Annotated in this window: 216 protein-coding genes, 1 pseudogene and 1 riboswitch (1 of these 218 running past the window's edge); of the genes and pseudogenes, 133 read left to right on the forward strand and 84 right to left on the reverse strand. The window is 72.0% G+C overall.

Annotated elements, in window-relative coordinates; translation table 11 throughout:
- The 3 genes from QSK15_RS15715 to QSK15_RS15725 form a co-directional block, all read right to left on the reverse strand.
- Nucleotides 1-785, reverse strand: partial view of a hypothetical protein gene (locus tag QSK15_RS15715; protein WP_285794927.1) — the 5' portion only. 316 nt of this gene lie to the left of the window's left edge; the window shows 785 of its 1,101 coding nt (coding positions 1-785); its start codon is at nt 783-785; its stop codon lies off the left edge, out of view.
- A gap of 6 nt (nt 786-791) precedes the next feature.
- Nucleotides 792-1,052, reverse strand: coding sequence for a hypothetical protein (locus QSK15_RS15720; protein WP_030332749.1), 261 nt, complete (start codon nt 1,050-1,052; stop codon nt 792-794).
- 152 nt (nt 1,053-1,204) lie between these two features.
- Nucleotides 1,205-1,597, reverse strand: coding sequence for a PIN domain-containing protein (locus QSK15_RS15725; RefSeq protein WP_285794928.1), 393 nt, complete (start codon nt 1,595-1,597; stop codon nt 1,205-1,207).
- A gap of 140 nt (nt 1,598-1,737) precedes the next feature.
- Here QSK15_RS15725 and QSK15_RS15730 point away from each other — a divergent pair, with 140 nt between their 5' ends.
- Genes QSK15_RS15730 through QSK15_RS15740 form a run of 3 tightly spaced genes read left to right on the forward strand, consistent with a single transcriptional unit; the run spans nt 1,738 to nt 4,858 of the window.
- Nucleotides 1,738-4,296, forward strand: a complete 2,559-nt coding sequence (locus QSK15_RS15730; protein ID WP_279516253.1) for an ATP-dependent Clp protease ATP-binding subunit — start codon at nt 1,738-1,740, stop codon at nt 4,294-4,296.
- Nucleotides 4,293-4,508 carry a hypothetical protein gene (locus QSK15_RS15735; protein WP_285794929.1) on the forward strand — a complete coding sequence of 72 codons (216 nt, stop codon included), beginning with the start codon at nt 4,293-4,295 and terminating at the stop codon, nt 4,506-4,508. The genes QSK15_RS15730 and QSK15_RS15735 overlap by 4 nt, the downstream gene beginning before the upstream one ends.
- Nucleotides 4,508-4,858 carry a DUF3140 domain-containing protein gene (locus tag QSK15_RS15740; RefSeq protein WP_204945441.1) on the forward strand — a complete coding sequence of 117 codons (351 nt, stop codon included), beginning with the start codon at nt 4,508-4,510 and terminating at the stop codon, nt 4,856-4,858. The genes QSK15_RS15735 and QSK15_RS15740 overlap by 1 nt, the downstream gene beginning before the upstream one ends.
- Nucleotides 4,859-4,916: 58 nt before the next feature.
- Here the strand turns inward: QSK15_RS15740 and QSK15_RS15745 are convergent, their stop codons facing one another.
- The 3 genes from QSK15_RS15745 to QSK15_RS15755 form a co-directional block, all read right to left on the reverse strand.
- On the reverse strand, nt 4,917-5,162 hold the full coding sequence (locus QSK15_RS15745; protein WP_030332759.1) for a hypothetical protein: 246 nt from the start codon (nt 5,160-5,162) through the stop codon (nt 4,917-4,919).
- A 60-nt stretch (nt 5,163-5,222) separates the two neighbouring features.
- Complete coding sequence (locus QSK15_RS15750; protein ID WP_285794930.1) at nt 5,223-6,203, reverse strand: LysR family transcriptional regulator; 981 nt, start codon at nt 6,201-6,203, stop codon at nt 5,223-5,225.
- A gap of 84 nt (nt 6,204-6,287) precedes the next feature.
- Nucleotides 6,288-6,899: a hemerythrin domain-containing protein gene (locus tag QSK15_RS15755; RefSeq protein WP_285794931.1), complete on the reverse strand. Its 612-nt coding sequence runs from the start codon at nt 6,897-6,899 to the stop codon at nt 6,288-6,290.
- Between the two features lie 148 nt (nt 6,900-7,047).
- Here QSK15_RS15755 and QSK15_RS15760 point away from each other — a divergent pair, with 148 nt between their 5' ends.
- Entirely contained in the window at nt 7,048-8,376 is a 1,329-nt protein-coding gene (locus tag QSK15_RS15760; protein WP_285794932.1) for a M20/M25/M40 family metallo-hydrolase, read from the forward strand.
- A 58-nt stretch (nt 8,377-8,434) separates the two neighbouring features.
- Nucleotides 8,435-9,100, forward strand: a complete 666-nt coding sequence (locus tag QSK15_RS15765; protein WP_285794933.1) for a hypothetical protein — start codon at nt 8,435-8,437, stop codon at nt 9,098-9,100.
- Nucleotides 9,101-9,155: 55 nt separating this feature from the next.
- Here the strand turns inward: QSK15_RS15765 and QSK15_RS15770 are convergent, their stop codons facing one another.
- From QSK15_RS15770 to QSK15_RS15780, 3 genes are all read right to left on the reverse strand, one after another.
- Nucleotides 9,156-9,347, reverse strand: coding sequence for a DUF5703 family protein (locus QSK15_RS15770; RefSeq protein WP_030332768.1), 192 nt, complete (start codon nt 9,345-9,347; stop codon nt 9,156-9,158).
- A gap of 203 nt (nt 9,348-9,550) precedes the next feature.
- Nucleotides 9,551-10,474, reverse strand: a complete 924-nt coding sequence (locus QSK15_RS15775) for an SseB family protein (RefSeq protein ID WP_285794934.1) — start codon at nt 10,472-10,474, stop codon at nt 9,551-9,553.
- On the reverse strand, nt 10,471-10,890 hold the full coding sequence (locus QSK15_RS15780; protein ID WP_285794935.1) for a YbaB/EbfC family nucleoid-associated protein: 420 nt from the start codon (nt 10,888-10,890) through the stop codon (nt 10,471-10,473). Before QSK15_RS15780 ends, QSK15_RS15775 begins: the two co-directional genes overlap by 4 nt.
- A 94-nt stretch (nt 10,891-10,984) precedes the next feature.
- On the opposite strand from QSK15_RS15780, the gene QSK15_RS15785 reads away from it, so the two are divergent.
- Genes QSK15_RS15785 through QSK15_RS15795 form a run of 3 tightly spaced genes read left to right on the forward strand, consistent with a single transcriptional unit; the run spans nt 10,985 to nt 13,295 of the window.
- Nucleotides 10,985-11,317, forward strand: coding sequence for a hypothetical protein (locus tag QSK15_RS15785; RefSeq protein WP_167337304.1), 333 nt, complete (start codon nt 10,985-10,987; stop codon nt 11,315-11,317).
- Complete coding sequence (locus QSK15_RS15790; protein ID WP_285794936.1) at nt 11,314-12,375, forward strand: WXG100 family type VII secretion target; 1,062 nt, start codon at nt 11,314-11,316, stop codon at nt 12,373-12,375. Before QSK15_RS15785 ends, QSK15_RS15790 begins: the two co-directional genes overlap by 4 nt.
- A 14-nt stretch (nt 12,376-12,389) precedes the next feature.
- Nucleotides 12,390-13,295, forward strand: a complete 906-nt coding sequence (locus QSK15_RS15795; protein ID WP_285794937.1) for a hypothetical protein — start codon at nt 12,390-12,392, stop codon at nt 13,293-13,295.
- A gap of 68 nt (nt 13,296-13,363) precedes the next feature.
- Here the strand turns inward: QSK15_RS15795 and QSK15_RS15800 are convergent, their stop codons facing one another.
- A complete protein-coding gene (locus tag QSK15_RS15800; protein ID WP_130400857.1) occupies nt 13,364-14,335 on the reverse strand; it encodes an aldo/keto reductase in 972 nt (323 codons plus the stop codon).
- A 186-nt stretch (nt 14,336-14,521) separates the two neighbouring features.
- Here QSK15_RS15800 and QSK15_RS15805 point away from each other — a divergent pair, with 186 nt between their 5' ends.
- The 6 genes from QSK15_RS15805 (at nt 14,522) to mshC (ending at nt 20,061) form a co-directional block, all read left to right on the forward strand.
- On the forward strand, nt 14,522-15,574 hold the full coding sequence (locus tag QSK15_RS15805) for an LLM class F420-dependent oxidoreductase (RefSeq protein WP_285794938.1): 1,053 nt from the start codon (nt 14,522-14,524) through the stop codon (nt 15,572-15,574).
- Nucleotides 15,571-16,407, forward strand: coding sequence for an undecaprenyl-diphosphate phosphatase (locus tag QSK15_RS15810; protein WP_285794939.1), 837 nt, complete (start codon nt 15,571-15,573; stop codon nt 16,405-16,407). The genes QSK15_RS15805 and QSK15_RS15810 overlap by 4 nt, the downstream gene beginning before the upstream one ends.
- 81 nt (nt 16,408-16,488) lie before the next feature.
- On the forward strand, nt 16,489-17,202 hold the full coding sequence (locus tag QSK15_RS15815; RefSeq protein ID WP_285794940.1) for a histidine phosphatase family protein: 714 nt from the start codon (nt 16,489-16,491) through the stop codon (nt 17,200-17,202).
- A 157-nt stretch (nt 17,203-17,359) separates the two neighbouring features.
- Nucleotides 17,360-17,941, forward strand: a complete 582-nt coding sequence (locus tag QSK15_RS15820) for a DUF3090 domain-containing protein (RefSeq protein WP_238685851.1) — start codon at nt 17,360-17,362, stop codon at nt 17,939-17,941.
- A complete protein-coding gene (locus QSK15_RS15825; protein WP_285794941.1) occupies nt 17,938-18,756 on the forward strand; it encodes an SCO1664 family protein in 819 nt (272 codons plus the stop codon). The genes QSK15_RS15820 and QSK15_RS15825 overlap by 4 nt, the downstream gene beginning before the upstream one ends.
- A gap of 66 nt (nt 18,757-18,822) precedes the next feature.
- Nucleotides 18,823-20,061: a cysteine--1-D-myo-inosityl 2-amino-2-deoxy-alpha-D-glucopyranoside ligase gene (gene mshC, locus QSK15_RS15830; RefSeq protein WP_285794942.1), complete on the forward strand. Its 1,239-nt coding sequence runs from the start codon at nt 18,823-18,825 to the stop codon at nt 20,059-20,061.
- 298 nt (nt 20,062-20,359) lie between these two features.
- Here mshC and QSK15_RS15835 read toward each other — a convergent pair whose 3' ends face one another.
- Nucleotides 20,360-21,151: a GntR family transcriptional regulator gene (locus QSK15_RS15835; RefSeq protein WP_285794943.1), complete on the reverse strand. Its 792-nt coding sequence runs from the start codon at nt 21,149-21,151 to the stop codon at nt 20,360-20,362.
- 123 nt (nt 21,152-21,274) lie between these two features.
- Complete coding sequence (locus tag QSK15_RS15840; RefSeq protein WP_030332815.1) at nt 21,275-22,144, reverse strand: PAC2 family protein; 870 nt, start codon at nt 22,142-22,144, stop codon at nt 21,275-21,277.
- A 276-nt stretch (nt 22,145-22,420) separates the two neighbouring features.
- Here QSK15_RS15840 and metH point away from each other — a divergent pair, with 276 nt between their 5' ends.
- The 5 genes from metH to QSK15_RS15865 all read left to right on the forward strand — a co-directional run bounded on the left by metH (nt 22,421) and on the right by QSK15_RS15865 (nt 32,583).
- Nucleotides 22,421-25,921, forward strand: a complete 3,501-nt coding sequence (gene metH / locus QSK15_RS15845; protein ID WP_435823124.1) for a methionine synthase — start codon at nt 22,421-22,423, stop codon at nt 25,919-25,921.
- 148 nt (nt 25,922-26,069) lie between these two features.
- Nucleotides 26,070-27,695, forward strand: coding sequence for a DUF885 domain-containing protein (locus QSK15_RS15850; RefSeq protein WP_285794945.1), 1,626 nt, complete (start codon nt 26,070-26,072; stop codon nt 27,693-27,695).
- Between the two features lie 231 nt (nt 27,696-27,926).
- Nucleotides 27,927-28,670 carry an MBL fold metallo-hydrolase gene (locus tag QSK15_RS15855; RefSeq protein ID WP_285794946.1) on the forward strand — a complete coding sequence of 248 codons (744 nt, stop codon included), beginning with the start codon at nt 27,927-27,929 and terminating at the stop codon, nt 28,668-28,670.
- Between the two features lie 104 nt (nt 28,671-28,774).
- The gene (locus QSK15_RS15860) at nt 28,775-29,215 is read left to right on the forward strand and encodes a VOC family protein (RefSeq protein WP_285794947.1); all 441 of its coding nucleotides are present in this window, start codon (nt 28,775-28,777) and stop codon (nt 29,213-29,215) included.
- A 497-nt stretch (nt 29,216-29,712) separates the two neighbouring features.
- Nucleotides 29,713-32,583 (forward strand): AfsR/SARP family transcriptional regulator, encoded by a 2,871-nt coding sequence (locus QSK15_RS15865; protein WP_285794948.1) that lies wholly within the window; start codon nt 29,713-29,715, stop codon nt 32,581-32,583.
- Nucleotides 32,584-32,694: 111 nt separating this feature from the next.
- Here QSK15_RS15865 and QSK15_RS15870 read toward each other — a convergent pair whose 3' ends face one another.
- The 4 genes from QSK15_RS15870 to QSK15_RS15885 form a co-directional block, all read right to left on the reverse strand.
- Nucleotides 32,695-34,521 (reverse strand): ABC transporter ATP-binding protein, encoded by a 1,827-nt coding sequence (locus QSK15_RS15870; protein WP_285794949.1) that lies wholly within the window; start codon nt 34,519-34,521, stop codon nt 32,695-32,697.
- A gap of 60 nt (nt 34,522-34,581) precedes the next feature.
- On the reverse strand, nt 34,582-36,174 hold the full coding sequence (locus QSK15_RS15875) for a CPBP family glutamic-type intramembrane protease (RefSeq protein ID WP_285794950.1): 1,593 nt from the start codon (nt 36,172-36,174) through the stop codon (nt 34,582-34,584).
- Nucleotides 36,167-37,513 (reverse strand): sporulation killing factor system radical SAM maturase, encoded by a 1,347-nt coding sequence (gene skfB, locus QSK15_RS15880; protein WP_285794951.1) that lies wholly within the window; start codon nt 37,511-37,513, stop codon nt 36,167-36,169. The genes QSK15_RS15875 and skfB overlap by 8 nt, the downstream gene beginning before the upstream one ends.
- A 132-nt stretch (nt 37,514-37,645) precedes the next feature.
- On the reverse strand, nt 37,646-37,801 hold the full coding sequence (locus QSK15_RS15885; protein ID WP_285794952.1) for a hypothetical protein: 156 nt from the start codon (nt 37,799-37,801) through the stop codon (nt 37,646-37,648).
- Nucleotides 37,802-38,160: 359 nt separating this feature from the next.
- Between QSK15_RS15885 and QSK15_RS15890 the strand changes: the two genes are divergently transcribed.
- Nucleotides 38,161-38,616, forward strand: coding sequence for a GNAT family N-acetyltransferase (locus tag QSK15_RS15890; RefSeq protein WP_285794953.1), 456 nt, complete (start codon nt 38,161-38,163; stop codon nt 38,614-38,616).
- On the opposite strand, the gene QSK15_RS15895 is transcribed toward QSK15_RS15890, so the two are convergent.
- Nucleotides 38,613-39,524 carry an NAD-dependent epimerase/dehydratase family protein gene (locus tag QSK15_RS15895; RefSeq protein ID WP_285794954.1) on the reverse strand — a complete coding sequence of 304 codons (912 nt, stop codon included), beginning with the start codon at nt 39,522-39,524 and terminating at the stop codon, nt 38,613-38,615. The genes QSK15_RS15890 and QSK15_RS15895 overlap by 4 nt on opposite strands.
- A gap of 96 nt (nt 39,525-39,620) precedes the next feature.
- On the opposite strand from QSK15_RS15895, the gene QSK15_RS15900 reads away from it, so the two are divergent.
- The 3 genes from QSK15_RS15900 to QSK15_RS15910 all read left to right on the forward strand — a co-directional run bounded on the left by QSK15_RS15900 (nt 39,621) and on the right by QSK15_RS15910 (nt 41,713).
- Entirely contained in the window at nt 39,621-40,049 is a 429-nt protein-coding gene (locus QSK15_RS15900; RefSeq protein WP_285794955.1) for a VOC family protein, read from the forward strand.
- A gap of 102 nt (nt 40,050-40,151) precedes the next feature.
- Nucleotides 40,152-40,739: a hypothetical protein gene (locus QSK15_RS15905; protein WP_285794956.1), complete on the forward strand. Its 588-nt coding sequence runs from the start codon at nt 40,152-40,154 to the stop codon at nt 40,737-40,739.
- A gap of 29 nt (nt 40,740-40,768) precedes the next feature.
- The gene (locus QSK15_RS15910; protein ID WP_285794957.1) at nt 40,769-41,713 is read left to right on the forward strand and encodes an acyltransferase domain-containing protein; all 945 of its coding nucleotides are present in this window, start codon (nt 40,769-40,771) and stop codon (nt 41,711-41,713) included.
- On the opposite strand, the gene QSK15_RS15915 is transcribed toward QSK15_RS15910, so the two are convergent.
- Nucleotides 41,710-42,093 (reverse strand): nuclear transport factor 2 family protein, encoded by a 384-nt coding sequence (locus QSK15_RS15915; RefSeq protein ID WP_285794958.1) that lies wholly within the window; start codon nt 42,091-42,093, stop codon nt 41,710-41,712. The genes QSK15_RS15910 and QSK15_RS15915 overlap by 4 nt on opposite strands.
- A gap of 80 nt (nt 42,094-42,173) precedes the next feature.
- On the opposite strand from QSK15_RS15915, the gene QSK15_RS15920 reads away from it, so the two are divergent.
- Nucleotides 42,174-42,941 (forward strand): helix-turn-helix domain-containing protein, encoded by a 768-nt coding sequence (locus tag QSK15_RS15920; RefSeq protein ID WP_285794959.1) that lies wholly within the window; start codon nt 42,174-42,176, stop codon nt 42,939-42,941.
- 52 nt (nt 42,942-42,993) lie between these two features.
- Here QSK15_RS15920 and QSK15_RS15925 read toward each other — a convergent pair whose 3' ends face one another.
- From QSK15_RS15925 to QSK15_RS15945, 5 genes are all read right to left on the reverse strand, one after another.
- A complete protein-coding gene (locus QSK15_RS15925) occupies nt 42,994-45,825 on the reverse strand; it encodes a PQQ-dependent sugar dehydrogenase (protein ID WP_285794960.1) in 2,832 nt (943 codons plus the stop codon).
- A gap of 87 nt (nt 45,826-45,912) precedes the next feature.
- Nucleotides 45,913-47,052 carry a ThuA domain-containing protein gene (locus QSK15_RS15930; protein ID WP_502889619.1) on the reverse strand — a complete coding sequence of 380 codons (1,140 nt, stop codon included), beginning with the start codon at nt 47,050-47,052 and terminating at the stop codon, nt 45,913-45,915.
- Nucleotides 47,053-47,379: 327 nt separating this feature from the next.
- A complete protein-coding gene (locus QSK15_RS15935; protein ID WP_285794962.1) occupies nt 47,380-48,090 on the reverse strand; it encodes an alpha/beta fold hydrolase in 711 nt (236 codons plus the stop codon).
- Between the two features lie 96 nt (nt 48,091-48,186).
- The gene (locus QSK15_RS15940; protein ID WP_285794963.1) at nt 48,187-48,996 is read right to left on the reverse strand and encodes a CPBP family intramembrane glutamic endopeptidase; all 810 of its coding nucleotides are present in this window, start codon (nt 48,994-48,996) and stop codon (nt 48,187-48,189) included.
- A gap of 37 nt (nt 48,997-49,033) precedes the next feature.
- Nucleotides 49,034-49,777: an SAM-dependent methyltransferase gene (locus QSK15_RS15945; protein ID WP_285794964.1), complete on the reverse strand. Its 744-nt coding sequence runs from the start codon at nt 49,775-49,777 to the stop codon at nt 49,034-49,036.
- A gap of 62 nt (nt 49,778-49,839) precedes the next feature.
- Here QSK15_RS15945 and mug point away from each other — a divergent pair, with 62 nt between their 5' ends.
- Nucleotides 49,840-50,409 (forward strand): G/U mismatch-specific DNA glycosylase, encoded by a 570-nt coding sequence (gene mug / locus QSK15_RS15950; protein ID WP_285794965.1) that lies wholly within the window; start codon nt 49,840-49,842, stop codon nt 50,407-50,409.
- Here mug and QSK15_RS15955 read toward each other — a convergent pair.
- Together QSK15_RS15955 and QSK15_RS15960 are read right to left on the reverse strand one after the other, a co-directional pair.
- A complete protein-coding gene (locus QSK15_RS15955; RefSeq protein ID WP_285794966.1) occupies nt 50,406-50,912 on the reverse strand; it encodes an SRPBCC family protein in 507 nt (168 codons plus the stop codon). The genes mug and QSK15_RS15955 overlap by 4 nt on opposite strands.
- Nucleotides 50,909-51,271, reverse strand: coding sequence for an ArsR/SmtB family transcription factor (locus QSK15_RS15960; protein WP_285794967.1), 363 nt, complete (start codon nt 51,269-51,271; stop codon nt 50,909-50,911). The genes QSK15_RS15955 and QSK15_RS15960 overlap by 4 nt, the downstream gene beginning before the upstream one ends.
- 109 nt (nt 51,272-51,380) lie before the next feature.
- Between QSK15_RS15960 and QSK15_RS15965 the strand changes: the two genes are divergently transcribed.
- Nucleotides 51,381-52,481, forward strand: a complete 1,101-nt coding sequence (locus QSK15_RS15965; RefSeq protein WP_285795138.1) for a calcium:cation antiporter — start codon at nt 51,381-51,383, stop codon at nt 52,479-52,481.
- A 67-nt stretch (nt 52,482-52,548) separates the two neighbouring features.
- On the opposite strand, the gene QSK15_RS15970 is transcribed toward QSK15_RS15965, so the two are convergent.
- On the reverse strand, nt 52,549-53,835 hold the full coding sequence (locus tag QSK15_RS15970; RefSeq protein ID WP_285794968.1) for an RNA polymerase sigma factor: 1,287 nt from the start codon (nt 53,833-53,835) through the stop codon (nt 52,549-52,551).
- A gap of 3 nt (nt 53,836-53,838) precedes the next feature.
- The gene (locus tag QSK15_RS15975) at nt 53,839-54,231 is read right to left on the reverse strand and encodes a YciI family protein (protein WP_279516394.1); all 393 of its coding nucleotides are present in this window, start codon (nt 54,229-54,231) and stop codon (nt 53,839-53,841) included.
- Between the two features lie 203 nt (nt 54,232-54,434).
- Here QSK15_RS15975 and QSK15_RS15980 point away from each other — a divergent pair, with 203 nt between their 5' ends.
- The 3 genes from QSK15_RS15980 to QSK15_RS15990 all read left to right on the forward strand — a co-directional run bounded on the left by QSK15_RS15980 (nt 54,435) and on the right by QSK15_RS15990 (nt 56,293).
- Entirely contained in the window at nt 54,435-54,641 is a 207-nt protein-coding gene (locus QSK15_RS15980) for a hypothetical protein (protein WP_285794969.1), read from the forward strand.
- A 137-nt stretch (nt 54,642-54,778) separates the two neighbouring features.
- Nucleotides 54,779-55,522, forward strand: coding sequence for a neutral zinc metallopeptidase (locus tag QSK15_RS15985; protein WP_285794970.1), 744 nt, complete (start codon nt 54,779-54,781; stop codon nt 55,520-55,522).
- 120 nt (nt 55,523-55,642) lie between these two features.
- A complete protein-coding gene (locus QSK15_RS15990) occupies nt 55,643-56,293 on the forward strand; it encodes an HAD family hydrolase (protein ID WP_285795139.1) in 651 nt (216 codons plus the stop codon).
- Nucleotides 56,294-56,339: 46 nt separating this feature from the next.
- Here QSK15_RS15990 and QSK15_RS15995 read toward each other — a convergent pair whose 3' ends face one another.
- The 4 genes from QSK15_RS15995 to QSK15_RS16010 form a co-directional block, all read right to left on the reverse strand.
- Entirely contained in the window at nt 56,340-58,895 is a 2,556-nt protein-coding gene (locus QSK15_RS15995; RefSeq protein WP_285794971.1) for an ABC transporter permease, read from the reverse strand.
- Complete coding sequence (locus tag QSK15_RS16000; RefSeq protein WP_285794972.1) at nt 58,895-59,662, reverse strand: ABC transporter ATP-binding protein; 768 nt, start codon at nt 59,660-59,662, stop codon at nt 58,895-58,897. The genes QSK15_RS15995 and QSK15_RS16000 overlap by 1 nt, the downstream gene beginning before the upstream one ends.
- A 356-nt stretch (nt 59,663-60,018) precedes the next feature.
- Nucleotides 60,019-60,705, reverse strand: coding sequence for a response regulator (locus tag QSK15_RS16005; RefSeq protein ID WP_285794973.1), 687 nt, complete (start codon nt 60,703-60,705; stop codon nt 60,019-60,021).
- Nucleotides 60,706-60,904: 199 nt separating this feature from the next.
- On the reverse strand, nt 60,905-61,819 hold the full coding sequence (locus QSK15_RS16010) for a RecB family exonuclease (protein ID WP_285794974.1): 915 nt from the start codon (nt 61,817-61,819) through the stop codon (nt 60,905-60,907).
- Nucleotides 61,820-61,959: 140 nt separating this feature from the next.
- Between QSK15_RS16010 and QSK15_RS16015 the strand changes: the two genes are divergently transcribed.
- From QSK15_RS16015 to QSK15_RS16025, 3 genes are read left to right on the forward strand one after another with little or no spacing between them, the layout of a single operon-like run.
- Nucleotides 61,960-63,051: a site-2 protease family protein gene (locus QSK15_RS16015; protein ID WP_502889620.1), complete on the forward strand. Its 1,092-nt coding sequence runs from the start codon at nt 61,960-61,962 to the stop codon at nt 63,049-63,051.
- Nucleotides 63,048-64,049 (forward strand): tRNA (adenine-N1)-methyltransferase, encoded by a 1,002-nt coding sequence (locus QSK15_RS16020; RefSeq protein WP_030332881.1) that lies wholly within the window; start codon nt 63,048-63,050, stop codon nt 64,047-64,049. The genes QSK15_RS16015 and QSK15_RS16020 overlap by 4 nt, the downstream gene beginning before the upstream one ends.
- A gap of 46 nt (nt 64,050-64,095) precedes the next feature.
- On the forward strand, nt 64,096-64,668 hold the full coding sequence (locus QSK15_RS16025; protein ID WP_030332883.1) for a hypothetical protein: 573 nt from the start codon (nt 64,096-64,098) through the stop codon (nt 64,666-64,668).
- Nucleotides 64,669-64,718: 50 nt separating this feature from the next.
- Here QSK15_RS16025 and QSK15_RS16030 read toward each other — a convergent pair whose 3' ends face one another.
- Nucleotides 64,719-65,012 carry a ferredoxin gene (locus tag QSK15_RS16030; protein ID WP_279516391.1) on the reverse strand — a complete coding sequence of 98 codons (294 nt, stop codon included), beginning with the start codon at nt 65,010-65,012 and terminating at the stop codon, nt 64,719-64,721.
- Between the two features lie 178 nt (nt 65,013-65,190).
- On the opposite strand from QSK15_RS16030, the gene arc reads away from it, so the two are divergent.
- Nucleotides 65,191-66,975 (forward strand): proteasome ATPase, encoded by a 1,785-nt coding sequence (arc, locus tag QSK15_RS16035; RefSeq protein ID WP_030332887.1) that lies wholly within the window; start codon nt 65,191-65,193, stop codon nt 66,973-66,975.
- Between the two features lie 83 nt (nt 66,976-67,058).
- Here arc and QSK15_RS16040 read toward each other — a convergent pair whose 3' ends face one another.
- Nucleotides 67,059-67,421 carry a GtrA family protein gene (locus QSK15_RS16040; protein ID WP_167337305.1) on the reverse strand — a complete coding sequence of 121 codons (363 nt, stop codon included), beginning with the start codon at nt 67,419-67,421 and terminating at the stop codon, nt 67,059-67,061.
- 159 nt (nt 67,422-67,580) lie between these two features.
- Between QSK15_RS16040 and QSK15_RS16045 the strand changes: the two genes are divergently transcribed.
- From QSK15_RS16045 to prcA, 10 genes are all read left to right on the forward strand, one after another.
- A complete protein-coding gene (locus QSK15_RS16045) occupies nt 67,581-68,114 on the forward strand; it encodes an acyltransferase (protein WP_285795140.1) in 534 nt (177 codons plus the stop codon).
- 19 nt (nt 68,115-68,133) lie between these two features.
- Nucleotides 68,134-69,234 (forward strand): DegT/DnrJ/EryC1/StrS family aminotransferase, encoded by a 1,101-nt coding sequence (locus tag QSK15_RS16050; protein ID WP_285794976.1) that lies wholly within the window; start codon nt 68,134-68,136, stop codon nt 69,232-69,234.
- Nucleotides 69,227-70,174 carry a Gfo/Idh/MocA family protein gene (locus QSK15_RS16055; RefSeq protein ID WP_081883858.1) on the forward strand — a complete coding sequence of 316 codons (948 nt, stop codon included), beginning with the start codon at nt 69,227-69,229 and terminating at the stop codon, nt 70,172-70,174. Before QSK15_RS16050 ends, QSK15_RS16055 begins: the two co-directional genes overlap by 8 nt.
- 2 nt (nt 70,175-70,176) lie before the next feature.
- Nucleotides 70,177-71,109 carry a glycosyltransferase family 2 protein gene (locus QSK15_RS16060; protein ID WP_285794977.1) on the forward strand — a complete coding sequence of 311 codons (933 nt, stop codon included), beginning with the start codon at nt 70,177-70,179 and terminating at the stop codon, nt 71,107-71,109.
- 57 nt (nt 71,110-71,166) lie between these two features.
- Nucleotides 71,167-72,714 (forward strand): DUF2142 domain-containing protein, encoded by a 1,548-nt coding sequence (locus tag QSK15_RS16065; protein WP_285794978.1) that lies wholly within the window; start codon nt 71,167-71,169, stop codon nt 72,712-72,714.
- A 141-nt stretch (nt 72,715-72,855) separates the two neighbouring features.
- The gene (gene dop / locus QSK15_RS16070) at nt 72,856-74,373 is read left to right on the forward strand and encodes a depupylase/deamidase Dop (RefSeq protein WP_036411579.1); all 1,518 of its coding nucleotides are present in this window, start codon (nt 72,856-72,858) and stop codon (nt 74,371-74,373) included.
- Between the two features lie 104 nt (nt 74,374-74,477).
- A complete protein-coding gene (locus QSK15_RS16075; RefSeq protein ID WP_088948111.1) occupies nt 74,478-74,693 on the forward strand; it encodes a ubiquitin-like protein Pup in 216 nt (71 codons plus the stop codon).
- A 20-nt stretch (nt 74,694-74,713) separates the two neighbouring features.
- The gene (locus QSK15_RS16080) at nt 74,714-75,400 is read left to right on the forward strand and encodes an endonuclease VII domain-containing protein (RefSeq protein ID WP_285794979.1); all 687 of its coding nucleotides are present in this window, start codon (nt 74,714-74,716) and stop codon (nt 75,398-75,400) included.
- The gene (prcB, locus tag QSK15_RS16085; protein ID WP_030332906.1) at nt 75,319-76,158 is read left to right on the forward strand and encodes a proteasome subunit beta; all 840 of its coding nucleotides are present in this window, start codon (nt 75,319-75,321) and stop codon (nt 76,156-76,158) included. The genes QSK15_RS16080 and prcB overlap by 82 nt, the downstream gene beginning before the upstream one ends.
- Before the next feature lie 65 nt (nt 76,159-76,223).
- Nucleotides 76,224-77,045: a proteasome subunit alpha gene (gene prcA, locus QSK15_RS16090; RefSeq protein ID WP_285794980.1), complete on the forward strand. Its 822-nt coding sequence runs from the start codon at nt 76,224-76,226 to the stop codon at nt 77,043-77,045.
- Between the two features lie 63 nt (nt 77,046-77,108).
- Here the strand turns inward: prcA and QSK15_RS16095 are convergent, their stop codons facing one another.
- Genes QSK15_RS16095 through rfbB form a run of 6 tightly spaced genes read right to left on the reverse strand, consistent with a single transcriptional unit; the run spans nt 77,109 to nt 82,388 of the window.
- The gene (locus tag QSK15_RS16095; protein WP_285794981.1) at nt 77,109-78,137 is read right to left on the reverse strand and encodes a glycosyltransferase family 2 protein; all 1,029 of its coding nucleotides are present in this window, start codon (nt 78,135-78,137) and stop codon (nt 77,109-77,111) included.
- Nucleotides 78,134-79,444 (reverse strand): polysaccharide biosynthesis protein, encoded by a 1,311-nt coding sequence (locus QSK15_RS16100; RefSeq protein ID WP_285794982.1) that lies wholly within the window; start codon nt 79,442-79,444, stop codon nt 78,134-78,136. The genes QSK15_RS16095 and QSK15_RS16100 overlap by 4 nt, the downstream gene beginning before the upstream one ends.
- Nucleotides 79,441-80,142 carry a glycosyltransferase family 2 protein gene (locus QSK15_RS16105; RefSeq protein ID WP_030332914.1) on the reverse strand — a complete coding sequence of 234 codons (702 nt, stop codon included), beginning with the start codon at nt 80,140-80,142 and terminating at the stop codon, nt 79,441-79,443. Before QSK15_RS16105 ends, QSK15_RS16100 begins: the two co-directional genes overlap by 4 nt.
- Nucleotides 80,135-80,506: a DUF2304 domain-containing protein gene (locus QSK15_RS16110; protein ID WP_030332916.1), complete on the reverse strand. Its 372-nt coding sequence runs from the start codon at nt 80,504-80,506 to the stop codon at nt 80,135-80,137. The genes QSK15_RS16105 and QSK15_RS16110 overlap by 8 nt, the downstream gene beginning before the upstream one ends.
- Nucleotides 80,503-81,390 (reverse strand): dTDP-4-dehydrorhamnose reductase, encoded by an 888-nt coding sequence (gene rfbD / locus QSK15_RS16115; RefSeq protein WP_285794983.1) that lies wholly within the window; start codon nt 81,388-81,390, stop codon nt 80,503-80,505. The genes QSK15_RS16110 and rfbD overlap by 4 nt, the downstream gene beginning before the upstream one ends.
- On the reverse strand, nt 81,387-82,388 hold the full coding sequence (rfbB, locus tag QSK15_RS16120; RefSeq protein WP_030332920.1) for a dTDP-glucose 4,6-dehydratase: 1,002 nt from the start codon (nt 82,386-82,388) through the stop codon (nt 81,387-81,389). Before rfbB ends, rfbD begins: the two co-directional genes overlap by 4 nt.
- An 85-nt stretch (nt 82,389-82,473) precedes the next feature.
- Between rfbB and rfbA the strand changes: the two genes are divergently transcribed.
- The 4 genes from rfbA (at nt 82,474) to QSK15_RS16140 (ending at nt 85,694) form a co-directional block, all read left to right on the forward strand.
- On the forward strand, nt 82,474-83,364 hold the full coding sequence (rfbA, locus tag QSK15_RS16125; RefSeq protein ID WP_285794984.1) for a glucose-1-phosphate thymidylyltransferase RfbA: 891 nt from the start codon (nt 82,474-82,476) through the stop codon (nt 83,362-83,364).
- On the forward strand, nt 83,361-83,984 hold the full coding sequence (gene rfbC, locus QSK15_RS16130) for a dTDP-4-dehydrorhamnose 3,5-epimerase (protein WP_285794985.1): 624 nt from the start codon (nt 83,361-83,363) through the stop codon (nt 83,982-83,984). The genes rfbA and rfbC overlap by 4 nt, the downstream gene beginning before the upstream one ends.
- A gap of 68 nt (nt 83,985-84,052) precedes the next feature.
- Complete coding sequence (gene pafA / locus QSK15_RS16135) at nt 84,053-85,411, forward strand: Pup--protein ligase (protein ID WP_030332925.1); 1,359 nt, start codon at nt 84,053-84,055, stop codon at nt 85,409-85,411.
- Nucleotides 85,412-85,490: 79 nt separating this feature from the next.
- Entirely contained in the window at nt 85,491-85,694 is a 204-nt protein-coding gene (locus tag QSK15_RS16140) for a hypothetical protein (protein ID WP_030332927.1), read from the forward strand.
- A 139-nt stretch (nt 85,695-85,833) separates the two neighbouring features.
- Here QSK15_RS16140 and QSK15_RS16145 read toward each other — a convergent pair whose 3' ends face one another.
- Both QSK15_RS16145 and QSK15_RS16150 read right to left on the reverse strand, forming a co-directional pair.
- The gene (locus QSK15_RS16145) at nt 85,834-86,919 is read right to left on the reverse strand and encodes a DUF3866 family protein (protein WP_285794986.1); all 1,086 of its coding nucleotides are present in this window, start codon (nt 86,917-86,919) and stop codon (nt 85,834-85,836) included.
- Between the two features lie 49 nt (nt 86,920-86,968).
- Entirely contained in the window at nt 86,969-87,973 is a 1,005-nt protein-coding gene (locus QSK15_RS16150; protein ID WP_285794987.1) for a cation diffusion facilitator family transporter, read from the reverse strand.
- A gap of 117 nt (nt 87,974-88,090) precedes the next feature.
- On the opposite strand from QSK15_RS16150, the gene QSK15_RS16155 reads away from it, so the two are divergent.
- The 6 genes from QSK15_RS16155 to QSK15_RS16180 all read left to right on the forward strand — a co-directional run bounded on the left by QSK15_RS16155 (nt 88,091) and on the right by QSK15_RS16180 (nt 93,004).
- A complete protein-coding gene (locus QSK15_RS16155) occupies nt 88,091-89,089 on the forward strand; it encodes a helix-turn-helix transcriptional regulator (protein ID WP_285794988.1) in 999 nt (332 codons plus the stop codon).
- Nucleotides 89,086-90,141, forward strand: a complete 1,056-nt coding sequence (locus QSK15_RS16160) for a helix-turn-helix transcriptional regulator (RefSeq protein WP_285794989.1) — start codon at nt 89,086-89,088, stop codon at nt 90,139-90,141. The genes QSK15_RS16155 and QSK15_RS16160 overlap by 4 nt, the downstream gene beginning before the upstream one ends.
- 10 nt (nt 90,142-90,151) lie before the next feature.
- Nucleotides 90,152-90,397 (forward strand): hypothetical protein, encoded by a 246-nt coding sequence (locus QSK15_RS16165; protein ID WP_030332934.1) that lies wholly within the window; start codon nt 90,152-90,154, stop codon nt 90,395-90,397.
- 159 nt (nt 90,398-90,556) lie between these two features.
- Nucleotides 90,557-90,871 carry a Sec-independent protein translocase subunit TatA gene (gene tatA, locus QSK15_RS16170; RefSeq protein WP_285794990.1) on the forward strand — a complete coding sequence of 105 codons (315 nt, stop codon included), beginning with the start codon at nt 90,557-90,559 and terminating at the stop codon, nt 90,869-90,871.
- A gap of 18 nt (nt 90,872-90,889) precedes the next feature.
- Nucleotides 90,890-91,840: a twin-arginine translocase subunit TatC gene (tatC, locus tag QSK15_RS16175; protein WP_285794991.1), complete on the forward strand. Its 951-nt coding sequence runs from the start codon at nt 90,890-90,892 to the stop codon at nt 91,838-91,840.
- A gap of 279 nt (nt 91,841-92,119) precedes the next feature.
- Complete coding sequence (locus tag QSK15_RS16180; protein WP_285795141.1) at nt 92,120-93,004, forward strand: diacylglycerol kinase; 885 nt, start codon at nt 92,120-92,122, stop codon at nt 93,002-93,004.
- Here the strand turns inward: QSK15_RS16180 and QSK15_RS16185 are convergent.
- Together QSK15_RS16185 and QSK15_RS16190 are read right to left on the reverse strand one after the other, a co-directional pair.
- Complete coding sequence (locus QSK15_RS16185) at nt 92,967-93,884, reverse strand: EamA family transporter (RefSeq protein ID WP_285794992.1); 918 nt, start codon at nt 93,882-93,884, stop codon at nt 92,967-92,969. The two genes, QSK15_RS16180 and QSK15_RS16185, sit on opposite strands and share 38 nt — an antisense overlap.
- Before the next feature lie 81 nt (nt 93,885-93,965).
- Nucleotides 93,966-94,724, reverse strand: a complete 759-nt coding sequence (locus QSK15_RS16190) for an HAD family hydrolase (protein ID WP_285794993.1) — start codon at nt 94,722-94,724, stop codon at nt 93,966-93,968.
- A gap of 86 nt (nt 94,725-94,810) precedes the next feature.
- Between QSK15_RS16190 and QSK15_RS16195 the strand changes: the two genes are divergently transcribed.
- Both QSK15_RS16195 and QSK15_RS16200 read left to right on the forward strand, forming a co-directional pair.
- Nucleotides 94,811-97,612 (forward strand): DEAD/DEAH box helicase, encoded by a 2,802-nt coding sequence (locus QSK15_RS16195; protein ID WP_285794994.1) that lies wholly within the window; start codon nt 94,811-94,813, stop codon nt 97,610-97,612.
- 164 nt (nt 97,613-97,776) lie between these two features.
- Nucleotides 97,777-98,661, forward strand: a complete 885-nt coding sequence (locus QSK15_RS16200; protein ID WP_285794995.1) for an MHYT domain-containing protein — start codon at nt 97,777-97,779, stop codon at nt 98,659-98,661.
- Between the two features lie 30 nt (nt 98,662-98,691).
- On the opposite strand, the gene QSK15_RS16205 is transcribed toward QSK15_RS16200, so the two are convergent.
- The 3 genes from QSK15_RS16205 to QSK15_RS16215 form a co-directional block, all read right to left on the reverse strand.
- Nucleotides 98,692-99,576, reverse strand: a complete 885-nt coding sequence (locus tag QSK15_RS16205) for an endonuclease/exonuclease/phosphatase family protein (protein WP_285794996.1) — start codon at nt 99,574-99,576, stop codon at nt 98,692-98,694.
- A gap of 132 nt (nt 99,577-99,708) precedes the next feature.
- Complete coding sequence (locus QSK15_RS16210) at nt 99,709-100,647, reverse strand: SMP-30/gluconolactonase/LRE family protein (protein ID WP_285794997.1); 939 nt, start codon at nt 100,645-100,647, stop codon at nt 99,709-99,711.
- 160 nt (nt 100,648-100,807) lie between these two features.
- On the reverse strand, nt 100,808-103,141 hold the full coding sequence (locus QSK15_RS16215) for a beta-L-arabinofuranosidase domain-containing protein (protein WP_285794998.1): 2,334 nt from the start codon (nt 103,139-103,141) through the stop codon (nt 100,808-100,810).
- 633 nt (nt 103,142-103,774) lie between these two features.
- Between QSK15_RS16215 and QSK15_RS16220 the strand changes: the two genes are divergently transcribed.
- Both QSK15_RS16220 and QSK15_RS16225 read left to right on the forward strand, forming a co-directional pair.
- Nucleotides 103,775-105,607, forward strand: coding sequence for a family 43 glycosylhydrolase (locus QSK15_RS16220; protein WP_502889606.1), 1,833 nt, complete (start codon nt 103,775-103,777; stop codon nt 105,605-105,607).
- A gap of 343 nt (nt 105,608-105,950) precedes the next feature.
- Nucleotides 105,951-107,321: an endo-1,4-beta-xylanase gene (locus tag QSK15_RS16225; protein ID WP_285794999.1), complete on the forward strand. Its 1,371-nt coding sequence runs from the start codon at nt 105,951-105,953 to the stop codon at nt 107,319-107,321.
- Between the two features lie 92 nt (nt 107,322-107,413).
- Here QSK15_RS16225 and QSK15_RS16230 read toward each other — a convergent pair whose 3' ends face one another.
- From QSK15_RS16230 to QSK15_RS16240, 3 genes are all read right to left on the reverse strand, one after another.
- Nucleotides 107,414-110,281 (reverse strand): glycosyl hydrolase, encoded by a 2,868-nt coding sequence (locus tag QSK15_RS16230; RefSeq protein ID WP_285795000.1) that lies wholly within the window; start codon nt 110,279-110,281, stop codon nt 107,414-107,416.
- 157 nt (nt 110,282-110,438) lie between these two features.
- A complete protein-coding gene (locus QSK15_RS16235) occupies nt 110,439-110,813 on the reverse strand; it encodes an MmcQ/YjbR family DNA-binding protein (protein WP_285795001.1) in 375 nt (124 codons plus the stop codon).
- 40 nt (nt 110,814-110,853) lie between these two features.
- The gene (locus tag QSK15_RS16240; RefSeq protein ID WP_285795002.1) at nt 110,854-111,549 is read right to left on the reverse strand and encodes a DUF1223 domain-containing protein; all 696 of its coding nucleotides are present in this window, start codon (nt 111,547-111,549) and stop codon (nt 110,854-110,856) included.
- 133 nt (nt 111,550-111,682) lie between these two features.
- On the opposite strand from QSK15_RS16240, the gene QSK15_RS16245 reads away from it, so the two are divergent.
- Nucleotides 111,683-111,985 (forward strand): GNAT family N-acetyltransferase, encoded by a 303-nt coding sequence (locus tag QSK15_RS16245; protein ID WP_285795003.1) that lies wholly within the window; start codon nt 111,683-111,685, stop codon nt 111,983-111,985.
- Nucleotides 111,986-111,999: 14 nt separating this feature from the next.
- Here the strand turns inward: QSK15_RS16245 and QSK15_RS16250 are convergent, their stop codons facing one another.
- Entirely contained in the window at nt 112,000-112,590 is a 591-nt protein-coding gene (locus QSK15_RS16250) for a TetR/AcrR family transcriptional regulator (RefSeq protein ID WP_285795004.1), read from the reverse strand.
- A 90-nt stretch (nt 112,591-112,680) separates the two neighbouring features.
- Here QSK15_RS16250 and QSK15_RS16255 point away from each other — a divergent pair, with 90 nt between their 5' ends.
- Together QSK15_RS16255 and QSK15_RS16260 are read left to right on the forward strand one after the other, a co-directional pair.
- Nucleotides 112,681-113,436, forward strand: a complete 756-nt coding sequence (locus QSK15_RS16255; RefSeq protein ID WP_279516161.1) for an SDR family NAD(P)-dependent oxidoreductase — start codon at nt 112,681-112,683, stop codon at nt 113,434-113,436.
- A gap of 36 nt (nt 113,437-113,472) precedes the next feature.
- Nucleotides 113,473-114,189, forward strand: coding sequence for an isocitrate lyase/PEP mutase family protein (locus QSK15_RS16260; protein ID WP_285795005.1), 717 nt, complete (start codon nt 113,473-113,475; stop codon nt 114,187-114,189).
- A gap of 79 nt (nt 114,190-114,268) precedes the next feature.
- Here QSK15_RS16260 and QSK15_RS32615 read toward each other — a convergent pair whose 3' ends face one another.
- The 4 genes from QSK15_RS32615 to QSK15_RS16280 all read right to left on the reverse strand — a co-directional run bounded on the left by QSK15_RS32615 (nt 114,269) and on the right by QSK15_RS16280 (nt 118,310).
- Complete coding sequence (locus tag QSK15_RS32615) at nt 114,269-115,363, reverse strand: helix-hairpin-helix domain-containing protein (protein ID WP_285795006.1); 1,095 nt, start codon at nt 115,361-115,363, stop codon at nt 114,269-114,271.
- Nucleotides 115,364-115,657: 294 nt separating this feature from the next.
- Entirely contained in the window at nt 115,658-117,007 is a 1,350-nt protein-coding gene (locus QSK15_RS16270) for an FAD-dependent oxidoreductase (protein ID WP_285795007.1), read from the reverse strand.
- Between the two features lies 1 nt (nt 117,008).
- Complete coding sequence (locus tag QSK15_RS16275) at nt 117,009-117,419, reverse strand: TcmI family type II polyketide cyclase (protein WP_285795008.1); 411 nt, start codon at nt 117,417-117,419, stop codon at nt 117,009-117,011.
- Between the two features lie 93 nt (nt 117,420-117,512).
- Nucleotides 117,513-118,310 carry an AfsR/SARP family transcriptional regulator gene (locus QSK15_RS16280; protein WP_285795009.1) on the reverse strand — a complete coding sequence of 266 codons (798 nt, stop codon included), beginning with the start codon at nt 118,308-118,310 and terminating at the stop codon, nt 117,513-117,515.
- A 423-nt stretch (nt 118,311-118,733) separates the two neighbouring features.
- Here QSK15_RS16280 and QSK15_RS16285 point away from each other — a divergent pair, with 423 nt between their 5' ends.
- The 11 genes from QSK15_RS16285 to QSK15_RS16335 all read left to right on the forward strand — a co-directional run bounded on the left by QSK15_RS16285 (nt 118,734) and on the right by QSK15_RS16335 (nt 129,558).
- Nucleotides 118,734-119,072 carry a TcmI family type II polyketide cyclase gene (locus QSK15_RS16285; protein ID WP_279516156.1) on the forward strand — a complete coding sequence of 113 codons (339 nt, stop codon included), beginning with the start codon at nt 118,734-118,736 and terminating at the stop codon, nt 119,070-119,072.
- Nucleotides 119,069-120,823 (forward strand): acetyl-CoA carboxylase carboxyltransferase subunit alpha, encoded by a 1,755-nt coding sequence (locus QSK15_RS16290; protein WP_285795010.1) that lies wholly within the window; start codon nt 119,069-119,071, stop codon nt 120,821-120,823. The genes QSK15_RS16285 and QSK15_RS16290 overlap by 4 nt, the downstream gene beginning before the upstream one ends.
- A complete protein-coding gene (gene accB, locus QSK15_RS16295) occupies nt 120,820-121,353 on the forward strand; it encodes an acetyl-CoA carboxylase biotin carboxyl carrier protein (protein ID WP_502889607.1) in 534 nt (177 codons plus the stop codon). Before QSK15_RS16290 ends, accB begins: the two co-directional genes overlap by 4 nt.
- 19 nt (nt 121,354-121,372) lie before the next feature.
- Nucleotides 121,373-122,803, forward strand: coding sequence for an acetyl-CoA carboxylase biotin carboxylase subunit (locus tag QSK15_RS16300; RefSeq protein ID WP_285795012.1), 1,431 nt, complete (start codon nt 121,373-121,375; stop codon nt 122,801-122,803).
- Complete coding sequence (locus QSK15_RS16305) at nt 122,800-123,552, forward strand: SRPBCC family protein (RefSeq protein ID WP_285795013.1); 753 nt, start codon at nt 122,800-122,802, stop codon at nt 123,550-123,552. The genes QSK15_RS16300 and QSK15_RS16305 overlap by 4 nt, the downstream gene beginning before the upstream one ends.
- Entirely contained in the window at nt 123,545-123,949 is a 405-nt protein-coding gene (locus QSK15_RS16310; RefSeq protein WP_285795014.1) for a cupin domain-containing protein, read from the forward strand. Before QSK15_RS16305 ends, QSK15_RS16310 begins: the two co-directional genes overlap by 8 nt.
- 55 nt (nt 123,950-124,004) lie before the next feature.
- Nucleotides 124,005-125,279 (forward strand): beta-ketoacyl-[acyl-carrier-protein] synthase family protein, encoded by a 1,275-nt coding sequence (locus QSK15_RS16315; RefSeq protein ID WP_285795015.1) that lies wholly within the window; start codon nt 124,005-124,007, stop codon nt 125,277-125,279.
- 11 nt (nt 125,280-125,290) lie between these two features.
- Nucleotides 125,291-126,538, forward strand: a complete 1,248-nt coding sequence (locus QSK15_RS16320; RefSeq protein WP_285795143.1) for a beta-ketoacyl synthase N-terminal-like domain-containing protein — start codon at nt 125,291-125,293, stop codon at nt 126,536-126,538.
- Nucleotides 126,535-126,852: an antibiotic biosynthesis monooxygenase family protein gene (locus tag QSK15_RS16325; RefSeq protein WP_285795016.1), complete on the forward strand. Its 318-nt coding sequence runs from the start codon at nt 126,535-126,537 to the stop codon at nt 126,850-126,852. Before QSK15_RS16320 ends, QSK15_RS16325 begins: the two co-directional genes overlap by 4 nt.
- Nucleotides 126,853-126,999: 147 nt before the next feature.
- Entirely contained in the window at nt 127,000-127,827 is an 828-nt protein-coding gene (locus QSK15_RS16330) for a M55 family metallopeptidase (protein WP_285795017.1), read from the forward strand.
- Between the two features lie 342 nt (nt 127,828-128,169).
- Complete coding sequence (locus QSK15_RS16335) at nt 128,170-129,558, forward strand: class I adenylate-forming enzyme family protein (protein WP_285795018.1); 1,389 nt, start codon at nt 128,170-128,172, stop codon at nt 129,556-129,558.
- Here QSK15_RS16335 and QSK15_RS16340 read toward each other — a convergent pair.
- A complete protein-coding gene (locus QSK15_RS16340) occupies nt 129,486-130,172 on the reverse strand; it encodes a 4'-phosphopantetheinyl transferase family protein (RefSeq protein ID WP_285795019.1) in 687 nt (228 codons plus the stop codon). The two genes, QSK15_RS16335 and QSK15_RS16340, sit on opposite strands and share 73 nt — an antisense overlap.
- A 15-nt stretch (nt 130,173-130,187) precedes the next feature.
- Between QSK15_RS16340 and QSK15_RS16345 the strand changes: the two genes are divergently transcribed.
- From QSK15_RS16345 to QSK15_RS16400, 12 genes are all read left to right on the forward strand, one after another.
- Nucleotides 130,188-130,454, forward strand: coding sequence for an acyl carrier protein (locus tag QSK15_RS16345; protein WP_030332988.1), 267 nt, complete (start codon nt 130,188-130,190; stop codon nt 130,452-130,454).
- Complete coding sequence (locus tag QSK15_RS16350; RefSeq protein ID WP_285795020.1) at nt 130,454-130,699, forward strand: acyl carrier protein; 246 nt, start codon at nt 130,454-130,456, stop codon at nt 130,697-130,699. The genes QSK15_RS16345 and QSK15_RS16350 overlap by 1 nt, the downstream gene beginning before the upstream one ends.
- Entirely contained in the window at nt 130,692-131,798 is a 1,107-nt protein-coding gene (locus QSK15_RS16355) for a beta-ketoacyl synthase N-terminal-like domain-containing protein (protein ID WP_285795021.1), read from the forward strand. The genes QSK15_RS16350 and QSK15_RS16355 overlap by 8 nt, the downstream gene beginning before the upstream one ends.
- 137 nt (nt 131,799-131,935) lie before the next feature.
- A complete protein-coding gene (locus QSK15_RS16360) occupies nt 131,936-132,382 on the forward strand; it encodes a beta-ketoacyl synthase chain length factor (RefSeq protein WP_285795022.1) in 447 nt (148 codons plus the stop codon).
- Complete coding sequence (locus QSK15_RS16365) at nt 132,379-133,995, forward strand: class I adenylate-forming enzyme family protein (protein WP_285795023.1); 1,617 nt, start codon at nt 132,379-132,381, stop codon at nt 133,993-133,995. Before QSK15_RS16360 ends, QSK15_RS16365 begins: the two co-directional genes overlap by 4 nt.
- A complete protein-coding gene (locus tag QSK15_RS16370) occupies nt 133,992-135,230 on the forward strand; it encodes a beta-ketoacyl-[acyl-carrier-protein] synthase family protein (protein WP_285795024.1) in 1,239 nt (412 codons plus the stop codon). The genes QSK15_RS16365 and QSK15_RS16370 overlap by 4 nt, the downstream gene beginning before the upstream one ends.
- Nucleotides 135,231-135,304: 74 nt before the next feature.
- The gene (gene hppD, locus QSK15_RS16375) at nt 135,305-136,396 is read left to right on the forward strand and encodes a 4-hydroxyphenylpyruvate dioxygenase (protein ID WP_285795025.1); all 1,092 of its coding nucleotides are present in this window, start codon (nt 135,305-135,307) and stop codon (nt 136,394-136,396) included.
- Nucleotides 136,393-137,304 carry a phytanoyl-CoA dioxygenase family protein gene (locus tag QSK15_RS16380; RefSeq protein WP_285795026.1) on the forward strand — a complete coding sequence of 304 codons (912 nt, stop codon included), beginning with the start codon at nt 136,393-136,395 and terminating at the stop codon, nt 137,302-137,304. Before hppD ends, QSK15_RS16380 begins: the two co-directional genes overlap by 4 nt.
- A 1-nt stretch (nt 137,305) precedes the next feature.
- Nucleotides 137,306-138,097, forward strand: coding sequence for a DUF3050 domain-containing protein (locus QSK15_RS16385; RefSeq protein ID WP_285795027.1), 792 nt, complete (start codon nt 137,306-137,308; stop codon nt 138,095-138,097).
- On the forward strand, nt 138,094-139,065 hold the full coding sequence (locus tag QSK15_RS16390) for a thiamine pyrophosphate-dependent dehydrogenase E1 component subunit alpha (protein ID WP_285795028.1): 972 nt from the start codon (nt 138,094-138,096) through the stop codon (nt 139,063-139,065). The genes QSK15_RS16385 and QSK15_RS16390 overlap by 4 nt, the downstream gene beginning before the upstream one ends.
- A gap of 1 nt (nt 139,066) precedes the next feature.
- Nucleotides 139,067-140,035 (forward strand): alpha-ketoacid dehydrogenase subunit beta, encoded by a 969-nt coding sequence (locus tag QSK15_RS16395; RefSeq protein WP_285795029.1) that lies wholly within the window; start codon nt 139,067-139,069, stop codon nt 140,033-140,035.
- Nucleotides 140,032-141,390, forward strand: coding sequence for a hypothetical protein (locus QSK15_RS16400; RefSeq protein ID WP_285795030.1), 1,359 nt, complete (start codon nt 140,032-140,034; stop codon nt 141,388-141,390). Before QSK15_RS16395 ends, QSK15_RS16400 begins: the two co-directional genes overlap by 4 nt.
- Before the next feature lie 76 nt (nt 141,391-141,466).
- On the opposite strand, the gene QSK15_RS16405 is transcribed toward QSK15_RS16400, so the two are convergent.
- The 5 genes from QSK15_RS16405 to QSK15_RS16425 form a co-directional block, all read right to left on the reverse strand.
- The gene (locus QSK15_RS16405; protein ID WP_285795031.1) at nt 141,467-142,156 is read right to left on the reverse strand and encodes an SGNH/GDSL hydrolase family protein; all 690 of its coding nucleotides are present in this window, start codon (nt 142,154-142,156) and stop codon (nt 141,467-141,469) included.
- 89 nt (nt 142,157-142,245) lie between these two features.
- Nucleotides 142,246-142,644, reverse strand: coding sequence for an MmcQ/YjbR family DNA-binding protein (locus QSK15_RS16410; protein WP_285795032.1), 399 nt, complete (start codon nt 142,642-142,644; stop codon nt 142,246-142,248).
- Between the two features lie 17 nt (nt 142,645-142,661).
- Nucleotides 142,662-143,585 carry an aminoglycoside phosphotransferase family protein gene (locus QSK15_RS16415; protein WP_285795033.1) on the reverse strand — a complete coding sequence of 308 codons (924 nt, stop codon included), beginning with the start codon at nt 143,583-143,585 and terminating at the stop codon, nt 142,662-142,664.
- Nucleotides 143,586-143,627: 42 nt separating this feature from the next.
- The gene (locus QSK15_RS16420; protein WP_285795034.1) at nt 143,628-144,851 is read right to left on the reverse strand and encodes an MFS transporter; all 1,224 of its coding nucleotides are present in this window, start codon (nt 144,849-144,851) and stop codon (nt 143,628-143,630) included.
- On the reverse strand, nt 144,848-146,413 hold the full coding sequence (locus tag QSK15_RS16425; RefSeq protein ID WP_285795035.1) for an AMP-binding protein: 1,566 nt from the start codon (nt 146,411-146,413) through the stop codon (nt 144,848-144,850). Before QSK15_RS16425 ends, QSK15_RS16420 begins: the two co-directional genes overlap by 4 nt.
- 314 nt (nt 146,414-146,727) lie before the next feature.
- Here QSK15_RS16425 and QSK15_RS16430 point away from each other — a divergent pair, with 314 nt between their 5' ends.
- From QSK15_RS16430 to QSK15_RS16455, 6 genes and pseudogenes are all read left to right on the forward strand, one after another.
- Nucleotides 146,728-148,005 (forward strand): SGNH/GDSL hydrolase family protein, encoded by a 1,278-nt coding sequence (locus QSK15_RS16430; protein WP_285795144.1) that lies wholly within the window; start codon nt 146,728-146,730, stop codon nt 148,003-148,005.
- A 65-nt stretch (nt 148,006-148,070) separates the two neighbouring features.
- A complete protein-coding gene (locus QSK15_RS16435) occupies nt 148,071-149,282 on the forward strand; it encodes a cytochrome P450 (RefSeq protein WP_285795036.1) in 1,212 nt (403 codons plus the stop codon).
- A 7-nt stretch (nt 149,283-149,289) separates the two neighbouring features.
- A pseudogene (gene lipP1, locus QSK15_RS16440) lies at nt 149,290-150,204 on the forward strand (LipP1 family hormone-sensitive lipase); the annotation flags it as partial.
- 76 nt (nt 150,205-150,280) lie between these two features.
- Nucleotides 150,281-151,384, forward strand: a complete 1,104-nt coding sequence (locus QSK15_RS16445; RefSeq protein WP_285795037.1) for an alpha-hydroxy acid oxidase — start codon at nt 150,281-150,283, stop codon at nt 151,382-151,384.
- A gap of 3 nt (nt 151,385-151,387) precedes the next feature.
- Nucleotides 151,388-152,716 (forward strand): aminotransferase-like domain-containing protein, encoded by a 1,329-nt coding sequence (locus tag QSK15_RS16450; RefSeq protein WP_285795038.1) that lies wholly within the window; start codon nt 151,388-151,390, stop codon nt 152,714-152,716.
- Nucleotides 152,717-152,789: 73 nt separating this feature from the next.
- Nucleotides 152,790-153,050, forward strand: a complete 261-nt coding sequence (locus QSK15_RS16455; RefSeq protein WP_285795145.1) for a hypothetical protein — start codon at nt 152,790-152,792, stop codon at nt 153,048-153,050.
- Nucleotides 153,051-153,126: 76 nt separating this feature from the next.
- On the opposite strand, the gene QSK15_RS16460 is transcribed toward QSK15_RS16455, so the two are convergent.
- On the reverse strand, nt 153,127-154,563 hold the full coding sequence (locus tag QSK15_RS16460; protein ID WP_285795039.1) for a glycine hydroxymethyltransferase: 1,437 nt from the start codon (nt 154,561-154,563) through the stop codon (nt 153,127-153,129).
- An 18-nt stretch (nt 154,564-154,581) separates the two neighbouring features.
- Nucleotides 154,582-154,671: riboswitch (ZMP/ZTP riboswitch) on the reverse strand.
- 150 nt (nt 154,672-154,821) lie between these two features.
- Here QSK15_RS16460 and QSK15_RS16465 point away from each other — a divergent pair.
- Nucleotides 154,822-155,628, forward strand: coding sequence for an SDR family NAD(P)-dependent oxidoreductase (locus tag QSK15_RS16465; RefSeq protein ID WP_285795040.1), 807 nt, complete (start codon nt 154,822-154,824; stop codon nt 155,626-155,628).
- Nucleotides 155,629-155,688: 60 nt separating this feature from the next.
- On the opposite strand, the gene QSK15_RS16470 is transcribed toward QSK15_RS16465, so the two are convergent.
- The 3 genes from QSK15_RS16470 to QSK15_RS16480 all read right to left on the reverse strand — a co-directional run bounded on the left by QSK15_RS16470 (nt 155,689) and on the right by QSK15_RS16480 (nt 157,853).
- Nucleotides 155,689-156,189 (reverse strand): hemerythrin domain-containing protein, encoded by a 501-nt coding sequence (locus tag QSK15_RS16470; RefSeq protein WP_285795041.1) that lies wholly within the window; start codon nt 156,187-156,189, stop codon nt 155,689-155,691.
- Between the two features lie 79 nt (nt 156,190-156,268).
- Complete coding sequence (locus tag QSK15_RS16475) at nt 156,269-157,138, reverse strand: NAD(P)H-hydrate dehydratase (protein WP_285795042.1); 870 nt, start codon at nt 157,136-157,138, stop codon at nt 156,269-156,271.
- Complete coding sequence (locus tag QSK15_RS16480; protein WP_285795043.1) at nt 157,122-157,853, reverse strand: histidine phosphatase family protein; 732 nt, start codon at nt 157,851-157,853, stop codon at nt 157,122-157,124. The genes QSK15_RS16475 and QSK15_RS16480 overlap by 17 nt, the downstream gene beginning before the upstream one ends.
- Nucleotides 157,854-157,962: 109 nt before the next feature.
- On the opposite strand from QSK15_RS16480, the gene QSK15_RS16485 reads away from it, so the two are divergent.
- Nucleotides 157,963-158,934 (forward strand): DNA polymerase domain-containing protein, encoded by a 972-nt coding sequence (locus QSK15_RS16485; RefSeq protein WP_285795044.1) that lies wholly within the window; start codon nt 157,963-157,965, stop codon nt 158,932-158,934.
- A 10-nt stretch (nt 158,935-158,944) separates the two neighbouring features.
- Here the strand turns inward: QSK15_RS16485 and QSK15_RS16490 are convergent, their stop codons facing one another.
- Nucleotides 158,945-159,451, reverse strand: a complete 507-nt coding sequence (locus tag QSK15_RS16490) for an Lrp/AsnC family transcriptional regulator (protein ID WP_030337902.1) — start codon at nt 159,449-159,451, stop codon at nt 158,945-158,947.
- A gap of 105 nt (nt 159,452-159,556) precedes the next feature.
- Between QSK15_RS16490 and pdhA the strand changes: the two genes are divergently transcribed.
- The 4 genes from pdhA to QSK15_RS16510 all read left to right on the forward strand — a co-directional run bounded on the left by pdhA (nt 159,557) and on the right by QSK15_RS16510 (nt 164,878).
- A complete protein-coding gene (gene pdhA / locus QSK15_RS16495) occupies nt 159,557-160,723 on the forward strand; it encodes a pyruvate dehydrogenase (acetyl-transferring) E1 component subunit alpha (RefSeq protein WP_377621204.1) in 1,167 nt (388 codons plus the stop codon).
- Entirely contained in the window at nt 160,720-161,724 is a 1,005-nt protein-coding gene (locus QSK15_RS16500) for an alpha-ketoacid dehydrogenase subunit beta (protein WP_285795147.1), read from the forward strand. Before pdhA ends, QSK15_RS16500 begins: the two co-directional genes overlap by 4 nt.
- Nucleotides 161,721-163,064 (forward strand): dihydrolipoamide acetyltransferase family protein, encoded by a 1,344-nt coding sequence (locus QSK15_RS16505; RefSeq protein ID WP_377621206.1) that lies wholly within the window; start codon nt 161,721-161,723, stop codon nt 163,062-163,064. The genes QSK15_RS16500 and QSK15_RS16505 overlap by 4 nt, the downstream gene beginning before the upstream one ends.
- A gap of 134 nt (nt 163,065-163,198) precedes the next feature.
- On the forward strand, nt 163,199-164,878 hold the full coding sequence (locus tag QSK15_RS16510) for a right-handed parallel beta-helix repeat-containing protein (RefSeq protein WP_285795149.1): 1,680 nt from the start codon (nt 163,199-163,201) through the stop codon (nt 164,876-164,878).
- A gap of 60 nt (nt 164,879-164,938) precedes the next feature.
- On the opposite strand, the gene QSK15_RS16515 is transcribed toward QSK15_RS16510, so the two are convergent.
- Entirely contained in the window at nt 164,939-167,038 is a 2,100-nt protein-coding gene (locus QSK15_RS16515; protein WP_285795045.1) for a PQQ-dependent sugar dehydrogenase, read from the reverse strand.
- Between the two features lie 23 nt (nt 167,039-167,061).
- The gene (locus tag QSK15_RS16520) at nt 167,062-168,027 is read right to left on the reverse strand and encodes a sugar phosphate isomerase/epimerase family protein (protein WP_285795046.1); all 966 of its coding nucleotides are present in this window, start codon (nt 168,025-168,027) and stop codon (nt 167,062-167,064) included.
- Nucleotides 168,028-168,652: 625 nt separating this feature from the next.
- On the opposite strand from QSK15_RS16520, the gene QSK15_RS16525 reads away from it, so the two are divergent.
- The gene (locus tag QSK15_RS16525; RefSeq protein ID WP_285795047.1) at nt 168,653-169,921 is read left to right on the forward strand and encodes a L,D-transpeptidase; all 1,269 of its coding nucleotides are present in this window, start codon (nt 168,653-168,655) and stop codon (nt 169,919-169,921) included.
- Between the two features lie 60 nt (nt 169,922-169,981).
- Here QSK15_RS16525 and QSK15_RS16530 read toward each other — a convergent pair whose 3' ends face one another.
- A complete protein-coding gene (locus tag QSK15_RS16530) occupies nt 169,982-171,004 on the reverse strand; it encodes an SMP-30/gluconolactonase/LRE family protein (RefSeq protein WP_285795048.1) in 1,023 nt (340 codons plus the stop codon).
- Between the two features lie 182 nt (nt 171,005-171,186).
- On the opposite strand from QSK15_RS16530, the gene QSK15_RS16535 reads away from it, so the two are divergent.
- Nucleotides 171,187-171,573: an STAS domain-containing protein gene (locus QSK15_RS16535; protein ID WP_285795049.1), complete on the forward strand. Its 387-nt coding sequence runs from the start codon at nt 171,187-171,189 to the stop codon at nt 171,571-171,573.
- An 86-nt stretch (nt 171,574-171,659) separates the two neighbouring features.
- Here QSK15_RS16535 and QSK15_RS16540 read toward each other — a convergent pair whose 3' ends face one another.
- Nucleotides 171,660-172,052, reverse strand: coding sequence for an FKBP-type peptidyl-prolyl cis-trans isomerase (locus QSK15_RS16540; protein WP_030337892.1), 393 nt, complete (start codon nt 172,050-172,052; stop codon nt 171,660-171,662).
- A 196-nt stretch (nt 172,053-172,248) separates the two neighbouring features.
- Nucleotides 172,249-172,806, reverse strand: coding sequence for a DoxX family membrane protein (locus QSK15_RS16545; protein WP_279519661.1), 558 nt, complete (start codon nt 172,804-172,806; stop codon nt 172,249-172,251).
- 189 nt (nt 172,807-172,995) lie between these two features.
- Between QSK15_RS16545 and QSK15_RS16550 the strand changes: the two genes are divergently transcribed.
- Both QSK15_RS16550 and QSK15_RS16555 read left to right on the forward strand, forming a co-directional pair.
- On the forward strand, nt 172,996-173,685 hold the full coding sequence (locus tag QSK15_RS16550) for a CBS domain-containing protein (protein ID WP_285795050.1): 690 nt from the start codon (nt 172,996-172,998) through the stop codon (nt 173,683-173,685).
- Between the two features lie 172 nt (nt 173,686-173,857).
- Complete coding sequence (locus tag QSK15_RS16555) at nt 173,858-174,814, forward strand: TerC/Alx family metal homeostasis membrane protein (protein ID WP_377633541.1); 957 nt, start codon at nt 173,858-173,860, stop codon at nt 174,812-174,814.
- Nucleotides 174,815-174,852: 38 nt separating this feature from the next.
- Here QSK15_RS16555 and QSK15_RS16560 read toward each other — a convergent pair whose 3' ends face one another.
- The 4 genes from QSK15_RS16560 to QSK15_RS16575 are packed head-to-tail and all read right to left on the reverse strand — an operon-like array spanning nt 174,853 to nt 176,492.
- Complete coding sequence (locus QSK15_RS16560) at nt 174,853-175,413, reverse strand: hypothetical protein (protein ID WP_285795052.1); 561 nt, start codon at nt 175,411-175,413, stop codon at nt 174,853-174,855.
- Nucleotides 175,410-175,931, reverse strand: coding sequence for a DUF6286 domain-containing protein (locus QSK15_RS16565; protein ID WP_285795053.1), 522 nt, complete (start codon nt 175,929-175,931; stop codon nt 175,410-175,412). Before QSK15_RS16565 ends, QSK15_RS16560 begins: the two co-directional genes overlap by 4 nt.
- 1 nt (nt 175,932) lies before the next feature.
- Nucleotides 175,933-176,304, reverse strand: a complete 372-nt coding sequence (locus QSK15_RS16570; protein ID WP_285795054.1) for an Asp23/Gls24 family envelope stress response protein — start codon at nt 176,302-176,304, stop codon at nt 175,933-175,935.
- Nucleotides 176,301-176,492 (reverse strand): hypothetical protein, encoded by a 192-nt coding sequence (locus QSK15_RS16575; protein ID WP_285795055.1) that lies wholly within the window; start codon nt 176,490-176,492, stop codon nt 176,301-176,303. Before QSK15_RS16575 ends, QSK15_RS16570 begins: the two co-directional genes overlap by 4 nt.
- Nucleotides 176,493-176,656: 164 nt before the next feature.
- On the opposite strand from QSK15_RS16575, the gene QSK15_RS16580 reads away from it, so the two are divergent.
- Both QSK15_RS16580 and QSK15_RS16585 read left to right on the forward strand, forming a co-directional pair.
- Complete coding sequence (locus tag QSK15_RS16580) at nt 176,657-177,535, forward strand: DUF2726 domain-containing protein (RefSeq protein ID WP_285795056.1); 879 nt, start codon at nt 176,657-176,659, stop codon at nt 177,533-177,535.
- Nucleotides 177,536-177,829: 294 nt separating this feature from the next.
- Nucleotides 177,830-179,119 carry a hypothetical protein gene (locus QSK15_RS16585; protein WP_285795057.1) on the forward strand — a complete coding sequence of 430 codons (1,290 nt, stop codon included), beginning with the start codon at nt 177,830-177,832 and terminating at the stop codon, nt 179,117-179,119.
- A 112-nt stretch (nt 179,120-179,231) separates the two neighbouring features.
- On the opposite strand, the gene QSK15_RS16590 is transcribed toward QSK15_RS16585, so the two are convergent.
- Nucleotides 179,232-179,579, reverse strand: a complete 348-nt coding sequence (locus QSK15_RS16590; protein WP_030337882.1) for a histone-like nucleoid-structuring protein Lsr2 — start codon at nt 179,577-179,579, stop codon at nt 179,232-179,234.
- A gap of 144 nt (nt 179,580-179,723) precedes the next feature.
- The gene (locus QSK15_RS16595) at nt 179,724-180,347 is read right to left on the reverse strand and encodes a response regulator (protein WP_285795058.1); all 624 of its coding nucleotides are present in this window, start codon (nt 180,345-180,347) and stop codon (nt 179,724-179,726) included.
- Between the two features lie 83 nt (nt 180,348-180,430).
- On the opposite strand from QSK15_RS16595, the gene QSK15_RS16600 reads away from it, so the two are divergent.
- The 3 genes from QSK15_RS16600 to lon all read left to right on the forward strand — a co-directional run bounded on the left by QSK15_RS16600 (nt 180,431) and on the right by lon (nt 184,587).
- Complete coding sequence (locus QSK15_RS16600) at nt 180,431-181,162, forward strand: sensor histidine kinase (RefSeq protein ID WP_285795059.1); 732 nt, start codon at nt 180,431-180,433, stop codon at nt 181,160-181,162.
- An 83-nt stretch (nt 181,163-181,245) separates the two neighbouring features.
- On the forward strand, nt 181,246-182,115 hold the full coding sequence (locus tag QSK15_RS16605; protein ID WP_285795060.1) for a manganese catalase: 870 nt from the start codon (nt 181,246-181,248) through the stop codon (nt 182,113-182,115).
- Between the two features lie 141 nt (nt 182,116-182,256).
- Nucleotides 182,257-184,587 carry an endopeptidase La gene (lon, locus tag QSK15_RS16610; protein ID WP_285795061.1) on the forward strand — a complete coding sequence of 777 codons (2,331 nt, stop codon included), beginning with the start codon at nt 182,257-182,259 and terminating at the stop codon, nt 184,585-184,587.
- Between the two features lie 70 nt (nt 184,588-184,657).
- Here the strand turns inward: lon and QSK15_RS16615 are convergent, their stop codons facing one another.
- Complete coding sequence (locus tag QSK15_RS16615; RefSeq protein WP_285795062.1) at nt 184,658-186,391, reverse strand: DEAD/DEAH box helicase; 1,734 nt, start codon at nt 186,389-186,391, stop codon at nt 184,658-184,660.
- A gap of 105 nt (nt 186,392-186,496) precedes the next feature.
- The gene (locus QSK15_RS16620; RefSeq protein ID WP_285795063.1) at nt 186,497-187,411 is read right to left on the reverse strand and encodes a hypothetical protein; all 915 of its coding nucleotides are present in this window, start codon (nt 187,409-187,411) and stop codon (nt 186,497-186,499) included.
- Between the two features lie 132 nt (nt 187,412-187,543).
- Here QSK15_RS16620 and QSK15_RS16625 point away from each other — a divergent pair, with 132 nt between their 5' ends.
- The 10 genes from QSK15_RS16625 to QSK15_RS16670 all read left to right on the forward strand — a co-directional run bounded on the left by QSK15_RS16625 (nt 187,544) and on the right by QSK15_RS16670 (nt 198,036).
- A complete protein-coding gene (locus QSK15_RS16625; RefSeq protein WP_285795064.1) occupies nt 187,544-188,698 on the forward strand; it encodes a sensor histidine kinase in 1,155 nt (384 codons plus the stop codon).
- The gene (locus QSK15_RS16630; RefSeq protein ID WP_285795150.1) at nt 188,695-189,300 is read left to right on the forward strand and encodes a response regulator transcription factor; all 606 of its coding nucleotides are present in this window, start codon (nt 188,695-188,697) and stop codon (nt 189,298-189,300) included. Before QSK15_RS16625 ends, QSK15_RS16630 begins: the two co-directional genes overlap by 4 nt.
- Before the next feature lie 96 nt (nt 189,301-189,396).
- On the forward strand, nt 189,397-190,596 hold the full coding sequence (locus QSK15_RS16635; RefSeq protein WP_285795065.1) for a low temperature requirement protein A: 1,200 nt from the start codon (nt 189,397-189,399) through the stop codon (nt 190,594-190,596).
- Nucleotides 190,597-190,654: 58 nt separating this feature from the next.
- A complete protein-coding gene (locus QSK15_RS16640; protein WP_285795066.1) occupies nt 190,655-191,173 on the forward strand; it encodes a 2'-5' RNA ligase family protein in 519 nt (172 codons plus the stop codon).
- Nucleotides 191,174-191,240: 67 nt separating this feature from the next.
- A complete protein-coding gene (locus QSK15_RS16645) occupies nt 191,241-191,984 on the forward strand; it encodes an ArsR/SmtB family transcription factor (RefSeq protein WP_285795067.1) in 744 nt (247 codons plus the stop codon).
- Between the two features lie 180 nt (nt 191,985-192,164).
- Nucleotides 192,165-193,199, forward strand: a complete 1,035-nt coding sequence (locus QSK15_RS16650; protein ID WP_285795068.1) for a cytochrome P450 — start codon at nt 192,165-192,167, stop codon at nt 193,197-193,199.
- Nucleotides 193,196-193,993, forward strand: a complete 798-nt coding sequence (locus QSK15_RS16655; RefSeq protein WP_285795069.1) for an isocitrate lyase/PEP mutase family protein — start codon at nt 193,196-193,198, stop codon at nt 193,991-193,993. The genes QSK15_RS16650 and QSK15_RS16655 overlap by 4 nt, the downstream gene beginning before the upstream one ends.
- 591 nt (nt 193,994-194,584) lie before the next feature.
- Nucleotides 194,585-195,553: a DUF5715 family protein gene (locus QSK15_RS16660; RefSeq protein ID WP_285795070.1), complete on the forward strand. Its 969-nt coding sequence runs from the start codon at nt 194,585-194,587 to the stop codon at nt 195,551-195,553.
- 4 nt (nt 195,554-195,557) lie between these two features.
- Nucleotides 195,558-197,147 carry an asparagine synthetase B family protein gene (locus tag QSK15_RS16665; protein ID WP_285795071.1) on the forward strand — a complete coding sequence of 530 codons (1,590 nt, stop codon included), beginning with the start codon at nt 195,558-195,560 and terminating at the stop codon, nt 197,145-197,147.
- A gap of 61 nt (nt 197,148-197,208) precedes the next feature.
- Nucleotides 197,209-198,036 carry a MerR family transcriptional regulator gene (locus tag QSK15_RS16670; protein ID WP_285795072.1) on the forward strand — a complete coding sequence of 276 codons (828 nt, stop codon included), beginning with the start codon at nt 197,209-197,211 and terminating at the stop codon, nt 198,034-198,036.
- Between the two features lie 39 nt (nt 198,037-198,075).
- On the opposite strand, the gene QSK15_RS16675 is transcribed toward QSK15_RS16670, so the two are convergent.
- Nucleotides 198,076-199,302, reverse strand: a complete 1,227-nt coding sequence (locus tag QSK15_RS16675) for an ArsB/NhaD family transporter (protein ID WP_285795073.1) — start codon at nt 199,300-199,302, stop codon at nt 198,076-198,078.
- A gap of 191 nt (nt 199,303-199,493) precedes the next feature.
- Here QSK15_RS16675 and QSK15_RS16680 point away from each other — a divergent pair, with 191 nt between their 5' ends.
- Nucleotides 199,494-200,489 carry a linear amide C-N hydrolase gene (locus tag QSK15_RS16680; protein WP_285795074.1) on the forward strand — a complete coding sequence of 332 codons (996 nt, stop codon included), beginning with the start codon at nt 199,494-199,496 and terminating at the stop codon, nt 200,487-200,489.
- Between the two features lie 74 nt (nt 200,490-200,563).
- On the opposite strand, the gene QSK15_RS16685 is transcribed toward QSK15_RS16680, so the two are convergent.
- Nucleotides 200,564-202,009, reverse strand: a complete 1,446-nt coding sequence (locus QSK15_RS16685; protein ID WP_285795075.1) for an LVIVD repeat-containing protein — start codon at nt 202,007-202,009, stop codon at nt 200,564-200,566.
- Nucleotides 202,010-202,147: 138 nt separating this feature from the next.
- Between QSK15_RS16685 and QSK15_RS16690 the strand changes: the two genes are divergently transcribed.
- The 4 genes from QSK15_RS16690 (at nt 202,148) to QSK15_RS16705 (ending at nt 207,430) form a co-directional block, all read left to right on the forward strand.
- Nucleotides 202,148-202,855 (forward strand): DUF305 domain-containing protein, encoded by a 708-nt coding sequence (locus tag QSK15_RS16690; protein WP_285795076.1) that lies wholly within the window; start codon nt 202,148-202,150, stop codon nt 202,853-202,855.
- Between the two features lie 67 nt (nt 202,856-202,922).
- Nucleotides 202,923-204,146, forward strand: coding sequence for a sensor histidine kinase (locus QSK15_RS16695; protein ID WP_285795077.1), 1,224 nt, complete (start codon nt 202,923-202,925; stop codon nt 204,144-204,146).
- Complete coding sequence (locus QSK15_RS16700; RefSeq protein WP_210859290.1) at nt 204,143-204,808, forward strand: response regulator; 666 nt, start codon at nt 204,143-204,145, stop codon at nt 204,806-204,808. The genes QSK15_RS16695 and QSK15_RS16700 overlap by 4 nt, the downstream gene beginning before the upstream one ends.
- 147 nt (nt 204,809-204,955) lie before the next feature.
- Nucleotides 204,956-207,430 carry an ABC transporter permease gene (locus QSK15_RS16705; RefSeq protein WP_285795078.1) on the forward strand — a complete coding sequence of 825 codons (2,475 nt, stop codon included), beginning with the start codon at nt 204,956-204,958 and terminating at the stop codon, nt 207,428-207,430.
- 90 nt (nt 207,431-207,520) lie between these two features.
- Here QSK15_RS16705 and QSK15_RS16710 read toward each other — a convergent pair whose 3' ends face one another.
- Together QSK15_RS16710 and QSK15_RS16715 are read right to left on the reverse strand one after the other, a co-directional pair.
- A complete protein-coding gene (locus tag QSK15_RS16710) occupies nt 207,521-208,783 on the reverse strand; it encodes a nucleotide sugar dehydrogenase (protein WP_285795079.1) in 1,263 nt (420 codons plus the stop codon).
- Between the two features lie 123 nt (nt 208,784-208,906).
- A complete protein-coding gene (locus QSK15_RS16715; RefSeq protein ID WP_285795080.1) occupies nt 208,907-210,277 on the reverse strand; it encodes a serine/threonine-protein kinase in 1,371 nt (456 codons plus the stop codon).
- 537 nt (nt 210,278-210,814) lie between these two features.
- On the opposite strand from QSK15_RS16715, the gene QSK15_RS16720 reads away from it, so the two are divergent.
- From QSK15_RS16720 to QSK15_RS16765, 10 genes are all read left to right on the forward strand, one after another.
- On the forward strand, nt 210,815-211,444 hold the full coding sequence (locus QSK15_RS16720; RefSeq protein WP_285795081.1) for an RNA polymerase sigma factor: 630 nt from the start codon (nt 210,815-210,817) through the stop codon (nt 211,442-211,444).
- 16 nt (nt 211,445-211,460) lie between these two features.
- Nucleotides 211,461-212,282, forward strand: a complete 822-nt coding sequence (locus QSK15_RS16725; RefSeq protein WP_285795082.1) for a hypothetical protein — start codon at nt 211,461-211,463, stop codon at nt 212,280-212,282.
- Nucleotides 212,283-212,436: 154 nt separating this feature from the next.
- Nucleotides 212,437-213,672, forward strand: a complete 1,236-nt coding sequence (gene egtA / locus QSK15_RS16730; protein ID WP_285795083.1) for an ergothioneine biosynthesis glutamate--cysteine ligase EgtA — start codon at nt 212,437-212,439, stop codon at nt 213,670-213,672.
- Nucleotides 213,673-213,785: 113 nt separating this feature from the next.
- Complete coding sequence (gene egtB, locus QSK15_RS16735; RefSeq protein ID WP_285795151.1) at nt 213,786-215,099, forward strand: ergothioneine biosynthesis protein EgtB; 1,314 nt, start codon at nt 213,786-213,788, stop codon at nt 215,097-215,099.
- A 43-nt stretch (nt 215,100-215,142) separates the two neighbouring features.
- Nucleotides 215,143-215,919, forward strand: coding sequence for an ergothioneine biosynthesis protein EgtC (gene egtC / locus QSK15_RS16740; RefSeq protein ID WP_285795152.1), 777 nt, complete (start codon nt 215,143-215,145; stop codon nt 215,917-215,919).
- A 20-nt stretch (nt 215,920-215,939) separates the two neighbouring features.
- A complete protein-coding gene (gene egtD / locus QSK15_RS16745) occupies nt 215,940-216,905 on the forward strand; it encodes an L-histidine N(alpha)-methyltransferase (protein WP_285795084.1) in 966 nt (321 codons plus the stop codon).
- A gap of 216 nt (nt 216,906-217,121) precedes the next feature.
- Complete coding sequence (locus QSK15_RS16750; RefSeq protein WP_145785637.1) at nt 217,122-217,709, forward strand: TMEM165/GDT1 family protein; 588 nt, start codon at nt 217,122-217,124, stop codon at nt 217,707-217,709.
- Nucleotides 217,710-217,748: 39 nt separating this feature from the next.
- A complete protein-coding gene (locus tag QSK15_RS16755) occupies nt 217,749-218,111 on the forward strand; it encodes a DUF1622 domain-containing protein (protein WP_285795085.1) in 363 nt (120 codons plus the stop codon).
- Nucleotides 218,108-218,431 (forward strand): hypothetical protein, encoded by a 324-nt coding sequence (locus QSK15_RS16760; protein ID WP_285795086.1) that lies wholly within the window; start codon nt 218,108-218,110, stop codon nt 218,429-218,431. The genes QSK15_RS16755 and QSK15_RS16760 overlap by 4 nt, the downstream gene beginning before the upstream one ends.
- A gap of 4 nt (nt 218,432-218,435) precedes the next feature.
- A complete protein-coding gene (locus QSK15_RS16765) occupies nt 218,436-218,633 on the forward strand; it encodes a hypothetical protein (protein ID WP_030338041.1) in 198 nt (65 codons plus the stop codon).
- 79 nt (nt 218,634-218,712) lie between these two features.
- On the opposite strand, the gene nhaA is transcribed toward QSK15_RS16765, so the two are convergent.
- Nucleotides 218,713-220,065, reverse strand: a complete 1,353-nt coding sequence (gene nhaA / locus QSK15_RS16770) for a Na+/H+ antiporter NhaA (RefSeq protein ID WP_285795087.1) — start codon at nt 220,063-220,065, stop codon at nt 218,713-218,715.
- A gap of 336 nt (nt 220,066-220,401) precedes the next feature.
- On the opposite strand from nhaA, the gene QSK15_RS16775 reads away from it, so the two are divergent.
- On the forward strand, nt 220,402-221,865 hold the full coding sequence (locus QSK15_RS16775) for a tyrosine-protein kinase domain-containing protein (protein WP_285795088.1): 1,464 nt from the start codon (nt 220,402-220,404) through the stop codon (nt 221,863-221,865).
- On the opposite strand, the gene QSK15_RS16780 is transcribed toward QSK15_RS16775, so the two are convergent.
- On the reverse strand, nt 221,846-222,400 hold the full coding sequence (locus QSK15_RS16780; RefSeq protein WP_285795089.1) for an arsenate reductase/protein-tyrosine-phosphatase family protein: 555 nt from the start codon (nt 222,398-222,400) through the stop codon (nt 221,846-221,848). The genes QSK15_RS16775 and QSK15_RS16780 overlap by 20 nt on opposite strands.
- Before the next feature lie 168 nt (nt 222,401-222,568).
- Between QSK15_RS16780 and QSK15_RS16785 the strand changes: the two genes are divergently transcribed.
- The 3 genes from QSK15_RS16785 to QSK15_RS16795 all read left to right on the forward strand — a co-directional run bounded on the left by QSK15_RS16785 (nt 222,569) and on the right by QSK15_RS16795 (nt 226,342).
- Nucleotides 222,569-223,816 carry a glycosyltransferase family 4 protein gene (locus tag QSK15_RS16785; protein WP_285795090.1) on the forward strand — a complete coding sequence of 416 codons (1,248 nt, stop codon included), beginning with the start codon at nt 222,569-222,571 and terminating at the stop codon, nt 223,814-223,816.
- 104 nt (nt 223,817-223,920) lie between these two features.
- Nucleotides 223,921-225,699 (forward strand): DUF4012 domain-containing protein, encoded by a 1,779-nt coding sequence (locus QSK15_RS16790; protein ID WP_285795091.1) that lies wholly within the window; start codon nt 223,921-223,923, stop codon nt 225,697-225,699.
- 13 nt (nt 225,700-225,712) lie between these two features.
- The gene (locus QSK15_RS16795; RefSeq protein ID WP_285795092.1) at nt 225,713-226,342 is read left to right on the forward strand and encodes a hypothetical protein; all 630 of its coding nucleotides are present in this window, start codon (nt 225,713-225,715) and stop codon (nt 226,340-226,342) included.
- Nucleotides 226,343-226,735 lie beyond the last annotated feature (393 nt).

Below are 226,735 nucleotides of genomic sequence, written 5' to 3' on the forward strand. Positions count from 1 at the left end.
CCGGCGGTCACCGCGGAGTCGGCGGCGTGCGGTGGCTCCCCGGTGGGGCGCGGCGGCGGCATCCGGCACACCCGGGTCAGCAGCGTCTCCAGCACCGGCGGCGGCAGCCCGGGCAGCAGGTCACGGACGCGCCCGTCCAACTCGCCGCGCAGCCGACCGAGGTCGCTGGCGCGGGGCGGGTGCCCGAGCAGGTCACCGGCCAGCTCGCGCAGCAGCGGTGGTGCCAGCGCCGCCATCCCCAGCCCCACGTCGGCCGGGGCCCGGCGCAGCTCCGTGCGGAGTCGGTCCCGATCGCCGGAGCGGACCCCACCCACCACCCGGCGCAGCAGCTCCTGGGAGTCGCCCACCCGCTCGTCGGGTTCGTCGTCGGTGCCCTCGCGCCCGCCGGTCAGCTCGGCCACCCGCACCGACCACCAGCGGCGCATGCGCACCTGCTCGGCCGGCTCCGGTGCCACGGCGGTCGGCCCGGACGCCGGCGGCGTGTCGTGTCGGGGAGCGCGTTGCTCGGGGCGGGGAGCCGGGGCCCCGTCCGCGCCGAGCCCGATCGCCGTCAGGTAGGCCGACAGCTGCTCCTGCGCCACCCGCAGCGCGTAGCCGGCGCTCTCGGCGTGCTCGGTGGCGGCGGACAGCTCGGGCACCCCCATCGGGTTGGCCGACTCCTGTCGTACCCAGCGCAGCCGCTCGGCGGCCAGGCCGAACTTCTCCAGCGCCTGCCCGAGCAGGGCGTGCGGGAACTCCTCGGTGGCGGCACGGACCTGCCCGCCGACATCCTCGATGATGGACATGACGGCCTACAGGGTGGAGACGTAGAGCTGCGCCTGCTCCACCGCGACAAGTGTCGCGGCGAGACACTCCTCCAGCTCCTGGCTGGCCTGGGTCAGCGAGGCCTGGGCCGCCTCGACGGTCTCGTGTCCGCTGCCCTCCAGCGCCCCGGCCAGGGTCTGCTGGGCCTCGGACAGCTTCTCGCCGGCCGCCTGCACGGCTGTCTGCCCGTCTCCGATCTGTTGGAGGGCGACATCGATGGCAGCCTTCAGCTCGGCGACGCTCGCCACGGCGAAACCTCCTGGGGGCGGGGAGATCTCCATTAGAGCCTATCGGCGGTCGGGAAAGAACATCCGCCCTGTCGGTGTTCCTGCCCGCCTGTCCGGAAGGCCCTCGGAAGTGCCGGGAGTCCGATCTGTGGGAGTCCCAGTGCGAGAACTTCTCAGTTGCTGGTCGGGTTCTCGCGAAGCCAGCGGGGCCCGTACACCTCCGCGCCCAGCGCCGTCACCCGCCCGCGCAACTCCCGGTCGGCGGTCACCACCAGCCGCCGACGCCGCGGTGCCGCCTCCACCAGCTCGACCACCGTGTCGTCACCGGAGCCGGCGGCGGAGACCACCCGTACGCCCTCGGTGCCCGGCACATCCCGCGCGGCCCCCTCGACCACCAGGACCACCTCCACCGGGGCGGGCAGCCGGGCCGGCAACCCGACGGTCGCCACCGGGGCGAGCGAGTCACGCAGGCGGGCCGCGGCACCGGCACGGTCACGCCACCACCCGTTCGGGCGGGAGCCCACCACGTTGGCGCCATCCACGATCAGCAGCGGGGTCTCATCCATCCCGCCAGCCTGCCACCACCCGCCGGCAGTGGCCCGACGCCACTCCCGGAATGCCGGTGCTCCGCCACCTGCGGCGTTTGTCGGGGCGCGCGCCGGGTAGCCCCTGCCGACCGTGCCGAGCCCTACTGCGGAGGACAGACATGATGGGACCCGGTGACATCGGCTCCGACCCGTGGGACGAATTCCTGGCCAGGTACTTCGGCCGGGGCGAGGGAGGGCGCCGACCGCCGCACCGGGTCGACATCACCCGACTGATGACGGCCGACGCCCGGGAGATGCTGGCCGACGCCGCCCGGCGGGCCGCGCAACGACACAGCAGCGACCTGGACACCGACCACCTGCTCTGGGCGGCGCTGCAACGCGAACCGCTGCGCGACCTGGTACGCCGGGCCGGGGCCGACCCGGACACCCTGCTCAACGCCCTCGGCGGGAAGGGCGACGGCGCGCCGCGCGGGGAGGTGCCGCCCAACCTGTCGTTGACCCCAGCCGCCAAGCGGGCGCTGCTCGACGCCCACCAGCTGTCCCGGGCGATGGGTGCCAACTACATCGGCCCGGAGCACATCCTGATGGCGCTGCCGCTCAACCCCGAGTCACCCGCCGGGCGGATGCTGGCCGCCGGCCGGATCCAACCCGAGTCGTTGCAGGCCGCCAACGCCGAGCGCGGGCCGATGGCCGGACCGAAGCCGGACCGCGGCACCCCCACCCTGGACCAGTACGGGCAGGACCTCACCGACCTGGCCCGCAACGACCAGATCGACCCGGTGATCGGGCGCGCCGACGAGATCGAGCAGGCCGTGGAGATCCTGTCCCGGCGTACCAAGAACAACCCGGTGCTGATCGGCGAGGCCGGCGTCGGCAAGACCGCCATCGTCGAGGGGCTGGCCGAACGGATCTGCGACGGCGACGTACCGCAGACCCTGCTCGGCAAGCGGGTCGTCCAACTCGACCTGGCCGGCCTGGTCGCCGGCACCCGGTACCGGGGCGACTTCGAGGAGCGGCTGAAGAAGGTGATCGACGAGATCCGGGCGCACCGGGACGAGTTGATCATCTTCATGGACGAGATCCACACCCTGGTCGGTGCCGGCGGTGCCGGCAGCGAGGGCGGGATGGACGCGTCCAACATGCTCAAACCCGCCCTCGCCCGCGGTGAGTTGCGGGTGATCGGCGCGACGACGCTGGACGAGTACCGCAAGAGCATCGAGAAGGACGCCGCCCTGGCCCGACGCTTCCAGCCGGTGCTGGTGCCCGAGCCCAGCATCGACGACACCATCGCCATCCTGCGCGGGCTGCGCGACCGGTACGAGGCCCACCACCAGGTGCGCTTCACCGACGAGGCGCTGGTCGCCGCCGCCGAACTGTCCGACCGGTACGTCACCGACCGGTTCCTGCCGGACAAGGCGATCGACCTGATCGACCAGGCCGGCGCCCGGGTGCGGTTGCGCACCCGTACCCCCGCGTCCGACGTGCGGGAGCTGGAACAGGAACTCGACGAGGTACGCCGGGACAAGGAACAGGCCGTCACCGACGAGCAGTACGAGCGCGCCTCCGCGCTGCGTGACCGGATCGCCGAGCTGGAACAGCAGATCCGCCAGGCCAACGGCGAGGACGGGATGTCCTCCTCGCAGGTGCCCGAGGTGGGCCCGCAGGAGATCGCCGAGGTGGTCTCCCGGGCCACCGGCATCCCGGTCAGCCAGCTCACCGAGGAGGAACGCGACCGGCTGCTGCGCCTGGAGGGCCACCTGCACCAGAAGGTCGTCGGGCAGGACGACGCGGTCACCGCGGTCGCCGAGGCCGTCCGCCGCTCCCGGGCCGGGCTGGCCGACCCGGAGCGGCCGATGGGCAGTTTCCTGTTCCTCGGCCCGACCGGTGTCGGCAAGACCGAGTTGGCGCGGGCGCTGGCCGAGGCGTTGTTCGGCGAGGCGGACCGGATGGTCCGGGTGGACATGAGCGAGTTCCAGGAACGGCACACGGTCAGCCGGCTGGTCGGCGCGCCGCCCGGATACGTCGGCTACGAGGAGGCCGGCCAGCTCACCGAGGCGGTGCGTCGCCGCCCGTACGCGGTGGTGCTGCTCGACGAGATCGAGAAGGCCCACCCGGACGTGTTCAACATCCTGCTCCAGGTGCTCGACGACGGGCGGCTCACCGACAGCCAGGGTCGCACCGTGAACTTCAAGAACACCGTGCTGATCATGACGAGCAACCTCGGCTCTGAGCTGATCACCGGCGCCCAACGCTCGGTCGGCTTCGGCACCGGGGACGTGGGCAGCGAGCAGGAGAGCAACGAACTGCGGGAGCGGCTCATGCGCCGGCTGCAGGAGAACTTCCGCCCGGAGTTCCTCAACCGCATCGACGAGGTCATCATCTTCCGCCGGCTGGAGGCGGAGCAGTTGCGCGACATCACCGCGCTGCTGCTGGAGGAGACCCGCCGCCGCATGCACGCCCAGGACCTTCAGGTGGAGTTCACCACCGCCGGCATCGACTGGCTCGCCGAGCACGGTTACCAGCCGGAGTTCGGCGCCCGCCCGCTGCGCCGGGTGATCCAGCGGGAGGTGGACAACCACCTGTCCCGGATGCTGCTGGAGTCGGCGATCTCGCCGGGGCAGAAGGTCACCGTGGACGTCCGCGACGGCGCGCTCACCTTCGACGTGACGGCAGGCGAGCGGGGGTACACCGCCGCGACGACCACACATCCGCGATGAGCGGGCCGGCGCGAAGGGACGACCACGAGGACCCGCACGAGCCCGCGGAGACCGCGAAACCCCGGGACGAGGACGACGAGCATCCCGACCCGATCCTGGCGCCGCCCACCGCCAACCCCCGCCGGACACGGGTGCCCGCGGAGGGCCTGCATCCGAAGACCGACCAGGACGACCCGGAGACGTCCGGGCCGCCACCCGGAGAGGAGACCTGATGGTACGCGAAGCGCGGCTCGACCCCGAGGTGGAAGTGCTCTGGGAGGACTTCCACGCCGAGGTCAACGTCCCGTCGGAGCAGCTGCGGACCTGGCTGCTGACCCGGGGTTCGGGGGAAAACTCGTTCGGCCCGAACCCGAACCTCGACCTGCCCCAGCCGGGCCGGGAGATCCTCAAGGTGCTCAACAAGCGCAAGGTGGACCTCACCCCGGAGGACATCGAGGTGATGCGGGAGGCGGTCGAGCGCATCCGCGAGCTGATGGACGCCAAACCCTCGCGCGGCAACGCCGACGACACCTGGCGGCACTCTTTGCTCGACCTGGGTCACGACCCGCTCGTCGAACGCTGAACCAAGCTCACCCGCGACGGTGCCGTCCCGAGCCGGGGACGGCACCGTCGCGGTGGTGCTACTGACCCTTGTCGGACTCCAGGCTGCCGATGGTCAGGCCTGCCGCGTCGGCGGCGGCGTCCCGGTCACCACGGGTCTGGTCCTCCCGGGTGAGCAGGTTCGCGTACTCGGTCACGTCGGCCGGGTCGGGCACCGTCGGCAGGCGGCGCAGGAACGCCTCCACCGCACGGGTGGCGGCGGTGTGCGCGGCAGCCGCCTGGCGCAGCAGTTCGCGGTCGTCGGCGGGCGGGTAGAGGTCGGTCATGTCCGCCAGATACCCGGCCCACGGCGGTTCGCACCGCCAACGGCCGGGAATACCGGCAGCTCAGCCCGGTCGGACCCCGGTGGGTTGCCGCACGCCGAACCCCGGGTTGCGCGGCAGCCAGGCCAGGTACGCCGGATGCGGCGCCAACGAGTCGACGTACGCCGCCTTCGCCGTCTCCAGCACCAGCTCCGCGCTCTGGGCGGCGGGGGAGTCCGGGTGCCAGCCGAGCAGCAGCCGCCACCGCAGCGGCGTCCCGGCGAGTTGTCGGGTGACCAGGCCGCTCACCGGGCGGAACGTCGCCTGGCACAGGGCCACCGCCACGCCGGCCTCCACCAGGTCGACGCAGCCGCGGATGTCGGTCTCGTACACCTTGCGGGGGGTGAAGCCGGCGCGGGCGCAGGCGGCGGCGAAGCAGTCGGCGAAGCAGCCGTCGCCCGGCGCGGCGACCCACTGCTCGTGGCGCAGGTCCGCCAGGCGTACCTCGTCCTGCCCCGCGAGGGGATGGGTCTCCGGCAGCAGCACCAGCACCGGGTCGACGGCCACCTCCTGCCAGCTCAACCCGAACCCGGCCGACGGGCTGGCGTCGCCGCACACGCCGGCCAGCGCGAAGTCCAGTCGACCGCCGGCCACCAGCTGCGCCAACTCGTCGACCGACCAGGACGCGTACGTGGTGATCTGGGCCGGCGGCTGCTCGGCGGCCAACCGGTGCACCAGCCGGCCCAGGATCGGGCTGTTCACCCCGCCGAACCGGTAGCACGGCGGCGCGTCGCCCGCCCCGGCCAGCCGGGCAGCCTCGTCCTGCAACCCCTTCATCGCCGGCAGCAGCACCCGGGCGCGGGCCAGTACCAGCTCACCGAGCGCGGTGGGCCGGGCCCCACGCCGGTCCCGGTCGAACAGCGGGCCGCCCAGCGTCCGCTCGATGCGTTGAAGCTGGGCGGTGAGCGCCGGCTGGGCCAGGCCGAGCGCCGACGCCGCCTTCGTCACACTTCCCGTCTCCGCGATCGCGCAGACCACCCGCAGGTGACGCAGCTCCAGGTTCATAGGGTGACGGTAGGACTACGGGGTCTGCTGGCGGAATAGCCCGAGCGGATCGGTGATAATGAATGCATTGCCGGCGGTCGCCGATCACTGCTCGCGCGGTGCCTCCGGCAGGTCCGCCAGGTACGTCGGGCGTCCGGTCACCGCGTCGAGGACCTTGTCCACCACCCCGACCGCCGGCTCCACGATCCGGTTCCACGGTGGGGTGGCCGGCGTGCCCGGGTGCGGTCGGGTCGGCGCGGCCTCCTCGGCGATCTCCAGCCGGTTGCCGAGCCGGATCAGCTCCTCCTCGGTGGCCACCGCGCGCAGCTCGGTGATCAACCCGCCTACCCCGTCGACGTGCCGGCGAACCCGTTCGGCGACCGCCGTCAGCGACTCGTCGGTGAGTCCCTTCAGGGCGCCGAGCAGTGCCGCATCGGCGTTGATCTCCGCGTCCACCCGCTCGGTGGCCGTCGGCAGCGCCGCCCGGACCGCCGGCAACAGGTACTGCTCCTCGGCGGACAGGTGCCGCGACAGTGCGGCGGTGAGCACCGCCAGCCCCTCCTGCGGCGTACTGTCCGGGCCGGCCAGCTGGTCCAGCAGCGCCAGCAGTTGCCGGTGCTCCCGGTCCACGATGTCGGCGATGCTGCTGCCGGCGGGCCGGTAGCCCTCCTCGGGTGCGGGCGTGGGCGGCAGCGGCGGCAGGGGAACAGCGGACATGGTGCCCTCCTCGACTGGCGGGCGGAAGCTCCGGCAGGGACGTACGGTCGTGGGCGGCGGTACCCGGACGCGGCCATGGCCAAACCGACCCGTCGATGCGTCCACCCGCGCCGGTCTGTCGACCGGCTCGGGCTGGTATGAAGAGGCGATGACGAGCGATGCCGCCTCCGCCCGACCCGACCCCACCGCAGAGGTCGTGGACCTCTGCCGCGACCTGCTGCGCATCGACACCACCAACACCGGTGACAACGACACCAGCGTCGGCGAGCGCCACGCGGCCGAGTACGTGGCGGAGAAGCTCGCCGAGGTGGGCGTGGAGTCCGTCCTGCACGAGTCCGCGCCGGGCCGGGCGAACGTGGTGGCCCGCATCCCGGGCACCGACCCGAGCCGGGGCGCGCTGCTGGTGCACGGCCACCTGGACGTGGTGCCCGCCGACGCCGACGAGTGGTCGGTGGGCCCGTTCTCCGGCGAGCTGCGCGACGGCTACCTGTGGGGCCGGGGCGCGATCGACATGAAGGACTTCGACGCCATGGTGCTCGCCGTGGTCCGCCACTGGCAGCGCACCGGCGTACGCCCACCGCGCGACATCGTGCTCGCGTACACCGCCGACGAGGAGGCCGGCAGCGACTACGGCGCACGCTTCCTGGTGGAGAACCACCGCGACCTCTTCGACGGCTGCACCGAGGCGATCGGTGAGGTCGGCGGCTTCTCCTACTCGGTCAACGACAACCAGCGGCTCTACCTCATCGAGACCGCCGAGAAGGGCATCGACTGGCTGCGGCTGCACGCCAAGGGTCGCCCCGGGCACGGCTCGATGGTGCACGACGACAACGCCGTCACCGCGCTCGCCGAGGCGGTCGCCCGGATCGGCCGGCACCGCTTCCCGGTGGTGGTCACCGACACCGTACGGGCCTTCCTGACCGAGGTCTCCGACCTGCTCGGCATCGAGTTGGACCCGGATGACCCGGAGACGGCCATCGCCAAGCTGGGCCCGATCGCCAACATCATCGGCGCGACCATCCGCAACACCGCCAACCCGACCCGGTTGAGCGCCGGCTACAAGGACAACGTGATCCCCGGCCGCGCCACCGCCACCATCGACTGCCGCAGCCTGCCCGGCCAGTCCGAGCTGCTGGAGCGACAGCTACGCGAGCTGGTCGGCCCGGACATCGCCATCGAGTACGTCCAGCGGCAACCGGCGCTGGAGACCACCTTCGACGGTGACCTGGTCGAGGCCATGTCGGCGGCCCTGCGGGCGGAGGACCCGGGGGCGCGGCCGGTTCCGTACATGCTCTCCGGGGGCACCGACGCCAAGGCGTTCTCGCAGCTCGGCATCCGCTGCTTCGGGTTCGCCCCGCTCCGGCTGCCCGCCGACCTGAACTTCTCGGCGTTGTTCCACGGCATCGACGAGCGGGTTCCGGTGGACGGACTACAGTTCGGCGTGCGGGTTCTCGACCGGTTCCTCCGCACCTGCTAGTCGTGTCCGGCCCTGTCCGCCGGCGCGCAATCTCCCCATCGTGAAGGGACTGCCCCACATGACCGACCAGCATGGTGAGCTGGACGCCGCTCTCGAGCGGGTGATCGAAGCGGCCCGCCACCACCTGGCCGCCGTACGCGCCGCACAGGGCCGCGTCGACGACGACGACGTCTGGCAGGCGTACGTGGCGTTGAACAACGCCTCCTTCGCGTACGACGAGCAGCTTCTCGACGCCTTCGGCGAGGTGACGCCGTGGGATGTCGACTCGATCGACCCGGACGAGGCCGACGAGCGTTTCGGCGGCGGCGAGGGAGCCGAGGCCAGCGACCCGCACCCCCGGGTGATCTCGGTTCGTCAGCGTCGCGACTACCGCGTGCCGAGCGTCTCCGCGCTGCTGCGGGCGGCCGAGGCGGCCCGCCGCGAGGGCACCCCGGAGGACGACGAGCCGGCTCCGGTGGAGGGCGTCGGCGAGGCGGTGCTGGAGCTGCTGCAGAGCGGCGACGGCTCGCTCGGCGCGTTGGACGTCCCCGAGTTGGAACCGCTCGACGGGGTGGTCATGGTCAGCGAGGTCGGCACCCCGGTCGACCTGGAGTCGTTCGATGACGACGACGCGGTCGGCCCGTTCCAGCCGGCGGCCGACGACCGGCTGGTCGGTCGGCTCGACGAGCACCCGTTCCTGGAGCTCGACGACGACGATCACGACCACGCCGGGCACCAGCACTAGGTAGGTAGGGTGCCGCCCGGGGCCGATCCCGGCCCCGGGCGCCACCGCCCCGTCGTCAGTACGACAGGCCCGGCTGCGGCTGGTTGATCCGCCGACGGCGCAGCACCACCTGGCGCGTGCCGTCGCGGTACAGCCGCACCCGGGCCAACTCCCATCCGGAGAACTCCGCCTGGATCGCCAACTGCGCCGCGGCGGTCAACCGGTCGACGTTCGGCGGCAGCCGCAGCGGCGCGTACTCGTAGTCCATGCCATCCATGCTGCCCAGCCCAGCGGCCGTCCGCCACCCCCTCCGGGGTGACCAACGACGCTGCGGCGGGCGGTTCGTGCCCTCCTGTCGTGATCGACTCGGCTTTCATGAAGTCGGGGTGTTCCCTCCACCCAGACACCGCGGTTTCAAGAAACCCGAGTCGATCGTCACCTTGTGGGGCGGCCGGCTACCTGGGCGGGACGTCAGCCGGCGGGGACGTTCGCGCTCAGCAGGGCGGCGAGGGCCGGCGCGGCCAACGCGACCGCCCGGGCGCTACCCGGGTCGACCGCCAGCCCCCAGGACGGGTCCGGCCAGTCCTCGAACAGGTCGGCGCAGGGCAGCGCGATGAACGGCACCCCGTCCCCGGTGAACGCGGCGAGCGCGCCCGGCGAGGTGAAGACCGGCAGCAGGGGCGCGCCGGTCGCGTCGCCGACCACCGTCCACGGGAAGTCGGCATCCGGCGTCGGTTCCCCGGCCAGCGGGACGCACACCGTGGCGCCGGCCAGCACGCCGAGGTAGCCGGGCAGGTCACGTCGGTCGACGGCCGCCGCGAGCACCGCCACCACCGCCGGCTCGTCGGGTGTCGCCCCGGCGGGTGTCGCTCCCGCTGGTGCGGTCCCGGCTGGCGTCGCTCCCGCTGGCGTTGCCCCGGCGGGTGTCGTCCCCGTTGGTGTCGCCGCCCTCGTTGGTGTCGCTCCTGCCGGTGTCGGTTCGGCCTGGATCACAGGGACCGGTGCGGACCCGACCGGTGCCGGCCGGTCGGCCGTCGATCGCATCGCCGGGCCGGGTCGGGCGGCCGGCGGCACCGCCCGGCAGGAGAGCGCGCCGGGCTCGTCGGTCAGCACCTCGGACGCGGTACGGGTCACGAAGACACTGAGCCGCTCCACCTGCTCCGGGGTGCGCGGTGCCTCGTACCACCAGCCCTCGTTGCCGGTCGGGCGGTGCCAGCCGAGCGCGGCCAGGCGTGCTTCGTCGTGGCCGGGGCAGACCACCCGCACCACCTGGCGGCGCACCAGCAGCCGGATCCCGCGCGGACCTGCGGTGAGCTCCAGGTCGGTGTCCCGGTCGCAGCGGGCGACGGTGTCCCGCAGCCGGGCGGCGATCTCCGGCCAGGTCGGCGACGTCACGCCGGCGCGCCCGGCAGCCGGTCGTCCAGCCGTCCGAGCCGGGCCACGGTCTCCTCCAGCCGGCCCAGCGCCGAGAAGTCCCCCGGCGTGCCGAACAGGTCGCCGAGCCCCGCGCCGAGCGCGACGTCCAAACCCTCGGTGTGCTCGTCGACGTGCGCGGAAGCGACCTCGCGAGCCCGCCGGTACGCGTCGAGCACCAGTTCGGCCACGCCCTCAGTGCCGGCGCGCAGGGCGGCGGGCGCGAGGGTGAGGCCGGTCAGCGCGCCGGTGGCGTCGACGGTCGCCGAGACCAGTCCACTCTCGTCGGCGGCGGTGCCGGACAACTCGGCCAGATCGTCGCGGAGGCCGGCGAACCGGCGCTCGATGTCGGCGATCCGCCCGGCGAGCGCGTCGAACGCCGACGTCGGGTCCGTCATGAGATTCCTCCCCGTGGATCGTGCGACCGGGTGGTGCCCGGCAGCCGGGAGATCGTATCGTCGGTGCGCTCGACTCATGGGGGGGAGGAACGGCATGGCACCGGATATCGATGTGGACGTGCTGGCGGTCCGTCGACTGGAGACAGCCGCCAAGCAGGTCGCCAGCTCGCTTGCCGCGCTGGAGGGGCAGATCGTCTCGGCCGGCGACGTGCCGTCGGACGCGTTCGGTCATCTGCCGTTCGCCAGCGACATGCTCCGCGACAAGTACACCGAGCAGGTCACCGGTGGCAAGGAGCTGTTCGCCGCCGCGAACGCCGCGTTCGGCCGGGTCGCGAAGGCGCTGGCCGACACGGTCGAGGCGTACGAGGTCAACGAACGGGACCTCGACGCCGGATTCAAGGCCATCCAGGCGGGACTGCCCGGATGAGCGGCCCGGCCGGCAGCGCCGTTCAGCTGTGGAACGGTCTCGACAGCGCGCTTTCCGGTGTGCAGGACGCCGTCGACAGTGTCTGCCGGACCCTGGCGTGGCCACTGATCCAGCTCGTCGACCTGGTCGACGGTGAGCCCGCCGTGTTGCGCGCGAAGGCCGCCGAGTGGGACGCGCTGGCCACCCAGGTGCGCGACCTGGCGCAGGGCCACCGTGGGACCCGGGAGTCCGCGCAGGTCGGGTGGCGCTCACCCGCCGGTGTGGCGTACGGCCAGCGGTTGGCCGATGTGGAGCAGCAGCTCCTCGACGTCGCCGAGCAGTTCGCCGCGACCGCGGAGTACCTGCGCAGCGTCGCCGACGGCCTGCAGACCGTGCACGACGTGCTCGTGGACCTCTGCGTGGAGTTCGTCAACTTCCTGCTGGTGACGCTGGTGACGGCGTTGCTGATGGCGCCGGTCACCATGGGCGCGTCCTGGGCTGCCGGGGTGGGCGTGGCCGTCACCAGGGGCCTGATCGTGGTCACCCGGATGCTGAAGGTCATCCGGCCGCTCGCGGTGCACCTGCAGAAGGTCATCCGCCTGCTCCAGCGGGTCCTGCTGTACCTGCGCAAGCTGCGGGCGCACCTGGACAAGCTGGTCGACATGCAGAAGGCGCTGCGCACCGGCAAGAAGTACGCCGACAAGCGCCGCGCCGCCGGCAAGCTCGACAAGTGGCACCACAAGTTCCTCGATCCCACCAAGGGCACCTACAAGCTGGGCAAGTCCGGTTCCCCGTTCGACATGGGCGCCCTCGACCGGGCCGCCGCGTTGCGGGCGCACGGGGTCGCCGACGGCGCCCGGGTGATCGCCCGGGACTGGGCGACCAACCTGCCGTGGAACGTGCCGAACTCGGTCGTCCACGGTGTCACCTGGGGAACTGTCGCGTTGACCAGCGGGCTCTCCGTTCCCGGCAGCGAGCAGGTCGGCGACCAGATCGACCAGGCGGTGCAGAGCGGCGCGGACTGGATCGACCAGAATGTCTTCGGGCAGCCGCCGGCTGACCAGCCGGCGGGCCGCTAGGGAGGCGACGGGTGATGTCAGGGGAGCGCGGGCGGCTGGGCCGGTTCACCGACGCGGTGCTCGGCGGCGCGCGGGCCGCCCGGGACAAGGCCCGCGAGCTGCGCGACGAGTTCCGCACCAGCGACGAACCGGAGCGCGCCCTGGTGGCGCCGCTGCTGACCGGGCAGGAACTGCGGTACGTGGGGCTGGGGCCGGTGCGCATGTCGCAGACCCACCAGGCCGGTCGGCAACTCGCCGACGACGTCGGCGCGGAGTTGGCCGACGCGCTCGACCCGAAGGTGCTGTTCGGGCTGCTCAACATCGTCAACCCGGTGGTCTGGGTCGACGCGGTGCTCACGCCGGTGCGGCTGGCCGCGGGTGTGCTGATGCTGCCCGGCAACGCCGGTGTCCTCGCCGCGGGCGGGTCGGAGTCGGCAGCGCCGGAACCGGCGCTGCCGCAGCAACCCGCCCAGCGGGAGCCGATCCCGCTCACCGAGGAGCAGGAGGCGTTCCGGGCGCTGTTCCGGCTGAGCCAGTACCGTCCGCTGGCCGAGCAGCTCGCCGAGATCGCCTACCGCCGCCGGTACGTCTTCAGCGGTGACCTCGCCACCCTCGCCGGCAGCCTGCTGCTGTTCCTGGAGCGCTACAGCGGCACGCCGCTGGCGGTGACCGACACCCACCTGCACCTGCTGCGGATGGGCCCCCGCCCGGACGCCGACCGGCCCGACCGGCGTCAGCCGCGGGTGCTGTGGAGTGTGCGCCGCGACCGGGTGACCCGGGTCGACTCCGAGCGGGGTGCGAGTGGCCTCGTGCAGCTCGCCTCGACCGTCTTCTTCGACGACGGCTCGTGGATCCGGCTCACCCAGCCGGCGCTGCGCGACGACCAGTCGCGTTTCCTGACCGCGATCCAGGACCTCCCCGGGCAGCGTCCGACGCCGTGACCCCGGCGCGCCGGTAGCGGTGACCGGGCCGGCGCTGATCAACTGTTGACCGGGCCCCGGGGCGCCGGTCAGCCGTCGCGTTCGGGGTACCCGACCGGCACGGCGGAGACGTCGTCCAGCGCGGTGGTGATCTCCTCGGGCAGTGTGATCCGTTCCACCTGGAGCGCGCCGAGCAGCTGCCCCACAGTCCGGGCGCCGAGGATCGGCGCTGTCACACCGGGCCGGTCCCGGATCCACGCCAACGCCACCTCCAGCGGCGACACCCCCAGCCCGCCGGCCGCCGTCGCCACCGCCTCCACGATGCTGGAGCAGCGCGGCTCCAGGTACGTGGCGACGAACCGTTCGAAGTGCGGCGACGCTGCCCGGGAGTCGGCCGGCCGGCCGTGCCGGTACTTGCCGGTGAGCACCCCCCGGCCCAGCGGCGACCAGGGCAGCACGCCGAGGCCGAGCGCGTCGCACGCCGGCAGGACCTCCCGCTCCACGCCGCGCTCCAGCAGCGAGTATTCGACCTGGGACGCGACCACGGGCGCCCGCCCCGGCCAGGCGGTCTGCCAGGCGGCGGCCCGCGCGGTCTGCCAGCCGGAGAAGTTCGACACCCCGACGTAGCGGACCTTGCCGCTGGCCACCGCGTGGTCCAGGGCGGCCAGGGTCTCCTCCAGCGGGGTGTCCGGGTCGTACCCGTGCACCTGGAACAGGTCGACGTGGTCGGTGCCGAGCCGGCGCAGCGACGCGTCCAACGTCCGCAGCAGGTGCCCCCGGGAGCCGTCACGGCGTCGGCCACTGCCGGGACGCAACCCGGCCTTGGTGGCGATCAGCAGCTCGTCGCGGGGCACCAGGGAGCCCAGCAGCGAGCCGATCACCGACTCGGCGTCGCCGTCGCCGTACACGTCGGCGGTGTCGATGAGATTGCCGCCCGCGTCCAGGTAACTCTTCAGCTGGGCGGCCGCATCGTCGGCGTCGGTGTCCCGGCCCCAGGTCATGGTGCCGAGCGCGAGCCGCGAAACCGCCAGCCCGCTTCGGCCGAGCGGTCGCTGTTGCATGGGTGAACCTTATTTCGAACCTGCCGCCACGGATATCCTCGCTCCCGTATCTCTGCCGGTTCTGCCGGTTCCGCCGCCCCGGGCTGCCCCGACGGAGGGGGGATCAAAGGTGTCGAGCCGGTGATCGAGGCCGTTATCGGCATTGCGTAACCTGGTGCGACCTGTGCCACGGATGGGGGAGGACCAGTGCGACTCGGGCTCAGTCTCGGATATCAGACGGCGTGGAGCACACCGGCCGACCACCTGGCGCTGGCCCAGGAGGCGGACCGGCTGGGCTACTCGGTGGTGTGGGCTGCGGAGGCGTACGGCTCCGACTCGCCCAGCATGCTGGCCTGGATGGCCGGTCAGACCGAACGGATCGACGTCGGTGCCGCGGTGATGCAGATCCCCGCCCGTACGCCGGCGGCCACCGCGATGACCGCGGCCACCATCGACGCGCTCTCCGGCGGCCGGTTCCGGCTCGGCCTGGGCGTATCCGGCCCGCAGGTGTCGGAGGGCTGGCACGGTGTGCGGTTCGCCAAGCCGCTCGCCCGGACCCGCGAGTTCGTCGACATCGTCAAGCTGGCCATCGCCCGCAAGGAGGTCGCGTACGACGGCGAGCACTACACGCTGCCGCTGCCGGACGGCCCGGGCAAGGCCTTGCGGCTGGGCTTCCACCCACCCCGCGAGCACATACCGATCTACCTGGCCGCGGTCGGCCCGAAGAACCTGGAGCTGGCCGGCGAGATCGCTGACGGCTGGCTGGCCGTCTTCTACTCCCCGGAGTTCGCCGAGGAGCAGCTCGCCTCGGTGCGCGCCGGGCGGGCCAGGGTCGGCAAGGAACTGGCCGGGTTCGACGTGGTGCCGTCGGTGCCCGTGGTGGTCGGCGACGACGTGGCCTCCTGCGCCGAACTCGTGCGCTGGTACGCCGCGCTCTACGTGGGCGGGATGGGCAGCCGCCAGCAGAACTTCTACAACCAGCTCGCCACCCGGATGGGCTACGGTGACGCCGCCCGCGAGGTGCAGGACCTGTACCTGGCCAAGCGGCAGCGCGACGCCGCCGCCGCGGTGCCGATGGAGTTCATCGACCGCACCTCGCTGCTCGGCCCGAAGGAGCGCATCGCCGAGCGGATGCGGGAGTACGCCGCCGCCGGCGTCACCACGCTGTCGGTGACCCTGTTCGTCGCCGACCGGGACAGCGGTGTGCAGACCCTGCGGACCGTCGCCGAGGCTCTGGACCTCTCGGGAGTCGGCGAGTGACCTGGGTCGAAGCCATCGTCCTGGGCATCGTCCAGGGACTGACCGAGTTCCTGCCGGTCAGCTCGTCGGGGCATCTGCGGATCACCTCGGCGATCTTCTTCGACCGTGACGCCGGCGCGTCGTTCACCGCGGTCACCCAGCTCGGCACCGAGGCGGCCGTGCTGATCTATTTCGCGAAGGACATCTGGCGGATCACCCGGACCTGGCTGGTGGGCATCCGGGACACGTCGGTGCGCTCCAGCCTCGACTACCGGATGGGCTGGTACGTGATCGTCGGCTCGATCCCGATCGGGCTGTTCGGGTTCCTCTTCAAGGATCAGATCAAGACGGCTGGGCGCAACCTGTGGTTGGTGGCGACCACCCTGATCGTGTTCGCGTTCGTGCTGGCGTTCGCCGAGTACTGGGGGCGGCAGACCCGGACGTTGGAGAACTTCCGGATGAAGGACGGCATCGTGATGGGCTTCGCCCAGGCCATGGCGTTGATCCCCGGGGTGTCCCGTTCCGGCGGGACGTTGACCGCCGGTCTGCTGCTCAACCTGACCCGGGAGGCGGCGGCCCGGTACTCGTTCCTGCTGGCCATCCCGGCGGTGGTGATGTCCGGCGTGTTCAGCCTCGGTGACGTCTTCGAACCGTCCGCCCCGGGCACGTCCACCCCGTCGGTCGCGCAGATGATCGTGGCCACCGTCATCGCGTTCGGCATCGGCTACGCCGCCATCGCCTGGTTGTTGCGGTACGTGGCGCACCACACCCTGTACGTCTTCGTGCTGTACCGGGTCGCGCTGGGCACCCTGGTCCTCGCGCTGCTGATGACGGGCACGATCAGCGCCACCTGACCGACCGTCGACGGCCCCCGGTCCCGCCCGCGTGCGGACCCGGGGGCCGCCTGCTGCCCGCCGTCGAGCCCAGGTCATAGGGTGGTCCCCGTGGCGACCCTCCTGCTTCTGCGACACGGCCGGACGACAGCGAACGCGGACGGCGGTCTGGCCGGCCGCCAGCCGGTCGAGTTGGACGACACCGGGCGCGCCCAGGCCAGCGCGGTCGGCGAGCGGTTGCGGCAGGTGCCGTTGGCCGCCGTGGTGACCAGCCCGCTGATCCGCTGCCGGCAGACCCTGGAGTTGGCGCTCCCGCAGGCCGACCCGGTCGTCGAGGACGGCCTGATCGAGTGCGACTACGGCAGTTGGGAGGGCCAGCCGCTGAAGAAGCTCGCCAAGGAGCCGCTCTGGCCGGTGGTACAGCAGCATCCCAGCGCGGCCGTCTTCCCGGGCGGGGAGGCGATGGCGGCGATGGCGGCGCGGGCCGTGGCGGCGGTGCGCTCCTGGGACGCCCGGGTGAACGCCGAACACGGGCCCGAGGCGGTCTGGCTGGCCTGCAGCCACGGCGACGTGATCAAGGCCATCGTGGCGGACGCGCTCGGCGTACACCTGGATGCCTTTCAGCGGATCGTGGCCGACCCGGCGTCGGTGACCGCGATCCGGTTCACCCCGCTACGTCCGTTTCTGGTGCGCCTCAACGACACCGGTGGCGACCTGACGGCGCTGGTGCCGCCGCCGACCAAGCGGCGTCGGCGCGCGAGCCGGGCGGCCGACTCGGATGCGGCCGTCGGCGGCGGGGCGGGTGCGTCGCGGTGAGGCGGGTCACGCCAGCACCCCCGGCCGGGGCGTCGACGCACGCCGGAGCCCTCGCCACGCCCGGGTGCAGCCCCTGGTACGCCGGGCGCGCCGCCACTGCGGCGATTCGCGTCGGTGGGGTGCGCGGTGCCCAGGCGGGCCGGATAGGGTCGTGGGTATGACCCACCAGGTGCACGCCTTCGAACCGCCGGAGCGGTTCGTCGCCGGGACTGTCGGGCCGCCGGGGGAGCGCACGTTCTTCCTGCAGGCCCGCGGCGGCGGCAGACTGGTCAGCGTCGCGCTGGAGAAGGTCCAGGTGTCCCTGCTCGCCGAAAAGCTGGAGGAGTTGCTCACCGAGGCGCAGCGTCGCTTCGGGGTGGACCTCCCCGAGCTGGCGCCGGTGATCGGCGACAACGAGCCGCTGGACACTCCGGTCGACGAGGAGTTCCGTGTCGGCACCCTCGGGCTGGCCTTCGACGTGGACACCGCGACCGTGGTGATCGAGGCGATCGCTGCGGGCGAGGTGGAGCCCGAGGTCGAGCTCGGCGACGAGGACGACGACGAAGACGACGACGAGGACGACGAGCCGGACGAGGATCTTGATCGCCTCCGGGTCCGGCTCACCCCGCAGGCGACCCGCCAGTTCATCGAGCGGGCCCGGCGAGTGGTCAACGCGGGCCGGCCACCGTGCCCGCTCTGCGGCCAACCGTTGGACCCCGCCGGGCACCTCTGCCCGCGGCACAACGGTTACCACCGGTGACCTCGTCCGGCCTCCAGCCTCGCCAGGACGGCGACGCCGCGCTGCGGCTGCTGCGTGACGGCGTCCTCGACCTGGAGGGTCGGCTGGTCGACGCGTCGAACACGACGCTGCGCGGCATCCTGACCCTGGACGGGATGACCGCCCGCTGCGTCTACAAGCCGGTCCGTGGCGAACGGCCCCTCTGGGACTTCCCCGACGGCACCCTGGCCGGCCGGGAAGTGTCGGCGTACCTGGTCTCCCGGGCCACCGGCTGGGGTCTGGTGCCGCCCACCGTGCTGCGCGACGGCCCGCTCGGCCCCGGCTCCTGCCAGCTGTGGATCGACGAGCCGGAGGACGCCGAACCGCTCGTCGGCTTCCTGCCCGCCGGGGAGCTGCCGCCACGCTGGATCCCGATCGCCGCGGCCCGGGACGACGACGGCGCCGCGTACGCCCTGGCCCACGCCGACGACCCACGGCTGGCCCGGCTCGCGGTGCTCGACGCCGTGCTCAACAACGCCGACCGCAAGGGCGGTCACGTGCTCGTCGGCGCCGACGACCGGATCTACGGCGTGGACCACGGGGTGAGCTTCCACGTGGAGGACAAGCTGCGGACGGTGCTCTGGGGTTGGGCCGGCAAGCAGTTGCCCCCGGACGCCGTGGAGATGCTCGACGCGCTGGCCGGGCAGGTCGCCGGGCCGCTCGGCGCGGAGCTGGCCGACCATTTGACGATCAGCGAGGTGGCCGAGGTGGCCGCCCGGGTGGACCGGCTGCGCGCCACCGGCAGCTTTCCGCTGCCGCCGGAGGACTGGCCGGCGATGCCCTGGCCACCCATGTGAGCCGCTGTCATCTTGATCACCCGTGGGGTGCTCCGGCGTCGTCGCCGGGCTGGCTAGGCTGATCCCATGGAGTCTTGGGCGGGACACGAGGTGCCACGGCTGCCGGGCAGGGGCGAGCCGCTGGCGTTGTACGACTCGGCGCGGCAGGGTGTCCACCCGAGTGAGCCGGCCGACGCGGGAAGCATGTACGTCTGCGGCATCACCCCGTACGACGCCACCCACCTCGGCCACGCCGCCACCATGATCACGTTCGACCTGGTGCAGCGGATGTGGCGCGACGCCGGCCGTCCGGTGCGCTACGTGCAGAACGTCACCGACATCGACGACCCGCTGCTGGAGCGGGCCACCCGCGACGGCGAGGACTGGGTGGTCCTGGCGATGCGCGAGACGGCGCTGTTCCGGGAGGACATGGAGGCGCTGCGGATCATCCCGCCGGCGCACTACGTGGGCGCTGTCGAGTCGATCCCGGACATCGTCGAGAAGGTCGAGGTGCTGCTCAAGGACGGTGCCGCGTACCGGCTCGACGACGGCACCGGCGACGTCTACTTCGACATCTCCGCCACGCCCCGCTTCGGCTACGAGTCGAACCTGACCCGCGAGCAGATGCTGGAGATCTTCCCGGAGCGCGGCGGCGACCCCGACCGGGCCGGCAAGCGGGACCCACTGGACCCGCTGCTGTGGCGCGGCGCCCGCGAGGGCGAGCCGTCCTGGCCGGGCGGCGAGCTGGGCCCAGGCCGCCCCGGCTGGCACATCGAGTGCGCGGTGATCGCGCTCAACCTGCTCGGCGACCGGATCGACGTGCAGGGCGGCGGCAACGACCTGCTCTTCCCGCACCACGAGGCGTCCGCCGCGCACGCCGAGCGGCTCACCGGTCAGGCGCCGTTCGCCGAGCACTACGTGCACGCCGGGATGATCGGCCTGGACGGCGAGAAGATGTCCAAGTCCCGCGGCAACCTGGTCTTCGTGTCCCGGCTGCGCGCCGACAAGGTCGACCCGATGGCGATCCGGCTGGCGCTGATCTCCGGGCACTACCGCAGCGACCGGACCTGGACCGACGAGCTGCTCGCCGCCGCGTACGAGCGGCTGGACCGTTGGCGGCGGGCCGCCGCCGCGCCCGCCGGGCCGTCCGGGGTGGAGCTGCTCGCCGAGGTACGCGCTCGTCTGGCCGACGACCTGGACACTCCCGGTGCCCTGGCCGCGGCCGACCGGTGGGCTGAGGCGACCCTCGCCGGCGCGGCCGATGACCCCGAGGCGCCGGCCCTCTTCGCGAACACGGTCGACGCCCTCCTCGGCATCCGCCTCTAACCCCCCGCCCCCCGGCGCCGAACCCCGCCCGCCCGCGCGCCGCGCGTCGGCTGCGGAGGGTGATCGACTCGGTTTTCAGGAAGTCGCGGCGTCCCGACCAGTGCGATGCCCCGACTTCCAGGAAGCCGAGTCGATCACCCCAAGACACCCGATCGACTCCGACAAGACGCCGCACAGTTAACCCAGACCGCGTTGATCATGAGGTTGGCGGGCATTTCGATCTCTGCCGGACCCGTCAACCTCATGATCGACCGGGGTGCGCGGGGTCGCGCGCGGGGTTGTGGTCCGTGAGGAACCGTCAGCCGAGGATGAGGCCGGGGTCGGGTTCCGGGTCGGGGGTCGGACCGGGGATCTTGTATTCCTCGGTGAGCGTGGTCATCGGGCCGGGCCAGGTCGCCTGGGACACCTCGATCGGCTTGCGCTGCGCGTCGTACGCGACGTGCAGCAGGTGCAGCACGGGGGTGTCGGGTCGGATCTGGAGGATCTCGGCCTCCTCCCGGCTCGGCTGCCGGGCGCTGATCGTGTCGGTGGCCGAGACGTAGCGCCGCCCGGTGGCCTCCTCGGCCTCCTGGTAGAGCGGCCGGCCGAACGCCTCGGTGCGCTCCAGTGAGGTGCCGGCGGTGTCGCGGGGCAGGAACCAGGAGGCGCCGACCTCGACGGGGGAGTCGTCGGTGCGCACGAGGTGCCGGCGGCAGAGCAGGCTGGTGCCGTCGGACACGCCGAAGGCGTCGGCCACCTCGGCGGGGGCGGGGGCGGGCCCCACGGAGACGAGTTGCTGCCGGTACCGGGCGGCCAGGTCGGTGTGGTAGCCGCGAAAGCCGCCGTAGCGGCCCCGGGAGAGGCGGTTGAGGCGACGGCGGGTGCCCCGGACGTACGTACCGGAGCCGGGTTTGGTGATCAGGATGCCCTCGACCCGCAGCTGGTCGACGGCGCGTTGCACGGTCTGCTTGGCGACGCCGAACATCTCGGCGATGGCCGGGATGGACGGCAGCCGTTCGCCCGGCCCCCAGTCGCCCCGGCGGACCTGGGCCTTGAGCTGCGCGGCGATCTGTCGGTGCGGGAACTCAGCGGCCCCGGGATTGATCTGCACACCCGCCTCCTTGATCACATCTAGGTTCCTAGGATGCCCTAGGGGGTGTGACGGCGCCACCCCGGACACGCCAAAACGGGCCCCCGGACCAGAAAGGTCCGAAGGCCCGCAGCGGAGCGGCAGCTACCAGGAACCGGCGGTGGGGCCGGCGGAACCGCCCCGGCGGCGCAGGTACTTCTCGAACTCCTGGGCGATCTCGTCACCGGTCAACGGGGTGATCCCCTCGTCGCCGACCCGTTCCTCCAGCTCGCGGACGTACTCGCCCAACTCGGCGTCCTGCTCGGCGGCGCTGCGCACCCGCTGCTCCCACTCCGCGGACTCCTCGGCCAGGTCGGCCATCGGCACCGGCAGGTCGACGACCTCCTCCACCCGGTGCAGCAGGGCGAGGGTGGCCTTCGGGCAGGGCGGGTTGTTGGCGTAGTGCGGCACGTGCACCCAGAACGAGACGGCGTCCACCTCGGCGCGGGTGCACGCGTCGTGCAGCACGCCGACGATGCCGGTCGGACCGTCGTACCGGGTGGGGGTGAGCTGGTAGCGCTCGGCGGCCTGCGCGTCGGAGGCGCTGCCGCTGATCGGCAGCGGCCGAGTGTACGGAACGTCGGCCAGCAACGCGCCGAGCAGCACCACCCGTTCCACCTCCAGGCTGTGGCAGATCTCCAGCACCTGCTCGCAGAACGTCCGCCAGCGCATGCTCGGCTCGATGCCGCGGATCAGCACCACGTCGCGGTCGGTGCCCTCCGGACTGGCCACCATGAACCGGGTCGTCGGCCACTCCACCCGCCGGGTCTCGCCGTCGGCCATCGTGATGGTGGGCCGGCTGACCTGGAAGTCGTAGAAGTCCTCCGGATCCAACTCGGCGATCTGCCGGGCGTTCCAGACCTGCTCCAGGTGCTCGACGGCGGCGGTGGACGCGTCGGCGGCGTCGTTCCAGCCCTCGAACGCGGCAATCGCCACGGGGGACCGCAGCACCGGCAGTCCGTCGAACTCGGTCACGCCGTCACCTCACCCTGCTCGTCGCGGCTGGCGCCGGGACCGCGCCCGGTCGTCATGCCGTGGTGCACGGTGGCGTCCCTGTTGTCCTTCACGTCCGTCAGCCTACGTGCAGGGCGGGGGCACGGCCCGTCGGCCGCGCCGGTCGGCCGCTCCGACAGCAGGTCATACCCGAACGAACCAGACAGGGTGATCCCCGTGACACAATAGGGGATCGCTCGAGGATGGTCGTGGAGTCCGGCCGAATCGCACTAACCTGAACGGGTGCGGACTTCATTGATGGATGTGCTGGCTGAGCGGGTTCTCATCGCCGACGGTGCGATGGGCACGATGCTCCAGGCCGCGGACCTCACGCTCGACGACTTCGACGGGCTCGAGGGGTGCAACGAGATCCTCAACGTCACCCGCCCGGACGTGGTGCGCGGGGTGCACGACGCCTACCTGGCCGCCGGCGCGGACTGCGTGGAGACCAACACCTTCGGCGCCAACCTCGCCAACCTCGCCGAGTACGACATCCCGCAGCGCATCCGCGAGTTGTCCGAGGCGGGCGCCCGGATCGCCCGGGAGGCCGCCGACGCGGCCAGCACCCCGCAGCGGCCCCGGTTCGTGCTCGGCTCGATCGGGCCGGGCACCAAGCTGCCCACCCTCGGGCACGCCGACTACTCGACCCTGCGCGACGCCTACCAGGAGAACGCCGCCGGTCTGATCGCCGGCGGCGCGGACGCGCTGATCATCGAGACCTGCCAGGACCTGCTCCAGGTCAAGGCGGCAGTGGTCGGGTCGAAGCGGGCGATGGCCGAGCTGGGCCAGTCGGTGCCGATCATCTGTCACGTCGCCGTGGAGACCACCGGCACGATGCTGGTCGGCAGCGAGATCGGTGCGGCCCTGGCCGCGATCGAACCGCTCGGCGTGGACCTGATCGGGCTCAACTGCTCGACCGGCCCGGCCGAGATGAGCGAGCACCTGCGGTACCTGTCGCAGCACTCCCGCATCCCGCTGTCGGTGATGCCGAACGCCGGCCTGCCGGTGCTGACCGCCGACGGGGCGTACTTCCCGCTGACTCCCGTGGAGCTGGCCGAGGCCCTGGAACGGTTCGTCACCGAGTACGGCGTGGGGCTCGTCGGCGGCTGCTGCGGCACCACCCCGGAGCACATCCAGGTGCTGGCCGAGCGGCTGCACGGCGTCACCGCCCCGGCCCGCGAGCCCCGACACGAGGCGGGTGTCTCCTCGGTGTACCACCCGGTGCCGTTCGCCCAGGACGCGTCGGTGCTGATGGTGGGGGAGCGGACCAACGCCAACGGTTCCAAGGCGTTCCGGGAGGCGATGCTCGCCGGTGACTGGCGGGCCTGTGTGGAGATCGCCCGCAGCCAGGCGCGCGACGGCTCGCACCTGCTCGACCTGTGCGTGGACTACGTCGGCCGCGACGGCACCCAGGACATGCGGGAACTGGCCGGCCGGTTCGCCACCGCGTCGACCCTGCCCATCATGTTGGACTCCACCGAGCCGGCCGTGGTCGAGGCCGGGCTGGAGATGCTCGGCGGCCGGTGCGTGGTCAACTCGGTGAACTTCGAGGACGGCGACGGCCCCGACTCCCGGTACGCGCGGGTGATGCCGATCGTCCGCGAGCACGGCGCGGCGGTCGTGGCGCTGCTCATCGACGAGGAGGGGCAGGCCCGTACCCAGGAGTGGAAGGTCCGGGTCGCGACGCGGTTGATCGATGACCTGACCGGCCGGTGGGGGATGGACCGCGCCGACATCCTGATCGACGCGCTGACCTTCCCGATCGCCACCGGGCAGGAGGAGACCCGCCGCGACGGCCTCGAGACGATCGAGGCGATCCGCGAGATCGCCCGCCGCTACCCGGGTGTCAACTTCACCCTGGGCATCTCGAACATCTCCTTCGGCCTCAACCCGGCGGCCCGGCAGGTGCTCAACTCGGTGTTCCTGCACGAGTGTGTGCAGGCCGGCCTGACGTCGGCGATCGTGCACGCCAGCAAGATCCTGCCGATGTCGAAGATCCCCGACGAGCAGCGCGAGGTCGCCCTGGATCTGGTCTACGACCGCCGCCGCGAGGGGTACGACCCGGTGCAGCGGTTCCTGGAGCTGTTCGAGGGTGTCGACGTGACCAGCGCCCGGGCCAGCCGGGCCCAGGAGCTGGCCGCGCTGCCGCTGGACGAACGGCTCAAGCGGCGGATCATCGACGGTGAGCGCAACGGCCTGGAGGCCGACCTGGACGACGCGATGGCCGGCGGCCGGTCCCCGCTGTCGATCATCAACGACATCCTGCTGGACGGCATGAAGGTGGTCGGTGAGCTGTTCGGCTCCGGCCAGATGCAGTTGCCGTTCGTGCTCCAGTCCGCCGAGGTGATGAAGACCGCGGTGGCCTACCTGGAACCGCACATGGAGACCGCGGAGGACGGCGGCAAGGGCCGCATCGTGCTCGCCACAGTGCGCGGCGACGTGCACGACATCGGCAAGAACCTGGTCGACATCATCCTGTCCAACAACGGCTACGAGGTCGTGAACATCGGCATCAAGCAGCCGATCAGCGCCATCCTGGACGCCGCCGAGCAGCACCGCGCCGACGCGATCGGCATGTCCGGGCTGCTGGTCAAGAGCACCGTCATCATGAAGGAGAATCTGGCCGAGATGGCCACCCGGGGGGTCGCCGAGCGTTGGCCCGTCCTTCTGGGTGGTGCGGCGCTGACCCGCGCGTACGTCGAGGACGACCTGCGCGCGATGTTCCCCGGGCAGGTGCACTACGCGCGGGACGCGTTCGAGGGTCTGTCCCTGATGGACCGGGTGATGACCGCCAAGCGCGGCGGCGCGCCGGTGATCGACCCCGAGCGGGAGGCGGCCCTCGCAGCCCGGCGGGCGCGCCGGGAACGGCAGCGCTCGGTGGTCACCACCTCGCTGCCGGAGCTGCACGACTCCTCGGTCCGCTCCGACGTGGCCGCCGACGTGGCGGTGCCCACCCCGCCGTTCTTCGGCACCCGGGTCGTCAAGGGCGTGCCGATGGCCGACTACGCGGCGCTGCTCGACGAGCGGGCCACCTTCTCCGGGCAGTGGGGCCTGCGCGGCGCCCGGGGCGGCAGCGGACCCTCCTACGAGGAGCTGGTCGAGACCGAGGGCCGCCCGCGCCTGCGGTACTGGCTGGACCGGTTGATCGCCGACCAGGTCCTTGAGGCAGCCGTGGTGTACGGCTACTTCCCGGCGTACTCCGAAGGCAATGACCTGGTGGTGCTCGACGAGAACGGGCACGCGGAGCGCGCCCGGTTCTCGTTCCCCCGGCAGCGGCAGGAGCGGCGGCTGTGCCTGGCGGACTTCTTCAAGCCCCGGGGCGACCAGCTCGATGTGGTCGCGTTGCAACTGGTCACCGTGGGTCAGCCGGTCAGTGAGTACGCGGCGAAGCTGTTCGCCCGCAACGAGTACCGCGACTACCTGGAGGTGCACGGGCTCTCCGTGCAGCTCACCGAGGCGCTCGCCGAGTACTGGCACCAGCGCATCCGCGCCGAGATGACCCTGCCCGACGGTCGCCCGCTGGGGCACGACGACCCGGCGGACCTGGCCGGCATCCTGCACAACGACTACCGGGGTTGCCGGTACGCGTTCGGCTACCCGGCCTGCCCCGACCTGGAGGACCGGGCGAAGATCATGGACCTGCTCGGCGCGGACCGGATCGGGGTCGAGCTGTCCGAGGAGTTCCAGCTCATGCCGGAGCAGGCCACCGACGCGATCGTGGTGCACCACCCGGAGGCCAACTACTTCAACGCCAAGTAACGGGCGCAGCTGCCCTGACCTGCACCTGGTGTCGTCCGAACGGCGGCTTGGTCATGATCATGCCGCGCGGCCAGACGTGCTGGTCCGTTTGTCGCAATCGATGTGGCTCGCACCGCGGCAGCTGAGGCAAGGCCCTAGCATCGGCCCCATGATCGAGGACTTCGCGGGTCGGCTCCTGCGCGAGATGGCCGGCCTCGACCCGTGCACAGCGGTCGTCGAGGCTGGCGAGCAGGATGTCGACGGGCTTACCGACTACAGCCCGGAGGGCCACCAGGCCCGCGCAGACCTCGCGGCCCGCGCCCTGCGCGAACTCGAGATCGTGGGTGACGCACTGCCGGCCGCGACCCCGCTGCACGCCCACCTCGCCGAGCGGCTGCGTACGCGGATCGCCGTGCACGACGCCGGGGAGGACCTGCGCGAACTGCACGCGGCGGCCACCGGTCCGCTCCAGCTCATCCGCCAGGCCGTCGAGGCCGCGGTTCCGGGCCGCAGCGCCGAGAGCGCCGCTTTCGAGGAGGGTTGGGCTCGTGTCGGCGCACGCCTGGCCGCGATCCCCACGGCCCTGGACGGGTACGCCCGCAGCCTCCTGCTTTCCGCGGAGCGCGGTAATGTGCCGGCGCGGCGTCAGGTGGAGCTCGTCACGCAGCGCTGTCGCAACTGGATCGACGACGATGTCGCCCTGGTGGATCGCTACGGCGAGGGGCCTCAGCGGGCGTCGTTGCGGGCCGCAGCGACGGGCGCGCGAGCGGCGTACCAGAGACTGGCCGAGATGCTGACCGCGGACCTGGCACCACGCGCCGTTGAGGAAGAGGCGTTCGGCCAGCAGCGGTATGCACTCTGGGTGCGTACCTTCCTCGCGGCCCGCCCTGACCTGCGCGAGCTGTACGACTGGGGCTGGGACGAGTTCCGAGCGACAGAGGCCGAGTTGATCGCGGAAGCGAAGGAACTGGGCGGGAGCGTGCCAGAGGTGCTCGCCGGGCTCGCCAGCCCCGACGCGCCTGGCACGCTGCACAGCAGGGAGGCGTTCGCCGCGTGGCTGCAGGAGCTGTTGGAGGCCACCACCGAGCGGCTGGACGGCGTGCATTTCGACATTCCCGCCCCGCTGCGGCGCATCGAGTCGCGGTTGACCACGTCGTCCGGCATTGCCTATTACGGGCCGTCGCGGGACCTGGCGCGGCCGGGCCGGGTTTGGTGGTCCATCCCCGAGGACGCGGCGAGTTTCCCCACCTGGTACGCGTACAGCACCGCCTATCACGAGGGCGTTCCCGGGCACCACCTCCACCTCGGCTCCGAGGTCTGCCGGGGAGGACTCGGGCAGCGGCTGAACCTGCTCGGCGGCCTTGCCGGCAGCCAGGAGGGCTGGGCCCTGTACGCCGAGCGGTTCATGGACGAGCTTGGGCTCTATGACCAGCCGGGTGCTCGACTGGGGTATCTGTACATGCAGCTCCTGCGAGCGGCACGGGTCGTGCTCGACGTCGGTCTGCACCTGCGGCTGCCGGTGCCGTCTGGTGATGGAGCAGTGTGGACACCGGATGCTGCGCTGAAGCTGCTGCGGGACCGCTGTCATCAGGGGCCGTACGCGTCCGCCGAGCTCGCGCGTTACCTGGGCCGGCCAGGGCAGGCGCTGGCCTACAAGGTGGGTGAGCGCGTGTGGCTGGCAGGCCGCTCGTCCTTCCCCGGCGACCGAAGCGCATTCCATCGTTACGCGCTGGATCTGGGTTCGCTGGGGCTGGGTCAGTTGACGGCGGCCCTCGAGGGTGGCCGCGTGCCATAGGACGCTCGCCAGGCTCGGTCAGGTGGTGTGCACGCCGCCGCGCCCCGGCCTTGTGATAGGTACCGTGCTGCTCGTGTTGCCCGTCGTCCCGACGGTCACCGACTATGAGCACCAACGGGACGCACCGCGATACCCGTGATCCGACAGCGCACGGCCGGCGGTGCCAGCGTGCCGCCGGGACCGTCCTGCCCAGGCATGCGGCCCCGGCCCTCCGGGTGGGACGCTGCCGGGATGCGACAGGTCACAGTTTTCGGTAGTTGCGGTGGCTTCCCCGAACCCGGCCGCGCCTGCAGCGGCTTCGCGGTGGACTGGGACGGCTACCGCCTGGTGCTCGACCTGGGCTATGCCACGCTGCCGCGGCTGCTCAGACACTGGCCGGACGGTGTGCTGGACGCTGTCGTCGTCACCCACGAGCACCCGGATCACTGCGTCGACCTGCACGGTCTGTTCAGGATGCGGCTCTACGGTCAGCCCGGGGGAGCGCGGTTGCCGTTGTACTGCCCGCCCGGCGTGCTCGACCGGCTCAGTGGCCTGGAGCCCGATGCCGATCTACAGGCGGTCTTCGAGCTGCACCCGTTACCCGGCGGCTACCGGGTCGGGCCGTTCGACCTGACCGGGCTGTCTCTCCCGCACTTCGTGCCCAACGCCGGCGTCCGGATCGAGGCCGACGGGATTGCCCTCGCCTACTCCGGGGACACCGGGCCGACTCCCGCGCTGGCCGAGCTGGGGCGTGACGCTGACCTGTTCATCGTGGAGGCGACGGACCGCGACGGCGAGCCGAGCCGTCCCACCCGAAACCTGTTGACCTCCACCGAGGCCGGTCGGTGGGCTCGTCGGGCGGGCGCCCGCCGCCTGATGCTCACCCACTTCTGGCCGGGCAACGACCGGGAGGTGGCGGTGGCCGCCGCGCAGGTGGAGTTCGGCGGTGCCGTGCTGGCGGCTGAGGAAGGCCTCACCGTGATGCTCGGGACGTAGTGGTCGCGGCGGACAGCCCGCTCTGTTTGTCGAGAACCGCCGGGCGGCTCCGTCTTCGGGGAGGATGCGGTCATCGTGATCGCAGCAGAGCAGGGAGATCCGGCATGGCGATCCAGCGGATGGACAACGTCCTCATCGTGGTCGAGGACCTCGACGCGGTCATCGCGTTCTTCGTCGAACTCGGCATGGAGGTGGAGGGGCGAGGGCCGGTCGAGGGGCGGTGGGTGGAGCGGGTCATCGGGATCGACGACGTCCGGCAGGAGGTGGCGATGCTGCGGACCCCGGACGGCCACGGCAAGGTCGAGTTGGCGATGTTCCACCGGCCGGCGGCGATCAGCGCGGCACCGAAGGACGCGCCGGCGAACACGTTGGGCATTCGGCGGATCATGTTCGCCGTCGACGACATCGACGACGTGATCGCCCGGCTGCGAGGCCACGGCGCCGAACTGGTCGGCGAGGTGGAGCGGTACGAGGACATCTTCCGGCTCTGCTACGTCCGCGGCCCCGAGGGCATCATCGTCGGCCTGGCCGAACAGCTCCGCTGAGACTCGACGTGTCCGTGCGGCCGTGGAGGCCCCGGCCCGACCCAGCGCTCGCCGCCCTTCACCCACGCGCCTCCGGCACAGCCATGTGCATTTCGAAAATACGAACTTGATCAGCCGGTCGGTCAGGTCAATCGGATGTCAGCCTGGCTGGCCGGCCCATCCGTTGCATTGAGATTCCGCCAGCTTGGCAGTTCTTTACGGGCGCGCAGGTTTGAGCGGGTCGCACAAGTTGACGAGATGGACATGTGATCACCGGACCCGTCGGCGTGATCCCACCTTGTGGTCGCATTTCAAAACGGGTGCCGCCTGTCCAGCATTCGAGATCATTCCCTCTCATGTCCTGGATGGACCGTGTTTTGACAAGCTGCCGGAGCGGTCTTCAGCGGGTTCGGATTTGGTCCGCGCGATCCTGCCCGTCACCTAGCGGACGTCCCTTGAATAAAGTTTGTGAGAAGCTTGAATCTGCTGATGGCGGCAGGTGCGAACAGCGAGGGCACATGGTCGTGCAATTCAGGCTGCTGGGCGATGTCGAGGCCTTCATCGACGGCAATGCGATTGACCTGGGGCATGTCCGTCAGCGATGCGTGCTGGCAGTTCTGCTGGTCGAGGCGAACAAGGTCGTTCACGTCGACCAGTTGCTCGACCGGGTGTGGGTGGACCGGCCGCCGCAACGCGCACACGGCGCGCTCTACAGCTACCTCTCCCGGTTACGGCGCTGTCTGAGCGGCGCCGACGACGTCGCCATCGTCCGCCAACAGGGTGGTTACCTGCTCAAGGTCGACCCCATGATGGTGGATCTGCACCGTTTCCAGGAGTTGGTCTCCCGCGTCCGGCTTGCCGTGGACGACGACGACGCGCTGCGTCAGTTCGACGAGGCGATCGGGCTGTGGCGCGGTGATCCGTTCGCGCGCCTGGACACCCCCTGGTTCAACGCCCTGCGTACCGCGCTGCGTCAGGCACGGCTGGCCGCCGAGCGCGACCGTACCGACATCGCCTTGCGTCGCGGTCAGCATTCGGCGTTGTTATCCGAGTTGTCGCGTGAACTGGCCGAACAACCATTGGACGAGCGTCTCGCCGGCCAGCTCATGCTGGCGCTGTCCCGCTCCGGTCGACAGGCGGAAGCCCTCGACCAGTACCAGCAGATCCGGCAACGCCTGGCCGACGTGTTGGGCATCGACCCGGGGCGTGACCTGCAGGAGTTGTTTCTACGGATCCTCCACGGCGATCATGAGGTCGCCGCCTCGGCCGTGGTGCGGGCACCTGCGGAGCCAGCCGCGGCTCATCCGCCCCGACAACTGCCACCGCCGCCGGCGCACTTCGCCGGCCGGGCTCGTGAGCTGGCGGCGCTGACCCGCGCCGTGGAGCGCCAGGCCGAAGGCGGGCCCGTCATCATGACTGTCACGGGGATGGGCGGGATCGGTAAGACCTGGCTCGCGTTGCGGTGGGCCCACGACAACCTGGACCGGTTTCCCGACGGACAGTTGGCTGTCAACCTGCGCGGCTTCGAGCCCTCCGCGGAGGCGATGCCGCCGGCGGTAGCGCTACGCGGCTTCCTCGACGCCCTCGGCGTGCCGCCCGATGCGGTGCCGCCGGACCTGGACGCGCAGGTCGGGTTGTACCGCAGCAGCGTCGCCGGTCGGCGAATGCTTGTCGTGCTAGACAACGCCCGCGACGCCGAGCAGGTCCGCCCGCTGCTGCCCGGTGTCGCGGGCTGCGTGGTGGTGGTGACCAGCCGACAGCAGTTGTCCGGCTTGGTGGCGGTCGAGGGCGCCCACCCGGTCACGCTCGACCTCCTCGGCACCGCTGACGCCCGGGAGTTGCTGGCACGTCGACTCAGCGGTGGCCGGGTGGAGTCCGAACCGCAGCCGGTGGACGACATCGTTGAGCGGTGTTCCGGGTTGCCGCTGGCGTTGGCGATCGTGGCGGCCCGCGCGGCGACCCAGCCCGGGTTTTCGCTCGCCGCGCTCGGCCGGGAATTGGCCGATCTGCAGGGCGGCCTTGACGGCTTCGCGGGCAGCGGGGACCCGACCACAGACCTCCGGTCGGTGTTTTCCTGGTCGTACCGCGCGCTCGGTGAGCCGGCGGCGCGGCTGTTCCGCCTGCTTGGGCTGCACCCCGGGCCGGACACCTCGGTGCGGGCCGCCGCCAGCCTCGCCGCCGTGCCGGAACGGCAGGTACGTGGCATTCTCGCTGAACTGAACCGGGCGCAGCTTCTGGTGGAGTGGGTGCCGGGCAGGTACACCTGCCACGACCTGCTGCGGGCGTACGCGGCGGAGCTGGTCGAATTGGAGCCTGCGGAGGTGCACCGCGACGCCCTGCACCGGATCGTGGGCCACTACCTCCACAGCGCTCAGCGCGCCGACCGGCGGCTGTCCCCGCTGCGGAATCCGATCGAGCCGCCGCCAGTCCCGGTGGGCGTTCAGCCGGAGGAGCCAGCGGACAACGCCCAGGCGATGTCCTGGTTCGCCGAGGAGTACGCCGTGCTCAGGCAGGTGGTCGAGCTGGCCGCCAGGCACGGGCTCGACCGGTACGTCTGGCAGCTCGCCGGGGCACTGACCACCTTCCTGAGCCGCCGAGGGCACTGGGAGGACCTCATCGCCGTGCAGAACTGCGCGTTGACTGTCGCCGAGCGCAATGGTGACCGGGCGGCGCGGGCGCAGGCGCACCAGGACGTCGTCCCCGCCTACTCGGAGACCGGCCGGCTCGAATTGGCCCGGGCTCACCTGGAACGCGCACTGATCTTGCTGGACGAACTCGTCGACCGGGTCGGCCAGGCGCACACGCTGTTGACCCTGAGCTGGGTCAGCGAGAAGGAAGGCGATCAGGCAGCAGCGTTGCGCCATGACAGGCGGGCGCTGAGGCTGTTCCGCGACAGCGGGCATCAGGCGGGTGCTGCCCGCGCTCTCAACGCCCTCGGTTGGGATCACGCAATGCTCGGGGAGTACCAGCAGACGATCCGCTACTGCCAGCAGGCTGTCGTCCTGCAACGTCAGCTCGGCGACCGGACCGGCGAGGCGAACAGTTGGGACACGCTTGGCTATGCCCATCACCATCTCGGTCGCTATCCGCGGGCGGCCCGTTGTTACCGCCGGGCGCTGGAACTCAACCGGGAACTGGGACACCGCTACAACGAGGCGGAGGCCCTCCGACACCTGGGTGACACCCAGCAGGCCCTCGGCGACCCGGAAGCCGCCAACCTCTGCTGGCTGCGCGCCCTGGAGATCCTCACAGAGATCGGGCATCCGGACGTCGAACAGGTCCGCGACAAGCTCGCCGCGAGCCAGGGCGTGCCTGCCGCTGCTCGCCCGCCGGCGACTGGCTTCGCGAGGCCGCCAGCCGACCCGACTGCGCTGACCGAACCTCGCTGAGCCGAGGGCCGCCCGCCATCGCCGACAATCGACGCTTCCAGAACGCGGAACCCGCAGCGCCGCACGCGGCGCTACGGACTTCGCAGCCTCGGTTGTTGACACGGTCGCGGGTCAATCCACGGGAACAGCCTCTCTTGGTTGCTCGGCCAACAACCCGGTCGGTATGCCGCGGGCCCCGGCTGGCAGCCGGTCGGCGGTACCGGTCGCGGTCACCTCTCCGTCGGCGAGTACCACGATCCGGTCGGCGGCCCGAACCGTCGAACTCCGGTGCGCGATCATCAGCACGGTGCATGAACGCGAGATGTTCCGCACCAACTCCGCCAACCCCGCCTCGTTGGCCGCGTCCAGGTGCGCGGTCGGCTCATCGAGCAGCAGCAACCGAGGTCGGGGCAGCAACGCCCGAGCGATCGACACCCGCTGGCGTTCCCCACCGGAGAGCATGCTGCCGTGCTCGCCCACCTGGGTGTCGAGCCCGTCAGGCAGTCGGTCCACCACTTCGTCGAGGTTGGTCACCCGGAGCACCTCGGCGAGTTCATCCTCGTCCGCACCGGGGTAGGCGTACGTGAGATTGTCACGGAGGGTGCCGGCGAGCAGCGGGCATTCCTGCTGGACATACCCGAGCGCCGAGCGCAGTTCGTCGACCGGCATCGACGCGATGTCCCGGCCGTCCAGCAGGATCGTCCCCCGGGACGCCTCGTAGAAGCGCTCGACCAGGGCGAAGATGGTGGTCTTGCCCGCACCGGACGTACCAACGAGAGCCACACTGGTATGCCGGGCGACGTCGAACGACACCCCCCGCAGCACCTCCCGCCCCGGACCGTATGAGAAGTGGACATCGCGCAGTTCCAGGGCTGGCGTCTCCGGCCCGGCAATCGCAGCGGGCGGCCCGTTCCCGTCGGCGCCGCCGTCCCGGTCGACGGCGGCGGTCTGCTCAAGGTCGAGCCCCATCGTCTCGTGGATGCGTTGCAGAGCGGCCATCCCCTTCTGCACGGCGCTTCCCCCGGCGAAGACGGCGACCAACGGAACGAGCAGGAACGACACGTACAGGAGGAAGGCCACGAACTGGCCGATGTCCAGGTGTCCGGAGGCGACTCGAGCACCACCGAGACCGAGTACGAGAAGGAACGAGCCGTTGGCGCTCAGGGACACGGCCGGAACGATCGTCGCGTCCAGCCGAGCCACCCGGATGCCCGCGTCGTACGCCTCCCGGGCTCGTCCACCGATCCGTTCGGCCTCCCGATCCTCGGCTCTGGCGGCGCGGACCGTCCGCATCGCCGCCAGAGCCCGCTCGAGATCGGCGAGAAGCAGACCGATTCGCCCCTGCGCATGTTCCGACCAGCGCCTGATCCCGATCATCACGAACGCGAGAATCGACCCACCCAGGGCCACCGACGCGACCGCGAAGACGAACAGGAACCAGTCGAGCCAGAGCATCAGCGCGACCGCACCCGCCAGTGACGCCACGCCGATGACCGCGTTGACGATTCCGTTGGCCACCACTGCCCGCAGCAGGGTGGTATCGGTACCGACCCGGGACAGAAGGTCCCCGGTGCGGAGTTGGTCGTACTCCCGCATCGGCAGCCGCAGCAGCCGGTCGGTCAGACCGAGCCGTAGCCGTAGCACCAGCGCCTCGCCGCCGCGTTGCAACAGGAAACTCTGCACACCGGAGATCACCGCGGCGGCGAGGAAGAGGAAGACCAACCAGATCGCGAGTGACGCGACCGGTTGGCCGAGCAGCATCGCGTTGATCGTGCGCATGGCCAGCAGCGGCTGGACCAGGGCCAGACCGGCCGACACGAGGCCGAGGACGGCCGCCACCAGCAGTACCGGCCGCTGTGGGCGGAGCAGGCCGAGCAACTCACGCAACGGCACCGCGACGGGATCTGTCGGAGGCACCGGGCCGGCCTCCAGAGGGTTACGGCGGATATCGGTACGCACGGCAGGACTCCTTGGTTTTGACGAATGGACAGGGCGGGCGTGGGCGGCGCGTCCGGGACCTCAGGCGGCGGAAGTCGCCGATACTCGCCGCGCCTCAGCCGGCGTCTCCTCGCTGACCCGCCGTCGGTCGGAGTCGACGCCGAGCAGCGGCGCGCTGAGCACGACGAGGTTGTAGAGCGCGTGCGCGACCACGGCGGCAACGATCCCGATCTCGATGGCCACGAGCCCCAACGTCACGCCGATCAGGGTCAGTTCGGCGAATCGGATCCACCGTGGACGGACCATGCTGCCGCTGTGCGTACCGGCCCACAGCACCGCGGCGACCAGGACGGCGAGCAACGGCTGACCGGTCAGCCAGAGGACCACCGGCACCGCGAGAAGCCGGAAGACCGCCTCCTCGCCGATCGAACTCTGCGCGGTCAGCGAGAGCACGTGGGGCAGGTCCATTCCGACCGTACGCAACGAACGCCGGTCCGGGTTCGGAGAGACCCGGGCAAGTCCCGCCCGACGCAGCAGCGCGTATCCGGCCGCGGCGAGCCCCAACCAGATCGCGGCCAGGCAGGCGCCCCAGATCAGTTGCCGACCGAGATCCGAGGTTGTGGGAATCCCGACCCGCTGGGCGACCAGCGAACCGGCCAGGACGGCGACCACCACCACCGAACTCAAGGTCACCGCCGTCACCGCCGACGTGAGTGCGTTGATCGCCCTGAAAGCGGCCCATGATTGCGTTCCCTCGTATCCGTGCACCGCGGTGTACCGGAACCGGCCGCCTTCACCGAAGAGGACCGCCAGCAGAACCGGCACCGCCAACACTGCGGCCAACGACGCCTGCGCGGTGCCACCAGCGAACGCGAGGAGGGCCACCCCGCCGACCAGTGCCAGCACCGAGCCGAGCAGCGCCCCCGCGCCGGCGAGGACTTCCCGCTGCTCGGCCCGCTCGAGTGCCGGTACCTGCTCGTTGGTCAACTCCACCAGGGAGTCAACGCGCAGCACCGTCGCGCCCAGTGACTCCACCTCAAACTCGATCCGGACGTCCGGACTGGTCGCCCGGAACCGCCGGGTGCGCTCGGTCGACTCGTCCTCACGGGTCCAGTACCCGGCGCCCACCGGCTCCGCCCCGGCCCAGACCCCGTCGGGGACTCCCAGCCGCTGTCGCAGCCCCTTGTCATCGCCAGTGTCCGGCGCCTCCCCGACGTCGCCGCCCCGATCCGCGCCGTCGTCGGTCGCGCCGTCGCGCTCGCGAGCAGGTACGACGCCATCGACCACCCGGTCGCGCAGGTCACCGGCGAGTTCGAAGAGCACGACCTCGCCCCGGGGTGAGAGTCCGACCAGGACGCTGCCGTCCGCGCCGATGAAGCGGACCCGCCACGAGCCCTGTAGACCCCACCCGTTGAGAAACTCCCGCTGTCGGGCGACGAGCCCGAGGTGGTGCAGCCGGTCGACGATGCCATCGAAGTGCAGGACGGCGAAGGAGCGCCAGCCCGTGACGTCGAGACCACAGAGACGCCCTACCGTCGCCGCCGCCTGATCCGTTGCGGCAGCGGCGTCCATCACCGCGGGCATCGGCTCGGTGGGGTACGCCCGGGTCCGTAGGACGATGAACAGCGCACCGAACAGCAGACCGATAACGGCCAGAACGACACTCTCAGTCATCGCCGCACCCCGAGCCGCAGCGCGCCGTACCACAGCAGCTGCCGGTCGCCGCGTCCATCCGGATCGACGGCCCCGGCGTCAGACCGAACGGCAGGTCAACGTCGTCGGTGGGATTCAGCCGCTGGATACAGCGGCAACCGCGGGCAGTGGACCGGACGGTGGCCAGCCGACCAGGTTCCCCGATCAGCTCGAGTGGCTCGGCGAGGATCCGACCGAAGGACTCCGCCTCGATCTGGCACGGGGTCACCTGGCCATCGGCGCGGACGTGCCAACTCAGGTAGCCGGGGGTGAGGAACTCGACGGGCAGCCCGAACGGCGCCAACTGCTCACCGAGATCCGCGCACTGGTCCCAGCCCAGTGCCTCAAGGTTGAGGTGGCGGGTCTCCTGGAACTGCCGGATTACATCCGCGACCTGATCCGGTGTCAGTCCGAACCCGTCCTGGTCGCCCCTGCCCACCGGTACCACCCGACCGGCCCGGAACAGTCGGGCGCCGGCGCTGTCCACGTCGGCGACCACGGCAGCGACGTCCCGGTGGTTCGCGGGGGTCACCGTCATCGCGACGATCACCGATATCCCCGCTGCGGTGAGGCGTCGCATCGTGTGCAACGACTCGTCGTAGGCCCCGGCTCGGCCCCGGATGAGATCGTGCCGCTCGGCGCGTCCGTCGATGCTGATCTGGGCCCGGATGTTGCCGCAGGCGGCTGCCATCGCGACCAGTTCGTCCGACCAGTGCAGGCCATTGGTGAAGACGTCGACGTGGTCGATCAGGGCGGTGGCGGTCGCCAGGATGCGCCGAAAGTCCCGGGCGATGGTCGGCTCACCACCGGTGAGGGTCACGGCCGCGATTCCGGACTGGGCCAGCCGTTCCAGCACCTTGACCCAGTCGTCGGCGGTCAACTCGCCGGGCAGGGCGGGCCCGGAACTCGCGTAACAGAACGAACAGCTGAGGTTGCACCGGTTGGTGAGTTGAAGCGACGCCAGCAGCGGCAGGTACGCGTCGGTCGAGCCAGACACCCGCAAGGGCTGGTCGAGTGCCCCATTGAGCCAGGAGGAGGTCAACCACGACCCGCTCAGTGCCTCGACCATCTCCGCCTGAACCTCGTCCGGGTCGCGGCGGGAGGTGCCGGCCCGGATCCGGGCGGTGCGGGCCACACTGCGCGTCCGTGCCAGTTGAAGGGCGATCTCCAGCGCCTCGCTGGACAGTCGTACGTAGTTCAGGCTGTTGCGGTCCACCAACAGTCCACCGACGGGTTGCAGGTGAATGCCCCAGTCGGGCGATGGCGGGTCGGCGGTGCCGGCGACCGAGTCACCGGACGCGTGCGAAAGCGCGGTTGTCATAAGGGTTCCCTCGTGATCGGCCGGCCGTCGGCCCGGCAGCTGCGTCGGTCTGGGACCGGCGGGATTTCGTCGCTTGGAGAGGGGCCGTCCGGGGTGGGCGTCAGCCCGCCCCGGACGGCCGGTCAGAATCGGTCACATGGCCTGCGAGTACGGCGGCGGCCCCCAGCACGCCGCGACGAACGGCGCCCAGCTGCTGGCCCAGCAAATGCCGCAGCCCACGGACTTCACCATCGGTTCGGCCCGCTTCTCCGAGCCGAGTCGGTTGAGCGTGCTGCTCGACTTCTGCATGTCAATCACCCCCTCCCCGGATCACTCGGTCGACATCCCCGGAACAGCGCGACCCGTGATGAACCGCTGGGCAGCGGACCATTCATCGCCCGATTCCTCGCGGAGCGAGACGAATCCCGTGATCCGGGCCGCGCGCCGCCCGGACCCCCGTGTCGGTACTGTTCATCGGGGCCGTGACCAGAAATGTGCCGGGCCGCCATGCAGCAGATCTGGAACTAACCTTGAATCGACTGACCAGCAGTGCGTTCTGCGGCTGCGGCCACCTGCGGTGTCGGGCCGGGCAACCTGACGCCGCGCGAGGCGACAGCGGTGAATGGGCCACTGCTGGTTACGCTGCCGCTGTCGGTTACGCTTCGGCCATGTTCCGTGCGGCCCGGCCGGACGACTTCGAGCAGATCATCGGCCTCTACCGGCAACTGAACCCCGACGATCCGGTGCTGCGCGACGGATCTGACGTCGCGGCCTTCCAGCAGATCCTGGGCTCGCCGGCGCTGCATCTCTTCGTCCTCGAAGTGGATGGAGTCGTCGTCGCCACCACGTACCTCAACGTGATCCCGAACCTCACCCGGTCGGCGTCGCCGTACGCGGTCGTCGAGAACGTCGTCGTCGAGGAGTCGCGGCGCGGCACCGGCCTGGGGCGACTGATCATGGCCGGCACCCTCCAGGCCGCCTGGGATGCGGGCTGCTACAAGGCGATGCTGATGACGGGTTCGCGCACGCCTGCGACGCACGCCTTCTACCGGGCCTGCGGGTTCTCACCCGACGCCAAGACCGCATATCTGGCCCGACCCCAGAAGGACGGGCCCGACCGCTAGGCGGCGGGGAAGGTTTCGCGCAGCGCCGGGTCCAGCGGGCGGCCGCTCGTCGGCTCGATGAACAGGTCGGCGAGCAGGAGGTCGGCGAGGTAGGTGGGGTTGACGCCCGACTCCTTGCGCCCGAGGGACTGTAGCGCGCCGCCCAGTCGCAAGGCGGCCTTCGCGGCGCCGGACGGCAGCCTAGCGACCCGGCGGCGCCGACCGACCGCTTCGGCGATGCGCCCGATCATGTCGGTCCAGGTGAGGTTCTCGTCGGCGACCGGGATGTCCGCGCCGCTGGCCTGCTCCAGGGCGTCGACGGCGACCTCGGCCACGCTGCGCGCGGAGGCCGCGGCGCTGCCGCCGACCGGGGCGACCAGCGGGGTACGCGAACGCGCCCACCGGTCCAGCGGACCGGCCCAGTTGGGCAGCCGGTCGCCGGCCCGACCGAAGACGAACGGCAGTTCGAGTACGGCGACCGGCAGGCCCTCGCCGGCGGCGGCCCGCCCCTCCCGGGCCTGCTCCAGGCGACACCGGATGTACGTGTGCCGCTCGGCCAGGCGCCACTGCGGGTGGAGCCGGTCGAAGTAGGTGTAGTAGGAGCCCATCACCACACCCCGGGTGAGACCTTCGAGGCGGGCGGCGGTGAACAGGCGTACCACCGGGTCGACGTTGTCGCGGCGGAACTCCGGATAGATCGGCTTGGGCAGCGGCCGTTGCTCGTCGGTGCGGGTGGCGTACACGACCCCGTCATGACCGGCGAGCACCTGCCGCAGGTCCTCGATCGAGGCGGACCCGACATCGAGCAGATGGTCGACGCCCGCCTGGGCGGTACGCGCCACAGGTGTCGCGGCGTGGCCACGCTCCCGCAGGACGTCCATCACATGAGCGCCGATCAGGCCGCTGCCACCCACCACGAGAATGCGCACGGTGCATCGTCCACTCTGGAACCCGCTCCTTGTCAAGCTTCTAGCGCTGCGGCGGCGGTACACGTCGATGAGAATGGCACCCGGAGGTGATCGAGCGTGGTTGACCAGGAGAGCGTGCCCAAGCTGGGTTCGGTGGTGCTCGACTGCACCGACGCGAGGGCGTTGGCGGAGTTCTACCGACAGTTGCTGGGCTTCGTCTACCGGCCCGGTGACGAACCGCCGCCGACCGGCCAGGCCGACGAACGTGGCCGGGACTGGCTGGTGCTGCGGTCGCCCGCCGGCGGACCCCAGGTCGCGTTTCAGCAGGTGGAGCAGCTACCGGCGGCGACGTGGCCGGCGAACACCGTGCCCCAGCAGCTGCACCTGGACCTGACCGTGGAGTCCGTCGAGGAACTGCTGGTGCAACATGAGCGGGTGCTGCGCCTCGGCGGCCGGCTGTTGTACGACCGCATCGACGACCCGGACGAGCCCCTGCGCGTGTACGCCGATCTGGCCGGGCACCCGTTCTGCGTCCTCGTCGGCTGACCGGGTCGCTGCGGTCGACAACCGGCGAGGATGCCGTCCACACCCCGACAGTCGCCTAGATTCGAGGGTGCGGGACACCATCGCTGTGAAACGGGGTTGAGGATGCCGGATCCGCGCGCTTTCTGGCTGGACGAGCAGTTCGACCGCGAGCACGGCGTCGAGGGGCGCGGCCGGTACGAGGCCGAGGTGCTGCGGCGGATCGACGACTTCGCCGACACCTGGGGTGACTTCGCGCCCGTGGCGTTCGCGGTGACGGCCTGGCGGCTGGCCACCGAGCTGTCACCGGGCTTCGTCCGCTGGCATCGGCGGATCATCTCGGCGACCTGCGCCCGCAGCCCCTGGGACGGCAGCCTGGTCTGCGCGGTGACGGTGGCATCCCGCTGGCCGGCCGAGCTGACCTGGACCAAGCAGTGGCAGCGCGACCGTGGTTGGCAGGACTGGCCCCAGATGTTCGGCCAGTTCACCACACCCACCGAGCAGGACCAGACGCGCCGCCCGCACCTGCGCGCGCTGCTACAGGTGGAGGCGCCGGTCCCCCTCGACGATCTGCCGCCGACGCCCAACGGTCCGGACGACGACGACGTCGCCGCGGCGGCACGCCGAGCCGTGGTGGTGCTGGCCCGGGAACTCAACGACCTCCTCGCGCCGATGATCGGGCAGCTCGACGCCGGAGTGCCGGCGGACTCCTGAGATGCGCGTCGGGCGGTAGGTTCGTCGGCGTGGATCTGGACGACATCGCTGCCCGGCTCGGGGTGCCCGTCGAGGAGGTCGACCGCGTGCAGCGGCTCGCCGGTGACGGGCCGTCCGCCCCGTTGCCGGCGAAGGCGGACGCACCCGCGATCCTCGATCGGCTCGCCGTGCCTCCGGACGACGCCGCCGAAATCATGGCGGGCTGGCCGGAGCCGGGCTCTCCGCTGTGGACGGAGGAGCTGCGCTGGTTGCTGGACCGCTCGATCGCAGTGGTCCGCGCCGACCTCGGGGGCTACGACTGGCTGCCGCCCGGCCCGGAGTTGCCGCGAGAGCGGGGGCCCGCCTGGCGGCACCTCTACGTGTACGCGTACCTGGCCCTGGTCGACGTGGTGCGGGGCTACCACAGCGACCACGGCGTCCCCGATGCCGTGTCCTGGGCGACCCTCGCCGACCTGGGCCGCAACCTCGCTGTCGACCGTCGGATGCGCGGTGACGGGTGGCCGGTCATGCAGAGCTGGCTGACGCTGCACTCGCGCGGTGGCCTCTACCAGTTGGGCCGGCTGCAACACCAGCGCGGCGACGGCGCCATCGGTCTACACGTCCCCGAATCGGGGCCGTTGACCCCGCAGGCGGTGGCGGCGTCGCTGGACGAGGCCCGCGCGTTCTTCCCCCGGCACTTTCCCGACGAGCACTACACCAGGTTCTTCTGCGGCTCGTGGCTGCTCGACCCGCAGCTGCGGGAGTACCTTCCGGAGGACTCCAACATCCTGCGGTTCCAGCGCCGGTTCGAGCTGGAACCCCACCAGGAGTCGGAGGTGCCGGACGCCGACATCGAGATGCTGCGGTTCGGGTTCCGCACCCTGACCACGCCGCTCGACGAGTTGCCGCGCCGCACCGTGCTCCAGCGCGCGATCATCGACCACCTGCGGGCCGGCGGCCACTGGCACTGGCGTCGCGGCCACTTCCCGATCTAGACGGCCGGGTCCCACCACGCCCCGTTGGCCGCCGCGTGGGCCGCCGGTTCGATGACCTCCCACGCCTCGGCGATCAACCCGTCGGCGATCCGCAGGACGTCGACCACCACGATCTCCACGTCGGGTAGTCGGCGTCGCGAGTGCACCACCACGTGGTCACCGTCGGCCAGCAGGTGCAGGATGTCGACCCGCATGCCAGCGGTCGGGCCCAGCGCGGCGCGGACGGCGGCGAGCCACTGCGCCCTGGTCGAGGTCGTCGAATCGGACCGGTGATGGATGAAGTCCTCGCTCAGGAACGAGGCGAGCGTGTCGACGTCGCCCGAGTCGACCAGCCCTGCCAACGCGCGTCCGACGATGCTCTTGTTCTCGGTGGTCGTCATGGGCGCCAGTGTTTCCCCGGCCCGGGTGGTTGTCGATGACATCGCACTTCATGGCGTCCGCACCGACGATGGGTAGGCTCATGATCGTGTATGCGGTCGGTGAACTCCTACGGCAGTGGCGCAAGCGCCGAGGGCTCAGCCAACTCGACCTGGCGATCGCCGCGGATGTCTCGGCCCGGCACGTCAGCCTGGTCGAGACCGGCAAGTCCACGCCGAGCGCCGACATGATCCTGCGGCTCGCCGACCAGCTGCACGTGCCGCTGCGTGATCGCAACCAGTTGCTGCTCGCCGCCGGCTTCGCGCCCCGGTACGCGCAGCGTCCGCTCGACGACATCGCCCTGTCCGGTGCCCTCGACGCGGTCCGCAGGGTGCTGCGGGCGCACGAGCCGTATCCGGCGCTGGTCTTCGACCGCCGGTGGAACATCCTGTTGACCAACAGTGCTGTCGACCCGTTCTTCGCGCAGGTGGCCCCCGACCTGTTGCGGCCACCGGTGAACCTGATCCGGCTCGGCCTGGACCCGCGCGGGCTCGCGTCCCTGGTCGTCAACCTGGCGGACGTGCGGGCGGTGTTCCGCAGCCGCGTCGCACGCCAGCTCGCCGCCGCTCCGGACGCGACGCTCGCCGCGCTCTACCGGGAACTGCTCGGCCCGCGGCCCGAGGAGCCGACGAGCGAACGGGTCGACGCCGACGTGGTGCTCCCGATGATCATCCGGGTGGGCGATCGTGAGCTGCGGCTCTTTTCGACCATCACCACGTTCGGCACCCCGACGGACATCACCATCGAGGAGATCGCGGTCGAGTCGTACTACCCCGCGGACGCGGAGAGCGCCGCCTACTTCACACGGTAGGGCCCGACCTGGTCGGTCACCAGGCCGGGCCCCACCGTGCACTCGCCCCCGGTCAGCCGGTGGTCAGGGTGAATTTCTCCCAGGCCCCGACCGACGTACGGTTGGCGATCAGAGATCCGGCCCCGGCGTTCTCGGCGCACACGATCTGGTTGTTGACAGTGGCCCGCAGACCCACCGTCCCATCCGAGTTGGTGATGAGCTGGAAGGTCTCCCACGACCCGACCGCCGTGGCGTTGGCAACCAACGCTCCGGCGCCGGCGTTCGTGGCCGACACGTAGAGCCCGTTGGCGCGTGACCGCAGCGCGATGGTGCCGTTGCCGGCGTCCACCCGGTCGAACTGCTCGGTGCTGCCGACGCTGGCCTTGTTGGCGATCAACGCGGTGCTGCCGACCGCCGACACGTACTGGCTGTTGACCTGCGCCCGCAGCGTGGTCACCGGCGTGCTGCCACCGGTGCCCGTGGTGAAGGTGAACGCGTCCACGTCGAACAGGTAGCCCGAGCCGCCCTTGAACACCAGGTACAGGGTGGTGGACGCGCTGGGCGGGTTGCTGATCGTGCCGGACGCCTCGACGAACGTCTCCCAGTTGCCGGTCACCGGCACCGTGACGGTGCCCAGCAGGGAGCCGGTGGCCGACCCCGCCCGTACCTCGATGGTGCCGCCGGCCCCGGCCGAGGACGCCCGCACGGTGATGCGGTTCGCGTTGGACAGGTTGTACGGCTGGTACGAGATCCAGTCGTTGTTCTCGATGAACCCGGCCGTGCGGCCACCCTCGGCGTTGGTGTGGTCGGTGGCCTGCACGCCCGACGTGGCGCCGAAGTGCTCACCCTGGCGGTGCTTCGGTTGCAGCGTCTTGATGCTGTGCGTGGTCAGCCCGCCGTTGTCGGTGTAGGCGGCGTCGAAGACCCCGTAGATGTTCGCCGCGGAGTCGTGCTCGCCGTCGGTCGGGAGGGTGATCGAGCCGCTGCACCCGTTCTTCGAGGTGATCTGGTGGGCGTGACTGTCGTGGCCCAACGCGTACGTCAGGCTGACCTTGGAACAGTCGATGGTGCCGTCCTGCGGGTCGCTGACGCTGATCTGGTACGACACCGTGTCACCGAAGCTGAACAACTGCCCGTCGGCGGGCGAGGTGAGCGTCACCGTCGGGGCTGTGTTCCCCACGGTGATGACCAGGCTCGCCGTGCCGGTCAACCCATTCGGGTCGGTGACCCTCAAGGTGGGGGAGTACGTGCCGTTCGTGGTGTACGTCTTGGTCGGGTTGGCCGCCGTCGACGTGGTGCCGTCACCGAACGTCCACAGGTAGCTCAACGCCCCACCCTCGGGGTCCGAGCTGCCCGCCGACGAGAAGTTGACCGTCAACGGGTTGGCCCCCGACGTCGGGTTCGCCGAGGCGACAGCGATCGGGTTGCGGTTGCCGCCGCCGATGTACTCGATCCGGAACAGCGCCTGGTTGTTCGAGCCGGTGCCGTAGTCCAGCACGTACAGCGCGCCGTCCGGTCCGAAGGCCATGTCCATGACCTGGGTGCCGGACCACGGGAAGTTGGAGATCTCCCCGCGGGAGCCGTCGGAATTGACAGCGATGGCCTTGATCCAGCGGCGGCCGTACTCACCGGCGAAGAACTGGCCGTTGAGCGACTGCGGGAACTTGATGCTGGAGTTCAGCGACGCGTCGTACCGGTAGACCGGCCCGCCCATCGGCGACTCGGAGCCGCTGCCGAACTCCGACGGTGAGCCGGAGTCGCCGGCGTACTTGATCCAGGCCGGCTTCGCCGCGGGCAGCGTGCCGAGGCCCGTGTTGCGGAACGAGTTGTTGGTCGGCCCTCCCGTGCAGTTGTACTTCGACTGCGACGGCCCGGACGGGAAGGTGTATTCGTTGTATGTTTCGTTGCTGGTGTTGCTGCCGGTGCAGTACGGCCAGCCGAAGTTGCCCGGCCCGGTGATGCGGTTGAACTCCACCTGACCCTGCGGACCCCGGCTGGAGTTCGTGCTTCCCGCGTCCGGGCCGTAGTCGCCGAGGTAGACCACACCGGTCGCCTTGTCGACGCTCATCCGGAACGGGTTGCGCAGCCCCATCGCGTAGATCTCGGGGCGGGTGTTGGCCGTGCCGGGCGCGAACAGGTTGCCCGACGGGATGGTGTACGTGCCGTCCGCCTGCGGCTTGATCCGCAGCAGCTTGCCCCGCAGGTCGTTGGTGTTGGCCGCCGTGCGCTGGGCGTCGAACTGCGGGTTGCGGTTGGTCCTCTCGTCCAGCGGCGCGTAGCCGGACGACTCGAACGGGTTGGTGTCGTCGCCGGTGGTCAGGTACAGGTTGCCGGCGGCGTCGAAGTCCAGGTCGCCGCCGACGTGGCAGCACTGCCCACGGTCGTTGGCGACCTGGAGCACGATCTTCTCGCTGCTCAGGTTGAGCGTGTCGTCGGAGTTGAGGGTGAACCGGGACAGCCGCAGGTGCCCCTTCCACCGGTCCCAGTCCGACTGTGAGCCGGTGGTGGGTGCGTCCCCGGACGGGGTGCTCAGCGTGGGCGAGTAGTACAGGTAGATCCACCGGTTGGTGGCGAAGTTGGGGTCAACGGCGACGCCCTGCAACCCCTCCTCGTCGTGGGTGTAGACGGACAGGGTGCCGGAGACCTTGGTGTTGCCGGCCACGTCGGTCACCCGCAGCACGCCGTTTCGGGCGGTGTGCAGGACGGAGCGGTTGGGCAGCACGGCCAGGGACATGGCCTCACCCAGCTCGGCGGAGCCGGTGGCGAGCTTGACCTGTTGATAGTCGGAGGCGGGAATCACCACCGCCTGGGCGGTGGACGGTGCAGCCACAGCGAGGGCCGCGCTCGCGACGGTGAGCACCGCCGCGAAGAGCGCCCGGGGCCAGCGCCGGGGGTACGAGGGCATGATCGTCCTTTCTCGACGACCGGGGGACGGGCGCGCGGGGGCGCACCACGACCAGGTGGGGTGGTGGAGAACGAGCGGGGGATCAGGTCAGTTGGTGGTGACCAGGTCGAACTTCTCCCACTGACCGATGGAGGTCCGGTTGGCGATCAGCGGGGAGGACCCACCGTTGTCGGCGGAGACGTACCGGTTGTTGACAGTGGCCCGCAGGCTCACCGTGCCGTCGGAGTTGCGGACGAGCTGGAACGTCTCCCAGGAGCCGGCGGAGGCCCGGTTGGCGATCAGTGCGGACGATCCGGAGTTCTCCGCCGCGACGTACTGCGAGTTGCTCTTGGCCCGCAGTGCCACGTTGCCGTTGGCGAGGTTGACCAGGTCGAACCGCTCGCTGGTGCCGACGGAGGTCTTGTTGGCGATCAACGCCGTGGTCGAGTTGGGCGCGCTCACGTACTGGTTGTTCGCGCGGGCCCGCAGCGTCGAGCCACTGGCGGTGGGCGGCGGGGTCGTCGTACGCGGCGAGCAGTCGGCGGTCACCGAACCGGCGGCGACCTGGAGGCCGCCGAGCAGCATCCGGGTGAAGTTCGGGTCGGTGTACGACGCCTCGGTGTGCCCGAGGCCGGTGTACCAGGCCCGTCCGCCGCCGTACGCCTTGCACCAGGTGATCGGGTGGTCGCCGTTCATGTTGCCGCCGCTGTAGGACGACTCGTCGAGGTTGGCGAGGACCCGCGCGCTGGAGCGGGGGTTGGTGCGGTAGTTGTACCACTCGTCGGAGCGGACCCAGTTCGCCGGGAGGTGGGCGGTCGACGGGTTGGTCTGATCCTCGATCCGTACGGTCGCGTTCTGGATCGCCGGGTGCGAGTCGAAGTACGCGCCGACCAGCTGGCCGTACCACGGCCAGCTGTACTCGGTGTCGGCCGCGGCGTGTACGCCGACGTACCCGCCGCCGGCGGCAATGTACGACTCGAAGGCGGTCTGCTGGCTGGCGTTGAGGACGTCGCCGGTGGTCGACAGGAAGACCACCGCCTGGTACTGGGCCAGGTTGGACGTGGTGAACTGGGCGGCGTCCTCGGTGGCGGTGACGGTGAAGCCGTTGGCGGAGCCGAGCTGCTGGATCGCGGCGATGCCGTTGGGGATCGACGAGTGCCGGAAGCCGGCGGTCTTGCTGAACACCAGGACCTTGGTCAGTGGTGCCGCCGATGCGGGGGTCGGCAGGGCGACCAGGCTGGCCAGCATGACGGCCAGCCCGGTGACGAGTGCCAACAGGCGGGGACGGGAACGCATGGTTGTGCTCCTCTGCTGAGCGTCGACCTCAGGGGCGTGCACGCAGGCAGGCCGGAGGCCGCGATGGCGGTGGTGCGGAAGCCGGGCCGCCGATGCTCGGCTGAGGTGATACGGGGTGGTGGGGTGGGGCGCGGAAGCCAGCCGACGGTCTCGGACCACCCACAGTGGACGATCAGAGTTCATCGATTGACATCGTTGACGCAGTAAACCTCCGATGTCTACGCCCCGTCAAGCCCACCGCTGCGGCGGCCGGCCGTCGCGCGGCCGGCCTCGGACGCCCTATGCGCTGCTGGTCCCGCGGGTCGCCATCAGAATGAGGTCGGCGATCGCTTCGGGGTGGGTGACCATCGCGAGATGCGATGATTCGACCTCGATGGTGGTCGCGTTCATCCGATCGGCCAGGAAGCGCTCCAACTCCGGAGCTGTCGTGCGGTCCTGCGTGGAGATCGAGTAGTAACACTGTCGGTCCCGCCACGCGGCCGTCGTGGTGCGGCCCTGGAAGAGGTCGTCGGCGATGGGACCCTGCACCGCGTACAGGGCGCGGGCCCGAGCCTCGTCGATTCCCCCGGCGAAGTCGGTCAGGAAAGCGCTCTCGCTGAGCTGCGCGTACCCGTTGTGGTGCACCAGGCCGGCGTTCGCCGGCGGCGTGGGGTATCTGGCCGCGAGCGCGCCGTAGTCCTCGCCGGCGTCCGGCGCGCGGGCCGCGACGTACACCAGGGCGGTGACCCTCGGGTGGTTGCCGGCCTCGCTGATGACCGTGCCGGCCCAGGAGTGGCCCGCCAGCACCGTCGGGCCGTCCTGCCGGTCCAGAGCGCGGTTGGTGGCGGCGACGTCGTCGGCCAGCGAGGTCAGCGGGTTCTGGACCGCGGTGACCGTCAGCCCGGCCCGCTGCAGCAGCGGGATGACGTCGGACCAGGAGGAGCCGTCGGCGTACGCGCCGTGGACCAGGACGACGTTGCGGGCGGGCCCGGCCGAAGACGTGTCGCTCATCCGAAAACCTCCGCGCGCGGCCGACGACAGCTCTCGCCTGCCACTCTTCCCCACGCCGGTCGGGCCGGTGGGCCAAACGCCCAGGCTTCAGCCGCTCTAGCGCACCGGGTCCGGTGTGCGGGCGTTCCAGTTCAGGCGGTCGCGGTATCGGTGTCGCATGACCATCCAGCTGACCGAGAACGGAATGGCCCCCATGGCCACGACTCCCAGGACGTCCGCGCCGACCACGTCGAAGACCGCCCCGACGTCACCGAAGAGCTGAGCGACCGTCTGGAAGGCGACGTGCAGACCGACTCCGGCCCAGATGTCGCCGGTGGCGGCGCGGAACGCACCCAGCAGCAGTGCGAAGACGAGGAAGAGTGCCAGTCGGTCGACGGATCGGGCGGCCCCGATGAGGAACCCGAACAGGGTGAACAGCACCGCCTGCCCGAGGACCGCCTGCCAGGCTGGTAGCCGGGTGGCGAGGTTGTGCTGCAGGTACCCGCGGAAGATCAGCTCCTCCGGCAGCGCCTCCTTCAGGAAGACCAGCACCACCAGCAGCGCTGCCACGCGCACCACGTCCCCGACGGACGTCCGGACGCTGATCTCGACCCAGCCGAAGCCGAGGCAGAGCGCGAACCCCGCCGCTGCGGGGACGAGCCAGCAGGCCATACCGAGCAGCAGATGCCGCCAGCCGACGCGCAGCGACGGCAGCCCGAGACCGGCCCACGGGCGTCGGTCCAGGACGCGACGGGCGACAACCACCAGGGGTACGACGGCAGCGGTGGTGAGCACCGCCCCGACCGCGTGGGTGGGCCGGTCGTAGTCACGGTCGAGCAGAGCCCGCAGGAACAGCCAGACCAGCACGGCGGCGGTGGCCACGACGACGATCCGCCAGGGCAGGGCGAGACGGGGTCCGGCGCTCACCCCGCGCAGCGTAGCCAGCGGGGTCAACGGCGGACCGTCAACGGCCCAGGACGAGGTAGGCGAGGCCGAGGACACCTCGGTAACCGTCCACGTACTCACGCAACCGGTCGTCGAGTTCCGCGCGGACGTCGGCCGCACGGGGATCCTCCGGGTACGCCAGCAGCCACTCCTGCCGGCCGGCGAGCCAGGTGGATTCGAAGTCGTCCCATTCCCGCTGGTCGGCGGTGCTCAGGTGCAGCAGCCGCCAGCCGCGCTCGCGGGCGGCCTCGATCAGTCCGGGGAGGGTCGCGACGTCCGGGCCGAAGACCTCGGCGATCTCCGCGGTGGGGGACCGTTCCCAGTAGGCGTCGCCGAAGAGCAGTCGCCCACCGGGCCGTACCACGGTGGCGAGGGCGTCGAGGGCCGCCGCGGTGCCGCCGAAGGCGTGTGCCGAACCGATGCAGAGGACCCGGTCGGCCGGCTCCTGCCAGGCGGCCGCTTCCCCCATCACGAAGGCGACGTGCCGGTTCAACGACCGACCCGCGGCGAGCCGCCGCCCGCGGGCGAGGGCGGCCTCATCGGTGTCGACGCCGACGCCCCTCGTCGCGACCGGGCCGGACACACCGCCGGCGGCGACCGCCCGCAGCAGCAGCTCACCCCAACCGCAGCCGAGGTCGAGCACGCGCGCGCCGGGGCGGACGTCGAGCCGTTGCAGCAGCAGCGCGGCGTGTTCCGGCGAGAGCGGAGTGTTCCAGCGCATCCGGGCGTAGCGGCTGGCGGCGAGGTGGTCGGTGGACTGCATCCGGTCACTCTGTCAAGGCGTGCGCCGGTGCCGGCACCGGGGCGTACGGCAGGATCGGGGCCGTGGACGCGGAGCGCGCGGGGCCGCCGCGACGGCCGACCCCGCAGGAGGTGGCGGCGGCGGCCGGCCGGGGTCTACCGGACATCATCGGCCCCGGGCTGCGCGTGCTGTTCTGCGGCTACAACCCGGGCCTCTACTCGGCCGCCGTGGGGGAACCGTTCGCCCGCCGGGGCAGCCGCTTCTGGCCGGCCCTGCACGGGGCTGGCTTCACCGACCGCCAGCTGCGCTCGTGGGAGAGCGACGAACTGCTGCGGCAGGGCCTGGGCATCACCAGCCTGAGCAACCGGGCCACCGCCCGCGCGGACGAGCTGACGTCGGAGGAGTTGGTGGCCGGGGTCACCGGGTTGGCCCTGAAGGCCGAGCGCTACCGGCCGCGGTGGGTGGCGATCCTCGGGGTGACCGCGTACCGGGTCGCCTTCGCCCGACCGGCGGCCGGTCTGGGTCCGCGACCGGAGCCGCTCGGGCCGGCCCGGGTCTGGGTGCTGCCGAACCCCAGTGGCCTGAACGCGCACTTTCCCCTGCCGGCGCTGACCGCCGAGTTCGCCAGGCTGCGGCGGGAAGTCGACGCCTAGCTGGCCGTCGCGGCGGCCAGCCCCTGGTAGTACTGCTGCATCGCCGGGTGGTAGTCGTCGAACTCCGGGCGGGGTGAGCCGTCGCGGGAGGCGACCAGCAGGTCCAGGTAGTACTCCCAACCGGCGCCCACCTCGGCGATGCCATCCACGCTGCTCAGGTGCTGCACGAACCGCAGCTCGGTGGTGCCGTCGGTCTCGGTCAGCGACAGCTCCAGCAGCCAGGTGCCGTGTTCGTCGATCATCGACACGGCGAGGTGCCTCGGCGCTTCACACGCGTCGATGCGCACCGCGCACCAGGGCTGCTGCTCCTCGTACGCCATCTGGACCTGGATGGTCCGTCCGGGCCCGGCGTCGCCCTCCCACGGGCCGAACCAGCGGGCGGTGCGCTCCGGCTCGGTCAGGCTGGCCCAGACGTCCTCCAGCGGGGCGCGGAAGGTCCGGGTGAGGACGAGATCGTGCCCGGTGGCGGTGCGGAACAGGCGTCCTGCGGGTGTGCGGGTCATGCCGTGTGCTCCCTTCGGTGCTCCGCCGGGCCACGGCTGCGGCGCTCTCGGCGGGTGCGATAGACCTCGGTCTCCAGCGCGTCGAGGTGCCGCTCCCAGCGGTCGACGGTGGCGAGCCCGGTGAGCCAGTCGAGCAGTGGGGCGAGCGGGCCGGGGTCGAGGCGGTAGATCCGCTGCCGTCCGACCACCTCGTCACGGACCAGCCCGCTCTCCCGTAGCAACCGTAGGTGGCGGCTGATGGCGGGTCGGCTGATCGTGAACCGCGCGGCGATGGCGCCGGCGGAGAGGGGCTCGTCGCGCACCATGCTCAGGATGCGCCGGCGCACCGGATCCGCGATCGCGACGGCCACCTCATCCACCCCAGAAGCGTAACCCATAGGTTACGGGTTTGTGCGTTGTGGACCTCGACACGGCAGACGCTGCGTCGATGGTGGGCACATGATCACCTGGCCTGGCACTCTGGACGGCATGGCCGCCCTGCTTCGCTCCCGCCTGACCGACTGGACCTTCGCCGTACCCGTGCTCGCTCTGCTGGTGTTGGTCGCCACCTGGGGGCGGGACCTGCCCGGCCTGCTCATCGTGGTGGTCGCGGTGCTGCTGGGCGGTGCCGTGCTCGCGGCCGTGCACCACGCGGAGGTGGTCGCCCACCGGGTGGGGGAGCCGTACGGGTCACTCGTGCTCGCCGTCGCGGTCACCGTGATCGAGGTCGCCCTCATCGTCACACTGATGATCAGCGGGCCGGAGAAGACCCAGTCGCTCGCCCGGGACACCGTCTTCGCCGCCGTCATGATCACCTGCAACGGGATCCTCGGCCTGTCCCTGTTGCTCGGGGCGCTGCGCCGTCGGGTCGCGGTGTTCAACCCCGAGGGCACCGGCGGGGCCCTGGCCACCGTGGTCACCCTGGCCACCCTGAGTCTGGTCATCCCGACCTTCACCACGGCCCGGCCCGGCCCGGAGTTCAGCCCGGCCCAGCTCGCGTTCGCCGCCGTCGCCTCGCTGGCGCTCTACGGGCTGTTCGTCCTCGTACAGACCGGCCGGCACCGCGACTACTTCCTGCCGGTCGACAGCCAGGGCAAGGTGATAGACGCGGAGGAGCACGCCAAGCCGCCGAGCACCCGGGCGGCCCTGATGAGCCTGGGGCTGCTGCTGGTGGCACTGGTCGCCGTGGTCGGCGACGCCAAAACCGTCTCACCGACCATCGAGGCCGGCGTCGCCGCGGCGAACCTGCCGCACGCGTTCGTCGGCGTGATCATCGCCCTGCTGGTGTTGCTGCCGGAGACCCTGGCCGCAGCCCGCGCCGCCCGCCGTGACCGCGTGCAGATCAGCCTGAACCTCGCGCTCGGCTCGGCGATGGCCAGCATCGGCCTGACCATCCCGGTCATCGCGGTGGCCTCGATCTGGCTGGAGGGCCCGCTGCTGCTCGGCCTCGGCGGCACCCAGCTCGCCCTGCTCGCGCTCACCGCCGTGACCGCCGTACTCACCGTGGTGCCCGGCCGGGCCAACGTGTTGCAGGGCGGCGTACACCTGGTGCTGCTGGCGGCCTTCGTCTTCCTGGCCGCCAGCCCGTGACGCTTCCTGGCCGCCAGCCCGTGACGCTTCCCGGCCGCCAGCGTGTGACGCGGCACGGCCGGCCGGCTCAGCCCGTGCCGCGGCACGGCCCGTCGGCCCAGTCGGTGGGTGGCGGGTCGCCCGCGAGACGTTCCGCGCGGGCGTTCAGGTAGCGCTGCTGCGCCAGGTTCGTCGAGCGCGCCGCCGCCATCCGGTACGCCTCGCGCGCCGCGACCCGCTCACCCTCCCGCTCCAAGAGGTGGGCGCGGGCGGCCGGCAGCCGAGGGTCGTCGGCGAGTCGAGGGTCGTCGGCCAGGTCGGCGAGCAGCGCCAACCCGGCCGGCGCGCCCCGACTCATCGCCACCGCCACCGCGTGGTTGAGCGCCACCACCGGGTTGTCGGACATCCCGAGGAGCACCTCGTACAGGGCGGTGATCTGCGCCCAGTCGGTGGCCGCCGCGCTGGGCGCCTCGTCGTGCACGGCCGCGATGGCCGCCTGGAGCTGATACGCCCCGACGACCCCGCGCGGCAGCGCACCGGTGATCAGCTCGACTCCTTCGGCGATCTGGTCGGCCCGCCACCGCGTGCGGTCCTGCTCGGCCATCGGCACCAGCTCGCCGTGCGCGCCGATCCGCGCCGGAGCGCGGGCGTCGGTGAGCAGCATCAACGCGAGCAGCCCGGTGACCTCGGGATCGTCGGGCAGCAGCCGGTGCACCAGGCGGGCCAACCGGATCGCCTCGGCGGTCAGGTCCGCCCGCAGCAACCCGGGCCCGGCGGTACGGGCGTACCCCTCCGTGAAGATCAGGTAGAGCACGTGCAGCACGGCGGCGAGCCGGTCGGCGCGCTCCGGGCCGGTGGGCGGCGCGAACCGCAGCCCACTGTCGCGGATGCGCTGCTTGCCCCGGCTGATCCGCCGGGTCATCGTGGCCTCCGGCACCAGGAACACCCGCGCCACCTCGGCGGTGCTCAACCCGCCCACCGCGCGCAGCGTGAGCGCGATCTGCGAGGCCGGCGAGAGCGCCGGATGGCAGCACAGGAACAGCAGGATGAGCGTGTCGTCGGCGTCCGCCGCTTCACGGTCGGCGGCGGGCGCGTGCCACTGCTCGGGCAGCGTCCACCGCGCCACGGTGTCCTCCCGCCGCATCCGGGCCTGCTCGCGCCGCAGCAGGTCGGTCAGCCGGCGGGACGCCACGGTGATCAGCCATCCCCGGGGGTTGTCCGGTACGCCGTCGCGCGGCCACCCGTCGGCCGCGGCGATCAACGCCTCCTGCACCGCGTCCTCGGCGGTGTCGAAGTGCCCGAAGCGGCGGACCAGCGCGCCGAGGACCTGCGGCGCCAGTTCGCGCAGCAGGTCCTCGGCGGGAGTTTCCGGCACGTGTCAGCCGGCCAGGTCCTCGACACCGTCGAGCACCGGTCGCACGTCCACGTACCCACCGGGGGCGTCCGGGTCGACGAGGCCGGCGGCGATCTCGGTGGCCCGATCGAAGCTGGCGCACTCCACGATGGTGTAACCGGCGAGGACCTCCTGCGTCTCCGGGTACGGGCCGTCGGTGATCACTGGCGCTCCCTCGCGGACCTGCACCCGGCGGGCGTGTACCGGTTCGCTCAGGCCCCGGGCGTCGACCAGTTCCCCGGACTCGGCCAGCGCCTGGTGGAAGGTCTCCATGTGGTGGTGCATCGCCGCGATCTGCTCGGCCGACATCGCCGGCCGGTCGGAAGCCCGTCCGGACAGCACGTCGTAGTCCTGCTGCGATCCGTAGAGCAAGATCATGTACTTCACAGTGACCCTCCTGTCTCCGGTGCCGCCCGGCACCGCTCACCAGAAACGTCGAACCCCAACCCCGCTCCCGGACACTCCCACCCCACCCGACCTGTTGATCAAGAAGTTTGCGTCACGACACGCCGGGCGGGCTGACGCCAACCTCTTGATCACCGATGAGCGAGGGGGTGGTGGGTGGGACCTAGGTTGGTGGCATGACTGTGGTGTGGGTGGTGGTGGGGGCCTTCGTGGTGGTGGCGGGGGCGGCTTGGGCGGCGGTCGTTCGGCGGGGGCGGGGGGTGGACGTCGCCGACGATCCGGCGGCCGGGCGGGAGGCCCGGGGTCGGCAGCACCGGTACGAGGCCGAACGGCACGGTGACCAGGGTGACACCTGGCAGCGCGGGCGGGAGTCGAGCGGCTGACCGGTCCACCTGACCGTCCGGGCGGCGACGCTCGGCGTGAACCGTCTGGGCGCGGTCTGCGTGAATCCGGTGGTGGGCGTGACGGCCGTATCGTCGGGGTACATCGCAGCCCGAGCACGGATGTCTGGGGAGGCACAGTGGCGGCACGGTTCGGACGCGACGCGCGGGGGCCGTTGGCGGGCCTGCTGATCGCGGCACTGGTGTCACTCGCCTGCGCCGGCGGTGGGCTGGTGGAGCCGGAGGCCGAGCGCCCCGGGGCGAACCCGCCGGCCGCCTCCCCGGGGCCGAGCACCACCCGGGCCGACAGCACCACCAGCGTCGCCGAGTTCGAGCAGGACGTCGCCGACGCGCAGGCGGTCGCCGAGCGGTACTGGGCGGCCCAGTTCAAGGAATCGGGGCAGCAGTTCCGACCGATCCGGCAGATCATTCCGTACCAGCGCGACGGCGAGGTGTCCTGCGGTGGGCAACGGCTGCCCCGCAACAACGCGGTCTACTGCTCGCGGGGCGACTTCATCGCCTACGACGTCGCCTGGTCGGTGGCGGCGTTCCGCCAGGTCGGCGACGCGTTCGTCTTCTACCTCCTCGGGCACGAGTACGCGCACGCCATCCAGGTGCGGCTCGGCATCAACTACAGCTTCACCATCCAGCAGGAACTGCAGGCCGACTGCATGGCCGGGGCGTACCTCGGCGACTCGGTGCGCTCGGGTGCCCTGACCCTCGCCGAGGGCGACCTGGACGAGTTCCGGGAGGGGCTGACGGCGGTCGGCGACGACCCCGACCAGCCGTGGTTCGCCGAAGGCGCGCACGGCACCGCCGAGCAGCGCACCGACTCGTTCTTCCGGGGCTACGAGGGTTCCCTGAAGGAGTGCGACCTGGGCTGACTGGGTTGCCCGGGTCACTCCGGCGCCCGTTGCCGCCACCGGACAGGCGCGGTGCTGGCAGGATCGCCGGTGTCGCCCACGACCCTGGAGGCTCCGCTGAGCAGCACCTACCCCGCCGCAGTGCTCTTCGACATGGACGGCACGCTGGTCGACAGCGAGAAGCTGTGGGACGTCGCGTTGCAGGAACTCGCGAAGGAGTACGGCGGGGAGCTCTCCGTCGACGCCCGCCAGTCGATCGTCGGCACCGCCATGGCCGAGTCGATGCGCATCCTGCACGACGACCTGGGCCAGCCCGAACGGGATCCGGAGATCAGCGCGGCGTGGATCAACGCCCGGATCCTGGAGCTGTTCCGCACCGGCCTGCCCTGGCAGCCGGGTGCGTTCGAGCTGGTGCACGCGGTCCGCGCGGCGGGAATCCCCACCGCGCTGGTCACCTCCAGCCCTCGGGCGCTGGTCGAGATCGCCCTGGACACCCTCGGCCGGGACAACTTCGACACGGTGGTCGCCGGCGACGAGGTGGTAGCCGCCAAGCCGCACCCCGAGCCCTACCTGACCGCGGCCCGGCTGCTGGGTGTGCCGATCGGGCGGTGCGTGGCGATCGAGGACTCACCGACCGGGGTGGCCAGCGCGGTCGCCTCGGGCGCGGCGGTGCTCGCCGTACCGGCGGAGGTGGCGTTGCCGAGCACTGTCGGCGTACTCCAGGTGCAGAGCCTGACCGGTGTGGACCTGGCGTTTCTCGCGGCCCTGCTGGCCGACCGGGCCGCAGCCTGACGCGCGAAGGGGCCCCCGCGGTGCGGGAGCCCCTTCGACTGCGGCGTCAGTCGTGGGCGATGGCGCCCAGCACGTTGATCCGGGCCGCCCGGACGGCCGGGAGCACCGCGGCCACCACGCCGATGACGGCGGCGAGACCGAGGAACACCCCCATCTGCCCCCAGGGCAGGATCAGGTCGGTGATGCCCTCGTCCTTGAGCGCCTCGACCACCGCGGCGCCGAGACCGGTGCCCACCACCACGCCGAGCAGCGCGCCGAACACCGAGATCACCACCGCCTCCACGGTGATCATCCCCATGGTCTGGGACCGGCGCAGGCCGATCGCCCGCAGCAGACCCAACTCGCGGGTCCGCTCCAGCACCGACAGGGCCAGGGTGTTGATGATGCCTAGCACGGCGATCACGATGGCCAGCGCGAGCAGGATCTGGATCATCGTGAGCAGCCCGTCGAGCGAACTCGTCTGCTGCTTGATGAACGCGTCCCGGTCGGCCACCGACACCTCGGGGCTGTCCGCGAGCAACGCCTCCACCTGCGGTTGCACGTCGGAGACCCGGGTGCCCGGTGCCAGCTGGATGAAGCCCTGGATGGGCTGCGGAATGGCGAAGTTCTTCGCCGCCGCCGGCGGCAGCGTCACCGGGTTGGTCAGCTGTGACGACTTGTAGATGCCGCTGACCGTGTAGGTGCGGGCCTCGCCCCGGGTCAGCTGCACCGTCACCGTCGAGCCGACCGACCAGCCACGGGAGGTGGCCGTGTCCGAGCTGGCCAACATCTGCGTCGGCCCGATCCGGTCGATGTCACCGGCGGTGGGCTTCGCCCCGAAGATCTGCCGCAGCGACGCCGGGTCGCTGCTCGCCGCCACCCAGGTGCTCTCCCCGTCGATCTTCGCCATGTCGCCGTACTCGCCGTCGACCAGCTGCACACCGGGCAGGGCCTTGGCCCGGTCCAGCACCCCCGGGTCGAACGACGGCGGACGCGGGCCGCCCTGCACGCCGGCGATCACCAGCTCGGCCTTGATGGTGTCCTGGGCGAGCGCGCTGATGCTGCCCTTGGCCGAGTCGAGGATGACAGTGACACCGGTGACCAGCGCGATGCCGACCATCAGCGCGGCGGCGGTGATCGCCGTGCGGCGCGGGTTGCGCCCGGAGTTGAGCCGGCCCAGCTTGCCCGGCACCGACCAGGAGAAGATCGCGCCCAGCAGGCTCACCACCGGCCGGCTGATCAGCGGGGTCAGCAGCGCCACCCCGATGAAGGCGAACAGCACCCCACCGAGGATGGTGGACAGCGTCTGGCCGCCGGCGTTGCCGCTGAGCCCGAGGAACAGCAGCACCGCGCCGACGCCGGTGACCAGCGATCCGGCCACGGTGACCTTGGTCAACGGCCGGTCCGGGGTGGCCACGTCCTGCATGGCCGCGATCGGCGGGATCCGCGACGCCCGCAGCGCCGGCAGCAGCGCCGCGACCACGGTGATCACCAGACCGACGGCGAACGCACCGATCACCGCCGCCGCCGGTACGCCGATCCCGGCCAGGGTGAGCCCACCCGCGAACTTGCCGAACAGGAACGCCAGCAGCGCGCCCACCCCGATACCCGCCGCCAGGCCGAGCACCGACGCGATCAACCCCACGGCGATGGCCTCCAGCACCACCGAACCGATGATCTGCCGCCCGCTGGCCCCGATGGCGCGCATCAGCGCCAACTCCCGGGTCCGCTGCGCCACGATGATCGAGAACGTGTTGAGGATCAGGAAGGTGCCCACCAGCAGCGCCACCGCGGCGAAACCGAGCAGGATCTTGTTGAAGAAGGACAGGCCCTCCTTCAGGCCACCCGCGGCGTCCGCGGCCAACTGCTCGCCGGTCTTCACCTCGAAGTCCGCCCCGAGGGCACGGCTCACGTCGTCGCGCAGCGTCTCGTCGGAGACCCCGCCGGCGGCGCGCACGGTGATGTTGCTGAACACGTCCGGCTCGCCGAGCATCAGCCGCTGCGCGACCGGCGTGGTGAAGAAGACCTCGTTGGCACCACCGATCGAGTCCCGGTCACCGCTGTAACCGACGACACCGACCAGGGTGAAGTCCCGCTTCTTCGACTCGAACGCGGTGAGCACGCCGACCTTCTGGCCGACCTGCACCTTCGCGGCCGTGGCCAACGCCTTGTTGATGACGATCTCGTCCTCGGCCTGCGGCGCGCGCCCCTCACGCAGCCGCAGCAGCTCGCCCTCGCCGGTCCAGTTCTCGCCCAACTGCGGCGGACCGAACGAGGTCACCACCTTGCCGTTGCTGCCGATGATCCGGGCGCCGTCGGCGGCGACGACACCGGTAGCCGACGCCACCCCCGGCACCTGCGTGACCCGGTCCACCACGGCGGCGGGCAGCGCGGAGGCGGTCTGCTCACCCTCCATCTCGTTGACCTGCACCTTCGGCTTCGCCGCGACGTTCACGTCGACCTCCGAGTAGGCGTCGGCGAAGATCGAGTCGAAGGAGCGACCCAGCGTGTCGGTGAGCACGAACGCGCCGGAGACGAACATCACCCCGAGCACCACCGCCAGGCCGGACAGGATCAGCCGGACCTTGCGGGCCAGCAGACTCTTCAGCGTCGCGCGGAACATCAGTTGCCCACCTCGGCCGGAGCGTCCAGCTTCTTCATGGTGTCCAGCACCGTCTCGGCGGTCGGCTCGATCAGCTCCGAGACGATCTCACCGTCGGCGAGGAAGACCACCCGGTCGGCGTACGCGGCGGCCGTCGGGTCGTGGGTGACCATCACGATGGTCTGGCCGTGCTCGCGCACCGAGTCACGCAGGAAGGTGAGCACCTCCGCGCCGGAGCGCGAGTCCAGGTTGCCGGTCGGCTCGTCCGCGAAGATCACCTCAGGGCGGGAGACCAGCGCCCGCGCGCACGCCACCCGCTGCTGCTGCCCACCGGAGAGCTGCGCCGGCCGGTGGTCCAGCCGGTCCTTCAGACCCACCGTCGCGATCACCGTGTCGTACCAGGCCGGGTCCGGCTTACGCCCGGCGATCGACAACGGCAGCAGGATGTTCTCCTTGGCGGTCAGCGTCGGCAGCAGGTTGAACTGCTGAAAGATGAAGCCCACCTTGTCGCGCCGCAGCTTCGTCAGGCCCGCGTCGCCCAGACCGGTGACCGTCGTCTCGCCGATCGCCACCGTCCCCCGGGTCACCGAGTCCAGACCGGCCAGGCAGTGCATCAGCGTCGACTTACCGGAACCCGACGGGCCCATGATCGCGGTGAAGCGGCCACGTTCGAACTCGGCGCTGACCCCCCGCAGCGCGATGACCTGAGCCTCGCCGCTGCCGTACACCTTCCACACGTCGTTCGCCCGGGCCGCGGCCTGCGCCTGCTGGCCTACCGTCGCGGTCACGTCATCTACCTCTTCCGTCTGTCCGAAAATGCACGCCGCCCCCGATGGTCCGGCGCGACTGTTCAATCATCGGTGCTGTCCTCGCCCGCCCCGTCCGACCCTGGGGGGACCTGGCGCGGATTTCCCGCTGCGGGTGCACCCCTATGTCGGATCAGGGTTGCCCCTGACCTGACGGCCGGTCGACCGTTTTTCCCCACTCGGCGGCGGTGGCCGCACCGACACTTCCACCTGACGCCACAGGAGGGTCAACCGAACCGAACCATCTCCGGTCACGGTAGGTGACGATGGCAACGCCAGCCGTCCCCCCACGGAGGGATCTTCGAGTACGCCAGGTGAGGTAGCCGGGCCGGTGCCGGCTACGCCCGGGGGCGGACCAGCCCCGACTCGTACGCCAGCACGACCGCCTGCACCCGGTCGCGCAGCCGCAGCTTGGTCAGCACGTGCCCGACGTGGGTCTTGATGGTGGTTTCGCTCACCGACAGGACCCTCGCGATCTCGGCGTTGGACAACCCCCGGGCGACCTGCACGAGCACCTCACGCTCCCGGTCGGTGAGCGCGTCGAGCGCCGCCGACGGCGTCACCGCCGGGTCGGGCAGCAGCTCCGCGAAGCGGTCCAGCAGTCGCCGCAGAATCCGGGGCGCCACCACCGCGTCGCCCCCGGCGACAGTGCGGATCGCCGCGATCAGGTCCTCGGCCGGCACGTCCTTGGCCAGGAACCCGCTGGCGCCGGCCCGCAACGCGCCCACCACGTACTCGTCCAGGTCGAAGGTCGTCAGCACCAGCACCCGTACCGGCAGTCGGGCGTCGACGATCGCCCGGGTCGCCGCCACCCCGTCCATCCGGGGCATCCGGATGTCCATCAGCACGACGTCCGGCAGCAGCCGGCGGGACAACTCCACCGCCTCCACCCCGTCACCGGCCTCGGCCACCACGTCGAGGTCGCTCTCGGCGCCCAGCACCATCCGGAACCCGGTCCGCAGCAGCGGCTGGTCGTCGGCGAGCAGGATCCGCACCGGCCGCGCCGAGGGTGCCTCATCGCTCATCTCGTCTCCCGTCCCACCGGCCTCGTGGCGCGGTCATCCTCGCCCACCGAAGCCGGTGCGTCGCGGATCACCGTAGAGGCCGGCCGGTCGCCCTGTCCCGACCGATGCGGCGCCGTTCCGGTCGGTTCACCGGCGTCGGGCGCGCCCCGGGGTCGACCGGCGACGCCGCGCCGGGGCAGGCACGTCGGTCAGCGGGCGCTCACTCGTCGGCGCCCGGTGCCACCGGGGTGGACCGGGAGTCGCGCAGCGGGTCGGCGCTCGCGGCGGCGACCGGGAACGGCGGCGGGGTGCCGCCGAAGCTGGGACACAGCGCCTGGTGGCTGCACCAGTCGCAGAGCCGGCTCGGTCGGGGCCGGAAATCCTGCCGGGCGGTGGCCTGCTCGATCGCCCGCCACAGCGCCACCACCGTGCGCTCGAAGCGCACCAGCTCGTCGGCGTCCGGGGTGTAGTCCAACACCTCGGCGTCGCGCAGGTAGAGCAGGCGTAGCACCCGCGGCACCACCCCCCGGGTGCGCCACAGCACCAGGGCGTAGAACTTCAGCTGGAACAGCGCCCGCGCCTCGAACGCCTCCCGTGGGGCGCCGCCGGTCTTGTAGTCGACCACCCGCAGCGCGCCGTCCGGGGCGACGTCGAGCCGGTCGAGGTAGCCCCGGATCAGCAGTTCCTCGTCGACGACCGCGGAGATGAGGCTCTCGCGTTCGGCCGGCTCCAGCCGGGTCGGGTCCTCCACCGCGAAGTAACCCTGCAACAGCCCGGCCGCCGAGCGGAGGAACTCCACCGGGCCGGCCGGCTCCGCGTCGTCGAAGATCCCGGCCAGCTCCGGCTGCTCGGTGACCAGTCGGTCCCACTGGGGGGCCACCAGGTCGCCGGCCGCCTCCGGCGTACGGCCGGTGGCGGGCAGGTCGAACAGGCGCTCCAGCACCGCGTGCACCAGCGTGCCCCGGGCCTGCTCGATGGTGGTGCGCTCGGGCAGCCGGTCGATGCTGCGGAACCGGTAGAGCAGCGGGCAGGTCTTGAAATCCGCCGCCCGCGACGGCGACAGCGAGGCCCGCACCGTCGGCGGCGCCTGCACCGCGGGGGAGGGCTGGGAGGTGGTGACCGATTCCGCCGTCATGTCGGCAAAGGTTAGGGCACCGGTGTGACACCGCCCGCCGCCCGCCCCGCACAGCGGCGGTCCGTAGCATCGTGGCGATGGAGCAGACAACCCGGCCACCGCGCCGACCAGACCGGCGTCTCGGCCTGAACGTCGGGCGGGTGTTCGGGGTGCCGCTGCACCTCAACGGCTCGATGGTCCTGCTCGCGGTGCTCATCGCGGTGCTGTACGGCGAGTTCGCCCGCCGGCAACTGGGCCTGCCGCAGCTCAGCGGCTACCTGATCGGCTTCGGGTTCGTCGTGTCGCTGCTCGGTTCGGTGCTGCTGCACGAGCTGGGCCACGCCCTCACCGCCCGCCGGTACGGCATCGGTGTGCGCGGGATCACCCTGGAGCTGCTCGGCGGCTACACCGAGATGGACCGGGACGCCCCGTCGCCCCGCGTCGACCTGCTGGTCTCGCTGGCCGGCCCGGCGGTCTCCGCGGTGCTCGGCGTCCTGGCGGTCGCCGCCACCCTCGCCCTGCCCGAAGGGACCGTGGCCCACCAGCTCGCCTTCCAGCTCGCGGTCAGCAACGTCATCGTGGCGCTGTTCAACAGCCTGCCCGGGCTGCCGCTCGACGGCGGCCGGGCGCTGCGCGCCGCCGTGTGGATGCTGACCCGCGACCGGCACCTCGGCACCGAGGTCGCCGGATGGGCCGGCCGGATCGTCGCCGTCGGCACCGCGGCCCTGGTGCTGCTGCTCACCGTCGAGCGACGGCTCGCGCCGCTGGCGCTGCCACTGATGCTGCTGGTCGCCGTCACCCTCTGGCGCGGCGCCGGGCAGTCGATCCGGGCCGCCCGGGTCAGCCGCCGGTTCCCGCTGATCGACCTCGCCCGGCTGGCCCGCCCGGCCTGGCCGGTGGCCACCGGCACGCCGCTGGCCGAGGCCGAGCGCCGGCGCGCCGAGAGCGGGCAGCCGAACGCCGCGCTGCTGGTCACCGACTCCACCGGTCGACCGGTGGCGCTGGTCGACCCGACCGCCGCCGACGCGGTGCCGGTCGAGCGCCGACCGTGGCTGGCGGTGGACGCCGTCGCCCGGTCGCTGGGCACACTTCCCACGTTGTCGCTCGGGTGGGACGGCGAGCGGGTGATGGAGGCCGTACAGACCCACCCGGGCGCGCAGTACGTGGTGACGTCAGGCGAAGATGTCGTCGGCATTCTGCACATCGCGGACCTGGCACAGCTCCTCGAACCCAACCGGAAGATGACACCGTGACCGCAACTCCCTCCACCGTCGCCGCCGACGCCGCCACCCCGGCGCTGACACCCGTGCACCGCGGGCCGTTCCGGCCCGGCGACCGGGTCCAGCTGACCGACCCCAAGGGGCGGATGCACACCGTGACGCTGGAGCCCGGCAAGGAGTTCCACACCCACCGCGGCATCCTGGCGCACGACGCGCTGATCGGGCTCCCCGACGGCAGCGTGGTGACCACCTCCGGTGGCGGCACCGCGTTCCTGGCCCTGCGGCCACTCCTGTCGGACTACGTGCTGTCCATGCCACGCGGCGCCCAGGTGATCTACCCGAAGGACTCGGCGCAGATCGTCGCGATGGGTGACATCTTCCCCGGTGCGAAGGTCCTGGAGGCCGGCGCCGGCTCCGGCGCGCTGAGCTGCTCCCTGCTGCGCGCCGTCGGCACCGAGGGCGAGCTGCACTCGTTCGAGCTGCGCGACGACTTCGCCCAGATCGCCAAGCGCAACGTCGAGGCGTTCTTCAACGGGCCGCACCCCTCGTGGAACCTGCACGTCGGCGACGTCGCGCAGTGCCAGGAGACCGGCTTCGACCGGATCATCCTGGACATGCTGACCCCCTGGGAGACCCTCGACATGGTCGAGCGGGCGCTGGTGCCCGGCGGGGTGTTCATCGGTTACGTCGCCACCACACCGCAGCTCTCCGAGCTGGTGGAGGCGCTGCGTGAGCGCGGCGGCTGGACCGAGCCGCGGGCCTGGGAGTCCCTGGTGCGCGACTGGCACGCCGAGGGCCTCGCCGTCCGCCCCGACCACCGGATGATCGCGCACACCGCCTTCCTGGTGTCCGCGCGCAAGCTGGCCCCGGGGGTCACCGCGCCGCCGCGTCGCCGCAAGCCCAGCAAGGGCACCGAGGCGTACGCGCAGCGCCGCCAGGACCTGCGCGAGGCGGAGGCGGCCCGACAGGCCGCCGCCGCCCAGGCCGCGGGCGCTCAGGCCAACGGTACGGGGGAGATGGACAGGCCGTGACCATCGAGCTGGGTGTCGGCACCGCCGAGCAGGGGGAGACGCTGGCATGAGCCGACCGGGCTACGGCGGTGGAGACCTCCCCGCGGTCTTTCCCGACTGGTCGCCCTACCAGGACCTGGAGTCCGCGGCGCGGGCCTACCTGCGGGACCCGGACGTCGCCCTGGAGGCGCTCGGTGGCGTGCTGCGCGGCGCGTCGGTGCTCGGTTTCACCCTGGAACGTTTCGTCAACGAGGTCAACGGGGTGTGGCAGGAGGTCGTCGTCTGTGACGGCAGCCGGCTCATCCTCTGGCACGGCGAGGACGTACCTCCGGAGGAGGGCCCACCCGGCTCGATGACGTCGTCGCTGCGGGTGGTGCCGGTCTCCACCGTCACCGAGGTGGGCTGCCGGCGGCGGCTCAACCGTTCCGACAGCGGCGAGATCCGGGTCGACAGCATCGACGTCTACCTGCTGCTCACCTCGTTGGACGAGGCGCCGCCGAGCGAGGAGATGGCCGGCACGCCCCGGCACGACGCGCTGCGGTTCGGCAAGACCCTCGACGACGGCGGGGCCGGGCAGATCGCCCGGTTGGAGGAGTTCGCGCGGTTGGTCGCCTCGGTGGTCGGCCGGCCGATGCTCTGAGGCGTACCCGGGTTCTGGACCCGGCCGGGTCGCGCGGCCCGGCCGGTGGGTCAGTCGTCCTCGGCCTCCGGGCCGGCGACCTCGACGCCGTCGCCGCGCACCACGTGGATGCAGTCGCCCGGGCACTCCTTCGCCGAGTCGATCACCTCGAGTCGCAGGTGCGCGGGGACGTCGACCCGACTGCCCGGTGCCATCCGCAGCTCACCGTCGGCGCCCTTGACGTAGGCCAGGCCGTCGATGTCGAACTCGAAAACCTCCGGCGCGTACTGCACGCAGAGCCCGTCGCCGGTGCAGAGATCCTGGTCGACCCAGACCTGCAACTCGTCGGTCGCGACCTCGGCCACCGGTGCACCCCCCATGTTCTCGCGTCCCACGCCCCGACGGTACCCGAACGCCGGTAACCGCCCGTCAGGCCACCCTTGGCGATCAAGGTTCGGTGACGAGGGTGTTGCGTGGGACCGAATCGGCCTCATAGCGGCTAGTGTTAGGGCAGAACGTTCAAGCCCCCCGGGGAGGTGGGACGTGGCAGCACGTAGCGACGACGCGGACTCGCGCGCCGCACGGTGGGAGAAGGAAGCCCACGATCTCTCCACGCAGGTCGCGTTCCTGCAAGAGGAACTCGCCCTGGTGCGGCGCAAGTTGACCGAAAGCCCCCGACACGTCCGGCAGCTCGAAGAGCGGCTGGCGGCCACCCAGGCGCAGTTGGCGCGGCTGACCGAGAACAACGACCGGCTGGTGAGCACCCTCAAGGAGGCTCGCACGCAGATCGTGACGCTCAAGGAGGAGATCGACCGGCTCGCGCAACCGCCGAGCGGTTACGGAGTCTTCCTGGCCAAGCACGAGGACGGCACGGTGGACGTCTTCACCGGCGGCCGGAAACTACGGGTCGCGGTTTCGCCCTCGCTCGACGTGGGTGACCTGCGCCGCGGCCAGGAGGTCCTGCTCAACGACGCGCTCAACATCGTCGACGCGTTCGGCTACGAGCGGGTCGGCGAGGTGGTGATGCTCAAGGAGATCCTGGAGGGACCGAACGGCGGGCCGGGCGACCGGGCGCTGGTGGTCTCCCACTCCGACGAGGAGCGCATCGTGCACCTCGCCGAGACGCTCATCGGCTCGGCGATCCGGGCCGGCGACTCGCTCATGATCGAGCCCCGCTCGGCGTACGCGTACGAGCGGATCCCCAAGAGCGAGGTCGAGGAGCTGGTCCTGGAGGAGGTGCCCGACGTCGACTACGGCGACATCGGTGGCCTCCAGTCGCAGATCGAGCAGATCCGCGACGCGGTGGAGTTGCCGTTCCTGCACGCGGACCTGTTCCGTGAGCACCAGCTCCGCCCGCCCAAGGGCATCCTGCTCTACGGCCCGCCCGGCTGCGGCAAGACGCTCATCGCCAAGGCGGTGGCCAACTCGCTGGCCAAGAAGATCGCTGAGCGCCAGGGCAAGGAGAAGCACACCAGCTTCTTCCTCAACATCAAGGGTCCCGAGCTGCTCAACAAGTACGTCGGCGAGACCGAGCGGCACATCCGGTTGATCTTCCAGCGGGCCCGGGAGAAGGCCGGCGAGGGCACGCCGGTGATCGTGTTCTTCGACGAGATGGACTCGATCTTCCGGACCCGTGGTTCCGGTGTCTCCTCCGACGTGGAGAACACCATCGTCCCGCAGTTGCTCAGCGAGATCGACGGCGTGGAGGGCCTGGAGAACGTCATCGTCATCGGCGCCTCCAACCGGGAAGACATGATCGACCCGGCGATCCTGCGCCCCGGTCGACTCGACGTCAAGATCAAGATCGAGCGACCGGACGCCGAGGCGGCCAAGGACATCTTCTCCAAGTACATCCTCTCCGGGCTGCCCCTGCACCCGGACGACCTGGCCGAACACGGCACCGACCCCCAGGCCACCGTCGCGGCGATGATCGACGCCGTGGTGCTGCGGATGTACTCCGAAACCGAGGAGAACCGCTTCCTCGAGGTCACCTACGCCAACGGTGACAAGGAAGTCCTCTACTTCAAGGACTTCAACTCCGGCGCGATGATCCAGAACATCGTCGACCGAAGCAAGAAGATGGCCATCAAGGAGTTCCTCACCTCGGGCCGCAAGGGGCTGCGCCTGCAGCACCTGCTCGACGCCTGCGTCGACGAGTTCCGCGAGAACGAGGACCTCCCCAACACCACCAACCCCGACGACTGGGCCCGCATCTCCGGCAAGAAGGGCGAGCGGATCGTCTACATCCGCACGCTCGTCTCCGGCGGCAAGGGCGCCGAGGCCGGCAGGTCCATCGAGACCGCCAGCAACACCGGCCAGTACCTGTAGGACCAGCGTTCAACCGGGGCGACGCGTCGACACGCGTCGCCCCGGTTGCCGTGGGGCACCCCGGCGGCGGACCGCCCGGCGCGTCAGCGCTGACCGTCGGTGAAGATCCACCTGCGGGAGACGAAGAGGTTCAGCACCGCCAGGCCGCCGGTGGTGAGCACCTTCGCGACCAGGTACGGCAGGCCGGCCCAGGTCAGCCCCTGCACGAGGGCGACCGTGAGAGCCAGATTGACCAGCACCAGCAGCAGATACCGCCACGCCTGACCGCCGACGTCGCCGGTCGAGCCGAACGACCAGGCCCGGTTCAGCCCGAAGTTGACCACGAACGCCACGGCGAAGGCGAGCACCGTGGCGAACGGAAGCCACACCCCCAGCACCCCGTGGAACAGGTAGAGCGCACTGGTGTCGGTGATCGCGCTGAGCCCGCCGACGATCAGAAAACGCACCTCGCTGCGGCGTGTCAGGCCTGCGATCGTCGCCGAGGCCGCCGCCCTCATCGCTGACCCTCGGATGCGGACCCGCCATGTGTCGTCACGGTGGAGCACGCTATCGTCTCCCCGTCCCGCGATCGCCCCGAGACCCCCCGAAGGTGTGCAGTGACCGACATGCCGAGTGTCTCCATCCACCCGACAGCCGAGGTGGAGGCCGGGGCCGAGGTCGGAGCCGGGACTCGGATCTGGCACCTGACGCACGTCCGGTCGACCGCGCGCATCGGCGCCGGCTGCACCCTCGGACGCAACGTGTTCGTCGACGCCGGAGTCACCATCGGTGACCGCGTCAAGGTGCAGAACAACGTCTCGGTCTACCACGGTGTCACGCTCGAGGACGAGGTGTTCGTCGGCCCGAGCGCCGTCTTCACCAACGACCTCAACCCGCGCGCGCAGAACCCGGACTGGAAGGTCACGCCGACACTGGTCCGCACGGGGGCCTCCATCGGCGCCAACGCCACGATCGTCTGCGGCACCGAGATCGGGGAGTACGCCCTCGTGGCCGCGGGCGCCGTCGTCACCCGGGACGTGCGGCCGTACCAACTCGTGGCCGGCAACCCGGCCCGGCACCTCGGCTGGGTCAACCGCAACGGCGAGGTGGTCGCCCGCGGCGACGAGCAGTTGCCCGCCGGCGTCCTCGAAGAGCGCTGAACCTCACAGGAGACCCCTCATGTCTATTCCCATCACGTCGGTGGTCATCGGCCCCGAGGAAGAGGCCGCGGTCCTGTCGGTTCTGCGCTCCGGCAGGCTGGCGCAGGGTCCGATGGTCGCCGAGCTGGAGCGGTCCTTCGCGGAGCTGTGCGGTGTGCCGCACGCCGTGGCCGTCAGCAACGGCACCGTCGCCCTGGTCGCCGCTCTCGAAGCGCTCGGTCTGCAGCCCGGCGACGAGGTGATCACCACCCCCTTCAGCTTCGCGGCGACCCTGAACGCGATCCTCGAGTCCGGGGCGACGGTCCGCTTCGCCGACATCCGCGACGACTTCACCATCGACCCGGACTCGGTCAAGGCGCTGGTCAACGAACGGACCAAGGCCATCCTGCCGGTGCACCTCTACGGGCTGCCCGCCGACATGACGGCCCTCACCGCGATCGCCGACACCGCCGGGCTCGCGATCGTCGAGGACGCCGCGCAGGCGCACGGCGCCCGCGTCGGTGACCGGGCGGTTGGCTCGTTCGGCGTCGGCTGCTTCTCGATGTACGCCACGAAGAACCTGCAGTGCGGCGAAGGTGGCCTGATCACCACCTCCGACGACGCCATCGCCGACCGGCTCCGGCTGCTGCGCAACCAGGGCATGCGGGTGCGGTACCAGTACGAGGCGCCGGGCCACAACTGGCGACTGACCGACCTGCAGGCCGCCATCGCCGTGCCGCAGGTCGGCCGGCTGGCGGAGACCACCGCCCGTCGGGCCGAGAACGCCGCGAAGCTGACCGCCGGCCTCGCCGACCTGCCCGGTCTGACCACCCCGTCGGTGCCGGCGGGACGCAGCCACGTCTGGCACCAGTACACGGTGCGGATCGGCGCCGACGCGCCACTGAGCCGCGACGACCTCGGCAAGCGGCTCGACGAGCGGCAGATCGGCTACGGTCTGTACTACCCCCGCCTCATGCACCACTACGACTGCTACGTGGGTCACCCGCAGATCGGCACGGACGACACCCCTCGTGCCCTGCGCGCCGCCGAGGAGGCGCTCTCCCTTCCTGTCCACCAGCACCTGGCCAACGACGACGTCGACCAGGTGATCGAGGCCGTACGAGGTGCGTTCAATGCCTAATTTGGCGATCATCGGCGCGGGCATCATGGGCGCGAACCACGGCCGGGTGGCCCTCTCCACGCCGGACGTCACCGTCACCTCCGTCTGCGACCCCGACCCCCAGCGGGCCGCCACCCTGGCCAAGGCCATCGGCGCGCAGTACACGACCGACCTCGACGAGGCGCTGGCCGGCGTGGACGCCGTCGTCCTGGCGACCCCGAGCGAGACGCACGGCGAGTTGGGCGCACGCATCCTGCGCAGCGGCCGGGACCTGCTCGTCGAGAAGCCGATCGCGACGTCCGTCGCCGACGCGCGGAGCCTCATCGACCTCGCCGAGAAGCACGACCGCGTGCTGATGGTCGGCCACGTCGAGCGCTTCAACCCGGCGGTGACAGAACTCCTGCAACTGGTGGACGATCCACTGTCGTTGGAGATCACCCGGGTCGGCCCGTTCTCCAACCGCGCCCTCGCCGACGTCCTGCTGGACCTGATGATCCACGACGTCGACCTGGCGCGCACGGTGGCCGGCTCGGAGATCGTCGCGCACCGCGCGGCGACCCGGATCGTCCGCTCCGCCGAGCAGGACCTGGCGTTCGCGCTGCTCATGTTCGAAAACGGCATGATCGCCAACATCACCGCGAGCCGGGTCAGCCAGAACAAGATCCGCCGCGTCACCCTCACCCAGCGCAACGACTGCGTCATCGCGGACCTGCTGCGCCAGCAGGTCGAGGTGCACCGCATCGAACACTCCGAGTACCTCTCCGAGGGTGGCGTGCGCTACCGGCAGAGCGGCCGCGTCGAGATCCCCTTCCTGTCCCAGCACGGCGAACCGCTGATGCACGAACTGCGGCACTTCGCCGACTGCGTCGTCAACCGCCGCCGGCCGGTGGTCAGCGGCGAAGACGGCCTGGCCGCCCTCGAGGTGTGCCTGCAGATCCGCGACACCGCGCTGGTCGGCTGAGCATGTACAAGGGTCAGAAGATCGCCGCCGTCGTCCCGGCGTACAACGAGAGCCGGCTGATCGGCAAGACGATCACCACGATGCCCGACTTCGTGGACTTCATCGTCGTCATCAACGACTGCTCCACCGACGACACCTCCGCCCGCGCCCGCGCGGTGGGCGACCCACGGGTCGTCGTCATCGACCACGAGAAGAACACCGGCGTCGGCGGTTCGATCATGGACGGGCACGAGCGGGCCCTCCTCCTGGGCGCCGACATCAACGTCGTGATGGCCGGTGACGCCCAGATGGACCCGGCCTACCTGCCCGCGCTGCTCGACCCGATCTGCGACGACGGCTACGAGTTCACCAAGGCCAACCGCTTCTTCTCCCGCACCTCGTTCGCCGACATGCCGGCCGTACGGATGCTGGGCAGCGTCGCCCTGTCGTTCGCGACGAAGGTCGCCAGCGGCTACTGGAACCTCTTCGACCCGCAGAACGGCTACACCGCGGTCTCCCGGTCAGCCCTGCTGCGACTCAACGTCGCCGCCGTGGCCCGCGGCTACGAGTTCGAGAACGACCTCCTGATCTGGCTCAACATCGCCAACGCCCGAGCCAAGGACGTACCGGTCCCCGCCAGCTACGGCGAGGAGGTGTCGACGATGCGCATCCACAAGGTCGCCCCCCGCATCGCCAGCCTCCTGTTCCGCGGCTTCTGGCGGCGGATGCTGCTCAAACACGTCCTCGCCTCGTTCTCCGCCGTCGCGCTGCTCTTCTTCACCGGCCTGTTCCTCATCCTGTTCGGCTCCGCCTGGGGGATCTGGGTGCTGGCCGAGACGCTCGGCCCACCCGTCGCCACCACCGGCAGCGTCCTGCTCTGCGTCGGGCCGCTCCTGACCGGCATCCACATGCTGATCTCCGCGCTCACCCTCGACATCCAGTCGACGCCAGACTGACCGGTAGCGGGCCCTGATCCGTCCCCACGCCCCCGAAAGGCAGCGCAGAGAACCGCGATGACCGAACAACCTGCGGCCGGCGACGGCGCCGTCGCCGGCACCCGCCGGGTCTGGATCCTGGCCTTCGTCGGCTTCCTGCTGACCATCGGGGCCTGGTCGGTCGCCGCCCCCTACGACGGCACACCGGACGAGCGGGAACACATGATCCGCGCCGCCGGAGTGGCGGCGGGCGAGATCGCCCCGCCGCCCGCCGACGCCAAGAAGGGCTCGGGAGCCTTCCAGGACGTCCCCGCCGGCCTGGTCAGGGAACAGTGCTGGCAGTTCAAGCCCGCCGTCTCCGCCGCCTGCGCGGTCCCACCCGGCAGCGACGACACCCCCGTACGCGCCGGCACCGGCGCCGGTCGCTACCACCCCGTCTACTACGCCCTGGTCGGCTGGCCGCTCGACCTCTGGCCCGGCTGGTCCGGAGTGCTGCTCGCCCGGTTCATCAGCGCCGGCATCGCCGCGGCGCTGCTCGCCAGCGCGTTCGTCGTCGCGGTGACCTGGTCCCGCCGCCGTCTGATGATCGCCGGGCTGCTGGTCGCCGTCACCCCGATGGCCGCCCAGATGGGCAGCGCCGTCAACCCCAACGGCGTGGAGATCGCCGCCGGCGTGGCGTTCTTCGCCGCGACCATACCGCTGTTCCTGGACCGCCGACCCAAACCGCACCACGGGCTCCTCATCCTCGCCGGCATCAGCGGGCTCCTGCTCGCCATGCTGCGGCAGACCGGGCCCCTCTGGCTGGCCGCCGCGTTCGTCGCCTTCGCCTTCCCCTGGCGGCAGAGCAACGTCGGCCGGCTCGTGCGCGAGAAGGCCGTCTGGTGGTGGGTGGGCGGCATCGCCGTCGCAGCCGTCACCGCGGTCGGCTGGGGCGTCGTGATGAAAAGCTCCGACCTCGGCAAGTACGGCGGCCACGTCTACACCTACGGCCAGGCCGCCCTCGCCGAAAGCGACCGGTGGCGCGGCTACCTCGACCAGATGGTCGGCGTGACCTCGTGGCTGGACACCCGGATGCCCGCGCCGATCTACCTGACCTGGCAGTTCGTCGCCGCGACACTACTGATCGGCGCGTTCGTCTTCGGCCGGCTGGTCGACCGATGGCGGCTGCTCGTCCTGATCGTCGCCGGCACCGTGGTGCCGTCCGTGATGCAGGTGGCACTGGTCAAGCAGACCGGGTTCGTCACCCAGGGCCGCTACATGCTGCCGATGCTCGCCGGGGTGATGCTCTTCGCCGCGTACGTCTGGGAGGAACGCGGACTCGACGCCACCCGCAGCCGGACCCTGGTCCGAATCAGCGTCATCCTGCTCCTCCCGATCCACCTCTTCGTCCTGATCCTGACGATGGTGCGATGGCAGGACGGGCTGCCCAAATACCTGACCTTCCGCACCTTCAACCCCTTCGCCGGCGACTGGCACCCCCCGCTCGGGTCGATCACGCCCCTGCTGGCGAGCGTGCTCGGGCTGACACTGCTCGGCGTCCTCGCCTGGCGGGTCTCGATGCGCCCCCTGAACGAGCCCGACGAGCCGGCGTCAGCGATCACCGAGCCGGCCCTGGATCCTCGCTGACCGGCCGACCGGCCGACCACGCCCGGTGCGGGCGTTGCTGTCGGATTCGGACTAGGCTGGAGCGCAGGGCCGATCGAGCGGAAACGCGCCGGCCGGCGGGGGCGTGGACCGGTACGTCAGCGAGCTGAAGCGGGGCGCGGCATGAGCGTACGGCGAATCATGGGCACCGAGGTCGAGTACGGCATCTCCGTGCCCGGACAGGCCGGAGCCAACCCGATGGTCACCTCGTCGCAGGTGGTCAACGCCTACGGGGCCCGCCCGGAACTCAACCGGGGCGGTCGGGCCCGGTGGGACTACGAGGAAGAGTCGCCGCTGCGCGACGCCCGCGGCTTCACCTACTCCGGCGCCGCGTACGACCCCGCCGAGGCCCTCGCCGACGAAGACCTCGGCCTGGCCAACGTGATACTCACCAACGGCGCCCGGCTCTACGTGGACCACGCCCACCCCGAATACTCCACCCCGGAGGTCACCACCCCCCGCGACATCGTGCGCTGGGACAAGGCCGGCGAGCGGGTGATGGCCGAGGCGTCCCGCCGGGCCGCCACCATCCCCGGCACCCAACCGATCCACCTCTACAAGAACAACACCGACAACAAGGGCGCCAGCTACGGCGCCCACGAGAACTACCTGATGCGCCGGCAGACGCCGTTCGCCGACATCGTGGCGTACCTGACGCCGTTCTTCGTCACCCGCCAGATCGTCTGCGGCGCCGGCCGCGTCGGCATCGGCCAGGACGGCGGCCAGAGCGGCTTCCAGATTTCCCAACGTGCCGACTTCTTCGAGGTCGAGGTGGGCCTGGAAACCACCCTCAAGCGGCCGATCATCAACACCCGCGACGAGCCGCACGCCGACGCCGACAAGTACCGCCGGCTGCACGTCATCATCGGCGACGCCAACCTCTCCGAGATCTCCACCTACCTCAAGGTCGGCACCACCGCCCTGATCCTTACCATGATCGAGGAGAAGGCCCTCGGTGCCGACCTCGGCATCGCCGACCCGGTCAGTGAACTGCGCGCCGTCAGCCACGACCCCTCCCTGACGCACCGCATGCGGCTGCGCGACGGCCGCCGGCTCACCGCGCTGGACCTGCAGTGGGCCTACCTGGAACGGGCCCGGTCCTTTGTCGAGGACCGGTACGGCACCGACGCCGACGAGCAGACCGTCGACGTGCTCGACCGCTGGGAGAGCGTCCTGGACCGGCTGGGCCGGGACCCGATGCTCTGCGCCGACGAGTTGGACTGGGTGGCCAAACTGCGGCTGCTGGAGGGCTACCGGGAGCGGGAGAAGCTCGGTTGGGGCTCGCACAAGCTCCAGCTCGTCGACCTGCAGTACTCCGACGTCCGACCGGAGAAGGGGCTCTACCACCGCCTGGTCAGCCGGGGGGCGATGAAGACGCTGCTCACCGACGACGAGACCCGTACCGCGATGACCGAGCCCCCGGAAGACACCCGGGCCTACTTCCGGGGCCGCTGCCTCGCCCAGTACGCCTCCGAGGTGGTCGCCGCGAGCTGGGACTCGGTGATCTTCGACGTGGGCCGGGAGTCGCTCGTCCGGGTGCCGATGATGGAGCCGGAACGGGGCACCCGTGCGCACGTCGGTGCGCTGTTCGACCGCTGCGCCAGCGCCAAGGATCTGCTGGAGACGCTGACCGGGGGCTGATTCCGGATTCGTCCGCCCGTCGTGTGCCGCAAGCCGGCGCGCGGCGGGCTTTTCGTCGCCCGCGCGAGGTAAGTTCATCGCAGACGATCGTGGAGGAGGCAGCAGTGGCCACTCATGACAGCGGCGGCCAGTCGCAGTCCGGCAAGTCCCGTCAGGGCGAGGAAATCGAGGACGTCACCACCGAGGCCAACCCCGAGGTGGCCGAGCGGCACGCCGAGATCACCGAGGACGTCGACGACCTCCTCGACGAGATCGACTCCGTCCTCGAAGAAAACGCGGAGGAATTCGTGAGAGGTTACGTACAAAAAGGAGGTGAGTGAACATATAGGGTAATTCGGACATGGCTCGGATCAATGACGATCGTGATGGGCTCCGCCGCTGCCGAGACTGCGGCGAATGGAAGCCGCTCGATGAGTTCTGTGCGAATTCCAAGCGGCCGGATGGGCGGGGCAGCTATTGCAAGCCCTGCTTCAACGAGCGGTCCAAGGCAAGCTACGCGCGTCGAGTGAAGGCAAAGTTCGACCGTGAGGTGCGCCCTGGCCGGGTCGTGCCGGACGGACACAGATTCTGTCCGGCTTGCGATGCGGTCAAGCCGTTCGACGCCTTTCCCCGCAACCGTGCGGATCCCTCCGGTTACGCGACCTATTGCAAGCCCTGCCACAACGCCAAGACCAGAGACACGAAGGACCGGCTGTACGGCGGCAACCGCGAGTACCACCTGCGGCGGAGGTACGGCGTGGGGGAGAAGGAGTTTCAGGAGCTCCTGGCTGAGCAGGGCGGGGTCTGCGCGATCTGTGGCGGTGCCGACCCGCAACATCTGGACCACGATCATCGCACCGGATGGGTGCGCGGGATACTCTGCTTCAACTGCAACGGTGGTCTTGGCCAGTTCCGTGACAGTCCCATGAGGCTGGCCAGGGCGATCACGTACCTGAGAGGAACCACGTGGCAGCGGGCTTTGATCCATCCGGGCGTCTACCAGATGTGTTCACCAACGCGGGGACGTCCTCCTTCACGACGTTTCTGAGTCGGGTGGCCCCCGAGATGCTGCCCGGTCGGCGACCGCTGCCGCCGGGCATGGCCGCCGACCTGGCGCCGCACGCGACCACCATCGTCGCCATCGCGGCCGCCGAGGGTGTGGTGATGGCGGGCGACCGACGGGCCACCATGGGCAACCTGATCGCCCAGCGTGACATCGAGAAGGTGCACCCGGCCGACGCGTACTCGCTGGTCGGCATCGCGGGCACCGCCGGCATCGGCATCGAGCTGATGCGACTGTTCCAGGTGGAGCTGGAGCACTACGAGAAGATCGAGGGCGCGATGCTCTCGTTGGACGGTAAGGCCAACCGGTTGGCCTCGATGATCCGGGGCAATCTGGGGGCGGCCATGCAGGGGCTGGCCGTGGTGCCGCTCTTCGCCGGGTTCGACCTGGCCGCCGCCGACCCGGCGCGGGCCGGCCGGATCTTCAGCTTCGACGTGACCGGTGGCCCGTACGAGGAGACCGGCTACGACGCGATCGGGTCCGGGTCGTTGTTCGCCAAGTCCGCGTTGAAGAAGCGGTTCCGGGCCGGGTTGTCCGTCGAGGACGCGACGCGGCTGGCGGTCGAGGCGCTCTACGACGCGGCCGATGACGACACCGCGACCGGTGGGCCCGACCTGACCCGGCGGATCTACCCCGTGGTGATGACCGCGACTGCCGAGGGCACCTACCGGCTCACCGACGCCGAGACGGCGACGATCGCCGAGGGCGTGGTCGCCGGCCGGATGGAAAATCCGGGCGGCTAGGTCCACCCCGCCCCCACCCACCTGCCAGCAGTCGTCAGCACAGCGCCGTTAGGAGAACCGCCGCCGTGGCCATGCAGTTCTACGCCTCGCCCGAACAGATCATGCGTGACCGCTCCGAGCTGGCCCGTAAGGGCATCGCTCGCGGGCGCAGCGCCGTGGTCCTGAGTTACTCCGGCGGGGTGCTCTTCGTCGCGGAGAACCTCTCCAGCGCCCTGCACAAGGTCAGTGAGATCTACGACCGGATCGGCTTCGCCGCGGTCGGCCGGTACAACGAGTTCGAGAACCTGCGGCGGGCCGGCGTGCGGATGGCCGACCTGAACGGGCTCAGCTACGACCGCCGGGACGTCACCGGTCGGGCCCTGGCCAACGCGTTCGCGCAGACGCTTGGTGCGATCTTCACCGAGCAGTCGAAGCCGTTCGAGGTGGAGATCTGCGTGGCGGAGGTCGGGGCCACCCCCGCCGATGACGAGTTGTACCGGCTCACCTACGACGGTTCGGTCAATGACGAGCCGGGGCGGATGGCGATGGGTGGTCAGGCTGAGGCCATCACCGGTGTGCTGAAGTCCAACCACCGGCCGGACATGTCGCTCGGTGAGGCGGTGAAGGTCGCGGTGCAGGCGCTGAGCAGCGTCGGTGGGGAGGGCGGCGCCGCTCGGACGATCGCCGCGAACCAGCTCGAGGTGGCGGTGCTGGACCGTCAGCGGGTTGGCCGGACGTTCCGGCGGATCACCGGGGCCGCGCTGACCGCGTTGCTGGACGGGAAGGCGGCACCGCCGGCGGGTGACCTGCCGGACACGCCGAGCGTGCCGACCGGGGAGGCGGGCAAGCCGACCAGCTCGGCGGGCTCCGCGGACCTGGAGGATCGGCCGGGGCAGGCCGACAGCTGATCGTGTGACGAAGAAGCGCCGGGGTCCGTGTGAGCGGGCCCCGGCGCTTCTTCGTGTGGTGGGTCAGCGGCGGGGGAGCAGCGGCCGGGCGAGTGCCCAGTAGCCGGCGGCGACCGCGTTGAAGACGCCCATGCCGGGGGGTGAGTCGACGTTCGACGGGGCGACCCGGGCGGTCATCAGCTCGGCGATCACCCCGTCGGGCACGGTCCGTTCGGCCTGGAGTTGACGGCGGCGGGCACCCACCCAGGACCTGTTGCGCCACAGCCAGCCCCAGCCGCGGGTCTTCTGCCGGGTCCACCCACCGGCGAGCGCGGCGGCGAGCATGGCGGCTTCGGTGAGCAGCAGCATCGGGGCGAGCAGCACCAGGGTGCGGGTCTGGTAGGCGGTGAGCAGGGTGACCAGCCGGTTGCGTTCCACCAGGTAGAGCTTCAGGTCGTTGCGGGAGAACTCGTAGTGGTGGCGCACGACGGCGTCGGGGACGTACTCCAGGCGCAGGCCGCGGTGCCAGAGCCGCAGGCTCAGCTCGGTGTCCTCGTGGTAGGCGAAGTACTCCTCGGCGAAGCCGTCGAGTTCCTGCCAGCGCCGTCGGCTGATCACGAAGCAGCAGCCGCTGAGTGACGGGACAGTGGTGCGGACGGCGTGGGCGGTGGCCGGTTCGCCGTTGCCGCCGGCCCAGGACAGGCCGGTGAAGTGCAGCGGGTTGCCGGAGGTGTTGATCAGTTCGGGGGTGTCGGCGAGCCGGATGGAGGCCATCGCGGCGCCGACGCCGGGTTCGGCGGCGACCGCCACCGTCTTGGCGAGGGCGTCGGGGGCGACGATGGCGTCGGAGTTGACGAAGGCGAGCCAGTCTCCGGTGGCCTCGGCGGCACCGATCCGGCAGCCGCCGGAGTAGCCGGTGTTCTGCTCGGGGCGGACGACCCGTACCTGGGGGAAGCCCTTGACGATGTCGATGCCGTCGCCGGTGCACCCGTTGTCGACGACGACCAGGTCGATGTCGACGTCGGTGCTGGCGAGGATGGCGTTGGCGGCGTCGACCAGGTACGGCTCGGCGCCGTAGGCGAGCATGACCGCGGTCACCTGTGGGCGGGTCATCGGATGCCTCCGGATGCGGCAGGGGCGGCGGCTTCGGCGAGCGGCCGGGTGGGGGTGGTCGGTCGGTGGGTGCCGCCGCGCAGCAGCAGCGCCATGGTGGCGGCCACGATGACGGACCCGATGGTGTACGCCAACTCGACTCGCAGGGTGACCGGGGCGGGGATCAGCGTGACGGCGATCAGGGCGGCGACGCCGGCGGTCCAGGCGAGGGCCTGGGCGCGGTGCCGGTCGAGGGCGAGCAGGGCCTGGCCGAGGACCATGGCCCACAGGTAGGCGAGGGTGGCGGCGGCCAACCAGGCGAAGTCCGCGTGGCCGAGAACGCCGGGCGCGTCGAAGAGCACGCCGACCAGCCATGGGCCGAGCAGCACGGCGCCGAGGGCCCCGGCGAGGCCGAGGGCGGTGACGATGCCGAGTGCCCGGCGCAGCAGACTGTGGAAGCCGGCGTGGTCGCCGGTGGTGGCGGTGGTGGCCAGGCCGGGCAGCAGTGACGCCTGGAGGGAGCCGAAGACGAACAGGGGGATGCGGACCAGCACGAGGGCGCTGAGGAGCGCGCCGGCGGCTGCCGCGTCGGAGGGCGCGAGCAGTTGCACGTTGATCACGCCGATGTTCACCACGACCTGGGAGAGCAGGCTGGAGGCGGTGAGCAGGCCGAGGCCGCGCAGCAGGGTGGCCCAGGCGACCGGCGGGCCGGCGCCGATGGCGCGTAGCACCGGTGGCAGGGTGAGCAGGACGCTGACCAGCGGGGCGGCGACGAGCACGAGCCCGTACCAGACGGGGGAGGTGACCCCGGCCAGCCCGAGCAGGGCGACCATGGTGATGCGCAGGCCGCCGTCGATCCCGAGTTGGGTGCCGTACCAGGGGAACAGTTGCAGGCCGGAGAGGACGCCTCGGGTGGCGTAGGCGACGGCCATCGCGGCGAGTGCGCCGATCAGCACGGTGACCAGGTTGGCGTCGCCGGCGAAGAGCTTGTCGGCGAGCGGCTGGCGGCCGATGGTGGCGGCCGACACCAACACGGCGAGCAGCACGGCGGCGACGGTGACGCCGCGGGCCAGCACCGGCCCCGGGGGCAGCCCCTGGCTGTGCCGGGCGGCGACGATCCGGGCCACTTCCTGTTCGATCGGCATGAACACGCCGATGCCGAGGGTGAACACGATCGACCAGAGCACCGACAGGGCGGAGTAGTCGGCGGTGCTGAGGCTGTGGCCGGCGACCGCGAGGTGCACGTAGGAGGCGAGGCCGAGAAGGCCCAGCCCGGCACCAACAGCGATGGTGCCGGGCGGGATCAGGCGGAGCAGGCGACGGATCACCGGCGAATGAGCGCCAGTGTGAGGACGGCGAACGCACGGCCGAGGTAGATCATCGCCCGGGCGGGGGAGTGGCTGGGTGTGCCGGCCATCCGTTTGCGCATGGCGACGGGCACCTGCCGGATGCGGTATCCGCGGCGGGCGGTGTGGACCAGGGTCTCCACGGTGTCGCCGAGGTATTCGGCCGGGTACCACGTGGCGAACATGTCGATGACCCGCCGGTTGGCGGCGCGGAAGCCGGACGTGGTGTCGGTGAGCTTGGTGTGGGCGACCCGGGACAGCACGGCGGAGAGCATCACCATCGCCCAGCGGCGGGGGCCGCGGACGGTGTAGTCGCCCTCGCCAGCGAAGCGGGCGCCGATGACGAGGTCGTTGTCGTCGAGCAGGTCGACGAGCTTCGGCACGTACCGGGGGTCGTGCTGGCCGTCGGCGTCGATCTGGATGGCGACGTCGTAGTTGTGGTCGCGGGCGTAGCGGTAGCCCAGGCGCATGGCCCCGCCGACGCCGAGGTTGTACGGCAGTTTCGCGACGGTGGCGCCGGCGGCGGTGGCGACGGCGGCGGTGCGGTCGGTGGAGCCGTCGTCGACGACGAGCACGTCGACGCCGGGCAGTTCGCCGCGGACCTCGCCGACGACGTCGGCGATCGAACCGGACTCGTTGAGCGCCGGGATGATGATCAGTGTGCGTTTGCCGTTAACCATCGGTCGACACCAGTTCGTCACGGGCCGCCCGGTCCGCGTCGATCTCTGCGCGGAGCAGGGCGAAGTCCTCGGCCAGGGTGCGGGTCTCTTCTTCGAGTGCGCTGACCTCCCAGCTCAGGTGTACGCACACGAGCAGCAGGAAGACGATGCCGAGGAAGAGCACCAGGCTGACGCCGGAGGCGACGCCGAGGAGTTCGGCGACGTTGTCGAGCAGCCGGGGGAACAGGGACAGCGGGATCACGACGACCAGTACGGCGAGCCAGAGCATGCCGTACTTCTCGCGCAGCTGACGGCGGCGCAGCAGCTCGACGATGGTGCCGAGGAGCAGCAGGCCGGTCAGGCCGGTGACGAGGGTGAGCTTCATGCGACCTTCCACGGGGCGGGTGGAGCGGGGGAGTGGAACGCGTCAACCAGGGCGCTGTGCCAGTCCGGAAGCGGGGGCAGACCCACGGCTGCCCAGCGGCTGTGCCCTAGCACACTGTACGCAGGCCGGGGGGCGGGACGCGGATACCGGTCGCTGGTGGTGGGTCGGATGCGGTCCGGGTCCAGCCCGGCCAGCGTGAACGTGGCGCGGGCCAACCCGTACCAGGTTGTCTGCCCGGTGCAGGTGCCGTGGTAGACGCCGGGCGGCGCGTCGCCGGCCACTGCCGCGTCGGCGAGCGCGACGAGGCGTTCGGCGAGCGCGTAGGACCAGGTGGGCTGGCCGTGTTGGTCGTCGACGACGTCGAGGTGTTCGCGGTGGGCGGCGAGTTGGAGCATGGTGGCCACGAAGTTCGGGCCGTGGGCGCCGTACAGCCAGGCAGTGCGTACAACGTACCCGGTGTCGGGCAGGAGGCGCGCGACGGCCTGTTCGCCGACGAGTTTGCTGCGGCCGTACGCGTTGACCGGCGCGGTGGGCGCGTCCTCCGGGTAGGGGGTGTCCGCGTTGCCGGCGAGGACGTAGTCGGTGGAGACCTGGATCAGTCGGGTTCCGTTGGCGGCGCAGGCCGCGGCCAGGTTGGTCACGGCGCCCCCGTTGACGGCGGTCGCCGCGGCCTCGTCGGCTTCGGCGGCGTCGACGTTGGTCCAGGCCGCCGCGTTGATCACCAGGTCGTGCCCGGCGACGGCGGCGTCCACCGCCGCGCGGTCGGTGACGTTCAGGTCGGCGCGGGTGGCGGCGGTCACCTTGAGGTCGGGTCGTGTCCCCAGCACGGTGACCAGGTCCCGGCCGAGCATCCCGCCCGCGCCGGTGACGAGGATTCGGGTCATGCGGCCGGGGCGGACTTGAGGGGTTCCCACCACGTGCGGTTGTCCTGATACCAGCGGACGGTGTCGGCGAGGCCCTGGTCCAGGGTGATGCTGGGGTGGTAACCGAGCTCTTCGCTGATCTTCGTGATGTCGAGCGAGTACCGGCGGTCGTGGCCCTTGCGGTCGGTGACCGGGACGACCCGGTCCCATCCGGCGTCGCAGGCGTCCAGGAGCAGACCGGTGAGTTCCTTGTTGGTCAGTTCGGTGCCACCGCCGATGTTGTAGACCTCGCCGGCGCGGCCCTTCTGCTGCACGAGGGCGATGCCGCGGCAGTGGTCGTGCACGTGCAGCCAGTCGCGGATGTTGCCGCCGTCGCCGTAGAGGGGGACGGTGCCGCCGTCGAGCAGGTTGGTGACGAACAGCGGGATGACCTTCTCGGGGAACTGGTACGGGCCGTAGTTGTTGGAGCAGCGGGTGACGACCACGTCCATGCCATGGGTGCGGTGGTACGACAGCGCCAGCAGGTCGGAGCCGGCCTTGGACGCCGAGTACGGCGAGTTGGGGGCCAGGGGCCAGGTCTCGGTCCAGGAGCCCTCGTCGATCGAGCCGTAGACCTCGTCGGTGGAGACGTGCACGAATCGTCCGGTGCCGTGGCGCAGCGCCGCGTCGAGCAGCGTCTGGGTGCCCAGCACGTTGGTGGTGACGAACGGCGCGGCACCGGCGATCGAGCGGTCCACGTGCGACTCGGCGGCGAAGTGCACGATCACGTCGTGCCCGGCGACGACCTCGTCGACCACGACCGGGTCGCAGATGTCGCCCTGCACGAACCGCAGTCGCGGGTCGTCGCGGACGGGCGCGAGGTTGGCGAGGTTGCCCGAGTAGGTCAGCTTGTCCAGGACGGTCACGGCGGCCGGCTCGAGCGGCGGCACGCCGTCGGCGCCGCCGAGGGGCTTGCCCAGCAGCAGGCGGACGTACTCCGACCCGATGAATCCGGCTCCGCCGGTGACGAGGATCCTCACGGGTCCGGAAGTATACGCGACAGGTGGCGCTGCGCCCGGTATGCGACCCCCGCACAACCTGTCCGGGTGCGGCTAGGCTTCCCCGGTGCGCGGAATCCTACTTGCCGGCGGCACCGGGTCCCGGCTCTGGCCGATCACCCGGGCGGTCTCGAAGCAGCTGATGCCGGTCTTCGACAAGCCGATGATCTACTACCCGCTCTCCACCCTGGTGATGGCCGGGGTCCGGGAGATCCTGGTGATCACGACTCCGGACGACCAGGACCAGTTCCGTCGCCTGCTCGGCGACGGCAGCCAGTTCGGGCTGCGGCTGGAGTACGCCAGCCAGGAGCGCCCGGAGGGCATCGCGCAGGCGTTCATCCTCGGCGCGGACTTCATCGGCGACGCGTCGGTTGCGTTGGTCCTCGGTGACAACATCTTCCACGGTGTGGGTCTGGGGCGGCAGCTCGCCGACCACGGTGACCTGGTCGGCGGGCGGGTCTTCGCCTATCAGGTGGCCAACCCGCAGGAGTACGGCGTGGTCGACTTCGACGCCGACGGCCGGGTGCTCTCGATCGAGGAGAAGCCGGCCCGGCCGAAGTCCCGGTACGCGGTGCCCGGCCTGTACTTCTACGACAACCGGGTGGTCGACATCGCCCGCAAGCTCACCCCGAGCGCGCGCGGCGAGCTGGAGATCACGGCGGTCAACGAGGCGTACCGGGAGTGGGGCGAGCTGTCGGTGACGGTGCTGGATCGGGGCACCGCCTGGCTGGACACCGGCACGTTCACCTCGATGATGCAGGCCGCCGAGTTCGTCCGGGTGGTCGAGGAACGGCAGGGCCTCAAGATCGGTTGTGTCGAGGAGGTCGCCTGGCGGGCCGGCCTGATCGACGACGCGCAGCTGCGCGCGCTGGCCGAGCCGCTGACCAAGAGCGGCTACGGCGACTACCTGCTCCGGCTGCTCAGTGAGCAGGCCGAGCGCGACGGGGGTTCCTGGTGAAGATCCGGGAGTTGAGCATCGAGGGTGCCTGGGAGATCACCCCCCAGCAGCACGGCGACCCGCGTGGCATGTTCATGGAGTGGTACCGCTTCGACAAGCTCGCCGAGGCGGTGGGGCATCCGCTGCGGCTGGCCCAGGCCAACATGTCGGTGTCCGCGCGTGGCGTGGTGCGCGGCGTGCACTTCGCCGATGTCCCGCCCGGGCAGGCCAAGTACGTGACCTGTGTGCGGGGCGCGGTCCTCGACGTGATCGTGGACCTGCGGGTGGGTTCGCCGACCTTCGGCCGGTGGGAGGGCGTCCGGCTGGACGACACCGACCGTCGGGCGGTCTACCTCAGCGAGGGGTTGGGGCACGGGTTCTGTGCGTTGACCGACGACGCGACGTTGAGCTACCTCTGCTCGGCCACCTACAACCCGACCGGCGAGCACGCGGTGCACCCGCTGGACGAGGAGTTGGGCATCGAGTGGCCGGCGGAGGTTCCGTTGCTGTCCGCGCGCGACGACGCGGCGCCGACCCTCGCCCAGGCCCGCGAGCGGGGTCTGCTCCCGGAGTACGACAGCTGCCGGCGGTTCGTGGCGAGCCTCGGCCCGGACGGAATGTCGCACTCAACCGGTATGTGACAGCGCTCGGGGCACGACCTGTGGTCTGACAGTGACGAACCGGGCCTCCAGGCGGCTAATGTCACACCATGGAGCGGCGAATCTTCGGCCTCGAGACCGAGTACGGCGTCACCTGCACCTATCGCGGGCAGCGGCGGCTGTCCCCGGACGAGGTCGCGCGGTATCTGTTCCGGCGCGTGGTGTCCTGGGGCCGGTCGAGCAACGTCTTCCTGCGCAATGGGGCCCGGCTCTACCTGGACGTCGGGTCGCATCCGGAGTACGCGACACCGGAGTGCGACTCGGTGACCGATCTCGTCGCCCACGACCGGGCCGGCGAGCGGATCCTGGAGGGCCTGCTCGTCGACGCGGAGAAACGGCTGCACGACGAGGGCATCGCGGGTGAGATCTACCTGTTCAAGAACAACACCGACTCGGCCGGCAACTCGTACGGGTGCCACGAGAACTACCTGGTCTCCCGGCACGGCGAGTTCGGCCGGCTTGCCGACGTGCTCATCCCGTTCCTGGTGACCAGGCAGTTGATCTGCGGCGCCGGCAAGGTCCTGCAGACCCCCCGCGGCGCGGTCTACTGCCTCTCGCAGCGGGCCGAGCACATCTGGGAGGGCGTCTCCTCGGCGACCACCCGCAGCCGCCCGATCATCAACACCCGCGACGAGCCGCACGCCGACGCCGAGCGCTACCGGCGGCTGCACGTGATCGTCGGTGACTCCAACATGAACGAGGTCACCACGCTGCTCAAGGTCGGCACCGCCGACATCGTGCTGCGGATGATCGAGGCCGGGGTGGTGATGCGCGACCTGTCCCTGGAGAACCCGATCCGGGCCATTCGGGAGGTGTCGCACGACATCACCGGGCGGCGCAAGGTGCGGCTGGCCAACGGCAAGGAGGTCAGCGCCCTGGACATCCAGCAGGAATACCTCGCCAAGGCCACCGAGTTCGTCGAGCGACGCGGCGGCGACCAGGCCGCCAAGCGGGTCGTCGAGCTGTGGGGGCGGGTGCTCAACGCGGTGGAGACCGGTGACCTGGAACCGGTGTCCCGGGAGATCGACTGGGTCAGCAAGCTGCGGTTGATCGAGCGTTACCAGCGCAAGCACGATCTGCCGTTGTCGCACCCCCGGGTGGCGCAGATGGACCTGGCCTACCACGACGTGCGTCGCGGCCGGGGCCTCTACGGGCTGCTGGAGCGCCGCGGTGACGTCGACCGGGTGGCCACCGACCCGGAGATCTTCGAGGCCAAGGAGACCCCGCCGCAGACCACCCGGGCCCGGCTGCGGGGCGAGTTCATCCGGCACGCCCAGGAGAAGCGCCGCGACTTCACCGTCGACTGGGTGCACCTGAAGCTCAACGACCAGGCGCAGCGCACGGTGTTGTGCAAGGACCCGTTCCGGGCGTACGACGAGCGGGTGGAGCGGCTGATCGCCAGCATGTGACGGGTTGCCGGTCCCGGCGGCGTGCTGCGCCGACGGGGCCGGTCGACCCGGCGCGCCGAGCGGTTAAGCTGAGCGCGCCATGACGACATCTGGACCTTCCGACCGTTCCGAGCGCCCCGAGCGCGGCACCGAGCGGCAGAACTGGGTCGAACGCCGGCGGGAGAAGATCCGCGCCGAGATCGACCGTAACCGGCGCGGTGACTACACGGTGCCGACCTGGGTGCTGGCCCTGGCCCTGGCCCTCATCGTGGGCGGCTGGCTAGCCCTGATCTTCCTCGCCTAACCCGCCCCCACCCTGCCGGCCCCGCACGCCCCGGCCCCCGCCGTCGCCTGCGTTGATCATGAGGTTATTGCCCCGACACGCCGAGGCGGCGGGCAATAACTTCATGATCAACGGGGGGGGGGTCGGGGGTGGGAGGCAGTTAGGGGAGGAGGGTTGTGGCGTGGCGGCCGGCGGCGGCTGCGGACAGGAAGTAGGCGTGGTCGGCGTCGAGGCCACGGCCCATGGTGGACAGCGGCACGGCGCTGGCCCGCAGCGCGGCGTCGAGACCGTCGGTGCGCACCGGCACGATCCGGTGCCGGGCCGCCAGTGGCGCCAGCGCCGCGTGCACCTCGGCCGCGAGCGACGGCGCCAGGTTCTCGGGCACCACCAGCTCCGCCGGGGCGAGCGCCACCCGGCCGTACGCGGTGAGGCTGTGATGGGACACGCCCCGGTGCCGGGGACGGGGGTCGGCGTCGGAGATGCGCAACGACCCGACCGGCCGCCCGCCCAGCGTGGCGACCGCGTTGACCGCCTCGCCGACCGCGACACCGGAGAAACCCCAGCGGGTGCCGGTGCCCAGGTTGCCCGGCCCCTGAGCCACGATCGCCAGGTCCGCGTGGAGCACGTGCCGGGCGGCGAGCAGGCCCCCGTGCACCGTGGTGGCCTCCAGGTCGCCGCCGAACGCCTGCCCGACGGTGATCGTGCCGACCAGCTCGGACCGCAGCCCGGCGAGGGTGCGGGAGAACCAGGCGGGCAGCGCGCCACCGTCGGTGAGCAGGTACGCCACCCGCGCCCGCGGCGCGTCGGCCCGGATGCCGGCCAGGATCGCCGGCAGCGCCGAGTGCAGATCAGCGGTGACCACCGGCAGGCCGTTCAGGTCGTCCACGTCGGCCAGCACGTCGCGGTGCGGGGACGCCTCCTCGTCGACGCCGAGCAGGATCGGCTGCAACGGGGTGTAGCGGGCCTTCACCAGGTGCCCGGCGTCGCGGGTGTCGGAGACCTCCGGCGGGTCCGGGGGCAGCCGGTCCGGCAGGGCGACCACCAGGGCGTACCCGCCGGTGCCCAACCCCATCAGCAGCGCGCCGGCGTTGAGCAGCACCCGGTCGCCCGGCTCGGGCGTGCCGACCAGCTCCGGGTAGGCCAGCGCGCGCATCCGTGTGCCGTCGGGCAGGTCGACGTCCAGCTCCACCGCCCCGGTCCACTGCCGTCGCAGCGTCGCCACCGTCCCCGTACGCCATCGCACCATGACGGGCACGCTAGCCGCGCCGGCCCGGCGGTCCGCGCCCGGGTGCGGTTCAGGTCGACTCGGCGCCGCCGGCGTCCGAGCTCGGCCGGGCCTGGGTGTGCCGGGCGGTGCCGGTGGCCCCGGGCAGCGAGCGGGTGGGGTCGAGGAAGACGAACCGGATCTCCGGGTAGCGGCCGGTGAGCCGCCGTTCGGCCTCGTCGGCGGTGGTCTCGATCTGCGCGCCGGTGGCCTCGTCGCGGAAGTCGACCTTCGCGGCGACCAGGATGTCGTCCGGGCCGAGCTGCATGGTCAACAGGGTGTCGATGCGCTCGACCTCGGGCAGTCCGGCCAGCTCCTGCTCGATCTCGCGGCGCAGCCGCTCCGGCACGGCACGGCCGACCAGCAGCGACAGGTTGTTGCTGGCGAGGATCCCGGCGACGGTCAGCAGCAGCAGGCCGATCAGGATCGACGCCACGCCGTCCCACACCTCGTCGCCGGTGGCGTGCGACAGGCCGACGCCGAGCCCGGCCAGCACCAGACCGATCAGGGCCGCGCTGTCCTCCAGGAAGACCGCCTTGACGGTGGTGTCGGCGGTCAGCCGCAGAAACCGCCGAGGCGTGGTCTGCCACCGTCGCGACTCGCGGCGGACCTGGCGCACCGCCCGGGCCAGGGAGATCGACTCGATGACGAACGACACAGCGAGCACGATGTACGAGATCAGGTAGTCGCCGCTGTGCTTGTGCACCAGGATCGTGGTGACGCCGTGGGTGACGGCGAAACCGGCGCCCGCGACGAACGTGAACATCGCCGCGAAGAACGCCCAGACGTAGCTCTCCTTGCCGTACCCGAAGGGATGTCGTTGGTCGGCGGGCCGGGCGCCGCGGCGCAGCGCCTGGAAGAGCAGCACCTCGGTGGTGGTGTCGGCCACCGAGTGCGCCGCCTCGGAGAGCATCGCGGCGGATCCGGAGATCACCCCGGCGATCAGTTTGGCCACCGCGATGGCGAGGTTGGCGGCGCCGGCGACGACGACGGTGCCGACGCTCTCGCTCGCGGGCCTGGCCTCCGGTGCCGACATGAGGATCACCCTATGACCGCGGACGGCGACGCGCCGGGGGAGGCCCGATCCGAACATGTGTGCGGCACGCCCGCGTGGGTGCACGGTGTGGGCGCGTCGGCTGCTAGCGTCTACCGCGTGTCGCGGACCCGCACCGAACGCCTGGTCAACCTGGTGATCTGCCTGCTGTCCACGCGACGGTTCCTGACCGCCGCGCAGATTGCCGCGACCGTGCCCGGTTACGAGCACGATCCTGACGACGCGCGCGACCACGAGGCGTTCCAGCGCAAGTTCGAACGGGACAAGGCCGAGCTGCGCGAGCTGGGTGTCCCACTGGAGACCGGCACGGCGAGCGCCTTCGACGCCGAGCCCGGCTACCGGATCGCCCACCGCGAATACGCGCTGCCCGACATCCTCCTCGAACCGGACGAGGCCGCCGCGGTCGGCATCGCCGCACGACTGTGGCAGCACGCCGGGCTGGCCGCCGCCGCGTCGTCCGGGCTGGCCAAGCTGCGCGCCGCCGGGGTGGACGTGGACCCGCAGGCGACCCTCGGCCTGGAGCCGATGGTCACTGTCGACCCGGCGTTCGCGCCGCTGACCGCCGCCGCGCGGGACCGCCGCGAGGTGGGCTTCGACTACCGGGTGCCCGACCGCGACGCGCCCAGTCGGCGGCGACTGCAACCATGGGGCGTCGTCTGCTGGCGCGGCCGGTGGTACGTGGTCGGCCACGACCAGGATCGGGAGGCGACCCGCTGCTTCCGGCTGTCCCGGGTCGTCGGCGCGGTCCGGGTGACCGGCGCCCCCGGCGCGTACGAGCCTCCCGCCAACGTCGACCTGATCAGCCACGTGGCCCGCTGGTCGGGTCCGGTGGAGCGCACCGGCCGGGCCACGGTGCTGGCCGCGCCGGGACGGGCCGCCGGGCTGCGCCGCTGGGCGCTGGAGGTGACCGCCGGTCCGGACGGCGACCGCCTGGTCCTGCCGTACGCGGACCCGGACGGGTTGGCCGGTCATCTCGTCGGCTACGGCCCGGACGTACGGGTGCTGGACCCACCGGAGGTCCGCGAGGCGGTCATCCAACGACTCAAGGAGATCGCCGTGCGCCACGACGAGCTGGCCGTGGGCGGAGGTGCCCGGTGACCCGCCCGGCCGCCCGCACCGGTTCCCGCGCGTCCGCCGACCGGCTGGCCCGACTGCTCAACCTGGTGCCCTACCTGCTGGCCCGGCCCGGCATCGAGATCGCTGAGGCGGCCGGTGACCTGGGCGTCACCGAGCGCCAGCTCCGGGAGGACCTGGAGCTGCTCTGGGTGTGCGGGCTGCCCGGGTACGGCCCCGGTGACCTCATCGACATGGCGTTCGACGGTGATCGGGTGACCATCACCTACGACGCCGGGATCGACCGACCGTTGCGGCTGACCCCCGACGAGGCCCTCGCTCTGGTGGTGGCGCTGCGGATGCTGGCCGAGACGCCCGGGGTCGCCAACCGGGAGGCCGTCGAACGGGCCCTCGCCAAGATCGAGGCCGCGGGTGACCTGGTCGGCGCCCCGGTTGCGGTCCGGTTGCCCGGCGACACCCCGCGGGTCGAGGCGCTTCGCGCCGCCGTCGAGGGCGGGAAGGCCCTGCGGATCACCTACTACACGGCCGCCCGGGACGAGACCACCGAGCGCGTCATCGACCCGCTGCGGATGCTCATGGTCGGCGGCCGGGCGTACGTGGAGGCGTGGTGCCGGCGTGCGGAGGCCGTCCGGCTGTTCCGCGCCGACCGGATCGACGCGACCACCGAGTTGGACGAGCCGGCCACGGTGCCGCCGCAGGCCGTGCCGCACGACCTCACCGAGGGCGTGTTCCGCCCGTCGGCCGACCTGCCGCTGATCACCCTGCGGATCGGCCGGGGCGAGCGGTGGATCACCGAATATTATCCGTGCGAGCGGGTCGAGGCCGGCGACGGCGATCAGTGGCTCGTCTCCCTGCGGGTCACCGACCTGGGCTGGGCCCGCCGGTTCGTGCTGGGCCTCGGCCCGGAGGTGACGGTGGTCGCCCCGGTCGAGTTGGCCGAGCAGGTCCGGGCCACCGCCGCCGCCGCGCTGGACGCGTACGCCGTGCCCGCGCCCCCGGCCGTGCCCCGGCCGTCGGAGGCCGACGCGCAGCGCGCGCCGTCGGGCGACCCGGCGGTGGCCGGCCGCACCCAGTAGGCTGACCGCCGTGCTGATCTGGATCGTCCTCGCGGTGGTGCTGCTACCCCTCGTGGTGCTCGCGTTGGCCGTGCGCCCGGTGCTGGCCCGGTTGCCCCAGCTGCGCCGCGCGGCCGTGGCGTTGCAGCGGCGTGCCGCTGAGGCCGAGGCGCTGCGGGACACCGCCGAGGCGTTGCAGCAGCGCGCCGAGGACGTCCAACGTCGACTCGACACCACCTCCCGGCGGCTCGCGGTGATCAAGGCCAAGCGCGGCTGATCGGGCCCGCACCTGGCGGTGGTTGACGGATCATCGCGGGTTGGTCAAGACTTCACCCTCCCGGCCAAACCACCACCACCCAGCGGGTGGCGGGCGGCCGATCCGCACGTACGATGGGCTGCGTACCACCCCTCGGACACAGAGCGACTGGAGCTTCTCATGGGTGCCCTCAAGCCGTGGCACATCGCTGTTCTCGTGGTTGTGCTGATCCTGCTCTTCGGTGCGAAGCGGCTCCCCGACGCGGCCCGGTCGCTGGGTCGGTCGCTGCGGATCATCAAGGCCGAGACGAAGAGCCTGCAGGACGACGACCGCGACCTCGCCGAGAAGGCCGACGCGCAGGCCGGCTACCAGCCGCTGCCGCCGCACACCGGGCAGCAGGCGCCGTACGCCGGCCAGCCGCAGCAGGCCCCGTACCAGCAGGCCCCGCCGCAGCAGCCGGTCGCCGACCCGGTGCACCGCGTCCGCGACAACTGACCGAAGGGCCCCACTCCCGTGGCCTTCGCCCTGCGTAAGCGCGGCCCGAGCAGCTTCGAGCGGGCCGCCGACGGCTCGATGACGCTCATCGAGCACGTCCGCGAGCTGCGTAACCGTCTCTTCCGCGCGTCCGTGGCGATCCTCATCGGGTTCGGTCTCGGTGTGTGGTTGGCCAAGCCGGTGCTGCACCTGCTCCAGCAGCCCTACTGCGATCTGCCGCAGGCCAGGTACGTCGACGGCAAGTGCGAGTTCGTCCAGCTCGGCCCGGCCGACCTGTTCCTGCTCAACCTGAAGGTCGCGCTCTGGGTCGGGTTGATCGTCGCCGCACCGGTCTGGCTCTACCAGCTCTGGGCGTTCATCGCGCCCGGCCTGCACCGGCACGAGCGCCGCTACGCGTACTTCTTCACCGCCCTCGCCGCGCCGCTGTTCGCCGCCGGCGCGGTGCTGGCGTACTTCGTCACGGCCAAGGGCCTGGAGTTCCTGCTCAGCATCTCGGACAGCGAGATCAGCACCACCCTGGAGATCACCAAGTACATCTCCTTCGTCACGAACCTGATCCTGTTGTTCGGTGTGGCGTTCGAGTTCCCGTTGATCGTGCTGATGCTCAACTTCGTGGGCATCGCCAGCGCGAAGCGGCTGCTCAGCTGGTGGCGGGTGGCGATCTTCGTGTTCTTCGCGTTCTCCGCCGTGGTCACCCCCACCCCGGACCCGTTCGGGATGACCGCGTTGGCGCTCTGCCTCTCCGCGCTCTACTTCGGCGCCGTCGGCATCGCGTTCCTCAACGACAAGCGGCGTGGGCGGGGCAAGGAGATCTACGCCGGCATCGACGACGACGAGGTGTCGCCGTTGGAGTTCGACGCGGACCCGGTCGTGGCCGGGCAGCGGGTCGACTCGGCCGCGCCGATCGGGGTGCCGGAACCGGTCGCCCCGCCCGCACCGATCGAGCGGCGCTACGACGACATGACCTGACGGCCCCGCGCCGACCGGTCCACCGACGCCGCCCCCGGGTTCCCGGGGGCGGCGTCGTCGCGTCACCGGCAGCGTCGGCAATGGGACCTTTGGTGACCACGCCTGCCCCCGGTGAACGGCGGGTGTCCGACCGGTACGGTGCTGCCCGTGACCGCTGACGATCACCTGCCCGCCCCGGTCGGTGGACCGACCGACGGTGCCCCGCTCGCCGGTGGACCGACCGACGGCGGACCGACCGACGGTGGACCGGTCGACCGCGCCCCGCTCCCCGGTGGCCCGCTGGCCGTCCTCACGAACCCGACCGCCGGTCGCGGACGGCACCGTACTCTGCTGCCCCGGCTGTTGGACGGGTTGGCCGTCGCCGGGCGGCCGGTCCGGCTGCTGCCGGCGTCGAGCCCCGCCGAGGCGGAGGCGGCGTGCCGGGCCGCCGTGGCCGACGGCGCCGGTGCGTTGGTGGCGGTCGGTGGGGACGGCACCGTGCACCGGGCGTTGCAGGCGGTCGCCGGCACCGACGTGCCGTTCGGTCCGATCCCGGCCGGCACCGGCAACGACTTCGCGCTGGACACCGGTTTCCCGGCCGACCCCCTCGCGGCGACGGCGGTGATCGCCGAGGCGCTGCGCGACGGCCGCAGTCGACCCGTCGACCTGGCCCGGATGGTCGGGGTCGACGGCGTCGAGCGCTGGTACGGGGCGGTCCTCGCGGCCGGGTTCGACGCGATCGTCAACGAGCGGGCCAACCGGATGCGCTGGCCACGCGGCCCGCGCCGGTACGACCTGGCGATCCTGGTCGAGCTGGCCCGGCTGCGCCCCCGCCGCTACACGCTGCGCCTCGACGGGGTCACGCACGACCTGGACGCGGTGCTCGTGGCGGTGGGCAACTGCCCGACGTACGGCGGTGGAATGCGGATCTGCCCGGACGCGGACCCGACCGACGGGCTGCTCGACGTGGTGGTGGCGGGTCGGGTCGACCGGCGGACCCTGGTCCGGGTGAAGCCGCGCATCTATCAGGGCACCCACGTCAGCCACCCGCTGGTACGCAGCTTCCGGGCCCGCACCGTGGAGGTGGCCGCCGAGGGCATCACCTCGTACGCCGACGGGGAACGGTCACTGGCCCTGCCGGTGACGATCAGCGCGGTCCCGGCCGCCCTGCGGCTGCTGCGTTGACCCGGACCGCGCCGATGCTCGCCGCGATGACCAGCACGATGGCGACGCACTCCAGCACTGTCAGCGCCTGCCGCAGCACCAGCCACCCGGCGAGCGTGGCGACGGCCGGGCCGAGGCTCATCAGCACCGCGAACGTGGCGGTGGGCATCCGCCGTAGCGCCAGCAGCTCCAGGGTGTAGGGCAGTCCGGAGGCGAGCACCGCGAGGGCGACGCCGAGCGCCAGCACCGGCGGGTCGAGCAGCACCGCGCCGCCGTCGACGATGCCCAGCGGCAGGGTGACCACCGCGGCGACGGTCAACGCCAGGGCCAGCCCGTCCGCGCCGGGAAAGCGGCCGCCGACCCGTGCGCTCAGCACGATGTACGCGGCCCACATGGCGCCCGCGCCGAACGCGAAGGCCACCCCGACGGGGTTCAGCCGGTCGAAGCCGCCCTGCCCGAGCAGCGCCACCCCGGCCAGTGCCAGCCCGGCCCAGCCCCAGCTGGCCAGCCGTCGGGCGGAGAACACCGACAGGGCGAGGGGGCCGAGCACCTCAAGCGTCACCGCCGGGCCCAGCGGAATGCGTTCGATGGCCTGGTAGAAGAGTGAGTTCATGCCGGCCAGCGCCAGCCCGAACGCGCCTGCCGCGAGCCAGGCCGAGCGGTCGTGCCCGCGCAGTCGGGGCCGGCACACGACGAGCAGCAGCACCGCGGCGATGGTCAGCCGCAGGGTCACCGCGCCGGCCACCCCGGTACGCGGGAACAGCAACGCGGCCACGGCGGCACCGAACTGCACCGACAGCGCCCCGCCGAGCACCAGTCCCACCGCGACGACGCCACCGCGCCGGGTGGGTGGCGCGTCGGCCGGTGGTGGCGTGGGCAGCAGGATCTCGGTCACGGGCACGACGGTAGGCGTTGCGCCCGGGCCACAGTGCGGCGGTGTCCACCTCAGTGACCAGCGGGGCGCGGGTCGGGCCGGTGTCGCTCAGCCCGGCAGGGCGAGGTCGAGCACCGCGCCGAGGCCGTTCTCCCGACCCGGCTCGGCGGCCGGGAGGACCAGCACCGAGCAGCCGGCGGCCACCGCGCCGGCGTCCGCGGGTGTGTCACCGACCATCAGGGTCTGCTCCGGGTCGACGCCCAGCATTCCGCAGGCCCGCCAGAAGATCGCCGGGTCAGGTTTGCACCGCCCCACCTCGTACGAGAGGACGAACGCGTCGACGAGGTCGGTCAGCCCCCAGGTGTCGAAGTGTGGCCGCAGGTCGAAGCCGATGTTGCTGACCACCGCCACCGGCACCCCGGCGTCGCGCAGCGCGGTCAGCGTGGGGGCGGTGTCGGCGTACGGTTGCCAGCCGTCGGCGGTCAGCAGCCGCTCGTAGAGCGCGTCGGCGAAGCCGTCGATGCCGGCGTCGACGGTCTCGGCCAGCCCGGTGTACGCGCCCCGGTGGGCGTGTTGGTAGAGGTCCCGGTCGGCCCACAGTTCGGCCAGTCGGGGTGGCACCCGCGCCGGCAGTGGCCCGCCGGCGCGCCCGGCGGTCAACAGGCGGTCGGCCAGCGAGGTGGCGCGGACCCGGTCCAGGGTCACGCCGCACGCCGCCGCGGCCTCCAGCACCCACCGCTGGGGGTCCTCCACCTGGGCCAGGGTGCCGTGGAAGTCGAAGAGCACCGCCTTGACCGGGCGTCGGGACGCCCGGCGCTCGGCGGTGCCCGGCGGACTGGTCTGGGGCGGTTCGGCATGGTCCGGCACGCCGTGCACCCTACCGACCGCCCCCGACCGCCCCTCCGGACGGCCTTGTGGGGTGCTGTGACTCGGCACGCACTAATCTTGGTGCCATGTCGAGCCCCGCCGAGCGGTACGCAGCGGCGCGCCGCAAGGCCGCACAAGCCGCACAGTTTCCGGCGTTGGACGAGTTCGCCCTTGAGCTGGGGTTCGACCTCGACGACTTCCAGCGGGAGGCGTGTCAGTCGCTGGAGCGGGGCAGCGGTGTGCTGGTCTGCGCTCCCACCGGCGCCGGTAAGACGGTGGTCGGGGAGTTCGCCGTGCACCTGGCGTTGCGCGGGCGGCCCGACGACCCGGTGCCCGCCGCCGACGCGGCGACCCCAGCGGCGCGGCGCAAGTGTTTCTACACCACGCCGATCAAGGCGTTGTCCAATCAGAAGTACCACGACCTGGTCGCCCGGTACGGCGCCGAGCAGGTGGGCCTGCTGACCGGTGACAACGCGATCAACGGCGACGCGCCGGTGATCGTGATGACCACCGAGGTGCTGCGCAACATGCTCTACGCGGGCTCCAGCACCCTGCAGGGCCTCGCGTACGTGGTGATGGACGAGGTGCACTACCTGGCCGACCGGTTCCGCGGCGGGGTGTGGGAAGAGGTGATCATCCACCTGCCGGCCTCGGTCACCTTGGTCTCGTTGTCGGCGACCGTCTCCAACGCCGAGGAGTTCGCCGACTGGCTGGTCACCGTGCGCGGCGAGACCGCCGTGGTGGTGAGCGAGCACCGGCCGGTGCCGTTGTGGCAGCACATGCTGGTCGGCAAGCGGATGTTCGACCTGTTCCACGACGCTGACGCCGCCCGCAAGCACGACGTGCACCCGGAGTTGCTGCGCTACACCCGGGAGACCGTGCGGCGGCTGGAGTTGGGCGAGGGGCGCAGCGCGGGCCCCGGTGCCGGGCGTCGTGGCCCGCGCTGGCGTGGCCCGATGCGCCCCGACATCGTCGACCGGCTGGACCGGGAGGGTCTGCTGCCGGCGATCCTGTTCATCTTCAGCCGGGCCGGGTGCGCCGCCGCGGTGCAGCAGTGTCTCGCCGCCGGGTTGCGGCTCACCTCGGCGGAGGAGCGGGCCGAGATCCGCCGGGTCGTCGAGTCTCGGGTCACCGCCATTCCTGGGGAGGACCTGTCGGTCCTGGGCTACTGGGAGTGGCTGGACGGTCTGGAGCGCGGCCTGGCCGCCCATCACGCGGGCATGCTGCCGGTGTTCAAGGAAGTCGTCGAGGAGTTGTTCGTCCGTGGTCTGGTCAAGGCGGTCTTCGCCACCGAGACCCTGGCGTTGGGCATCAACATGCCGGCCCGCTGCGTCGTCCTGGAACGGCTGGTGAAGTACAACGGCGAGGCGCACGTCGACCTGACCCCGGGGGAGTACACGCAGCTCACCGGGCGCGCCGGCCGCCGTGGCATCGACGTGGAGGGGCACGCCGTCGTCGTGTGGTCCCCGGAGACCGACCCGCGGCACGTGGCCGGGTTGGCGTCCACCCGCACCTACCCGCTGCGTTCCAGCTTCCGGCCGTCGTACAACATGGCCGTCAACCTGGTCGGCACTGTCGGCGCGGAGCCGGCCCGCGCTCTGCTGGAGTCGTCGTTCGCCCAGTTCCAGGCGGACCGGTCGGTGGTCGGTCTGGCCCGGCAGGTGCAGCGCAACACCGAGACCATCGAGGCGTACGGCGCGGAGGCCGCCTGCCATCACGGCGACTTCGACGAGTACTTCGCGCTGCGGGTGGCGATCGCCGAGCGGGAGAAGGCGATCGCCCGGCAGGGGCAGACCCAGCGCAAGGCCGCCGCGGTGGCCTCGTTGGAGCGGCTGCGCGTCGGTGACGTGATCCGGGTGCCGTCGGGCAGGCGGGCCGGTCTGGCGGTGGTGCTGGACCCGGCGACCGGCGGGTTCGGTGAGCCCCGGCCGCTGGTGCTCACCCAGGACCGTTGGGCCGGGCGGGTCAGCCCCGGCGACTTCACCACACCGGCCGAGGTGCTGGCCCGCATCCGGGTGCCCAAGCACTTCAACCACCGGTCACCGGCCGCCCGGCGGGATCTCGCCGCCGAGGTCAGCGGCACCGGCCTGGACCGGCACGGCGGCCGGCGCGGAGGTCGTTCGCGGCAGGTGACCGGCGAGGACCACCGGATCACCCAGCTGCGCACCGAGCTGCGCCACCACCCCTGCCACGCCTGCCCGGAGCGCGAGGAGCACGCCCGCTGGGCGGAGCGGCGTCGGCGGCTGGAGCGCGACACCGAGGAGCTGCGCCAGCGGGTCAGCGGCCGCACGGGGTCCCTCGCCCGGACGTTCGACCGGATCGTGGCGTTGCTGACCGAGCGGGGGTACCTCGCGCGCGACGGCGCGGTCACCGACGCCGGTCGGATGCTGGGCCGGATCTGGACCGAGGCGGACCTGCTGGTCGCCGAGTGCCTGCGCCGGGGGGTGTGGAACGGGCTGTCGCCGGCCGAGCTGGCCGCCGCGGTGTCCGTGGTGGTGTTCGAGGCGCGCCGTGACGTCGACGAGCGGGCGTCGCTGCCGCGCGGACCGGTGGCCGACGCGGTGGACGAGACGCTGAAGCTGTGGGGGGAGATCGAGGCCGACGAGGCGGCGCGCGGGCTGACCGCGACCCGGGAACCGGATCTCGGATTCGCCTGGCCGGTCTACCGGTGGGCCCGGGGTGAGGCGCTGGCCAAGGTGCTCGGCAGCGGGCACGAGATCGATGGTGAGATGCCGGCCGGTGACTTCGTCCGGTGGGCCCGCCAGGTCGTCGACCTGCTCGGTCAGATTGCCGACTCCGGTGGTGCCAGTGCGGAGCTGCGCTCTACGGCTCGACAGGCTATAGCGGCCGTCAATCGGGGCGTTCTCGCGTACCACACGTCCGCCTGACGGTAACCCTGCGTCACCTGCGGCGGTGAATCGACGCAGCGGACGGTCACCGCAAGGGCACCCCCGGGAACGCGCCGGGGGGCCTATTGCGCCTGATCACGGCACCCCTGATCATTGCCGAGGCGTCGTGTTGACGGGCCGGTAACGAATGGGGGGAAGCCGCCGTGGCGGAGATCAATCACTTTGAGTACGGGTGGATCACGCCCGCGTTGAGTTACGCGCTGTCCGTGCTCGGATCGATCCTCGGTCTGGTTTGCGCCGGGCGCATCCGCACGGCGCGAACGAGCGGTCAACGCGCGTGGTGGGGTCTGTTGTCAGCCTGGGCGCTGGGTGGCACCGCCATCTGGGCCATGCACTTCATGGCCATGCTCGGCTTCGCCGTCGAGAACACCCGGATCCGCTACGACGTGCCGCTGACCGCGGCCAGCACGGCCATCGCCGTGGTGGCGGTCGGTATCGGCCTGGCCATCGTGGGCACCGGCCGGCTCAATCCGGTACGCCTGATCGCCGGCGGCCTCTTCACCGGTGTCGGCGTGGCCGCCATGCACTACACCGGAATGGCCGCCATGCGCCTCAACGGCAGCCTCGGCTTCGACACCGTCCGAGTGGTGCTCTCGGTGGTCATCGCCGTGGTGGCGGCCACCGTCGCCCTCTGGCTCGCGATGACGGTCCGGCGGGGGGTCGTGGTGTTCGCGTCCGCGCTGGTCATGGGGATCGCCGTCAACGGGATGCACTTCACCGGCATGAGCGCCCTGTCGGTGCACCGCCACGAGGGGTCCGGTGAGGTGACCGGCACCGGCGTGAGCACCCTGCTGGTGCCGATCGTGCTGGCGGTGATCTTCGGGGTGGTCGGTCTGCTCTACGCGCTGCTGGCCGCTCCGACCGACGACGACCGGGCCGCCGCCGCGTACCTGGACGGGCGGCGGGTCTCCGCACCGCAGGCACCGACGCCCACCGCCGCTCCCGACCCGGTCGGGTTGCGGGCCCGCTCCACCCTCGGCCAGCCGGGGACCCCGTTTCCGTCCCGCCGGGACGCGCCGCCGCGCTGACGCCGCCCGGCCCGGCCGGCGCGGCGGCGGTCAGGTCGGCCGGCGGCTGCGGCCGATGGTGAGGGTGGCCAGCAGCCCGGGGTGGTCTGTCGCCTCCTGCATGGGCACCACCGTGCGACAGCAGATCGTGATGTCCGGGGTCGCCGTGATGTGTTGCAGCCGGCCGTCGTCGATGCGCTGATGGCCGGTCGGTGTGCAGGTCCGCACGTCGGGGTCGTGGCCGGCGCGCAGGTTGAGGTCGCCGGCCAGCACGGTGGGCAGGTTCCCGGCGTCGCGGCTGATCCCCGGCAGGATGACGTCGAGCAGGTGGTGGCACTGGGTGAGCGCGACCCGGTAGCCGCTGGCCGACAGGTGCGTGGTGCAGGCGAGCAGGGCGCCGTCGGCGTCGACGCAGAGCCAGGCCCGTTCCTCGGGGTCCGCGAGGTCCTGCGTTGGATGGGTTCCGGCGTACACGGTGCCCGGGCTGGCCGCTGCCCGCGCGTGGGTCAGCAGCCCGATGCCGAATCGTTGGCCGTCGCGGCAACGGGTGTCGTTGCCGCTCGGGCGGTCACCGGCGGCCTGGAACGCGGCCACGACGGTCCGGCCGGGGTGGACGGTCTGGAACACGCGGCGCAGGACGGCAAGGTCGTTCGCGCAGATCTCGTTGAGGGTGACCAGGTCGGGCGTCTCGGCGGTGATCACCTGGGTGGCCCTGGCCATCGCCCGGCCGGTGTAGCAACCGGCGCGGCCACTGTTGCAGAGGTTCATCTGCAGCATCCGCAGCACGGTGACCTGCGGGGCGTCCGTGGCGTCGGCGGGCGCGGCCCGCAGAGCGCCCGGTCGTGCGGCTGGCGCCGCGGTCGGCAGCGCGGCGACGGCGAGGAGGCAGCCCACGGCCAAGGCTCGGCGCAGGAAACGGTTCGAACGGGCGGCCACGCGGACTCCGGGATGCACGAGGCGACAGTCGTCGCCGAGGTGCCAGTGATCCTACTGGCGGTCCACCGGCGGTGGAGATCCAGAGCGGCGACCCGAGGGGGCACCCGCGTGGCGCGTACCCCCTCGGGTCGCTCAGCGGGCGCGGACCGCGACGACCGTGTACGGCGTGGTGGCGGTCGGTGGTGTGGTGAACCGGGCGTTGGGCAGGTAGAGCCGGCCCAACGCCGCGGCGACGGTGGTGGGCACGTCGAAGTTCGGGTCGGTGATGGTGCCGGTGAGCGTTCCGGCGGTGCCGGCGTGGTTGAGCCGGACCACAGCGATCAGGTTGAGGCGGTTCTGCACGACGTAGAGGGTGCGGCCGAGCAGCAACAGTCCATCGCCGTTGGTGAAGGTGTGCCCCGGCACGTCCACGACGGTGCTCGCGCCGGTCGCCTTGTCGACCCGGTACAGCGTGCCGGTGGTGGACTGGACTACGATCAGCGCCCGGCCGTCCGGTGTGGTGGTGATGCCGTTGAGGTTGACGCCGGTGCCGACCTGCTCGTACGCGCCGGTCAGGGTGATCGTGGTGACGGCGTCGGCGGGCGGCAGCGCCCCGCCGCGCCCGAACGGCAGCCGGTACAGCACCGGCCGGTTCGAGTCGGTGAAGTACGCGGCGTCGCGGGTCAGGATGACGTCGTTGACGAACGTCGGGGCGGTGGCGAACTGGTAGCGGGCCAGCACCTCGCCGGTGCGGGTGTCGAGCACACGGGCGTCGCCGGCCGTGCCGCCGGAGACGAACAGCCGGCCACGGGGGTCGACCTTGAGACCGAGCGACGGGGTGCCGGTGGCCGCGCCGATCGTCGTGCCCCGGCCGGTGACCAGGTCGACGCGCTGGATGGCGCCGGTCGCGCGGGAGCCGAAGTAGGCGTACCGGCCGGCGGTGGCGATGCCCTCGGGCTGGAACCCGTCGGGGAGGGCGAGGACGGCCGGCGGCGGCCCGGCGGGGTGCGCCTGCGCCGGCGCGACGGCGACGGTGGCCAGCAGGGCGGCGGTGATCGCGCCGACGAGTGTGGTGCGCAGGGGGCGGTTCACTGTGCTCCTTCCGGGCGGAAGCGGCACGAGCCGACACGTCCGCCACGTTCACTGGGGCCAGGACCCTCCCCACTGTACGGCCGCTGCCGGGTGCCCGCCCGGCGTCACCGGCGCGGCCTTCGGGTGACCGCGCCGGTGAGCCCGGGGGGTGGGGCGGATGTCAGGCGTTGCGGACGAGTCTCCACCGGTTGTCCGCGCTGCCGTTGTCGGAGTCCTGCACGGCCTGCGCTCCCCAGGCGGTCGACCCGTTCAGGATTCCCAGTAGCTTGTTGCTGTTGACGTTGCGGATCTTGTAGGAGCCGTCGCCGTTGTCCACCAGGATCCACCGGTGGTCGGCGGTGCCGTTGTCGGCCCACTGCAGGACCCGGGCGTTGTCCGCGGTGGACATGTTCTCCACGCCCAGGACCTTGCCGCTGTGGACGTTGCGGAACCGCACCGCGTTGCCGTCGGTCACCATCACCCAGTTGTGGTCGGCGGTGCCGCTGTCGCCCCACTGCACGGCCAGCCCGCCGTCGGCGGTGGACATGTTCTGCACGCCGAGGACCAGGCCGGTGCCGACGTTCACCAGGCGGTAGCTGCCGCCGGTGCCGCCACCACCGTTGGTGTTCCAGTAGACCGTGTAGTTGTAGCCGTGGGCGTCGTAGAACGGGGCGAGGTTCACTGTGGACCCGTTGGCGCTGGCGGTGAACGCGAGCGAGCTGGTGCTGGTACGCGCGATCGAGGAGACGGTCAGTGCGGGCAGGCTGCTGAGCGCGGTGTTGCCGTAGTTGCCGGCCAGCACCGTCGGGCCGTACGTGGCGGCGGCGACCGAGGCGTTGTCGTTGGCGGCCCGCATGACGACCTGCATCGGCAGTCGTACGGTGAGGGTGTCGCCGGCGGCCCAGGTGCGGGTGACAGTGGCGTAGCTGCCGGGGTTGGTGGCGACGTTCTGCACGGTGCCGTTGACGGCGATCGTCGCGCCGCTGGTCCAGGACGGGATCCGCACCCGGATGCTCCACGAGCCGCTCATCGTCCCGGACAGGGTCAGGGTGCTGGTGTCGCTGACCGGGTAGCTGGTGGCCTGGGTGACGGTGATGCCGCGCTGCGTCCAGTTCAGCACCGACGGCGCGAACAGGTTAACGCTCAGTGTGGTGCCGTTGTAGAAGTAGATGGAGTCCATCAACCTGGTGTTGATCTCCAGGCCGGTGCCCTGACAGCACCAGAACGAGTTGTAGTCGGTGCTCCAGGTGCCGCCGCCCCAGGCCGGGCCGACCCCGCGACGCCCGCCCGGGCGCAGCGGGGTGAAGTAGGTGATGTGGCCGTGGCTGTCGGCCGGGTTCTGCCCGCCGATCAGGTGGTTGATCAGCGCGCGCTCGTAGAAGTCGAAGTAGTCGGTCCGGTTCGGGTCGAGCAGCCACAGCTCCCTGGTCAGCTTCAGCATGTTGAACGTGTTGCACTGCTCGCAGGTGTCGTTGCTGAGGTAGCCGGCGATCGCGTTCGGTGCCCGGAAGTGCTCCGCCTGGCTGTTGCCGCCGATGGCGTAGGTGTGCGCCCCGACGGTGATGTTCCACGCGTTGCTGGCGATGTCCCGGTACCGGGTGGTGCCGGTGGCCTTGTACTCGCGGGCCGCGCCGATCCACTTGGGCACCTGCGTGTTGGCGTGCAGCCCGTTGAGCTGGTCCTGGTTGGCCGCGAGGGGGTTGAACACGGCGGCGTGGTCGAACCGCTGGGCGGTGGTGAGCCAGCGGGAGTCGCCGGTCTGCTGGTAGATGTCGGTGAGCACGTCGTTCATGCCACCGAATTCGGTGCCCAGCATCGACTGCATCTGGCTGGAGCTGAGTCGGCTCGTGCGGCTGTCGACCCAGCCGGCGAGGGCCAGCAGGACGGTGCGGGCCTGCGTGTTTCCGGTGTAGCGCCAGACGTCGAGCAGCCCGGCGAGGGTCTTGTGGATGCAGTAGTACGGCACGTTGCCGTTGGACAGCGTCCGGGCCTCGAGCGCGGTGAAGTCGGACTCGGGGAAGCCGGAGAGGTAACCCGCGCCGAACCCGGCGGCCGAGTTGTTGGCCTGGCACTTGGCCAGCTCGGCCACCATGTAGTTGGCCTTGTCCCGGCAGGTGGTGTCGCCCAGCACCGCGTACGCGTACGCCCAGGCGCTCAGGAAGTGCCCCTGCATGTGGGTCCGGAACGGGAAGTTCGGCGCGTCCCAGCCGCCGTTGGTGGCGGCGCCGTTGGTGGAGAGCCGATGGTTGGCCCGGAAGTTGTAGAGCATCCGGTCGACGTCGACGAATCGCAGGTAGTTGAGCGTGCGGTTCTGGTTGTCCATCCACCGGCCTGCGGTGAGTCGTACCTGACCGGGGTCGAACGGGTACGCCGAGACCCCGATGTCGGAGCGGGCCGGGGGCACGATGGCGGCGGACGCGCTCCCGGGCGCGACGGCGGCGCCGGTCGCGGAGAGCACCACTGTGGCTCCGGCGGCCTGAAGCAGGTGGCGGCGGCTGAGGGGCGGGGGTGGCATGGGGAACCTCCAGGTGGCCGGTACGTCGGGGCCGCCATCGATGGCGGCGGGTCGTCAGCGGTGAACTGCCGACGACGGGTGCGGTGCGGCTGATGGGGACGCGGTCGCTGTGGACGCCGGGTGCCCACCCCTGACGCTTATCGCGGCACATCGATGTGATCGCTAACATAGTTGGTCGTTAACATGCCCGCAACCCCCGGATCGACCCGCCGGCCCCTCCGCGCGGCGACCTGGTTCGGGGGGTGTCGGGCTGGGTGGCCGCAAAGGTCCGAAACGGACACCGGCCCGGCTTCGGGCCAGCAAAATGTGACCCTGTGTGACGGATGGCGATGGATGAAGAGCGGGCGTCCGCCCGTTGACGCCCGTCGTGTCGCTCAGTACGGTGCATCGTAAATCTTGGATGTCAACGTCGATACATCAGAGCTGCGATGTGGTTACGACGGTCATCCCGCGTCTCGTAAAAATCCAGGTCAGGCGGGGAGGGAGGCGTCCGACAGTAGCTGTTAACGCTAACACGGCCGCCGGTCGTGCTGCTCGGCGTGCGCACAGCAGAGTCCGATCGGGCAGCAGTCAGGGCAGCGGTGGCCCGCCGAGTCAGACATCGCGCACGGCACACTCTCTGTGGGAGTAATCGTGAAGGTGCAAGATCGAACCACCACCCGGGCCAGGCGCGCCATCGCCTGGCTGGCGAGCATGCTCTGCGTCCTCGCCCTGTTCCCGGGCACGGCCACTGCCGACAACCCCATCGTCCAGCACATCTACACCGCTGATCCGGCGCCGATGGTGCACGACGGTCGGGTGTATCTCTACACCGGGCATGACGAGGACGGGTCCACCTACTTCACGATGCGGGAGTGGCGGGTGTTCTCGTCGGCGGACATGATGAACTGGACCGATCACGGCTCGCCGATGAATTTGGCGACGTTCGCGTGGGCGGACGCCAACGCGTGGGCCGGGCAGGTCATCGCGCGTAACGGCAAGTTCTACTGGTACGTGCCGGTGCGGCAGCGCTCCAACGGGCAGATGGTCATCGGGGTCGGTGTGGCGGACAGCCCGACCGGGCCGTTCCGGGACGCGCTCGGCCGGCCCCTGGTCGGCAACAACGAGATCGACCCGCACGCGTTCATCGACGACGACGGCCAGGCGTACCTGTACTGGGGGAACCCGGGGTTGTGGTACGTGAAGTTGAACCCGGACATGATCTCGTTCTCCGGCAGCGCGACGCGCATCCCGCTCACGACGGCGGGGTTCGGCACCCGTAACGGCAACGCGAGTCGGCCGACCCTGTACGAGGAGGGGCCGTGGGTGTTCAAGCGCAACGGCCTGTACTACAACGTGTTCGCCGCGGAGTGCTGCTCGGAGTTCCTCGCGTACTCGACGGCGACCGGGCCGACCGGGCCGTGGACGTACCGAGGAACGATCATGCCGCGGCAGGGCGGTAGCTTCACCAACCATGCGGGTGTGATCGATTTCCAGGGTGGTTCGTACTTCTTCTATCACAACGGGGCGTTGCCCGGCGGCGGCGGTTACACCCGCTCGGTGGCGGTGGAGAAGTTCACCTACAACAGCAACGGCACGTTCCCGACCATCAACATGACCACCACCGGCGCGCCGCAGATCGGGACGTTGAACCCGTACGTGCGTCAGGAGGCCGAGACGATCGCCTGGGGCTCGGGGATCGAGACCGAGGCGTCCAGCGAGGGCGGGATGAACGTCGGCTGGATCGAGAACGGCGACTACATCAAGGTCAAGGGTGTCGCGTTCGGAGCGGGCGCGACATCGTTCAGCGCCCGGGTCGCGTCGGCCACCAGCGGCGGCCGGATCGAGGTACGCCTCGACAGCGCCACCGGACCGACCGTGGGCACCTGCACCGTCGGCGGCACCGGCGGCTGGCAGACCTGGACCACCAGCACCTGCGCGGTCAGCGGCGCAACCGGCACCCATGATCTGTATCTCCGCTTCGCTGGCGGGAGCGGCAACCTGTTCAACATCAACTGGTGGCAGTTCAGCGGCACCGCCGGTAGCGCCAGCCTGCTCACCAACGGCGACGTGGAGAACGGCACGACGGGCTGGGGTGTGCACGGCAGCGGAACGCTCGCCCGGAACACCACCGTCGCGCACGGCGGCGGCGGGTCGCTGTCGATCACCGGCCGCACCGGCGCGTGGAACGGCCCCGGTCAGGACGTGACCGCCCGGCTCACCAACGGCAAGAGCTACACCACCAACGTCTGGGTACGCGCGCAGAGCGGCACCCCGTCGGCGAAGGCGACGCTGTCACTGACCGGCGGCGGCACGACGAGCTACCTCCAGCTGACCCCGGCGGTGGGGGTGACCGTCAACGGCTGGACGCTGCTCACGGGCACCACGACCGTGTCGTGGAGCGGCACGCTGTCCAATGCCACCTTCTACGTGGAGACGGCGCAGGGCACCGACAGCTTCCTCGTCGACGACGCCTCGTTCCAGTGACCGGCGCTGCCGGAGCCGTCCGTCCCGCGGCTCCGGCAGCACGCCGAAGCGCCCCGCCGGCTCGACCGCGACGACCCGGCCTCGGCCCGGCCGGTTACGACTTGACGAACGGCATGTTATCGCTCACAGTCGATGGTTGAGGGCGGCCGCACCCGTGGTTCACCGGGCGAACCTGCTGTGGCCCCTCGGAACGCGACGTCCGCCCAGGGCATGCCGGACGTCGGTTCAGGATTCCCCGCACTGCTAACCGCGACGGCGACCGCTGCTGTCGTCTCCGATGTCGCATGAGCAGATTCGGGCGCTGCGCTTCCATCACCGCACCACCACAGAGAAGGAATCCGGGATGAATCACAGAAGAGCCCTGCGAGCGGCGGTGACCATCGCAGTTACCGGCGTTCTCGCCGCCGGGATGACGGTGGCACTGACCTCCACGGCCAGCGCCGGCACGACCCTGGGGGCCTCGGCGGCGGAGAAGGGCCGCTACTTCGGGGCCGCTGTCGCGACGGGCAAGCTGTCCACGAGCATCTACACGACGATCCTGAACCGTGAGTTCAACAGTGTCGTGGCCGAGAACGAGATGAAGTGGGATGCCACCGAGCCGCAGCAGGGTCGGTTCAGCTACACCGGTGGTGATCGTCTGGTCAGCCACGCGCAGGCCAACGGGATGAGCGTGCGGGGTCACGCGTTGCTGTGGCACGCGCAGCAGCCGGGTTGGGCGCAGGGCATGTCGGGCAGCGCGTTGCGCAACGCGGCGATCAACCACGTCACGCAGGTGGCGACGCACTTCCGCGGCAAGATTCACTCGTGGGACGTGGTGAACGAGGCGTTCGCCGACGGTGGTTCCGGTGGGCGGCGGGACTCGAACCTGCAGCGCACCGGTAACGACTGGATCGAGGCGGCGTTCCGGGCGGCGCGGGCGGCGGATCCGGGTGCGAAGTTGTGTTACAACGACTACAACACCGACGGGATCAACGCGAAGTCGACGGGGATCTACAACATGGTGCGGGACTTCAAGTCCCGTGGTGTGCCGATCGACTGTGTGGGGTTCCAGTCGCACCTGGGCACCTCGTTGGCCGGTGACTACCAGGCCAACCTGCAGCGTTTCGCCGACCTCGGTGTGGATGTGCAGATCACCGAGTTGGACGTGATGACCGGCGGGAACCAGGCCAACATCTACGGCGCCGTCACCCGCGCCTGCATGAACGTCTCCCGCTGCACCGGCATCACGGTGTGGGGGGTGCGGGACTGTGACTCGTGGCGTGGCTCGGACAACGCGTTGCTGTTCGACTGCAACGGCAACAAGAAGGCCGCGTACACGAACGTCCTGAACGCCCTCAACGCCGGCACGGGTACCCCGACCACCCCGCCGCCGACGACGCCGCCGCCCACCGACCCGCCGCCGACCACCCCGCCGCCGACCACCGGTGGTTGTTCGGCATCGGTGTCGCTGAACTCGTGGACCGGCGGATTCGTGGCCACCGTGAAGGTCACCGCCGGCTCCGCCGGGACGAACGGCTGGAACGTCAGCCTCACGCTTCCCAGTGGTGCGAGTGTCACCAACACCTGGAGCGCGACGGCCAGTGGCTCCACCGGCACGGTGCGGTTCGCCAACGTGGACTACAACGGCCGGCTCGGCGCGGGCCAGGTCACCGAGTTCGGCTTCCAGGGCAACGGCAGTGGGGCCGGCATGACGCCCACCTGCACCGCGTCCTGAGACTGACCGACTGACCGCACACGTCGGCCGGTGTGCGGGACCGATCCTGGTCCTGCGCACCGGCCGACGTCGTGTCGGGACGAACAGATCGATCAGGAGTACGGAAGCCGCAGCACCGACTGGTTGCCGATGCCCACGGTGCTCGGGTTGTTGCCGATCGCCGACCACACCTCCACCCGGACCGTGCCGTTGCTCAGCGTGCCCAACGTGCCGGTGGCCGAGGCCAGGCCGGCGTTCTGGGTGTAGTGCTCGTAGCCGGGAACCGGGTCGGTGGCGAAGTAGCGTGACGTCTCCACCCGCTCCCAGCTGCCGTTGCCGGTGAGGTCGTAGGAGATCCGTACCTGCACCCCGTTGCCGACCGCCGTCCCGGCGTCCACGAACAGGTCGAACGCCGTCTGCCCGCCGGTGTAGGCCAGGTTGAGACCGGTCGCCGTGAAGACCTGGGCGTTGGTGGGCGTACCGTCGTGGTTGCCGTTCGCCGCCGCGACCGTCGTCGTGGCCGCGCTACCGGCGGCGGCCAACCCACCTCCGGGCAGCAGGTACCGCGTCGGCCCGCCGGTGGACGGCGGCGGGGTGGTCGTCGGCGGGGGATCGGTGGGTGTCGTCGGGGGGACGCCACCGGCCGCATTGCCACCACTCCAGGCGTACGCCCCGGTGGTTGCCGTCTTGCCGGCCCCCACGGTGAGGGCGGTGCCGTTGGAGAACGTCACGGTGATCGGTGTCGCCGTCGGGTTCGACGCCACGTAGGTGCGGGCCCCGTTGCGGGAGAAGACCGCCGACAGCGGATGGTTGCCGGTCACCGTCGTGTCGACGGTGCCGAGGGCGGCGAGGTTGCGGATCCAGTGGAAGGTGTGTGCCCGGCTCTCGCCCTCCTCCGGGGTGTAGCCGGGGTTCGCGCGCAGGTTCGCCAGCGCCGTGTCGGCGTCCCCGAGGGCCTGGAACTGCCAGAGGATGTCCTGCCACACGGTCGGTTGTCCGCCGTTGTTGCGGACCAGTTCGGCGTAGTTGGTCCGCACGTACGCCGGGTTGTTGCCCAGGTAGAGGTGGCCGCCGGTGACCGGGAGCAGGTTGATGCCCTGGATCATTTCCGGCTCGGCGCTGAACCAGGTGGCGTACGCGCCGCCGTCGCCCCAGACCATGCCGACCGTCGAGTGACCGAACGCGCTGGGGAAGTTCTGGTCGCTGACGTCGAACCAGTACTCCTGGATGGCCGCGGCCTGCGTGGTGTAGAGGAAGACGCCCGCGTCCCGGACCGCGGTGTTGCCGGTCGTCTGCCCCCACTGGATCAGGGCGCTGGCGAAGTTCATCCCCTCCGACGAGGACTCCTGGTTGTTGCCGGAGCCGAAGGAGCCGTGCCCGGACGCCCAGTCGTGACCGGCGTAGATGTCGAAGTCCCGCAGGTACGGGAACTGGGTGTCGTCGCGGCGGTAGTTGTTGGCGTCCCGGATCAGCAGGTCGACCATGCCGCCGTAACGGCTGGTGGCCGCCCAGGCCGGGTCGAACTTCGCCAGGGTCGCGGCGGCGGCGATGTAGTAGCCGTAGTGGAAGTGGTGGTCGTTGAGCTCCTGGTCGGAGCCGTACGACGCCGGGTACCCGATCAGGGTGCCCCAGTTGTTGTCGTAGTAGAAGACCCGGCTGGTCTTGCCGCTGGACGCGGTGAACCAGTCGGTGAGCGTGCTGCGGATCGCGTTCAGCGCGCTGTCGCGCGTCGTGATGTCGTTGACCTGGTCGGCGATCTCGGCGATCCGGGCGGCCCGGCCGAGCCCCTTGCCGGTCCAGTAGGTGTCGTTGCCGCGTTGGTCCATCGGGTTGCCCCGGACGGCGGCGAGCTGGCTGGTGAGCGTCGCCAGGTCGCTTCCGCTGCCGTCGCCGACGGCCGGCAGTTCCGGCAGGATGCCCTGGAACTTCATGGCGGTGCGGAACTGGGTGACGCCGGTGAGCACCTTCATCCGGCCGCGCGCCGACGGGTAGGTCGGCGTGATCGCCGTGGAGCCGCTCAGCGACTTCCACTGGTGCGGGTAGAGGCTGACCACGGTCTGCGTGGCGGTGCCCTCGCGGGCGGTGGTGGTGAACGCGTACGTGGTGGTCAGGGCGCTGGTCGCCGGGTTGTACGCGTACGACACCTGGGTGCCGGTCACGTGGGCGTGCGCGTACTGGCCGTAGGTGGCGGCCAGGCTGGTCCGCTCGGCGGTGCTCGATGTCGGCGGCAGGAGGGCCACCGAGAAGTAGCCGCGGCCGGCCAGCGTAGATGAGATCCGACCGGACGCCACGGTCCAGCTGGCACCGCTGGGCGCGAACCCGACGTAGTCGTGGCCGTTGACCCGGAAGCCGATGGTGGCGCCGTTGTTGGACCAGACGTCGGGGGTGCCGGCAGTGCTGATCTGCGCGTTTCCGCCGGTGGTCTGGAAGTAGGCGAAGGGCAGGCCGTGGCCGATGGTCGCGCGCATGGTGCGCGTGCCGTCGCTCCAGTGCGGGCTGACCGTCCAGTCCGTCCAGCCGTCGACCTTGACCAGTGGCGCGGCGAGCCCGGCGACACCGACCCGGATGTCCTGCACGTACGGGTAGTGGTACTCGCCGACGCCGGTGGCGGTGCCGCTGATCGCGGGCGTGGAGTTGGCGGAGAAGCCGAGCCCGTCGCCGAAGGTGTCGTACGAGATCGGGTGGGCGTGCAGCGGCTCGCTGAAGGAACAGTCGGTGCGCTTCCACAGCAGCGAGGACCACCAGTCGTTGGTGGGTATCGGCCCGGACGGCGCGTTGGCGGTGGCGAACTGCCGGGGATTGCTGGACATCGCGCCGCAGCCGCTGGGGAGCGGGCCGACCGGGGTGGTGGTGTAGCTGCCGGCGCCGACGGGGGCGGCTTCGGCCGCGTCGGTGACCGGGATGGCGAGGCCGCCGACGGCCAGGGCCAGCGCGGTGGCGGCGGCCAGGGCCCACCGGCGGTGGGGGACGGGAGGTTTCATCGTGCCTCCATCGCGCGCGCCGGTTACGGCCCTCGCCGGGTCCAGCGCGTTGCGTCTGAATTGGGGGAAAGGTGAGGTGAGAGAGCGCTCTCTCGGTCACGGTAGTGGAGCACTGAGATCCACGTCAATGTGTCGAACCCGTTGCGTGCTGATGTCGCTATTTGCCGGCGCCCGCGGTGTCGCCCAGCAACGCGTCCGGCACGCGCATCCGCCACGCGTCCGTCACCAACTCGGTCAACCGGTCGACGTCGACCGCCGCCAGGCGCAGCAACACCAGGGGCAGACCGTCGTACCCGGGCGTGGTGAAGAAGACCTCGGGCTCCCCGAGCAGGAGCGCCTGCTTCTCGGCCTCGTCACCGACGAACAGCACCGCGATGTCGAGCCGGATCACCCGCGGCCTGCCCGGTCTGCGCTCCGGATAGGACCAGACGAAGCCCTTGTCGGCCACCCGGAAGTCGAAACCGTCGCTGGGGATCTCCACAGTGTGCGGCAGAGCCAACGCGACCCGGCGTACGTCGTCGGCGTCAGCCACCGGAACCCCTCGCGCCGCCCACCATCCGCATGCGCCGAGATTACCCGGTGGGCAGCGCGACGGCCGTCGCCCCGACGATGGCCCCTGCGCCGCCCTCCTGGACATAGCCGACCACGCTGGCGTCGCGCGGATCGAGATCAGGCGGTGTCACCAGCTCCACCCGCCCCCGGTCGGCGTCCAGGCCCACCGATCTGAAGGCGCGCACGACGTTGTCCTGCCGTAGCGTCCGCCCGGCGTTCTCGCCCCGGGCGATGTCGCTGTCCAGGCCCCGCTGCACCACCGCCACGTTCACCACCGCGCCCGTCGGCGGTCGGTCGGTGCGGTAGTCCACCACCACCCGGTCTCCGCCGAAGCCGGCGACGGAGAGCGTCAGCGCGGTGGTGGCGGTCGAGGACATGGCGGACATGATCGTGCTGGCCGCCCGGCGGCGGTCGGAACCGACGAACTCGACGCTGCCGTTGACGACCATCTGTGGGGTGTACAGACCCCTGGTGCCGAACGCGCGGGCGTACGCCTCCTGGCGCGCGGTGTACGCCGGGTCCGCGAACTGGTCGGGCCACCCCAGGTGGTCCCAGTAGTCGACGTGGAAACCGAGGGCGAAGACGTTCTGTCCGTGCGCCCGGGCGTCGCGTTCGATCTCGCTCAGCACCTCCTCCGCGGGAGGGCAACTGTTGCAGCCCTGGGACGTGAACATCTCGACAACGGCGAAGCCGCCGTCCGTCGACGCGTTCGTCATGGTGGCGTGTCTCCTCCCACGGTGCTCCCGGCGGGCGTCGTGTTCCCGTTTCGGGCGGGACGATGCGCGTGACGTCGCCCTTCGCTGCCGGCCTCGCGGCGGGGGCCGTGGGCTCGGGTGGTTGGATGGCACTGTGCAGTTCACCGTGACAGACGCGCCGACGCGGGAGCGCTTCGAGGCGCGCGACGAGGCGGGCGCGGTCGCCGGGTTCGTCACCTACCAGCTGACCGGCTCGATCATCGCCTACACCCACACCGAGGTCGATCCGGCGTACGAGGGCAGGGGCGTCGGGTCGACGCTGGCGCGGGCGGTGCTGGACGACGCGCGGAGCAGGGGGCGGACAGTTGTGCCGATCTGTCCGTTCCTCGCCGACTGGCTGGTCAAGCACCCGGAGTACGAGGGCATCGTGGTTCGCACCACCCGCAAGATCAAATAAGCTGACCAGCCGGTTCAGCTTTCCGGCAGGAGCGTGGCGGCGAGGGTGCGGGCCGTCCTGGTCAGGGTGTCGATGTCCAGCCCTGTGCGCCCCATGAACACCAGCCCCTGCTGGGCGGCGAGCAGGGCGCGTGCCGTCTCGACCGGGTCGACGTCGCGCGGCAGGTCACCCTCGTCCTGGGCCCGCCCGACGCACTGGGCGACCAGGGCGGTCGTCGCCTCGTAGGTGCGCCGCGCCTCGGCGAGGACGTCGGGGTCGGCGGCGGCCAGCTCGGACGTGCTGTTGGCCATCAGGCAGCCGCGCCGGGCGGCGGCGCCACCCGGGTCGCCCACCGGCGCCATGACGAACGCGCGCAGCGCGTCCAGGGCGCGGGGAGTGGACGCGAGCATCTCGCGCAGATAGCCGCCGCTGGTGTCGGTGTATTCCCGGAGCGCCCGCAGGAACAGTCGGTGTTTGTCGCCGAAGGCGCCGTACAGGCTGCCCTTGCCCAACCCGCTGACCCGGATCAGGTCCTCCAGTGAGGTGGCCGCGTAACCGGCGTCCCAGAACTGGTCCCGAACCGCGCGTATCACCTGCTCCTCGTCGAACTGCCGTGGCCTGGCCATGTGACAAGCGTAGCAATTATTGACCGTACGGTCCAGTAAACGTATGGTGGACCGATCAGTCAATAACTCGGTCGCATGGAGGACCAACTCATGACACAGCCACTCGCGGGCAAGGTCGCACTCGTCACCGGCGGTTCGCGAGGTCTCGGCGCGGCCACGGCCCGCGCCCTGGCCGACGCCGGCGCCGACGTCGCCATCACCTACGTCGGCTCCGCCGACAAGGCCGCCGCAGTCGTCGAGGAACTGGTGGGTCGGGGCGTACGGGCCCTCGCCCTGCAGAACGACCAGGCGGACAGCTCACGCGCACCGCAGCTGATCGACGACGTCGTCACCCAGCTCGGCGGCCTGGACATCCTGGTCAACAACGCCGCGATCTCCCTGGAGCAGGGCAGGACGGTCGACGACCCGGACGTGGACGTGGCCACCCTGGACCGCATGCACGCCACCAACTACACCGGCGTCATCGCGATCATCCGCGCGGCGGCGAAGGTGCTGCGCGACAACGGCCGAATCGTCAACATCGGCTCGGGGATCGGCACCCGCGTCGGAGTACCTGGTCTCGCCGACTACGCCGCCACCAAGGCCGGTCTGGTCGGTTACACCCGGGGCGTCGCCCGTGACCTCGCGCCGCGCGGCATCACCGTCAACATGCTGCAGGCCGGGCTCATGCTCACCGGAATGGAGCCGCCGGACCCGGAGATGCTCAAGGGCCTGGTGTCCAGCCTCGCGATCCAACGGGTCAGCGACCCCGCCGAGACCGCCGCGGCCATCGCGTTCCTGGCCAGCCCCGCGGCCTCGTACATCACCGGCGCCGTGCTTGACTCCAACGGCGGATACACCGCCTGAGCCCGCCCCTTCGCAGCCCCGCCGGGAGACCGAACGATGACCGCCTCCACCTTCCGTGCCCTGCACCACGACCGTGCCGCCGGTGACCCGCTCGTCCTGCCGGGCCCCTGGGACGCGGGCAGCGCCCGGGTACTTGCCGATGCCGGTTACCCGGCGCTCGCGACCCCGAGCGCGGGTGTCGCCGCCTCGCTCGGCTACGAGGACGGCGCGACCCCGCCGGACGAGATGTTCGCGGCGGTCGCGCGCATCGTCCGCGCCGTCTCCGTCCCCGTGTCCGCCGACGTCGAGGGTGGTTACGGCCTGGCCCCTCGTGAATTGGTCGGGCGGCTGTTGGAGGCCGGTGCCGTCGGCTGCAACCTGGAGGACTCGGACGGGCACGGCACCCTGAAGGACCCGCGGCGGCACGCGGACTGGCTGGCCGAGGTGCGCGCGGTGGCGGGGCAGGAGCTCTTCATCAACGCGCGCGTCGACACGTTCCTGATCGGGACGGGTGACCCCGTCGAGGCGATGGAACGCGCCCGCCTCTACGTGGGGGCCGGAGCCGACTGCGTCTACCCGATCCTGGCGCCGCCGCAGCTGCTCCCGCAGCTGCGGGAGGGCATCTCCGGGCCGATCAACATGGTCGCCGGCCCGGACCGGGAGTCGGTGGCCGAGCTGGGCCGGCAGGGCGCGACCCGCATCACCTTCGGCCCCGGAATGCAGCGGTACGCGATGACGTCGATCGGTGACCTCGCCGCTGAGCTGCGCGCCTGAGGCTCGTTCGGCAGCGACAGCCGAGCCCTCGGTCGCCGTCGAACAACGACGGCGACCGAGGGCTCGGATGTGCCGGCGGTCAGTCCTGGTTGCCGTTCGGCAGTACTCCGGCCAGCTCGTCGCCGGCGCCAGCGAGCACCCGGGCCTGCTGCGGCCAACTGGCCAGACCAGGTGCGGCGCGCAGGCCGGCGGCCCGGATCAGGTCGCGCAGCGCCGGCTCGTCCAACTCGCCGAGCTGGCCGTACGTGCGCACACCAGCGTCCTGCAACGCTGCCGCCATCTTCGGCCCGATTCCCTGGATCCGGCGGAAGTCGTCGGCCGGGCCCGTCGGGTCGGCGTCGACGCTGCTGACCGCCGTGTCGGAGGACGGCCGGACCGGCGGGGCCGCCGCGGTGGTCGGCCGGACCGGAGGCGTGGCCACCGCCGACCGCTCGGTCTCCTCGGTGGCATCCACCGGCTCGGCAACCGGAGGGTCGACCGGCGCCGCTGCGGACGTCGGATCGACCGCCGTGGCCCTGGTCGCCTCCTCGTCGGCCGGGGTGACCGCAACCGGCGTGTCGTCGGCTGGCGTCACATCGGTCGGCGTCGAGTCGATCCGCGCCTCGTCGGCCGGCGCGGTAACTGCCGGCGCACCATCGGTCCGCGCCGCGTCGAGCGGCGCGTCGGCGGACGGAAGGTCGTCCGCGGGCTGGCGCGGAGCGACCACTGCCGCCGGGGCCTGCTGCTCGTCGACGCTGACCGGCTCGGCGGCCGCGTGCACGGCCGGCTCCGGCCGGGGCTCAGCGGCGTCGGGCTGCTCGGCGGCAGGTACCGGCGGCGGGTCCTCGGTCAGCGCCATGTCCGCCGGGTCGACGCCGCTCGGGGCGTCCGCCGGTACGGGCACCGGGTTGGGACCGTCCGGTTCGGTCGTCGCGGCCGGCGCGCTGACCGTGTCGACCGGTACCGGCTCGTCAGCGACGGCGGCGGGTGCCGGGTCGACGGCGGCCGTCGGCACCGCCTCGTCGGTGGTGGCAGCCGGCGTGGGCGTGGAGATCACGGCCAGACCGGCGACGGGGTCACCATCCACAATCGAATTGCCCGGTACGCCCCGCCGGCCGCGCAGCAGCCAACCGGCGGCCAGGCCCAGCAACAGTGCCAGTACCACTATCAGCGAGTGTCCGAAAGACCACGCCACGGCGAACCTCCCTCTCAGCTCGTTGGAAAAGTCACGAGAAAAACTCGCCGCAGCTTTGCACACGCCTATTGCCGACGACAGACAGGATCGGCCGTCAGCGTCGCGGGTGGGCCAGCCACCTCAGCGGGTGCCTGCCGAGTGACACAGCGTCGCCCGATCGCACCGGAACCGGGGCGGATGAGACCGGGGCGGGCGGGCAGCGGACCACGCATCGGTCGGGCGCGCGGTGCGCGCCGGACACGACGAGACCCGGGCCCGGCGGGGAGGCCGAGCCCGGGTCGGGCAGAACCGGGTTCAGTCCCGGTCGCCCTCGTAGGTGTGGAAGTCGTCGACGAACCGGCGCCGCAGCCGTGGCACCCGGCTGGTCACTCCGAAGTAGCCGCGCGCGCCGAGCAGCGCGAGCCGACCCACCACCGGCCGGTACATCCGATCGTCGCCGTTGGTGCCGCTGCGGTTCAACGATTCGGCGACCCGCGCGAAGCCGTACGGCGCCATCACCGCCTCGTAGTCGGCGACCGCCTGGACCAGGGTCTTGTCGCCGGCGGTGGCGCTGCTGAGCTGCTCGCAGAGCAGCCGGGCGTCGCGCAGCGCGGTGTTCGCGCCCACACCGCGACCAGGGGTCATGGTGTGGATGGCGTCACCGAGCATGGTGACGGTGCTGCTCTTCCAGGGCGGCACCGGCTCGGACGTGGACACCTTGATGGGGAGGGCGCTGGCCGGGTCCGCGTGGGTGAGCAGTTCCCGCAGGTGCGGGTGCCAGTTCGAGGTGAGGTCCAGGGCGACCTGCACCAACTCCTGGCCGCGGCGTTGCATGACGTCGGCCGGGAACCGGTTGGCCGCGCTCCAGATGATCAGATTGATGTTGTCGGTGGTGGTGTCGTGGGCCAGGCCGGGCCAGGCGCGGAGCAGGGCGGCGTCGGCCTCGCTGACGCCGGGCTTGATCGCCCGTTCGGCGTCCCACTTGAACTCCATGACGTGCAGCACGCCCATCATCCCGCCGACCCCGAAGATCAGCGAGATGCCCTGCTGGACCCGCTCCGGTATGAGACTGCGGGTGTGCGGGGTCAGCGGGACCCGGGTGGCGATGTTGATCGTCCCGGCGTCGCGGGTGACGGCGTGCGGCAGGTACTGGCGGCGTACGGCGGAATGGGTGCCGTCGGCAGCCACCAGCAGGTCGCCGGTGGCGGTGCTGCCGTCGGCGAAGTGCGCGGTGACAGTGCCGTCGTCGCGCTGCTCGTACCGGGTGAAGGTCTTGTCGAAGTGCACCACGTCCTCCAGGCCGGTCAGCAGCACCTGGCGCAGCACCATCCGGGCCACCGAGTGTTCGGTGCGTACGGGGTCGTCGCTCGGCCGCAGCGCGAACGACGCGGTCTGGCGCAGCCCCTGGGTGACCACGTTGAAGTAGTGCGGCGGACGGGCGCAGGTGGCCAGAAACGTGGCGAACAGTTCCGGGGGCAGACACTCCCGCAGCGCCCGGCTACCGGTGGGGCCGATGCCGACCCGGTAGCCGAGCAGCCCCTCGGCCCGGTCGCGGTGTCGTTCGTAGACGGCGACAGTGATCCCGGCGCGGCGCAGGCCGTGCGCCAGGCACAACCCGCCCGTGCCCGCGCCGATGATCAGGACGTGCGGCGGCGCGGCGGACATGTCAGCCGGCCGGGTGCGCGGCGGGCGCCTCGGTGCCGGCTGGGCGTGCCACGGGCACGTCGGTGCTGGCCGGGCGCGCGGTTGGCGTGTCGGTGGCGTCCCAGCGGTAGAAGCAGCCGGCGATCGCGTCCCGGGGCGAGCGCCAGGTCGGCAGGTACGGCGACGTGTGCGCGGAGAGTCGTTCGTTGACCTGCTGGAAGAGCGGGTGATTACGGGCCGCCGCGAGCGCGTCCGGGTCGACGTCGTCCGAGGTCTCCAGCAGGTGTACGCACAGGTCGTGCAGGCAGTACAGGGATCGGTGCGTGACACCGGTCAGGCTGGGGAGTTCGGTGGCGTCGGATTCGGCGAAGATCTGCGCGACCCGCCCCTCCGCTCCCGGGATGATCCGACTGACGATCAGTAGACGACTCATGGGACCCCTTCCGCCGGTGGCCTGCCCGACCCTCCGGGGTCGGTGCCACGTGCTCTGTGCGCCCACCGTGCCGCAGTGCCTGTCACGTCACCGTCACGTCCGCCGACCGGCTGGTGACGGACGGTCGGTGATGGCGGCGCGGCTGGCCTGGCGGATCGGGGCGAGGGTGTCGTCGAGCAGGGCGCTCATGGCCGGGCTCGGTTCCAGCCGCAGTTCCCGGCGCAGCAGGTCCCGGTAGACGTAGAAGGCGTGCACGGCTTCGAACGCGTTGCCCTCGGCCAGGTGGATGCGGACCACCAGCCGGTGGGGTGTCTCCCGTAACGGCTCGGCGGCCATCGCCTCCAGCGCGGCTTCGAGGGCCTCACCATGGCGTCCCGCGGCCAGGTGGTGCCCGGCCACCTCTTCCAGCATGTGCAGGCGGAGTTGGCGCAGGCGCTCCCGGTCCAGCAGCACCCAGTCGTCGTACCAGCCGGGAAGCAGGTCGTGCCGCCCGGCGGCGAGCGCCCCGGCCGCGGTGCGGGGGTCGTCGCCGTCGCGGACCCGGGCCGCGGTGCCGACCAGGTCGTCCACGTCGAGTCGGACCGCCGGGCCGAGGCGGACGGTGTCGCCGGCCACTGTCATCGGGCAGCACGGGTCCTGCCGGAGTCGCCACAGGGCGGTGCGCAGCGAGGACAGCGCCCGTTCCTCCGGCGCGTCCGGCCAGAGCAGGCCGGCGAGCTGACTGCGGGTGGCGCCGGGGCGGAGCCCGATCAGCGCTATCACCCGTTGCAGCCCGCGTGGCACCACGACCGGCACCGCCTCGCGGAGGAGTCGGAAGCCTCCGAGCAGGTGCAGGGAGACGCCCTCCTCGGGCGGGTCTCCGGCGGTCGGCACGGACGGATCAGCGGCCACGGCGGCACCCCCTGCGGAACGCTCGTCCCGACTGTCTGCTGTGTCCCGGATCGGTTGCCCGCGACGCCACTGTCGACCCGCCGATCGCGGCGCGGCCGGGCGCGGCCCCGCCCGCCGAGATCGCCGGGCTGACCAAGCTGAAGATTATCAATGATGGTCACGTTGGGTCAACGTCACAGTGACCGTTCTATTCGCGACAGTCAACCCGAGATTGGTTCTGAACTGCGCAAACATTGGCACGCTGGGCGCGGCGGACGCATAGCTGATGCACAGGTTGCGTCAACGCAGCGTCACCATCATGCGTCGCTGGTCGGCCCGGCGCGGTGACGCCGCCGTGACGAGGACCGGCGCATCGTGTCGGCAGTCGTCCAGCACGTCCGGGGCCACCCGTCGCCGGCCGGACGCTGTGGGGGGAGGCCCAGCATGGACCGATCGCTGATCATCGCGAAGGTCGATCCGACCGCCGAGGAGCGGGTCGCCGAGATCTTCGCCGAGTCGGACAGTACGGAGCTGCCGCGCCTGGTCGGCGTCCGGCACCGCTCGCTGTACCGACTGCACGACCTTTATGTGCACCTGCTCGAGACCGCGCAGCCGACGGAGGGCGCGGTGGAGGCCGCCCGTGGCCACCCCGAGTTCATCAGGGTCAGTGACCGGCTGCGTCCGTACGTGTCGCCGTACCTGCCGACGTGGCGCTCACCGCGCGACGCCATGGCCCGGTGCTTCTACCGCTTCGACGCCCCGGACACCGGGCGGCGGTCGTGACGGCCACCACGCCGCCCGACGAGCAGCTCTGGTCCCGATGCGCCGGCTGCGCCAGCCTGCTCTACCGCAAACGGCTGCGGCGCAACCTCGACGTCTGCCCCGAGTGCGGGGAGCACGCCCGACTCGGCGCGCCGGAACGCCTGCGCCAACTGGTCGACCCGGGTTCGCTGCGCACACTGCCCGACCAGCTGCCGGAGGCGGACCCCATCGACTTCGTCGACGTGCTGCCGTACCGGCACCGGCTCACCGGCGCCCGGGCCAGCACCGGCCTGGCCGAGGGGGTCGTCTGCGCCACGGCCACCATCGGTGGGCACCCGGTGGCCCTGGCGGTGATGGACTTCCGCTTCCTCGGCGGCAGCCTGGGGTGCGCGGTGGGCGAGCTGATCACCCGGGCCGCCGAACGAGCACTGGACGAGCGCATCCCGCTCGTCCTGGTCACCGCCTCCGGTGGGGCGCGGATGCAGGAGGGGGCGCTGTCGTTGATGCAGATGGCCTCCGTCAGCCAGGCCATCGCCGCGCTGCGCGAGGCGGGACTGCTCACCGTGAGCGTCCTCACCGACCCGACCTACGGCGGGGTGGCCGCCTCGTTCGCCACCAACACCGATCTGGTGCTCGCCGAGAGCGGCGCGCGGATGGGCTTCGCCGGCCCCCGGGTGATCCGCCAGACCACCGGGCGGGCCCTGCCGGAGGGCTTCCAGACGGCCGACTTCCTGCTGCGACACGGGCAGGTCGACATGGTGGTGCAGCGTCGGTCGCTGCGTGGACGGCTGGTGGCGCTGCTCGCCGCGACCCGCGCCGGCCGTCCGGCGCGCACGCCCGTACCCCGGCAGGAGCTGGCGTCGCGCCGCGAGCGCCTCGCCGACGACGGCGTGGCCCGCCCGCGGCCGGCGGACCCGCCCGTCGCCACCCCGGCCCCCGGTGACCCCCCGGCTGCCCGCGACGCGTGGGACACCGTCCGGATGGCCCGGCACCCCGGACGACCCACCACACTCGACTACCTGGACTCCGTCTTCGACGGGTTCGTGGAGCTGCACGGCGATCGGCTCGGCGCGGACTGCCCCGCCATCGTGGGTGGGGTGGCACGGCTGGCCGGCCGGCACGTGATGGTCATCGGCCACCAGAAGGGGCACACCACCGCCGAGCTGGTCGCCAGGAACTTCGGCATGGCGAGCCCGGCCGGGCACCGCAAGGCGCTGCGGCTGATGCGCCTCGCGGCCCGACTCGGTCTGCCGGTGGTCACCCTGGTGGACACCCCCGGGGCGGACCCCGGGGTGAGCGCCGAGGAGCAGGGTCAGGCCGCCGCCATCGCCGAGAACATTCTCGCCCTCACCGTGCTGCCCACCCCGGTGCTCGCGGTGATCACCGGGGAGGGCGGCAGTGGTGGCGCGCTGGCACTGGCGGTGGCCGACCGGGTGCTGATGCTGGAGAACGCCGTCTACTCGGTGATCAGCCCGGAGGGGTGCGCGGCGATCCTCTGGCCGGACCGGTCCGCGGCGCCGCAGGCCGCCCGCGCGTTGCGGCTGACCGCACCCGACCTGTGCCGGCTCGGGGTGGTCGACGAGGTCGTGTCGGAGCCGCCGACCGCCGCGCACAACGACCCGGCGGAGACCGCCCACCGGCTGCGCGCCGCCCTGCTGGCCAACCTCCTGCCGTTGCTGGACGTGCCCCCGGCCACGCTGGTCCGCCTGCGCCGGCAACGCTTCCGACGGTTCGGCGCGTACCGCACCGGTGCCCGGGCGGGTCGGCGATGAGCGCCGGGGAGCCGGCGGTGTCGACTGTCGAGGCGTCCGACGGCGTCGGGGTGGACGGCGAGGAGGCGCTGGCCGGGCTGCGCCGGCAGGCGCAGCACCTGATCGCCGAGCTGGCCGGGCCGGTACGGCGGATCCGGCTGCGCAGCGGGCCGGCGGTGCTGGAGGTCGAGTGGCATCCCGAAGACGCGCCCCGTCCGCAGGTGCCTGCGGTGCCGGCCCAGGCGGCGGCACCGACGCCTGTGCCGGGGCCCGGCGCCCCGCCCGCGGTGATCCGGCCGCCGGTGCCGGGTCGCGCCGCGGTGCGGGCCCCGATCGTCGGCACCTTCTACCGGTCGCCGGAGCCCGGCGCGCGACCGTTCGTCGCGGTCGGCGACCTGGTCCGGCCCGGTCAGCCGGTCGCCATCGTCGAGGCGATGAAGCTGATGAACGAGGTGACCGCCGACCGGGCCGGCCGGGTGGCGGCGATCCTCGTCGAGGACGGCCAGCCGGTCGAGTACGACCAGCCGCTCGTCGAACTGGACCCGGCATGACGGCGCGGGGTGGTTGACCATGTTCGAGACCGTGCTGATCGCCAACCGGGGCGAGATCGCGTTGCGGGTGCTGCGCGCCTGCAAGGAGCTCGGCGTGCGAACGGCGGTGGTCTACTCCGCCGCCGACGTCGACTCGCCGGCGGTCCGTCTCGCCGACCAGGCCGTCCGGATCGGACCGGCGTCGAGTCGGCGCAGCTACCTCAACGCCGCCGCCATCGTGGAGGCGGCCCGGCAGGTGGGCGCGCAGGCGGTGCACCCTGGCTACGGGTTCCTCTCCGAGGACGCCGACTTCGCCGAGATCTGCGCCGACAACGGGCTGACGTTCATCGGTCCGCCGCCGGCGGTGATGACCGCGCTGGCCGACAAGTCCTCGGCGCGGGCCCTGATGAGCCGCGCCGGCCTGCCGCTGTCGCCGGGCAGCGTCGCGCCGGTGCCGACCGCCGCCGCGGCGGCTGAGGTGGCCGAAGCCGTCGGCTATCCGGTGATCGTGAAGGCCGCCGCCGGGGGCGGGGGCCGGGGGATGACGGTGGTGCGCACCCCGGGTGAGCTGCGCCGGGCGTACGCCCGCACGAGGGCCGCCGCGCAGGCCGCCTTCGGCGACGACCGGGTGTACGTCGAGCGTTACCTCACCGAGGCGCGCCACGTCGAGGTGCAGGTGCTCTGCGACGCCCACGGCAACGGCGTGCACCTGGGCACCCGGGACTGCTCGGTGCAACGACGTCACCAGAAACTGGTCGAGGAGGCGCCCGCCCCGGCGCTGCCCGCCGCCGTCCTCGACACCATCGCCGAGACCGCACTGCGGGGTGCACTCCAGGTCGGCTTCGTCGGCGCCGGCACGCTGGAGTTCCTGGTCGACGCCGAGGAGAAGTTCCACTTCCTGGAGATCAACTGCCGGATCCAGGTGGAGCATCCGGTCACCGAGATGGTCACCGGGATCGACCTGGTGCACGAGCAACTGCACATCGCCGCCGGGGTGCCGTTGCGCTGGCGTCAGGAGGAGATCCGCCTGCACGGCGTGGCGGTGGAGTGCCGGGTCAACACCGAGGACCCCGGACGCGACTTCGCCCCCACCCCGGGCCGGCTGGAACGGTTCACCCCGCCCGGCGGCCCGTTCACCCGGGTGGACACCCACGCCAGCGCCGGCTACCTGGTCGGCCCCTGGTACGACTCCCTGCTGGCCAAAGTGATCGTCTGGGCGCCCGACCGGGAGTTGGCCCTCAACCGGCTGGAACGTGCCCTCGACGAGTTCGATGTCGCCGGCCCGGGCGTGCACACCACCATCCCGTTCGTCCGGCGGGTGCTCGACGACGCCGCATTCCGCAAGGGCCGCTACACCACCGGCCTGGTCGACCGTCTGCTCGCCAAGCCCGCCGGGCCGCCGACAGCCACCCCCGCGCCGCGCACCGCGCCCGCCGCAGAACCCGACGCAACACACAGGAGGACCCGATGACCGTCACCCATGGTCGCCCGATGACCGCCGAGATCACCGACATCCTGGTGGCGCACTGCGGGCTGGACGCCGACGCCGCGGCCCGGGCGCCCGCGGCGTCCCTGGAGGAGTTGGGCATGGACTCACTCGCCCTGCTGGAGCTGTCCGCTGTGGTCGCCGACCGCTGGCAGGTGAGCATCCCCGAGCAGGCCGGGCAGTTGAGCATCCCGGCGGTCGCCGACCTGGTCGCCCGCCGCGCCGACCCGCCCGGGCACACCGAGAACAGCGTGGTCATCGACGCGCCCCTGGGGCTGGTCTGGGAGGTCACCAACGACGTGGCGAACTGGACCGAGCTGTTCACCGAGTACGCCGTGGTGGACATCCTGCACCGTGAGGGGCACACGGTGCGGTTCCGGCTCACCATGTACCCCGACGAGAACGGTACGGCCTGGAGCTGGGTCAGTGAACGCACCGCCGACCCGGTGAGCAGGCAGGTCCGGGCGCACCGGGTGGAGACCGGGCCGTTCGAGTACATGCGCATCCACTGGCGCTACACCGAGGAGGCCGGTGGCACCCGGATGACCTGGACGCAGGACTTCGCGATGAAGCCCACGGCACCGGTCGACAACGCCGCGATGACCGAACGGATCAACACCAACAGCGCGATCCAACTCGCGGTGATCAAGGACCGGGTGGAGCGGATCGCCCGGCAGCGCGCCGACCAGGGCGTTTCGGTGGGCGACCAGCCGACGGAGGCCGGCGATGAGTGACCTGAGCACCCGCCCGATCGCCGCCCGGGACGTACCCGCCGACCGTCGGCGCGGCGGTGAGCTGCGGGTGCTGCTCGGCCCCCGCACCGTCGGCAGCACCTCGGGCTTCCTCGGGGTGGCCACCCTCGCGCCGGGGGAGCGGATCGCCGAGCACTACCACCCGTACAGCGAGGAGTTCCTCTACCTGGTGCGCGGCGCGATCACAGTGGACCTGGACGATCAACCGACGTTGCTGGCCGCCGGTGAAGGGCTGTTCGTTCCGGTGAACGTGCGGCACCGGCTGCGCAACACCGGCGTCGAACCGGCCGAGGTGGTCTTCCACCTGGGCCCGCTCGCCCCCCGCCCCGAGCTGGGCCACGTCGACACCGAACTGGTCGACCAGCGGGGCGGGTCATGAGCGCGAGGAGTGAGCCGGGTTTGCGAGCCCCGCAGTCGCGAACAGAGGTGGCATCATGACTGGGCGCCGCACGGTGGTGACCGGGATCGGGGTGGTCGCCCCGGGCGGCGCCAGCCGGGACCGCTTCTGGAAGACCATCACCGAGGGGCGGACCGCCACCCGGCGGATCAGTTTCTTCGACCCGTCGGCGTTCCGGTCGCAGATCGCGGCGGAGTGCGACTTCGACCCGGTAGCGGCGGGGCTCAGCGACGCCGAGCGACGAAGGGCCGACCGGTACGTGCAGTTCGCGCTGGCCTGCTCCGCCGAGGCGGTGGCCGACGCCCAACTGGTGCTCACCGACGCGGAACGGGACCGGGCCGGGGTGGTGCTGGGCACGGCGGTGGGCGGCACGATGGCATTGGAGCAGGAGTACGTCACCGTCAGCGAGCACGGCCGGCGCTGGCTGGTCGACGCGGCGCGTGGCGGCCCGTACCTCTATCAGGCGTTGGTGCCCAGCAGCCTCGCGGCGGACGTGGCCTGCCGGCACGGGTGGCACGGCCCGGCGCAGGTGGTGTCCACCGGTTGCACCTCCGGCATCGACGCCATCGGGTACGCCCATCAGATGATCGTGGACGGTGAGGCGGACGTGATGCTGGCCGGGGCGTCCGACTCGCCGATCTCGCCGGTCACCGTCGCCTCGTTCGACGCGATCAAGGCGACCAGCCCGGACAACGACGACCCGGCGCACGCCTCCCGCCCGTTCGACGCCGACCGGCACGGGTTCGTGCTGGCCGAGGGTGGGGCGGTGCTGGTGCTGGAGGAGGCCGGGCACGCCCGGCGGCGGGGGGCGCACATCTACTGCGAGGTGGCCGGCTACGCCAGCCGCAGCAACGGCTTCCACATGACCGGGCTACGCCCGGACGGGTTGGAGATGGGCCTGGCCGTCACCGACGCGTTGCGGCAGGGTCGGATCCTGCCCGAGCAGGTCTCCTACATCAGCGCGCACGGCTCGGGCACCCGGCAGAACGACCGGCACGAGACGGCCGCGTTCAAGCGGGCGCTGGGCCAGGCCGCGTACCGGGTGCCGATCAGCTCGATCAAATCGATGGTCGGGCACTCGCTCGGCGCGATCGGGTCGATCGAGATGGCCGCGTGCGCCCTCGCCATCGAGTTCGGTGTGGTGCCGCCGACGGCGAACTGGAGCACCCGGGACCCGGAGTGCGACCTGGACTACGTACCCAACGAGGCCCGGGAGGTCCCGGTGGACGTGGCCCTCTCGGTGGGCAGCGGGTTCGGCGGTTTCCAGTCGGCGATGGTGTTCCGTCGGATGCTCGGTGCGGTGGCGGCGTGAGCGAGCGAGCCATGGTCGCGCGTGCGGTGGTGACCGGCATCGGGGTGGTCGCGCCGAGCGGCATCGGCGCGGACGCGCACTGGCGTACGGTGCTCGCCGGCACCCGCCGGACCGGGCCGATCACCCTGTTCGACCCGTCCGGCTACCCGACCCGCTTCGGTGGGGAGGTGCCCGGGTTCACCGCCGACTCCTACGCCGACAGCCGGCAGTTGGTGCAGACCGACAGGTGGACCCACCTCGGGTTCGCCGCCACCCGGCTGGCGTTGGCCGACGCGGGCCTGCCCGAGCGGGCCCTCGACCCGTACGGCTACGCGGTGACCCTGGCCAGCTCGTCCGGGGGCAACCTGTTCGGTCAGCGGGAACTGCAACGCCTGTGGGGCGGCACGTCACGCACGGTCGGGGCGTACCAGTCGATCGCCTGGTTCTACGCGGCCAGCGTCGGGCAGCTCTCCATCCACCACCAGTTCAAGGGCCCGAGCGGGGTGCTGGTCGCCGAGTCGGCCGGCGGGCTGGACAGCCTGGCGCACGCCGCCCGTGCGGTACGCCGGGGCACCCCGGTGGTGATCGCCGGCGCCACCGAGTGCCCGTTGAGCCCGTACGCGCTGGCCTGCCAGCTGCGCTCCGGACTGCTCAGCGACGTCGCCGACCCGGAACGGGCGTACCGGCCGTTCGACGCCACGGCCAGCGGCTACCTGCCGGCCGAGGGCGGAGCGGTGTTCGTGGTGGAGGAGCTGGGGCACGCCCTGGCCCGGGGCGCCCGGGTCTACGGCGAGGTGAGCGGGTGGGGATCCACCCACGACGCCGCCCACACCACCGCGGACAGTGCCGGCGACCCGGCCCAGTACGGCCGTGCCATGCGCCTGGCCCTCGACCGGGCGGGTGTCGCCGCGGCCGGCATCGACGTGGTGCTGCCCGACGCGCTCGGGGTGCCGCGCTACGACCGCAGCGAGGCCGAGGCCCTGCGGGCCGTGTTCGCCGACCGGCCGCCGCCGGTGACCACCCAGAAACCGCTGACCGGTCGGGCGTACCAGGGCGGTTCGGCGTTGGACGTGGCCACCGCCCTGCTCGCCTTCGCCCACGACACGCTGCCCGCGTCGGCCGGCCCGGACGAGGTGGCCGAGGGCTGCGAGCTGGGCTTCCTCCGGGAGCACCGCCGGCCGCGCAGCCGGCTCGCGCTGGTGTGCGCGCGGGGCTTCGACGGATTCAACAGCGCGCTGGTCCTGCGCGGGGCCGCGCCGATGAAGGGAGAGGCGTCATGACCGACCAACGGGCCCGGGTGGTCTTCCTGGTACGGGTGCCGGTGCCGCGCACCGAGGCGTTCCTCGCCGCGTACGAACAGGTGCGGCACCTGGTCGCCGGTGGCGTGCCGGGGCACCTGGTCGACCAGGTGTGCCGTTCGTCGACCGACCCGGAGCAGTGGTTGATCACCAGTGAGTGGGCGAGTCTCGCCGACTTCGAGAACTGGGAACGCAGCCCGGAGCACCGGGACCTCGTCCGCCCGATGCGGGAGTGCTTCACCGACGCCCGTTCCCTGCGCTTCCACATCCACGCCCAGACGCCGGCGCTGGCCTGACGGATCAGCGCTGCTGCCCGACAGCCCGCTCGCCGCGATCGTGCACTTAGTGTCGCGGCATAGGGGGCATGTCACGCGTTTCGACAACCGAAACTGCAAGATCGGCGCGGTGGGGCCGGGTCGCGCGGGGGCGTAGGTTCTGGGTTCATGAAGGTGCTGGTCTCTGTCGACATGGAAGGCGTCTCGGGGATCGTGCATCCCGCCGAGACCAGTCCCGACCGGTACGACTATGAGCGTGGCAGGGCGTTGATGACGGCCGAGGCGAACGCGGTGATCGCCGGGGTTCTCGATGCGGAACCCGAAGCGGTGGTGTGGGTCGCCGACGCGCACGGGACGTTCCGGAACATCCTGCCGGAGGACCTCGACCGGCGTGCGCGCCTGGTGCGGGGCAGACCCCGCCCGCTGGGCATGCTCGCCGGGCTGGACGAGCACACCGATGCCGTCCTGTTGGTCGGCTATCACGCCCGGGCCGGTGCCGGGCCCGCCGTGCTGGCGCACACGATGAGCGACGCCATCCTCGACGTGCGGGTGGCCGGACGATCGTTGGGCGAGATCGGTCTCAACGTCGCCATGGTGGGGCACCTGGACGTGCCGGTGGTTCTGCTCAGCGGGGACGACACCGCCTGCGCGGAATTCCGTGAGCTGGTGCCCTCGGCGGTCACCGTCGCCGTCAAGCAGACAGTGGGTCAGGCCGCCGCGGTGGCAGTGCATCCCGAGGAGGCGCGGGAGCGGCTGCGCCTTGCCGCCGCCGACGCGATCGCCCGGCGCGCCTCGGTTCCCCCGGTGACGATGGCCGGGCCGTTGCACGTCGAGGTCGACCTCTACGGCCCGTACATGGTCGATTTGGCAACGCTGGTGCCGGGTGTGACCCGCGTCGGCGGCGGGCGGACGGTCGCCTTCCACGCCGTTGACGTCGCCGAGGCCTACCGGCTCGTGCAGTTGCTCGTCCAACTCGCCAGCATCAAACCGGCCTAACGCGCGTATCCGCGCCGCCGGGCGCGCCCCAGGCGGCAGCCGCCGGCGGGGCGCGACTCGCCACGCTCGTCGGGCTCACCCGGTGAGCGCGACGCCATCGGCCGTCCGGTTGAGGGCGCGCGACGGTTGTACGAGGCGTTATGCCTCGGTGACGCTGTGCCGGGTCACCCGCCCGATTCTGTCCGCCGAACGGGCTGTCGGCAATCCGGCTGGCCGCTGCTTTTGATCCATCCATTTGCATCTAGCAATGGCAATGGTGGCGTCGTATGGTTCCCCGCAGCACCCCGACAAGCGTACCTGATGGGCGGATTCGCCCTCTTTCATGCTGGGCGGTGAACGGCAGTGACGGCAGAAGATCCTACGGCGACCGACCCCGGCTGGGTGGACGAAGTCCTGTTCGCGGGCCGCCCGACCGACGTTTGTCTCCGACTGCCCGAGCCGATCGACCGGGCCACCCTGCACCGTCTGGTCACCGCCGCGCAGGACCGGCTCACCGCCGCCGGACTGCGCCCCGGTGGCGCCGCCGCGCTGCGGCTGCCCCCGTCCCTGGCGTACGTGGTGAACCTGCTGGCCACCTGGCGCGCCGGGGGTCAGGCGATCCTGCTCGACCACCGGCTCACCGACCACGAGGTGGACCGCGCGCTGCTCCGGTTGACCCCGCAGGTGGTGATCGCCCCGGTGCGCACCGGTGGCGGCGCGCTGAAGATCTTCGTCGACGTCACCGAGGGCGTCACCCGCTACGCCGACCGTCCGGCGGTCAGCGGTCACGCCGTGATCCAGCTCAGCTCCGGCTCCACCGGCCCGTCCAAAGTGATCGGCCGCACCGCCGCCGACCTGGTCGCCGAGGTGCACCGCTACACCCGGATCGACGGGGTGGCGCTGCCCGGCGAGCGGATCATCCTGCTGCCGTCCATGGTGCACGTACTCGGCCTGGTCGGTGGCCTGCTCTACGGGCTGCACGCCGGGGTCGAGCTGGTTCCGCCGCAGCGGCTCAGCGGCGACGCCGTGCTGGCCGCCATCAGTGCCGGCACCACACCGGCCACCGTGCTGGGCGTTCCGTTCCACATCGGACTGCTCGCCTCCACCCGACCGGCCGGGCCCCTGCCGCAGCTGCGGCGGATGACCACCGGGGGCGAACTGGTGCCCGCCGCCGTCGCCCGGGCGTTCACCGACCGGTACGGGGTTCCCCTGGGCAACATGTACGGGATGACCGAGGTCGGGGTGATCGGCACCGACCTGCACGGCACACATCGACCGTCGATCGCCCCCGCGCCCGGCATCGAGGTCCGCGCGAGCGGCGGCGAGCTGTGGGTGTCCTGCCCAGCGTCGCCGTACGTCGGGCTGAGCGACCCGAGCCGCTGGGCCGACGGCTGGCTGCACACCCGCGACGCCGGCACCGTCGACGAGGACACCGGCCTGGTCACCGTGCGCGGCCGACTCGACTCGCAGGTCTCCGTCGGCGGGATGAAGGTCGACCTGACCGAGGTGGAGGCCACCGTCGCCGAGCTGACCGGGGTGGCCGCCGCGGTGGTGGTCTGGGACGACGGCATCACCGCGTACGTCCAACCCGACGGCCCGCTCTCGGAGGAGACGCTGGACAAGCTCCTCGCCGAACGTTTGGCCGGCTACAAACGGCCCCGGACGCTGCACCTGCTCGATCAGTTGCCCCGCACCACCACCGGCAAGCTGGTCCGCTCGACCGACGCGCTGCGCTCGGCGGTCAGCCCGTGACCGGGCCCCTGCACCACCTCGACGTCGACCCGCGTGGCCGCGTACCCGGCGACCGCCAGGACCAGGCCCTCGCCCAGCGGCGGGTGACCGACCCGTACAGGCTCGGCACCGGGCACCGGCCGCAACGGCAGCCCCGGCGTCGGCATCAACCGGCGCAGCCCACCGTCGCGCAACCCCCGCCCGAGCGCCTTACCGACCGCTTCCTTCGCGGTCCACAACCGCAGGAAGTCCACCGTCCGGCCAGCCTCGGGCCGATCGGCCAACCAGGCCAACTCGGCGGGCGGGAACCAGCGGCCGGCCAGCGCGAGCGCCGGCAGCGGGCGGATCCGTTCCACGTCCACCCCGACCGCGCCGCCCCGGCGGGCGGCGACCACCACCAGCCCGGCGGTACGGCTGACGCTGACCGCCAGCTCGACCGGCCCGGTCACCTCGTCGACCCGGACCACCGGCCGTCCCGCGCTGTCGTGCGTCAGCACCACAGCGGTCTGCGCGCGACCGAGCAGCAGAGCACCCACCCGCCGCAACAGCACAGCGGCCGGATCCGGCTGACCGCCGGTGTCCCGGCCGACCCACACGTAGGCGGTGTCCCGACCGGACACCGTCAGCTGGCCCACGCAGAGAGGGTATCCATGAGAGCCGAGGTCCGCGCCTTCGTCGTCGAGCAGCTCGCCGACATGAACTACGACGTCGAGGGGCTCGACGACGACACCACGCTCGGCCCGTCCGGCGTCGACCTGGAGTCTCTCGCCCTGGCCGACCTGTCCGTCCGGGTCGAGGACCGCTACGGCGTGACGTTCGCCGACGACGAGTCCGAGCAGCTGGCCCTGATGACGGTCGGCGAGTTCACCACAATGGTCGCCAAGCGTGTCGCCGAGGCCACGAGCGACCCGGTCTGATGAGCGGTCAGCCCGATCTGGGGCGAGCTGACCTGCTGAGCATGCTCGCCGAACTCACCGCGAAACCAGCCGCCGAGGTGCCCGACCGGATCGGCTCGATGGAGCTCGCCTGGCTGGTGCACCTCGTCGAGCAGCGCTACGACCGCCGGCTCGACCTGGCCGACGACGAGCTGGCAGGTATCCGTACCGTCGACGACGCCCTGGCGGTGTTCCGGGCGTCGCTGACCGCCCCCACAGATGGTTGAGGCGTGCGTCGCCCAGCTCACCGGTGTGTACGCCGTCAGCGCCCTCGGTCGGGGCGCCGACGCGCAGCTTGCCGGCGTGCTGGCCGGTGTGCCGGCCTTCGGCCCGGTACGCCGGTTCGACACCGCAGCCCGTCGGGTCACCGTGGCGGCCACCCTGCCCGAGGTCGGTACGCTGCCCGACGAGCTGGCCGCCGCGATCGACGCGGCCTGCCGGGCGGCCGGCCTGGACCGCGAGGGCCGCACCGGGTGCGCCCTGCTGCTCGCCGTCCACGGCGGACCGGCCACCGGACCGGCCCCGGCCGTGCTCGCCGGTCAGCTCGCCGCCCGATGTGGCCTCTCCGGGCACACCCGGGTCTACACCAGCGCCTGCGTGTCGGCGAGCACGGCGGTGGCCGACGCCGCCGCTCAGATCACCCGTGGTGACGTCGAACGGGTGGTCGTCGCTGCCGGCTACCTGGTGGAGCCGGATCAGTTCGCGCTCTTCGACGCCGGTCGGGCCCTCGCTGTCGACGGGGCGGTCCGCCCGTTCAGCGCCGGCCGGCGAGGGCTGTTGCTCGGCGACGGCGTGGCCGCGGTGGTGCTGGAGTCGAGCAGCGGCCGACGACGCGGTGGCGCCGATCCGGTGGCCACCGTGGCCGGGTGGGGACGGGCCGGTGACGCGTTCCACCCCTGCCAGCCGGAGCCCGGCGGCACCGGGCTGGCCCGCGCGGTCGACGGCGCGCTGCGTCGGGCCGGGCTGGCACCGCGGGCCGTCGGTTACGTCAACGCCAACGCCACCGGCACCGCGCAGAGCGACGCCGCCGAGGCTGCCGCACTGCGCCGGGCCCTCGGCGGGCACGCCACCGAGGTCCCGGTCAGCTCCACGAAGTCGGTGCACGGGCACGCGCTGGAGGCGTCCGGACTGCTCGAACTGGTGGTCACCGCGCTTGCGCTGCGCCACGGTGAGCTGCCGGTCAACGCCGGCTGGCTCGCCCCCGACGACTCCTGCCCGCTGAACGTGGTGACGCACCGTCCCCAACGGACGAGCGCCACCCACGCCCTCACCCTCAACGCCGCCTTCGGTGGCGCCAACACCGCGCTCCTGGTCGGCGTCGGATGACCGCCGCCAACCCCCCACGATCCTGCGCGCACCGTCCCGACGATGTCGACCACGCAGCCGCGACGACGACCGGAACCGCACGATCGCCGGGGGAGCGGGCGAGGGCCTGGTGGCCGGAGGTCGGGGACGAGGGCGGCGTGGCGGGGGTGCCGGGATTCGTGCACTCGGACTTCGCGCCGGTGGTGGTGGCCGTCGCCGAACGCTGTCTCCGGCGGGGGTACGGGACGGCGGGGGTGCCCGCCGGGGTGCGGACGGGCATCGTGCTGGTCAGCGCCAGCGGCGACCTGGCCAGCGCCCGACACGTACGGGCGACCGTCGAGGCCGGCGGGCGGGTCGGCCCGCTGTTCTTCTTCCAGTCCGTGCCCAACAGCGTCGCCGGGCACATCGCCGCCCGGTGGGGCCTGCGCGGTCCGGTGGTCTGTCTCAGCCCGACCGGCGACCCGTACACCGACGGTGTCGCCGAGGCCGACCTGCTACGCGACGACGGTGACGCCGACGAGGTGTTGCTGATCCTGATCGAACAGGCACCCGACGGGCCGACCGAGGCGGTCGCGGTGCTGCTGGGGGGAGGAGCACGACCATGAGGAAACGCGGACTGCGCGGCGCACTGGCCGCCGACACCGAACTGGGGGCGGGCAACGTCCTGGCCCGGGTGCTGGCGCACGGCGCCGACCCGGACGGGCCCGGCCTGACCTTCGACACCGCCGTCGACGGGTACCCCGCCGAGACGCCGCTGACGCTGGGGCGGCTCGACGAACGGGTCGCCGCCCGCGCCGCCTGGCTGCACGAACACGGGATACGCCCGCGCGACCCGGTCGCCGTCTGGGCCACCGCCGCCGCCGACATGGTGCTCAGCTTCCTGGCGCTGGCCCGCCTCGGCGCGATCCCGGCGCTGATGAACGGCAAACTCCGCCCGGAGATCGCCGCCGAGTACATCCGCCGCCTGCGGGGCGTCGGGGTGCTGGCCGACGACGCGCACACCGCGATGCTGGCCGGGCAGGACCTGGACGTGCCGCTGCTCGGCACCCCCGCGCAGGCCGGCACGGGCGACCCGGCAGCCGCCCCGGCGCACTACCGGCACCACCCGGACGACCCGATCGTCATCACCCACACCTCGGGGACGACCGGGGTGCCCAAGGCGGTGCTGCACTCACACGCCAGCCTCTTCGCGGCCACCCGGCACCTGCTCACCATGCCGCAGGCGCAGGGCACCACCCGGATCCTCAACGCGTTGCCCGCACCGCACACCGCCACCGTGCTGATGGTCAACCAGGCGCTGGGCAACCGCGCCCAGATGTTCCTGCTGTCCGAGCAGGGCGGCGAGCAGGTGCTGGACGCGATCCAACGCTGGCGCCCCGACGGGGTGTTCGGCTTCTCGGTCACCTGGGCGGAACTGGCCCGCTTCGACCTGTCCGGGTACGACCTGGACTCGGTGCGACTGTGGTTCAACACCGGCGACGCCTCGCACGAGCCGCACATCCGCCGCCTCGTGGCGGTCGGTTGGCACGACACCGTCACCCGTGACGGGGTGGCGACGGTGCCCGGGTCGGTCTTCATCGACGGGCTGGGTTCCAGCGAGATGGGGCACTCGATGTTCCACATCACCCACCGCGCCGACACCGACCGGTACGGCCGGTGCATCGGCCGCCCGTACCAGTTCGCCACCGTCGCGGTGCTCGACGCCGACGGCGAGCCGGTGCCGGTCGGCGAGGTGGGGTTCCTGGGCATCGACTCGCCGTCGCTGTTCCGGGGCTACTGGAACGACTCGGTCACCACCTACCGCTTCCGCCAGCGCGGCTGGTACCTCACCGGGGACCTGGTCCGCGCCGACGCCGACGGCCGCTACTACCACCTGGACCGGGCGGTGGACTCGGTCGACGCCGGTGACGGGCGGCGCTTCTACACGGCGCTGTCCGAGGAGCGGATCCTCGCCGCCTGCCCGGACGTCACCGACTGCACCGTGGTGATCGTCGCCGAGGCCGGGGTGGTGGTCACCGACGTGCTGCTGGAGTTGGCCGCCGGCGCGGACGAGGCGGAGGACCGCACCGAGCGGGTCCGCGCCGCCCTCGGTGCTGACGTCGGCGCCATGCTGCGCCGGGTCGTGCCGGTGCGGTCCGCCGACATCCCGGTTACCGTGACCGGCAAGGTCCGCAAGGTGGTCCTGCGGGAGCGCTACCTCACCGAGGCGCGTCCGTGACCGCGCTGATCACGGGGATGGGGCTGTTCACCCCGGTCGGGCGGGGGGTCGAGGAGACCTTCGACGCCCTGACCACCGGCCGGTCCGGGCTGACCCGTCCGGCCGAGGGGCACCCGGCGCGGGAATCGCTGGACGTCGCCGGCCTGCTGCCCGACATCGACCCGCGTACCGTCGCGTCCGGGCCGGACGCCCGGGTCCTGGACCGGGTCGTCGTGCTCGCCCTGCTCGCCGCCGCCGACGCCCTCGCCGACGCCGGCATCGAGGTGGGCCGCGACGTCGATCCCGACCGGATCGGTGTGATCGTCGGCGGGGTCGGCGGGATGGCCACCCTGGAGTCGCAGGTGCTGGCCCGCGCCGCCCGGGGTCGGGCGGCGGTCAGTCCGTACCTGCTCACCGGGATCCTGCCGAACATGCCGGCGGCGCGGATCGCCATCGCCCACGGCATCCGGGGTTACAGCTCGTCGGTCGGCACCGCCTGTGCCTCCGGCGCCCAGGCGATCGCCGACGGGGTCCGGCTCATCGCGACCGGGGAAGCCGACGTGGTGCTGTGCGGGGCCAGCGAGGCACCGCTGTTCCCGACCTTCGCCGACACCTTCGGCAACGCGCGGGCGTTGGCGCGCGCCGGCACCGACCCGGGCCGGGCGAGCCGCCCGTTCGACACCTTCCGCAGCGGCTTCGTCCTGTCCGAGGGCGCCGCGCTGCTGGTGCTGGAGCGCGCCGAGCACGCCGCGGCGCGCGGCGTCACCGGGTACGCCGAGGTGGCCGGGCACGGCGCGACGACGGACGCGTACCACCCGACCGCCCCCCGCCCGGATGGTGCCGGCGCGGCGGCGTGCATCCGCCGGGCCCTGCGCAGCGCCGGTGTGCCGGCGGCGGTGGTCGGTTACGTCAACACGCACGGCACCGGCACCAAGCTCGGTGACATCGCGGAGACCACCGCCCTGGCCGACGTCTTCGGCGTCGGGGGCGTGCCGGTCAGCTCCACCAAGGCGCTCACCGGTCACCTGCTCGGTGCTTCGGGGGCGCTGGAGGCGGCGGCCACCGCCCTGGCGCTCGGTCGGGGGCTGCTGCCGCCGACGTACCACCTCGACGACCCGGACCCGGCCTGCCCGGCGGACCACATCCGTGGCGCGCCCCGCAAGGCCGACCCGGAGTACGCGGTCACCAACTCGTTCGGGTTCGGCGGCCAGAACGTGAGCCTGGTGCTGGCGCGCGTCGCCGAGCCGAGGGGGTGATCGAGGCGGCATCCCGGGCGCGCGCGCCCGGACGGCAACGCGGGGGGAACTGTGTGGGAGGGGTTTCAGGGGACATGGACATCAGTGGTATCGACCACATCGAACTCTACGTGGGGGACGCCCGGCAGGCGGCCTTCTACTTCAGCACCGCCGTCGGCTTCGAGATCTGCGGCCAGGGTGGCCCGGAGACCGGGCTGGAAGGGCAGCGCTCCCTGCTGCTCTGCCACGGCGACATCCGGCTGCTGCTCACCTCCGGGTTGAGCGCCGAGCATCCGGCCGCCCGGTACGTGCAGCGCCACGGTGACGGCATCGCTGTCGTCGCGGTCGAGGTCGACGACGTGTCGGCCGCGTACGCCGAGCTGGTGGGTCGGGGCGCGACCGGCGTGACGCCGCCGACCACCCGCACCGGCGCGGACGCCGAGGTGGTGATCGCCGAGGTGGACGGCTTCGCCGACGTGCGGCACCGGCTGGTGCAGCGCCGGGGCGACCGGGCCGAGTTCCTGCCCGGCGCCATCACCCCGGCGGCCTCGGCGACCGACAACCACCCGCCGGTGCTCGCCGAGATCGACCACCTGGCGGTCTGTGTGCCGCCCGGTCAGCTCGACGAGACGGTCCGGCACTTCGAGGCACTGTTCGACTTCGCGCAGATCTTCGAGGAGCACATCGAGGTCGACGGGCAGGGGATGAACTCCAAGGTGGTGCAGAGCCGGTCCGGGCGGGTCACGGTGGTCCTGCTCGAACCGGACCGCACCCGGCGGCCGGGGCAGATCGACGCGTTCCTCGACCAGCACGCCGGTGGGGGAGTGCAGCACCTGGGACTGCGCACCGAGGACATCGTCGCCGCCGTGGAGGCGCTGGGCCGGCGCGGGGTGCGCTTCGCCGGCACCCCGGCCAGCTACTACGACGCCCTGGAGGCGCGGGTCGGCCGGGTGGACGCCCCGCTGGACCGACTGCGCGAGCTGGGTGTGCTCGTCGACTCCGACCACGACGGTCAGCTGTTGCAGATCTTCGCCGAGTCGATGCACGTGCGCCGCACGCTCTTTTTGGAGCTGATCGAGCGGCGCGGCGCGCGGGGCTTCGGCAGCGGCAACATCAAGGCGCTCTACGAGGCCAAGGAGCGGGAACTGGCCACCGTGGCGGCCACACCACAGGGGGTGGGGGCGTGAGCGCGCTGAGCGCCGAGGAGCGGGCGCTGCTGCCGTCCGACGACGACGTGCGGCACTACGCCGAGCACGGCTGGTACCTGTCGAAGAAGGTCTTCACCGATGACGAGGTGGACGCCCTCGCCGCCGCCGCGGCGCGCTACTACGACGGTGAGCGGGACCGCCGGCTGCCGGTACGCCCACCGAAGCTCGCCTACTGGGACCCGTCCAAGGGCCCGGTGCAGCGGCACAACGACTACGTCCACCACGAGCACGACGGGCTCGGCGCGATCCTGCGCAAGCCGTTGATCGGCGCGGTCGCAGCCCGGCTCGCCCAGGCCGACGAGATCCGCGTCTTCCAGTCCACCCTGATCTACAAGCCGCCGATCGACGGGGAGCCCAGCAACATCGTGCCCTGGCACTTCGACAAGCACTACTGGGCGTCCTCGTCGTCGGAGAAGATGCTCACCGCGTTCATCCCCTTCCACGACTGCGGGGAGGAGATGGGCACCATCACCATGGTCGACGGCTCGCACCGGTGGAAGGAGATCGGCGCGGACGACACGGTGGTGCGGCACTTCGCCGACCGTGATCGCAGCCAGCTGGAGGAGATGCTGGCCGAGAACGCCGCGTACAACGGCGCGGAGATCCGCAAGATCCCGATGGTGATCCCGAAGGGACACGTCAGTTTCCACCACTGCCGCACCTATCACGGCAGCGGCCCCAACGTCAGTGGTCGCCCCCGGCAGACGATCTCGCTGCACCTGCAGGACGGCGACAACGCCTGGCGGGAGTACCCGCTCTCCGACGGCACGCTCGCCGCGTACAACCACGACGTGCTGGTCCGCCGCACCCACGACGGGCGGCCGGACTACACGGACCCCGATTACTGCCCGGTCATCTGGCGCCACCGCGCCCAGCAGGGAGGCTGACATGTCACGGTACGACTGGGGTAGGACGCACCCGGGCATCGAGCGGTTGGAGCGGGCGGTGACCGACCGACGCGACGCCGTGGTCAAGCACCCGCTCTACGCCAACCTCGACACCCACGAGGCGCTCGTCACCTTCATGGAACACCACGTCTTCGCGGTCTGGGACTTCATGTCCCTGCTGAAGTCGTTGCAGCGGCAGCTGACCTGCGTCAGCGTGCCGTGGATCCCGACCGGCCCGACCGGCAGTCGTCGCCTCATCAACGACATCGTCATGGTCGAGGAGAGCGACGAGCTGGGCGGCGGCTACATCAGCCACTTCGAGCTGTACGTGCGCGGCATGGCCGAGGCCGGCGCGGACACCACGGCGGTGAACGCCCTCATCGAGCTGCTGCGCGCCGGCCGTCCGGTCACCGAGGCCCTCGCCGAGGCGGGGGTGCCCGCCGCGTCGGCGAGGTTCGCCGCGACCACCTGGCAGATCATCGAGTCGACCCCGGTGCACTGTCAGGCGGCGGCCTTCGCGTTCGGCCGCGAGGATCTGATCCCCGACATGTTCACCCAGGTCGTCTCCGTCAACGAGGTCAGCAACCGCCTGCACACGTTCGTCGACTACCTGGAACGGCACATCGAGGTCGACGGTGAGCAGCACACCCCGATGGCCATGCAGATGCTCGCCGACCTGTGCGGCGACGACGACAGCAAATGGCAGGAGTGCGCCGACACGGTCAACACCGCGCTGGCCGCCCGGGCCCGGCTCTGGGACGACATCCTCGCCGCCATCAAGGGGCCGGCGTGACCGACGCCGACAGGATCCGGCTCTACCGCACGGTCCGGCTGATCCGCCGGTTCGAGGAGCGTGCGGTGGAGCTGGTCCACGGTGGGCAGATCGTCGGCGGCATCCACCCGTACCTCGGTCAGGAGGGGATCGCCGCCGGCGTCTGCGCCGCGCTGGGCGTCGACGACGTGCTCGCCGGCACCCACCGGGGGCACGGGCACGTGCTGGCGCGCGGCGCCGACCCGGCCCGGATGCTCGCCGAGCTGTGCGGCCGGGTCACCGGCCTCAACGCCGGCCGGGGCGGTTCGATGCACGCCGCCGACCTGAGCATCGGCGTGCTCGGCGCCAACGCGATCGTCGGTGCCTCCGGGGCGATCATCACCGGTGCGGTCTGGGCCCGGCGACGGCAGGGCCGCGACACCGTCGGGGTGAGCTTCTTCGGCGACGGCGCTGTCAACGAGGGGATGCTGTTGGAGGCGTTCAACCTGGCCGCGCTCTGGCGGGTGCCGGTGCTGTTCGTCTGCGAGAACAACGGCTACGCCACCACCATGCCGGTCGCCGGCGCGGTGGCCGGCAGCATCGCCGGCCGGGCCGCCGCGTTCGACATCCCGGCCGTCGAGGTCGACGGCCAGGACCCCGAGACGGTCCGCGCCGCCGCGGTCGCCGCCGTCGACCGGATGCGCGCCGGCGGCGGCCCCGAGCTGATCGAGGCCCGGACCTACCGGTTCGACGCCCACCACACCTTCGAACACGCGGTACGCCTCGACTACCGGCCGCCCGACGAGGTGGCCCGGGGCCGGGCCCGCGACCCGGTCCGCATCCAGGGTGAACGCCTCAGCGACAGCGACCGCGCCGCCGTGGACGCCGAGGTCGAGGCGAGCCTCGACGCGGCAGTGCGGTTCGCCCTGGCCAGCCCGGAACCCGACCCGGCCGACGCCCTCGCGTACCTGTACGCCAGCGGCATGACCGCCCGCACCGGAGGTGGCTGAGGTGCCGCGACTGTCGTACCGCCGGGCCCTGACCCGAGCCCTCGCGGACGAGTTGGCCCGCGACGAGGCGGTGTTCCTGCTCGGCGAGGACGTCCAGGTCGGGGCGTCGATGGTGACCACCGGCCTGGCCAAGCGGTTCGGGGCCGACCGGGTCCGCGACACCCCGCTGTCCGAGCAGGCGTTCACCAGCTTCGCCACCGGGGCGGCGCTGGCCGGGCTGCGGCCGGTGATCGAGTTCCAGATCCCGTCGCTGCTGTTCCTCGTCTTCGAGCAGATCGTCAACCACGCGCACAAGTTCCCGCTGATGACCGGTGGGCAGTGCAGTGTCCCCGTCACCTACCTCGTGCCCGGCTCCGGCTCGCGCACCGGGTGGGCCGGGCAGCACTCCGACCACCCGTACAGCCTCTTCGCGCACGTCGGCGTGGTCACCGTCGTGCCGGCCACCCCGGCCGACGCGTACGGGCTGCTGGTCACCGCGATCCGCCACGACGACCCGGTGGTGGTGTTCGCGCCGGCCGCCGCGATGGACGTGCGCGACGACGTCGACGACCTGACGCCGGTGCCGTTGGGCCGGGGCCGGATCCACCGCTTCGGCGACGACGTCACAGTGGTCGCGATCGGGCACCTGGTGCACGACGCGCTCGCGGTCGCCGAGGAGTTGGCCGACCAGGTCTCGGTGGAGGTGTTCGACCCGCGCACCCTGTACCCGTTCGACATCGACGGTCTCATCGAGTCGGTCACCCGCACCGGACGCCTTGTCGTGTTCGACGACGGCAACCGGTCCTGCGGAATGGCCGCCGAGATCATCGCCTCGGTGGTGGAGCGGGTCCGGCTGCTCGCCCCGCCGCGCCGGGCCACCCGACCGGACGGGGCGGTGCTGCCGTTCGCCCCGGCGCTGGACCGGGCCGTGCAACCCGGCCGGGACCACCTCGTCACCGCCATCCACCTGACCGTGAAGGACTCATCATGATCGACCCGAACTATCAGTGGCCGGCGGTCGGCCGGGCCTGGGCCGAGCTGCCGGAGCCGGCCCGCCGGGCCATGGTGGCCAGTGGGGCGGCGGCCTGGGAGCAGGTCTTCCACGGCCGGGCCACCTACAACAAGCAGTGGCGGCTGGCCCGGCCCCCGGTACTCACCGCGGACGCCTGGCGGGAGCTCAACGAGGTCTGCGACCGGTTGGCGCAGCTCATCCTCGACGCCTGCCGTCGTCGCGCCGGTACCGCCGGGGAGCTCCGGCGGCTGCTCGGCGTACCGGCGGGGGAGACCCGGTTGCTGGACGAGGCCGAGCCGCTGACCGAGGCGCTGCTGGCCGCGTACCGACCGGATGTGATCTTCTCCGAGGGGGTGCCGAAGTTCGTCGAGTACAACATCGACAGCAGCCTCGGTGGCGGGTTCGACGCCGACACCGTCATCCAGCGGTACGCGCGCCTCTACCAGGACCAGGGCATCCTCGACGAACTGCCGGTGCGGGCCGCCCCGTCCCTGCTGGACCAGCGGTTCGTGGCGATCCGCGACGAGCTGCGGCTGCCCGAGGGCGCCCGGGTGGCGCTGCTGATGGACTTCGACGCCGACTATCCCGGCCTGGACGACCCGCAGACGTTCATCCGGATCCTCGACCCGCTCGCCGTACGGGCCCAGGACTTCGGCATCGACCTGGTCATCGCCCCGGTCGCCACCGCCACTGTCGACGCCGAGAGCCGCCTGGTCGTCGACGGCGCGCCGGTCGACGCGCTGTTCCGCCTCTTCGTGCCCAACCGGGTCACCCCGACCGCCGGCCTGGACGCGGTGGCCCGTGCCCTCGCCGCCGGCACGCTACCGATGTTCGTGTCGGCGGCGGCCTGGCTGCTCGGCAACAAGGTCACCTTCGCTTGGTTGTGGGAGGACGTGGACGGGCTGCCCGCCGACGACCAGGCGCTGATCCGCCGGCACGTGCCGTACACGGTGCCGTTGACCGCCGCGGTGCTCGACCGGGCCATCGCCGAGCAGGCCACGCTGGTGGCGAAGCCGGCCGACGGTTCGGCCGGGCACGGGGTGCTGCTCGGCCCGGAGCTGAGCGCGACGGACTGGGCCGACGGTGTGCGGGCCGCCGTCGACCAGGGCGGCGCGATCCTGCAGGAGTACCTGCCGACCGACCGTGTGTCGATGGACTTCGTCCAGATCGAGACCGGTGAGACGGTCACCGCCGACGTCCCGTACTCCCTGGCCCCGTACCTGTTCGGCCGGCACGCCTCCGGTGGCCTGGCGCGGGTCGGTTACCCCGGCTGCGACGGAGTCCTCAACCTCGCCCACGGCGTCCTCCTCACCGGAGTCCTCCTGAAAACCTGACCCGGCCCTCCCTTGCTCCCGTTGATCATGAAGTTGTTGCCCTCCGGGGCGGTGTGTCGTGGCAATAACTTCATGATCAGCGCGCTGGGGGTGGGGTGCGGTGGGGGGAGAGGGTGCGGAGGGTCTGGGCTGTTGCTATCGCGTCGCTGCGGGCGCTGCCGTGGCGGCCGTCGGTGCTGTAGAGGGTGGGGTCGGCGGTCAGGGGATGGTCGGTCAGGTGCACGTGGACCGTGCCGAGGCGCTCGGCCAGGACGGCCGTGTGGGCGGACAGGCGGCGCATCCGTTCCCCCAGGCCGGCCCGGAGGTGCGCGGGCACCGCCGGGCTGTGCGAGACGTCGAACATGCCCACCGTGATCACGTCGGCGCCCACGTCACGCAACGCGGTGATCATCGCGGTCAGTTCGGCGTCCACCGCCGCCGCGTCGTACGCCGGGTGGAAGGCGTCGTTGCCCCCGCAGACGACCAGGGCCAGGTCCGGTGCGAAGGCCAGTGCCGCGGCGAGCTGGGTGGCCCGCACCTGGTGCGCGCGCAGCCCACGTCGACCCAGGTTCCGGTACGCCAACTCGGGGCGCACGGCGGTCAGCTCGGCGGCGACCCGGTCGACCCACTGCACGTCCGGATAGCCCGGTGTCGGCTCACACATGCCCTCCACGACACTGTCGCCGAGCGCCACGAACCGCCGCCACGGGTGCCCGTGCAACAGTTCGGCGGCCTCCCCGGGGCGCAGGCAGTACGGGTCCGTCGATTCGGTGAGCGTCGATGGCATGCCGGCACGCTAACCGACCGTCGGGCGGCCCGGCCAGCCTGACCCCGATCCGGTGCGGACCAGCCCGCACCCGAGGGAGGATCGGCAGCTCACCCGGGCCTGGTCGACTCGCGGTGGGCGGCGGCCAGCCGCTTCGGGGCTCGCGCGTACCACGCGTCGGTGATGACCTCGACCAGCTCGGACGGGCTGATCCGGTCGAGTCTGACCAGCACCGCCGGGTAGCCGTCGAAGTGCGGGGTGGTCAGGTAGATCGACGGGTCGTCGGCGAGCAGGGCCTCCTTGACGCCGAGGTCGGCCACTCGGACGCCGAGCAGCGGGCCGTCGGGTGCGGCGGCTCCGAGCGCGTCGAGATCGGGCCGCCGCAGCGGTCGCTCCCAGACGAACGGTTTGTCGCGCACCCGCCAGGCCGGCAGCCCATCGTACGAGGCCCGCTCGGTGCTCTCGGGCAGCGCGAGCGCGATCCGACGGACGTCGTCCCAACTGGCCATGTCCACACCGTACGGCTTCAGCGGGCCACTGTGTGTTCGGCGAGGAGTTCGCCGAGCACGTGCCCGGCCCACCCGGCCTTGGCCGGGTCGTGATCGTTCAGGGTGATCAGCGCCTTCCACAGCGCCCAGCCCCGCCCGCGCGCCCAGGTGTCGTCGTCCAGACCGAGCGCCGCGCAAAAGGCGGCCCGGCTGGGGCCGTGCAGCAGGGTCCAGGCGATCACGGTGTCGCAGGCCGGGTCGCCCACACCGGAGCAGCCGAAGTCGATGACCGCGGCGAGCCGGCCGTCGCGGACCAGCAGGTTGCCCTCCGCGACGTCGCCGTGGAACCAGACCGGCGGGCCGGGCCAGGTCGCGTCGAGGGCGGCCTGCCAGATGCCGCTGACGACGTCGGCGGGCAACCGGTCGCGGTGCGCCTCGATCGCCGCCCGGGTCTCGGTGTCGTACGTGGACAGCGGGCCACCCCGCCAGGCGCTGTGTGGGCCGGCCTGCGGGCCGTCGGTGGCGTCGATGCGACGCAGGGCGCGCAGGAAGCCGGCGAGGTCGGTGGCGAACCGGGTCAGGTCGTCGATCCGCTCAGCTCCGGCGGTCTGCCCGTCGATCCACCGGTAGACCGACCACGAATACGGGTATCCGGCGCCGGGCCGACCCTGAGCCAGCGGAACGGGGATCTGCACCGGTAGCTGTGGCCCGAGCACCGGCAGCCACCGCTGTTCCTTGTCGACCTGGAGGGCGTATCCCGCGCCGCTGGGCAGCCGCACTGTCATCTCCCCGCCCAGGTGGAAGGTGCGGTTGTCCCAGCCGTCGACAGCGACAGGGCGGACCGGAAGCGACGCCCACCGGGGGAACTGCTCGGCCACCAGTCGGCGGACCAGTGCCACGTCGATCCGGTCGGCCACGGGGGCGTCGGTCACCGGGACGCCGGGCGGCGGTTGCGTGTTCATCAGCCCGAGCCTGCGGCAGCCGGCCACCCCCCCGCAACGGGTTTACCGGGTGGCGACGGGTGCGGGCCGCGCCGAAGCTTCCGGGCCGGACGCCCTGTTCACCAGCGGGTACGCGGTGATCACCAGGCACGCCGCCGCCATGGTCAGCAGGGCCGGGGTGAGCCCCAGAGCGTCCACCGACCAGCCGCCGAGCAGCGCGCCGACCGGCAACCCGACGAACGCCAACGAGCCGGCGATGCCGATCACCCGGGTCTGCAACTCCGGCGGCACCCGTTCGTAGAGGGCCACCCCGAGCAGCGGGTTGACCGCCGCGATGCCGATTCCGGACAGGAACGTCACCACCAGCACGACCGGCAGTTCGTCGCTGATCGCCAGCGCCACCAGCCGTGGTGTGCCGGCGACCAGCGCGCCGATCAGGAACGTCAGCCGCCGCGGCAGCCGGGGCCCGAGCGCGGTGAACACCAGGTTGCCCAGCAGCGCGCCCGCCGAGAACGCCGCCAGCACCAGACCGAGGCCGCTCGGGCCGGGCAGTTCCCGGGCGACCCAGACGGGGATGTAGACGGCCACGCTGGCGTTGGCCACCATGTTCAGCGCCGAGATGACGGCGAGCATGCCCAGCAGGGGCCGATCCCGACCCAGGTAGCGGAAACCGCCCCGCAGGGCGCGCAGATAGCTCTCCGGCTGGGCGGGTTGCGTCGGCGCGGCCGGCGGGCGGACCAGGACGCCGATGAGCAGCGCGCACACGCCGAAGCTGGCCGCGTCGATGAGGATCGCCTCGGTCACCCCGAACGCGGCGATCAGCAAACCACCCACCGCCGCGCCGAACAGGGTCACCACCCGACTGAGCCCGTCGTAGGCGGAGGTCAACCGGATCAGCGGCACCCCGGCGGCCTCCGCGACCGGCCGGAACATCACGTGTTTCACCCGGTCCCCGATGCCCCGCAGCGCGCCGGCCACCGCGACGAGCGCCACCAGCGGGGCGAAGCCCAACAACGGGGTCAGCGCGACGACGACCATCGCCACCGCGCTGCCCGCGTCGCAGAGGATCGAGGTACGACGCAGGCCGATCCGGTCCGCCCAGGGCGTGCCCAAGGCGCTGGACAGCAGGTACGGCAGGGTCTCGGCGAACGCGACGAGGCCCATCTTGGTGGGGCTGCCGGTGGTGACCAGCACCAGCCACGGGATGGTCACGACCGAGATGCGGGTGCCCAGGTTGGAGATCAGGTCGGCGCTGACCAGGACGACCAGTTGCCGGCGGGGGGTCACGCCCCGACCGCCGCCGCCCGACGGGCCGCGTGCCGGGCGCGCAACGCCCGCTTGTCCACCTTCATCGACCGGTTCACCGGCAACCGGTCGACGAACTCCACAGCGGCCGGCGCCCACATCTTGTTGAGTTCGGTGGTCACCAGGTCGATCAGCTCCGCCCCGGTGACCGTCGCGTCCGGCCCGAGCACCACGTACGCGTACGGCACCTCGCCGACCGTCTCGTCCGGTACGCCGATCACGGCGGCGGCGCGTACCTGCGGGTGCCCGACCAGCACGTCCTCGATGGGACGGCAGAAGATGGCCCAGTTCCGCCGATGCGTGACGATCATGTCGTGCGCCCGGTCGACCAGGTAGAGGTAGCCGTCGTCGTCGAGGTGGCCGATGTCGCGGGTCCGCACCCACCCGTCGACGAGCGTCTGCGCGGTCAGCTCCGGCTGGCCGTGGTAGCCGGCGAAGCTCAGTCGGGTCCGCACCCACACCTCGCCGTCGCGGCCCGTCGGCAGCACCACCCCGTCGTCGTCGCGGATCTCGATGCGCACGTCGCCGTAGGGTCGCCCGCAGGAGCGCAGCCGCTCCGGGTGGTCCGGATCGTCGGTCAGCCCGGGCAGCGCGGTGATCACGACCGCCTCGCTGAGGCCGTACACGATGCGCAGCACCGGGCCGAAGCGCGCGATGGCCTGGCGCAGCCGGGCGGGCGCGGCGGGCCCGGCGCCCACGTTGAACATGAACATGGCGGAGAAGTCCGCGCCGACCAGCGCCGGGTGGTCCAGCACCTCGTAGAGCATCGGCGGGGTGACGAACGTCGAGTTGATCCGCTCGCGCTGCACGGTGTCCACGAAGGCCACCGGGTCCCAGTCGTCACGCAGGAACAGCACCCCGCCGGTGAACAGGTTGAACAGGGTGGTGATCTGGCCGCTGGCCAGCCACATCGGCGAGTGCGACAGGTGCCGCAGCAGCGGGAACCCGGCGGCGCGGAAGTCGGCGGCCAGGGTGAGGATCTGGGCGTAGAAGCTTTCCCGGTGGTGCACCAGCTTGGGACTTCCGGTGGTGCCGCTGGTCTGCAGGAACGACTCGGGTGCCGGCACCGACGCCGGCAGCTCCGTCCCGTCGGCGTCGGCGTCGGCGGTGAGGTCGGGTCCGGCGCCGCCCGCGCCCAGGCAGCACACCGGTGTGCCGGGCAGCGCGGCTGCCAGTTCCGGACCCAGGCTGGCCCGGTCCCGGGCGTCGTAGATCAGGGCGTCGGGGCGGGCCAACCGGATGAACTCGTCGACCTCCCGGCGCGCGGTCACCGGGGCGACCCACATCGTCCGGCAGCCGAGCAGGTGCAGGGCGAGTTGGAGCAGCGGACCCTCCACCGCGTTCGCGACGGTCACCAGCACCGCCGACCCGGGCCGTACGCCGTGCCGGGTCAACGTCGCGGCCATCGCCCGGACCCGCGCGGCGGCTTCGGTGTAGGTGAGTCGCCGATCGGCGCCAACCAGCGCCTCCCGATCGCCGAACCCGGCGAAGAGGTCCAACACAGTGTGCACGTACGTCGTGGTGTGCTCGGGTCCGTCAGTCATCCGGCAGCCCCCATCCGAGAAAGCGGCGGTCCCCGGGCAGCTCCCGGTGACGACGCGACGGTGGCGCGCTTGGGCGACCGCACCGCCGCCGCCTGGAAGCCTAGGCCGGAAACGACTGGTCGGAACCGTGCCGAGTGGGCGATCCGGGCGGCCCGCCGGACATTTGATCGCGTCGATCAGGTTGATTGACGCCCGTCAACGGCGGCGGCTAGGTTTCTGGACCATCGTCCAGGCGGGCGCCGTCAGCGGACGGCCCTGGGCTGCCACACGATGGAGGTTCCATGGCAACGGCAACCCCGAAGAGATGGCCTGTCATCGCCGCCGCGGCCGCGCTGTTGGTCGCCGGCGCACCCGCCGTCGTCGCCAGCGCCGGCCCGTCCGGCACCACCGCCAGCCGACCCGACCGCGCCGAGTGGGCGGGCAGTTGGGCCACCGCTGTCACCCGGGGCAACTCGGTCGGATTGACCAACACCGGCCTCAACAACCAGAGCGTCCGGATGGTCGTGCACGTGTCGGTGGGCGGCCCGGCGCTGCGGGTGCGGCTGAGCAACCTGTACGGCGAGCAGGCGGTCCAGGTCGGTCGCGCCACCGTCGCCCGGCCGAACACGGCGACCCCCGACGACCTCTCCGACATCGACGCGGCGTCGGTGCGCCAGCTGACCTTCACCGGTGCCACCACGGCGACCATGAACCGCGGCGCGGAACTGCTCAGCGACCCGTTGCCCTTCCCGGTCGCCGACGACAGCGACCTGGTGCTCACCGTGCACTTCCCGACGCCGACCGGCCCCACCACCTTCCACGGGCAGTCCCAGCAGGCCAACTTCATCGGCGCCGGCGACCTCACCGGGGCGGCCGAGGGCACCGGGTTCACCACCCGTCCCACCTGCTGCTGGTTCTTCCTCTCCGGGGTCGACGTGCAACGCAAGGGCAGCCCCGGCGCGCTCGTCGTGCTCAGCGACTCCATCGGTGACGGCAACGGCAGCACCGTCAACGCCAACCGGCGCTGGCCCGACCTGCTCGCCGACCGGTTGCTGGCCGACCGGCCGGACAGGCGCACCCCGGGCGTGCTCAACCTGAGCCTGGCCGGCAACCGGCTCAACCACGAGGGCACCGAGCCGGGTGACGGCGACTACCCGGGCTACTACCAGCTCGGGCCGAACGCGGCGGCCCGGCTCAACGAGGACGTCTTCGGCCAGACCGGGGTGCGGACCGTCGTCACCCACCTGGGCATCAACGACATCTGGATGTCGAACGACACACCCGAGGCGATTATCGCCACCCTGCGCCAGATCAACCAGCAACTCCAGCAGCGCGGGCTGACCAGCCTGGTGGCCACGCTGACGCCCTACGAGGGGCACGGCGCGCCGGGCGTGTGGACGCCACAGAAGGAGGCCACCCGACAGGCGGTGAACGCGTACCTGCGCGGCAGCCGGGAGTTCGACGGGCTGCTCGACTTCGACCGGGTGCTGCGCGACCCGGCCCGGCCCAGTCAGTTGCTGGCCGCGTACGACTCGGGGGACCACATCCACCCGAACGACGCCGGCAACCAGGCGCTGGCCAACGCGGTGCCGCTGCGGCTGCTCGACCTGTGACACCGGCCGGGGCGGCGGGTGATCCTCGCCGCCCCGGCCATCGACATCCTGGGGAGGAGTTGGCCGTGGACGTGGCGGAGATACTGACCGGCCTGTACAGCGAGCAGGGCAGACAGGACCCGTACCCGTGGTACGCGCAGCTGCACCGGCTCGGCCCGATCAGCGCGGTGCCGCCGCGCGCCGAGCACCGTACGGTGGCCGCTGTCGCCGTCGGCTACGACCTCGTCGACGAGTTGCTGCGCGATCCGCAGTGGACGAAACAGCCGCCACCGGGCTGGGAGGAGCAGGAGATCCTGCGGACCTTCCAGACCTCGATGATGTTCGTCAACCCGCCCGATCACACCCGGATGCGGCACGTCTTCTCCCGCACCTTCACGCCGCGCCGGCTCGGCGCGCTGGAACCGGTGATCCTGCGGGTGGTCGACGAGCTGTTGGACCGGATGGCGGACGCCGGGGAGGGCGTTGTCGACTTCGTGGCCGACTTCGCGTACCCGATCCCGGCCCTGGTGATGGCCGAGTTCATCGGCATCCCGGCCGCCGAGTTGCCGTGGTACCGCGAGCGTGTGGAGTGGATCGACGAGTTCCTGGACGTGGCGGGCAAGACCCCGCAGCGGCTGGCCGCGGCCAACACCGCCGCGCGGGAGTTGCGGGTCTTCTACCGGGAGCTGCTCGCACACCGCCGTCGGGTGCCTGGCGACGACCTGCTCAGCGGGTTGGTCGAGGCGCTCGACTCCGGGGAGGTGGAGCTGACCGAGGACGAGTTGATCAGCAACCTGATCGTGCTGTTCAACGCCAGCTTCGTCACCACCGTCTACATGTTCAGCAACGGGCTGCCGTTGCTGCTGGCGCACCCGGAGACGGTCGCGGCGCTGCCCACCGACGCCACCGTGGCGCAGGGCTGCGTCGACGAGGTGTTGCGGTTGGCGAGCCCGGTGCACTTCCTGGCCCGCGCCGCGCCGGCCGACACCGTGCTGCACGGCGTGCCGGTCGCCACCGACGACAACGTGCTGATCATGATCGGGGCGGCCAACCGGGACCCGGCCCGCTTCCCGGCCCCGGACACCTTCGACCCGACCCGTCCCGGCCCCCCGTCGCTGGCCTTCGGTGTCGGCCTGCACTTCTGCCTGGGCGCGGCGGTGTCGCGGTTGGAGGGTCGACTCGCGCTACCCCGGCTGTTCGCCCGGTTCCCCGCGCTGACCGTCACCGAGACACCGACGTACAGCGGCAGCCTGTTCCTGCGCGGCATCGACAAGCTGCTGGTCAGCACCGGTGGATAGGAGCGACATGACGCTGCATCCGGAGGTGGCGGCGTACCGGGCGGCCCGTGCCGCGGCCGGCACCCCGCCGCTGTACACGCAGACCCTCACCGAGGCGCGCGCCGCGGACCTGGCCGCGATCCGCGCCGGCGGCGGTCCCGTCGAGCCGGTGACGGAGGTACGCGACGAGCGCATCCCCGGCCCCGCCGGGGAGCTGCCGCTGCGGGTGTACCGGCCGAGCGGGCCGGGTCCGCTGCCCACAGTGCTGTACTTCTTCGGCGGCGGCTGGACGCTGGGCAGCATCGACACCGCCGACGGCATCTGCCGGCGCCTGGCCAACGCCGTGCCCTGTCAGGTGATCACCGTCGGCTACCGCCTCGCCCCGGAGCACCCGTTTCCGGCGGCGGTGCACGACTGCCACGCCGCCACCACGTGGATCGCCCGGCACGCCGACCGGCTGGGGGTGGACCCGACCCGGCTGGCGGTGGGTGGGGACAGCGCCGGCGGGAACCTGGCCGCCGCGGTCACCCTGCTCAGCCGGACCCACGGGCCGCCCCTCGCCGCCCAACTGCTGATCTACCCGAACACCGACCAGAGCGGCGACCCGGCCGGCGACGACGACCCGGCGCTGTTCAACAGCCATTCGGTCGCCTGGTACCGGCGGCACTACCTCTCCGACCCGGGGCACGCCCGGGATCCGCTGGCCTCGCCACTGCTCGCCGACGACCTGTCCGGGTTGCCACCGGCGCTGGTGATCACCGCCGAACTGGACCCCCTGCGCGCCGAGGGGCAACGGTACGCCGAGCGGCTGCGCGACGCCGGTGTGCCCACCCGGCTGGCGCACTACCCGGGCATGATCCACGGGTTCTTCGCCATGCCGGGAACCTTCACCGACGGTCGGCGGGCGCAGGACAGCGCGGCGGCCTTTCTCCGGGAACGCTTCGGGCTGCCGGCCGAACCAGAAGCCGCCCGGACGGCCCAGGTGGACGAGCCGGCCGCGACGGGCCCGGCGGTGACCGATGGGTGAGCGGGTGCTGGCCGACCTGCCGGCCGTCTCGCTCGCCGACTACGCCGAGCGGGCCCGGGCCGTGCTGGCACCGGACGTGTGGGACTACCTGGCCGGCGGCAGCGCGTCCGAGGTGACCCTCGCCGCGAACCGGCACGCGCTGGACCGGGTCGCGGTGCTGCCCCGGGTGCTGCGCGGCGTGGACACGGTCGACCTCGGCACCGGCCTGCTCGGCCGTCGGTACGCCATGCCGGTCGGGGTGGCGCCGATGGCGTACCAGCGGCTGGTGCACCCGGACGGGGAACTGGGGCTGGCGACGGCGGCCGGCGCGGCCGGGATCCCGTACCTGGCGAGCACGCTGGGCAGCACACCCATCGAACAGGTCACCGGGGTGGGCGCGGACGTCTGGTTCCAGCTCTACTGGCTGCGCGACCGGGCTCTCGTCCGCGACCTGCTGGACCGGGTCGTCGCGGCCGGGTGCCGGGCGTTGGTGGTCACCGTGGACGTCCCGGTGCTCGGCCGACGTCCCCGGGACCTGCGCAACGCGTTCCGGCTGCCGACCGAGGTGGTCGCCGCGAACCTCCCCGAGGGTCGGGACGCGCTGGCGCACTCCGGCGCCCCCGGGGTGTCCGCGATCGCCGCGCACACCGCCGCGTCGTTCGCACCGGCGCTGCGGTGGGCGGACCTGGCGTGGCTGCGTGAGCAGATCGACCTGCCGCTGGTGGTCAAGGGCCTGCTGGACCCGCGCGACGCGTCAGAGGCGGTACGGGTCGGTGCGGACGCGGTGGTCGTCTCCAACCACGGCGGGCGGCAACTGGACGGCGCACCGGCGAGCGTCACCATGTTGCCGGAGGTCGTCGACGCGGTCGGGGACAGCTGCCAGGTGTTGCTGGACAGCGGCATCCGCAGCGGCACCGACGTGCTGCGGGCGCTGGCGTTGGGTGCGTCCGGGGTGCTGGTCGGCCGGCCGCTGCTCTGGGCGCTGGCCGTCGGCGGCGAACCGGCGGCCCGGGACGCGTTGGCGCTGCTCGCCGCCGAGCTGACCGACGCGCTCACCCTGGCCGGCTGTGCCGATCCGGTGGCGGCCGGCGGGCTGCGTACCCTCCGGGTCGGTTGAGCGGTGACCGCCACCGAACCGGTCGACCTGGCCGTCGCCGACCTGCACCCGGCGCTGGGCGACCCGGCGTTGACGTCGATGAACTTCCTCAACGAGGTGTCCGAGCGGTACCCGGCGGCGGTGTCCCTCGCGGCCGGCCGGCCGTACGAGGAGTTCTTCGACCTCGGGACGGTGCACCGGCACCTGGACACCTTCCACCGGCACCTCGTCGACGACCTGGGGCACCGACCCGAGCAGGCCCGGCGTCTACTGCTGCAGTACGGCCGGACCAAGGGCATCGTGCACCACCTGATCGCCCGTCACCTCGCCGTCGACGAGGGGATCACCGTCGACGGCGAGGACATCGTGGTGACCGTCGGCTGCCAGGAGGCCATGTTCCTGGTGCTGCGGGCGTTGCGGGCCGGGCCGACGGACGTGCTGCTGGCGGTCGCACCGACCTACGTCGGGCTGACCGGGGCGGCCCGGCTGGTGGACCTGCCGGTCTGGCCGGTGGCCGGTGGGTCGTCCGGGATCGACCTGGCCGACCTGGCCGCCCAGGTGCGCCGGGCCCGGGCGGCGGGGCTGCGGCCGCGCGCCTGTTACCTGATGCCGGACTTCGCCAACCCGTCCGGGGTCAGCATCGACACCACCCACCGGAGGCGGTTGCTGGACCTGGCCGGGCAGGAGGAGCTGCTGCTGCTGGAGGACAACCCCTACGGCCTGTTCCCCGTCGACGACGGGCCGCGCCCGCCCACCCTCAAGGCGTTGGACACCGGGCGGCGGGTCGTCTACCTCGGTTCGTTCGCCAAGACCGTGCTCCCCGGTGCGCGGGTCGGGTACGTGGTCGCCGACCAGCGGGTGGCCGGCCCGGACGGGCGGGTCGGCCCGTTCGCCGACCAACTCGCCATGATCAAGAGCATGGTCACGGTGAACACGTCGCCGATCGCGCAGGCGGTGATCGGTGGCCGGCTGCTGGAACACGGTTGCAGTCTGGTGGCCGCGAACACCCGGGAGCGGTCCGCGTACACCCGGAACCTGCGCCACCTGGTGGCCGGCCTGGCCCGACGGTTCCCGCCCGGGGCGGACGGCGCGGCGGCGGTGCGGTGGACGGTGCCGGCCGGCGGGTTCTTCGTGGTGGTGACAGTGCCGTTCCCGGTCGACGACGCGTTGCTGGACCGCTCGGCGCGCGACCACGGGGTGCTGTGGACGCCGATGGCGCACTTCTACGACGACACCGTGCCGGTCCACGCGTTGCGGTTGTCGGTCAGCGCGGTCACGCCGGAGCAGATCGACGTCGGGTTGGACCGGCTCGCGGCGCTGATCGCCGACGAGCGGACCCGGCGGGCGGGTTGACGCTGACGCACCGCGTTCATCGGATGGCAGTGTGCGACGACCCCTGTGCCGCAGTCCTGGTTGGACGGACATAATAGGGCCCATGGTTGCCTGGGAGTACGCCCTGCTCGTCCGTCGCTATCAGGGACAGGGCCGCAATTTTCACGTCTCGTTCGTCTGGTACGCGCCGGACGGCTCACGCAAGGACATCACCGCGTACGGCGACACGGCCATCGCGCATCTGAACCGCGCCGGCCGGGAGGGGTGGGAGCTGGTCTCCGCCGCCGAGGACGTCAACAACGTCCAGGGCAGCACCGAAGTCCACCGCTACCACCTGAAGCGCCCCATCGCCTGAGAGTGTCGGCCCGCCGCCGGTGGAGCTCACCTGAGTGAGCGGCACCGGCGGCGGTGCCGTCGGCGGGTGCGGTCGCTCAGGCCAGGTCGATGCCGGGGTAGAGCGGGTGCGTGGCCAGCAGGTCGGTGGCCTGACGGGCGACCTTGTCGGCCAGGCCCGGGTCCAGGGTGTACTTCGCCTTTGACGGGGTGCCGTCGGCGTTGGCGCCGGCGGTGGTCTGGGTCAGCACGGTGTGGATCAACTCGGCGGTCTGGTCCATCTCGGCGGTGCCGAGGCCCCGGGTGGTCAGCGCCGGGGTGCCGATCCGGATGCCGGACGTGTACCAGGCCCCGTTCGGGTCCTGCGGGACCGAGTTGCGGTTGGTGACGATGCCCGAGTCGAGCAGGGCCTGCTCGGCCTGCCGGCCGGTGAGCCCGTAGCCGGACACGTCGATCAGCACCAGGTGGTTGTCGGTGCCACCGGTGACCAGCTTCGCGCCCCGGCGCAGCAGCCCCTCGGCGAGCGCCTGCGCGTTGTCCACGATCCGCTGGGCGTAGTCGGCGAAGTCGGGCCGGCGGGCCTCGGCGAGCGCGACCGCCTTGGCGGCCATCACGTGCGGCAGCGGGCCACCGAGCACCATCGGGCAGCCCCGGTCGACCTGGTCGGCAAGCTCCGGCTGGCAGAGCACCATGCCGCCGCGCGGGCCGCGCAACGACTTGTGCGTGGTGGTCGTGACGATGTGCGCGTGCGGCACCGGGTCGAAGTCGCCGGTGAAGACCCTGCCGGCCACCAGACCGGCGAAGTGCGCCATGTCGACCATGAAGGTGGCGCCGACCGAGTCGGCGATCTCGCGCAGGATCCGGAAGTTCAGCTTCCGGGGGTACGCCGAGTAGCCGCCCACCAGGATCAACGGCTTGAACTCGCGGGCCGCCTCGGCCACCCGGTCGTAGTCGATCAGGCCGGTCGCCGGGTCGGTGCCGTAGCTGCGCTGGTCGAACATCTTGCCGGAGATGTTGGGCCGGAAGCCGTGGGTGAGGTGACCACCGGCGTCCAGCGACATGCCGAGCATCCGCTGGTTGCCCAGCTCGCGGCGCAGCGCGAACCAGTCGGCCTCGGTGAGGTCGTTGACCTGGCGGACCTGGGCCTTCTTCAGGGCGGGGGACTCCACCCGGTCGGCCAGCACCGCCCAGAAGGCGACCAGGTTGGCGTCGATGCCCGAGTGCGGCTGCACGTACGCGTGCGCGGCGCCGAACAGCTCCCGGGCGTGCTCGGCGGCGAGCGCCTCGACGGTGTCGACGTTCTGGCAGCCGGCGTAGAAGCGGCGACCGACGGTGCCCTCGGCGTACTTGTCGCTGAACCAGTTGCCCATCGCCAGCAGGGTCGCCGGGGAGGCGTAGTTCTCGCTGGCGATCAGCTTGAGTGACTCCCGCTGGTCGGTCAGCTCGGCGCCGATGGCGTCGGCGACCCGCGGCTCGACAGCCCGGATCACCTCAAGGGCGCTGCGGAATGCGGTGGACTCGGCGTTGCGGGACATGCGACCTCCTACAGACGTGCGGAAGGCCCAGGCGCTCGGCAGACGTCCTCATGACGGGGCCGCTCCCCGATGGTTATCCATCCCCACGCGCCAGTAACGGCCCGCGACGATCCTACCGGGCCGGGCCCGGTCGTTCGGGCCGCCCTCCGGGAGCCGACCCCCGCCGATGTGGTTGGGCGTTGCGTCGCGGGGCACACGGTAGGGGACCACCGCACCGTCACGGGTGCGGCCAGGGTTCGCACAGAAGGAGTCGAGAACATGACCACACCCATCTCGGACCGACCACTCGCCCTGGTGACCGGGGCTTCCAGCGGGATCGGGTACGAACTGGCGGCACAGTTCGTCGCGCACGACTTCGACCTGATCATCGCCGCCGAGGACGAGGGCATCGAGGTGGCGGCAGAGAAGCTGCGCCGCGACGGCGGCCCGCGGATCTGGTCGGTCCGCGTCGACCTGGCTCGCGAGCAGGGCGTGACGGAGTTGGTGGCCGCCGTCACCGCGACCGGACGACCGCTGGACGCGCTGGCGCTCAACGCCGGCCGGGGCGCCGGCGGCGCCTTCGTGGGCGACACCGACCTCGCCGACGAGCTGGAGATCGTCGACCTCAACGTGCGCTCGACGGTGCACCTGGCGAAGCGACTGCTGCCCGGGATGGTCGAGCGGGGTACGGGCCGGGTGCTCTTCACCTCGTCGATCGCCGCCACCATGCCGGGGCCGTTCCAGGCGGTCTACAACGCGTCGAAGTCGTTCGTGCAGTCCTTCGCCGAGGCGCTGCGCAACGAGTTGAAGGACACCGGCGTCACGGTGACCTCGCTGATGCCCGGGCCGACCGACACGGAGTTCTTCGACCGGGCCGACATGGAGGACACCCGGGTGGGCTCCGGCAGCAAGGACGACCCGGCGAAGGTCGCCGCCCAGGGCTTCGAGGCGATGATGAGAGGCGATCAGACGGTCACCGCCGGGTCGCTGCTGAACAAGGTGCAGACCGCCGCCGGCAAGATCATTCCGGATCGGCTCAAGTCCGAGCAGCACCGCCGGATGGCCGAGCCGGGATCGGGGAGCTGACCTGTGGTGCACGAGGAAGGGCCCGGCGTGATGCCGGGCCCTTCGTGGTGAGTGGCGGCCTCAGGCCGTCACCGCGTCCATCGCCTTCTTGATCGCCTTCGGGTCACTGGGCGTACGAGGGGCGTCCGCCCGCAGCGCGATCATCTTCTCGCCGATCTCCTGCAACTGCTTACGACCCAGGGCCTCGCGGACCTTGGGGAACCACTCTTCCTCTTCCTCCTCGACGTGGTGCGTCACGTTCTCGATCAGCACCGTCGTCTTGGCATTGAAGTGCTCGTGGTCCGCATCCATGGCGGCCAGCTCGGCGCAGAGCACGTCGGCGACGTGGTGTTCCTCGTACGACTCGAGAATGTCGTCCTCCAGGTCGGGCAGCAGCCGACGGACCTCCGGGTACATCACCTCGTTCTCCAGATAGGTGTGCACCGTCAGCGCCTCCAGGATCTGGTCCACCAGCTTCTGCCGCTGGCTCGCCGGCCCCTCCTCGGCGTCCTGGAAGGCCTTGAACAGACGGCGCATTTCCTTGTGGTCCTCTTTGAGCAGGACGATGGCATCGGTCGACACCGCTATGACCTCCCTGAAAAGTCTCCGCTGGCGGATTTTCGGTACCCCCACGCCGACTGCGGAAACAGATGAAACCGCCTCAGACCATGGCGAGGGTGCGGGGGATCTCGTCGAGCAGCTCCCGGGCCAGAAAGCCGATCCGGCCGTAGCGGGGGACCAGTCGTTGGCCGCTCACCGAGTGCGCGTACGAACCCCAGCAGGCCGCCTGCGCCGGGTCGGCACCCCGGGACAGCAGCCCCGCCAGCAACCCGGCGAGCACGTCCCCGCTGCCGGAGGTGCCCAGCCCGGCGTCGCCGCTCTCCTCCCGCCAACCCCGCCCGTCCGGGGCGGCCACGTGCCCGTACAGCGACACGACCGCCTCGTAGCGGGCGGACAGCTCGGCCGCCTCGGCGTCCAGGTCGTCGCCCGGCTCTCGCCCGAGCAGGTGCCCCGCCTCGGTGACGTTGGGGGTGAGCACCACCGGTCGACCGGAGCCGACCAGCAGGTCCGGCGCGTGGCTGAGCGCGCCGAGGGCGTACGCGTCGAGCACCAGCGACGTGTCCGGGCGGGCCGCCTCCAGGACCAGGCCCAGCAGGCGGTTCGTCTCGTCGATCGCCTTCAGGCCGGGGCCGAGCGTCACCACATCGGCCTGCGCGACCAGGTCGCCGAGCTGCCCGTCCCGGTCGGCGGCCACCGCGCCGTCGGCGGTCTCCGGCAGGCCGACCACCAGCGCCTCGGGCACCTGGATGCTCAGCGCGGCGGCGGTGGACTCGGCGGCGGCCAATTGGAGCACCCCGGCTCCGGCGCGCAACGCGGCCACCCCGGCGAGCAGCACCGCGCCCGGCGTGAAGCGGGAACCGCCGACCACCAGCACGGTGCCCCGGCTCTCCTTCCCACCGACCGGCATCGGCAGCGCCCAGTCCCGCAGCAACGCCGGGGTGATCACCCTCACCTCAGACCGGCTCGGCATGGATCTCGTCCTCCCTGGTCGGCTGGGCACCCTGTCGGTGCAGGTGGCCGACCTCGTTGAAGCCATCGAGCGTCAGCCGGTGCTCCGCGTCGGCGGACCAGTCGGTGATGGAACAGTTGGCGATCACGTGCTGGCGGGTCAGCGCCATCAGGTCCGTCTCGGTCAGCCCCTCCACCAGGTAGCGCAGCAGAAAGACCAGCGCGTCATGGCCGAAGAGCAGAACACGCTGGCCCTCGTGGTCTCGGCGCAGGTCGCCGAGGAGGGTGCGCAACCGCAGCGCCACGTCCGTCCAGGACTCTCCGCCCGGGGGCCGGTAGTAGAACTTGCCGAGTCGTTCCCGGCGCGCGGCCTCGTCCGGGTACCGCCGTCGCACCCCATGGCCGGTCAGCCCGTCGAGGATGCCCAGCTCCCGGTCGCGCAGCCGCTCGTCCCGGCTCACCGGGATGTCGGTGCCGTGCAGTGCCAACTCGGCGGTGGAGACTGCCCGCAGGTACGGCGAGACCACCGCGACGTCCGGCCGGCGGTCCGGGGGAAGCGCGGCCAGCCAACGTCCGGTGGCCCGGGCCTGTTCCTCCCCGGTGGGGGAGAGTGGCACGTCGGCGTCGCGGTGCCGGAGGCCGATCAGCTCCTCGCCGGTCGCCTCGGCGTGCGTCGCCGCCACGTTCGCGGTGCTCTCACCGTGCCGGATGATCCAGAGCGTCGCCAGTTCCGCCATGCGGCCCCCCTACCCGGGCGCCGCCGCCGGTAACCGTGTCCGGTGATCCGTTGTGCCCATCTCGGGTCGGTGGGCGTCCGGGCGGGGGCGCAGGTCGTACCCTCGGCAGATGGCCACGGCGGCGGAGGAGATCCAGGTTGGCGAGCGGCTGGTCCGCGTCTCCAGCCCCGACAAGCCCTACTTCCCGGAGCGTGGGCTGACCAAGCTGGACGTGGTCCGCTACTTCCTGGCGGTGGGTGACGGCATCCTGCGCGCACTGCGGGATCGGCCGACCATGCTCGAACGCTGGCCCCGTGGGGTCTTCGAGGGCGCGACGATCGCCACCCGGCAGACCAACCGGGGTGACGCGTTCTACCAGAAGCGGCTGCCGGCGGGAGCGCCCGAGTGGGTGCGGACCGCGCACATCACCTTCCCGAGTGGCCGTACCGCCGACGAGGTAGCGCCGAGCGAGCTGGCGGTGGTCATCTGGGCGGCCAACCTGGGCACCCTGCGGTTCCACCCGTGGCCGGTCACCGCCGCCGACGTGGAACGCCCCGACCAGTTGCGCATCGACCTGGACCCGATGCCCGGCGTCGGCTTCGAGCAGGTGGTGCCGGTGGCGCATGAGGTGCGGGCGTTCCTCGCCGAGCTGGGCATGACCGGTTACCCGAAGACCACCGGCGGCCGGGGCCTGCACATCTACCTGTCGATCGAGCCGCGGTGGAGCTTCGGTGACTGCCGTCGGGCAGTGCTCGCGTTGGGTCGGGAGATGCAGCGCCGGCTGCCGGACCTGGTCACCACCACCTGGTGGCGCGAGCAGCGGGACCGGCCGGTCTTCGTCGACTACAACCAGATGGCCCGGGACCACACGGTGACCTCGGCGTACTCGATCCGGCCCACGCCGGCCGCCCTGGTCTCCGCCCCGCTGGACTGGTCGGAGCTGGACCGGGTCCGCCCGGAGGACTTCGACGTGCTCAGCATGCCGGCCCGGTTCGCCGAGCGCGGCGACCCGCACGCCGGCCTGGACGGCGACCGACACTCGCTGGAGCCGCTGCTGGAGCTGGCTGACCGCGACGGGTTGGAGGCCCCGCCGGAGCGGTGAGCCCGGCCGGTCAGGCCCAGGGGCTGCCGGCCCCGTCGAACTCCTCGAAGACCAGCCAGGTGCGGGTGGACAGCACCCCGGGAATGCTCTGCACCCGGCCCAGCACCACGTCGCGCAGCGCGGCGTTGTCCGGTGCGCGCACCAGCGCGAGCACGTCGTGGTCGCCGCCGAGCAGCGCGGCGTGCTCGATGTAGCGCACCCGGGCCAGCTCGGCCGACACCTCCCGCCAGGTGTTCTGCTCGATGGTCAGGGCGATGTACGCCGACGTGCCCAGCCCGGCCGCCTCGGGCGCCACCTGGGCCCGGAACCCGGTGATCACCCCGTCGCGCAGCAACCGTTCCACCCGCGCGTACGCGTTGGTGCGGGAGATGTGGATGCGTTCGGCGAGGGTGCGCACGGACGTTCTGCCGTCGCGGACCAGCTCGTCGAGGATCCGCCGGTCGACCTCGTCCAACGCTCGGGCCGATCGTCCCGATCCCGCGCCCCCGCTCGCTTCGTCGGCGGTCTCCTGGCTCACTGCTGGGCCCTCCGCATGCCAACCGTCCCGCCTTCTGTGTCGATCTTGAGTCAATCATCCACAAGCGGAAGCATAGGCTCACCACACGTCCCAGGAGGTTCCGCCGTGACGACCACTCCCCAGGCGGTCCGCAGGGCATCCCCGCGCGCCCGTCGAACGGTCACCCCGCCCGACCCGGCCCGCTCGCTGCTGCCGGAGGCCGAGCCGGTCCGCCTGCTCGCCCAGGACGGCACGCCGCTGCCAGCCCGCGCCGACTACCCCGAACCAGCCGCCGAGGTGCTGCGCGAGCTGTACCGCCGGATGGTGCTCGGCCGCCGCTTCGACACCCAGGCGACCGCCCTGACCAAGCAGGGCCGACTTGCCGTCTACCCGTCCTCGCGAGGCCAGGAGGCGTGCCAGGTCGGCGCGGTCCTCGCGGTCCGCGACACCGACTGGGTCTTCCCCACGTACCGCGAGTCGATGGCGCTGGTTGCCCGGGGCATCGACCCGGTCGAGGTGCTCACCCTGCTGCGCGGCGACTGGCACTGCGGCTACGACCCGAGCGAGGTCCGCACCGCACCGCAGTGCACCCCGCTCGCCACCCAGTGCGTGCACGCTGCCGGGCTGGCCCACGGCGAGGCGTACCAGGGTCGCGACACCGTGGCGCTGGCCTTCATCGGCGACGGCGCCACCAGCGAGGGCGACTTCCACGAAGGGATCAACTTCGCCGCCGTGTTCAAGGCGCCGGTGGTCTACTTCGTGCAGAACAACAAGTACGCGATCAGCGTCCCGCTGTCCCGGCAGACCGCCGCTCCGTCGCTGGCCTACAAGGGCGTCGGCTACGGCGTGCCCAGCGAGCAGGTCGACGGCAACGACCCGGTCGCGGTGCTCGCCGTGCTCACCCGCGCGGTCGCCCACGCCCGGGCCGGCAAGGGGCCGTTCCTGGTCGAGGCGCACACCTACCGGATGGAACCGCACACCAACGCCGACGACGCCAGCCGCTACCGCGACGGCGCCGAGGTCGACGCCTGGCGGGACCGGGACCCGGTCGCCCGGCTGGAGACCTACCTGCGGGCGCGCGGCGTGCTCGACGACGCGGCGGTCGCCGAGATCGCCGAGCAGGCCGAGGCGTACGCGGCGGACCTGCGGACCCGGATGAACGCGCAGCCCACTGTGGACCCGCTGAGCCTCTTCGACCACGTCTACGCCGAACCCACCCCGCAGCTGATCGAACAGCGTGAGCAGGTCCGCGCCGAACTGGCCGCCGCCCGCGCCGAGGAGGGTGACGCCTGATGGCCACCACCATGGCGAAGGCGCTCAACACCGCGCTCGCCGACGCGCTCGCCGCCGACGACCGGGTCGTCGTGTTCGGCGAGGACGTCGGGGCGCTCGGCGGCGTCTTCCGGATCACCGACGGCCTGCAGGCCCGCTTCGGCGACAAGCGCTGCTTCGACACCCCCCTCGCCGAGGCCGGCATCGTCGGGTTCGCCGTCGGCCTGGCCATGTCCGGCCTGCGCCCGGTGGTCGAGATGCAGTTCGACGCGTTCGCGTACCCGGCGTTCGAGCAGATCGCCTCGCACGTGGCGAAGCTGCGCAACCGCACCAGGGGCGCGCTGAGCGTGCCCATCGTCATCCGGGTTCCGTACGCGGGCGGGATCGGCGGGGTCGAGCACCACTGCGACTCGTCCGAGGCGTACTACGCGCACACCCCCGGCCTGAAGGTGGTCACCCCGGCCACCGTCGACGACGCGTACTCGCTGCTGCGCGAGGCGATCGACGACCCCGACCCGGTGGTCTTCATGGAGCCCAAGAAGCTCTACTTCGCCAGTGACGAGGCGTCACTCCCGGCCCGCACCGCGCCGTTCGGCCGGGCCGTCGTGCGCCGCCCCGGTCGTGACGCCACGCTGGTGGCGTACGGGCCGGCGGTGCCGGTCGCGTTGGAGGCCGCCGAGGCCGCCAGGGAGGAGGGGTGGGACCTGGAGGTCGTCGACGTGCGCACGATCGTGCCGTTCGACGACGCCACCATCACCGCCTCGGTCCGGCGGACCGGCCGGTGCGTGGTGATCCAGGAGGCGCCCGGCTTCGCGGGCGTCGGCGCGGAGATCGCCGCCCGGGTGCAGGAGCGCTGCTTCCACGCGTTGCACGCCCCGGTGCTGCGGGTCGCCGGGCTGGACATCCCGTACCCGGCGCCGATGCTGGAGCACACCCACCTGCCCGGCGTGGACCGGGTGCTCGACGCGGTGGCCCGCCTGCAGTGGGACGACCAGCCGGACGCGCGTTGGGCGGCGGCATGACCACCGTCGAACGGACGCAGGTCTTCCTCCTGCCCGACCTGGGCGAAGGGCTGAGCGAGGCCGAGATCGTCGAGTGGCGGGTCGCCGTGGGGGACATCGTCACCGTCGACCAGAGCGTGGTCGAGGTGGAGACCGCCAAGGCCGTCGTCGACGTGCCCTGCCCGTACGCCGGCCGGGTGGTCGCCCTGCACGGCGCGGCCGGTGAGGTACGCCCGGTCGGCCAGCCGCTGATCACCATCGCGCCGCTGGACGGGGGCGACGAGCCCGCCGGGCACGCCACCTACCGTGAGGAGGAGCGGGCCGGCTCCGGCAACGTGCTGATCGGGTACGGCACCGGCCACGGCACCACCACCCGCCGTCGGCGTCGGCCCCGCCTGACGGTCGCCCCCGAACCGGCCGACACCGCACCGACCGGCGCGGCTGCCGGTGGCCCGACCGGCGACCCGGCGCGATCGCCCGCCGCGTTGGTCATCTCGCCGATCGTGCGGCGGCTGGCCCGCGAGCACGGCGTCGACCTCGGCACCGTGCGGGGCACCGGGCCCGGCGGGGTGATCCGCCGCGCCGACGTGGAGGCCGCGCTGACCGCGCCCGCCGCCCGGCTCGCCGCCGTGCCCGACCCGCACGTCGCCCTCGCGCCGAGCGGGGACGGCGACGTGATCGTCCCGCTCACCGGCGTACGCAAGGTGATCGCCGACAAGCTCTCCCGCAGCCGGCGGGAGATCCCCGAGGTGACCATCTGGGTCGACGCCGACGCCACCGGGCTGCTGGAGACCCGCGCGGCGATCAACGCGGCGACGCCCGACGCGCCGGTGAGCATCCTGGCCCTGCTGGCCCGGATCTGCCTCAGCGGGCTGCGCCGGTTCCCGCAGCTCAACGCCCGGGTCGACACCGAGGGGGAGCGGATCGTCCAGTCCGCCGGGGTGCACCTCGGCATCGCCGCGCAGACCGACCGGGGGCTGCTGGTGCCGGTGCTGCGCGACGCCCAGCGGCTCACCACCGCCGAACTGGCCGCCGAACTGGCGGCGACCACCGCCGCCGCGCGCGCCGGCAGCCTGCCCCCGGCCCGGCTGACCGGTGGCACCTTCACGCTGAACAACTACGGGGTGTTCGGCGTCGACGGCTCCACGCCGATCATCAACCACCCCGAGGCGGCCCTGCTCGGGGTCGGGCGGATCGTGGACAAGCCGTGGGTGGTCGACGGGCAGCTCGCGGTTCGCAAGGTGACCCAGCTCAGCCTCACCTTCGACCACCGGGTCTGCGACGGCGGGGTGGCCGGTGGCTTCCTGCGGCACGTCGCCGACTGTGTGGAGCGCCCGGCGCTGCTGATCGCCGCCGTCTGACGCGTACCCCCGGCCCCGGTGTCGCCCGTGCGGCGCCGGGGCCGGCGCACGTCCGGGGGTTTCCCGGCGGTGTCAGGGGGAAGTCGGCCCCGCCGGAGCGCACCGTACGCGTCGAAGGGAGCCGGCCTGTGGCCGTGGCGAACCAGCTGCTACTGAACTCGGTCCGGGTGCGGCGGCCCGCCGCAGCCGGCGCACCGCTCTACTGCGACGCCCTGGAGTACGGGCTGACCGGCGACGGCTCCACCAACGACCAGCCAGCGCTGGCCGCCCTGGTGGACCGGCTCGGCGCCGGGTACGCCTCCGACGGGCGGGCCCGGGTGATCTACTGCCCGCCGGGCATCTACTCGATCCGCGACGCCGGCACGGTGTGGCGCAGCGGGGTGTCGCTGATCGGTGCCGGCCCGGCGGCGACCCGGTTCATGCTGAGCAACGAGGGCAACCGGGCCGACCCGACCCCGTTGGCCTTCTGGACCACGCTGCAGCACGGCGCCGACCGGGACCGGCACATCGCCGACTGCACCTTCGCCGACTTCCAGATCGATGGCTCCGGCGTGGCCATGGCCGAGTACAACTACCTGGCCAAGGGCCTCGGCCTGCAGTACGTGGTGCGCGGCGTCTTCCGCAACCTCTACATCCACCACACCGCGGCCAGCGGCCTGGGCTGCGACTTTCTCCAGGACTCCCTGATCGACGGGGTGGTGGTGGTCGGCTGTGGCCGACTGGACAACGGCGAGCAGATGGGCGGCGCCGGCATCGGGATCGGCATCGGTGGCTGGGGAACGGTGGAGCGGTTGACCATCGCCAACTGCACCGCCCTGGCCAACGGCACCAACGGCATCTTCCTGGAGTTGCAGAAGGACTACTGGACGCCGCCGCGCGGCTACCGCATCATCGGCTGCCACAGTCAGGGCAACCGCTTCGGCATCTCCGACTGGGGCGCCGACGGCCTGATCGTCTCCGCCTGCACGATGACCGGAAACCTGGAGGCCGGCTTCGACGTGTCGTCGCAGGGCACCTCCACAGTGGCCGGTCGGGGTGGACTCGTCACCGACTGCGTCATCGACGGCAACCTGCGCGACGGGATCAGCATCGGCAACAGCCCCGGACCGTACACCGTCCGGGGCAACCGGATCAGCGGCAACGGTCAACACGGCTACCACAGCCGCGACCTCAGGCGCGGTTACCAGGGCCCGATCCGGGACGTGGTGATCGAGAGCAACGAGTTCTGGGGTAACGGCCTCGACGCGGTCCGGATCGACCACCAGATGACCGACGCGGTCCTGCTCAACAACCGGATCCGCAACAACGGACGGCAGTACGGCCGGGCCGCCGGCGGTGCGGGCGAGGCCGTCCGCTACAGCGAGCGGAGCCTGGTGGACCGCACCGCCGACTGGCCGCACGACGGGCACCGCGGCAAGCTCCTGCGGGTCGGCCGGTCGGTGGCGACGGTGGCCGCCAACACCGGCGACGAACTCACCCTGGCCCCGGTCCGCCCGGACGCGTTCAGCGCGTGGAGCGGGGACGTGCCGCCGCCGGGCTGCGCGTACGAGCTCGACCCCGCACCCGGGCAGCGGGCCGGCATCACCATCAACGCGCCGTTCGACTCGGCCACCATCCGGGGAAACCGGATCTGGGACAACCACGACAACCAGACCCAGACGCACGGACTGTGGATCACCGATCGGGGCAGTTGCGTGGACTGCCGGGTCGAGGACAACGACCTCGCCGGCAACGCCGAGGAGGGGATGAGGCTGGACACCCCGCCGGTGGGCGGACGCTGGCGTGACAACCACGTCGACAGCGACTGGAGCTGACCGACGGGCGGCGGCGGCCGGAACGCTCCGACCGCCGCCGCTGTCACACTGTGGAACTGGTCAGCCGGCCAGGCCGGCCACCGGGGTCGGGTCCAGCACCACCGTCGCCGAGCCGGACTGCGGGGGTACGCCCGGGTCGGTCGGCGCGTCGGTGTACTCCGCGACGAACACCGCGGTCAGGTTGTCCGCGCCGCTGTGCCCACCGTCCAGGAAGGTGGCGATGGTCCCACTGCAACCCGTCGAGGTGGAGAGCGGGTGCCCGTGCTCGTCGTGCCCGAGCACGTAGGTGACCTTCACGCGGGAGCAGTCCACCGGCAGGTCGTCGGTGACCTTCACCTCGTAGGCGACCGTCTGCCCGAACTCGAACGGCTGCCCGGCCACCGGGGCGACGAACTCGACCAGCGGTGCGGTCGGCCCGACCACCAGCGGCAGGGATGCCGAGGCGGAACGGCCGGTGCGGTCGGTCACCTTCAGCGTCGGCGTGTACGAGCCGTTCTCCGGGAACGTCCAGCTCGCGTTCGGCGCGGTGCTGTCCACCGAGCCGTCCGCGTTGAAGTCCCACGCGTAGCTCAGCTTGTCGCCGTCCGGGTCGGTAGTGCCGGCGCTGGAGAACGCGACGGTCAGCGGGGCCTGGCCCACGGTCGGCGTACCACTGATCTTCGGGATCGGGGTCCGGTTGCCCCGGACGAAGTCGATCCGGGACAGCTGCGCGTCCGGGTTCTCCGCGAAGTAGCCGTCGCCGTACTCGAGCACGTAGAGCGCGCCGTCCGGGCCGAACTCCATGTCCATCGGGTTGTCCACCACCAGCGACGGCACCACCGGGCGGATGTCCGTGACGTCGCCGTCGGAGTCGAGGCGGAACTCCTTGATGTAGTCGCGGGTCCACTCGTAGAACAGCGGAACCCCGTCGTAGTAGGCCGGCCAGCGGGTCCGTGAGGTGCTGGTCCCGTCGTAGTCGTACGCCGGGCCGCCCATCGGGCCGATACCACCGGTGCCCAGCTGCGGGAACTCACCCGAGGCGCTGGACGGGTACCAGACCTGCGGTTGCTCGACCGGCGGCAGCTGCCGCCTGCCGGTGTTGTGCGGTGAGTCGTTGACCGGACGCGCGCAGTTGAACTTCTTGCCGGACTGGCCGGTGGCGAAGTCGTAGTCGCGGTAGGCGATCGTCGGCGTCACGCAGTACGGCCAGCCGTAGTTCGCCGGCTTGTCGATCATCATCCACCGGCCGTGTCCGGCCGGCCCGCGCTCCGGGTTCGGGGTGGAGGCGTCGGGGGAGTAGTCGCCCAGGTACACGTTGTCGGTGCGCCTGTCGACGGCGAACCGGAACGCGTTGCGCAGCCCCATCGCGTAGATCTCCGGGCGGGTCTGCGCCGTGCCGGGCTTGAACAGGTTGCCGGCCGGCACGGTGTAACCACCGCCGGCCTTCGGCTTGATGCGCAGCAGCTTGCCGCGCAGGTCGTTGGTGTTGGCGGAGGTGCGCTGGGCGTCGTACGCCGGGTTACGGTCGGCCCGCTCGTCGATCGGGATGTAGCCGTCGGAGGCGAACGGGTTGGTGTCGTCACCGGTCGACAGGTACAGGTTGCCCTTGCTGTCGAAGTCGATCTGACCGCCGACGTGGCAGCAGATGCCCCGGTCGGTCGGCACCTCGATGATCTGCTGCTCGCTCGCGAGGTTCAGCCGCATCCCGTCCAGCTTGAACCGGGACAACCGCAGCGCGCCCTTGAACCGCTGCCAGTCCGCCGCGGTGCCGGTCTCCGGCGCGTCCCCCTCGTTGACGTCGGGGGTCGCCGGGTCGTCCACCGGCGTGTCCATCGGCGGCGAGTAGTAGAGGTACACCCACTTGTTCTGGGCGAAGTTCGGGTCGATGGCGACCCCCTGCAACCCCTCCTCGTCGTGCTCGTACACCGGGATGTCGGCGGCGAGGGTGTTCAGCCCGGTGCGCGGGTCGTGGATGCGGACCTCACCGGTGCGGGAGGTGTGCAGCACCCGCAGGTCGGGCAGCACGGCGAGGCTGATCGGCTCGCCCGGGAAGTCGTTCAGTGTCACTTTCTGGAAGCTGGTGTCCGGCGGCGCGGCCGGCGCGGCGGCCGCTGCCGACGGCGGTACGGCCAGGCCGGCCGTCACCAGCAGCAGAGCGGACGCGAATGCGGTCCTGTTCATCAGGTGTGTCCCCCGAGGTGTTTTCAGTACCGGAGTGAGGCGAGGTAGTCGAAGCCGACGCGGGCGGTGTCCAGGGCGTCTGCGGGGGAGCGCGGCGCGGTGCCCGCGTCGTCACGCTCCACGATGTACTCCTCGATGCCGGCCTCCCGCTCGTGGGCGAAGATCCGGCCGAAGTCGATGACGCCGTCACCGAGGTCGGCGAAGCCGGCCTCGACGTCGAGGTCCTTGACGTGCACCTGGCGGATCCGGCCGCGGTTGGCCCGGATCACGTCGACCGGGTCGTGGGCGCCCCGCCACGTCCAGTAGAGGTCGAGCTCGAAGTGGACGAGCCGGGGATCGGTCTGGGAGCTGAGGATGTCGAACCCGGTCGAGCCCCCGGTCAGCGGCACGAACTCGAGTTGGTGGTTGTGGTAGCCGAAGTCGATCCCGGCGCGTTCGGCGAGCCGCCCGGCCTTGTTCAGGTCGCGAGCCAGGGCCCGGTAGACGGCGGGGTCCCGGATCGGCTGACCGGCCGCGTCCCGACCGAAGTACGGGTGGACGATCTTCTTGCAGCCCACCACGTTGGCGTCGGCGAGGGCCTGCTCCCAGGTGGCGGCGTCGAACGGCTGTGGGATGCCGACGTGCCCGGAGGTGGAACGCAGCCCGGCGTCGTCGAGCGCCGCCCGGAACTGCGCTGCGGTGCGGCCGACGAAACCGGCGTGCTCCACTCGCCGGTAGCCGATCCGGCGCAGCGCGTCCAGGGTGCCGGGCAGGTCGATGGCGAGTTGGTCACGCAGGGTGTAGAGCTGAATGCTGATCCGGTCCACCGGCACCCGACGGCGGCCCTGGGCCTGCGCCCCGGATGCGCCGGGCGCGGCGGTGGCCGGGCCGGCGAGCAGACCGGCGGCGCCGACGGCAGCCGCGGAGACGGTCGCGGCACGCAGCACGCCACGCCGGCTGACCGGCTCGGATGCCGGTGTCGGCCCCGGTCGGTTGAGTTGTTGATCCATGGTGGTGGTCCCTTCCTGACGGCTGGTACGCCGTCGACGGAGGTCGACCTGACTGCCGTCTGCCGGGCGCGCCGAACCGGCCTCGCTGGGCTTCGGCGGGACGGTGAGGGACGGCTCGTGGGTGCGGCCCGGACCCATCGGGAGCGGATCGCGGCGACCCGGCGCAGGTGGCGGCAAGTTGATCGACAAATGGGCAACCCTCTATCTGGATCGTGACCTTACCCTTGCCTTCGGACGAAGGCAAAGCTTTGTCGCGTTCGGCAGAAGCTTCGCTCCAATTGACAAAAGTCCGCCCCCGAGGTGCACCACCGGGCGTGACCTCCTGCCTCCCGCGCCCCGCAGTCGCTGGCCGCGCCCTGCCCTGGGCGCGCCTCGCCCGGTCCGGCGCGCGTGAGCCCAGCCTCCGGCGCCGACGCCCGCCCCGCATCCGGACAGTCGACGTCGCGTCGCTCAAGCGGCGCGAAGCGCACGACACAGGTCGGTTGAGCCCCTGTTCCGGCCAACTGGAGCATTGTCGGAAAATGCGTCGATAAATGCGCGGCCAATTATTTCCGAAATGCCGCTAATGGCTCAGTCGGGCAAGCGAGAATGTGGCGGAGGGAAGTCGAAACGGGGGGACTGAAACATGACGTTCAGGCGGCGATTGACGCTGTTGGCCGTAACCATCGCAGCCGCACCACTCGTCCTGGGTGCGTGCACCGCCGAGCGGGAGTCGGCGACCGGCTCGGCCAAGAAGCACGCCGCCCCACCGGAACTCGCCGTGACACCGGGGGACAAGGCCCGGGACGTCCCGGTCAGCGCCGAGGTGGGCACCGTGGTCAAGGGCGGGCGGGTCACCGCCGTACGCCTCACCGACGACAAGGGCAAGCAGGTGGGTGCCGAGCCGCGCGAGGACGGCTCCGGCTGGGTGCCGAACGCTCCGCTGCAGCCGAAGCGGACCTACACCGCCGAGGTGACCGCGACCGGTGACTCCGGTGCCACCACCACCCGCACCACCACCTTCACCACGATGGCCAAATCGACCAAACCGCAGATCACCAGCACCCTCTATTTCAACGGTAATCGGACGTACGGCACTGCGATGCCGGTAACGGTGGCGTTCGACCCGGGAATTCCGAAAGAGGCCAGAGCGGATGTGCAGCGGCGGTTGTTCGTAAAGACCAATCCGCCGCAGCCGGGCACCTGGTCGTGGCTGGAGGACGGCACTCAGGTCTATTACCGGGCGCCCGATTTCTGGAAGCCGGGAACCACCATCAGCGTCCGGGCCGGTCTGGAGGGTCTGCCGATCGGCAAGGACAAGGTCGGCGACGCCGAGCGGACCGCGACCTCCAAGATCGGACGACAGGTCTCGCTGGAGATCGACAATGCCACCAAGCAGATGACAGTGCTGCGCGACGGCAAGCAGATCCGCCGGATCCCGGTCAGCCTGGGCAAGCCGAGCACGCCGAGTTCCAGCGGCAAGATGGTGATCATGGAGAAGCACGAGCGGACCACCTTCGACACCCGGGGCGAGCCGAACGGCGGCTACGTGGTCGACGTCGACGACGCCCAGCGCTACACCTGGGGCGGCGAGTTCATCCACTCCGCCCCCTGGTCGGAGGGGGACCAGGGCAACACCAACGTGTCGCACGGTTGCGCGAACGTCTCCGCCGCGGCGGCCGACTGGTTGATGGGGGTCACTAAGGTCGGTGACCTGATCACCGTCAAGGGCACCGAGGTGGAGCTGCAGCCGGGCAACGGCTGGACCGCCTGGAACGTGAGCTGGGACGAGTTCGCCCGGGGCAGCGCCCTGCCGGTGCCGCCGGGCCTCAAGCCCGCGCCGGTCGCCCCGGCGCACCCGGGCGCGGTGGCCGGCGGATCGCCCGCACCGGCGCCCTCGGTCAGCGGCCGCTGAGTCAGCGATCGGTAGCGACAGGGCCGGCCCGCCACCACGGCGGACCGGCCCTGTCGGCCATCACCCCAGGGGTACGCGGGCCACCCCGGACCCGGTCAGGCTGCCCAGCCAGAGCCGGTCGCCGTGCTGGCGTACCCCGGTGATCATCGAGTAGCGCCCGCTCGGACCGTGCAGCGTCCGGCGGACCGCGCCCGCGCCGTCGACCAGCGCGACCAGCCCGTAGCGGCGGGGCTGCGGCTGCAGGGCGTCGGGCAGCAGGGCGGCGATCTGCCGCAGCCGTGGATGCGGCAGCAGCCGCTCGGCGATCGGCACCCGGGGGCTGGGCAGCGCGATCCAGTACGTCCCGTCGCCCACCGAGGCGAGATTGTCCGGGTACGCGGGCAGGTCGGCGAGGACCCGCACGCCGCCGCTCAGCTCGACGCGCAGCAGTCGGTGGGTGCTGGTCTCCACGACCATCAGCGCCGACTCGTCCGGGCTCAGCGCGATCCCGTTGGGGAAATACAGCCCGTCGGTCACCACCTCGGTACGGCCGCTGCCCGGCTGGTGGGCCAGCACCCGGCCGTTGGGGCGGTGCTCCAGCAGGTCCCGCTTCCAGTGCGAGACCGGAAACCGGTCGGAGCTGTCGGTGAAGTAGATGGTGCCGTCCCGGCCCACCGTTGCGTTGTTGGCCAGGTGCACCGGGGGTGCCGTTCCGGTCAGTTCGCGTACCGCCCCGTCCGGCGTGACCCGCAGCAACCCGCGGTACGCGTCGCAGACCACCAGGGCCTCGCCGGACGGGTCCAGCTCGATGCCGAGCGGACGGCCACCGGTCTCGGCCAGCAGGTGGGGTCGGGTGCCGGCGCGCGCGTCGACCGGCCACCACCAGAGCCGACCGTCCTCGTCGCCGCTGACCACCCGCCCGGAGCCGTCGACCAGCACGTCCTCGGGGCCGACAGCCCCGGTGGGGAGGGGGAGCAACTCGGCCTGGTCGAGCCGGCGGTCGGTGGGGGCCCACGCGCCGGCCAGCGCCGGAGGGCTGGTCGCCGGCTCGCGGACGGGACGGATGAGCCGGGGCGGCCTCGGCCGGGGCTGGGGGATCAGCATCGACCTATTCTCCACCCGCCTGCCGGCCGACCGCTGAACTCCGCGTCCGGGCGGCGTGCCGCCCGAGCCCCTGACTCCACCCCGAGAGGGAGGCGGTGCAGCTCGGGGTATGCCCCTGGGCGTACCCGGAATCACTCCGTCGAGGGGCGAAAGTGTCGGTGGTGGCGGCTAGATTTCAGGGCATGGAAGAGCACAGCGACCGGTTCGACGTGCAGGTCAGCGTGGGTGACGAGCGGGTTCTCATGCGGGTTGCCGGCGAGATCGACATCGCCACGGTGGCCGCGTTCCGGTCCGCGCTGTGGTCCGCGCCGGCCCGCCCGGTGCTTCAACTGGAGTTGTCGCAGCTGCGGCTGCTCTCCGCGGCTGGCGTTCGCACGCTGCTCGCCGCGCATCTGCGCGTCCGGGCCCGCGGTGGCGAGCTGGTGTTGGTGGACCCGAGCGCGGTGGTGGCACGGGTGCTGCGGGTCAGCGGGCTGCACCGCGTGATGACGATCCTGGAGCCGGCCACGGTGATCGAGGCCGCCCGCCGCCCGCTGGTCGCGACCACCGACCTGCAACTGGCCGCCTGACCCCGCCTGACGAGGGGTGCCCCACCCGTCGCGCCCGAGGTCGGCGCGGGGCCGCCGGCGGGTGGACCGGCGACCCCGACAATGACTCAGCGCACGTCGAGCAGGTCGACGACGAAGATCAGCGTCTCACCCGGCTTGATCACGCCGGCCGCGCCGCGGTCGCCGTACCCCAGGTGCGGCGGGATGGTCAGCCGGCGGCGACCGCCGACCCGCATGCCGGCCACGCCCTGGTCCCAGCCGGCGATGACCTGACCGCCGCCGAGCGGGAAGTCGAACGCCTCGCCCCGGTTCCAGGACGAGTCGAACTCGCCGCCGGTGGAGTGCGACACGCCGACGTAGTGCACGCTGACCAGCTGGCCCGGCTCGGCCTGCGGGCCGTCGCCCACGGTGATGTCCTCGATCACGAGGTCGGCCGGCGGTGCACCCTCGATCGGACCAACCTCGGGCTTACCCGATCGGGCGCCTGCTGCCTGGTTCATGCGGGGATCTCCTGCCGTGTTGGGTGATGTGTCCGGTCACCGTCGATCCTGCCGGATCACCCCCCACCGATGTGCGGCGGACCCGCCACCTGCTCCGCGGCCCGTCCGTCGGGTGGGGCCGACGGTCCCTGCCTGACACGACGGCGCGGCGGGCGTCACCGGTACCGGTGACGCCCGCCGAGGGGTGTGCGATGGTTCATCGGAGCCAGGGCATCCGCCGGACGATCGGCAGGGCCGCCCACACCCGGCCGAGGCCCACCGTGTCGCCGGCGTTGACCAGGGCCAGCACCGCCAGCACCGCGGCGTAGATCAGGTGGTCGTCCATGAAGGGATTGTTCTCCGGAGGCAGCACGGCGGTCCACATCAGGACCAGCAGCAGCCCACCGGCCACGGCGGCGACCCGCATTCCGATGCCGAGCAGCAGGGCGACACCGATTCCGGCCAGGCCGATCATGAAGAGCCAGTCCGCCCAGGCGGCGCCGGCGATCGAGGTGTAGACGTCCTTGAACGGCCCGGCCACGCCGAAGGTCAGGAAGCCCTTGGTGGGGCTGCCCCCGTTGATCCAGGCGTTCTTCTGCTCGGTGCCCATCCCGAAGCCGAACAACTTGTCGACGAAGGCCCAGAGGAAGATCCAACCGAGCGCCAGGCGGGTGCCGGCCAGGATGTACCGGACGGCCCGGTCGTGCACGGTGCCGGCCTTCGCAGCGGTGTTCTCGGCGGTGACCCGCTCGATCGTCGCGGTCATGGTCTCCACGTCCCTTCTCAGCTTCGCACCGCGCTTCCCGGTGGCATCTCCAGTGGACGCCCACGGCGCTCTCGCCGGCAGGGCCGACAGACCGCAACGGCCCGGGACGTTCGACCCCCTCCGGTCCGGTCCGGCGACCCTGACCACCGTCGGCGGCCGGCCGTAGCGTCCGAGATGGACCAGGAGAAGGAGGCCGTGATGAGGACCTGGCAGGTGGGTGACGTGATGACCCGGGAGGTCGAGACGGTGGTGGCCGAAACCCCGTACCGCGAGGTCGTCGACGTGCTGTTGCGCCGCGGGGTCAGCGCGGTGCCGGTGATCGACGATTTCCGTCGGGTGCTGGGGGTGGTGTCCGAGGCCGATCTGCTGCACCGGGTCGAGCGCGCCGGTGAGCCGGCGCTGCGACGCGTCTTCGAGAGCCGCCGACGGCGCGGTGCCCGGGGCAAGAGTGCGGCAGTGCTGGCCGGCGACCTGATGACCGCGCCGGCGATCACCACGAATCCGCAGGCGGCGCTGTCCGCCGCCGCCCGGCTGATGGACCGCGAACAGGTCAAGCGGCTGCCCGTGTTGGACGACCTCGGTCGGTTGGTCGGCATCGTCAGTCGTGCCGACCTGCTGCGGGTGCACCTGCGGTCGGACGCCGAGATCCGCGAGGATGTGGTGCAGGAGGTGCTCCGCCGGGTGCTCGCCGTACGGGACGGACTGGTGACCGTGGAGGTCCGTCACGGTGACGTGACGCTGGCCGGTCGGCTGGACCGCCGCTCCGCCGTGGACCTCGCCGGTCGGCTCGCCGGGCAGGTCAGTGGCGTCGTGCGGGTGACCAACGCGATCGCCTACGACGCCGATGACACGGTTCTCGACCCTGGCCAGGTGATGCCGGTCGCCTGAGCGCGGGTCCACGCCCGACCCGACCGCGCGCACCGGTTCCCGCTGCCGGTCGCCGCCGGGTCGAACGTGCCGGCTCTCCGACCCCGACTTCGTCGGACCACCCGATGCCGGGTCGGGCGGTCACCTAGTCTCAAAAAGGGCCGGCCTGGTGACGGGCGGTGCGCGGTGGTCGATGCGGAGGGCGTCGGTGGCTGAGGCGACGGTCGCGGTTCCGCTGTGGGCCTGGGCGGTGGTCGGCGCGGTGATCGCGGTGATGCTCGCCGTTGATGTGCTCCTGCACCGGGACAACCACGTCATCGAGCTCCGCGAGGCGGTGCTGTGGAGTGCCGTCTGGATCGGCGCGGGTCTGCTGTTCGGGCTGGTCGTCTGGTGGGGTCTCGGCGGTGACCCGGCCATCGCGTACTTCTCCGGCTACCTGCTGGAGAAGGCGCTCTCGGTGGACAACGTGTTCGTCTTCGCGCTGCTCTTCGGCTACTTCCAGGTGCCGCCGGGCTACCAGCACAAGGTGCTGTTCTGGGGTGTCGTGGGCGCGCTCGTCTTCCGGCTGCTGTTCATCCTCGCCGGTGCCGAGCTGCTGGACCGGCTCACCTGGGCCGGGTTCGTGCTGGGCGGATTCCTGGTCTGGACCGGCTGGCGGCTGGCCGTACGCGGCAAGCCGGACGTCGACCCGGACCGCAACGTCGTGGTCCGGCTGTTCCGCAGGCTGGTCCCCACCGACGCCCGCTACCACGGCGACCGGTTCACCGCCCGGGTGGCCGGTCGACGGGTGGCGACACTGCTGCTGGTGGCGCTCATCTCCATCGAGGCAACCGACGTGGTCTTCGCCATCGACTCGGTGGCGGCGATCCTCGCCATCACCACCAACACCTTCCTGGTCTGGACGGCCACCGCGTTCGCCGTCCTGGGTCTGCGCAGCCTCTACTTCTGCCTCGCCGGCCTGCTGCGGCACTTCGGCTACCTGCGGTACGGGCTCGCGCTACTGCTGGCCTTCGCCGGGCTGAAGCTGATTCTCGCCGAGACGCCGGTGGGCAAGCTGCCGGTCTGGTTGACCCTCGCCGTGGTGGTGTTGACCCTGGCGGTCTCGATGGGCGCCAGTGTCCTGGCCGCCCGCCGCCGCGCCGACGGTTGACCCGCCGCACCGATCCGGCCGCTGGGCGCGGCGGCGCGTCACTGAGGGGTGGGCTCGATGCGGGCGGTCACGTCGAGGTGCGCGGGCTGGCAGTGGGTCGTCGCCGCGAATCGGCGGACCGCTGCGTGCACGTGCTCGCGTACGCCGGCGGCCGGCGCGTCGGCGGTGAGGTCCACCCGGATCCACACGTCGGGGTGCGGTGCCGGGCCGGTGAGCACCACCCGGGCCCGGCGTACCCCGGGGTTGCCGGTCAGGTCGCGTACCAACGCGTCGGTGAGGACGCCGGCGGGCAGCCGGGTCCGGCCCGGCCGACGTCCGGGATGGCTGAGCGTGCCGCGCAGCGTGCCGCCCGGACCCCGCAGTTCCCGGGCCAGCAGGCGCTGCCCGGCCAGGGCGAACAGCGCCCCGACGACGGCCACCGCCAGGTTGCTCCACGGGGCGGCCATCCGCCAGCGGTCGACCAGATCGGCGCTGAGCAGCGCCGCCGCCGGGTCGGCGCCAGGCAGGGTGCCGAGGCTGGCCGCCAGCGCCACCGCGCCGCCCGCCACCAGCAGCAGCGCGATGACGGTCCACAGCAGTCGGTGCGCGGCGTTGGTCACGCCGGCCGCCGTCGGGGCAGCAACCGGACGTCGACCCGGGCGGGGCGGGGCGCGGTGAGCCGGTGCAACTCCTGGTGCACGGCGAACTCGATTTCCACCCGGGCCGCCGGGTCGCCGCTCGCGCGGACCCGGGGACGCCACTGGCCGTGGTGCCGTCGGAGCCGGGCGCGGGCGCGGCGGACGCCCGGCACCGCGTTGGCGGCGTCGGCGAGCCGGCGTTCCACACAGCGCCGGTGCAGGTACCAGCCGTCGTCCTCGTCGACGCGCAGACGGACCGGCGCCCAGCGGCGCAGTTGGGCGGCGAGCAGCGCCAGGCCCAGCAGGAGGCTCGCAGTGGCCACGGCGCGGACCGTGGGGTCGCGCCACCGGGTGCCGCTCAGCGCGTCCAACCAGCCCGTGGTGTCGAGCGGTGTGCGACGGCGCACTGTGAGCAGCACCGCCTGGACGGCCGTCACCGCGCCGCCGACGAGCAGAGCGGTGCCCAGCAGCACCGACGCGATCCGGTTGGCGGTGCGCATCTCAGTCGTCCTCCGGTGCGGTGGCGCCCGCCGCGGAGGAGTCGACGCCGGGGACGAGCAGGTCGTCCACGGTGACTGTCACCACCGCCACGGTGAGCCCGGTCTGGGCGGCCACCTGATCGGCGACCACGGTCCGGACCGTTTCGGCGATCGTCGGCACGCTGTGCCCGTACCAGGTGATCAGGTGCAGGTCGAGTCCGACGGACCGGTCATCCAGGCGGACCGCCGCCGGGCGGACCACGGACACGCCCGGAACCAGGCTGGCCGCCTGCGCGGCGATCCGCGCGACATCGGCCGCGTCGCCCGGGGAACCGGTCGTCCCGGCGGCCATCCCGGTGCCGGGGTTCGGCCCGGTGGACGGACGGGTGGTCATCGGTGTCGCCGAGCGTCGGCGCGACGGTCACCGAGACCGGTCACCGCGAGGTCGCCGTCGAGCACCCGGACGACCAACCAGCCGAGCAGGCCGGCGAGCACGGCGAGGGCGGCCGCGCCGGCGCCGGCGAGCGCCCAGACCGCCACGGCGAGGAACCCGGCGAGGAAGCCGAACTGCTGTCGCGACATGCGCACCTCCGGGCCGGTCCGGTACCGACGGTCGCTGGATACACCCGGCGGCCACCCCTGGAACATCGGCACTGCTGTGATCCCGGTCACATCAGAAGTCGGTGGCCCATGATCGACCACCTAGACTCGGCCCGGCTCGACCGACCGGCGGATGGATCAGGCAGATGACGAGCACCGGGAGCGACGACCGCGGCTGGCTGCGGGCGATGCCCGCCGAGGCGGGGCACGACGCCCTGTTCAGCCGTGCCGGCCACCTGGTTCTGCCGGCACGCCGGCTCAGTGATCTGCTCCAGGGTCGCCCGGCCGGTGTCACCGGCAGCCAGTGGACCTCGGCGAGCCGCGCCAGCTTCGACTTCGTGGTCTACGCCGCCGACACCGGCCGCCCGGTCGTCGCCGTGGAGATCGGCCCGGTGCCGACCGCCGCCTCGACGCAACAGCGCGTGCAGCGACTCACGGACGCGGTGAGCGCCGCCGCCGGCCTGCCCGTGCTGCGGATCGGTTCGCCGACGCTGCGGGCCGCCGAGCACGGGCGCCGCCTGGTCGAGTACGTGATCGACGCGCGCGCCTACGCCGCGGGTGCCGGGGCCACCGTCGCCGGGACCGAACCCGCCCCGGTGGGCTTCCGGGACATCCTGGGCCGGCTGCCCGACGGGCGTACCGGGCCGGTCAACGACCTCGGCGCGCTGACCCGCGCGGCGGCCGTCGAGGCGTACGTGGCCGGGCAGGTGGCCGACCCGATCGTGCGAGGGCTGCACGTGCGCTGGGTGGACGGGCCGGCCCAGGGGTGGAGCTGGGTGCAGGTGCGCGCCGACGCGTGCCTCGTCGAGGTGGTCTCGGTGACCGAACATCGCTTCTCCTGCGGCATCGACGCGGCCCGGCTGGCCGAGGACCTCGCCGCTGTCGCCGTGGGGGAGCGACTGCGGGAGAACGCGGTGGCGGACGTGCTGCCGCGCGCCGAGTGGACCGCGCGGATCGCCGCGCTGAGCGAGCGCCGCCACGAACTGGTCGGCGGTTTCGCCTTCGACCATCTCTGCGCCGACTGACCGCACCCGTTTCACCTGCTGTTCCCCGCTCCGCACCGGCTCCGTGTCGGGTCGCGGCAATTTCCTGTGCGTCAGTTGAACCTTCCCGGCATCCGCCCCGTACTCCTGCGCGAATGAACAGGATCTCCCCATCCGCGTCGACCGGCGCGGGAGACGGTGCGGAAAGGGCATCGTCGGCCATCGACGCATTACCGGGTGGGTCACGGTGGGTCCCTGCCGCGGCCGTGCCCCCACACATCCGTCGGTCCGCCGAGGGCAGAAATCCACTACCGGATCGAGAAGGAGAGCAATTCGATGCGCAGGTCCACTCGGGCGCGCCGGCCTTCCGGCAACGCGCGGAGCAAGCGTCTGCTGGCAGTTGTCGGCACGCTCGCGGTCTTCGGCGGAGTTGTCGCCGTGACTCAGATTTCGTCGGCCCAGGACCGGCGGACAAATAAGCCACGTCCGGCTGCTGGGCAGTGCGTGGAGCCGAGCCCGGGCGCGACCGCGCCGACCGGCGCCGGTTCGACCAGCCGAACCTGGCAGAACGGTCGATGGGTGCGTAACCACTGGGGTGACGGACAGCAGTCGGTCCCCGAGTGCGAGGACGGCAAGGACGGCACGGTGGGCACCGGCACCGCCATCGCCTGTCCGGATGTGGCGTCCAAACTGCCGCAGGTGCCGAACCGGGCGCGGGCCGAGGTGGACCGCAACCTCGCCCAGTTGCAGACCCAGATCGCCGAGGCGGACCGCCGGCTGGCCGCCGAGGGCAACAAGGGTGAGGCGTTCATCCGCAACGCGATTCTCCAGCCGTTGGCCGGTAAGCGCCGCGCCGTGCTGGACCGGATCACGACCGCCATCGACCGGGTCGGACCCCGGCCGCAGGGCCTGGCCCAGCTCGCCGAGTGCCAGGTGCAGCCGACCGGCAACACCGGCGGCAACAACGGCGGTGGCAGCACCCCCACCACCACGCCCGGCGGCGGCAACAACGGTGGCGGAAACAATGGTGGCGGAAACAACGGTGGCGGAAACAACGGTGGTGGCACCGAGCCCGGCGCCGGGCTCGGCGTGCTCGCCAACGACTGCGACGAGAGCCGGCTCCAGCCGCACGACGGCTTCCAGAACGGCAACCGCTGCGTGAGCACCGAGTTCGGTGAGGTCGGCGCGGCGGCCAACAACCCGTCGCTGCTGATCACCCAGTTCCCCGAGCAGGTTGGCCAGAACCAGCCCTTCACCCTGCGGGTCAGCACCCGCAACCTGGTGCGGGACCGCTTCCTGGCCGCCGGTCAGGGTGGCTACTACGTGGAGAGTTCGCTGCTCAACGACCAGGGCCTGGTCCGCGGTCACTTCCACACCGCCTGCCGGATGCTGGACAGCCTGACCGCGCCGCCGGAGCCGCAGGAGGTGCCCGCGTTCTTCGTCGCGACCGAGGACGGCCGCGGTGGCGCCCAGCCCGACGAGGTGACGATTCAGGTCCCGGGCCTGCCGGAGTCGGGCACCGCCCAGTGCTCCGTCTGGGCCGGTGACGGCTCGCACCGCCTGCCGATGATGGAGCGGGCCAACCAGACCCCCGCCTTCGACTCGGTGCGCATCGACGTCAACTGAGGTAGCGACGACGGCCGGCCACCCTGGGGTGGCCGGCCGTCGCGTCACAACGGGCGACCCGGACACACGACGGGGCCCCGCCGTGCTGGCGGGGCCCCGTCGTCGCGTCGCGTCAGCGGTTCTTGTACGCCTCGACAACCTCCACCGGGATCCGGCCGCGCTCGGAAATCTTGTAGCCGTTCTTGACGGCCCATTCCCGGATGGCCCGGTTCTGCTCCCGATCCATTCCCGCGCCGGCGGGTCGGCCCGGCCGCCGGACGGAACGGGCGCTCTCCACCGGACCGCGCCCGATCCGCCGACCCGCATTGATGTACGGATCGAGCGCCTTGCGCAGGACACCGGCATTCTCGTCGGAGACATCGATCGTGTAGGCCACGCCGTCGAGACTGAACTCCACCGTCCGGTCGGCCTTCCCACCGTCGAGGTCGTCGGTCAGGACCGTGATTACTTTTCTCGCCATTGCCGATTACTCCCTGTGTGCGGCGGGATGTGCCCAAAGTCTGACCTATCACCCCGGTAATCCGCAACAATATGCCTTCCATTCATTCGGCGCGTCGCGATTCCGTTACAGAGCAAAACCGTGAATCGGTCCGATGACCGGGCTTCATTCACCGAGGATCCCGGCGTGACCGGCGACGGCGGCAGCCTCGGCCCGGTTCGACACCCGCAACTTCCGCAGCAACGCGGCCGTCATACGTTTCACCGTCCGTTCCGAGACGTGCAGTTCTTCGGCGATGTCGACGGTGCTGCGGCCGGCGGCAATCGCCCGCAGCAGCCGCCGTTCCTCCCCGTCGAGGTCGACCGACGGGGAGCGCGTGGGCCGCAGCATGGTGCGCAGCAGTTCGGCCGGCAGCACCGCCCAGCCGTCGAGGATGGCCAGCAGCGGGGGCAGCAGCTCCTCCGGTTCGCTGGTCTTGGGCAGGAAACCCTCGGCGCCGGCCCGCAGTGCCTCCACCGCTGAGGCGGGTTCGGCGGAACCGGACATCGCGACCACCCGTACCCGAGGGGTGGTCCGCCGGATCGCCGCCACCGCCCGGACCCCGCCGGGCGCGGGCATGTGCAGGTCGACAAGGGCCAGGTCGGGCCGGCAGCCGGCGACGAGCGCCGCCGCCGCGGAGGCGTCGCCGGTCGACGCGACCACCTCGGCGCGGCCGTTGCTGGTGATCGGGAGCAGCAACTCCAGGCCACGGACGAAAAGGGGGTGATCGTCCACGACAACGAGTCGCAAGGTGGAGCTTCCCGGCATGTCTGGGCCGTTCCCCAGCGGGTACCGATCATGCGGGTTCGCACCGAACGAGAGGAGTCGGGTGGATGCGCGTACGGCACGGTTTGCGGGACCTGCTGCGAGGGTTGCGCCCCATCGACCCGACACCCGCCGAGCGGCGACCGGCGGAGGCTGATTCGGAGTTGCTGCTGCGGGTGTTGTGTCACGAGTTCCGGACGCCGGTCAGCACCCTGACCTCGTTGACCCGCGCACTGGCCGACGAGCGTCGCGAGCTGACCAGTGACGATCGGCGGGCGATCACCGAGCTGGCCCGCGACCAGGCCGCCCACCTGCAGAGTCTGCTGCGCGACGCGACCGCCGGCACCGGCGCGCTGACACTGGCCGCGCAGCCCGAGCCGGTCGTCGCGCTGGCGGGCATCCTGCGGGAGGCCGCCGCGTTGGTGCCGGCCGGTCGTCGGCGGGCACGGGCCACCCGGCGGGCCGCCTCCTGCCCGGTGCCGGCCGGACGAACCCGACAGGTCCTGGTCAACCTCGTGCAGAACGCGTTGCGGCACGGGCCACCCAACGGGCAGGTGGGGCTCTACGCCACGATGCGCGGTCCCGGCGTGAGCATCCTGGTCACCGACGAGGGTCGGGTCGACGATTCGCTGCTGGTCGCGCTGCGGCGTCCGGCACCGGCCGCCGGGATGTCCGGCCTGGGCCTGTGGATCGCACGACAGCTCGTCGCGACCGACGGGGGAGCGCTGCGGGCGCACCGGCTGCGGCCCCGTGGAGTGGCGCTGGAGGTGCTGCTGCCGGTGGCGCGCCCGCTGGACTGACCCGGGCGGGACACCGGTTGGCCCGCTCGGGTCAGCCCGGCGGGAACGGCCTCGCTACCTGTCCGCGGTACCGAGGAGGTCGGATGTTCAGTCACGTCAAGGATCTGCAGTTCGAGGCCAAACCAGACGGCCCGGACGCGGCGTTCGCGCGTCGGTTGCAGGAGGTGCTGGGCGGTAAGTGGGGCGAGATGACAGTCGCCAACCAGTACCTCTTCCAGGGTTGGAACTGCCGGCTGCCCGGCAAGTACAAGGATCTGCTGCTCGATGTCGGCACCGAGGAGATGGGCCACGTCGAAATGATCGTCACGATGATCACCCGACTGTTGGACAACGCGCCGCTGTCGCTGACCGAGGGGATCGCGGAGGACCCAGGGGGTGCCGCGACCTACGCCGGCGAGAATCCGGCGCACTTCATCCACGGCGGTGGTGGCGCGTTGCCCGCCGACTCCAACGGGGTGCCCTGGAGCGGCTCGTTCGTCACCGCCAGCGGCAACCTGTTGGCCGACTTCCAGCTCAACGTCACCGCCGAGGCGCAGGGCCGGCTCCAGGTCGCCCGGTTGTTCCACATGACTGACGACCCCGGCGTCAAGCAGATGCTGCGCTTCCTGCTGGCCCGAGACACGATGCACCAGAACATGTGGCTGGCGGCGATCGAGCAGCTCAAGGAGGACGGGCTGGAGGAGATGCCGGTGCCGGAGGCCTTCCCGGACTCGGGGGAGTTCACCGAGGAGTACGGCTACACCTACCTGGGTTTCTCCTCGGGCACCGACGCCGCCCAGGGGCGTTGGGCGTCCGGGCCCTCGCCCGACGGCAAGGGCGAGTTCCGGTACGACGACAACCCACGGGCGAACGCGCCGGAACCGGTGCTGCCGCCGGGTGACCCCCGGTTGTACGGCACCAATCCGGGGGTGGCCGGCTCGGTGGTGAACACGGTGAAGAGCAAGCTCACCTGAGCTGTCCGTCGGGTCGCCCACGGGTCTGGGCGACCCGACGGAACCGGGCCGGGGAAGTGGTCTGGGTCACAGCGCGGAACAAGGGGAACGTTTTGTTACTTGAGCCAGACACGCTCAACTCAACGTGATGGCAGGTGTTCGATGGCAACTCTTCCGGTACTTCCCCTGACCGACGCCGTGCTGCTGCCCGGGATGGTCATCCCGGTGACCCTCGACCCCACCACCCAGGCCGCGATCGACGCCGCCCGCGCGACCGGCGACCGCAAGCTGCTCGCCGTTCCCCGCATCGACGGCGAGTACGGCCCGGTCGGCGTGGTCGCCACCATCGAGAAGGTCGGCCGGCTCCCCGACGGTGAGCCCGCCGCCGTCGTCCGTGGCCTGTCCCGCGCGCGCATCGGCTCCGGCGTGCCCGGCCCCGGCGCCGCACTCTGGGTCGAGGCGACCGAACTCGACGAACCCGCTCCCGCCGGCCGCGCCCGGGAACTCGCCCGCGAGTACCGCGCCCTGGTCACCTCCGTGCTCCAACAGCGGGGCGCCTGGCAGGTCATCGACGCGGTGGAGCGGATGACCGACCTCTCCGAGCTGGCCGACTCGGCCGGCTACGCGCCCTGGCTGACGCTGGAGCAGAAGACCGAGCTGCTCGCCGCGCCGGACGTCACCGCCCGGCTGGAGCTGCTGGTCGGCTGGGTGAAGGACTACCTGGCCGAGCAGGAAATCACCGAGCAGATCAACAGCGACGTCCGCGAGGGGCTGGAGAAGTCCCAGCGCGAGTTCCTGCTGCGTCAGCAGCTCGCCGCGATCCGCAAGGAACTCGGCGAGGACGAGCCGGACGGCTCCGCCGACTACCGGTCCCGGGTCGAGTCCGCCGAGCTGCCGGAGAAGGTCCGCGAGGCGGCCATGCGCGAGGTCGGCAAGCTGGAGCGGGCCAGTGACGCCTCCCCGGAGGCGGGCTGGATCCGTACCTGGCTGGACACCGTGCTGGAGATGCCGTGGGGCACGCGTACCGAGGACAACACCGACCTGGCCGCGGCCCGGGCGGTGCTCGACGCCGACCACGCCGGCCTGTCCGATGTGAAGGACCGCATCCTGGAGTACCTGGCGGTGCGTAACCGGCGGGCCGAGCGCAACCTCGGCGTGGTCGGCGGACGCGGCTCCGGCGCGGTACTCGCCCTCGCCGGCCCTCCCGGGGTCGGCAAGACCAGCCTCGGCGAGTCCGTGGCGCGCGCCCTCGGGCGCAACTTCGTCCGGGTCTCGCTCGGCGGCGTCCGCGACGAGGCGGAGATCCGCGGGCACCGGCGCACCTACGTGGGGGCGCTGCCCGGTCGGATCGTCCGCGCGCTGCGCGAGGCCGGTTCGATGAACCCGGTCGTGCTCCTCGACGAGGTGGACAAGCTGGCCGCCGGCTACGCCGGTGACCCCGCCGCCGCCCTGCTGGAGGTGCTCGACCCGGCCCAGAACCACACCTTCCGGGACCACTACCTGGAGGTCGACCTGGACCTGTCCGACGTGCTCTTCCTGGCCACCGCCAACGTGGTGGACGCCATCCCCGGCCCGCTGCTGGACCGGATGGAGCTGGTCATGCTGGACGGGTACACCGAGGACGAGAAGGTCTCCATCGCCCGCGACCACCTGCTGCCCCGGCAGCGGGAGCGGGCCGGGTTGACCGCCGAGGAGGTGACAGTCGCCGACGAGGCTCTCGCGCTGATCGCGGGGGAGTACACCCGGGAGGCCGGCGTGCGGCAGCTCGAACGCGCCCTGGCCAAGATCCTGCGCAAGGTGACGGTGACGCTGGCGACCGACCCCACGCCGGTACGCGTCGACACCGACAACCTCACCGGCTACCTGGGGCGGCCGAAGTTCACCCCGGAGTCGGCCGAGCGCACCGCCGTACCGGGCGTGGCCACGGGCCTGGCCGTCACGGGCGCCGGTGGGGACGTGCTCTTCATCGAGGCGACCAGCATGGAGGGCGAGCCGGGGCTGACCCTGACCGGCCAGCTCGGTGACGTGATGAAGGAGTCGGCGCACATCGCGCTCTCCTACCTGCGCTCCAACGGGCGGCGGCTCGGTATCGACCCGAACGCCCTCGCGGGACGCCGGATCCACGTCCACTTCCCGGCGGGCGCGGTGCCCAAGGACGGTCCGAGCGCCGGCATCACCATGGTCACGGCCCTGGCGTCACTGGTCACCGGCCGCCCGGTCCGCCCCGAGTTCGGGATGACCGGTGAGGTGACGCTCTCCGGTCGGGTGCTGCCGATCGGTGGGGTGAAGCAGAAGCTGCTCGCCGCGCACCGGGCCGGTCTCACCGAAGTGATCATCCCGGCGCGTAACGAGCCGGACCTGGACGACCTGCCGGCCGAGGTGCGCGAGGCGCTGACCGTGCACACCCTGGCCGACGTGGCCGACGTGCTCGCTCTGGCGCTGCGCCCGGCCGACGTGAAGACGCTGGACGGTCCGGCGCTCTTCACGGTCTGACGCTCCGCACCGAAGGACCCCCGCCGTCTTCGAAGACGGCGGGGGTCCTTCTGGTACGCGTGCAGCAGTCTCAGCGCTCGTCGCCGCCACGGTCGCGGCGCACGGTGGCCTTGCGGCCCTTGATCGTGCTCTGCCGCAGCCCGGAGATGACCTCGTCGGCAACCCCCTGCGGCACCTCCACCAGCGAGAACCGGTCGGCGATCTCGATCGAGCCGATGTCCCGGCCACGGATGCCGGTCTCCCCGGTGATCGCGCCGACGAGATCCTGCGGGCGCACCCCGGCGCGCCGGCCCAGGCCGACGAAGACCTGGACGGTGTTGCCGCCGCCGGATCGTGGCCGACCTCCGCCCCGCCGGTCGCCGCCCCGGCCGCCGGACTCCGGACGACCCTCGCGCGGGCCGCGTACCGGAACCTGCGGGATCTCCTCCTCGTCGTCGGAGCCCGGCGACGTCACCTCGTGGGCCAGCTTCACCGCGGCGAGGGCGACCTCCATCAGGTCGAACTCGTCGGTCAGCGTCTCGACGATCACCCGGTACGGGTCGAGGTCGTCCTCCAGCAGGCTCTCGCGCAGGGCCGCCTGGGTCAGCTCCAACCGGCGGGTCCGCATGTCCGCCACGGTGGGGATCTTGTCGATGGTGATCCGCTGGCCGGTCACCCGCTCGATGGTCTTGAGCATCCGGTGCTCGCGCGGCTCGGCGAGGGTGATTGCCACGCCCTCGCGGCCGGCCCGACCCACCCGACCGATCCGGTGCACGTACGACTCCGGGGCCGACGGCACGTCGTAGTTGACGACGTGGGTCAGCTGCTCGACGTCCAGCCCTCGGGCCGCCACGTCGGTGGCCACCAGCAGGTCGGCGGTGCCTGCCCGCAACCGGCCCATGACCCGGTCGCGCTGCTCCTGGCTCATGCCACCGTGCAGCGCCTCCGAGCGGTAACCCCGGCCGTTCATCGTCTCGGTCAACCGGTCGACCTCTTCGCGGCTGCGGCAGAACACGATCGCCGCGGTCGGGGACTCCACGTCCAACACCCGGCCCAGCGCGGCCGGCTTGTGCGCCCGGGTCACGATGTACGCGCTCTGCCGCACCCGGGGCGCCTCACCCGCGACCGGCTGTTCCCGGCCGATTTCGATCCGGACCGGTTCGCGCAGGTGCTGGCGGGCCATCCCGTCGATGCGCGACGGCATGGTGGCCGAGAAGAGCACCGTCTGACGTTGCGCCGGGGCGTGCTCCAGGATCGCCTCGATGTCCTCGGCGAAGCCCATGTCGAGCATCTCGTCGGCCTCGTCGAGCACCACCGTGGCCAGCCCACCGAGGCGCAGGGTGCCCCGGGCGATGTGGTCGAGGGCCCGCCCCGGGGTGGCCACCACCACGTCGACGCCGCTGTCCAGAGCCCGCAGCTGCCGCCCGATCGGCTGCCCACCGTAGATCGGCAGCACCCGCGCGCCGAGGTCCTTGCCGTAGCGGTGGAACGCCTCGGAGACCTGCACCGCCAGCTCCCGGGTCGGCACCAGCACCAGTGCCACCGGGTCACCCTCGCGGCGGTGGGCGGTCATGAGGTTCAGCAGCGGCAGCGCGAACGCCGCCGTCTTGCCGGTGCCGGTGGCCGCCTGACCCAGCAGGTCCCGACCCTTCAGCAGCGGTGGGATAGCCTCCCGCTGGATGGGGGTCGGCTCCTCGTACCCGAGGGCGGCGAGCGCGCCCAGCAGTTCGGTGCGCAGCCCGAGCTCGGTGAAGGCGCTCACCTCGTCGGTGCCGTCAGGGGTGGCGTCAGTCGGTGCGTCGTGCTGTGCAGGTGCGGAACTCATGTGCCAAGCCTTTCATCACGCCGTCCGGGCCGTTGCGGCGACTGCCACAAGAACCGTCCCCGGGTCCGTGCTGTGCCTGTTCCCGGGTCCCGGCGGCGGCCTCGGTCAGCCGTCCGTGGTCAGGATGGCCAGCACCATCACTGCCGCGAGGGCCACGTCGAGCACCATGCAGAACTCGGTGTAGCCGCGCGGCACCACCCGGCCGCCGCGGTGGTGCGCCAGGTCCCAACCGGCGTGCGCCAACCAGCCGAGCGCCACCAGCCAGGCGGCGGTCCGCCCGCCGGCCACGACCGCGGCCAGTGTCACCGCGACCCAGCCGGCCAGACCGGCGAGTTGGGTGGCGAGCACTCCCGGCCCGCCCAGCGTGCCACGGACCGCCCCGATCAGCAGGTAGCCGCCGGGCAGCACCAGCATCGTCCACGGGCTGAGCACGCTCGGGTCGACCCACATGTCAACGGTCATCAGCAGCGCCAACCCGGTCGGCCAGCGGTGGGCGAGCGCCACCACGGCCGGGTGTCGGCGTACCGGCGCCGACGTCTCGTGTCGGTGCCGGAGCGCCACCAGCACCATCGCGGGGATCATCAGCAGGTGACCGCCGAGGACCATGGCGTCGGCACCGATCAGGCCGGCCCGAAACGGCACGAGCAGCAGCAGGAACGGGACGTACATCGCGGCTGCCATCTCACCGACAGCCAGCCAGCGGTGCGCCCGGTAGCGCATCACCACCGTCATCCCGACTGTCATGTTCGTGGCCATCACCAGCGCGGCGGCCTCCGGCCGGGCCAACGTGCCGCCGACGCCCAGAGCGGTGCCGGCCAGTTCCCACAACGGTCCGAGCAGCAGCATCCCGGCGACCATCGCCAGCGCCATCTCGCCGAGGTGCCACAGCAGTCGCCGCCGGCTGCGGGCCGCTGCCGCGCTGGTCGGCGCCGGGCCCGGGGGCGCCGGGTCGTCGGTGGGCAGCGGCGCTGGCGACGGTACGGCGGTGACGCTGTCCGCGTACATCCTGGTGTTTTCCATGCCTCGACAGTGCCGGTGACATCGGGGCGGGCGGCAGACCCGTTCGTCACGGGAAAACCGTGCGGATTCCACGGTTCCACAGTGATGATTCGCCGGGGTGGAGCAGGCGCGCGGCGGTCCTAGGATCGGTGCGTGTCGAGCGTGGCGGTGACTCCCCGGGCGGACCGCCGGCTGCGCCGCGCCCGGCAGGCGACGCTGGTGTCGCTGGCCACCGGCGTCTGGGGGAGCGTCCTGCTACCGGCGGTCGGCCTGACCCGCGAGCCCGACCCGGGCCGGGTGGCGTTCGGCGCGGTCGGCATCCTCGCCTTCGTCGTCGCCCAGACCGTCGTGCTGTACGCGGCGGTGACGCCGTGGCTCGACAGGCGCTGGCGGCGTCGGGCCGAGCTGAGCCTGGTCGGGGTGGCGGTACTGACCGTTCCGGTGGTGGGTCCGGTGGCGGCCGGCAACTGGCCGACCTGGGCCTGGCTCGGTGCGGCGCTGATCGGCATGACGCCGCTGCTGGTGCGGTGGCGGGCGGCCCTGGCGGTGACGGCCGGTGTGCTGGCGGTGACGGTCGCGGTGGCCTGGTGGACGGGTGGTTCCGTCCCGCGCCACCTTGGCGTGACCGGTGGGATCGGCGTGGCCGTCGCCGCCGTCAACGGCTTCCAGGTCTGGTTCTGGGACCTGCTCGTGGAGGCCCGGCAGGGCCAGGCCGCGCAGGCGCGGCTGGCCGCCGCCGAGGAGCGGTTGCGCTTCGCCCGCGACGTGCACGACGTGCTGGGCCACCGGCTCACCGTGATCGCGTTGAAGGCCGAACTCGCGGCCCGGCTCGCCCCGGTCGACCCGGAACGGGCCGGGCGGGAGGCCGCCGAGGTGCAACGGTTGGCCGCCTCCGCGCTGAGCGAGGTGCGCGAGACAGTGCACGGCTACCGGGCCGTCGACCTCGACGAACAGCTCACCGCGGTGGTGGGGGTGCTGCGCTCCTGCGGGGTGCGGTGCACGGTGGTGCCGCCACCGACGGACCTGCCGCAACCGGCCGCGGTCGAGTTGGCGGCGGTGCTGCGCGAGGCGAGCACCAACGTGCTGCGGCACAGTCGGGCCGACTGGTGCCGGATCCGCATCGACTGGGAGGATGACGTGGCCAGGATGACGGTGGCCAACGACGGCGCCGACGACAGCGGCCCGGACGCACACAGCCACGGCCTGCGAGGGCTGGCCGACCGACTCGCCGCCGCCGGCGGAGAGTTGCGGGTACGTCGGGAGGACGCGATCTTCACCCTCGAAGCCACAGTCCCGGCATGGTCGTGATCCGCGTCCTGCTCGCCGACGACGAGGAGCTGATCCGGGTCGCCGTCGCCGCGCTGCTCGACCTGGAACCGGACGTCGAGGTGGTGGCACACGCCGCCGACGGTCCGGCAGCCGTCAGCGCGGCGCTGGCGCACCGCCCGGACGTGGCAGTGGTGGACCTGGAGATGCCGGGCCTGGACGGCATCGCGGTGGCCGCCGAGCTGACCCGGGTCCGGCCTGACTGCGCGGTGGTCGTGCTGACCGGGCACGGCCGGCCCGGGCACCTGCGCCAGGCGTTGACCGCTGGCGCCCGAGGGTTCCTGCCCAAGGGCGCGCCGGGTTGGGCGCTCGCCGACGTGATCCGCCGGGTGCACGCCGGAGGTCGCTACGTCGACCCGTCGTTGGCAGCCGATGCGCTGACCCTGCCCCCGTGCCCGCTGACCCCACGGGAACTGGAGACCCTGCGGTTGGCCGAGGTCGGCGCCCCGGTCGCGGTGATCGCCCGCCGGGTGCACCTGTCCACCGGCACCGTGCGCAATCACCTCTCCGCCGCCGTGCAGAAGCTCGGCGCCGCCGACCGGGCCGAAGCGGTCCGTACCGCCCGGGACAACGGCTGGCTCTGAGCATCGCCAGCAGCGGCACCGTCGCATGATCCGCTCGGCGGCACGCGATAGCGACGCTCTGGTCATCGTCTCCCCACCGACTGTCAAGATGGACAAATGCCCAGAAAAGTCGCGGCGGGTCCGGTCGACCCGGTGCGCTCCAGCGCCGTCGAGCTCTTCTTCGACCTCGTCTTCATCTTCACCCTCGGCCGGCTGTCGGCGACCCTGGTCGACGAGCCCAGCCTGCTCGCCGACGCGCAGGCCGTGATCTTCCTGCTCGCCTTCTGGTGGATCTGGTACAACACCAACCTCGCCACCGACAGTCTCGACTGCGAACGACCCACGGTGCAGATTCTGATCATCTGCGTGATGCTCGGCAGTCTGCTGATGTCCATCAACGTTCCGGACGCCTTCGGTGACCAGGCCGTCGTCTTCGTGAGCGCGTACCTCGGGATCCACCTCGGCCGTACCCTGGTCATGGCCCTCTACCTGCGCGGCACCCCGGCCTGGCGTCGGCCGGTCCGGGGAATCGTCTGGTATCTGCTGTCCGGGACGGTCTGGTTCGCCGGGGCCGCGGCCAGCGGCGACGACACCCGGGTCCTGTTGTGGGCCTGCGCGCTGGCGATCGACTACTCGGGGCCGGTCCTGGGGTGGCCGGTTCCGGGGCTCGGCCGGGCGCGGGCCACCGAGTGGCACCTCTCGGGCGAACACCTCAACGAGCGGTACCGGCAGTTCATCATCCTGGCCCTCGGCGAGACGATCCTGGCCACCGGCAACTTCTACCGGCTGTCCTCGCGGGATCTGGCCGACACCACCGCGTTCCTGCTCACCTTCTGGACGGTGGTCTTCCTCTGGTGGACCTACTTCTACCGCACCACGAGCAGCCTCGCCGTGAAGATCGACACCGCCGCCGACCCGTACCGGCTCAACCTGCGGGCGAGCTACACCCATCTGGTGATGGTGGCGGGCATCCTGCTCACCGGCATCGGCGGCGAGTTGATGCTCAAGGAGCCCGGCGGGCAGCGCTCGGCCGGCAACGTCGTGGCGATCCTGATCGGGCCCCTGACCTTCCTCGTCGGGCGGATGATCTTCGAGATCTGGGTGTTCGGCCGCCTGACGCGGCACTGCCTGGCGGCCGTGGTGGCGTGCCTGATCCTGAGCCCCGTGGCGGCGCGACTCCCACCGCTGGCGGTCGGCCTGCTGGGCGCGGCCACCATCACCGTCGTCGCCTTCTTCGACCTGACCCACCGGGCCCGGATCGCGGGTGAGGTCAACCCGGTGCCGAGCGGGGACCGTTCCCGTCGCCACCCGGTCTGACGGCGCGACTCGGTCTCGATCCGCGGGTGGCGTGCACCCGTCCGGCTAGCGTGGGCGCGTGCGTACCGTGGAACTGGTCTGTTCACCCGGTCTGGAGGTAGCGGTCCGGGCGGTCTGGGGCCGACTGGCGGCCGCCGGGCTGCCCAGCCTGGACCGTAACGTCCACCCCACCAACCGACCGCACCTCACCCTCGCGGCCGTCGACGAGTTCCCGCCGGGGGTCGAGCACCGCCTGGCCGAGCTGTTCGACGCCGCGCTGCCGGTGCCGGTGACCCTCGACCGGGTGGTCGTGCTCGACGGCAGCGCCCCACTGGTCTGGCTGGTCCAACCCAACCCGGCCCTGACCGTGCTGCACGCCGCCGTCTGGGATGTTCTCGCCGAGGCTGACGGCCAGCGTCCGTGGCACGCTCCCGGCGCCTGGGTGCCGCACCTGAGCCTGGCCCTGCGGTTCCGCAACGCGGACCTGCGGCTGGCCCGCGCCGTCGCCGGTGGACAGCGCCCGACGGGCGACTTCGACGCCGCCCGCAGCTACGACGGCACGGACCGGTCGGTGACAGCGCTGACCCGGCTCCGCTGACCTCAACGCCTCGTCGAATCGGCGTACGCCCGGTGCCCGGTAGTCTCCTCCGGGGGAGGATGAGGCGATGAGCGTTGGCACCGACGGCCGGGGGATGGCCGAGCTGGCCGCCCTGCTGGCCGACGGCACCCGCGCCGGGATCTGCCTGGCACTGCTCGACGGACGGGCGTGGACCGCCGGTGAGCTGGCCCGCCGCGCCGGCGTCGCCCCGTCGACGGCCAGCGACCACCTCACCCGACTGGTCCGCGGTGGGCTGCTCGTCGAGGAACGACAGGGTCGGCACCGCTACCTGCGACTGGCCGGGCCGGCGGTGGCCCAGCTGATCGAGGATCTGGCCGGCCACGCCCCAGCCACCCCCACACCGACCGGGTCGCTGCGCGCGGCGACCGCCACCGCCTCCCTGGCGTACGCCCGGACGTGTTACGACCACCTCGCCGGGCGGCTGGGCGTGCTGATGTACGACGCGCTGCTCAGCGCGGGCCGCCTCGACCGGTCCAGCGGGTTGGCGCTGACACCCGACGGCTGGGCCTGGGCGACCGGGTTGGGCGTACCCGTGGACGTGCTGCGCGCCGCGCGCCGCCCGGTGGTCCGCGACTGCCTGGACTGGACCGAACGCCGCCCGCACCTGGCCGGCGCGCTCGGCGCGGCACTCTGCCGCCGCTTCACCGACCTGGGTTGGATCAGCCGGGGCACCGGGCGCGCCGTCCGGCTCACGCCCACCGGCCGCCCTGGCCTGGCCGCGGCCCTGGCTGTCCCCGACCACACCCTCGACCCGCCGGTCGCCCCGCCGCCCACGAGCGGCCGCGCCTGACGGTTGCGCGTGCGCGTGCCCGACGGTCGTGCCTGTCTGACGGTCGTGCGTGCCTGACGGTCGTGCCTGTCTGACGGTCGTGCGTGCCTGACGGGCGTGCGTGCCGGACGGGCGTGCCGTGGCTGAGCGCGGCGGGATCGTTCGGTGCGGGGCGAACGGTTCGCGCCCTACGGTCGGGCGGTGACTGACACCTGGCCCGTCATCGCGCCCGCCCCGGGAACCCCGGCGTGTGGGCCACCCTCGTTCGCACCGGAGCGCGGCTGGTGGGTGACCCGGCACGCCGACGTGCGGGCCGCGCTCACCGACCCGGCGTTGCGGGTGCCGCCCGTCGACACCGGTCCGTTCGGCACCCTCGCCTGGCTGCGCGCCACGGTCAGCCGGTTCAGTGCGCCGCGACAGCACGCCGACCGTCGGGCGGTCGCGGTGGCGGCGTTGGCCCCGCTGGACCCGGACGAGCTGCGACACGATGCGGCCCGGCTGACCGTGGCCGTTCTCGACCGGGCCGGCGACCGGGTCGACGTGATCCGGGAACTGGCCCGGCCGGTGCCGCTGCGGGCGTTGGCCGCTCGGCTCGGTTTCGCGGATCCGGCAGCCGCCGGGACGGCGGTCGCGGTCGTCGCGGCGGCGTACCACCCGGGGGTGGACCCGGCGTCGACCGCGCCGGCCGACCGGGCGGTGGCGGCGCTGCTGGCGCTCGCGCCAGCGGGACCCCCGGTGGTACGGGCGAACCTGATCGGCCTGCTGGTCCAGGCGTGCGACGCGACCGCCGGCCTGATCGGCGCCGCCGCCCATCACCTGTTGCCCCCGGCCGTCCCGGAAACGCCGGCCACGTCACTGACCGCCGACCTGCTGGCCGAGGTGCTGCGCCTCGACCCGCCGGTGCGCGCCACCCGGCGGGTCACCGTCGACGCGGTGCGGCTGGGCGGGCAGGACCTACCGGCTGGCAGTCCGGTGCTGCTGCGGTTCGACGCGGCCAACCGTGACCCGCGGGCGTTCACCGACCCCGCGAGGTTCCAGCCCCGTCGGTCCGGTGCCGGGCTGTTGACCTTCGGGGCGGGGGAGCGGGGTTGCCCCGGCGACCGGCACGCCCTGGCGCTGGCCAGCGGGGTGCTCGACGTGCTGCGGGAACGCTGCCGGCGTGGCCCGACCCCGGTGCGTCACGAGCCGCACCCGACAGTGCGGGTGCCGACAGACCTGGAGGTGACCGTCCGATGATCGACAGTCGTGCCGCGTTCCACGCCCTGCACCGCGCCGGCCGCCCGTTTCTGTTGCCCAACGCGTGGGATCACGCCTCGGCGGCGGCACTCGCCGCGCGAGGCCACCCGGCCATCGGCACCACCAGCCTCGGGGTCGCCGCGACCACCGGCCAGCCCGACGGCGTGGCCGCCACCGCGACTCAGACGCTCGCCCTCGCCCGCCGCCTGGCCGGGTTGCCGGTGCTGCTCAGCGTGGACGTGGAGGCCGGGTTCAGTGACGACCCGGCGGAGGTCGCCGCGTACGTGGCGGACCTGGCCGGGCTCGGCGTGGTCGGGATCAACCTGGAGGACGGCCGCCCGGACGGCACGCTGGCCGACCCCGAGTGCGTCGCCGACAAGATCGCGGCGGTGAAGGCGGCGGTGCCGGACCTGTTCGTCAACGCGCGCACCGACACGTGGTGGCTTGCGGTGGCCGATCCGCTGCCGCAGGCCCTCGCCCGAGCCCGCGCCTACCGGGCGGCCGGCGCGGACGGGATCTTCGTGCCGGGCACCGTCGACGACGCGACGCTGCGGGTGCTCACCGAGCGGGTCGACGCTCCCGTGAACGCGCTGTACCAGCCCGGCGGGCCGGGGCTGACCGAGCTGGGCAGGGCCGGGGTGGCCCGCGTCAGCACCGGCTCGCTGCTGTTCCGGGCGGCACTCGGCGCCGCGCTCGGCGCCGCCGACGCCGTCCGCCTCGACAGGCCCACCACCTCGTCGGGCCTGCCGTCGTACGCCGAGGTGCAAGCCCTGGTGTCGCCCGCCGCCGACTGACGGCGCCCGCCGACTGACGGCGCCGGCCGGCGGCCCGACGGTGTCCGCCAACTGCCGGCGACTGACTGCGCCCGCCGCCGGCTGCCCCCGGGCCCGACGGTGTCGGCCGGATGCCCCCGGACCCCCGCGCGGGCAGCGGCCCGGTCAACCGGCGCGGCTGCGTGCGGGCGCCTTTGGAGCTGAATCGTTGACGACATCACAGGCCAGATGCCCCCGCCCAACCACGCTCAGCCCGCCCTGCTGCTTGCTGCCCCCGCCGCCCTGTTGATCAAGAGGTTTGCGTCACCGGAGCGGCTCCGGATGACGCAAACCTCTTGATCACGTCAGGTGGCGGTCAGGGGCGGGGTGTGGGGGAGTGGGGCATGCCCCCGGGGCGGTTGGGGGGCGGTTGGGGATGGGGCGTCGTGATTCGTTGACGACATCAGCTCCAAAGGGGTCACCACCATGGGTTTGCCCCCGGTGACGCGGTGGGTGGTGTGTGGTCCGTTCGAGGGCAAATAGGAGGAATGTTCGGTCGGTTCCGGTGCTGATGATTACGGTGTGTTTCAGGGCGAACCACCCAGTGCCGTGACCGGAGAAAGGGACCCCGTCATGCGAGTGCCCAGCCGTAGTCCGGGACAGCAGCCCGGTTCGCCTCCGTCGCCCACCGCTCCGGCCCGCCGCCGACCGTCCGGCGCGACCCCCCGCCGCGTTCCCGCCCCCGTCCCGGACCTGCCCGCGTACCGGGCCGCCGTCGCCGAGCTGCTGGTCGAGGTCGGCGCCCTGGCCGACGCGGCGAGCACCCGGGCCCGGCAGGTGCTCATCGACGAGCGGCTGCGGGAGCCGGCGCTCGCCGCGGTCCTCGACGCCACCCCGCAGGGGCTGATCGGCGCGCGCGAGACCCTGCTGCTGGAGATGGCCCGCTACCAGCCGAACGACCGCACCTCGGCCGGTGACCTCAGCGCCCTGGTCCGGATCTACCTGCTGTCCCGCATCGACGTGCTGTGGTGGCAGGACGCGCCGACCTTCGTCACCGACGACCAGGTCAACGGCAGCGCCGAACTGGTCGACCTGGAGTGGCTGCGCCGTCGCGACCTGCTGCGCTTCCGCTACCAGGAACAGCCCGCCACGATGCTGGGCCGGGCCGCCCGCGGGCTGCGGCGTCGACTGCTGCCCGACGCCACCCCGCACACGGCGGGGCTGCTGTTCCGCCGCGCCCGGCGCGAGGTGGTGGCGCTGCTCAACGACATCGGACGGGAGTTCGCCGCCGTCGCGCCGCCGGCCACCCCGCCGCTCTGGGTGACCAGCCTGGTCCGCAGCGCCGAGCACCAGTACCGGTTGCGCCGCCTGGGCTACGCGGCGATGCTGCCCAGCGGGCACTGCCTCGGCTACTCGGTCGACGTCGAGCTCGCCTGGTTCGAGCGTTTCGGCGCGCGGGACACCCTGGCGCAGCTGCTGCTGAGCCGGCAGGAGGCCGGCGAGCTGAACGTGATCGACGAGGGGCAGGCCTGGCACCTGTGTCTCGCGCCCACCGCCCGGCGTCGGCTACGCCGGGCGTACGAGGCCGAGATGGGGGTCTGAGCCGATGTGCGGCATCGCGTTGAGCATCGGCCCCGAGGCCGACCCGGCGACGTTCCGGCGGATGCTCGCCGCCCTGGCCCCACGCGGTGAGGTCACCGAGACCCGGTCGGAGAACGGACTGCTCGCCGGCACCCGTCGACTGCGGGTCGTCGACCGGGACCGGGCGGTGCAACCGTGGACCTCGACCGACGAACGATGGCTGCTCTGCTTCAACGGCGAGATCTTCAACTATCGGGAGTTGCGGGCGCAGCTGACCCGCCTGGGGCAGGTGTTCCGCACCGAGAGCGACACCGAGGTGCTGCTCGCCGCGTTCCAGCAGTGGGGCGAGGCAGCGGTGACCCGGCTGCGCGGCGAGTACGCCTTCGCGGTCGTCGAACGGGCCACCGGTCGGGCGTACCTCGCCCGCGACCCGCTCGGCGTCAAGCCGCTGTACTGGTCCCGTCGGCCCGGCTGCCTGCACCTCGCCTCCGAGGTGAAGGCGCTCGTCGGGCACGGCGCCCCGATCGCCGAGGTGCCGCCCGGGCACCACGGCTGGGCCGAGGCGGACGGGCACGTGCGCCTGAGCCCGTACGTCGACCTGCTCACCATCGGCGACGGCCTGCCGGTCATCGACGACCCGGACGAGGCCGCGCTGCTGGTCCGCGCCGCGCTGAGCGACGCGATCCGGATGCGGGTGGAGACCGACCTGACCGTCGGGGTGGTGCTCTCCGGTGGCCTGGACAGCTCGTTGACCCTGCGGCAGGTGCGGGACATCCACCCGGACTGTGTCGCGGTGACCGTCGGCGTGGCGGACAGCCCCGACGTGGCGTACGCCCGACGGCTCGCCGCCGACCTCGACGTGCCGCACGTGGTGGTCGAGCTGCGCCCGCGCGACATCCGGCTCGCCGACGTCCGGGAGGCCATCCGGATCTCCGAACTGACCGAGTACGGCGACATCATCAACGCGGTCGTCTCGGTGCCGATCTTCCGGCGGCTGCGCGACCTGGGCATCAAGGTGGTGCTGACCGGTGACGGCTCCGACGAGCTGTTCGGCGGGTACCCGATGTACCACCAGGTCGCCCCGGCGGCGGCCCGCAGGCTGTTCCTGCACCGCATCCGCAACCTGTGCCGCACCGAATTGCAGCGGGTCGACCGGGCCGCCATGGGACACGGTGTGGAGGCACGGGTGCCGTTCCTCGACCTCAGCGTGGTGGAGCTGGCGATGCGGTTGCCGGTGGATCTGAAGCTGCGCCACGGGCAGGAGAAGTGGATCGTCCGGCGGGCGTTCGGCGACGTGCTGCCCGACTACATCCTCCGCCGTCCGAAGAACCCGATGTCGTACTCGTCGGGGTTGCACGAGCGGGTCCGGTTGTACAAGCCGCTCTTCGCCCGGCTGCACCGCTCGTTCGGCTACGACCTGCAGGAGCCGGTCCGGCGGGACTTCGACACCGTGCTGAGCCGCTGCGGCAACGACCTGGACCGGGCCATCGCCGACGGGCTCAACCGACCCGACTACACGGTCCTGGAGCACGCCCGCGACCTGGTCGGCGCGGCCAAGTGGAACGCCGCACCGATGGTCCGCCGACTGGTCGGCCCGCGCCCGGCCCGCCCCTGACGGTCGCCCCGTACGCCACGCTTGACTCTGACACGGTGTCAGGGACGAGTGTGAGGGGGCCATGTTCACCATCGGAGACTTCGCCAGACTCGGCCGGGTGTCGGTGCGGATGCTGCGCCACTACGACAGCATCGGCCTGCTGCGCCCCGCCAGCGTCGACCCACACACCGGCTACCGCTTCTACCGTGCCGACCAGCTGCGTCGGCTCAACCGGGTGATCGCCCTCAAGGAGCTGGGCCTCACCCTGGAACAGGTGCGCGCGATCGTCGACGACGCCGTCGACGTGGCCGAGCTGCGCGGCATGCTGCGCCTGCGCCGGAGCCAGCTGGCGGAGCAGTTGGCCGCCGACACGGCCCGGTTGGCGGCCGTGGAGGCGAGGCTCCGAATGATCGAGTCGGAGGGGCGGATGACCACCCAGGACGTCGTACTCAAGGAGATCGCACCGGTCCGCGTCGCGGAGCTGACCGCCGTCGCGGCCAGCTACCAGGGCGAGGACATCGGACCGGTGATCCAACCGCTCTACCCCGAGCTGTTCCGGCGGTTGTCGGCGGCCGGCGTCAACCCGAGCGGGCCCGCCGTCGCCTGGTACGAGCCCGCCGACGCGGGCGGCGACGCCGTCGTCGTCCACGCCGGCGTGCTCGTCGACGCCGAGCCGGCCGCGGCTCCCGACGTCACGGTGCGCGACCTGCCGGCGCTGCGCAGCGCGGCGACCATCATCCACCACGGTGCGATGGACGACGTCGAGCCGAGCATGCAGGCGCTCGCCCGGTGGATCGAGGAGAACGGCTACCGCACCGACGGTTTCGCCCGGGAGGTCTACCTGGACTACTGCGCGGACACCCCGGAGAAGGGCGTCACCGAGCTTCAGCTCGCCGTGTACCGCGACTGAGCCGGCCGCCGCGCACGGATCGTTCCGCCGACCGGGCGCTCAGCTCACCAGCAGCAGCGCGCCGACCGCGCCGAGCGTGCCGGTGACCGCGAGCAGCGTGCTGGTCAGCACGAACCGGGTCACCGGCACCGCGACCCGGGCCGCCCGGCACCGCTCGAACCACAGCAGGGTCGCCAGCGACGCCCAGGGTGCGGCCAGCGGGCCGACGTTGGTGCCGATCAGCAGGGCCAGCAACCGGGTCGCGTCGCCGCCCGGCAGTACCGCCTCGCCGGCCAGGTAGGCCGGCAGGTTGTTCACCCCGTTGGCGAGCAGCGCTCCGGTGCCGCCGGCACGCAGCGCGCCGAGCGCACCACCGTCGGCCCCGAGCAGGGTGCCCACCAGGTCGTCCAGCCCGTGCCGTCCGAGGGTCTGCACCACCAGGAACAGGCCGGTGACGAAGAGCAGGAGGCGGACCGGCACCAGCCCTGGGCGCAGCGTGGCGGGGGAGCGGACGACGAACCCGACCAGCACCAGCGTCAGCGCGACGGTGGAGGCGAGACCGATCTCCACGCCGACGAGGATCCCGCCGATGAAGAGCAGACAACCGGCGAGGGCGGTGCGGTGCAGCACCGGGTCCGCCGGCACGTGCGCGGCCGGCGGGACGAAGCGCCCGCCGGTCGGTTGGTCCCGCCGCCACCAGGTCAACCAGAGCAGCGCCATGGTGACCGCCACCGCCACCAGCTGCGGCAGCGCCATGCGGGTCGCGTAGGTCAGGGGCGCCAGCCCGACCCGGTCGGCGGCCAGCAGGTTGGTCAGGTTGGACACCGGCAACAGCAGACTGGCGGTGTTCGCCAGCCAGACCGTGGTGACCGCGAGCGGGGCCGCGGGCACGCGCAGGGTGCGCGCCAGCGCGAGCAGGACCGGGGTGAGCAGCACGGCGGTGGTGTCGAGGTTGAGTACCAGGGTGGTCAGCGTCGCCAGGCCGCCGCAGAGCAGGAACAGCGCCGCCCACCTCCCCCGGGAGGCGATGGCCAGTCGGCTGGCCAGCACGTCGAACACACCGGCCACGGCGGTCAGTTCGGCGAGCACGATGACGGTGCCGAGGAAGAGCAGCAGCGGCAGGATCCGGTGCAGCGTGGCGGTGGTCTCCGCGCGGGGCAGCAGCCCGCTCAGCGCGCAGGCCGCGCCGACCACGGCGAGGACGACCGCCACCAGGTCCAGCGGGTGGGGTCGCCAGCGGGCGGTCGGCTCGGGTGTGGCGGGCGGTGCGACGGCGGCAAGCTTCACGTCTGACCACGTTGACACGATGGCGGGTCTGCCGCCCGCGCTGGCGCCGTCAGGGTGACCAGTCCCACCAGCGCGGGCCCGACGAGCGGGGCCGCGCGGTCGACCAGTCGCGGCGCTGCGGTGCGGGGATCCCGACAGACCGGCCCGGGGTGGGAGACAACCGACGATCGGCCCCACCGCGTCCGATAGGTATGCGGAGGATCCTTCCGGCCGCCCTGGTGGCCCTGCTGCTTGCCCTGACGTCGTGCGCCGCGGCCGGTCCGGACGGTGCGCCCGACTCCCCGCCCGCCGGCCTGCCGACGGCGTCGCGGCAGAGCCCGGCCCAGGCCGAGCGGACCATGGCCAGCCTGCGCCGGGTCGACGACCTGCCGCTGTACGAGATGACCTACGTCGGGGCGTACGACCCGACGGTCGGCACCGACGCGACCCCGTCCAGCCCGTTCGGCTGCTCGTTGTTCGTCGCCGCCGGTGACCCGGGCCGGACGTTGTTCGCCCGCAACTTCGACTGGGAGGCCAACCCGGCGCTGGTGCTGCGGACGGATCCGCCGGACGGCCACGCGTCGATCTCGCTTGTCGACATTTCCTACCTCGGCGTCGGTGCCGATCCGACCGGTGACCGCCGGCTGCTCGACGCGCCGCTGCTGCCCTTCGACGGGATGAACGAGCGGGGCCTCGCCGTGGGGTTGGCGGCGGACGACGGGGCGACCGTCCGGCCGGACCCGGGCAAGCCCACCGTCGGCTCGGTACGGATCCTGCGGCTGGTGCTGGACCGGGCAGCGACCGTGGATGAGGCGGTGGCCGTGTTCACCCGGTACAACCTGAACATCGACGGTGGGCCGGCGCTGCACTACCTGCTGGCGGACGCGACCGGCGCGTCGGCGGTGATCGAGTTCGTCGACGGTGAGCTGCGGGTGGAGCGGGGCACGGGCGGCTGGCAGGCGCTGACGAACGTGCCGGTCGTGGGTGTGCCCGAGCAGCGGCGGCGGGCGGATCGCCGGTACGGGCTGATCGCGACGGCGCTGACCGACTCCGGTGGCGTGCTGGACGCCGGTGCGGCGCACCGGGTGCTCGCCGGCGTCCGGCAGGGGCACACCCGTTGGTCGGTGACGTACGGCCTGCGTACCGGCGAGGTTCGGCTGGTCACCGCGGGCGGCGGCGAGCGGCGTTACCAGCTGCCGATGAGCTGACCGGTGGACCCGCCCGAACAGGGCCGGGCCCGGCCCCCGGAGATCGGGGACCGGGCCCGGCTGGGGCTCGGTGCCTACCAGCCCAGGTAGCTGGGCTGGGTCTGCACGTTGAGCTCCTGGTAGCGGGTCAGCTTGGCCGTCCAGGTGCGCCAGTCGTTCAGCTCCAGGACGTCCAGGCCCTTCACCATGTCGTTGGAGTAGATGTGGCCGTTGTAGTAGTACGCGGACCAGGTGCCACCGCCGACGGGCCGGTCCGCCGAGAGCGGGCCGCGCTCCCAGAAGGCGATCTCCTTCGGGTTGGCCGAGTCGGTGAAGTCCCAGACCGAGATGCCGCCCTGGTACCACGCCTGGACCATGATGTCCTTACCGAGCACCGGGATCAGCGAGCCGTTGTGCGCCACGCAGTTCTCGGTGTCGGCGTTCGCCCGGGGGATCTTGTAGTAGCTGCGGAAGGTCATCTTCCGGGCGTTGCCGCGGCCGGAGATGTCGTAGATGGCGTCCGCGCCCCGGTTCGGGCCGACGGTCTCGTTGCAGGTCGCCGCGCCGCCGCCACCCAGCTCGTCGGTGAAGATCACCTTGGTGCCGGCGTTGTTGAAGGTGGCCGAGTGCCAGAACGCGAAGTTGACCTCGTCCCGCACCCGGTTGATGACCCGGGGTGCTTCCCGGTTCTTGATGTCGAGCAGGATGCCGTCACCCATGCACGCGCCGGCGGCCAGGTCCTTGGCCGGGTAGACGGTGATGTCGTGGCAGCCGGTGGTCGCCGATCCGGTGTCACTGCCCGGGAAACCGCCGTCCGGGAAGAGGTTCGGGGCCGCGATCACCGCGGCGTCGGTCGGCTTCTTCACCGGCACCTTGATGATGGAGATCGAGTCGTGCGGCGGCTGGCAGTCCGGGAACTCGGCCCGCGGGCTGTACGACGAGACGTACAGGTAGACCGTCTTGTTGTTCTTGCCCGGCACCAGGGTGTGGGTGTGTGAACCGCAGGCGGTCTCGACCGACTTGATGTAGCGCGGGTTGGCCTTGTCCTTGATGTCGAAGACCTTGATGCCCTCCCAGGACTCCTTCACGTCCGCGCCCTGCGTGGTGCTGTTGCAGGAGTCGTCGCTGCGGGACGAGTCGGTGGAGAGGAACAACAGGTCACCGTGGACGGAGATGTCGTTCTGCGACCCCGGGCAGAGCACCCGGGACACGACCGTCGGCGCGCTCGGTCGCGAGATGTCGTAGATGACGAAGCCGTTGTAGTTGCCGGCGAACGCGTACTTGCCCTGGAAGGCGATGTCGCTGTTGGTCGCGTCCAGTGGGGCGACCTTGGGCACGTTGGCGATCTGGCGCAGGTTGGGGCTGCTCACGATCTCGTCGACGCCGGGGATCGTGTTGGTGAGCGCGGGGGCCGGGGCCGCCTGCGGCACCGTCTGGGCGTTGCTCGCCGGGGCGACGAGGGCGCTGGCGACGAGGAGGCCGGTCGTGGCGAGCGCCACGATGCGCAGTTGTCGTAACCGTGGCTTGTGGAGTCTGATCATCGGCGGGGCCCTTCGCAAGGGGGAGACGATGGCTGACACGTTACCGCCCGACGAAGAACGTCGATGTGAGCTGGATCACATGAAAGTGGGTTCTTCAATGGATAGCATCGCGGTGACCTCGACTGCAGGGAGTGGCCCATGACCAATCGGCGCGCACGCACCCTGGCGATCGTCACACTCGCTGTCGCGTTGCCGCTGGTGGCGTTCATGATGATCCGCCTCGACGGCGACACCGCCACGCGGACCGCGCAGCCGGTCTCCGCGCCTGCCCCCGCAACCGCGTCGCCGACGGTCAGCCCGGTCCCCACCGACCTGACCGTCATCGCGCCCGGTCGCCCGGGCGAGACGGCGGCCACCCGCCCGGCGCACGAGGTCCGCGACGTCGGCCCCGCCCCGCACAACTCGCTGGACGTCTGGTTCGTCCGGATGATGATTCCGCACCACGCGCAGGCCCTGGCGATGGCGGAACTCGCCCCCGACCGGGCCGCCGACCCCGACGTGCGGGCCATCGCCGAGCGCATCCGGGCCAGCCAGGGCCCGGAGATGGGCATGATGCGCGGCTGGTTGCAGACCCGCGACCTCCCCGCCGAGGTCGAGGGGCACGACCACGGCACCATGCGCGGCATGCAGTCGCCCGAGGCGATGGCGCGGCTCGCCGCGACCCGTGGCCCGGACTTCGACAAGCTCTTCGTCCAGATGATGACCGAGCATCACCAGGGTGCCATCGAGATGGCCACCAACCTGCTCACCGTCGGCTCCGACCTGACGCTCAACGAGTTCGCCAACTCCGTCGCCACCGAGCAGAGCGTCGAGATCGACCGCATGCGCGAGATCCTCGGCTCCTGAACCATCCTCGGCTCCTGAGCTCGGGCGCGCGCGGCACGAGGGCCGCCCGTCCCGGCACGTACGCTGGGTGACCGTGAGACGCACAGTGCTCGGCCGCCCACTGCGCGGCGTCGCCTTCGACGTGGCCGTCGCCGCCCTGGTGGTGCTCGTCTCGCTGGCCGCGGCGGTGAACCAGCCGGGCGGTTGGGCGGCCACGGCGGTCGGCGTGGGCATGGCGGTGGCACTGCTGTTCCGCCGTACGCACCCGGGCGTGGTGACGGTGGCCGTGGCGGTGCTCGCCCTCATCCAGGTGGTCGCCCGGTGGGGTCCGCTCATCTACGACGTGGCCGTCCTGATCGCGCTCTACAGCGTGGTGAAGTACGGGCGGCGGCTCCGCGACGGCGTGCTGGCCGGCGCGGTCGCGGCCGTCGGTGTGCTGCTGGCCGCCGCACAGACCCCCAACGTCATCCAGTGGTGGGTGACCGCGCTGTGGTACGCGCTGGTCACCGGCGCGGTGTGGTTGGTGGCGCTGAACGTGCGGACCCGCCGGCTCTACGTGCTCAGCCTGGAGGAGCGGGCCGCGACCCTGGAACGCGAACGGGAGGCCGAGTCCCGGGCGGCGGTCGCCGAGGAGCGCACCCGGATCGCCCGTGAGCTGCACGACGTGGTGGCGCACAGCATGGCCGTGATGATCGTCCAGGCGGACGGTGCCCGGTTCATGCTCGACCGTGACCCCGCCCAGGCGCGTACCGCGGTGAAGGTGGTGGCGGACACCGGCCGGCAGGCGCTGGAGGAGATGCGCCGGCTGGTCGGCGTTCTGCGCGACGCCGGCCCGACCGGCGGGGACGACGACGCCGCGGGGCTGGCGGTGGCGGCCGACCCCGAGCACCGGCGTCTCGCCCTGGCCGAACTGCCCGACCTGCTGGCCCGGTTCGCCGACGCCGGCCTGCACGTCCGCAGCACCGCCAGCGGTACGCCACCGACCCTGCCGCCGGGCCTGGAGCTGACCGTCTACCGGGTGGTGCAGGAGGCGCTGACCAACGCGCTCAAGCACGCCGGGGTCGGCGCCAGCGTCGAGGTCCTCCTGTCGTACACCGTCGAGGCCGTCGTGGTCCGGGTGGTCGACGACGGTCGCGGCCGCCCGCTGGTCAGCCCGGCGCCGCCCGGCGGTCACGGCCTGCTCGGCATGCGGGAGCGGGTGACGGTGTACGACGGCAGCCTCACCGCCGGCCCCCGACCGACCGGGGGCTGGCAGGTCGAGGTCCGGCTGCCGCTACCGTCGGAGCCGGCAACGGAGGTGATCGCGGCATGACGGTCCGGGTAGTGATCGTGGACGACCAGGCGCTGGTCCGCGCCGGGTTCCGGATGGTGCTGGACTCCCAGCCCGACCTTGAGGTCGTCGGTGAGGCGATCGACGGCGCTGACGCCCTGCGGGTACTGGCCCGCACCGAGGCCGACGTCGTCGTGATGGACATCCGGATGCCCACCATGGACGGGGTGGAGGCGACCCGGCGACTCTGCGCCGAGCGGCCCGCGGACGGGCCCCGGGTGCTGGTGCTGACCACCTTCGACACCGAGGCGGACGCGTTCGCCGCCCTGCAGGCCGGGGCGAGCGGATTCCTGCTCAAGAACGTCCCGCCGGAGGAGCTGCTGGCGGCCATCCGGGTGGTGGCCCAGGGCGACTCGGTGGTGGCTCCGTCGATCACCCGGCGTCTGCTGGACCGGTTCGCCGGGCAGCTCGGTGCCGCCCCGAGCGGCGACCCTCGGCTCGCCCAGCTCACCGAGCGGGAACGGGAGGTGCTGCTGCTGGTCGCCCAGGGGCTGTCCAACGCGGAGATCGCCGCCCGGGTGCACGTTGCCGAGGCGACGGTGAAGACCCACGTCGGGCGGATCCTGGCCAAGCTCCAGCTGCGCGACCGGGTCCAGGCGGTGGTCCTGGCGTACGAGAGCGGGCTGGTCACGCCCGGCGGATGACACCGCGTACGACCTGGGTCGTAGCGGACGGCGGGCGCACCGCGACCCGGGGCGCAGGCAGGTCGAGCGTGCAGGTGGAGATCAACGGACCGGTGCCGGTCATAGCGTCGGAGGGGTCCGATCCGCCACCCGCACCGGGAGCCCCGCATGATCCGCCTGACCCTGCGCTCGTTGCGTGCCGAGGCACTGCGCATGCTGCTCTCGGCGCTCGCCGTCGTGCTCGGCGTCGCGTTCGTCGCCGGCACGATGATCTTCGTCGACGGGATGCGGACCGGCGCGTACGAGCGGGCTGGCACCTTCGACCGCCACACCGATCTGGGTGTCTACCCGACCGGCCGGGAGGTGTTGCCCCCGGCCCTCATCGACCGGGTGCGGGCGGTCGACGGGGTGGCCGCCGCAGCCGGTGAGCTGACCAACACCGCCGGGATCGTCGGCGCCGACGGTCGGGCGGTGCTCGGCTTCACCATGCTCGTCGCCGTCCCCACCGAGGACGCGCTGCGCTCGTACGACGTGGTGGCCGGCCGGTTGCCCGACCGGGCCGGTGAGGTGGTGCTCGACGCGCCCACGGCGGCGGAGCAGGGCTTCGGGCTCGGCGCGACGGTCCGGATCGGTGCCACCGGTGGCGCGGCCCGCCCGTACACGTTGGTCGGCACCGTCGACGTGGCCGGCACCTCCCGCGACGTCGGCGGTCCGTTCGTCGGCCTGGTCGGGCCGGACGCGCTGGCCCTCAGCGGAGAGCGGGGCTACGGCCGCATCATGGTGGCGGCCCGCCCGGGCGCCGACGTCGCGGCGCTGACCGAGCGGGTACGCGCCGTGGCCGGCGCCGAAGGCACGGTGAAGAGTCGCCAGCAGATCCTCGACGAGGCGGTGCAGGACGCGGTCCGCAACGTGGACCAGTTCCGCATGCTGTTGTTGATCTTCGTGGGGGTCGCGATCGTGGTGGCCGGCTTCGTGATCGCCAACACCTTCGCGATCGTGCTGGCACAGCGCACCCGACGGACCGCGCTGCTGCGCCTGATCGGCGCCACCCGGGGGCAGGTCTTCCGGTCCACCCTGCTGGAGTCGGCAGTGCTGGGGTTCGTCGCCTCCGCGCTCGGAGTGCTGATCGGGGTGGCCCTCGCCGGTGCGACGCGGTTCCTGCTGTCCCAGCTGGACGTACCGGTCACCGGTGGCCTGACGGTGAGCGGTGCGACGGTGCTGACCGGCCTGCTGCTCGGCACCGGCCTCACCGTGTGCGCCGCCCTGCTCCCGGCCTGGCGGGGGACGCGGATCGCCCCGGTGGCCGCGCTCACCGACGCCGCGGTGCAGCCCAGCCGGGGCGCCGGTCGGCTCCGGCTGACCGCCGGCGCGGTGGTGCTCGCCGTCGGGGTCGCCGCGCTGGCCGGTGCCGCCAGTGCCGGGCAGCTGCTGCTGGTCGCGGCCGGCGGGGTGCTCAGCTTCTTCGGGATCGTGCTGTTCGGGCCGGTGCTCGTCCCGGCGCTGGCCCGGGTGTTCGGCTGGCCGGTACGACGGGTGCTCGGCACCCCCGGTGAGCTGGCGGTCGCCAACACGGTGCGCAATCCGCGGCGGGTCGCCGCGACCGCCACCGCACTGGTGATCGGGATCGGACTGGTCTCCGCGTTCATGGTGGGCGCGCGCAGCACCAAGGACGGCATCGAACGCAGCGTCGACGCTCAGATCGGCACCGACTTCGTGGTCAGCGGAATCGGACAGGACCTGCCGGCAGCGCTCGTCGGCGAGCTCACCGCCCGCCCCGAGTTGGGGGTGGTGCACGAGCAACGCAGTGTCGTCGTCGACGACGTCGAGATCCGCGCGGCCCACCCGGCGCTGGTCTCTCGGACGCTGAGTGGGGTGCTCGCCGGTGACGCCGACCGTGTCGGTCCGGGGCAGGTGCTGGTGCACAGCGAGTTGGCGCGCACCCGTGGTTGGCAGGTCGGCTCGCCGGTGACCGTCGCGGGCCGGTCGTTGCGGGTGGCCGCCGTGGTCACCGACGACACCCCCGGCCGTGCGGTGCCAGCGGGTCACGTCATCGACCTGTCCGACCAGGACTTCGCCGCGCTCTTCCCCGCCCAGCGGGGCTACCTGGCCGAGATCGACCCCGCCGCCGGGGTGAGCGCCGATCGTGCCCGCGCGGCGATCACGGCCGTGCTCGGCCGGTACCCGACGGTGAACCTGATGGACCAGGGCGCGTACAAGAAGATGCTCACCGGCACCGTCGACATGCTGCTCGCCTTCGTCACCGCGCTGCTCGGCCTGGCCGTGGTGATCGCCCTGGTCGGCGTGGCGAACACGCTGAGCCTGTCGGTGCTCGAACGGACCAGGGAGAACGCCGTGCTGCGGGCGGTCGGGCTCAGCCGGGGGCGGATGCGGGCCGTGCTCGCCGTCGAGGCGGTGCTGATGGCGCTGGTCGGCGCGGTGCTCGGCGTCGGGCTCGGCACCGGGGTCAGCGCGTCCACGATGGCCCTGCTGGACCGCCTCGGCGGCGACTTCCACGTGGTGCTGCCGTTCGGTCAGCTCGGGCTGATCCTCGGCGTCGCGGTGCTGGCCGCCCTGCTCGCCTCGGTGCTGCCGGCCCGCCGGGCGCTGTCCCGCCCGGTCGTCGAGGCGCTCGCCGACCAGTGACGGCCGGGTTCTCGACAGTGTCGCCAGACGGACATCGCCGGCCGGTCCCGCCCTCTTCCCCGGCGGCGGGACCGGCCAGCGGTGCCGGGTCTACAGGCGCTCGACCATCGGGCCGACGCACCGGTTGCGGGTGTCGAAGACGTACCGGGCGTGCGTGACCACCAGGTCGTAGTCGAAGATGTCATGGTCGGTGACCACCACCACCGCGTCGGCCGCGCGCACCTCCCGCTCGGTGAGCCCGACCATGGTGACCCCGGCGGGAAGGTGGTGCGCCTCCGCGTACGGCTCGACGGCGTGCACCTCGGCGCCGAGGGCCTGCAACCGTCGCGCCACGTCCACGGCGGGGGAGTCCCGCATGTCGCCGGTGTTCTTCTTGTAGGCCAGACCGAGCAGCAGCAGTCGGGCGCCTCTGGCGGCCCGACCGTCCCGGTTCAGCCCCGCCATGATCCGCTGCGCGACGTGTTCGGGCATCTCGTGATTGACGTCGTTGGCCAGCTCGATGAACCGGAACTGCCGCCCGAGGCGGCGCTTGACCTGCCAGGACAGGTAGCACGGGTCGATCGGCAGGCAGTGCCCGCCGACGCCGGGGCCGGGCCGGAACGGTAGGAAACCGAACGGCTTGGTCGAGGCCGCGTCGATCGCCTCCCAGACGTCGATGTCGAGGTGGTGCGAGAGCATGGTCAGCTCGTTGATCAGCGCGATGTTGACCTGGCGGAAGGTGTTCTCGATCAGCTTGGTCAGCTCGGCGACGCGGGTGGAGTCCACCGGCACGGTGCGTTCCACGAGGCGCCGGTAGAACTCGTCCACCCGGGCCAGCGACGCCCGGTCCACACCGGAGACCACCTTCGGGGTGTTCTCCAGGCGCCAGGTCGGGTTGCCCGGGTCGATCCGCTCCGGGCTGTAGCCCAGGTGGAAGTCGCCGGGGCTGGTCAGCCCGCTGGCCGATTCCAGCAGCGGACGCAGCAGCTCCTCGGTGGTGCCGGGGTACGTGGTCGATTCCAGGATCACCGTGCAGCCCGGGCGCACGTACGGGCCGATGCCGATGCCGGCCTGCTCGACGAAACTCAGGTCGGGGGTGCCGTCGCGCAGCGGGGTCGGCACCGTGATGACGCAGATGTCGAACCCGTCCGCGTCGATGTACTCGGTGCTGGGGTGGTAGCGACCGCTGCCCAACGCCCGGCCCAGCCGGTCGGCCGGGATGTCCTCGACGAACGACTCGCCGGAGGCGAGACGCTTCACCCGGTCGGCGTCGACGTCCAGCCCGACCACGTCGAGCCCCGCCTCGACGGCCCGCATGGCCAGTGGCAGTCCCACATAGCCCTGACCGATGACGACCAGCTTCTCAGCGCTCACCCAGGCTCCCGCAGCAGATGGTGTAAATGGCCTGCTGAGAGCCTAGAGGCGTCTTCGGTGGCGTAAGTCCGTTTTGGGGATATCGGTGCCGGTGGGACTGTGGGGACGTCGACGGCGCACGGCTCAGCCCCCGGCCGGCACCTCCGGATCGGCCGGCGCGCTCGTGGTCGTGGGCGGCGTGGTCGGTGGCGTCGGATCAGTCGGTGGCAGGCTGGTCGGTGGCGCGCTGGTCGGCGGCGCGCTGGTGACGACCGCCGTCGGCGTCGGCGAGGTGGCGGTCTGGCTCGGCTCCACGCTCGGCGTGGCCGAGACCGAGACCGACGGTGGGTTGTTGGGTGACCGCGGGCGGTCGGGCCGGCCCGGGTCGACGCTGGTGATCTGTTCGTTGGCCGCGGGCAGATCCACAGGACCGCTCGGCGCCACCGTCGGCGCGGTGGTCGGCAGATGGACCGCCGGATCCTCGCCCACGTGGCGCTGCGCGGCCAGTGCCGCACCGAGCCCGACCAGCGCGACAAGCATGGCCGCGGCCGCACCGACCAGCGGGCCCCGCCGCCGCGCCGCCCGTGACCCGTTCGCCACCGCCGCGCCCGCCGGCACGTCGGTGCGGGTGCCCGGCCCAGCGTTGCGCAGCGCGACAGGGGTGGCCATCGCCGTCGGGGGCTCGCCTTCGGTGACCGCCGTCCGCGCGGCCTCGGCCATCGCCGCGCCGCTGGTGAACCGCTCCAGCGGATCCTTGGCCAGGGCCCGCGACACCAGGGCGCGGACCGCCTCCGGGATGTCGTGCGGCAGCTCCGGCGGCTCGTCGTCCAGGTGCCGGACGGCGACCTGCAAAGGGTTGTCGCCGGTGAATGGCGGACTGCCGGTCAGGCAGCAGTAGGTGACCGCGCCCAGGGCGTAGATGTCGGTGGCGCCGCTGACCGGTCGACCGGCCGCCTGCTCGGGAGCCATGTAGAGGGCGGTGCCCGGCACCGCGTTGGTGCTGGTGATGCTGGTGATGTCGGTGGAGCGGGCCACGCCGAAGTCGACCAGAACGACGGTGCCGTCCTCCTGCACCAGCAGGTTGCTGGGCTTGACGTCGCGGTGCACGATGCCGCCGCGATGGGCCGCGTTGAGCGCTGCCGCCGCCTGGGCCACGATCGACATCGTCTCGGCCACGTCGAGCCGCCCGGCCGCCTCGATCCGCTTGGACAACGGCTCGCCGGCGACGAACTCCATGACGAGGTAGTCCGCCCGGCCGCCGTCGGGCAGGTCGTCCGCGCCGCAGTCGAAGACCTGCACGATGCCGGGGTGCCGCAGCGCCGCCATGATCCGGGCCTCGGCGCGGAACCGGGCGATGAAGTCCGGGTCGGAGACCAGCGCCGGCAGCAGAACCTTGACCGCGACCTGCCGGCCGAGGATCAGGTCGGAGGCACGCCAAACGTCGCCCATGCCGCCCGTGGCGACACGTTCGTCCAAGCGGTAGCGACCGCTGAGCACGACCTCCGATGACAACACCGCATTACCGTACCTAGCGCGGCTCGGGCCGGCGCGCCGTGGCAGGGCCGCCGTGCGGCTGGTTCAGGTTGGCTGATTCGCTGTGACCTGTGTGGACGCTCACCCTTGGTGACGCAGCGGATATGCGGTGTCACGAAAAGCGACAAATTCCGTCGTTCAAGCCCTCAACGATGGCAAGAAACCGCCTCCGAACGCGGTTCGTGTTCCCTGCTCACCGGCCGTTACCGCGACGCGCCGCCCGGCAGGGCTGAGAATTGTCACTCTTCCGTGACACGACGCCGACTTGTCGCGTCGTGAGCCCCCTCCTAGCGTTGGCCCCGGCTCGGGCCCTCCCGGCTACCTCGGCGGGCAGCGCGCCGATCGGCCCCCTGGCGTCGGCCCCAAACACGCCGCCCCGACAATCGTGGTCGCGGGCACAACGAGAGCGGCGGAGGGCGGTGCGGGCGTGGTGCTGAACGGGCGGACGACTCGTACCCCGTGCCGTGCCCCAGTGCCGTCGGTCGGGTGGCTCCGCTCCGGGCGACGCGTGGACCGCGGATGAACGACGACCTGTCGGAGGTGGTGAGCGCCGCGCAGGCCGGAGACGAAGAGGCGTTCCGCTTCCTCTACCGCACACTCCAGCCCGGGCTGCTGCGGTACCTGACGGCCATCGTCGGGGCCGACGCCGAGGACGTCGCGTCCGAGACCTGGCTGCAGGTCTCCCGTGACCTGCCCGGCTTCGCCGGGGGCGAGTTCCGCGCCTGGACGGTGACCATCGCCCGTAACCGCGCGATGGACCATCTCCGCCGGATGCGTCGCCGCCCCTCGCTCCCCGTCCCGGTGCAGGCGCTCGTCGATCTGGCCAGCGACGCGGACACCGCCGAGCGGGCCAGCGAGACGATCGGTACCGAGACCGCACTCGCGCTGATCGCCACCCTGCCGCCCCGGGAGGCCGAAGCTGTCCTGTTGCGGGCCGTGATCGGCCTGGACGCGGGATCCGCCGGCCGGGTGCTGGGCCGCCGCGCCGGTGCCGTGCGGACCGCCGCCCACCGGGGTCTACGACGGCTGGCGGTGTTGTTGGAGCGGCAGAGCCCGACCGGGTCGCCAGTCGCGACCGAGGCGACGCCGCCGCGTGCGGGCAGCGGCCCCGCCCGGCGGGCACCGCAGGCCGAACCGGCGGACGGCTGACGTGAGGGGACTCCCGATGAACCCGTTCCGGCGGGCCGACCACGCCGACGCCGAGCGGCTGCTCGACTCGGCCCGCGCCCGGCTGGACACCGCGCCGGCCCAGCGTCATTCCGCCACGCCCCCGGAGGCGGACGCGACCGCGCCCGAGGCGTACCCGACCGACCCGAACGTACCCGCGGCCGAGCCGGTGGCCGCGTTGCTCGCCGCTGCTGCCGGGCCGGTCCGTGCCGGCGAGTTGGCCGGAGAAGAGGCCGCGCTGGCCGCGTTCCGGGCCGCCCGGGCCAACCCGGCAGCAGCCGCGCCGCAGCCGACCCGTCGTCGGATCCGGACCGGCGTGGTGGCCTGGATCGGCGCGGTGGCCGCCACCGCCACCGCGGGAGCCGCCTTCGCCGCGGTCACCAGGGATCGGGCACCGGACCCCGTCGCGCCGGCCCCGTCGGGCTCATCACCGTCGCCGCAGCCGAGCGCGTCCCGGTCGGACGAGTCCGGTCGGTCGGTGGCCCCGGGCGCCCCGTCGCCGGGCAGGCCGTCGCCCGTCACCGCCACCTCACCTGCCACTCCCACCCTCGCCAACCAGCTGCCCGGACTGTGCCGCGCGTGGCGGGCCAAGAAACCCGACCAGCGGGAGAAGGTACTGCGTACGCCGGCCTTCCAGCCGCTGGTGACCGCCGCGGGCGGCCCCGCCGCCGTCGAGTCGTACTGCGAGCGCCTGGTGCCGGAGACGAAGCCGACCGGGTCGGCGAAGGTCACCCCGTCCGAGTCGGTGAAGACCAAGCCGTCCCCGGCGGCGAAAGCCCCGCCGTCACCACCGCGACCACGCCATCCCACCGACGACTGAACGGTCGGTGGCCGACCGGTTTGGTTCCGCCGTGCGTCGGAAATTCGTCTGTTAGACAGAGATTGGCGGCACGCACGCCCACCGACGGTGTCGGTGGGTGGGTTTACGGTGGCGCGAAGTGCCGAAACCGGCACACGGAGAGGGGGTCCGACCCGTGGTGACGTCACCCGACCTGGACCGCAGCATCATCCTGCGCGACTCCGCAGCCGCGGTCCGACACCTCGTCCGGATCTGCTTCAAGACCGGGCCGCCCACCCACACCGGCGTCGAACTGGAATGGACCGTGCACGACGCCGCTGATCCCGCCCGCCCCGTCGACGCGACGCGGCTGCGGACGGCGTTGGGGCGGCACACCCCCGCCACGCTGGATGCCAACAGCCCGGCCGAACCGCTGCGAAACGGTGGCACCGTCACCCTGGAGCCGGGTGGCCAGTTGGAGATCTCCACCCCGCCCCGCCCCTCGGTCGCCGCGCTGATCAGCGCCACCGAGGCCGATATCGCCCAGGTCACCGACCTGCTGGCCGCCGCCGGGTTGATCCTGGGCCGCAGCGGCATCGACCCCCACCGACGGCCTCGCCCGGTGGTGGAAACCCCGCGTTACCGCGCGATGCGCGACACCTTCGACCGCCGTGGCCCGGCCGGCCGCACGATGATGTACAGCACCGCCGGCCTGCAGGTCTGCCTCGACGCGGGTGAGGCGGACCAGGTCGGTGACCGCTGGGCGGCGGCCCACGCGGTCGGGCCGCCACTGCTCGCGGCGTTCGCCTCCGCCGCCCGACACGCCGGGCGGCGCACCGGTTGGGCTTCCGCCCGGATGGCCGCCTGGTTGGCCATCGACCCGGCCCGGACCAGCCCGGTCTGGTCACCCGCCCGCGCCGCTGACGATCCGGTCGACGCCTGGGTCAGCTACGTGCTCGCCGCGCCGCTGCTGTGTCTGCGCCGGCGTGACGCCGACTGGGCCGCGCCGCCCGGCGTGACCTTCGCCGACTGGCTCGACGGTGCGTTGCCACAGTCGCCCACCACCGATGACCTCGACTACCACGTCAGCACGCTCTTCCCGCCGGTGCGGCCGCGCGGCTACCTGGAGTTGCGCTACCTGGACGCCCAGCCCGACCGGGACTGGCGACTGCCGTTGGCGGTGCTGACCGCCCTGTTCGACGACCCGGGCACCGTGCGCGAGGCGTACGCGATCGCCATGCCGGTGGCGCACCGCTGGTCGGCGGCCGCCCGGCACGGTCTGGCCGACCCGGCGCTGGCCGCCGTCGCGGCGGCCCTGCTCGACCTGGCCCTGATCGCCCTACCCCGACTGGAGCTGCCGGCCGGCACCCACGACGAGATCCAACAAGGGGTTCGCCGACGGCTGGCCGCCGCAGAGAGGAGAGACCAGTGAGCGCGAGGAGTGAGCCGGGGTTGCGAGCCCCGCAGTCGCGAACGGAGGGCGGCTCGGTGAGCGCGAGGAGTGAGCCGGGGTTGCGAGCCCCGCAGTCGCGAACGGAGGGCGGTGTGCACGGGGAGCGGTTGCGCGACCACATCGCGGCGGAGTTGGCGCGGGCGCGTGCCCGTACCACCTTGTTGACCGAGGTGGTCGACGACGGCGACCTGATGCGCCAGCACTCGCCGCTGATGTCGCCGCTGGTCTGGGACCTGGCCCATGTGGGCAACCAGGAGGAGCTCTGGTTGGTCCGTGACGTCGGGGGCCGGGAGCCGGTCCGGTGTGACATCGACGAGTTGTACGACGCGTTCAAGCAGCCACGTCGGGACCGCCCCGCGTTGCCCCTGTTGCCGCCCGCGGAGGCGCGCGCCTATCTGGCCACCGTTCGGGACAAGGTGCACGACCTGCTCGACGCGGTGGCCTTCACCGAGCGGCCGCTGGTCGCCGACGGGTTCGCGTTCGGCATGATCGTGCAGCACGAGCAGCAGCACGACGAGACCATGCTCGCCACCCACCAACTGCGCTCGGGGCCTGCGGTGCTGCACGCCCCGCCGCCGCCGGAGCCGTCGGCGCGGGTCGGCGGGGAGGTGCTGGTGCCGGCCGGTGAGTTCATCATGGGCACCGACACTGATCCGTGGGCGTTGGACAACGAGCGCCCGGCGCACCGGGTCGACCTCCCGGCGTACGCCATCGACGCCGCGCCGGTGACCAACGGCCAGTACGCGGCCTTCATCGCCGACGGGGGCTACACCGAGCGGCGTTGGTGGAGCCCGGCGGGTTGGGAGCATCGGGTTCGCGAGCGGCTCAGCGCGCCGATGCACTGGCGCCGCGACGGCGACGACTGGTCGTATCGGCGTTTTGGTCGGTGGGCTCGGGTTCGCGCCGATGAGCCGGTGGTGCATGTGTGCTGGTACGAGGCGCAGGCGTACGCGGCGTGGGCCGGCAAGCGGCTGCCGACCGAGGCGGAGTGGGAGAAGGCCGCCCGGTGGGATCCGGCGACCGGGCGGTCCCGCCGTTACCCCTGGGGGGACGACGACCCGACGGAGGTGCACGCCAACCTCGACCAGCGTCATCTGTGGCCGGCGCCGGTGGGCGCCTACCCGGCGGGTGCGTCGCCGTTGGGTGTGCACCAGCTCGTCGGCGATGTCTGGGAGTGGACCTCGACGACGTTCGACGGGCACCCGGGGTTCGCCGCGTTTCCGTACCGCGAGTACTCGGAGGTCTTCTTCGGCGAGGACTACCGGGTGTTGCGCGGTGGCTCGTTCGGCACCGACCGCTCTGCCTGTCGGGGCACCTTCCGCAACTGGGACTATCCGATCCGCCGGCAGATCTTCAGCGGTTTCCGCTGTGCCCGGGACGTGCGACCGGACGAGTCGTACCGGTGAGTGGCCGCACGACGGGTGGCCCGGCGGCGGGCCGTGGGCGCTGATGTGCCGCCACCTGGCCTATCTGGGGCCGCCGGTGACCCTTGCCGAGCTGTTGTTCGAGCCGCCGTACTCCTTGGTGCGGCAGTCCTGGGCGCCGCGCGACATGCGCGGCGGCGGCACGATCAACGCCGACGGGTTCGGTGTCGGCTGGTATCCGGGTGAGGGTGAGCCGGTGCGGTACCGGCGGGCACAGCCGATCTGGAGCGATCCGACCATCGCGCAGTTGGCAGCGGTGACGCGCAGCGCGGCGGTGCTGGCGGCGGTGCGGTCGGCCACGGTGGGGATGGCGGTGCTCGACGGCGCGGCGGCGCCGTTCGCCGAGGGGCGCTGGCTGTTCAGCCACAACGGTGTGGTCCGCGGTTGGCCGGACGCCGTGGTGCCGCTCGCCACCGGTCTGCCGGTGCGTGACCTGCTCACCCTGGACGCGGCCACCGATTCGGCGCTGCTCTGGGCGTTGGTGCGGCATCGGTTGCGCGCCGGCGTCGACCCGGTCGAGGCGGTCGGGCGGACGGTGACCGACGTCGCCGCCGCCGCTGCCGGGTCGCGGCTCAACCTGCTGCTCACCGACGGGCACCGCATGGTGGCCAGCGTGGCGGGGCACGCGTTGTCGGTCCGCGAGTCGCCGGGTTCGGTGCTGCTCGCCTCCGAGCCGCATGACGACGATCCCGGGTGGCGGTCGGTGCCGGAGGGGCACCTCGTCGTCGCCACCGCGGGCGAGGTGCGGGTACGTCCACTGCCGGCTCCGGTGCGCCGCGCCGGGCAGGCACGCAACGGTTGATCGAGCAGAGGAGCGAACCGATGACAGCCGAACCCCTGGAGATCTACCTCGAAGAGGGTGACCTGGAGCGCGGCCTGCGTGACGACGTTCGGGCCGGGCTGAGCGCCGGGAGGAAGTGGTTGCCGCCGAAGTGGTTCTACGACGCGCGGGGCAGCGAGCTGTTCGAGGAGATCACCCGACTTCCGGAGTATTACCCGACCCGGGCCGAGCGGGCGGTGCTGGCCACGCACGCTGCCGACATCGCGGCGCTGACCGGGGCCAAGACGCTCATCGAGCTGGGTTCCGGTTCGTCGGAGAAGACCCGGCTGCTGTTGGACGCGTTCACCCGCCAGGGTGGGTTGGGCACGTTCGTTCCCCTGGACGTCTCGGTCAGTGCCCTGCGCGGGTCCACCGCCGAGATCGCCGCCGACTATCCCCGCCTGCGGGTCCGGGGCATCGTGGGGGACTTCACCCGGCAACTGGACCGGCTGCCCACCGGCGGTCGGCGGTTGGTGGTGTTCCTCGGCGGCACCATCGGCAACCTGTTGCCCGCCGAGCGGGCCGAGTTCCTCACGGCGATGCGCGCGGCGCTGGAGGTCGGCGACTGGTTGTTGCTCGGCACGGACCTGGTGAAGGATCCGTCGGTGATCGTGCCGGCGTACGACGACGCCGCCGGGGTCACCGCCGAGTTCAACCGCAACGTGCTGCACGTGATCAACCGCGAGTTGGGCGCCGACTTCGACCCGGGCGCGTTCGAGCACGTCGCGGTCTGGGATTCCGACAATGAGTGGATCGAGATGCGGTTGCGGGCGACTCGGCCGATGAGCGTGCGGGTGCTGGGGCTGACCGTCGACTTCGCGGCGGGGGAGGAGCTGCGTACCGAGGTCTCGGCGAAGTTCCAGCCGGAGGGGATCGCCGCCGAGTTGACCGCGGCCGGCTTCGGCACGGCGGAGTTCTGGACCGACCCGGACGCGCTCTTCGGGGTCACGCTGGCGCGGGCGCGGTGAGCCTGTTCACCCGACCCGGTCGGGCCGGAGGTGATCCGATAGGCTGACCACGCGAAGGGGAGTAGCCCCCAATGTCGTGGTCGACATACTGATGCGTTCCGCATCCGGCCACGCGGCCCCGGTTCTCTCGGGGCGGGCGAGACCTTCGACTCAGGCTGTTGCAGCCGGGTCGAGGGCGCCCCTGTACCTCCTCCCGGCGTGAACGGGAAGGACGTCATGGAGGGATTTTTCGCCGCGCTGGTCGTCAGTTTCGGCGTCATCTTCGTCGCCGAGCTGGGGGACAAGTCCCAGCTGATGGCGCTGACCTTCGCCACGCGGTTCAAGCCGATCCCGGTGCTGATCGGCATCACGGTGGCGACAGCTGTGGTGCACCTGGCCTCGGTCGCCATCGGTGCGGGTCTCGGGGCGGTGCTGCCCACCGAGTGGATCTCCCTGGTGGCTGGCGTGGCGTTCCTCGGGTTCGGTGCGTGGACGCTGCGCGGGGACAAACTCACCGAGGAGGAGAAGCGCAAGGCGGAGAAGACCAACAAGACCGCGCTGGTGGCGGTGTCGGTGGCGTTCTTCCTCGCCGAGCTGGGCGACAAGACGATGCTCGCCACGATCACCCTGGCCACCAAGTACGGCTGGTTCGGCACCTGGCTCGGCTCGACGATCGGCATGGTGGCCGCTGACGCGCTGGCCATCCTGGTCGGCCGGATGCTCGGTCGGCGGCTGCCGGAGAAGACCATCAAGTACGGTGCGGCGATCCTCTTCGCCATCTCCGGTCTGTGGCTGATCCTGGAGGCGGTGAACGAGCTGACCTGAGCGCCGACTAGCTGCCCCGTGGGCGGGTAACGGCCCGGGGTGGACCCGGCCGAGTTGTTGCGCCAGGGCGACCAGGTGCTGGTTGCGGTGGTGGAGGTGGCCGGCGCGCTGGTGATCTTCGTTGGTGCGGTGTGGGCGGCGGTGCGGTTCGTGGTCGAGGGGCTGCGCCACCGCTCCGCCGCCCGCTTCACGCCGATCCGGCTCTCGCTGGGTCGGTTTCTGACCCTCGGCCTGGAGTTCCAGCTGGCGGCCGACGTGCTGCGCACGGCGGTGTCCCCGTCGTTCACGCAGATCGGCCAACTGGCCGCGATCGCGACCATCCGAACGGCGTTGAACTATTTTCTGGGCCGGGAGATCCGCCAGGAGCAGCGTCAGGTGGCTGAGGGCGAGCGTCGGGGGTGACGGGCGTCCTGGTCACGGCGGTCACCGCGTTGGCGCTGGTGGCCGGCGTGGTCACCACGCTCTGCGCCCGCGCGCTGCGCAGCGGCGTCCGCGTCCTGCTGGACCTGCTGATCGCGGCTGGCCTGCTGCGGCTCGCCGGCGATCCGGGTTGGAACGGGCTGGCCGGCGCGGTGGCGATCATCGCCCTGCGTCAACTGCTCGGGGCGGCGCTGAGCAGGCCAGCACCATGGTCCGGCCGACAATCCCCGGCCCGCTGCGCCGACGACGATCACCACCTACCGTTGGCGTCGACAGGTGAAATCGGTAAATCGGGAGGATGACCAGATGGGTCGGCACGACGAACCGAACGAGTACGGCTTCGCCGGCGGTGCCACCGCTCCGGAGCCGCAGCCCGGCGGGAAGCCCGACGAACAGGATCGCGCCGAGGCGGTGGCGGTGCCGGGCGACGACCTCACCGGGCCGACTGCCGAGGCGTTGGCCGAGGAGACCGAGGACCTGCCGCCCGCCGACCGTCGCCACTGAGCGCCGGCCCCGGGCCGCCGGCGCGGCGACGAGCCCATGCTCGTCGGGCCGCGCCGTGCGCACCCCGGGGTCGGGCGGTTCAGCGGGCGTCGGGGTGCTGGTAGACGTCGGGTACGCCGTCCCCGTCGGCGTCCATCCGCTCTCGTTGCGCCACCCTCCGGTACGTCGCGTTGCGGCGGCTGAGCACCGTGGCGGCCAGCCCGGCGGAGATCACCGAGCCGAGCAGTACGGCGACCTTGACCCGGTCGTCGGCGGTGCTGCCCGCCCCGAAGGCCAGGTCGCCGATGAGCAGCGAGACGGTGAACCCGACGCCGGCCAGCAGGGCGATCCCGAGCAGGTCGGTCCAGGTGATGTCCTCGTCCAGTTCGGCGCGGGTGAACCGGGCCAGCAGGAACGTCGACCCGAAGATGCCGATGCCCTTGCCGAACACCAGCCCGGCGACGATGGCGATCACGATCGGGTCCCGCAACAGGGCACCCAGGTCGGTGCCGCGCACTGTGACCCCGGCGGCGAACAGGGCGAAGATCGGCACCGCGAGGCCGGCCGACACCGGCCGCCAGCGATGCTCCAGGCGCGCCGCGAGGCCACCCTCGCCCGCGTCGCTGGTGGCCGGCTGGTCGCCGCCACGCGGTCGGCGGGCGAGCACCGGGACGGTGAAGCCGAGCAGGACGCCGGCCACCGTGGCGTGCACGCCCGAGGCGTGCATCAGGGTCCACGCGGCGACCGCGAGGGGGATCAGTGCCCACCACCAGGTACGCCCCCGCTGCACCAGCACCGCGAAGAGCGCGATCGGCGCCAACGCGGCGAGCAGCGGAAGGGGTTGGAAGTCGGCGGTGTAGAAGATCGCGATGATGGTGATCGCGAACAGGTCGTCGACCACCGCGAGGGTGAGCAGGAATGCGCGCAGGCCCTGCGGCAGATGTGAGCTGACCACCGCGAGCACGGCGAGCGCGAAAGCGATGTCGGTGGCGGTCGGAATGGCCCATCCGCGCAGGCCGTCGCCGCCCGCGCTCAGCACCACCGCCACGTAGATCAGCGCCGGCAGCAGCATTCCGCCGAGTGCGGCCGCCACCGGCAGCGCCGCCCGGCGCGGGTCGCGCAGTTCCCCGGCGATGAACTCCCGTTTGAGTTCCAGGCCCACCACGAAGAAGAAGATGGCCAGCAGGCCGTCCGCCGCCCAGGTGGCCACGTCCAGGTCGAGGTGCCAGGGGGCGCCCGGCCAGGGCACGGCCTGGCTGAGCCGGGTGTACGAGTCGGACCACGGGGAGTTGGCCCAGACCAGCGCGATCACGGCGCCGCACAGCAGCAGCGCGCCACCGACGGTTTCGGTGCGGAGCACGTCGGCCAGGTGCCGGGCCTCCGGCCAGGACGACCGGGAGAACAGCCGGACCTTCGTCGGGCGCGGCCCCGATGGCGGGGTGTGGGAGGTCATCTGCAGGCTCACCTAGGGGAGTCGGGACGGCAAAAATCCACTCGCCGACCAGGCTTCCCGGCACACCGTTGCCAACCCTATCCGGCGGCTCGGGCAGGGCGACGGTCGGGCCGATCGGCTGCCGTTCGATCGGCCGGCGACTTTTCCCGGTTGTCGCCGCTGCCGAATGGGTGTTTGTCGGGTTGGTCAAGCGGGCGCGCATCACGTCACCGGAAAATGCATAACTCCGGACATAAGCCGTATGAGCCGCTTTAATGGTTTCACGAGTTTAGAAACGACCTTGGGGGTTTTCGTGAAGTTCTTTGGCGTAACCGGACCGACACGGAGGCGCTCCTGATGGACCTGCTCCGCCAATTGCGCCACGTGCGTCGGCACTGGTGGGTCGCACTGGTCACGGTCATGGTGGCCCTCGGCGTCTCGGCGTTCGTGACCGTACGGGCCCAACCCCGGTACGTCGCCTCGGTGACCTTCTTCGTCACCACCCCCAACTCGGGCGTCACCGATGCCTACCAGGGCGGGCTCTTCCTGCAACAGCGCGTCAAGTCGTACGCCGACCTGCTCAGCAGCGACCGGCTGGCGCAGAGCGTGGTGGCCGAGACTCCGGTCGGCCTCACCGCTGACGAGGTGCAGCGCCGGGTGAGCACCTCCACCGAGACCGGCACGGTCCTGCTGCGGGCGTCGGTCACCGACACCGACCAGACCCGCGCGTTGCGGGTGACGGAGAGCCTCGCCAGCAAGTTCGTCGAACTCGTCCAGAAGGTCGAGACGACGCCGGAGGGCAAGGCGCCCATCAAGATCGAAGTGGTGAGTGGCCCGCGGGTCAGCGCCAACCCCGTCTCGCCGCAGCCGGTGCGCAACCTCGTCCTCGGTGGTCTGATCGGCCTGATCCTCGGCATCGGCCTGGCGATCCTGCGCGGTGTCGCCGACGTCCGACTGCGCGACGCCGCCGGACTGCAACGCGCCACCGGCAGCCCGCTGCTCGGTGAGATCCCGTTCGAGGCCGACGCCCGCAGCGCCCCGCTCATCGTGGGCGACGCCGCGACCTCGGCGCGAGCCGAGGCGGTCCGCAAGCTGCGCACCAACCTGCGCTTCGTGGACGTCCACGAGCCGGCCCGGGTCATCGCGGTGACCAGCGCCCTGCAGGGCGAGGGCAAGACCACGCTCTCCTGCAATCTGGCCATCGCGCTGGCCGAGGCGGGCTGGCGGGTGCTGCTGGTCGACGCGGATCTGCGCCGACCGAAGGTCGACGACTACCTGGGCCTCGACGCCGGCGTCGGCCTCACCGACGTGCTGGTGGGCGACGTGAAGGTGGGCGACGTCGTGCAGCGCTGGGGAGACAAGTCGCTGTTGGTGCTGCCCAGCGGGTCCGCCCCGCCGAACCCGAGCGAACTGCTCGGCTCGAAGGCCATGTCGGACCTGCTGCTGGCGCTGCGCGAGTCGGCGGACATCGTGATCATCGACACCGCGCCGCTGCTCGCCGTGACCGATGGCGTGGTGGTGGCCGTGCAGGCCGACGGCGCGCTGTTGGTGACCCAGCAGGGCCGTACCTCGCGCACCCAGGTCGCCGCTGCGGCCCGGTCCTTGCACTCGGTCTCGGTCCGGCTGCTCGGCTGCGTGCTGAACATGGCCAAGGTGGCCAAGGCCGAGGCGTACCAGTACGAGGCCTACCGGGTGGTCGCCTCGGCGACCGGCGCCTCGGTGCCGTCGGACCGGGCCGCGTCCGGCCGGCACAGCGAGACCATCACCGGGGTCAACGGCGTCGCCGACCACACCCAGGAACTCACCCGGCTGCCCCGATGAGCGCGGCGAGGGGTCGCAGCGACCGTTCGATCTCCTCGGCGCAGAGTCGGAAGTCGGCGGCGGTGCCGCCGATCGGGTCCCGAAGGTCGTCCGCGTCCGGGGCGGCCGGTTGCAGCCGGCCCCGGGCCTGGGCGGCGGCGGCGATCGCCGCTCCCAGCGGGTCGTCGGCCGACCCGACGGGCGGCTCGGCCGCGGCGGCCAGCCGTCCGAACTGGCGCAGCGTGAACGTCCGGTGCAGCGCTCCCGGCGCCAACGCGGTACAGACCGAGCGTTGGCGCCGGGTCGCGGTCAGCACGAGCGTCGCGTCGACCAGGTACTCGGGGCGCAGCACCCGGGTCCGGAACGCCGCCGGGTCCGCGCCGCTCTCGGTCGCGACCTCCATGGCGTACGGGTGCATGGTCAACCCGTCGATCGCGTCGGTGCCGGCGCTGGCCACCTCGACGGGTCGGCCGGTCAGCAGCCGACGGGCCAGGTACTCGGCCATTGGCGACCGGCACAGGTTGGCGTGGCAGACGAACAACACGCGATCAGGCATCGGTGCCCCTCTCATCGGTGCGGACGCGGGTGCGCACACCGCGAGGGCGGTGCGTCGACGCCGGTGGCCGCGCGGGGAGGGGTTGTCGGCATCGTACGCGGGCCGCACGCCCACCGGCTGTGCTGCCGCGCCGACCGACGCCGATCCGCCGCGGACGGGGGTGAACCGGTGAAGGTCGGCATCCTGTCGTACCACTTTCCGCCCGAGCCGGCGTTCATCCCTGGGAGCCTCGCCGAGGAGTTGGCCGCGCGGGGGCACGAGGTACGGGTCCTGACCGGCTTTCCGGACTACCCCGGCGGGCACGTCTATCCAGGCTGGCGGCAGCGGTGGCACCACGAGACGCACAGCCAACGGCTCAGCGTTCGACGGGTGCCCCGGTACCCCGGGGGCGCCGCGTCGGTCGGGGGCCGGATGGCCAGTTACCTCTCCTTCGCCGGCAGCGCGGGCCTGGTCGCACGCCGATTCCTCGGCGACATCGACGCGCTGTACGTCTTCCAGCTGCCGGCGACGACGTTCGCCGCCGCCGGGGTGCTCCGGTTGCTGGGCCGGGTGCCGGCGGTGCTGCACGTGCAGGACGTCTGGGCGCGCGACGGCGTCGACGAGCGGGGCGAGGGGCGTTGGGCGGTGCGGCTGGGCGCCACGATGACCCGGATCTACCGGACTGCAGCGCGCATCGCGGTCGCCGCGCCGTCAATGCGGGACCTGGTGGTCGCCGCCGGCGCCGACCCGGACCGGGTCCGGACGGTGCTGAACTGGACCGACGAGCGGATCTTCCACCCGGCGACGCCCGGCGCGGCGGCCCGCCGACTGGTCCGCCGCGACGGTCGTTGCGTGGTGATGCACGCCGGGACCATCGGGGCGCGGCAGGGTTTGGAGACCGCGGTCCGGGCGGCCGCGGCGCTGGACCGGACGATGGATCTGGTCCTGGTCGGTTCGGGTGCGCAGGAGCGGCGGGTGCGGGGGCTCGCCGCCGAGCTGGGCGCGGAGAACGTGCGCTTTCTGGAGCGGCGCTCGCCGGTCGACATGCCCGAGCTGTACGCCGCCGCCGACTACCAGCTGGTCATGTTGCGTGACCTTCCGGAGCTGCGCGGCACCGTGCCCGCCAAGCTGCAGGCCGCGCTCTCCTGCGCCGCGCCGGTGATCGCGTCGGCCGGTGGGGACACCGCCGAGCTGGTCGAGCGGGCGCGGGCCGGGTTGTCCTGCCCGCCGGAGGACTGGGCGGCGCTGGCCGACCGGTTCTGGTTGGCCGCCACCATTCCGCCGCCGACCCGTACCGAAATGGGACGTCGGGGGCGGGCCGCGTACCTGCGGGAGATGGCGCTGCCCGCCGGCGTGGACCAGATCGAGCGGCTGTTGCACGAGGCGGCCGGGCGAGTCGCGCCCAGCCAGCCGGTAAGTGCGAAGAAGACTCACTAAAAGGACAACAACCGTGATAAGGGTACGAACATCTCTAAGGCGTGCTAAGAACGTCAGGGAATCGACCTTCTGTCCGGTTCCGTGAATAGGAGTGTGGTGTGACGGTGAGCGAACGACCGACCCGGCGACGGAGCCGGTCCCGGCGTCGTCGGCGTGCCCGACTGCGCCGGGCCCTTCTCGGCGTCTTGGTAGTCGGCTCGCTGCTGCTGGCGACCGGCGGATGGATCGGCTTCCGCGGTTGGCAGGCGCGCGCCCACCTGCTCAACGCCGCCGGGTTGGCCCGGGAGTTGAGCGCCCAGGTGGTCGGTGGGGACAGTGCCCGGGCGCTGCGGACCCTCGCCGCGCTCCAGGAGCAGGCCGGTGCGGCCCGCGCCGCGACCACCGACCCGAGCTGGCAACTCGGCCGCCGTGCGCCGATCGCCGGCGACGACCTCGACGCCGTCCGCCAGATCGCCATCGCCATCGACGACCTGGCCCGGCAGGCGTTCCCGACCCTGCTCCGCACGGACCTGGCCAACCTGGTGCCGACCGGCGGCCGGCTGGACCTGGCCCGGCTTACCGCTGTCTCCGCCGAGCTGACCCGGGCGAACGAGTCGGTGCAGCGCACCCGCAGGGATCTGGCAGCGGTGCCCGCCGACCGGCTGGTCAGCCAGATTCGGCAGGCGCTGACCGACCTGCGTGACGAGATCGGCCGGCTGTCCAGCCTCACCACGGCCGCCGATCAGGGAGCCCGTCTGTTGCCGCCGCTGCTCGGCGCGAACGGCCCTCGTCGCTACCTGCTCGTCTCGCAGAACCTCGCCGAACTGCGCGCGACCGGCGGCATGTTCGGTGCGTACGCGATGATCGAGGCCGAGAACGGCGCAGTGAAGATGGGCAAGCAGGGCAGCGCCGCCTCGCTCGGTCGGTTCGTCCCGGCGTTGAAGGTGCCCGCCGAAACTCGCGCCCTCTGGACCGACCTGCCCGGCATCTATCCCGCCGACGTCAACCTGTCTCCGCACTTCCCGACGGCCGCCACGCTGTACCGCGAGATGTTCCGCCGCAAGACCGGCACCACTGTCGACGGCGTGCTCGCCGTCGACCCGGTGGTGCTGTCCTATCTGCTCAAGGCGACCGGCCCGGTGCTCGTGCCCGGTGGTGTGCCGCTCGCCAGCGAGAAGGTCGTACAGACGCTACTCAACGACAGCTACCAGCGGCTGGACCTCAAACAGCAGGACGAGTTCTTCGCGGCCTCGGCGGCAGCGGTCTTCGACGCCTTCTTCAAGAAGAATGTCAACCCGAAGGTGTTGTTGTCCGCATTTGACCGTGCTATCACGGAACGCCGGATATTGTTCTGGAGTGCCCGACCTGAGGAGCAGCGGACATTCGGCGACAGCCGGATGGCCGGAACGCTTCCAGAGCAGGACACCGTGCCAACGGTCGGCGTGTTCCTCAACGACGGCAGTGGCGCGAAGCTCGGCTACTACCTGCGGCCGACGGCGAACCTGACAGTCGGCGAATGCCGGCCCGACGGCCGCCGCGAGCTCCGGCTGCGGGTGACCCTCCGCTCGACGGCGCCGAAGTCCGGACTCACCGAGTCGGTCCTCGGCCTCGGCCTGGCAGGCGATCCGTACACCGCACGCACGTTGGTGTCGATCTTCAGCCCGGCCGGTGGAGCGGTGCTCGAGGCCCGGCTCGACGGGGTCGAGACGGCACTTGGCAGCGGCACCGAACGCCGCCGTCAGGTGGCGACGGCCAGCGTGGACGTCGGCCCCGGTGCCGAAAGGGCGCTGGAGGTCACCGTGCTGACCGCCAAGACCGGCGTCGGGCAGGCCGAGCTGTGGCTGACCCCCACCGCCAGCCCCTGGACCACCCAAGTTCATTCCGCACCAAGCTGTGACCAGTAGGAGGGAACCAATCATGCGGCTATCCCGCATCATCATGGCGCTCACGGTCGGCCTGGCCGTGGTGGCCGTGCCGACGGCAGCGGGGGCGGCACAGCCGCAGCCGGCGCCCAGCGCGACCACTGACCCGCCCCAGCCGCCGCCGTACCCGCCGGCAGCCGCTTCGCTGACCGTCAACCGGCCGACGATCTTCCTCGGCGAGACGGTCTTGTTGACCGGTACCAACTTCGGCCCGAACGAGACGGTCGACATCTCCGTGACGGTGACCCCGCTGGCCGCACCGGCCGGCGGTCAGGCTCCGGCTCGCCGGAGCGACGGCACCACCGTCGCGATGAAGCCAGTGGCGTACCAGGCGAGCGCGCCCCTGAACTTCACGGCGTTCACCAACGCCCAGGGTCGCTTCACCAAGAGCTACAAGCCGTCGGTGACAGGTCTGCTGACCTTCACTGCCACCGGTCGGGAGTCCGGCCGGACCGCCAGCACCGAGCTGCGGGTGCTGCACAAGAAGCAGCCGCTGCCCGTCACGGGTGACAGCCTCGGCACACCCATGAAGCTCGGCGGCGGCCTGGTCGGCGCCGGAGCGGTCATGCTCCTGCTGACCCTGGCCTGGCGTCGTCGCCAGCGCTTCGGTGGTGCGGCGCACTGATCAACCCCACCGGGCTGCGCCCGGATCGCACGGAAGCTGGCGCCCGTCGGAACACTCCGACGGGCGCCAGCCCGTCCAGGAAGACCCACCACCTGGTACGGCTCCCGACCTGTGCGCCGCGTGGTGCGGTTCCTGGCCTGTGCGCCGCCTGGTCCGGCTCTCGGGGTGACGGGGACGTGACCCCGCTGGGGAGGCCGCGGGTGATCACGTCCCGCCCCAAGGCTGGCCTGTCCGCTTTGCGCACGTTGATGCCCTCGGCCCATGCGTGATCGACTCGGGTTTCATGAAGTCGGGGTGTCCTGGCGTCCGGGATGCCCCGGTTTCCGTGAAGCCGAGTGGATCACGGTCGTGCGGGCCCGGTTCGGTGCCGTGGGTCCGTGGTTGTGTGGGTGG

The sequence above is a fragment of the Micromonospora sp. NBRC 107095 genome (genome assembly GCF_030269705.1).
In the GTDB taxonomy this organism is placed as follows: Bacteria; Actinomycetota; Actinomycetes; order Mycobacteriales; family Micromonosporaceae; genus Micromonospora; species Micromonospora parva.

Coding starts and splice junctions, on each gene's coding strand:
- QSK15_RS15725 (WP_285794928.1), bottom strand. CDS start 1,597: ATGGATGAGACCCCGCTGCTGATCGTGGATGGCGCCAACGTGGTGGGC.
- QSK15_RS15730 (WP_279516253.1), top strand. CDS start 1,738: ATGATGGGACCCGGTGACATCGGCTCCGACCCGTGGGACGAATTCCTG.
- QSK15_RS15735 (WP_285794929.1), top strand. CDS start 4,293: ATGAGCGGGCCGGCGCGAAGGGACGACCACGAGGACCCGCACGAGCCC.
- QSK15_RS15740 (WP_204945441.1), top strand. CDS start 4,508: ATGGTACGCGAAGCGCGGCTCGACCCCGAGGTGGAAGTGCTCTGGGAG.
- QSK15_RS15745 (WP_030332759.1), bottom strand. CDS start 5,162: ATGACCGACCTCTACCCGCCCGCCGACGACCGCGAACTGCTGCGCCAG.
- QSK15_RS15750 (WP_285794930.1), bottom strand. CDS start 6,203: ATGAACCTGGAGCTGCGTCACCTGCGGGTGGTCTGCGCGATCGCGGAG.
- QSK15_RS15755 (WP_285794931.1), bottom strand. CDS start 6,899: ATGTCCGCTGTTCCCCTGCCGCCGCTGCCGCCCACGCCCGCACCCGAG.
- QSK15_RS15760 (WP_285794932.1), top strand. CDS start 7,048: ATGACGAGCGATGCCGCCTCCGCCCGACCCGACCCCACCGCAGAGGTC.
- QSK15_RS15765 (WP_285794933.1), top strand. CDS start 8,435: ATGACCGACCAGCATGGTGAGCTGGACGCCGCTCTCGAGCGGGTGATC.
- QSK15_RS15770 (WP_030332768.1), bottom strand. CDS start 9,347: ATGGACTACGAGTACGCGCCGCTGCGGCTGCCGCCGAACGTCGACCGG.
- QSK15_RS15780 (WP_285794935.1), bottom strand. CDS start 10,890: ATGACGGACCCGACGTCGGCGTTCGACGCGCTCGCCGGGCGGATCGCC.
- QSK15_RS15785 (WP_167337304.1), top strand. CDS start 10,985: ATGGCACCGGATATCGATGTGGACGTGCTGGCGGTCCGTCGACTGGAG.
- QSK15_RS15790 (WP_285794936.1), top strand. CDS start 11,314: ATGAGCGGCCCGGCCGGCAGCGCCGTTCAGCTGTGGAACGGTCTCGAC.
- QSK15_RS15795 (WP_285794937.1), top strand. CDS start 12,390: ATGTCAGGGGAGCGCGGGCGGCTGGGCCGGTTCACCGACGCGGTGCTC.
- QSK15_RS15800 (WP_130400857.1), bottom strand. CDS start 14,335: ATGCAACAGCGACCGCTCGGCCGAAGCGGGCTGGCGGTTTCGCGGCTC.
- QSK15_RS15820 (WP_238685851.1), top strand. CDS start 17,360: ATGACCCACCAGGTGCACGCCTTCGAACCGCCGGAGCGGTTCGTCGCC.
- mshC (WP_285794942.1), top strand. CDS start 18,823: ATGGAGTCTTGGGCGGGACACGAGGTGCCACGGCTGCCGGGCAGGGGC.
- metH (WP_435823124.1), top strand. CDS start 22,421: ATGGATGTGCTGGCTGAGCGGGTTCTCATCGCCGACGGTGCGATGGGC.
- QSK15_RS15850 (WP_285794945.1), top strand. CDS start 26,070: ATGATCGAGGACTTCGCGGGTCGGCTCCTGCGCGAGATGGCCGGCCTC.
- QSK15_RS15855 (WP_285794946.1), top strand. CDS start 27,927: ATGCGACAGGTCACAGTTTTCGGTAGTTGCGGTGGCTTCCCCGAACCC.
- QSK15_RS15860 (WP_285794947.1), top strand. CDS start 28,775: ATGGCGATCCAGCGGATGGACAACGTCCTCATCGTGGTCGAGGACCTC.
- QSK15_RS15865 (WP_285794948.1), top strand. CDS start 29,713: ATGGTCGTGCAATTCAGGCTGCTGGGCGATGTCGAGGCCTTCATCGAC.
- QSK15_RS15875 (WP_285794950.1), bottom strand. CDS start 36,174: ATGACTGAGAGTGTCGTTCTGGCCGTTATCGGTCTGCTGTTCGGTGCG.
- skfB (WP_285794951.1), bottom strand. CDS start 37,513: ATGACAACCGCGCTTTCGCACGCGTCCGGTGACTCGGTCGCCGGCACC.
- QSK15_RS15885 (WP_285794952.1), bottom strand. CDS start 37,801: ATGCAGAAGTCGAGCAGCACGCTCAACCGACTCGGCTCGGAGAAGCGG.
- QSK15_RS15890 (WP_285794953.1), top strand. CDS start 38,161: ATGTTCCGTGCGGCCCGGCCGGACGACTTCGAGCAGATCATCGGCCTC.
- QSK15_RS15905 (WP_285794956.1), top strand. CDS start 40,152: ATGCCGGATCCGCGCGCTTTCTGGCTGGACGAGCAGTTCGACCGCGAG.
- QSK15_RS15915 (WP_285794958.1), bottom strand. CDS start 42,093: ATGACGACCACCGAGAACAAGAGCATCGTCGGACGCGCGTTGGCAGGG.
- QSK15_RS15920 (WP_285794959.1), top strand. CDS start 42,174: ATGATCGTGTATGCGGTCGGTGAACTCCTACGGCAGTGGCGCAAGCGC.
- QSK15_RS15925 (WP_285794960.1), bottom strand. CDS start 45,825: ATGCCCTCGTACCCCCGGCGCTGGCCCCGGGCGCTCTTCGCGGCGGTG.
- QSK15_RS15930 (WP_502889619.1), bottom strand. CDS start 47,052: ATGCTGGCCAGCCTGGTCGCCCTGCCGACCCCCGCATCGGCGGCACCA.
- QSK15_RS15935 (WP_285794962.1), bottom strand. CDS start 48,090: ATGAGCGACACGTCTTCGGCCGGGCCCGCCCGCAACGTCGTCCTGGTC.
- QSK15_RS15945 (WP_285794964.1), bottom strand. CDS start 49,777: ATGCAGTCCACCGACCACCTCGCCGCCAGCCGCTACGCCCGGATGCGC.
- QSK15_RS15955 (WP_285794966.1), bottom strand. CDS start 50,912: ATGACCCGCACACCCGCAGGACGCCTGTTCCGCACCGCCACCGGGCAC.
- QSK15_RS15965 (WP_285795138.1), top strand. CDS start 51,381: ATGGCCGCCCTGCTTCGCTCCCGCCTGACCGACTGGACCTTCGCCGTA.
- QSK15_RS15975 (WP_279516394.1), bottom strand. CDS start 54,231: ATGATCTTGCTCTACGGATCGCAGCAGGACTACGACGTGCTGTCCGGA.
- QSK15_RS15980 (WP_285794969.1), top strand. CDS start 54,435: ATGACTGTGGTGTGGGTGGTGGTGGGGGCCTTCGTGGTGGTGGCGGGG.
- QSK15_RS15995 (WP_285794971.1), bottom strand. CDS start 58,895: ATGTTCCGCGCGACGCTGAAGAGTCTGCTGGCCCGCAAGGTCCGGCTG.
- QSK15_RS16005 (WP_285794973.1), bottom strand. CDS start 60,705: ATGAGCGATGAGGCACCCTCGGCGCGGCCGGTGCGGATCCTGCTCGCC.
- QSK15_RS16010 (WP_285794974.1), bottom strand. CDS start 61,819: ATGACGGCGGAATCGGTCACCACCTCCCAGCCCTCCCCCGCGGTGCAG.
- QSK15_RS16025 (WP_030332883.1), top strand. CDS start 64,096: ATGAGCCGACCGGGCTACGGCGGTGGAGACCTCCCCGCGGTCTTTCCC.
- QSK15_RS16045 (WP_285795140.1), top strand. CDS start 67,581: ATGCCGAGTGTCTCCATCCACCCGACAGCCGAGGTGGAGGCCGGGGCC.
- QSK15_RS16050 (WP_285794976.1), top strand. CDS start 68,134: ATGTCTATTCCCATCACGTCGGTGGTCATCGGCCCCGAGGAAGAGGCC.
- QSK15_RS16055 (WP_081883858.1), top strand. CDS start 69,227: ATGCCTAATTTGGCGATCATCGGCGCGGGCATCATGGGCGCGAACCAC.
- QSK15_RS16060 (WP_285794977.1), top strand. CDS start 70,177: ATGTACAAGGGTCAGAAGATCGCCGCCGTCGTCCCGGCGTACAACGAG.
- QSK15_RS16065 (WP_285794978.1), top strand. CDS start 71,167: ATGACCGAACAACCTGCGGCCGGCGACGGCGCCGTCGCCGGCACCCGC.
- dop (WP_036411579.1), top strand. CDS start 72,856: ATGAGCGTACGGCGAATCATGGGCACCGAGGTCGAGTACGGCATCTCC.
- QSK15_RS16080 (WP_285794979.1), top strand. CDS start 74,714: ATGGCTCGGATCAATGACGATCGTGATGGGCTCCGCCGCTGCCGAGAC.
- QSK15_RS16095 (WP_285794981.1), bottom strand. CDS start 78,137: ATGACCCGCCCACAGGTGACCGCGGTCATGCTCGCCTACGGCGCCGAG.
- QSK15_RS16105 (WP_030332914.1), bottom strand. CDS start 80,142: ATGGTTAACGGCAAACGCACACTGATCATCATCCCGGCGCTCAACGAG.
- QSK15_RS16110 (WP_030332916.1), bottom strand. CDS start 80,506: ATGAAGCTCACCCTCGTCACCGGCCTGACCGGCCTGCTGCTCCTCGGC.
- rfbD (WP_285794983.1), bottom strand. CDS start 81,390: ATGACCCGAATCCTCGTCACCGGCGCGGGCGGGATGCTCGGCCGGGAC.
- pafA (WP_030332925.1), top strand. CDS start 84,053: ATGGAGCGGCGAATCTTCGGCCTCGAGACCGAGTACGGCGTCACCTGC.
- QSK15_RS16140 (WP_030332927.1), top strand. CDS start 85,491: ATGACGACATCTGGACCTTCCGACCGTTCCGAGCGCCCCGAGCGCGGC.
- QSK15_RS16145 (WP_285794986.1), bottom strand. CDS start 86,919: ATGGTGCGATGGCGTACGGGGACGGTGGCGACGCTGCGACGGCAGTGG.
- QSK15_RS16150 (WP_285794987.1), bottom strand. CDS start 87,973: ATGTCGGCACCGGAGGCCAGGCCCGCGAGCGAGAGCGTCGGCACCGTC.
- tatA (WP_285794990.1), top strand. CDS start 90,557: ATGGGTGCCCTCAAGCCGTGGCACATCGCTGTTCTCGTGGTTGTGCTG.
- QSK15_RS16195 (WP_285794994.1), top strand. CDS start 94,811: ATGTCGAGCCCCGCCGAGCGGTACGCAGCGGCGCGCCGCAAGGCCGCA.
- QSK15_RS16215 (WP_285794998.1), bottom strand. CDS start 103,141: ATGCCACCCCCGCCCCTCAGCCGCCGCCACCTGCTTCAGGCCGCCGGA.
- QSK15_RS16225 (WP_285794999.1), top strand. CDS start 105,951: ATGAATCACAGAAGAGCCCTGCGAGCGGCGGTGACCATCGCAGTTACC.
- QSK15_RS16230 (WP_285795000.1), bottom strand. CDS start 110,281: ATGAAACCTCCCGTCCCCCACCGCCGGTGGGCCCTGGCCGCCGCCACC.
- QSK15_RS16240 (WP_285795002.1), bottom strand. CDS start 111,549: ATGACGAACGCGTCGACGGACGGCGGCTTCGCCGTTGTCGAGATGTTC.
- QSK15_RS16250 (WP_285795004.1), bottom strand. CDS start 112,590: ATGGCCAGGCCACGGCAGTTCGACGAGGAGCAGGTGATACGCGCGGTT.
- QSK15_RS16255 (WP_279516161.1), top strand. CDS start 112,681: ATGACACAGCCACTCGCGGGCAAGGTCGCACTCGTCACCGGCGGTTCG.
- QSK15_RS16260 (WP_285795005.1), top strand. CDS start 113,473: ATGACCGCCTCCACCTTCCGTGCCCTGCACCACGACCGTGCCGCCGGT.
- QSK15_RS16270 (WP_285795007.1), bottom strand. CDS start 117,007: ATGTCCGCCGCGCCGCCGCACGTCCTGATCATCGGCGCGGGCACGGGC.
- QSK15_RS16275 (WP_285795008.1), bottom strand. CDS start 117,419: ATGAGTCGTCTACTGATCGTCAGTCGGATCATCCCGGGAGCGGAGGGG.
- QSK15_RS16285 (WP_279516156.1), top strand. CDS start 118,734: ATGGACCGATCGCTGATCATCGCGAAGGTCGATCCGACCGCCGAGGAG.
- accB (WP_502889607.1), top strand. CDS start 120,820: ATGAGCGCCGGGGAGCCGGCGGTGTCGACTGTCGAGGCGTCCGACGGC.
- QSK15_RS16300 (WP_285795012.1), top strand. CDS start 121,373: ATGTTCGAGACCGTGCTGATCGCCAACCGGGGCGAGATCGCGTTGCGG.
- QSK15_RS16305 (WP_285795013.1), top strand. CDS start 122,800: ATGACCGTCACCCATGGTCGCCCGATGACCGCCGAGATCACCGACATC.
- QSK15_RS16310 (WP_285795014.1), top strand. CDS start 123,545: ATGAGTGACCTGAGCACCCGCCCGATCGCCGCCCGGGACGTACCCGCC.
- QSK15_RS16315 (WP_285795015.1), top strand. CDS start 124,005: ATGACTGGGCGCCGCACGGTGGTGACCGGGATCGGGGTGGTCGCCCCG.
- QSK15_RS16320 (WP_285795143.1), top strand. CDS start 125,291: ATGGTCGCGCGTGCGGTGGTGACCGGCATCGGGGTGGTCGCGCCGAGC.
- QSK15_RS16325 (WP_285795016.1), top strand. CDS start 126,535: ATGACCGACCAACGGGCCCGGGTGGTCTTCCTGGTACGGGTGCCGGTG.
- QSK15_RS16330 (WP_285795017.1), top strand. CDS start 127,000: ATGAAGGTGCTGGTCTCTGTCGACATGGAAGGCGTCTCGGGGATCGTG.
- QSK15_RS16345 (WP_030332988.1), top strand. CDS start 130,188: ATGAGAGCCGAGGTCCGCGCCTTCGTCGTCGAGCAGCTCGCCGACATG.
- QSK15_RS16350 (WP_285795020.1), top strand. CDS start 130,454: ATGAGCGGTCAGCCCGATCTGGGGCGAGCTGACCTGCTGAGCATGCTC.
- QSK15_RS16355 (WP_285795021.1), top strand. CDS start 130,692: ATGGTTGAGGCGTGCGTCGCCCAGCTCACCGGTGTGTACGCCGTCAGC.
- QSK15_RS16365 (WP_285795023.1), top strand. CDS start 132,379: ATGAGGAAACGCGGACTGCGCGGCGCACTGGCCGCCGACACCGAACTG.
- hppD (WP_285795025.1), top strand. CDS start 135,305: ATGGACATCAGTGGTATCGACCACATCGAACTCTACGTGGGGGACGCC.
- QSK15_RS16385 (WP_285795027.1), top strand. CDS start 137,306: ATGTCACGGTACGACTGGGGTAGGACGCACCCGGGCATCGAGCGGTTG.
- QSK15_RS16400 (WP_285795030.1), top strand. CDS start 140,032: ATGATCGACCCGAACTATCAGTGGCCGGCGGTCGGCCGGGCCTGGGCC.
- QSK15_RS16405 (WP_285795031.1), bottom strand. CDS start 142,156: ATGCCATCGACGCTCACCGAATCGACGGACCCGTACTGCCTGCGCCCC.
- QSK15_RS16410 (WP_285795032.1), bottom strand. CDS start 142,644: ATGGCCAGTTGGGACGACGTCCGTCGGATCGCGCTCGCGCTGCCCGAG.
- QSK15_RS16415 (WP_285795033.1), bottom strand. CDS start 143,585: ATGAACACGCAACCGCCGCCCGGCGTCCCGGTGACCGACGCCCCCGTG.
- QSK15_RS16425 (WP_285795035.1), bottom strand. CDS start 146,413: ATGACTGACGGACCCGAGCACACCACGACGTACGTGCACACTGTGTTG.
- QSK15_RS16445 (WP_285795037.1), top strand. CDS start 150,281: ATGGGTGAGCGGGTGCTGGCCGACCTGCCGGCCGTCTCGCTCGCCGAC.
- QSK15_RS16460 (WP_285795039.1), bottom strand. CDS start 154,563: ATGTCCCGCAACGCCGAGTCCACCGCATTCCGCAGCGCCCTTGAGGTG.
- QSK15_RS16465 (WP_285795040.1), top strand. CDS start 154,822: ATGACCACACCCATCTCGGACCGACCACTCGCCCTGGTGACCGGGGCT.
- QSK15_RS16475 (WP_285795042.1), bottom strand. CDS start 157,138: ATGCCGAGCCGGTCTGAGGTGAGGGTGATCACCCCGGCGTTGCTGCGG.
- QSK15_RS16480 (WP_285795043.1), bottom strand. CDS start 157,853: ATGGCGGAACTGGCGACGCTCTGGATCATCCGGCACGGTGAGAGCACC.
- QSK15_RS16485 (WP_285795044.1), top strand. CDS start 157,963: ATGGCCACGGCGGCGGAGGAGATCCAGGTTGGCGAGCGGCTGGTCCGC.
- QSK15_RS16505 (WP_377621206.1), top strand. CDS start 161,721: ATGACCACCGTCGAACGGACGCAGGTCTTCCTCCTGCCCGACCTGGGC.
- QSK15_RS16515 (WP_285795045.1), bottom strand. CDS start 167,038: ATGAACAGGACCGCATTCGCGTCCGCTCTGCTGCTGGTGACGGCCGGC.
- QSK15_RS16520 (WP_285795046.1), bottom strand. CDS start 168,027: ATGGATCAACAACTCAACCGACCGGGGCCGACACCGGCATCCGAGCCG.
- QSK15_RS16525 (WP_285795047.1), top strand. CDS start 168,653: ATGACGTTCAGGCGGCGATTGACGCTGTTGGCCGTAACCATCGCAGCC.
- QSK15_RS16530 (WP_285795048.1), bottom strand. CDS start 171,004: ATGCTGATCCCCCAGCCCCGGCCGAGGCCGCCCCGGCTCATCCGTCCC.
- QSK15_RS16535 (WP_285795049.1), top strand. CDS start 171,187: ATGGAAGAGCACAGCGACCGGTTCGACGTGCAGGTCAGCGTGGGTGAC.
- QSK15_RS16540 (WP_030337892.1), bottom strand. CDS start 172,052: ATGAACCAGGCAGCAGGCGCCCGATCGGGTAAGCCCGAGGTTGGTCCG.
- QSK15_RS16550 (WP_285795050.1), top strand. CDS start 172,996: ATGAGGACCTGGCAGGTGGGTGACGTGATGACCCGGGAGGTCGAGACG.
- QSK15_RS16555 (WP_377633541.1), top strand. CDS start 173,858: ATGCGGAGGGCGTCGGTGGCTGAGGCGACGGTCGCGGTTCCGCTGTGG.
- QSK15_RS16565 (WP_285795053.1), bottom strand. CDS start 175,931: ATGCGCACCGCCAACCGGATCGCGTCGGTGCTGCTGGGCACCGCTCTG.
- QSK15_RS16570 (WP_285795054.1), bottom strand. CDS start 176,304: ATGACCACCCGTCCGTCCACCGGGCCGAACCCCGGCACCGGGATGGCC.
- QSK15_RS16575 (WP_285795055.1), bottom strand. CDS start 176,492: ATGTCGCGACAGCAGTTCGGCTTCCTCGCCGGGTTCCTCGCCGTGGCG.
- QSK15_RS16580 (WP_285795056.1), top strand. CDS start 176,657: ATGACGAGCACCGGGAGCGACGACCGCGGCTGGCTGCGGGCGATGCCC.
- QSK15_RS16585 (WP_285795057.1), top strand. CDS start 177,830: ATGCGCAGGTCCACTCGGGCGCGCCGGCCTTCCGGCAACGCGCGGAGC.
- QSK15_RS16590 (WP_030337882.1), bottom strand. CDS start 179,579: ATGGCGAGAAAAGTAATCACGGTCCTGACCGACGACCTCGACGGTGGG.
- QSK15_RS16600 (WP_285795059.1), top strand. CDS start 180,431: ATGCGCGTACGGCACGGTTTGCGGGACCTGCTGCGAGGGTTGCGCCCC.
- QSK15_RS16605 (WP_285795060.1), top strand. CDS start 181,246: ATGTTCAGTCACGTCAAGGATCTGCAGTTCGAGGCCAAACCAGACGGC.
- lon (WP_285795061.1), top strand. CDS start 182,257: ATGGCAACTCTTCCGGTACTTCCCCTGACCGACGCCGTGCTGCTGCCC.
- QSK15_RS16615 (WP_285795062.1), bottom strand. CDS start 186,391: ATGAGTTCCGCACCTGCACAGCACGACGCACCGACTGACGCCACCCCT.
- QSK15_RS16620 (WP_285795063.1), bottom strand. CDS start 187,411: ATGGAAAACACCAGGATGTACGCGGACAGCGTCACCGCCGTACCGTCG.
- QSK15_RS16635 (WP_285795065.1), top strand. CDS start 189,397: ATGCCCAGAAAAGTCGCGGCGGGTCCGGTCGACCCGGTGCGCTCCAGC.
- QSK15_RS16645 (WP_285795067.1), top strand. CDS start 191,241: ATGAGCGTTGGCACCGACGGCCGGGGGATGGCCGAGCTGGCCGCCCTG.
- QSK15_RS16655 (WP_285795069.1), top strand. CDS start 193,196: ATGATCGACAGTCGTGCCGCGTTCCACGCCCTGCACCGCGCCGGCCGC.
- QSK15_RS16660 (WP_285795070.1), top strand. CDS start 194,585: ATGCGAGTGCCCAGCCGTAGTCCGGGACAGCAGCCCGGTTCGCCTCCG.
- QSK15_RS16665 (WP_285795071.1), top strand. CDS start 195,558: ATGTGCGGCATCGCGTTGAGCATCGGCCCCGAGGCCGACCCGGCGACG.
- QSK15_RS16670 (WP_285795072.1), top strand. CDS start 197,209: ATGTTCACCATCGGAGACTTCGCCAGACTCGGCCGGGTGTCGGTGCGG.
- QSK15_RS16680 (WP_285795074.1), top strand. CDS start 199,494: ATGCGGAGGATCCTTCCGGCCGCCCTGGTGGCCCTGCTGCTTGCCCTG.
- QSK15_RS16685 (WP_285795075.1), bottom strand. CDS start 202,009: ATGATCAGACTCCACAAGCCACGGTTACGACAACTGCGCATCGTGGCG.
- QSK15_RS16690 (WP_285795076.1), top strand. CDS start 202,148: ATGACCAATCGGCGCGCACGCACCCTGGCGATCGTCACACTCGCTGTC.
- QSK15_RS16700 (WP_210859290.1), top strand. CDS start 204,143: ATGACGGTCCGGGTAGTGATCGTGGACGACCAGGCGCTGGTCCGCGCC.
- QSK15_RS16705 (WP_285795078.1), top strand. CDS start 204,956: ATGATCCGCCTGACCCTGCGCTCGTTGCGTGCCGAGGCACTGCGCATG.
- QSK15_RS16720 (WP_285795081.1), top strand. CDS start 210,815: ATGAACGACGACCTGTCGGAGGTGGTGAGCGCCGCGCAGGCCGGAGAC.
- QSK15_RS16725 (WP_285795082.1), top strand. CDS start 211,461: ATGAACCCGTTCCGGCGGGCCGACCACGCCGACGCCGAGCGGCTGCTC.
- egtC (WP_285795152.1), top strand. CDS start 215,143: ATGTGCCGCCACCTGGCCTATCTGGGGCCGCCGGTGACCCTTGCCGAG.
- egtD (WP_285795084.1), top strand. CDS start 215,940: ATGACAGCCGAACCCCTGGAGATCTACCTCGAAGAGGGTGACCTGGAG.
- QSK15_RS16750 (WP_145785637.1), top strand. CDS start 217,122: ATGGAGGGATTTTTCGCCGCGCTGGTCGTCAGTTTCGGCGTCATCTTC.
- QSK15_RS16765 (WP_030338041.1), top strand. CDS start 218,436: ATGGGTCGGCACGACGAACCGAACGAGTACGGCTTCGCCGGCGGTGCC.
- nhaA (WP_285795087.1), bottom strand. CDS start 220,065: ATGACCTCCCACACCCCGCCATCGGGGCCGCGCCCGACGAAGGTCCGG.
- QSK15_RS16775 (WP_285795088.1), top strand. CDS start 220,402: ATGGACCTGCTCCGCCAATTGCGCCACGTGCGTCGGCACTGGTGGGTC.
- QSK15_RS16780 (WP_285795089.1), bottom strand. CDS start 222,400: ATGCCTGATCGCGTGTTGTTCGTCTGCCACGCCAACCTGTGCCGGTCG.
- QSK15_RS16795 (WP_285795092.1), top strand. CDS start 225,713: ATGCGGCTATCCCGCATCATCATGGCGCTCACGGTCGGCCTGGCCGTG.